The sequence below is a fragment of the Rahnella laticis genome, assembly GCF_015644585.1.
Classification (GTDB): Bacteria; Pseudomonadota; Gammaproteobacteria; order Enterobacterales; family Enterobacteriaceae; genus Rahnella; species Rahnella laticis.
The window spans coordinates 226084-456769 of sequence record NZ_JADOBI010000004.1 but is presented as its reverse complement, the minus strand read 5'-3'; the positions used below and the strand labels follow the sequence as shown (position 1 = coordinate 456769).

Sequence of the window (230686 nt, the reverse complement as noted above, 5' to 3'; positions counted from 1 at the left end):
CTGGAAATGCTTTTTATAATGTTGTGTTTGCTATCATTTTTGTGTTTTAGCGCTGAGAACGACTCAGACGTTATCCGGCCAGATTTCCAGAACCGGATCGACGATTTCACGTAAACCACCGTCGGTCAGGCCTAAGTCGGTTAAGTGTGGCCCTGCATTACACGCCAGACAGGTGCCTTCAATGGCTTTGAAGACGCGATAAGGCGGCTCCCAGTCAGCGACCTGTGCGCTGAGTTCGCGCAGATTCTTAAATTCTTTTGCCAGCTGCTCTGCGGGTAAGTCGGAGAGCATTCCGGCAATCGGCATCTCAATTTTGGCCAGAAACTTGCCGTTCTGACTCAGGGCCATACCACCGCCGCTGGCGATAAGCTGGTTTGCCGCCAGCATCATGTCGGCGGGTTCACGGCCGATCACCACCAGATTGTGTGAATCGTGCGAGTAAGACGTAGCAATCGCACCGCGCAATTCTCCCCAACCTTCAAGCAGAGCCATTTTTGGCGTTGCGTCGTGCCGGCCGTGGCGGTGCTGAACCCAAATCAGGCTGAAGCCATCCGGAAGCTGAACGGCGCCGTCCTGCACGCTGACCGTGACTTCGCTCCACTGTGTGAACCGCGCACCTTTGATGTTACGCAGGCGTGCCTTACCGTTGTTCAGTCCAGGAATTTTCAGGCAGAAATTATCTTCGCAAAGCGGCTCAAGTTGCATCGTATCGCGGGGAGGAACCACGCCGCTGGCTGCCGATGGCGTAAACAGAAGTTTGCCGTTTCTGGCAACGCGAACGCCGGCAACGTACACGGCTTCCGGATGCAGGTTTTCAAGTGAATCGAAAGCGATAATGTCAGCGGTACGGCCTGCGGCGATCAGCCCCAAATCTGAACGTTTCATCCGGATAGCCGCATTGAACGTGGCCATTCGCAAAACGTCTTCCACGCGTAAACCGTAAGAGATCAGCAGTTTAATCAGTGCGATAAGTCCGCCTTTTTCCAGCAAATGGTCTGGCGGGACATCATCGGTACACAATGTAATTTGCGAGGACAAATGCGGGAGCGCGAGCAACGCGGCGGCGATATCCGGCAAAAGATAAGGGTGTGACCCACGGATCTGAAGCGTCAGACCGGCGCGCAATTTTTCGAGAGCATCTTCTGCGGAAGTCAGTTCGTGATCGGAAGTGACGCCCGCCGCGAGATACGCCTGGAGTTGCTCGTCTTTCAGACCACGCGCGTGGCCTTCAATGAGCTTGCCGCTTTTAAGCCCGGCATCGAGGATCTCAAGCATTCTCTCGCTGCCGTTGAGCACGCCGTACATGTCCATGACTTCGGCAACGCCCGCAACCTCTGGCCAGCTCAGCATGGTCTGCATTTCCTGACCTTTGAAATCAGCGCCGGACATTTCCAGCCCCGGCGTTGACGGCACGCTGGAAGGCGCCGCGCAAATCACCCGCAAGGGCAAATTCCGGCTGGCCTGAACGGCGTACTGAACGCCCGGTACGCCCAGCACATTTGCCAGTTCATGCGGATCCCAGAACACGGTAGTGGTGCCCTGAGCGACGACGATTTCCGCGTATTTTTCCGGCGGCAGGTGTGAGCTTTCAATGTGGACGTGTGTATCGATAAAGCCCGGCGACAGATAATGTCCCGATAAATCATCAACGTTGCTGGTCTGCGCGAATTTTCCTCGCGGATGAACGCTGGCAATCATATTGCCGGTAATCCCGACGTCGGCTTCGCGAATTTCTCCCGTCACCATATCGATGACTTTTGCATTTATCAGAAGGCGGTCGAAAGGGATTTTCCCTAATGCAGCGTTCACAGCCCGCTGGCGCAGGGAAGCAGAAGCGATGTTATGGGTCATTTGTGTATCCGGATTTGCAGTGTTATCGGGCTAATGTAGGCAGAGGAAACGGCTTTGCACAGATGAATTATTTTATCCGTCTATAAGATGCGGTTATGCTGAGCAAACGTTTTCTATTTTTCGCGGAATGGCTGCAAATATGTCTGAACCCTGGCGCCGGTTGCCTGCACTCTCGCTCAAGCAAATCCAGTATTTTGTCACACTCGCACAGTTGCGTAGTTTTACAGAAACGGCCAACCGGCTCGCAATCAGTCAGCCTGCGCTGAGCAGCGCGCTGCGGCAAATTGAATCGGTGCTGGGCGGAAAGTTGCTGCACCGGACCGCGCAGGGCGTAAGTCTGACAGAGCAGGGCGAAGCGGTTTTGCCATATGCAGAGCGCTTATTGAATACGGCGCATGGCGTATTCGATGATATGCAGCAAATTATGCGGCAGGGTGGCGATGGGACTTTGCGTATCGGGCTTGTGCCATCGGTCAGTACATTGTTATTTCCGGCGGTGCCGCAATTATTATCCGAATATTTCCCTGATATGCGTGTGGAATTCCACGACCTGACAAACGATGCTTTATTACTGGAACTTGAGAACGGTTCCGTGGATTTTGGTATCGGAGCAACCGACAGTACGGTGCCGGGTTCTGTTGCGATTTATCCTCTGCTTGAGGATCCTTTTGTGGCAGTGATGCGGTGCGATGATGCGCTGGCAGAAGGGCATAATATTCCGTGGCGACAACTGGCTAAAAGGGATATTGCTATGTTTTCAAAGGGAAATGTTAGCAGGCTGGTGACGTCGCTTATTGAAAGCCATCGTCTGAATTTGCATGTGGGTTATCGTGTGGATTTTCAGGAAACATTGTATGGTTTAGTGCGTTCGCGACTGGCGGTGGCAATATTACCGGAGTTATATACTGCAACGCTCAATGATAACGAATTAACAGTGATTCATTTGCAGCAGCCGACATTAAGCCGCACGGTAGCGATGATGCGTAAACCCGCGCCATTGAGATCGCCGAAAACCGAACAATGTTTTCAGTTTCTTTTGCAGACATTTCACAACCAGATCAAACAGAAAGCAGAGAGAATTATCTGAAAGAAATTGTTAAATAACGCTAACGTTATTTTGTATAAATAATAAGCGTTGGGCCGAAAGTTATTTCGACCCAACTTTATCGATCAACGTACAAACTTCCAAACGGATACCGGGATTTTATCGTACAGCTTGTTCATCGTCAGCTCCGCTAAACGATGGTCTGCCGCCGAGTAAAACAATTCGAGTTCATCGTCGGAAAGTTCGTACTTATTTTTTTCAATAACACGTTCAAGTGTATCAATAGTGGTGCATTTTCTTAAACGCATCAAATAGTCGATTTTGTTCATCTTCGCCTTTTCATTTTTATCTGATGACTGCATATAAATTATTACTCAAGTCTTCATCAGGGTACAGATGTAGTCCCCTGAGAACATTCTGAATAGTCGCTTCTTGGTTTTCTGCCATTGGCGTAAGTCAGAATCGTTAATTCCATAATTACTGAACAGGGTGTAGGTATCATCCAGATACTCTTCAACCAGGTCACTTAAATGGGTATCGTCCGGATACTTAATTTTAAAACTCATCACGAAAGACGCAATGTGTTCAATCAGTTCATTGAGCTGCAGGTTTACAGCCGAAGTCGGGTCGTTGACCCAGCCATGGTGACTGTCACCCAGTGTCGCAATTCCTTCATCGTACAGCATTTCATTCAGGTAGCGTAACTGAGCGATATCGTGCCGCTTAGGCGAGTACTCATCCATATCATCCCCTCCGTAATGGTTTATTCGGTGTTGATAACACTCTGTGAGTAAACAACAAAACTTGGTGGCTTACAGGAAACGGCTCTCACTACAAACGCCATGAACTTACTAAAATTTCAAAGACCCTTACATTGGACAATGTCTTTGAGCGGAGGTTTACTCAATTTATATACAGCCAGTAATTTAAATATAATTCATTTTCAGAAAGCTGTGCAAACGTATTACTCAAACTTACAATTCGTCGGCCGTCGTTCCTTTGTTCAATTCAATAATATCAAACTCCAGGCCCTCGGGCTTCACATGGAATGTGACACTTTGCGTCATGAACTCTTCGGCATTAATGTCCAGGCAGCCATTGAAGACTGTCCAGCGGAAACGGTAAGTCATTGAATAATAGTTTTTGTCAATTTGTGTTATTGACACGATTTGCAAAGAATTCGGCTCATACTGCGCATTTTCTGAGAAATAACGTAAATCCCCAATTAACGGTGCTTCAATTTCAGATAAAGTGCATTCAATTATCTGTTGCAGTTCCTGAGGAGATAGAATTTTCTCATTAATATCGTAAGGGATGATTTTCTTCAACAGTAATTACCTCTTACTCACTTACCTTTTCATTATTGCACATTTTTAACAGGATGTGTTTTGACCAGTGAAAAAAAATCCCGGACAGAAATTTCATAACTTTCTGATTGTAATGAAAATTACCATCAGCACATCAATTTTTACTCTTTTCTGACATTTTTACCCGCAGCCCGATGATGTGGCACCTGCTGAAATCCTCCGGCCGGTAAAAAACTGAAACAGTTCACGTATTGCTCCGCAGGCTGGTTTGTGATGTTATATTATAACGATTGGAGGGGCCATGACTAAAACACTCTTTACGCTTTCTTCGCCGGTACGCTGCGTTGCTGTACTGGCTGTGCTCGTTGTTTTATGGGTTGCGATTTATTGGGCGATTTCACTACCATGATTTTTGTTAATAATGTCGAAGTCGGTTATGACCGGCATGCGGTTGCCATGCCGTTGAACGGGCAGTTTCGAAGTGGTTCACTGACGGCCATTATCGGCGCGAACGGCGCAGGGAAATCGACGTTTCTGAAAACACTCGCCGGGCTGCAACAGTCTGTGGCGGGCGATATTACATTTACCGGTGGCAAACGTCCGCGGCTGGCGTATTTACCGCAACAGGCCGAGCTGGATCGCGGATTTCCTATCAGTGTCTTTGATCTGGTCGCTATGGGCTGCTGGCCGCAAAGCGGTTTGTTTGGTGGAATTAACCGCCAGTCTGCGGCGGCGGTGGCAAAGGCGCTGGAGACTGTCGGCATGACAGAAATGTCACAGCTTCCTGTGGGTTCGCTTTCCGGCGGTCAGTTGCAGCGCACGTTGTTCGCGCGCTTGCTGGTTCAGCAGGCGCCGTTAATTATGCTTGATGAGCCGTTTACCGGCATAGACAGCCAGACGACTGAGCTGCTGCTGAAAGTCATTGCGCAGTGGCATCAGGAAGGTAAAACCGTGATCGCAGTTTTACACGATATCTCTATGGTTGCCCGGCATTTTCCCCGCGTGCTTTATCTCAGTGCCAGTGAGAATTTGTGGGGAAGTGCGCACGACGTTCTCGGACATTTCCCTCATCAGGCACATGCCTGCGTTTCGGCTGAACCTTTCTCTCTGGCGGCGGGAGTCGCAAATTCATGATGCTTTTTCATTTGCTGGCCGACCCCTTTATTGAATTTGGTTTTATGCGCCGCGCCTTAATCGCCTGTATCGCATTATCAATCAGCGCCACGCCGCTGGGCGTTTTCCTGTTATTACGTCGTATGAGTCTGGTCGGCGATGCACTTTCGCACGCGGTATTGCCCGGTGCCGCTATCGGCTATCTGATTTCAGGCATGTCGCTGGTCGCAATGGGGATTGGCGGGTTTATCGCAGGGCTGGCGGTTGCCATGTTATCCGGGCTGGTGAGCCGCAGAACGCAGCTTAAAGAAGACGCCAGTTTTGCTGGTTTTTATCTCGGCTCTCTGGCGCTCGGCGTCACGCTGGTTTCGCTGCGCGGCTCAAGCGTAGACCTTCTGCACGTTTTGTTCGGCTCGATTCTGGCCATCGATTCATCCGCCATGATTATGGTCGGCATTATCACCAGCCTGTCATTGCTGGTGCTGGCATGCATTTATCGCGCGCTGGTGATTGAATCTTTCGACTCCTTATTTCTTCGCGTCAGCGCCGGTAAATGGCTGGCAGCGATCCACGGTATTTTTCTGGCGCTGGTCGTCATCAATCTGGTTGCCGGTTTCCAGATCCTCGGCACGCTGATGTCAGTCGGTTTAATGATGTTGCCTGCCGCCAGCGCACGCTTCTGGGCGCGGGATTTACCGCATACCTTACTGAGCGCCATGATCATTGGTGTCATCGCCAGCGTGGTAGGGCTGATCTGGTCTTATTACGCGTCGTTGCCGGCAGGACCAGCGATTGTGCTTAGCGCGACCGTTATTTTCTTCATTTCAGTTTTATTTGGAAAGCGTGGCGGGATGTTAACGGCCTCGCGTTGTTAAGAAGTACCACTATTAAGGGGACATGATGAAAGTATTACCTGTATCACTCGCAGTAGCTGCCCTGCTGTCGAGCCCGCTGGCGATGGCGAAAACCGTCGACGCGGTAGCCAGTTTTTCTATTCTGGGTGACATCGTTCAGGAAGTGGGGGGCGAACACGTCAAAGTAACGACGTTAGTCGGGCCGGATGGTGATCCGCACAGTTTTGAACCTTCACCAAAAGACAGCAAAGCCATCAATGCGTCTGACGTTGTGTTTGTCAGCGGTTTGGGGCTGGAAGGATGGATTGATCGACTGGTGAAAGCTTCCGGCTACAAAGGCCATCTGGTAACGGCATCTGAAGGCGTTAATTCCCGCAAGATGGAAGAAGACGGCAAGCAAATCACCGATCCTCATGCCTGGAACAGCATGGCGAACGGGGTGATTTATGCGACCAATGTGATGAATGCGTTAATCAAAGCCGATCCGGAAGATGCGGATTATTTCCGCCAGCGCGGCACGGCTTACATTGAGCAGTTACAAAAGCTGGATGCCTGGGCGAAAACGGAATTCACCGGTATCCCTCAGTCAAAACGTAAAGTGCTGACCAGTCATGACGCATTTGGTTATTTCGGTCAGGAATATAACGTCAGCTTTATGGCACCGGTCGGTTTTTCTACCGAAGCGGAAGCCAGCGCCAGTGGTGTGGCTTCACTGATTAAGCAGATTAAAGAAGAGAAAGTGAGAACTTACTTCATCGAGAACCAAACCGATCCACGTCTGGTTAAGCAGATTGCTGCTGCCAGCGGGGCGCAACCGGGTGGAGAGTTGTATCCGGAAGCATTGTCAGGCCCGCAAGGTCCGGCAACGACTTATGTGAAAGCGTTCAAGCATAACGTTGAGACGATTGTCGCCAGCATGAAATAAGATTTCCCTCCCCACGGTTATGCTGTGGGGAGGTTCACATCATGTCTTAATCATAGAAAAAGCCCCGTCGGGCAAGCGGCGGGGCTTTTGTTTTTATGGGTAAACGGGCCAGCAGAAAATATTAACGTTTCTTCTTTTTACCCTGTACCGCTTTGAAGCGTGGATTACTTTTACAGATCACATAAATCCGGCCTTTACGACGGACTACGCGGCAATCCGGATGTCGGTTTTTCGCTGAACGTAATGAACTGAGAACCTGCATTTCATTTTCCCTGGAGTTGTTTACTTCTTACCGAGGAAGCTGCCAAAGCGCTGATTGAATCGCGCGGTGCTGCCTTCTTTGGAATATTCTTTCTGCTTGCCGGTGTAATACGGATGTGACGCTGAAGAGACCTCGATAGTCACATACGGATAAGTTGCGCCTTCCAGCTCAATGGTCCGGTCAGTAGAAATGGTTGAGCCGACTTTGAAGTATTCGTCTGCGCTGGTGTCGTGAAAAACCACGGTGCGATACGCAGGATGGATAGCGGGTTTCATAATGCCTCTGAATGTTATGTTATACTATAACAATAAGTATGCACCCATCTGTTTTCCGGTTCAAGACTCAGGCGAAAAAAAAGGCCGCATAAGCGGCCTTTTCTGTGGAGCGGATCCTGTTACAGCGTCGGATGCTCTACTTTGTGGGTATGTTCGATGTCTTCGTTCTTCTTACCAAAGCGGCGGCGAACCACCACGAAGAAGACCGGAACAAAGAAGATCGCCAGCAGTGTTGCAGTGATCATCCCGCCCATTACGCCAGTACCTACGGCGTTCTGAGAACCGGAACCTGCACCGGAGCTGATAACCAGCGGCATTACACCGAGGATAAAGGCCAGTGAGGTCATCAGAATCGGACGCAGACGCATACGCACCGCTTCCAGCGTTGATTCGATGAGACCTTTACCTTCTTTATCCATCAGGTCTTTGGCGAATTCGACAATCAATATGGCGTTCTTCGCGGACAGCCCGATGGTGGTCAACAGACCTACCTGGAAGTAAACGTCGTTGCTCAGGCCACGCATTGTTGCGGCCAGAAGCGCACCGACCACACCGAGCGGAACTACCAGCATAACCGAGAACGGTATGGACCAGCTTTCATACAACGCCGCCAAACACAGGAAGACGACAATCAGTGAGATGGCGTACAGCGCCGGTGCCTGGTTACCTGACAGACGTTCCTGATAAGACAAACCAGTCCAGTCAAAGCCGATACCGTTTGGCAGTTTAGAAGCCAGAGACTCCATCATTGCCATCGCGTCACCACTACTTTTACCCGGTGCTGGCTGACCCAGAATTTCCATCGAAGGCAGACCGTTATAACGTTCCAGACGCGGTGAACCGTATTCCCATTTCGCGCTCGAGAACGCGGAGAACGGTACCATCTGGCCTGCGCTGCCACGAACATACAGATTATTAATATCTGAAGGCAGCATGCGGTATTTGTTTTCAGCCTGCACGTACACCTTCTTCACACGACCACGGTCGATGAAGTCGTTGACGTAGCTACCACCAATCGATGCACCTAATGTGGTGTTGATGTCGGAAATTGAAACGCCAAGAGCCGTTGCTTTTTCCTGATCAATTTCGATTTTGAACTGTGGTGTATCTTCCAGACCGTTTGGACGAACCTGAGTCAGCAAGTCAGGATGTTGAGCAACCATGCCCAGCAACTGGTTACGTGCCTGTGTCAGTTTGTCATGCCCAAGGTTAGCCTGGTCAATCAGCTGGAAGTCGAAGCCTGTTGCCGTACCTAACTCAACAATTGCCGGTAAGTTGAACGGGAACACCAGTGCATCTTTGATGGTACTGAAAGCGCCCATTGCACGGCCTGCGATAGCCGGAACTTTGTTTTCAGCGCCGCCACGTTCAGACCAGTCTTTCAAACTGATAAACGCGATACCGGTGTTCTGCCCACGCCCCGCAAAACCAAAGCCGTTAACGGTAAACACGGAGTTCACGTTGGCTTTTTCTTTGGTCAGGTAGTAGTTGCTGACTTCATCAAGCACTTTCTGCGTACGTTCCTGCGTCGCACCTGCTGGCAACTGCGCCATGGTCAGGAATACGCCCTGGTCTTCTTCCGGCAGGAAGGAGGTTGGCAGGCGAATAAACAGGAACGCCATGCCGACAACGATCAGCAGATAAATCACCAGATAACGACCGGTGCTGCGCAGAATGTTGCCTACGCTGTCGGTGTAGTGGTGCGTGCTTTGTTCAAATTTCTTGTTAAACCAGCCGAAGAAACCTTTCTTCTCGTGATGCTCGCCTTTGGCAACCGGCTTAAGCATGGTCGCACACAGCGCTGGCGTCAGGATCATCGCCACCAGAACAGACAACACCATGGCCGAAACGATAGTGATGGAGAACTGACGGTAGATAACACCGGTAGAACCGCCGAAGAAGGCCATCGGGATGAATACTGCGGACAGCACCATCGCGATACCGACCAGAGCACCCTGGATTTGCTCCATGGATTTCTTGGTGGCTTCTTTTGGCGGCAGGCCGTCTTCGACCATCACACGCTCGACGTTTTCTACCACCACGATGGCATCATCGACGAGCAAGCCTATCGCAAGCACCATCCCGAACATCGTCAGCGTGTTTATCGAGTATCCGAATGCTGCCAGAATCGCAAACGTACCGAGCAATACGACCGGAACCGCAATGGTTGGGATCAGCGTTGCGCGGAAGTTTTGCAGGAACAGGAACATGACGAGGAACACCAGAACGATAGCTTCGAACAGTGTTTTACCCACTTCCTTGATCGAGATTTTAACGAATGGCGTTGTATCGTACGGGTAAACGACTTCCAGGCCAGCCGGGAAGAATGGCTGAAGCTTAGCCAGCGTTGCCTTGACCGATGCTGCTGTATCAAGGGCGTTAGCGCCGGTCGCCAGTTTGATCCCTAAACCAGATGCAGGTTGTCCGTTGAAGCGGGCAATAACATCGTAGTTTTCACCACCAAGTTCAATTTTTGCCACATCTTTCAGACGTACCTGAGAACCATCCTGATTCACTTTCAGAATGATTTTGCCGAACTCATTAGCGGACTTCAGACGGGTCTGCGCCACGATAGAGGAGTTCAGTTGCTGGCCCGGTACCGGTGGTGTACCACCGAGCTGGCCTGCGGCAATCTGGTTGTTCTGAATTTTGATTGCGTTGATGACATCAACCGGCGTCAGCTGGAAGTTGTTCAGTTTGTTCGGATCCATCCAGATACGCATCGCGTACTGGGCACCAAACAGCTGAACGTCACCCACACCGGCGGTACGGCTGACCGGGTCTTTGATGTTCGAACCGACGTAGTCGGCGATGTCATCCTGGGTCATCGTACCGTTGTTGGAGATAAAGCCCGCAACCATCAGGAAGCTGCTGCTCGATTTCTCAACGGAGATACCCTGTTGCTGAACTTCCTGCGGCAGCAACGGTGTTGCCAGCTGCAGTTTGTTCTGTACCTGAACCTGCGCGATATCCGCGTCGGTACCAGAAGCAAAGGTCAGGGTGATCTGAACCGTACCAGAAGAGTCACTGGTCGACGACATGTACATCATGTTGTCGATACCGTTCATGTTCTGTTCGATAACCTGCGTGACCGTATCCTGTACCGTCTGCGCATCCGCACCCGGGTAAGTTGCGGTCAGCTGGATAGCCGGTGGCGCAACGGTTGGATACTGTGCAATAGGCAATTTAAGAATTGCCAGTGCCCCCGCCAACATGATGATGATGGCGATCACCCATGCAAAGATGGGACGATCTATAAAAAACTTAGCCATGAATTACCGGCTCCTATTAAGACTTCGTCGCTGTAGCGGGTGCTGCTGCGTTTTGATCAACTTCCTGTGCAGTAACCGGTACGCCTGGCTTAATTTTTTGCAGACCTGTCACGATAACTTTATCGCCACTTTTCAGGCCATCGGTCACGACCCATTTGTCGCCGATTGCCTGCGTTGTGGTGACAGTACGAAGTTCAACTTTATTGTCAGCACCTACCACCATCGCTGTCGCATCACCGCGTGGGTTACGGGTGATACCTTGCTGAGGAACCAGCAGAGCGTTGTTGTTTACCCCTTCATCAAGACGTGCGCGCACGAACATGCCCGGCAGCAACGAACCTTGTGGGTTAGGGAAAATGGCACGCAACGTAATGGAGCCCGTCGTTTCATCAACCGTCACATCAGAGAATTCTAATGTACCCGCCTGCGTATATTCTTTACCGTTATCCAACAGCAGCTTGACCTGTGCTTTACCGTCCACCTGTTTCAGGGAACCATCAGCCAGTTCTTCTTTCAGACGCAGGAAGTCATTGCTCGACTGGGTCACGTCAACATAGATAGGATCCAGTTGCTGCACGGTCGCCATCGCGTTTGTCTGGCCGGTGGAGACCAGCGCGCCTTCGGTCACAGAGGAAATACCAATACGTCCGCTGATAGGGGAGGTCACTTTGGTGTAAGCCAGATTGATACGCGCCGTTTCAACAGCCGCTTTAGCTGTCACAACAGCTGCATCGGCCTGCGCTGCGGTCGCTACAGCAGTATCGTAATCTTGCTTACTGATGTAGTTGGTGCCGAGCAGAGGTTTGTAGCGGGTCACGGTAAGACGAGAAATTTGCGCATTAGCCTGCGCTTTTACCAGATCGCCTTTAGCGCTGTCATACGCGGCCTGATAAGTGGCTGGATCAATTTGATATAAAGAGGTCCCGGCTTTAATTTCGCTGCCTTCAACGAAGTTTCGTTTCAGAATAATGCCGCCAACCTGCGGACGTACTTCAGCGATACGGAAAGAAGCAGTACGGCCAGGAAGTTCGGTAGTCACATTAAGCGGTTCTGTTTTCAGTGTAACGACGCCTACCTGAGGGGCTTGCGGCGCACCTTGCTGGGCGTCTTTATCGTTACATCCTGTAAGTGCTAAACTTCCAGATAGCATCAGAACTACCGCCAGAGGCGTTAACCCTCTGTTTTTGTTCATAAATAAACCTCAAGTGTCCGATTTCAAATTGTCCAATGGATCACAAGACTTAAAATCCATTGCTGCGCTCTTAGTATGTGCATGCTATGTTACATACATTCAAGAATGTATGTAAATCAAACTCCCCTGAAAGATAACCCTATGGCACGAAAAACCAAATCACAGGCGCTCGAAACCAGACAACACATACTGGATGCGGCTGTGCGTGAGTTTTCTGCCCGGGGAGTATCGTCGACATCACTGACTGATATTGCGAATGCAGCCGGTGTGACGCGGGGCGCAATTTATTGGCATTTCAGGAACAAAGTGGAACTGTTTAACGCGATTTGGGAGGCCTACGAGTCCCAGATTAAAGTACTCGAACTAGAGTATCAGACAAAGTTTCCGAATAATCCACTGCGTATTTTGCGTGAAATCCTGATTTACATTCTGGTCGCCACGGTCACTGATCCTCAGCGTAAGGCATTGATGGAAATTATATTCCATAAATGTGAATTTGTTGGGGAGATGACGTCCGTTCACGAGGCCAGGAAATCCCTCTATATGGAAGGATACGGTAAAATTGAACGTATTCTTGAGAGATGTATTAAAGAAAAACAATTACCTGCCACGCTGGATACCCGTCAGGCCGCCGTTATTTTGCGTGCTTATCTGACCGGGCTGATGGAAAACTGGTTGTTTATCCCCGAAAGCTTTGATTTACAAAGTAATGCTGAGCGGTTTGTGGACACCTATCTCGATATGCTGCGCCACTCCTCTTTCCTGGTTCTCCCGCCCAAAACCGTGTAATCGTTTTCTCACAATTAATAAGTCTGCAATCTTTATTGACCCTTCCGCCCTGAAATTACACTTTCTGATGTTGTATTCAGATACGCTTTTCTCCTTCCTTTAAAGTCGAACGCTGCTATTGTCATCTTCATATTATTCATTCGGCAAATGAGTTGAAGCTGACGTATGTTTATCCGGTGTATGGCCGTACCTTCAGATAACGTTTCTGACCTGAAAAAAAATGGGATTTGGCGTGTTTTCGCGCTCGTGATTTATCTCTCATTATTGATATTTTCCCTTCCCGGTCACGCCGCCAGCAACGATATTCCGACCCGCAATGAAGTCCAAAATCAGCTAGATGCGTTAAACCGGCAGAAGAACCTGACGCCGGTAGATAAATTGTCGCAGCAGGATTTGATTCACACGCTGGAATATCTGGATGCGTTAGACCGCGTTAAACAGGATGTTACTCAGCTTCATCAGCAGGTTGCCGAAGCGCCGCAGAAACTGCGTGTGGCGATGGACGGGCTCGATCAGTTAAAGAACAGCACCAAAGATGACGTGGATAAAGCGCAGCTTTCTGCGTTGTCACTGCGTCAGCTGGAGAATCGCCTCAACGATACGCTCGACGATCTCCAGTCATCTCAGGAAGATTTGTCGACGTTCAACACCCAGCTGATTTCGCTGCAAACCCAGCCCGAACGCGTGCAGAACGCGATGTACAGCTATTCTCTGGCGATTCAGAAAATCCGTAATCAGCTCAATGGAATGTCGCCGGGGCAACAGGATCTTCGCAATACACAACAAACGATGCTGGTGACGCAGCAGGCGCTGCTCAGCGCGCAGATTGATTTACAGCGCAAAAGCCTCGAGGCCAACACCACGTTGCAGGATTTACTGCAAAAGCAACGTGACTACACCAACGCACACATAAATCAGCTCGAACATACCGCGCAGTTATTGCAGGAAGTGGTGAATGGCAAGCGGCTGATTTTGTCCGAGCGGACGGCGAAAGAAGCCCAGACGCCGGACGATACCTCGAACATTCAGAACGACCCGCTGGTGGCGCAGGAGCTGGGAATTAACCGCAAGCTCAGCGAACGTCTGATTGCCGCCACGGAAGAGGGCAACCAGCTGGTTCAGAAAAATATCACGGTAAAAAATTGGCTCGACCGTTCTGCGCAGGCCGAACATGATCTTAAAGAGCAAATTACCGTGCTGAAAGGCAGCTTATTGCTTTCGCGGATCCTGTATCAGCAACAGCAAAATACCATTCCGCCCTCCGGCCTGATCACCGACATGAGCGCGCACATAGCCGATTTACGTCTCGAACAGTTCACTATTAACCAGCAGCGTGACGCGTTATTCCAGGGTGACAGCTACATTCAGGGCGTCGTCGCCACCAGCAAAGAAAACATTAACGAAGATATCAGTGACGCGCTCGATCAGATTGTGGACATGCGCCGTGAACTGCTCGATCAGCTTAATAAACAGCTCGGTAATCAGCTGTCTCTGGCAATCAATTTGCAGATTAACCAGCAGCAACTGGTAAGTATTAATCAGTCGCTGACCGAAACGCTGACGCAGCAGATTTTCTGGGTGAGCAGCAATAAACCGATGAACTGGGAATTCATAAAGTCGTTGCCTGACGATGTGAAAAACCAGCTGAGCAGCCTGAGTTTTAATTTCCCGCGCGGCGAACTGATGATGGGCGCGCTGCATTCATTGCCCGCTACGATCCCGGTTTTACTGGTCATTTTGCTTTTGCTCTGGCGAAGGAAATACATCAACCAGCGCATCGAATCACTGAGCAACGATGTCGGTCAGCTCAAGCACGACAGCCAGCTGCACACGCCGCAGGCGCTGATCCTTCTGGCGCTCAACGTGCTGCCGGGTGTTTTTCTGACGCTGGGTGTTGGCTACTGGCTTTCACAATGCGATATCGATTCGAGTGATTTTTTATGGACGCTGGCGCAGCGTCTGGCCGTTTTCCAGTTTGTGATGGGCTTCTGTTACCGGATGCTCAAACCGGGCGGCATTAATGAACGCCACTTTAATACGCCGGTTGCCACGTGCGCACATTACCGGCGTTCGGTGATCCGCCTGAGTCTGGTGATGTTACCGCTGATCTTCTGGTCGGTACGCGGTGAAAAAGCGCCGCTGGGGCTGGTGGACGACATCATCGGGCAGATAGTGATATTCCTGACCTTGCTGGCGCTGAGCGTGCTGGTCTTCCCGATTGCCCGCGACGGCTGGCGTGAAAAAGATTCTCACAGCATCCGTCTCGTGATGGTCACGGCTATTGCGCTGGCACCGGTTTTCCTGACCGGGCTGGTGGTCACCGGTTACTTCTACACCACGCTGCGGCTGGCAGGGCGCTGGATTGACAGCCTCTATCTGCTGATTTTCTGGAACATCATGTATCTCACGGCGCTGCGCGGGCTCAGCGTGGCGGCTCGACGGCTGGCTTATCGCCGTGCGCTGGCAAGGCGACAGACTGCCGTTGCGAAAGAGGGCGCGGAAGGGAATGAACCGGTAGAAGAAGAACCGCCGCTTGGGTTAGATCAGATTAACCAGCAGTCTTTGCGGCTGACCACCATGGTGTTGTTCTTCATCTTCGCCACCGTGTTTTACTGGATTTGGTCTGATTTGCTGACGGTGATTTCATATCTCGACAGCATTTCACTGTGGCATTACTCCGGCACAGTGGCCGGAACCGTGACGCAACAGACGGTCACGCTGGGGAATTTACTGCTTGGATTCCTGGCGGTGATTGTGGCGTATGTTTTAACGCGCAACTTGCCGGGATTGCTGGAAGTTGTCGTGCTTTCGCGCCTGCAATTGCGGCAGGGGACGTCGTACGCCATTACCACGATCCTGACCTATTCGATTACGGTGATTGGCGCGATAACTGCACTCGGATCGCTCGGCGTTTCGTGGGACAAATTACAGTGGCTGGTGGCGGCGCTGTCGGTCGGGCTGGGCTTTGGTTTGCAGGAGATTTTTGCCAACTTCGTATCAGGTCTGATCATATTGTTTGAACGCCCGGTGCGTATCGGCGATACCGTCACCATCGGTACGTTCTCGGGCACGGTCAGCCGTATCCGTATCCGCGCGACGACTATTATCGACTTTGACCGCAAAGAAGTGATCATACCGAATAAAGCGTTTGTTACCGAGCGGCTGATCAACTGGTCGCTGAGCGACACCGTGACCCGCGTGCTGATCAAAATCGGTGTGGCTTACGGATCGGATCTCGACAAAGTGAAAGAGATCTTATTGCAGGCGGCGCATGAGAATCCGCGCGTGATGAGTGATCCTTCGCCACTGGTGTTCTTCCTGAATTTCGGTGCCAGCACGCTGGATCACGAACTGCGGGTTTATGTCCGTGAACTGGGGGACCGCAGCTATACCGTCGATGAACTCAACCGCAGCATTGATAAACTTTGCCGCGAAAACGACATCAATATCGCCTTCAATCAGCTGGAAGTGTATTTGCATAACCAGGACGGGAACGAAGTGCAGGAAGTGAAGCGATCGCTGAGACAACCGGGAGATGAACCGGACGCGCTGCCGCAGGGCTGATTACCGCCGGACAATTCAGGGGAAAGCGACGGGTTCCCCTGAAACAGGCAGCCGGACGGCTTAGAGATAACTGATAGAAAGCGTGTTTTTGCTGTTTTTCAGCTTTTCCTGATAATCGCGCTGAACGATTTCCAGTGCTGCAAGAGCCGTCTCGGGCGCAATTTCATTGCACTCAAGCAGGTAAATCAGATCGACAGCAAGCTGAAGTTCGGGGGGCGCATTTTCTACTGACATATTGGCCAACATTATTAGAAGCAGGTTTTGGACTTATCATTATAGATAAGAAAAGGCGGGCCCTGAATGCCGGATTCAAAAAATGTGATAAAGATTCAAAAACCTTTTTCCTGACGCTCGATTTGTCTCTCAATTTTAGCCAGCGCCTGACGACAACGCATCAGGCGGCCTTCCAGCGCAGCCAGTTCTTTCTGTACCCGTTGCTGATCGGCGAAAGTCGCCAGTTGTCCGAGCGTCGTTTCCCGGTCTTCAATCATTGCCACCAGACGGCGCTCAAACTGCTGAGTTTCCGCCAGTCGCGTATAGTTATCATGGCTTTTGCGTTCCGGCGTCTGGTGCGTTTTCCGTAATGTTTGCGTCGCCAGTTCGCGCTGCATGGCGGTAATTTGCGCCACCAGTCGTTCGGCAATAAAAGCCACCTGCGCCGAACGCTTTTCGACAACTTCCTGATTCAGTTGCTGCAAATTGATTTTAATTTCAGCCAGATAATCCCGCAGACGGGTGCCTTTGGTTGAAAACAGGGCGACATCAAAGCGCGCCTGAGAAGCCGAAACGTGGCCAATCGGCTCAATTTCCCGCGCCAGCGTTTCTATCTGCTGATCAAGGACATGTAAAATTCGTTCTGTGCTCACGGCGACTCTCCTTGGATGACGCGCCTAGCTTACCTGTAACCCCCGGCGATACAAGCCTCACCCGGATATGACAGCAATCTCACACTTGTTTACACTGGGACACATCTTCCTCATCCTGAAACCTGAACCTCTCCATGAAACGTATTCTGTTGATTATCGCTGGCTGGATATGTGTCGTGCTGGCCACGCTGGGTGTCGTCCTGCCGTTGCTACCAACGACGCCTTTTTTGCTGCTCGCCGCCTGGTGTTTCGCCCGATCATCGCCGCGTTTCCACCAGTGGTTACTCTATCGTTCATGGTTTGGCGGTTACCTTCGCCACTGGCAGCAACATCGTGCGTTGCCAAAAGGGGCAAAACCCAAAGCAGTGATCCTGATCGCAGTGACTTTCGCCATTTCGATTTATTTTGTCCCGCTATTATGGGTGCGTATTTTATTGGTCTGCATGATGTTTATGTTGCTGATCATGATGTGGCGATTACCAGTGGTTGACCTTGAGCAATAAAAAAGGTGATCATGTCCGGCTGCGGGTTGCTTTTTAAAGCAGCTTTGCATAGATTTGGGCATCTCGTACGTCGGTGCGCTCCCAATTTCCTTCCTTAAACGGCATGCTTTATATGAGCGTGACGGGGGACATTTGACCGCCCGCGTTTAAGTATGAACAGCAGCTTTATCAGGCAATTAACATTATGACCGCTACCGCACAGCAGCTACAGTTTATTAAAGACAGTATTAAGACCATCCCTGACTATCCTAAGCCAGGCATACTGTTCCGTGACGTCACCAGCTTGCTGGAAGACCCGAAAGCTTATGCTGCAAGCATTCAGTTACTGGCCGATCGTTACCGCGACGCCGGTGTGACCAAAGTGGTCGGCACCGAAGCACGTGGTTTCCTGTTTGGCGCACCGGTTGCCCTGGTTCTGGGCGTGGGTTTTGTCCCCGTTCGCAAGCCAGGCAAATTACCGCGTGAAACTATCAGCGAAACGTATGATCTTGAATACGGTACTGACAGCCTTGAAATCCACGTTGATGCTATTCAACCTGGCGAAAAAATTCTGGTGATCGACGATTTGCTGGCAACAGGTGGCACGATTGAAGCCACCGCGAAACTGATCCGCCGTCTGGGTGGGGAAGTGACCGACGCCGCATTCATCATCAACCTGCCGGAACTCGGCGGTGAGAAACGCCTCAACGATTTAAGCATCAACTGCTATAGCCTGGTTTCTTTCGACGGGCATTGATCCAGACAAGCCTCGCCTGCTCAGGCGAGGCTGTGATAGCATTGCCTTCATGATCCCCTGACTTTCCCGGTATTAATGAGCTATCAGGTTCTTGCCCGTAAGTGGCGCCCCCAAACTTTTGCCGACGTCGTCGGACAGGAACATGTGCTGACCGCACTGGCTAATGGCCTGTCGCTCGGGCGCATCCATCACGCTTACCTGTTTTCCGGTACCCGCGGCGTGGGGAAAACCACTATTGCCCGCTTGCTGGCGAAAGGGCTTAACTGCGAAACGGGCATCACGTCCACACCTTGTGGCGTTTGTGATAACTGCCGCGAAATCGAGCAGGGCCGTTTTGTTGACCTGATCGAAATCGACGCCGCTTCCCGCACCAAAGTTGAAGATACCCGCGAATTGCTTGATAACGTGCAATACGCACCGGCCCGTGGCCGCTTCAAAGTTTACCTGATTGACGAAGTCCACATGCTCTCGCGCCACAGCTTTAATGCGCTGTTGAAGACGCTCGAAGAACCGCCGGAGCACGTGAAATTCCTGCTGGCGACCACCGATCCGCAAAAATTACCGGTCACGATTTTATCGCGTTGTTTGCAATTCCATCTGAAGGCGCTGGACGCTGAACAGATCCGCAAACAGCTCGAACACGTTTTAACTGAAGAAACCATCACGACTGAACCGCGTGCGCTTCAGCTGCTTTCCCGCGCGGCGGACGGCAGTATGCGTGATGCGCTGAGCCTTACCGACCAGGCGATCGCCATGGGGCAAGGCGCGGTGACGACAGAAACCGTGGCGCAGATGCTCGGTACGCTTGACGACGAACAGCCGCTGGCCATGCTTGAAGCGCTGGTCAGTGCGGACGGCGGCCAGATGATGGCGCAGGTGGAACAGGCCGCATCGCGTGGCGTGGACTGGGAAAATCTGCTGGTGGAAACGCTGGCATTGCTGCACCGCATTGCGATGGTTCAGCTGTTGCCTTCCGTCCTCGACAACCATTACGCCGCGATCGAACAGCGTTTGCGTGAGCTGGCGCGGGTGATTCCGCCAGCCGACGTCCAGCTTTACTACCAGACATTACTGATTGGCCGTAAAGAGCTGGCGTATGCGCCGGACAAACGCATGGGCGTTGAAATGACGTTGCTGCGCGCGCTGGCCTTCCATCCGAAAGTGATTATTGCAGAACCGGCGCCTCAGCCGGTGGCGCCTGCGTACGTTCCACCACAGGCACCGGCGCAGTCCGCCGTGCCGTACAATGCGCCTCAGGCTCCGCAAGCTCCACAGAATTATTCGTCACCGCCGCCGCAGGGCAATGCGGAACCGGCGCAGATGCCGGACACCACCGCCCAGCTTTTGCAGGCGCGAACTCAGTTGCTCAGGCAGGGGAGTACCACCCCAAAAAAAGCTGAGCCGGCAGCGCCAGGAAAAGCGCGGCCGGCAAATTCAGCACTGGAGCGCCTCGCTTCGGTGACTGAACGTGCGCAGACCATGGCCAGCGTGAAGAAAGAACCCGCTGCGCCGGTAAAAGAAGAAGCGTACCGCTGGGTTGCGCAGAACGAGCCGGAAGAAGCGCCGGAACCGGTCGCCACGCCAAAAGCATTACGTGCCGCGCTGGAACATGAAAAATCGCCGGAACTGGCTTCGCGTCTCGCCGAAGAAGCTATTGAACGTGACGCATGGGCCGGTCAGATTAGCCAGATGCCAATGCCAAAACTGGTACAACAGCTGGCACTGAATGCATTTTGTGAGCAACCCGAGCCGGGCAAAATTTGCCTGCATCTGCGTTCATCGCAAAAGCACCTGAATTCGCCGTCGGCGCAGAAAGTACTGTCTGATGCCTTATCGGCACTGCATCAGACTCCGGTTGAACTGACCGTGGTGGAAGATGATAATCTGGCGGTGAAAACGCCGCTGGAATGGCGTCAGGCCATTTATGAAGAAAAGCTGGCGCAGGCGCGTCAGTCTATTATTGCGGATAACAACATTCAGACTTTGCGTCGTTTCTTCGATGCAGAGCTGGATGAAGAAAGTATTCGCCCTATTTAAACGCCGCGGTTGTGACGCGGCCATTGCTGAGAGAGAAGACTATGTTTGGAAAAGGCGGCATTGGTAACCTGATGAAACAGGCCCAGCAAATGCAGGAAAAAATGCAACAAGCTCAGGCGGAAATCGCTCAGCTGGAAGTCACCGGTGAATCAGGCGCTGGCCTGGTGAAAATCACCATCAACGGTGCGCACAACGTGCGTCGCGTTGAAATCGATCCAAGCCTGCTGGAAGACGATAAAGACATGCTGGAAGATCTGATCGCTGCGGCGTTCAACGATGCAGCCCGTCGTATCGACGAAACTCAGAAAGAAAAAATGGCAGCCGTGTCTGGCGGCATGCAATTGCCACCAGGCTTTAAGATGCCATTCTGATGCAAACCAGCCCTCTCCTTGAATCTTTAATGGAGGCGTTGCGTTGCCTGCCGGGCGTGGGCCCGAAGTCAGCGCAGCGTATGGCATTCCAGCTGCTGCAACGCGATCGCAGCGGCGGAATGCGGCTGGCGCAGTCTTTAACGCGCGCCATGTCTGAAATCGGTCACTGTGCCGATTGCCGTACTTTTACCGAGCAGGAAATCTGTACGATTTGCGCCAATCCACGGCGTAAAGAGAACGGCCAGATTTGCGTGGTCGAAAGCCCGGCGGACATTCACGCGATAGAACAAACCGGTCAGTTTTCCGGTCGCTATTTTGTGCTGATGGGCCACCTGTCACCGCTGGATGGCATCGGGCCGGACGATATTGGTCTAGGCCGTCTGGAAGAGCGTCTGGAGAGTGAAAACATCCAGGAAGTGATTCTGGCGACTAACCCGACGGTTGAAGGTGAAGCGACCGCTAACTACATCGCAGAAATGTGCGGCCAGTATGGCGTGCTGGCGAGCCGTATCGCGCACGGTGTGCCGGTCGGTGGCGAGCTGGATATGGTTGACGGCACTACGCTGTCGCATTCTCTCGCCGGGCGCAATCCCTTCCGGTTCTGACTGTTATCGCCGGGTGCGCCTTGTTGCGCCCGGCTTTATTTCTGCTATCCCTCTGCATTTCTTCTTAAAAATTTTCCCTTATGCTTGAAAACTCCGGCCCATAACCCCACTTACTCCTCAACGTCTGATTTGGTCACTAACAGTATCTGGATTGAGGTAATTTGATGAGTATGAAAGGACAAGAGACACGCGGGTTCCAGTCTGAAGTAAAACAACTGCTTCATCTGATGATCCATTCTCTGTATTCAAACAAAGAAATTTTCCTGCGCGAGTTAATCTCTAACGCTTCCGATGCCGCAGACAAACTGCGCTTCCGCGCGCTGTCTACGCCTGAACTGTATGAAGGCGATGGCGAGCTGCATGTGCGTCTGGCGTTTGATAAAGAAAAACGCACCCTGACGCTGAGCGATAACGGCATCGGGATGACCCGCGATGAAGTCATCGACAACCTCGGGACTATCGCGAAATCCGGCACCAAGGCTTTCCTGCAATCTGTCGGCTCAGAACAGGCTAAAGACAGCCAGCTGATCGGCCAGTTTGGTGTGGGCTTCTACTCTGCCTTCATCGTGGCTGACAAAGTGACCGTGCGTACCCGTGCGGCGGGCGCCAGCGCTGAGGAAGGCGTGTTCTGGGAATCCGCCGGTGAAGGCGAGTACACCCTGGCTGATATCGAAAAAGCCGATCGCGGGACCGAAATTACCCTGCACCTGCGTGAAGATCAGGACGAATTCCTGGATGACTGGCGCGTGCGTTCCATCATCAGCAAATATTCAGACCACATTGCGCTGCCGGTTGAAGTCGAAACCCGCAACGAAGAAGACGGCACCGTGACCTGGGAACAAATCAACAAAGCGCAGGCTTTGTGGACCCGCGGTAAATCGGAAGTGACGGACGAAGAATACAACGAATTCTACAAACACATTTCCCATGATTTCAGCGATCCGCTGAGCTGGAGCCATAACCGCGTTGAAGGTAAACAGGAATACACCAGCCTGTTGTACATCCCTTCGCAGGCACCGTGGGACATGTGGAACCGTGATCACAAACACGGCCTGAAACTGTATGTTCAGCGCGTGTTCATCATGGACGAAGCCGAGCAGTTCATGCCGAACTACCTGCGTTTCGTGCGGGGTCTGATAGATTCCAACGATTTGCCGCTGAACGTTTCGCGTGAAATCCTTCAGGACAGCCGTATTACCCAGAACCTGCGCAGCGCGCTGACCAAGCGTGTTCTGCAAATGTTGGAAAAACTGGCGAAAGACGACAACGAGAAATACCTGCAATTCTGGAAACAGTTTGGTCTGGTATTGAAAGAAGGCCCGGCAGAAGACGGCGCGAACAAAGAAACCATCGCCAAACTGCTGCGTTTCGCCAGCACCCGCAACGACAACAGCGCGCAAACACTGTCGCTGGAAGAGTATGTGGCGAACATGGTGGAAGGTCAGGACAAGATTTATTACATCACCGCTGACAGCTATGCCGCGGCGAAGAGCAGCCCGCATCTGGAACTGTTCCGCAAAAAAGGCATTGAAGTTCTGCTGCTGTCTGACCGCATCGACGAATGGATGATGAGTTATCTGACTGAGTTCGATGGCAAAACCTTCCAGTCCGTCAGCAAAGCCGACGACACGCTGGACAAACTGGCTGACGAAAGCGAAGAGCAGAAAGAAGCTGAGAAAGCGCTGGAGCCGTTCGTTGAACGTGTGAAAACGCTGCTGGGCGATCGCGTGAAAGAAGTGCGTCTGACTCACCGTCTGACCGACACGCCAGCCATCGTCACCACCGGCGCGGACGAAATGACCACGCAGATGGCGAAACTGTTTGCCGCTGCGGGCCAGGACGCGCCTGAAGTGAAATACATCTTCGAGCTGAACCCTGAACACGCGCTGGTGAAACGGGCTTCTGACGTCACCGACGAAGCGCAGTTCAGCGAGTGGATCGAACTGCTGCTCGATCAGGCGCTGTTTGCTGAACGCGGTACGCTGGAAGATCCAAACCTGTTTATCCGCCGTATGAATACGCTGTTACAGGCGTAATCATCCGGTCTGTGTGAACAGAAACAAGAAGGGCGTCGCGCAAGCGATGCCCTTTTTTATGGGCGACATTTTGCCACCGGTCTGGTTTGCTTCTCCGGTTAATACGGGGTTTAACTCTCCTTCCCGAATGGCGTGTTCCTTGAGCAAAAGTGCTCAGAATGGTATGGTTGACCGTTTTTCGAGATTCATAAAAATTACATGCAAGGGGATTTACGCAATGCGTATCATTCTGCTGGGCGCTCCGGGCGCAGGTAAGGGTACTCAGGCTCAATTCATCATGGAGAAATTTGGTATTCCGCAAATTTCTACCGGTGATATGTTGCGCGCCGCTGTGAAGGCCGGAAGTGAGCTCGGCAAGAAAGCAAAAGAGATTATGGATGCCGGTAAACTGGTCACCGATGAACTGGTTATCGCACTGGTGAAAGAACGTATTCAGCAGGAAGACTGCCGCAACGGTTTCCTGTTAGACGGTTTCCCGCGCACGATCCCGCAGGCTGACGCCATGAAAGACGCAGGCATCAGCGTGGATTACGTGCTGGAATTCGATGTGCCGGACGAACTGATCGTTGACCGTATCGTTGGCCGTCGTGTACACCCTGGCTCTGGCCGTGTGTACCACATCCAGTACAACCCGCCGAAAGTTGAAGGCAAAGACGATGTCACTGGCGAAGAACTGATCACCCGTAAAGACGATCAGGAAGAAACCGTGCGTAAACGTCTGGTGGAATACCATGAGCTGACTGAGCCGCTGATTTCCTACTACAGCAAAGAAGCCGCTGCGGGTAACACCCAATACGTCAAAATCGACGGTACACAGCAGGTTTCCGCAGTACGTGATGAACTGGCTAAAGTTTTAGGCTAATCCTCACAAGTTCTGCACTATCACGGGGTGACTTCGGTCGCCCCGTTTGTTTTTCTGCAACCCGAAGTATGGCGGGCATTAATAACAATTCGCATTGATAGCTATTGCCGTTGTTCCGATCGTCTTTGTTTTCGTTACAATGACGTGCGCCACTTTGCCACGTCTCAGTTAAACGGCGGCGCCCATCTTTTCACACTGGCTTCAGGGCCTTCAATTTAGGAAATTCCGCATGACGCAGACCAAATTCGGTGTCCTTCTGGTCAATCTCGGGACACCGGAAGCACCAACTCCGCAGGCCGTTAAAAAATATCTGGCTGAGTTTTTGAGTGATATCCGCGTTGTGGATACCCCACGTCTGCTGTGGTGGCCTATTCTGAATTTCGTGATTTTGCCCCTGCGTTCACCGCGCGTTTCTAAACTGTATAAAGCGGTCTGGATGGAAGAAGGTTCGCCTCTGATGGTGTTTAGCCGCCGTCAGCAAAAGGCACTGGCAGAACGTCTGCCGGGGACGCCGGTGGAACTGGCGATGAGTTATGGCAAGCCGGGCATGAAAGAGCCGATTGAAAAATTGCTGGCGCAGGGCGTAACGAAAATGGTGGTTCTGCCGCTGTACCCGCAATATTCCTGTTCCACCAGCGCGGCCGTATTTGACGGCGTAGCGCGTGTGCTGAAATCCCAGCGTCGCCTGCCTTCCCTGAGCTTTATCCGCGATTACGCCACGCATCCGGCGTACATTTCTGCGCTGAAAGCCAGTATCGAACGTTCATTTGCTCAGCATGGTGAACCGGATCGTCTGGTATTGTCCTTCCACGGGATCCCGAAACGTTTTGTGGCTGAAGGTGATGATTATGAAAAACGCTGCCATGAAACGGCGCAGGCGCTGACCGAGGCGCTGCAACTGCCCGCCGGCAAAATTATGCTGACGTTCCAGTCGCGCTTTGGCCGCGAACCCTGGCTGACGCCGTATACCGATGAAACGCTGAAAGGCCTTCCGGCCCAGGGCGTTAAGCACATTCAGATTATCTGCCCGGGATTTGCGGCGGACTGTCTGGAGACGCTGGAAGAAATCAAAGAAGAGAACCGTGAGATTTTTATTCATGCAGGCGGCGAGCGCTTCGAATATATTGACGCCTTAAACGACCAGCCCGAGCATATCGATTTGCTGCAACAGCTGGTCACTCAGCACTTCTGACTGAAGCCTGAGCTTTTTGAATTTCCCGAGAACAATGAATGAAATTTCCTGGTAAACGTAAGTCGAAACACTATTTTCCGGTCAGCGCACGTGACCCTTTATTGCGTGATTCCATGTTGCAGGAGATGCAGCCGGAATCAGAAGGCGGCGCGTCTTATATCGTGGGTATAGACCAGACCATGGTAGATATTGAAGCGCGCGTGGATGAAAATTTTGTGGCCCGCTACGGGCTGACACCCGGCGAATCTAACATTCTGAATGATGATATGTCGGAAGCGCTTTATCAGGAACTGAGAAGTCATGATCTCATTTCTCATCAGTTTGCGGGCGGCACCGTGGGTAATACGCTGCACAACTATTCCGTACTGGCCGATGACCGTTCCGTCCTGCTCGGCGTGATGTGCAGCAACGTGAAGATTGGCGATTACGCCTACCGTTATCTGTGTAACACCTCCAGCCGTGTCGATCTCAACTACCTGCAAGGCGTTGACGGCGCAATTGGCCGCTGCTTCACGCTGATCAGCGATACCGGCGAACGCACTTTTGCCATCAGCCCGGGTAAAATGAACGAACTGCGCGCCTCAAGCGTGCCGGAAGAGGTGATTGCCGGGGCATCCGCACTGCTGCTGACGTCCTATCTGTTACGCAGCAAACCCGGCGAACCGATGCCGGAAGCGACAATGCAGGCGATTGAATACGCGAAAAAACATCAGGTACCGGTGGTCTTAACGCTCGGTACGCAATACGTCATTGCCGACGAACCGCAGGCCTGGCGTGATTTCCTGCGTGACCACGTTTCGATTCTGGCGATGAACGAAGACGAGGGTTTTGCGCTGACCGGCCTGAAAGACCCGCTGATGGCCGCCGACAAGGCGCTGGAGTGGGTGGATCTGGTGTTGTGTACCGCCGGGCCAAACGGCTTATTTATGGCGAGTTATACCGAAGAGGAATTCAAACGCACTACGCAGCATCCGCTCCTGCCGGGCGCGATTGCCGAATTCAACCAGTATGAATTCAGCCGCGCAATGCGCCGCGACTGCTGCCAGCAGCCGATGAAAATTTATTCGCACATCGCGCCGTATATGGGCGGACCGGAAAAAATCATGAACACCAACGGGGCGGGCGATGGCGCATTATCGGCGTTGTTACATGACATCGCGGCGAACGGATTCCACCGCAGTTCGGTGCCCAACTCCAGCAAACATGCGCGTGAGTATCTGACCTATTCGTCGCTGGCGCAGGTCTGTAAATACGCTAACCGTGTGAGCTATCAGGTACTGAACCAGCATTCACCGCGCCTGACGCGCGGCCTTCCTGAACGTGAAGACAGCCTCGAAGAGAGTTACTGGGAACGTTAAGTCAGTGTAACGGGGGGAACTCCCCCGTTACCGAACCTCTCGCTGTCGCCGCCTTAACCTGATTTCTGCCGGACGTTTTGGCCTGATAAAGCGCGTCGTCCACACGTTTAAACAGACGGGTAAAATCCTCTCCGGTTTCGTATTGCGCCACGCCAACGCTGACCGTAAGCGCCGGAAGATCCGGGCTGACCCTTTCTTCGACCGTTTTACGCAAAGATTCCGCCACGTGCATCGCGCCTTCGAGACCCGTCAGCGGAAGCAAAATTAAAAACTCCTCGCCTCCCCAGCGGAAAACCGTATCCGTTTCGCGGATCCCCGTTTCCAGCGTTCTGGCCAGCATCACCAGGGCATCGTCGCCTTTGTTATGTCCGTAACGGTCGTTTATGGCTTTGAAATGGTCGGCATCCACCAGCATCAGGCTGAAATTGTGCGTTCTCTGCGGGTTCTGCGTGCGGGCATTTTCCACCAGCTGCATAAACTGGCGTCGGTTCCCCACGCCTGTCAGCGGATCCAGCAACGCCGCGCGCTCGAGTTCCTGCTCAAGGCGTTTCTGTTCAGTGATGTCGTGAATGATGCACAACATCAGCCGTGTGCCGTCCACCACCACCGGCCCGGCGTAAGTCTGAACATGGCGCAGATTTCCGTCTGCCAGTTTATGTACAAACGTCAGGGGCTTATGGCCGCCGGGAAGGCGGGCAATTTCATGCATCACGGGCAACACGTCCTGGCCCATCGCATTGATTTCCCAGGTGTGTTTCATGCACATCTCATCGCGTGAATAGCCGTAAAACCGCGTGGCGGCCTGATTGGCATCGACAATCTGTCCGTTATTTTCAGGGGCGATAAGCAGCATCGGGGCGCTGTTGGTCTGGAAAAAGCGTTCATAGAAACCGCTTTCGTCACGCCGGTAAGGCTTTGTTTCATCGGGGAAAGGATTAACCACTGGCACGCTGGCAGACGAAGCGTACGAACCTTCGAACACGATGGCCGGTTCCTGTATCCCGAATTTCGCGAGAGAAAGGCGGCAACTCAGCGGAAATGCGCGGCCTTCTTTATGGATGGTCCAGATTTCAACAATCTGATCGCCTTTCTTCAGATTGGGCAGATAGGCTTCGAGAGATTCCTGGGAATAAACAGAGAACTGGCCGTTGCGCAGGGGCCCCAAAAGGCTGTTGCCTGCCAGCTTTCTTGCCGCGGTATTGGCAAAAAGAATGTGCTGACTGTGCGCCGAAACGATCCAGACCGGCGTACTTAAAATGTTTAACGTTTCCAGATGGGATAACAACATTGCGCCTACCGATCACTATTTGGCATAAACACAGAATACAGAGAATTGATTTGAATTCGAATATTTTTATAGAAGGGAGTTAAAGGAAAAATGCGCAGAGGAAAAAGAGGCTCAGTCAGTGTGCTGAGCCTCTGTTTTTTGCCCGATCAGATCGGGCAGAAAGGCCGTTTTTCTTCTTCAGTCATGATATCGATTTGCAGCATATCGATCATGCTGTTGGCGATTTCACGCTCGCCCATCACCACGCGGTCAGCGCCGCGCTCCATAATGTACGTAACTTCGTCGTCATAATGCGCGCGGGCGATAATCTCGATATTCGGGCGTTTGGTTCGGGCAGATGCGACGATTTCACCGGCTTCATAACCGTTCGGAATCGTCACCAGCAGCCAGCGGGCACAGTCAAGGCGCGCCAGATCCATAATTTCCTGATTGGCGGCATTCCCCAGCACCGTGCTGATCCCCTGTTCGCGCAAGGCTTCCACGCGTGGCCGGGAATTCTCGATGACCACCAGCGGAATACCGGCAGCCTGAAGCTTCTCGCCAAGCAGGCTTCCCACGCGGCCATAACCGACCAGCAGGGCGTGATTGCACAGATCAAACGGGATCTGTTTTTCGTCTTCCACCGCTTCTTCAACGCTCTGATCTTCGATGGTCTCGGTTTTTTCCAGATACTTTTCCAGCAAACTGAACAGCAGCGGGTTAAACATAATCGACAAGATTGCGCCCGCCAGAACCAGATTACGGCCATGCTCAGACAGCAGCCCCAGCGAAATGCCCAGGCCGGCGAGGATAAACGCGAATTCACCGATCTGCGCCAGACTGACTGAAATCGTCAGCGCCGTGCGCCGCGAATGCCCGAACATCTTCACCAGGAAGAAGGCGGCAATCGACTTGCCGAACACGATAATCGCCAGCGTAGCGACAACCGTCAGCGGTTCTCGCACCAGAATCATCGGGTCAAACAACATGCCGACCGACACAAAGAACAGAACCGCGAAAGCATCACGCAGCGGCAAGGTATCGTGCGCGGCACGCTGGCTGAGTTCGGATTCGTTCAGCACCATCCCGGCGAAGAACGCGCCAAGTGCAAATGAAACGTCGAAGAATTCGACCGCGCCGTAGGCGATGCCCAGCGCAAGTGCCAGAACCGACAGCGTGAACAGCTCGCGTGAACCGGTGCTGGCGGTTTTTGCCAGGATCCAGGGCACCACGCGGCGGCCGACAACCATCATCAGCACCATAAAGGCAATGACTTTGCCGATGGTAATCGCCAGTTCAGTCAGCAGGCCGGTAATGCTGGCGTGGTTGCTTTCAAGCATGCCGCTGAATGCCGGTAACAGAACCAGCGTCAGCACCATCACCAGGTCTTCAACAATCAGCCAGCCGATGGCGATTTGCCCGCGCTGACTTTCAATGAGTTGCCGTTCTTCCAGCGCACGCAGCAAAACCACGGTACTGGCGGTGGACAGACACAGCCCGAACACCAGACCGGTTGCCATGTCCCACCCGAGTAAACGCGATAAACCCATCCCAAGCAGCGTCGCTACCGCGATTTGCGCTACAGCGCCGGGAATGGCTATCGACTTTACCGCGAGTAAATCTTTCATGGAGAAATGCAAACCGACGCCAAACATCAGCAGTATGACGCCGATTTCGGCCAGCTCCGGTGCAAGAGAAGTATCAGCAACAAAGCCCGGTGTAAAAGGCCCGGCCAGCACGCCTGCGGCGAGATAGCCAACCAGAGGGGATATTCGCAGGCGGTTGGCGAGCATTCCTAACAGGAAAGCGAGTACCAGACCGCCGACGATGGTAGTGATGAGAGGCGTAGAATGATGCATTCAGACTCCTTCTGGTTATGCATGGCACAAATGTGTTGCAGATTGTTTCTAAGTTTATGGTAAAAATCGTTTACGCGTTGGTATTTTTTGGCCTTTTTTGCGCTAAATGCCCGACAGACCGAAAAAAAATTTCGAACGGACGATTTAAATGGGTTTTCGCGGGCGAATCTCAAGAGGCAACGGCTTTTTTTGCTGCCGATAAATGATTATCGGCAGCTGAAGGGAATGCTTCAGGCTTGTTTACGTTCAATATTTGGCAGGAATGCGGTCAGTATCCCCAGCAATGGCAGGAAGGCACAAATTTGATAAACCAGCTCGATGCTGGTTCTGTCCGCCACATAGCCCAGCACCGCAGCGCCGAGGCCGCCCATGCCGAACGCCAGGCCAAAGAACAGCCCCGAAACCATACCGACTTTTCCCGGCATCAGTTCCTGTGCAAACACCAGAATTGCCGAAAATGCCGAGGCCAGAATCACGCCGATAATGACGCTCAGAACGCTGGTCCACATCAGATTGGCGTGCGGCAAAAGCAGGGTAAATGGCGCGACGCCGAGAATTGACGCCCATATGACGTATTTGCGCCCAATCTTATCCCCAACCGGCCCGCCGATAATGGTCCCGGCCGCCACAGCGAACAGGAAAACGAACAGATGGATTTGCGCGTTCTGCACTGAAACACCAAATTTATGAATCAGATAGAAGGTGTAGTAACTGCTCAGGCTGGTCAGGTAAAAATACTTCGAGAATACCAGCACCAGTAAAATCCCCAGCGACATCGCCACAGTTTTACGCGGCAACACGGTCACGGTATTTTTCACCGGCCCGCGCTTTTTTGCGATCAGATGCTGCTGGCGATACCACTTACTGATTTGCAGCAGAACGACAATGCCGAGCAGCGCCGCCAGAGAGAACCACGCGACGTTGCCTTTCCCGTAGGGCGCGATGATTAACGCCGCCAGCAACGGGCCGAGCGATGCCCCAAAATTACCGCCAACCTGGAACAGCGATTGCGCCAGCCCGTGACGTCCGCCGGAAGCCATACGCGCCACGCGTGACGATTCGGGATGGAACACCGACGAACCTGTACCGACCAGCGCGGCGGCCAGCAGTACAACCGGGAAACTTTGCGCCACGGCCAGTAACAGCAGGCCCGACAGCGTAAAGCCCATGCCGATGGGCAGCGAATACGGCTGCGGATGTTTGTCGGTATAATAGCCAATCAGCGGTTGCAGCAGCGACGCGGTAATCTGATACGTCAGCGTGATCAGGCCAATCTGGGTAAAACTGAGTGAGAATTCGTTTTGCAGCAACGGATAGATCGCCAGAATCAGCGACTGAATCATGTCATTGAGCAGATGAGAAACGCTGATCGCCGCCAGAATAGAAAACGCAGTCTTTTTGACTGCGTCTTTCTGCGGGCTGTCTGGCGTGGCCGTATTGTCGGTCATAGCAGATGAACCTGTCTTATTTGTGCATATAGGAATGCGTGTCGGGAATGCATCGATATGGTCAGCCGGCTTTTGCGATCTCAGCAAACTGGCCTTTCAGTAAGCGGCAAAGATCGCCTGCCGCCAGTTCAAGATCAAGACCGCGTTTACCACCTGAAACATAAATGGTGGAGAAAGTCTGCGCCGGGCTGTCGATCACCGTCGGCAGCAGCTTTTTCTGCCCCAGCGGGCTGATGCCGCCCACCAGATAACCGGTTACGCGCTGCGCGATGGCCGGATCGGCCATATCGGCTTTTTTGGCGCCGAGCGCTTTGGCGACTTTCTTCAGATCCAGCATTGATGCCACCGGCGTAACGGCAACGGCGAGATTTTTGGGATCGCCATTCAGTGAAACCAGCAATGTTTTGTAGACCTGACGCGCATCCAGCCCGAGCTTTTTCACCGCCTCGTCGCCAAAGTTTGTTTCTTCGCTGCTGTGTTCATACGGGTGAAGGGTAAAACTGACTTTATTTTTTTCCAGGAGCAATACGGCAGGGGTCATACCTGTCTCCTTATTTTGCTTTTTTGTTCGAAAAAACGTCATCAGCTCAATCTGATGAAATTTAACAACAAAGTATCTTTATTACGCGGAGGGGAAATAGTAGAGCAATGAATGGTTATTGCCAAGACCCGCTACAGGTTGCTACCCTGTGCGCGCCGGTGCTGTGCCTGAAAAGGCTCGCACTGAAGCTATAACAAAAAAATGAAATTCCTCTTTGACTGGCCGGCCTTAAAAACCGGCCATTTTTTTATCCTTTCAGCAATTCCGGCAGATTCCCTTCACCATACAAATGCAGCGCGCCGACGGCGACCACGTAATTTCCCGGCGGAAGTTCGGAAAGCTGTTTTTTCCAGCGCACGTTGCGCTGATTCATCAGAATATCGTAGAGATCGTTGCTGAACGTATTCGGCAGCTGTTCAATCGCCAGCCCCGGTTTGGCATCAAGCCACCAGCTGATCATGGTTTGCAGCAATCGGGCGTTGGTGTGCCAGTGCGTCAGCGTGTCTTCGAGCAGCGCTCTGCCGCCGTCGGGCAGTTGCTGCAACAGTTCAAACTGTTCCTGCGGCCCTTCGAGTTCGATGACCTGCGTGTTCTGCTGCTTTGCCGATTGCAGCAACTGATAGTCGATGCCGTAATCCCCGCGCAAGCCCAGCCTCTGTGCCTGTGTTGCCTGCAACATCAGCGCGACCTGCCACGAAGGAAGCGGGTTCAGCGTCCACATAGAAACGCCAAGCTCTTCGCATAAGCGTTCAACGTGGAGATATTCGGATTCGGTCAGACGATCGGCCAGAGGCGGAAATTCACCAGACATGCTGAAAGGGGATTCTGTTCCGCTGATATCGGCTTCGACAATCAGGGCATCGGCTTTTTGCAGGCGGCGTAACAAAGCCGCGGGCAGCGGTTGCATATCCTGCGTGCCCATATGAATGCTGCCGACCAGATGCAGCGAGCGGTTGCCGGGAAGCCGGATATCCATGGCAGGATAGGAATACTCGACAGGAAACAGCCTGCGTAGCCAGCTGAAAGCCTGGTTGAAAAACTGCGCCATATCGCATGGTCTCCCGAAAAATGAGAGACCATGCTAACGCGTCAGCGTTTTAGCGAACAGAGGAAACGTCTTGTTTTTTCGGGGTAAAGCGTAAGAGGCGGTTTGCGTTAGTGACAACGGTAATGGAAGACAACGCCATCGCCGCGCCTGCGACAACCGGGCTGAGCAATGTGCCGGTCAGCGGGTAGAGCACGCCCGCGGCAACCGGAATGCCAATCACGTTATACACAAACGCGCCTAACAGGTTCTGCTTCATATTGCGCAGCGTGGCCTGCGACATCGCCAGCGCATCGGCAACGCCGTTCAGGCTTGGCCGCATCAGCGTGATGGCCGCCGTTTCAATCGCCACATCGCTGCCGCCGCCCATTGCAATCCCGACATCTGCCTGCGCCAGTGCGGGCGCATCGTTAATGCCATCGCCAATCATCGCAACCTGCTGGCCTTTGGCCTGCAACGCTTTAATCGCCTCGGCTTTTCCTTCCGGGCGTACACCGGCAATCACCGTATCGATGCCTGCCTGCGCGGCAATAGCTTGTGCCGTGCGCGGATTATCGCCGGTCAGCATCACCAGCTGATAACCGAGCTGATGCAGGCGTTGCAGCGCGGCAATGCTGTCACTGCGCAGCGGGTCCCGCAGGGCGAACAGCGCGGCAATTTCACCGTCTGCCGCCAGAAGTACCGGCGTTGCACCTTGCTCAGACATCGCTTCCAGCAGCGCATCGGCCTGCTGCGTATCGACGCCGTTTTCCTGCATCAGCGCCTGATTCCCCAGCAACAGCGTTTTGCCTTCTGCTTCACCGCGCAGGCCCAGCCCGCCGAGCGTGCGGAAATTCTGCACGTCAGGAATAACCAGACCTTCTGCTTTATCCACAATCGCCTGCGCGAGCGGGTGGTGCGAGCCCTGTTCCAGCCCGGCGGCAAAGCGGAGTGCCTGCTGTTCACTGACAGCGCCGAAGGTGTGAACATCTGTCACTTTCGGCTGGCCTTCTGTCAGCGTCCCGGTTTTATCGAAAACCAGCGTGGAGAGCGTACTGGCTTTTTGCAGGGCATCGGCATCACGAACCAGCACACCAAACTCAGCGGCGCGCCCGACACCGGCGGTAATCGACATCGGCGTTGCGAGCCCCAGTGCGCAAGGGCAGGCGATGATCAGCACCGTGGTGACGATCACCAGCGTGTACATCAGTTGTGGCTGCGGGCCGAAGAAATACCAGATTGCACCGCTGAACAGGGCAATAAGCACCACGACGGGTACGAAGACGGACGAGATCTTATCCGCCAGTTTGCCGATTTCCGGTTTGCTGCTTTGCGCTTCCCGCACCAGTTTGATGATGCGCGAGAGTGTGGTCTGGCTGCCAATCGCATCCGCGCGGAACAACACGCTGCCGTCTCTGACTAGTGTACCGGCATGCACTTTTTCGCCCTGAGATTTTTGTTGCGGGACAGGTTCGCCGGTCAGCATCGCTTCATCCATCCACGCTTCGCCGCTCTGGATTTCGCCGTCAACCGGAACGCGGTCGCCGGTGGTCAGGCGCAGCGTCATACCCTGCTGCACATCGGCCAGCGGCAGCGTTTTTTCGCCTTCCGGAGTCACCACGCGCGCCGTCGGCGGCGTGAGATCCAGCAGGCGTTCCAGAGCCTGTGACGAGCGCTGACGCCCGCGTTGTTCCAGCGCATGGCCGAGGTTAATCAGGCCGATAATCATCACGCTGGCTTCGTAATAAAGATGTCGTGCCTGCATCGGAAAGGCATCCGGCCAGAGGCTGACGGAAATGGAAAATATCCACGCCGCACCGGTACCGAGTGATACCAGCGTGTCCATGTTGGCGCTGCCGTGCATCAGGCTTTTCCACGCGCTGCGGTAGAAATGGCCGCCTGCGACAATCATGATCAGCAGCGTCAGCAGGCCGACAATCAGCCAGCCGGTCTGGTTGCTGGCGGTGACCATCATTTCACCGCCCAGCAATCCCCACAACATCAGCGGGATACCCGCCGCCAGCCCGACCGCCGCCTGCCAGCTGAAACGGATCATGCTGCTGCGCGCCGTTTGCTGCTGGCGCTCGCGGCGTCTGGTTTCATCAATAATGATTTCAGCGCCGTAACCCGCGCGTTCAACCGCCGCAATCAGGGCGTTCTGGTCAGCATCACCGCTGACCAGCGCACTGCGTTCCGCCAGATTGACCCGCGCACGTTCGACGCCGTTCACGCCTTCCAGCGCCCGCTGCACTTTACTGACACAGCTGGCGCAGCTCATGCCGCTGAGCAACAGCTGCACGCTGTCGTCAGAGGCTGAGGTTTTAAGAATGTGGTTTTCAGCCGGAACAGGTGACGCGGCCGCTGACAGGGGTTCCGGCAAAACACTCGCCTTATCGGTCAGCGGCTCAGATTTTGGGGACGCGTCTTCCAGCAGTTGTGCTTCATATCCTGCATTTACGACGGCGTCGATCAGGCTCTGACTGCTGGCGTCACCTTTCACAATGGCTTTATCCAGAGAAACTTCAACGGCGGTGGTGCCGTCAACTGCTTCGAGCGCTTTACGCGTTGAAGCCACACAATGCCCGCAGGACAGGCCTTGCAGAGATAATACGGTGGTGGTCATAGTGGTTTTCCTTGGGTTAACTTTCACTAAGGACAGAGGATAAACCTTCCAGCAAGGGGAAGGTCAAGCAACGGTTTCGCCTTACCGGTATTTTTCATTTTTCTCTCATTTACACTTTATTTAGAAATTCCCTTGCGGATTGGCTTATCGTTATATCCCGAATTATATAACGATGAAGGCTAAGGGGATTTTCAATGGCAAAAATGCAGACAACACTTCTGCTGATGGCGGGGTTAATGGCGGCGCAGGCTTCCCGGGCTGCGGATGATTTTCGCGTCACCTACGCCGGTTCGATGGGCGTGGTGATGGATAAGTATCTGGGGCCGGATTTTGCGAAGCAGAACAAGGTGAATTATCAGGGCCAGGGGCAGGGTGCGTATGGCATGGCAAACCTGCTGGCATCGAAAAAAGTGGTCGCGGATGTTTTTGTTTCCATCACGCCGGGGCCGGTTGAAATCCTGCAAAAAGCGGGCATGGCCGGGCAGGCGATCCCGGTGGCCAGCACCAGCATGGTCATTGCTTATAATCCGAAAGGAAAGTATGCCGAAAAATTTGCCGCGATAAAGGAAGGCAAAGCGGGCGCTGAGCCGTGGTGGAAAGTGCTCCAAACTCCCGGATTACAGTTCGGCCGTACCGACCCGGTCAGCGATCCTCAAGGCCAGAACATTATTTTCACCATGATGCTGGCTGAAAATTACTACAAACAGCCGGGTCTGGAAAAAGCCGTGCTGGGCGATGTACAGAATCCTAAGCAGATCTCGGGCGAAGGCGGTCTTCTGACCCGTCTGGAAGCCGGTCAGGTTGATGCTGCATCGGGCTACGAAAGCGCCACGATTTCCGCGCACCTGCCGTACATCAAACTGCCGGATGAAATTAACCTGAGCAATTCGCAGATGTCGAAAGACTGGTACAGCAAGGTGACTTTCAACGTGAAAGATTCCACCGGCAAAGAGAAAACGCTGAGCACGCAGCCGCTGGTCTTCTACGCGGTGGTGCTGAACAACGCGCCGCATCCGAAACTGGCGAAAGAATTTATCACTTACCTGCAAAGCGCCAAAGGTCAGAAGCTGTTTGAACAAAACGGCTACGACAAACCTAAAGGCGGAAACCTTTAAGTTGCGCGCGTCAGGAATGGCGGTTCCCGCGCTGGCACTGCTGATGGTGCCTTTTGTCACGCTGTTTTTCCTGACGCCGTGGTCAGATTTTCATCTGGCTTATGGCGACAGCCATGCGGTAGTGGTTTCGCTCGGCCTGAGTCTGATATCAGTCGGCCTGATTATTCTGCTCGGGCTGCCGGTCGCGTTCTGGCTGGCAAAAACGACCTCGCGCTGGCGCACTTTGGTGGAAGTGCTGGTGCTGATCCCGCTGCTGACGCCTCCGCTGGCGATGGGGATTTTACTGGTGTCGGTTTACGGGCCCTACGGTTCGGTCGGTGAAACACTTTCTGCCATCGGTATGACGCTCAATAACAATGCGCCTGCATTTGTGCTGGCGCAGATTTATGGGGCGTTGCCTTATTTCATTCTCTCGGCACGTGGCGCACTGGAAGCGGTGCCGCGCGATGTCGAAGAGGCTGCGCAGACGCTGGGCGCACGCCCTTTTCAGGTACTTATCCGGCTCACGTTGCCGCTGGCCTCACGCGGAATTGCCGCCGGGATCGCCATTGCCTGGGTACGGGCGATTGGTGAATTCGGCATTGTCATGGTGTTCTGTTATTTCCCGCAGGGTATTCCGGTCAAAATGTTTATCAACCTGCAAAACGACGGCGTGACGTCGGTGTATTCGCTGCTGTGGATCCTGCTTATCGTGACGTTACCGCTGCCCATGTGGCTGCTGATGCGCACCAAAAAACAGACCGTGCATTACAGCTGAGCATTTTCGTAAAACCGTAAAACCGTAAAACCGTAAAGCCGTAAAACCGTAAACGCGTATACTGTTCAGATAAAGTGCAAAAACAGGGCGACGCGGAGGCGAAATGAATATCAGTGATGTGGCGAAAAAAACCGGGCTGACCAGCAAGGCAATTCGTTTTTACGAAGAGAAAGGGCTGGTGACGGCACCGGCGCGCAGCGAGAACGGATACCGCAGCTATGCACAAAAACATATTGAAGAACTGACGTTACTTCGTCAGGCGCGGCAGGTGGGGTTTACGCTGGAGGAGTGCCAGGAGTTAGTGGCGTTATTCCATAATCCGGATCGCCACAGCGCAGATGTGAAAGCACGCACTTTAGAAAAGGCCGCCGAAATTGAGCGGCACATTGAAGAACTTCAGCTGATGCGCCAGCGCCTGCTGACGCTGGCGGAATCCTGCCCCGGCGATGACGGCGCAGACTGCCCGATAATCGATAATCTTTCTGGCTGTTGCCACAAACACTAACGTCAGGCGCTACTGCGCAGGGCGTTCCACGCGCAGCGTCGCGCCCTCGACACCGGTAATCACCACTTTATCACCGACTTCCAGCGGCGAAGCGCATGACGCCCGCCAGCTGCTGTCGCCGATTTGTACCCGCGTATACTGATTTTTCAGCGGTTCGAGCACGGTGGCGTAAGTACCTACTAACTGCTGTCCGCGCTGGTTCAGCGCCGAATTACCGCTGGTTTTGTCCGTGCGCTGATTCAGCCATTTCCACCACAGCCAGGCGGCGATAATGGTCAGAAGGGCAAACGCCACGCCTTGCCATTCCCACGGCAGCGGCAAAATCCACGTCACCAGCCCGACCAGCGCAGCCGCTACGCCACTCCACAGTAAGTAACCACTTGCTCCCACCAGCTCTGCCGCCAGCAGCAGGCCGCCTAAAGACAGCCAGAACACATGCGGACTTGCCATGAAATCGCGAAGCATTATTTGCCGCCTTTGGTTTCTTTCAGCAGCTCAGCAATCCCGCCAATGGAGCCCATCAGGCTGGTGGCATCAAGCGGCATCATGATGACCTTGCTGTTGTTCGCCGAGCCGATTTTGGTCAGCGCATCGGTATATTTCTGTGCCACGAAGTAGTTAATGGCCTGAACATCCCCGGCTGCAATCGCTTCAGAGACCATTTTGGTGGCCTGCGCTTCCGCTTCTGCCGCACGTTCGCGGGCTTCAGCTTGCAGGAACGCCGACTGACGCTCACCTTCGGCTTTAAGGATCTGCGACTGTTTTTCACCTTCCGCACGCAGGATGGCGGACTGACGAACGCCTTCGGCTTCCAGAATGTCGGCACGTTTTGTACGTTCCGCTTTCATCTGTGCGTTCATCGCAGAAATCAGCTCAGCCGGTGGACGCACATCGCGGATTTCGATACGCGTAATTTTCACGCCCCATGGATTGGTGGCTTCATCGACGATATGCAGCAAACGTGCGTTGATGTTGTCGCGTTGTGACAGCATTTCGTCGAGCTCCATCGAACCCAGCACGGTACGGAAGTTGGTCATGGTCAGATTCACGATCGCCTGTTCCAGATTGCTGACTTCATAGGCGGCACGCGCCGGATCAATAACCTGGATAAAACACACGGCGTCGATGGCGACATTGGCGTTATCGCGGGAAATCACTTCCTGAGAAGGGATATCAAGAACCTGTTCCATCATATTGATTTTGCGGCCAATGCGGTCAACAAAGGGCACAACCAGGTTCAGCCCCGGCATCAGGGTTTTGGTATAACGGCCAAAGCGCTCGACGGTCCACTGGTAGCCCTGTGGCACGATTTTGATCCCGGCGTAAACCACCAGCAGCGCCAGTACGATCAGAATAAGGATAGGAATGGGAATGAGGTCAAACATAGTATGAAACTCCTGTAAAACTGTGTCCTGAATATTCCGGCGGAATATTCGAGTAAAAACATGTCCCTGGCGCACTCACCGAAAGTCAGGCGCGTGCGCAATTGTCGCACAAATAACTAACGCGTCGTATTAATAAAGGATAGTTCAGGGGATAAAAGGCAGGGAAAAAGGCGAAAAAAAACGCACGTCAGGAAGGGGGGAGTGCCCGACGTGCGTAAGAAATTTTTAGCGTGAATCAGTACAGCAGGGAATATAACTGGCGACGATATTTAGCCGCCAGCGCGTCACCGGTACCGAGTGCCGCCATGATATCCATCAGCGTTTTGCGCGCAGCGCCGTTAGCCGCACCTAAATCTTTTTTCAGCGGAGCCATCAGCAGTTCCAGCGCTTCTTCGTTACGCCCGACCTGATGCAGTTGCAGACTGAGTTTAACCACCAGATCTGCGTTCTCAGGATCCTGCTGTAATTCCTGTTGCAGCAGCTGAATTTCAGGGGTGTCAGCCGCCTGTTTCAGCAGTTCAATCTGGGCAATCAGCCCCTGATAACGGGAATCTTTATCCTGCAACGGAATGGTTGCCAGCACGGCTTCCGCGTCGTCGGAGCGGTTGAGATGGATCTGGGTTTCTGCCAGCAGCAGCCCGATATCACTGCGCTGATGACTTAACTGCCAGGCCTCTTTCAGCAGCGGCAAAGCCTCCGCCGCGTTGCCTGCCTGCAACAGTTCCTGTGCCTGAGCGAGTTTCAGTTCTTCTTCTTTCGGCAGAACTTTTTGCAGCAATTCGCGGATCACTTCTTCCGGCTTCGGCCCCTGGAAACCATCCACCGGCTGACCGTCTTTGAACAGGTAAACCGCCGGGATAGAACGCAGGCCAAACTGCTGGGCAATCATCTGCTCGGCATCGCAGTCCACTTTCGCCAGAACCAGCTGACCGGCATATTCCGCCGCCAGTTTGTCGAGAATTGGCCCCAGTTGCAGGCAATGCTGGCTGCGCTCAGACCAGAAGTAGAACATCACCGGCACCGACATGGATTGTTCCAGCGTCTGATGCAGATTAGTTTCGTTGATATCGATAACAGTAGGTTGTGCAAGCATGGATCAGTTCTCTCTGCTTAAGGCTCAAAATCATTTAACGCTTTAAATATCAAATGGGGGCAGCTTTCACGGCTTCAACCCCCGGCAGCGTTTACTTAGCTGTTTCCGCGCAATATTTTGTCCAGCAAACGTGAAGGTAAAAGACGTTTCAGGACGGTGAGCGCATAGGCGACCAGCGTCACCGGATACCGCAGACGCGCCTTCGGGTTTTCTAAAGCATGGTGCAATTTCGGCAAAACGGCCTCCGGCGGCAGCGTAAAACGCCGCGCGATCCCCGGGTTTTCGACTGGCCGGTCAGCCTGTGACTGATTCACGTTAGCCGTAAAGTTGCTGCTCAGCGGGCCGGGTTCAATCAGGCTCACCTGAATGCCTGTGCCGTGTAACTCCATGCGTAACGTATCTGACCAGGCTTCGAGCGCGAATTTGCTGGCGGCGTAGGTTCCGCGGCCCGGCGTCGTCACCAGCCCCATCACCGAGCTGGTCTGAATAATGCGGCCTTCGCCGTGCGGCAGCATTGCGGGCAGTAAAAGCTGCGTCAGTTGATGCGTGCCGAACAGATTGGTGGAAAATTGTTGCTCAAACTGCTCGCGGCTGATGGTGTTCAGCGGGCCGTAAACACCATATCCGGCATTGTTGAACAGGCCGTAAAGACGATTACCGGTCAGCGCGATAACCTCCGCGGCGGCGAGCTCTACGCTGTGTTTGTCATCAAGATCGAGCGCAATGGTTTCAAAACCGAGCTGGCTGAGCGTGTCGATATCTGCACTTTTACGGCAGGCGGCCAGCACCCGGTAACCGCGAGTCCGTAAATCTTGTGCGGCAACCAGTCCGATTCCGCTGGAGCAACCGGTAATTAATACTGCTTTTTGCATAACTTTACCTGTGAGGTGTCCCTATTTTTTATGGCTGTGATTTACTAGGGAGTCGGGTGAAAAAGGTAACGTCTTGGTTTTAATCACGTCACGGTATTATTTATTGTAAACCTACTGCGTCACCAGCGGCGCGAGTTTGTCGGCCATCCAGTCGGCAATAAAAGACTGTGCCGCCAGTGCCGGATGTAAACCGTCGTCCTGCATCCACTCAGGTTTTGCGGCGACCTGTTCCATAAAGAACGGCACCAGCGGGATGTTTTCCTGCTTCGCCAGCGCCGGATAAATGGCGTAGAACGCATCACCGTAACGGCGGCCATAGTTTGGCGGCAGACGGATTTGCATCAGCAGCGGTTCGGCGTTGGCCTGTTTTACCTGACTGATAATCCGGGTCAGCGTTTGTGAAATGTTCTGCGGTGGAAAGCCGCGCAGTCCGTCGTTCGCGCCCAGTTCAATCAGCACCCAGCGCGGATGATGTTGTTGCAGCAAAGTCTGTAAACGGGCCAGCCCTTGTTCGGCGGTATCTCCGCTGATGCTGGCGTTAATAATCGTGGGTTTATCCCCTTCTTTTTGCCACTTATTATTGAGCAACGACGGCCAGGATTCGGCTACCGGAAGGCGATAGACGGCGCTTAAACTGTCGCCGATAATCAGTAAGTTATCAGCAGCTACGGCGCGAAAACTCAGCAATCCCAACAACATAAGGAAGGGGAGATGCCAGCGGAAAACGTTCTTGAAGTTCATCATCTTAGTAAGCACGTCGGTCAGGGTGAAGGTCAGCTCACCATCCTGTCCGGTGTCGAGCTGGTTGTCAAACCTGCCCAGACAATTGCCCTGATTGGCGAATCCGGTTCCGGTAAATCGACGCTGCTGGGGATCCTCGCCGGGCTCGATGACGGCACCTCGGGCGACGTGATGCTGCTCGGCAAATCCCTGAACTCTCTCAATGAGGAAGGGCGCGCCGCGCTGCGGGCAAAAAACGTCGGATTTGTATTTCAGTCCTTCATGCTGGTGCCGACGCTCAACGCGCTGGAAAACGTGCAACTTCCGGCGTTGCTGCGCGGTGAAAGTGACAGTAACAGCCGTCAGCAGGCAGTGCAGTTGCTGGAAAGTCTCGGGCTGGGCGGGCGTTTGAATCATCTTCCGGCGCAGCTTTCCGGTGGCGAACAGCAGCGTGTGGCGCTGGCGCGTGCGTTTATCGGTAAACCTAAACTGCTGTTCGCCGATGAGCCGACCGGCAATCTGGATCGCGCCACCGGCGAACGTATCGTTGATCTGCTGTTCTCACTGAACCGCGATGCGGCTACCACGCTGATTCTTGTCACGCATGACGAGCAACTGGCGGCGCGTTGTCAGCGGCGTCTGCGTCTGCGTGACGGGAAATTGTGGGAGGAAGCATGATCTGGCGCTGGTTCTGGCGGGAATGGCGATCGCCCTCGCTGCTGATTGTCTGGCTGGCGCTTACGCTGGCGGTGGCCTGCGTGCTGGCGCTGGGTAGTATCAGCGACCGCATGGACAAAGGGCTGAGCCAGCAAAGTCGCGAGTTTATTGCGGGCGACCGCGTGCTGCGATCTTCTCATCCGATTACTGAAGCCTGGTTGCAGGATGCCGAAACGCAGGGGCTGAAAGTCAGCCGTCAGCTCTCTTTCATGACCATGACCTTTGCCGGAAACACGCCGCAGCTGGCGTCGGTAAAAGCCACCGATCTGGCGTACCCGTTATACGGCGCGTTGCAGACGGAGCCGGCGGGGCTGAAACCGCAGCCGGGCACCGTTCTGGTGGCACCGCGTTTGCTGGCACTGCTGAACGTGAAAGTGGGCGATGATCTGGATGTCGGCGACAGTACGCTGAAAATTGCCGGTGTGATCGTTCAGGAGCCGGATGCAGGTTTTAATCCGTTCCAGACGGCGCCGCGCGTAATTATGAATCTGGATGATGTGCCGAAAACCGGCGCGGTTCAGCCGGGCAGCCGCCTGACATACCGCTATATGTTTGCCGGTTCCCCGCAGGCCATTCAAACCTACGGCGACGCCATTAAAGGGCTGCTGAAACCCGATCAGCGCTGGACCGGCATGGAGGATTCCGAAGGCGCGCTGGGCAAATCATTACAGCGTTCACAGCAATTCCTGACGTTGTCGGCCCTGCTGACGCTGATGTTGTCGATTGCCGCCATTGCCGTGTCGATGGGGCATTACTGCCGCAGCCGGTACGATCTTGTGGCGGTGCTGAAAACATTAGGTGCCGGTAAAAAGGCGCTGCGAAAACTGATTATTGGCCAGTGGCTGGCGGTTCTGGTGCTGGCGGGGATTTGCGGCAGCATCGTCGGGCTGGCCTTTGAAGCCGTTCTGATGAAAGTGCTCGCGCCGGTGCTTCCCGCGCAACTGCCGCCTGCCGGTGGCTGGCCGTGGGTCTGGTCGATGGGCGCAATGGTCGTGATTTCACTGCTGATAGGCATCCGTCCTTACCGTCAGTTGCTGGCCACGCAACCGTTGCGCGTGCTGAGAAATGACGTTGTGGCGAATGTCTGGCCGCTGCGCTATTTCCTGCCGGTAATGATGCTGGTTGTCGTCGGGCTTCTGGCCGCGCTAATGGGCGGAAGTGCATTGCTGTGGTCGCTGCTCGGCGGCGTTCTGGTGTTATCGCTGCTGCTGGGCGTGATTGGCTGGGGCGCTTTACTTTTGCTGCGCCGCCTGACTTTCCGCCAGCTTCCGTTACGTCTGGCGGTCAACCGTCTGCTGCGACAGCCGTGGGTAACGCTCAGCCAGCTGGCGGCGTTTTCCATGTCGTTCATGCTGCTAGCGCTGTTGCTGGTGATGCGCGGGGATCTGCTGAACCGCTGGGAGCAACAGCTTCCGCCGGACAGTCCGAACTTCTTCCTGCTCAACATTACCAAAGAGCAGGTTCCGCAGGTGACGGATTTTCTGCATCAGCATAATGCGCAGCCGGAAGCGTTCTATCCGATTGTGCGGGCGCGTCTGACGAAGATTAACGGCGAAGCCGCGACGGACAAAATCAAGCCGGACGATGCGGGGGGGGAAGCGGTAAACCGTGAACTGAATCTGACCTGGATGGACGGATTGCCGGATCATAATCCGCTGACCGCGGGCAATGGCGCACCGAAAGCGGGTGAAGTGTCCATCGATGAAGGGCTGGCCGGACGTCTCGGGCTGAAAATCGGCGATTCGGTGACGTTCACCGGCGATACGCAGGATTTCACCGCCAAAATCACCAGTCTGCGTAAAGTGGACTGGGACAGCCTGAAGCCGAATTTCTACTTTATCTTCCCGACGGGCGCGCTGGATGCCCAGCCGCAAAGCTGGCTGACCAGTTTCCGTTATCACGGCGATGACAGCACCATTACGCAGCTGAACCGTCAGTTCCCGACGCTAAGTTTACTGGATGTCGGTTCGATTCTGCGGCAGGTCGGGCAGGTCTTACAGCAGGTCAGCCGGGCGCTGGAAGTGATGGTGATTCTGGTGATGCTGTGCGGCGGTTTGCTGTTGCTGGCACAGATTCAGGTCGGGATGCGTCAGCGCCGTCAGGAACTGATCGTCTACCGCACGTTGGGCGCGAGTAAAAAGATGCTGCACCGCACGCTCTGGTGCGAATTTGCGGTTCTCGGGCTGGTGGCGGGCATTGCAGCGGCGATAGGTGCCGAAGTGGCGTTATGGTTGTTGCAGCGCAAAGTGTTCGATTTCCCGTGGCAGCCCAATTATCTGATGTGGATCGCCGTTCCGGTGGTCAGCGCGTTGCTGCTGTCTGTCTGCGGAGGCTGGCTGGGCGTGAGATTATTGCGGGGCAGGGCGTTGTTCAGGCAATACGACGCGTAACCGTCATACTTCGAGCTGCGGATGCGTTGGCTGCGTTCAGTCACCCGAATCACTTACTGGAGTAAGCTCATCGGGACTCCTTTACTTGCCGCCTGCCCGCAACCCGAATTATTTAGGTTCCCAACGGCTCTTCCCGTCAAAGGAGAGAGCCGTTGGATTTAAAGCTTCTCAACCGCCCAGGCGATTCCGCTGGCGTATTCTTCCGGCAGCATCGGCACCAGTGCGTTCAGGTTTTCTTTCAGCAGGCTGGCGCTGGCGTCGTTGAGATTCAGGTGTCCGACTTTACGACCCGGACGCACTTCTTTCTCATACCAGTGCAGATTCACCAGCGGCAGGTTCAGCCATTGTTCTGACACATCGGTGCCAATCAGATTGACCATCACTGACGGCGTGCTGACCACCGGTTTCGGCAGCGGCAGCCCGAGGATTGCGCGCAGGTGCATTTCGAACTGGCTGTAGGATGCGCCGTTCTGCGTCCAGTGCCCGCTGTTGTGAACGCGTGGTGCCAGTTCATTAATCAGCAAACCTTCGGCAACCACGAAACATTCCATTGCCATCACACCGACGTAATTCAGTTCGTTCAGAATCGCCGACAGCATGCTTTCTGCCTGCTGTTGCAGCGCAGCGTCCGGCTCCGGCAGTGCAACGCTGGTGCACAAAATACCATCCTGATGCAGATTGTGCGTCAGCGGATAAAAGACGGTTTTCCCGTCGTGACCGCGTGCGCCAACCAGCGAAACTTCGCCGGAAAAATTGATGCCTTGCTCAACGATACATTCACCGTAGCAATCCTGCGGCAGCGCGGTTTCTTCGCCGGAACGCAGACGCCATTGCCCGCGGCCGTCGTAACCACCGACGCGGCGTTTCACAATCGCCAGTTCACCGAGCGTGGCGAAAACATGCGGCCATTCAGCGGCGCCGGCCAGCAACTGCCACGGCGCGGTCGCCAGACCGAGCTGGTCGAGTAACTGTTTTTGCGTGAGGCGATCGGCCAGACGCGGGAAAATATCGCGGTTAACGAACGCATTATGCGTTGCCAGTTCGCGGGTTAAGGCGGTTTCCGGCCAGCGTTCAATTTCAGCCGTAATCACGCTTTGCTGAAAAGGCACCGCTTCCGGCTCTGCATCCAGACCGACCGGATAAACGGCGATCCCCAGCGGTTCACCGGCCTGACGCAGCATTCTGCCTAACTGACCGTTTCCGAGTACGCAAACCGGTTTCATGCTTCTTCCCTCGGATCGGGATTATTCAGCACTTCATCCGTTTGTGCGACACGCCACGCGGCCAGGTTTTCAGCAATTTCGGTATCATGGAGTGCGAGAATTTGTGCAGCGAGCAGGGCGGCGTTGGCGGCTCCGGCTTTACCAATCGCCAGCGTACCGACCGGAATGCCGCGTGGCATCTGGACGATAGAATACAGGCTGTCGATGCCGCTCAGGGCCGCGCTTTGCACCGGCACGCCGAGCACCGGCACCAGCGTTTTCGCCGCCAGCATGCCCGGCAAATGCGCCGCGCCGCCAGCACCTGCGATGATCACATCAAACCCGTTAGCGGAAGCCTGTTCAGCAAAGGTGAACAATTTGTCCGGCGTGCGGTGCGCGGAGACGATATCGACATGGAAAGGAATATTCAGCGTTGTGAGCACTTCGGCGGCGAACTGCATGGTCGCCCAGTCACTTTTAGACCCCATAACGATGGCGATTTTTGCCGGGGTAACGTTGGATGACATGTCTGTATAGCTCCTGTGATTCGGATTTAAAGCGTGCGAGGGCGCAAATGATATCACGCTCACGAAGCAAGGAAAACGGTTGCGTAGCCGGAATACGGTGCATTTTTGATGAGAAGTGCGCAGCAGATTTGTATAATCCCAGGCACGATAATATTCGCCATCCCCACTGGAAACTGAACTATGACGCAGGCTTTACTGGCACCGATTTACGATTTTCTTCACTGTGAAACACCGGCTCTCTGGGTGGATGTTGCGCTGGAAAATCAGACGGTGTTGCTGATTGACCACGCCAACTGTGAAAAAAAAGCGGCGGCCACGGCCATGAGCCTGATGACAAAATATCTGGATCGCACCGAGCTGCTGTTTTGTGCGGCGCGCCTGGCCCGCGAGGAACTTCACCACTTTGAACAGGTGGTGGAAATCATGCAAAAGCGCAATATCGCTTACACCCAGCTTTCGCCATCGCGCTACGCCAGTGGCATGATTAAGCATACGCGGCATCATGATGATGTGAATATTCTGGTCGACCGGCTGATTATCGGAGCGTATATCGAAGCCCGTTCCTGCGAGCGTTTCGCCAAAATAGCGCCGTATCTGGATGAAACGCTGTCGCGATTTTATACGTCGCTGCTGCGCTCAGAATCACGTCATTTTGCCGATTATCTGGCGCTTGCAGAGCAGTATGCGGGAACGGATATCAGTGAACGCGTGGAGGAGTTTGGCCGGATTGAAGCGGAACTGATACTGTCGCCGGATGAGCAATTCCGCTTCCACTCCGGTGTACCCGTCATACTTTGAGCTGCTGATGCGTTGACTGCGCTCATTCACCCCGGTCACTTAGTCAGCTAAGCTCCCGGGGATTCACGAGCTTGTCGCCTTCCAGCAACTCAAATTATTTAGGGTAATGATCGGATGACTTAAAACGGGAAGCTGATCAGTTCCACGTTATCGGCGGTGACTTTCACCATTGAGCCTTCTTCGTGCCATGCGCCTAATACCACGCGGTGGCCGGTTTTATTTTCTAAAGGCACGTCATGTATAGCCGGGCGGTGCGTGTGGCCGTGGATCATCCACTCGACGCCTGCCGCCTGCATTTCACTGATCACCGCCTGCGGATTCACGTCCATAATCTCCAGCGATTTGCCCTGATTAGACGCTTTGCTGTTGGCGCGCATTTTTGCGGCAATCGCCAGCCGCCATTTCAGGGGCAGCATCAGGAATAATTTCTGGATAAACGGGTTGTGAACTTTTTTGCGGAAATTCTGGTAGGCAACGTCATCGGTACACAGCGTATCGCCGTGCAGGATCAGCACGCGGCGGCCATACAGCTCGAGAACTTTTTTCTCCGGCAGCAGCGTCATCAGGCTTTCACGCGCAAAACGTCTGCCGAGCAGAAAATCGCGGTTACCGTGGATGAAAAAGCAGGGGACGCCGTGCTGGCGGAGCTGGTTTAACGCCGCAGCGATTTCTGCGTGTAACGGTTCCGGGTCATCGTCGCCAATCCAGGCTTCGAATAAATCCCCGAGAATGTACAGCGCATCGGCCTGCGGCGCATCTTCGCGAAGAAAACGCAGAAAACCGGCAGTGATTGCCGGTTCCTGTGCGCAAAGATGGATATCTGCGATAAAAAACGTGGTCATCCCGACGCTAATTATTCGCTGATGGTGACGCTTTTGATCACAACATCTTCTTTTGGAACGTCCTGGTGCATACCGCTGCGGCCTGTTTTCACGGCTTTGATCGCGTCAACCACGTCCTGACCTTCAACCACTTCTGCAAATACGCAGTAACCCCAACCCTGTGCGTTTTTGCCGCTGTGGTTCAGGAAATCGTTGTCAGTGACGTTGATGAAGAACTGTGCGGTAGCTGAATGCGGGTCATTGGTACGCGCCATAGCCAGCGTGCCTTTAGTGTTTTTCAGGCCGTTATCCGCTTCGTTATCGATAGGTGCGTCGGTGTTTTTCTGGTTCATGCCTGGCTCAAAACCGCCGCCCTGGATCATGAAACCGTTAATCACACGGTGGAAAATTGTGTTGTCGTAGAAGCCTTTACGGCAATAGTTCAGGAAGTTTTCAACCGTGGCTGGCGCTTTGTCAGCGAAGGTTTTAATGACGATGTCGCCGTGGTTGGTGTGGAAAGTGACCATATTTATCATCCTGCTAATGTTAATGTGTGCTCTCTGTCAGAGCGGCTACTATAGCCTTTTCTTATACCATAACTCAAAAGTTGCCGTCAGCACTGGCTTTGTGGTGACTAAAGCCCGTCCGGCGGCCTTATGCCGTTTCGGTAAAGCCATTTTCGTTATATTATGAGCCTTAGTGACGCCGAAAAGGCGCCAACGTCATTTTCTACGCCCAACACACGGAATAGCCTGATGCTGAAGATTTTTAATACCCTGAGTCGCCAAAAAGAGGAATTCAAGCCAATTCATGCCGGTAAAGTCGGGATGTACGTGTGTGGGATCACTGTTTACGACCTGTGTCATATTGGCCACGGTCGCACCTTTGTGTCTTTCGACGTGGTATCGCGTTACCTGCGTTACCTCGGTTATGACCTGAAATATGTGCGTAACATCACCGACATCGACGACAAAATCATTAAACGTGCCGCTGAAAATGGCGAATCTTTTACGGCATTAACCGACCGCATGATTGCTGAAATGCACGCAGATTTTGCGTCGCTTAATATTTTGCCGCCAGATTCTGAACCCCGCGCTACGCAGCACATTGCTGAAATCATCGATATCGTGCAGAAGCTGATCGACCGTGATCACGCATACGTTGCGGCAAACGGCGACGTGATGTTCTGGGTCGAAAGCGATCCTGATTACGGTTTGTTGTCCCGTCAGGATCTGGATCAGCTTCAGGCCGGTGCGCGCGTGGAAGTTGAAGCCAACGTGAAACGTAATCCGATGGATTTCGTGCTGTGGAAAATGTCCAAACCTGGCGAACCGAGCTGGACCTCTCCGTGGGGCGAAGGCCGTCCGGGCTGGCATATCGAATGTTCGGCGATGAACTGCAAACAGCTGGGCGCGCATTTCGACATTCACGGTGGCGGTTCTGACCTGATGTTCCCGCATCATGAAAACGAAATTGCACAATCGAGCTGTGCACATGACGGCCCGTACGTAAATACCTGGATGCACTCCGGTATGGTCATGATTGACCGTGAGAAAATGTCCAAATCATTGGATAACTTCTTCACCGTGCGCGACGTGCTGAAATATTACGACGCGGAAAGCGTGCGTTACTTCCTGATGTCCGGCCACTATCGCAGCCAGCTGAACTACAGCGAAGAAAACCTGAAACTGGCACGTACCTCGATGGAACGTCTGTACACCGCACTGCGCGGCACAGATGCCAGCGCAACGCCAGCCGGCGGTGACGCGTTCGTGGCCCGTTTCCGCGCGGCGATGGACGACGATTTCAACACACCGGAAGCGTATTCCGTGCTGTTTGATATGGCGCGTGACATCAACCGTCTGAAAACCGAAGACCTGTCTGCGGCAAACGGTCTGGCCGCAGAGCTGCGCCAGCTGGCGGGCGTTCTGGGTCTGCTGGAGCAGGATCCGGAGCAGTTCCTGAAATCCGGTGCGCAGGCGGATAACGACGAAGAAGTGGCTGAAATCGAAGCGCTGATCAAACAGCGTAACGACGCCCGTGCCAGCAAAGACTGGGGCATGGCCGATAAAGCGCGCGACCGTCTGAATGAAATGGGTATCGTCTTAGAAGATGGCGCCAACGGGACCACCTGGCGCAGAAAATAATCTCCTTCATACTTTTGGTTTCATAAAGCCTCCTTTGCGGAGGCTTTTTTATAAGGATCGTTCTGTGACAAAAACGCTTCTGGCTTATCAGCCGCCGTACGACTGGCAGTGGATGACCGCTTTTCTTGGCGCACGCGCTTTGCAGGGCGTCGAGCAGCAGGATGGCGAGTTTTATCAGCGCACGCTGGCCGTCATGCACAACGGAAAACGGCTGACCGGCTGGTTGCGGCTGCGTCCGTTGCCGGAGAAAAACGTTGTCGAACTGGACGTATCGCCTTCGCTGGCTCCGGTTGCAGTAAATGTAGCGCAGCAGGTGCGTCGGTTGCTGGATCTCGACGCGCAGCCGGACGCGATTGCGCAAGGTTTGGGGCGGCTCGCCGAAAACTCGCCGGGGCTGAGACTGCCGGGCTGCGTTAACCGGTTTGAGCTGACGGTCAGGGCAATCCTCGGGCAACTGGTCAGCGTAAAAATGGCGTCGACGCTCGCCACCCGTCTAACGGAAAAGTGGGGCGAGCCGGTCACCACGCCTTTCCCGGCGCTGACGCATCTCTTTCCGACTCCCGCGATTGTGGCTCAGCTGACCGTGGAGGATTTACGCGGGATCGGCGTGCAGGCAAAGCGTGCTGCCTGTCTGATTGGCATCGCGCAGGCGGTGGAAGCGGGGCGTTTGCCGCTCGATGAAATGAAAGATGTGCATGACGGCGTAAAACAGTTGCTGGCGATGCCGGGCATTGGTAGCTGGACGGCGAGTTATGTGGCGATGCGTGCCTGGTCTGCGCCGGATGTCTTTCTGGGCGGCGATTATCTAATTAAGCAGCGGTTTCCCGGAATGACGCCAGCTAAAATCGCCCGTTACGCCGAAGTCTGGAAACCGTGGCGCACTTACGCCACGCTGCATTTATGGTTTAACAATGACTGGCAGCCTGATTTGCCCTGACTATTCCGTTCCGGTTTGAGGCGACGACGAGGATTGCGGGGCGTGAGCCGTCGCGGTTTTCTGGTCAGCTTCGTATTTGAAAACCTGCCCGCGGCCGTTACGTTTAGCGGTATAACAGGCCATATCGGCCTGCGCCATAAATTCACTGCCGCTGATATGTGGATTACAAATTTGCGTCAGCCCTGCGCTGGCGCCGATACGGTACATTTTCCCTTCCCACATAAAGTGGTACGCGTTGATCTTATCCACCAGTTGCTGAACCATGCCGAGCCCTTGTTCCATCGGACAATCAAACAGAATCAGCGCAAATTCATCACCACCCAGACGCGCGAGACGATCGCTGTTGCGGATATGTTCCTGCATCAGCGCGCTCAGCTGACGCAATAACTCATCGCCCGCCGCGTGGCCCGCGCTGTCATTGATCGCTTTGAAACGGTCGAGATCGATAAACGCCAGCGTGTGAACCTGATGACGCGTCGCCGTCAGGTTCAGCGCTTTTTTCAGGCTCGATTCAAAACTGCCGCGGTTAGCCAGCCCGGTCAGTAAATCGTGGGACGCGCTGTGGCTGAGTTTGCGCATCAGCTCGCGGGATTTACTGACGTCCTGAAGCACAAGCACGATACCGATCGGTTCATCTTTCAGCGTGCGCAGCGGCGAAACCGCCAGCTGGACATCAAACAAACCGGTGTCGTGGCCGTGCAGTACGAGGGAACGTTCCACGGAAGAGTGCAGATTTTCGTTGATATCAAATTGCAGCAGGTTGTCGATAAGCGGCCCGTCCGGCCCTTTACTGATCAGCACGATCCGGTTTACCGGCTGCCCCTGCGCCTGTTGTTCTGCCCAGCCGGTCATTTTCTCCGCCACCGGATTCATGAACGTAATATTCATATTCCGGTCGGTGGAAATCACGGCTTCGTTGATCGAATTCAGGGTGATGTGCAGCAGCTCTTTTTCTTCATGCAGCGCTTCCGACAGCCGTTTGTTGGTCATTTCCGTGTGTTTGAGTTCGTTAATATCCTCAACCTGAGAAATGAAATACAGCGGATTATGGTGTTCATCGCGCACCAGCGAAACCGCCAGCAATGCCCAGACGATTTCACCGTTGCGGCATAAATAGCGTTTTTCCATGGTGTAGCTCTGGATTTCATCATCGAGCAGCTGCTGGAACAACGTGAGGTCTTTGCCTAAGTCTTCCTGATAGGTGATTTCCTGAAACGACAGCGTAGTCAGATACTCCGCTTCATAACCCAAAAGGTTACACAGCGCCTTGTTGACCTGGAGCAGTTTTCCCTGCGGAGAAACCAGCGTCATCCCGATGGCCGAATATTCCATGGCGTTGCGGAAGCGATTTTCGCTCTGCGTAATGTGCGATTTCTCCATGCGCAGGGAATGCATGGCCATGGCCATCGCATTGGCAGGCATGAGGATCAGCAGCAGCGGCAGGAAAATTAAGCCCTGCGGGATTTGCATCACCGTATGGGGCTGAACGCTGATAATCCCGCTGGTGTGCAGCAGGGCAATCATCAGTGTCATCGAGAGGAAAATAATGAAGGCTTCAATGCGCGGCAGACGGATGGCGCACCACAGCAGCGGAATGGTGATAAACGCGAAGGTGTAAGGCAGCCATTTCAGTGCGAGAAAACCGGCGATCAGCGTCAGAACCAGTGTCAGAGCCAGCTCAAAAAAACGCTGAGAAGTGAGGTTTTTGCTGAAATAACCGCGCTGATAAATCAGCCCCAGCGGCGTGAGTGCCAGGATCGCCACGGCCTCAGACATAAACCAGGTGGCAAACCGGCTTTGCAATTCGCCCGGTGAATGAATGTGCAGGATAAAGAGCATCATGATCACAGAACTGACCAGCGGGCAGAAAACCACGGCAATCAGCAAAAACTTCACCCAGGAACCGAGACCGGAAAGCGGATCCTGCTGTGGCAACATCCGGCGCAACAATACGGCACACAAAGACGCTTCAATCAGGTTGTTGAGCAGATAAGGAAAATAGCGCGGGAACGGCGTGCCCATGACCGCGTGGGCAGCAGCAATGCCCAGAGACGCGGCGCAAAGCAACGGCAACCACTGGCGATAATGGTGATGGAACAGAACCGGGATGAGCAACGCCGTCGGCAGCCATAAACCCGCGAGGCTGGACTGTCTCTGAATAATGTTCATGCACGCGAGCGCCAGCAGGCAGATAGCAATGCCTAAAAGCAGCGGGGCTTTCCAGTCTGCCCTGTGAACAATGAGAGAAGGTGGTTGGCTTCTTTCCACGATGAAAACCCTTTTCTGACCGGCGGCTAATGACAAACAAATGCGGTAATAGCTGTTGTTCTATTTTTTACTCGTCGCGGCAGTGTAGGGATCGCGCGGCGGCATGTTATCAGTATCGGAAAATCAGAATGAATTATTAATATAAATTCTACATTACGTTGTAATAGATAACGAATATTCCGGCCCGAAAGCCGGAAAGTGTGCGTCACAGCAAGAAAATGGTGGCAAGACCCAGGAAGATAAAGAAACCGCCGGTGTCAGTCAGCGCGGTGATCATCACGCTGGAACCCACGGCAGGGTCACGGCCAAGGCGAACCATGGTCAGAGGGATCACCACGCCCATCAGCGCGGCTAGAAGCAGATTCAGCACCATCGCCAGCGTCATCACCGCGCCCATTTGCCAGTCGCTGTAAAGCAACCAGGTGACGATGCCCATCAGCCCGCCCCAGACCAGGCCGTTAATCAGCGCAACGCCAAGCTCCCTGAACATCAGAAATTTCAGGTTGCCCACCTGGACGTGGTGCAGTGCCAGCCCGCGGACAATCATGGTAATCGTCTGGTTGCCGGTGTTACCGCCAATCCCGGCCACTATCGGCATCAGTGCGGCCAGCGCCACCAGCTGCGAAATGGTATGTTCAAACAGGCCGATCACGCGCGAGGCGACAAACGCTGTACACAAATTGATGGCCAGCCACGCCCAGCGGTTTCGCACGGCTTTGCTGACCGGAGAAAACACATCTTCTTCCGGGCTCAGGCCGCCCATCCGGCGCAGATTGCTGTCGGTGTCGTTATTCACGAAATCAACAATCTCTTCCACCGCCAGACGTCCCATCAGTTTGCCCTTTTTATCCACCACAGGGGCGGTAATCAGGTCATAACGTTCAAACGCGCTGGCCGCGTCTTCGGCCTTATCTTCCGGCTCAAAGCTAGCGTAGTCGGTGATCATGACGTCGGAAACCGGCGTATGTGGCGGGTTCAGCAAAATCGTGGTCAGCGGGAGTTCGCCGAGCAGCGTATTTTTCCGGTCGGTAATGAATAACTTATCGGTCGCCTGCGGAATGGTTTTGCGCAGGCGAAGAAAGCGCTGCACAGTGCCCAGCGTGACATCCGGGCGAACGCTCAGCAGCTCGAAATCCATGATGCGACCCACACATTCCTTGCTGAACTTCATGACTTCGCGGACTTTATCGCGCTGGCGCGGGTCGAGCGACGTCAGAACCCGGCCAATCAGGTCACGCGGAAGGTATTCGGCGAGATACACCTGATCGTCTACGTCGAGCAGCGACATGGTTTTGAGCAGGTCTTTATCGCTCATCTCTTCAATCAGGCTGTCCCAGACAGTTTCTGAAACTTCGACCAGTGCTTTACCGCGCGCCGACGGCTCAACCAGGCTCCACAACGCCAGACGTTCGCGGATGGGTAATGCTTCCAGCACGTCCGCGACGTCCGCCGCATGCAGTTTTTGTACGCGCGCGCTGAGTTCGGCGGTGTTATCCATCAGCGTGGCGCGCGTTGCGTCATCCACATCCGGGTCTTCGCCCAGAATGCTCTCAGCCAGATTGTCGGTATTCAGAAGGAGATCGAGGATCCTGCTGCGGCTTTCCGCCAGCTTTTGGCCGTAATTCTTAGGTTTTTCGGCAGACATTCGAGATCCTTATTCCTTGAAGTAGCGGCAACTTTTCAGCGTGCCGGTACATGTTTTTTCGGGTGTCTGATCTTGTCGGGTTTCGGTTGGCGTTTCAGGCTGTTTTTGGTTCTGATGATGCGTATACGCGCCGATAGCTGAGTAGACGAAACGCCCGAACAAAATAATGAAGCTTATCGATAAAACGATTTTCGTCATCTTGATGTTGGATTTTCGAGACATAATTAAGATCGCTTAAGTGAGTCTTTGCTCCGGTGGCGGGAATGAAAGAGGACAAATGATAATATTTACAATATATAACAGAACTAAACAGGCAACCAGATAATCGGAAAAATTGACAAATCTGAGGTTTTATCGTGCCGGAGACAGAGTATCGCGGCCAATTTTCCTCATTTTTTCATAGTGCTAATTCAAATAAGATTTTTCATCTTATTCATCGCGTGATTAATTTGTTTTAGATGATTTTTAGTGAAAATCGTAAAGATTCTGTTTAATGATCTGCATCAAAAGATTTAAGATAAGTCGCATTAGAATCCAGCCATATTTTTAAATATCTGCGACATGGCTTTCGTCCGCTGTATTCTATTTTCTTCTTCACTTTTCTGTGAAATGACATTTTACAACGAAACATGAGAGCGGAGCCGTCGACATTACAGCCGGACTGCCTGTCTGCTGCCTGTCAGATGCTAAATCACTCACCGCTGCATGAAACTCATGCGCAAACGTAGATGGACTTGATGCGTAAAAATTTCTCCTGGCATGACCTGCGCCACAAATGGTGGGGACTTCCTGTTATTTGCGCGCTGGTGTTGATCCCAGTGACGTCATGGCTTTCGCCGATCATTATGCTGCCGGAAGGCCGGACGTATCTGATCTACATGCCGCTGGCAACGTGCGTTGCCTTATTGATGGTATTTGACTGGGCGGCTTTCCCGGGCATTGTCCTCACGCTTTTCCTGCGTTATTACCTGCGGGTCGGCTTCGACATGAGTGTGCTGATGACGGTGATTTATTTCACGTCACTGTTTCTCGCGTGGCTGGGTTATCGCTGGCAGGCCGGGAACCGCTGGTCGGCACCGTTGGGATTGATGACGCTGGCAAAAGCCCGTGTCGGCTGGCTGCTGATTTTCCTGACGTTCTTTTTTATGATCGTCTTGCAGATTGTCGTGGAAAGCGGGCTTTTACCCGGTTATCTGGGCATGGCGACCGCAGAATTTGTCACCCTCAGAACGCTGGTCAATTTGCAGGCAATGATTCTGGGGATCTTGCTTAACTCGCACGTTATTTATCTGGTTATCCGCCTGATCCGTCAGCCGCGTTATTTCCGCGTGCTGCGCATGATGCTGAGAAAACAGCGTGCGCCGGGCGTGAAACGTCTCGAAGTGCTGCTGTGGTTTGTTGTGCTGACCTTCATGGTGACGCTGCTGTGCATACCGGGTCTCAGCGAGCCGTTTACCAAGATTTTGCTCAGCGACTACACGCTGACGCTGCTGTTCCCGGTGCTGCTGTTCGGGGCACTGCGTTATGGTTATTACTTCATCAGCATCGTCTGGACGGTTACGCTTACCGTCTTATTCAATAACTATCAGGGATTTATCTCTGAACACGGGTTTACACATAATCTGGTCTTTGTTTCTGCGCTGATGCTGGTTTATACCGTGACGCTGTTGCTCATGTCGGTGCTTTCTTCCCGTCAGCGTCTGCTGATGAAAAAATTCAGCGCTGCGGCGTTGCAGGATCCGGTCTTTGGCCTGCCCAACCTGCGCGCGTTTAACCGCGATTTGGCTCGTCATCCGCGCTCAATGTTGTGCTTCATCCGCGTTTCTGACATGGACGTGCTGAGCCGCAACTACGGCATGCAGCTGCGTATCCAGTTTAAACAGCAGCTGGCGCTGGGGCTGAATCCTTATTTGCAGGACGGTGAGCGGGTTTATCATCTGCCGGGATATGATTTGGTTCTGCGGTTAAACTGCGAAGATGCTGATAAAAAGCTTCAGTATTTACATGATTATCTGGAAGATTTCCGGCTGATCTGGAACGGGCTCCCGCTGCATCCGAACATCGGTTTATCCTACTGCACGGTCTATTCGCCGGTTGAGCATTTGCCGATTTTGCTCGGCGAACTCAGTGGTATTGCGGAGGTTTCCCTGACCACTGGGCAGCCGGAATCCAATAAAAGCGACCACAGTCAGGTTCAGCTGGAGATCAAAGAGAAAGTCGAGATGCTGCATAAAATCCAGCGTGCCCTTGATGATGACCGCTTTGTGCTGATGGCGCAGCCGATACTGGGCGTGCGCGGCGACAGTTATCATGAGATTCTGCTGCGCCTGTTTGATGGCGAACAGGAATCACTGGTGACGCCGGATAAATTCCTGCCGGTGGTGCATGAGTTTGGTCTTTCTTATCAGATGGATATGTGGGTTCTGCGGCATACGCTGATGTTTATTCATCAGAACCGCGTGCGTCTTCCCAGCCTGCGTTTTGCCGTGAACTTTACGCCATCCACGCTGTGCCGCCCGACGTTTACCCGCGATTTTAAAACGCTGATGCTGGAATTTGAGATCGAACCGTTCCAGATCGTTTTAGAAGTTACGGAATCGCATTTACTTCAAAACATGAAGTATGCGGATTATGCGATGCGTGAACTGCGCTCTTATGGCTGCCGGATTGCGATTGACGACTTCGGCACCGGTTACGCCAGTTATGGCCGCCTCAAGGCGATTCAGGCCGATATTCTGAAGATTGACGGCAGTTTTGTGCGCAACATGCTGACTGATCCGCTGGACGGTTACATCGTGCAGTCAATTTGTCAGGTGGCGCGCATGAAACATCTGTCGATTGTGGCGGAGTACGTGGAAACCGAAGAGCAGAAAGCGGCACTTCACGCACTGGGCGTGGATTATATGCAGGGATATCTGGTGGGCAAGCCTCAGCCGCTGGCCTCACTGCTGGAATTTCAAAAAAACTGATTTATCAGAACGCTGAAAAGTAAAAAGCCCTCTGAGCACAAAATGCCAGAGGGCTTTTTTTATTGTGTGGATTTATTTGTCAGAAGGCTCAGCGTCTTCTTCTTCGAGCATCAGTTTCCAGCCCGTGACATCGTTCCAGTAGCTTTGTTCGCGTTCGAAATCGAGCTGGACCAGGTTGTTCTGGGCCAGATATCCGGCCGGGAAACGCAGCGTCCAGTGATTATCATCGGTCGATAACCGCAGGGATTCCGGCGTGGTTGTCGACTGGCGCTGGTTGTTGAGCAACGCGCCCAGACGCAGGAGCTGAATCAGCGGAATGTAATGCTTCTTCTTGAACAAATTCAGGCGCGGCAGTTCTTCCAGCTTGATGGCTTTGCGGTGGAAACGCACCAGCGTCGCCAGCAGCGTTTGCTGTTCCTGATTAAAGCCCGGCAAGTTGGTATTTTGCAGGATATATGAAGAATGCTTGTGCATGCCGGTGTGATTGATGCTCAGGCCGACTTCATGCAGCATGGCGCTAAATTTCAGCAGAGATTCGAGCTGCGGCTGCACCAGTTTGGTATTTTGCGCCAGCCATTGGGCATACAACTGTTCGGTTGTTTCAAGCACGCGGCGCGCCTGTTCCCGGTCGATATTGTAATGCTCGGCCAGGCTTTTCGCCGTGCGGGTGCGGATATCCTGATGACGGAACCGGCCTTCCATTTCATACAACACGCCTTCACGCAGCGCGCCGTCGGAAAGGCGTAATTCTTTCACCGCCAGCGCATCGAATACGCCGCGCAGAATCGCCAGGCCGGGAACGAATACCGACTGACGATCTTCTGATAAGCCCGGCAACTCCAGCGCACTGAAATTCTTAAAGTTCAGCACCGCTTCGGTCAGCATTTCCAGCCGTTCAGGGGTAATCAGGCCGTCTTTTTCACCCATTTCGACCAGCACTTCATGGGCGGCTTTGATACTGCCTGAGGCGCCCAGCGCATACTGCCAGCCTTGCAGACGATACTGCCACGCCAGCGTTTCGAGTTTCTGTGCGGCGGCGAGTTGTGCGCGTTTGAAATTGCTGCGGCTGATTTCACCGTCGGGGAAAAACATCTGCGCAAAACTGACGCAGCCCATGCGGCGGCTTTCGGCCAGTAATGGCTCGAAATCTTCGCCGATGACCAGTTCAGTCGAACCGCCGCCAATGTCGACCACCAGCTTGCGGCCTTTTTCCGGCTGCGTGTGTTCAACGCCCATAAAAATCAGACGTGCTTCTTCCTGACCGGAAATAATTTCTATCGGATACGGAATCACTTCGGCGGCGCGCTTAAGGAATTCCTCAGCATTCACCGCCTGACGCAGCGTATGGGTTCCAACGATAGTGACGTTATTTTCCGGAAAACCCTGCAGGCGTTCAGCGAATAAAGCCAGGCAATCCAGCCCGCGTTGAATGGCTTCTTCACTGAGCACATTTTTATTGTTGAGACCATCGGCCAGGTGAACGCGCTGTTTCAGGCGTCCCAGCACCTGCAATGCGCCGTTAACGACGCGGGCGATCACCATATGGAAACTGTTCGATCCGAGGTCGATCGCAGCAATTTCCTGTGGCTTGGCATTCAATGGGCTGCTGCTTTTAAGGGGCATAGTTGTGTAACGCTCCAGGGGTTCAGGCTTGCTGACTTTGTTGTTCCAGATCTTTGAGATATTCGTAAATCGCCAGTTGTGCGCGCACTTTGCGACGATTTCCGCGTGGAACATACCGGTTGCTCAGTTCTTTATCAATCACTCTGGCTTTTACCGTGTCGCTGAACAGGAGTTCGAGAATGTCCAGAACGCGCTGTTTCAGGCGCGGATCGAGCAGGGCGACAGCCACTTCAATGCGGTAATCGATATTTCGGGTCATCCAGTCAGCGGAAGACAGGAAGACTTTGGTATCGCCGCCATTTTCAAAGACATAAACGCGATCGTGTTCAAGATAGCGGTCGATGATACTGGTGACCTGAATGTTTTCGCTGAAGCCGGGTAAGTTGGGCACCAGTGAACACATGCCGCGGATCAGCAGGCGGATTTTGACGCCCACATTCGACGCGACGTACAGACGATCAATCAGCCCTTTGTCCACCAGATTGTTGATCTTCAATGTAATGCCGCCGGTTCCGCCAGCCTGTACGTTGGCGATCTCTTTGTCGATCAGGCGGTAAAGCATGTCGCGCGAGTTTTGCGGCGACACCATCAGATGTTCGAAAGAAACCGGGCGGTAAGGGTTTTCAATAAAGTTGAAGACGCGGCGGACTTCATTGGTGATACGCGCATCGGCGGTCAGCAGCGAATAGTCGGTATAAAGCCGCGCGGTTTTCTCGTTAAAGTTACCGGTCCCAATATGAGCATAGCGGACAATTTCATCGCCTTCGCGGCGCGAGATAAGAAAGAGTTTTGCGTGAATTTTCAAACCCGGCGCAGAGAAAATAACGTGTACACCGGCTTCCGTCAGACGTTTCGCCCAGTGAATGTTAGCTTCTTCATCAAAACGCGCCTGCAATTCAACAACGACCGTCACTTTCTTGCCGTTATGCGCGGCGTGGATCATCGATTCAATAATGCGTGAGTCTTTCGCCACGCGGTAAATGTTGATTTTTATCGACAAAACGTTCGGATCAAACGATGCCTGGCGCAACAGTTCGAGAACGTGCTCAAACGTGTGGTACGGGTAATACAGCAACACGTCCTGTTCACGAATAGCGGCAAAACCGTTACGGAATTTATCGAACCACAAATGACGCAGGCGTGGCAGAGGGCGGTTGACCAGATTGGCTTTGCCGACATTCGGGAAGCCAATGAAATCTTTGAAATTGTGGTAACGGCCACCGGCGATCACAGAATCGTAGTTGGAAATCCCGAGCTTGCCGCGCAGCAATTCCACCATTTCATCCGGCATGTCGCGCTGATAGACAAAACGCACCGGCTCGGCGGTCAGACGCTGTTTCAGGCTCGATGACATGAGTTCCAGCAGGCTGGATTCCATTTCCGTAACCAGATCGTATTCGGCGTCACGGGTCATTTTCATCGAATAGGCATTCAGCGCATCGTAATCAAAGAAGCCTTTGAAAATGTCGTCGAGGCAATAACGCAGAATGTTATCGAGCAGGATCATCGGCTTGCGGCGACGTGGCGCTTCCGGCGGCAGGTTGACGAAACGCGGAACTTTGTCGGACGGGATCTCCAGCAGGGCGTAATGAATCTCTTCGCCGCGGATAATTTCTACCGCCAGATAGGTGTAATCGTCTTTGAGGAACTGCACCAGATTGGTGTCGTGATTAATGAGGATTGGCGTAATGTGCTGGCGCAGCTGATGTTTGAAATACTGACGCAACCAGGCTTGCTGGTTTTCCGACACCTGACGCTCGTTAATCAGGAAAATTTGATTACGTGCCATTTCCAGCAGTAAATCGTTGTAGAGACTGTCGAATTCCTGATCGATACGAAGCACTTTTGCCTGAATTTTTTTCAGCAAATGACGGGACGCGCCAAGAAAACCCTGCTCCTCGCTGATGAGGATCCGCCGTTTTAAATCAGCAAAGCGGACTTTATAAAACTCATCCAGGTTATTGGAATAAATCCCTAAAAAACGCATCCTTTCGATCAGGGGATTACTTTTGTCTGCCGCTTCCTGCAACACGCGCTCATTGAAGGACAGCCAGCTTAGTTCTTTCTCGATATAAAGCTTTTCCTGACCCATTTTCACTCCGTTCATTTGGCTTACAACCTGGCCCATACAGGCAAATTTGCCTGAAAACACCGCAATTTAGCTCAACGTGATCTTCATGTTACCCGTCTGTTTAAAAGCCGGGCGCAACAGGAAGCCTTTTGTGAGAGGGCCTAGTGTCTACTACCAATATTGCGAAAGATTGACAGGAAAGTCCAACACTACAGGGGATGAATTCAGGAGAGTTTTTGCAGGGGGAATAAATGCGGATAAAAAGCGGGAAAAGTCTTGCCGGTGAAGGCATTGTCGCCCTCACCGGTAAGGGTTTTATACGAAATCAGACAGCGCTGGCACCAATAAGTGATTCAGGTTTGACCTGAACAGGCTTGGTTTTGTATTTCGCCAGGAACTGCGGCTGGAAAATACACATGCGGATGGCGCTGCGATATTCGCCGTTCACAAAGAATTCCTGCTTCAGTTCGCCTTCCAGTTCAAATCCGAGTTTGCTGTAAATGTGAATCGCCTTTTTATTTTCTTTGTCGACGATTAAATACAGCTTATAGAGGTTCAGAACGGAGAAGGCATAATCCATGGCCAGACGGACGGCATCACCGGCAAAGCCTTTGCCCTGATGCTGCGGGTCGATGATTATCTGAAATTCTGCGCGGCGGTGAATATGATTAATTTCGACCAGTTCGACTAATCCGACCGGTCCGCCCTGGAATTCAATAATAAAGCGACGCTCGCTTTGGTCATGAATATGTTTGTGATAGAGATCTGTCAGTTCGACGAACGCCTCGTAAGGCTCTTCAAACCAGTAACGCATGATGCTGGCGTTATTATCAAGACGGTGAACAAACGACAGGTCATCCTTTTCCAGTGGACGTAATCTGACGCTGTTATTGCTAAACATGGGGTGTTCCTCAAAAAATCAAAAAGCCGTTTTACCTGAGGTAACCTTCGTGAATATGAGATCTGAAACAACCGTGTTTCAGATGAAGGTCGGCGCACAAACGACGTTTAAACGTGCGCCGGGATGGGCATTATATCGGGTGAAATGTAAACAAGTGTCAAATGACAGAAAATAAAAAACCGGCACGGGGCCGGTTTATAGTGAAATCATCGCGTTTAAGCAGATTAATCCGCCGCGTAACCCTGCTCAGGCAGTGGATTGTTATCCAGTAACGCCTGACCATTTTGCAGGGACAAACGTCCTTCAACAAACCAGCTGACCACCAGCGGATAAATGCTGTGTTCCTGTGTTTGCACACGCGCCACCAGCTCTTCTTCTGTGTCTTCAGTAAACACCGGGACTTTCGCCTGCAATATGACAGGGCCGCCATCGAGCTGCTCAGTGACAAAATGCACCGACGTGCCGTGCTCGGTATCCTGATTTTCAATCGCCTGGCGGTGAGTGTGAAGACCCGGATATTTCGGTAACAGGGAAGGGTGGATGTTGATCATCCGTCCGGCAAAGCGCTGAACGAATTCTGCGGTGAGGATACGCATATACCCGGCAAGTACTACCAGATCGGGCCGGAACGTGTCGATGGCATCGGCCAGTGCGACATCAAACGCAGCGCGATCTTCGTAGGCTTTGACATCCAGCGCATGCGCCGGGATGTTCGCGGAACGGGCTCTTTCAAGCCCGTAAGCGGCGGATTTGTTACTGAAAACAGCGCAGATTTCTGCGTTGATTCTTCCCTGCTGGCAGGCATCGATCAGGGCCTGTAAATTGCTTCCCTCGCCCGATACCAGAACCACAATCCTTTTCATTTCTATACCTGTCTTCAGTGAGTTGAATTACTGGATGACAACACGTTCAGCGGAGTCAGAGGCTTTAATGTAGCCAATTTTCCACGCTTTTTCGCCATTATCGTTCAGTAAAGCAATCGCCTGTTCAGCCAGCTCAGCCGGAAGTGCAACCAGCATGCCAACGCCACAGTTGAAGGTACGGTACATTTCGTGACGGCTGACGTTACCGGCGGTTTGCAGCCAGGTAAAGACGTCCGGCCACTGCCAGCTTGATTCATCAATGATGACCTGAGTATTTTCCGGCAGAACGCGCGGAATATTTTCCCAGAAGCCGCCGCCGGTCAGGTGGACGATACCGTGCACCTCGACGTTTTCGATCAGATTCAGGATCGATTTCACGTAAATTTTGGTCGGTGCCAGCAGATGGTCGGCCAGCGATTTGCCTGCCAGATCGGTGGTTTCCGGATTGGTTTTGCTGACTTCCAGAATTTTGCGCACCAGTGAGTAGCCGTTGGAATGCGGGCCACTGGCGGCCAGGCCGATCAACACGTCGCCGTCAGCCACTTTGCTGCCGTCGATAATTTCTGATTTTTCCACCACGCCGACGCAGAAGCCCGCGACGTCGTAATCTTCGCCGTGGTACATCCCCGGCATTTCGGCGGTTTCGCCGCCCACTAACGCACAGCCAGACTGTTTACAGCCTTCTGCAATACCGGTGATCACGCTGGCGGCGGTATCAACGTCCAGTTTGCCGGTGGCGTAGTAATCGAGGAAGAACAGCGGTTCAGCGCCCTGAACGATCAAATCGTTGACGCACATCGCGACCAGGTCGATACCGATGGTATCGTGGCGTTTTAAATCCATTGCCAGACGCAGCTTGGTGCCAACGCCGTCGGTACCTGAAACCAGCACGGGTTCGCGGTATTTTTGCGGCAGCGCGCAGAGAGCACCAAAACCGCCCAATCCACCCATAACTTCCGGGCGACGGGTCTGTTTTACTACACCTTTAATGCGGTCTACCAATGCGTTACCGGCATCGATATCTACGCCTGCGTCTTTATAGCTGAGAGAGGTTTTGTCGGTCACTGCGAAGTCCCCACGGCGGTTTGGGTTGGTGGTTGAAAAATAATGCGGGGCAATTCTAACAGTGGAAGCAAACGTTTGCGAGCGCCTTATTCGGATGATGTTTTCAGGCTGTCTATACTCTAACCGGGTTCCTGATGATCCAGATCAGGCAATTGGCAGTGGCGTTCAAAAAAAATGGCGTTATAATCTCGCGATTTTTTTTTGCAGCCCAACCACCTTAGGAGAATAAACAATGAAGATCGTCGAGGTGAAACACCCGCTGGTGAAACACAAGCTGGGCCTGATGCGTGAAAACGACATCAGCACGAAACGTTTTCGCGAACTGGCTTCTGAGGTGGGTAGTCTTCTGACGTATGAAGCGACTGCCGATTTAGAAACTGAAAAAGTGACTATCGAAGGCTGGTGCGGTCCGGTTGAAATTGACCAGATCAAGGGCAAGAAAATTACCGTTGTGCCAATTCTGCGTGCCGGTCTGGGCATGATGGAAGGCGTACTGGAACACGTCCCGAGCGCACGTATAAGCGTGGTAGGTGTGTACCGTGATGAAGAAACCCTGAAGCCTGTGCCGTATTTCCAGAAGCTGGTTTCTAACATCGAAGAACGTCTGGCGCTGGTGGTTGACCCGATGCTGGCAACCGGCGGTTCCATGATCGCCACCATCGACCTGCTGAAAAAAGCGGGCTGCCAGAGCATTAAAGTTCTGGTGCTGGTAGCGGCACCGGAAGGGATCGCCGCTCTCGAAGCTGCGCATCCGGACGTCGAGCTGTACACCGCCTCGGTAGATCAGGGGCTCAACGAGAAAGGCTACATCATGCCGGGGCTCGGCGATGCGGGCGACAAGATATTTGGTACCAAATAAGCAGCAAGCAATAGCCGACTGAGAAGTCGGCTTTTTTTTGATTTTTTTTTACTCGTCATCATTCACAGAGGATCAATTTATGACCCGTCGTGTCATCGGGGTAAGCGAGCGTCCGCCTTTACTGCAGACAATCCCCCTGAGTTTCCAGCATCTGTTTGCCATGTTTGGTGCCACCGTTCTGGTTCCCATTCTGTTCAAAATTAACCCGGCAACGGTGCTGCTGTTCAATGGCATAGGGACTTTGCTGTATTTATTTGTCTGTAAAGGGAAAATACCGGCGTATCTGGGTTCAAGTTTCGCGTTCATTTCACCGGTGCTGTTGCTGTTACCGATGGGGTATGAAGTGGCGCTGGGCGGATTTATTGCCTGTGGTGTGCTGTTCTGCCTGGTGGCGCTGATAGTTAAGAAAGCCGGGATTGGCTGGATTAACGTGATGTTCCCGCCTGCGGCGATGGGCGCAATCGTTGCCGTCATCGGGCTGGAGCTGGCCGGTGTGGCTGCTAATATGGCCGGTTTGCTGCCGGCTGACGGCGTGCCGGTGGATTCCAAGACGATCATCATCTCTCTGGTGACACTGTCGGTGACTATTCTGGGCTCCGTACTGTTCCGTGGATTCCTGGCCATTATCCCGATTCTGATTGGCGTGCTGGTGGGTTATGCGCTGTCCTTCTTTATGGGTGTCGTGGATGTTTCTGCGATTGCAAACGCGCACTGGTTTGCTCTGCCAACTTTCTACACACCGCGTTTCGAATGGGTGGCGATCCTGACCATTTTGCCTGCGGCACTGGTGGTTATTGCCGAGCACGTCGGGCATTTAGTCGTGACGGCGAACATCGTGAAGAAAGATTTGCTGCGTGATCCGGGCCTGCACCGTTCGATGCTGGCAAACGGCCTCTCTACCGTATTGTCCGGTTTCTTCGGTTCTACCCCCAATACCACGTACGGCGAAAACATTGGCGTGATGGCGATCACCAAGGTTTACAGCACCTGGGTTATCGGCGGCGCGGCGATTCTGGCAATCCTGCTTTCGTGTATCGGGAAACTGGCAGCGGCGATTCAGGCCGTTCCGGTTCCGGTGATGGGCGGCGTTTCCCTGCTGTTATATGGCGTGATTGGCGCGTCCGGTATCCGCGTGCTGATTGAATCTAAAGTGGATTACAACAAAGCGCAGAACCTGATCCTGACTGCGGTGATCCTGATCATCGGCGTCAGCGGCGCGAAGATCCACATCGGTGCGGCGGAGCTCAAAGGCATGGCGCTGGCCACGATTGTCGGTATCTTCCTGAGCCTGTTGTTCAAAGTGATCGAGATTTTCCGCGGCGAAGAACAGATCATTGATATCGAAGACGAGCGGGAAAATCCGCCAGTCTGAGAGTGATCATTCCTGACCGGTTTGCCAGCGGGCAACCGGTCAGGTGCTCGGATCGCAAGCGGTTGCACCGGGCACAGTTCATTTCACCGCGGATCCTTGCTAGAATTCGGCAGTTCCTTTTATTGACGTGACAACATCTGCGGTCTTCATACCGCTTTGGTTGAGGTGCTTCTGAATACGCCGGCACAGCTTTCCCTGCCACTTTATCTGCCCGATGATGAGACTTTTGCCAGTTTTCATCCGGGGGAAAACTCTTCTCTGCTTTCTGCGATTCAGACCGCATTGCATCAGGAACACGGCACGTATATCTATTTTTGGTCCCGCGAAGGCGGTGGCCGCAGCCATCTTTTACACGCTGCCTGCGCCGAATTATCGCAACGCGGTGAAGCCGTGGGTTACGTGCCTTTAGACAAGCGCGCTTATTTCGTCCCTGAAGTGCTGGACGGCATGGAGCATCTGGCGCTGGTTTGCATTGATAATATCGAAGGGATTGCCGGAGATGATGAATGGGAAGCGGCCGTTTTCCATCTCTATAACCGCATTCTCGAAACCGGTCGTACGCGCCTGTTTATTACCGGCGACCGTCCTCCGCGCCAGCTAAATCTCAGCCTGCCGGATCTCGCTTCCCGTCTAGACTGGGGGCAAATCTACAAACTCCAGCCGCTTTCCGATGATGAAAAACTTCAGGCATTACAGCTGCGCGCCAAACTGCGCGGGTTTGAATTGCCGGAGGATGTGGGCCGTTTCCTGTTAAAACGTCTGGATCGCGAAATGCGGACATTGTTCATGACGTTAGACCAGCTCGATCGCGCCTCGATTACAGCGCAGCGGAAACTCACGATCCCGTTTGTGAAAGAAATTCTGGGGCTGTAAATCAGGGCTGACCGGAGAGGATCCGGGTTCGTGTGACGAACCCGAATTTGACGCGGGGAATTACAAAATCTCTTTCACCTGTTCCGGTGGCCGCCCTAAACGCGCTTTCCCATTGGCAATCACAATCGGACGTTCAATCAGTTTCGGGTTTTCTACCATCGCCTGCAAAAGCTGAGCTTCACTCAGGTTTTTATCGGCCAGATTCAGCGTTTTATAAATTTCCTCGCCCTTGCGGATTAATTCCCGCGCAGAGCTGAATCCCAGCTTTTTCAGCAAACCTTGCAACGTTTCGACAGACGGAGGCGTGTCCAGATACAGGATCACTTCCGGCGTAATGCCTTCATCTTCCAGCAGTTTCAACGTTTCGCGACTCTTCGAGCAGCGCGGATTGTGATAAATCGCAACTTCACCTGACATAACTTTCTCCCTGATAGATTCAGACATCAGCCTTTCTGATACTGACGGAAACGCCCCTGCAACTGGCGGAGCTGATCAATACGTGCGTCGTAACGGGCCTGTTCCAGGCTGCCTAATTTTTGCAATGCACTGGCATTACTCAGCATTTCAATTGCCTGATCCAGACGCCCGACCAGCGCCATACTTTCAGCGCGCGCGGCCAATTCCTGCGCACGTAAGCCCTGCGCGGCAGCGGCCTGAGACAATAAATCCCAGCCGTTCGGGTCGCCCGGATAATTGAACGTATAACGGTTCAGGATTTTCATGGCGTTGGCCGGTTTCGCACCTTCCAGATAGGCATTTGCCAGGTTCAGCTGCAAAACAGGGTTGGAACTGGTCGCTGCACCGGCCTGCTCCAAACGGGCGATCGCCTGCGGAGCGCGTTTACTGTCGATGTCATTATCAGTGGACAAATCGAGCAACCATTCGTTGCCCGGATAGGTCGTCAGCAGCGGCTCAAGAATGGCGCGCGCCTGATCGAATTTTTTCGCTTTATAGAACAGCAATGCGTGGCCATATTTCGCCGCCAGCTGCTCGCGTACATTGCCGTTGCTCAGCTTTTGCAGATAGTCATCGGAAAGCGGATAGCTTTCTGAACCGTACATCCCGAGGATACGCACTTTCGCCATCACGTAGTCCTGTGACGACTGGACGAACAGATGCGGCATCTGGTTGGCGCGGTTACGGATATCGGCCAGACGGCTGTCCGGCAACGGATGCGTCAGCAGCATTTCCGGCGGACGCGTCGAATAACTGGCCTGATCGGCAAGCTTTTGCAGGAATGCGGGCATGGCCTGCGGATCAAAGCCGGAACGCTGCAACACCTGGATCCCGATGCGGTCGGCTTCCTGTTCGTTGGCCTGCGTGAAGCTGATCATCCCCTGCGCGGTTCCGGCCAGCGTGCCGGTCAGCGCCGCCATACCCATTTGCGGGCTGGCCATTGCCAGAAGAATCGATCCGAGCGCGCCAACCCAGGTCAGCGGCGCGTTACGCTGCTGATCTTCCATCGCACGCGCCAGATGGCGTTGCGTTACGTGAGAAATTTCGTGCGCCATCACCGAAGCCAGCTGGCTTTCGTTATCGGTATAACGAAACAGTGAGGAGTGAAGCACCACGTTGCCGCCGAAGAAGGCAAAGGCGTTCAGCTCATCGTTGTTGACGATAAAGAAATGGAAAGGCGTGCGGACGGAATATGCGTGGGCGACCAGACGTTGCCCGAGGGCGTTAATGTATTGATTCAGCAGCGGATCGTTAATCAGCGGCGTACTGGCGCGCATCTGACGGACGTAAAAATCGCCCATCTGCAATTCCTGATTAATACTGAGCGTCCCGCCTGCGGTGGTGCCGATGTCGGGAAGCTGATCGCTCGACACGGGCGCTGACGGTGAACGGGTGTTTTGGGATGAAGAACCAACGGGCGTCGACCAGAATGAACTGTCGTCGGCTCCTGCGGGGAGGACCGTGCCAGCGAACAGGCTGCCCAGGCACAGGGCGATCACCGTTTTTTTCAACCGCATTACCATAAACATTTGCTTCCCAATAAGTTAACCGCGATGCCGATAAGCATTAAGAGCCTTTCATCCATGAACTGTTGGTCACACCATTATTTTGTGACGCTTTTCTTTGCGCCGGTCTCTATAGTAGCTATCCTCGTGAGAGTTTAAAACACTCCGCAGCTACAGTTGTGTGACAACGAAATTTGAAGATAGTTACTTGTGTCTGAGCGCGCAGGGAACGAACAGCGCAAACCCGCCAGACCCGAAATTTACAGGAGTGTTTTCACGATGTTGGACATGTTATTGCAATGGTATCGCCGCCGCTTTACTGACCCGCAGGCCATCGCGCTGCTGGCTATTCTGGTGGCGGGTTTTTGTATTCTTTATTTCCTCAACGGCATTCTGGCACCGCTTTTAGTGGCAATTGTGCTGGCGTATTTACTGGAATGGCCGACGGTGCGGCTGCAACATATCGGGCTGTCGCGCACGCTGGCGGTCAGCGTAGTGCTGATTATATTTGCCGGTATTTTACTGCTTGGCATGTTTGTGGTGGCGCCGGTGACGTGGCAGCAGGGCGTTAATTTGCTGGCCGATTTGCCGAGTATGCTTAACCGTTTCTATGATTTTGCCGCCACATTGCCTAAACGTTATCCGGCGCTGGTGGATGCGGGCATCATCGATATGATGGCCGAAAACCTGCGCAGCAAGCTGTCGGGGCTGGGCGAATCCGTAGTGAAATATTCACTGGCGTCGCTGGTCGGGTTACTGACGCTGGCGATCTACCTGATTCTGGTGCCGATGATGGTGTTCTTTTTGCTCAAGGATAAAGAGCAGATGCTGAACGCCGTGCGCCGTATCTTGCCGCGCGATCGCGGTCTGGCCGGGCAAGTCTGGGCAGAGATGAATCAGCAAATCACCAATTATATCCGCGGAAAAGTGCTGGAAATGATCATCGTGGGTGTGGCGACCTATCTGGTGTTCTGGGTTATGGACTTGCGTTATTCGCTCTTACTCGCCGTCCTGGTGGGCGTATCGGTTCTGATCCCGTACATCGGTGCGATGCTGGTGACTATTCCGGTCGTTATTGTGGCGATGTTCCAGTGGGGGCTTGGCGCGGATTTCTGGACGCTGATTGTGGCGTATCTGGTGGTTCAGGGAGTGGACGGCAACGTTATCGTGCCGCTGCTGTTCTCGGAAGCTGTAAATCTGCATCCGCTGGTGATTATTCTGTCGGTGGTGGTATTCGGCGGGTTGTGGGGATTCTGGGGCGTGTTCTTCGCGATACCGCTGGCCACACTGGTCAAGGCCGTGGTTCATGTCTGGCCGGATGAATCCCTGAACGAAACCGTTTGAGAGGGCGGCGGGTTTTGGTTTAGCAGCAATAAAAAAAAGCGCGTCTGCGCTTTTTTATTTTCCACTACCGCAAGCCAACTTTGTGAGGGTGCGAAGGTGACCTTTTGGCTCAGTTACCGTTGAGGTAAGCCATCACAATGTCGTGGTGGTTGGTGGTTTTGAAGTCGTCGAAGACTTTCTCAACCTTGCCATTTTCGTCGAGCAGGAAGCTGATGCGATGGATGCCGTCGTAGGTTTTTCCCATAAAGGATTTTTCACCCCAGACGCCAAACTGTTCGCAAACCTGATGATCTTCATCGGACAGCAATGTGAAGTTCAGCAGCTCTTTTTCTGCGAAGCGTGACAGTTTTTCTGGCTTATCGGTGCTGATCCCCAGCACTTCAACGCCTGCGCTTTTCAACTGATCCATGTTGTCGCGAAGACCACAGGCCTGCACGGTGCAGCCCGGCGTCATCGCTTTAGGGTAGAAATAGACCAGGACTTTCTGTCCCTGGAAGTCGGCCAGATTAATTTGTTCACCATCTTGATCGGGCAAACTAAATTGCGGCGCAGGGTCACCGGCTTTCAGTGGGCTCATTGTCTTTCTCCGTATCTCTTAGCTGTTACTGCAGTTTATCTTCATTCTCAGAATAACTAACGACGTTAATACTGCCTTGCGCTTTCAGTTCTGTACATAGCTGATGGAACGCTTGCTCAATAATTGCCGGGTCGGTATTGGCGGCACTGTGCGCGGTCATCTGAATAGATAACTGCGCAGGCGTGGTCGCATCGGCCGGACGTGTTTTTGACGCAAGTTCGGCGATATTCATCTGATGTGTATCGAATAAATCAGTAAAACGCTCAATCAGATGAGGGGAATCTTTGACATCCACTTTTACCCAAACCGTAGCAGGCATCGGCGGGCGTTCATGTGCGCTGGTACGCTTCATCACGATCAATAATTCCAGTTCTGCGCCTTTTTGCGGCAGGGTGGATTCAATCAGCGTGATGGCATTCCAGCTGCCGGAAAGCAGCATAATAAACGTAAATTCATCGCCGAGCATCGCCAGACGGCTGTCTTCGATATTACAGCCGCAGCTGCTGACCTGACGGGTGATGGTGTTCACGATACCCGGACGATCGGCACCTAATGCGGTAATAACCAGATAATGTTGTTGTGGCTGCGGCAAATTGTGTCTTCCTGTCGTGCTTGGGAGTATTCCCAAGGTAAACATAAAAAAAACCGCCGGACAAGCGCTTACCGCTCGTTGTTTGCTTGCTTTTGCAGTGGTGTCAAAAGTACCATGAGTGACCTGTTTGTGGAGGGGAAGGTCAATGTTTACGGGAAGTATTGTTGCACTGGTTACGCCGATGGACACCAAAGGTGCTGTCGATCGCGCGAGTCTGAAAAAACTGATTGATTATCATGTGTCCAGTGGTACTGCGGCGATCGTTTCCGTTGGCACGACCGGTGAGTCGGCAACGTTAAGCCATGAAGAGCACGGTGACGTAGTTCTTCAGACGCTGGAACTGGCCGATGGACGCATTCCTGTTATCGCCGGGACCGGGGCAAATGCCACCGCCGAAGCGATTTCTCTTACACAACGCTTTGAAAATAGTGGCGTTGTTGGCTGCCTGACGGTCACTCCCTATTACAACCGCCCGACGCAGGAAGGCCTGTATCAGCATTTTAAAGCGATTGCTGAAAACACGTCTCTGCCGCAAATTCTCTATAACGTGCCTTCACGTACCGGCTGCGATATGTTGCCGCCGACCATCGCGCGTTTAGCAAAATTGAAGAATATTGTTGCTGTTAAAGAGGCAACAGGGAACTTAAGTCGTGTTAGTCAGATCCAAGTGCTGGTTGATGATGAAGATTTCATTCTGCTGAGCGGCGATGACGCCAGTGGTCTGGACTTTATGCAACTCGGCGGCAAGGGCGTTATTTCCGTCACTGCCAACGTAGCTGCCCGTGAAATGGCTCAACTGTGTGAGCTGGCGGCCTCCGGTAACTTTGCCGAAGCACGTCGCCTGAATCAGCGCCTGATGCCGTTGCATCAGCATTTGTTTGTAGAAGCAAACCCAATCCCGGTGAAATGGGCCTGTAAGGCACTGGGTTTGATGGCAACCGATACTCTGCGTCTGCCTATGACGCCGTTAACAGATGCTGCCCGTCCGGTCGTGGAAGAAGCATTAAAAAGCGCCGGTTTGCTGTAACTCTTAGGAAGATTTGATGGCCTCTTTATTTGACAAGAATAGTTTCCATATGACCCATTTGCAGAAGTCTGCCGTAGCAAAAGTGGTCGGGGTTTCCCTGATTATGTTGCTGGCCGCTTGTTCAAGCGATCAACGTTATAAGCGCCAGGTCAGCGGCGATGAATCCTATCTGGACGCCGCTGCGTTGCATGAGCTGAAAGCGCCAGCGGGCATGATTTTACCGGTTCAGAACGGTACGTATGAAATTCAGGCCGGTTCAATGCAGGGCGCTGTCGGTAAACAACTCGACATTCGTCCGCCGTCCCAGCCTCTGGCCTTACTGAACGGTTCTCAGACCCAGTTCTCTGGCGATAGCAGCACCGTGCTGCTGGAAAACACGCCGCAAAATCGCGATTTGTGGAACAGCGTAGTGAAAGCCGTTGAGCAAAATAATTACAAAATTGCTAACCGTGATGATGCTAACCAGACTCTGACCACTGATTTCGTTAACTGGAATCGTGCGGATGAAGACTTCCAGTATCAGGGCCGTTATCAGATCAGCGTGAAACAGCAGAGCTACCAGTTAGCGCTGACCGTGAAAACGCTTGAGCTGAAACAGCAGGATAAAGCGGTCACAACAACCGCTGAAATCCAGCGTTATAACAGCCAGATGATGAACGCCATCACGGCGAATCTGGATAAAGTGCAGCAGGATACTCAGGCACGCCTCGACAACCGTCGTGTGGGTGAGATTGATGTCCAGAGCGGCGCGGATGATACCGGTTTACCGGTGCTGATCGTTCGTTCAACGTACGGCGTAGTGTGGGATCGCCTGCCAAATGCCCTGGCGAAAGCCGGCATGAAAGTCACCGACAGCAGCCGTCCGCAGGGCACATTGTCCGTGACCTACAAACCACTGAACGACGACGCGTGGCAGACACTGGGTGCGAAAGATCCGGGCCTCACTTCCGGTGATTACAAAATTCAGGTCGGCGACCTCGATAACCGTAGTAGCTTGCAGTTCCTTGATCCGAAAGGACATGCTCTCAGCCAGTCGCAAAACGACGCGATGGTGGCGGTCATGCAGGCCGCGTTTAGCCAGAGCAGCGCAAAATAATACCAAGGGGCTCCGGCCCCTTTTTACATCTGTTTTTTCCACTGGAGTAAGTAAAGATGCAAAAGTTAGCTGAGTTGTATCGCGGCAAGGCGAAAACCGTCTACACCACCGAAAACCCGGACCTGCTGGTACTGGAGTTCCGTAACGATACGTCAGCACTGGATGGTCAGCGTATTGAGCAGTTCGACCGTAAAGGCATGGTTAACAACAAATTTAACCATTTCATCATGGCTAAGCTGGAAGAAGCGGGTATCCCAACGCAAATGGAACGCCTGTTGTCTGACACCGAAGTGCTGGTGAAAAAACTGGATATGGTCCCGGTTGAATGCGTTATCCGTAACCGTGCTGCTGGTTCGCTGGTAAAACGTCTGGGCATTGAAGAAGGTCTGGAACTGAACCCGCCGTTGTTCGATCTGTTCCTGAAAAACGACGCAATGCACGACCCGATGGTCAATGAGTCTTACTGCAAGACCTTTGGCTGGGTAAACGAGGAAAACCTCGCGCGCATGAAAGAGCTGAGCTACAAAGCGAACGACGTTCTGAGCAAACTGTTTGACGATGCCGGTCTGATCCTGGTCGATTTCAAACTGGAGTTCGGTCTGTTCAACGGTGAAGTGGTGCTGGGTGATGAATTCTCCCCGGACGGTAGCCGCCTGTGGGATAAAGAAACCCTGAACAAGATGGACAAAGACCGTTACCGCCAGAGCCTCGGTGGCCTGATTGAAGCGTACGAAGAAGTTGCGCATCGCATCGGTGTAAAACTGGATTAAGCGAACGCTATTTTTTTAGCGGGGCTGCGCAATCGTTTACGCGGTGCAGCCCGGTGTTCAACGGGTGATGAAAATCATCACCCGCTCTTTTCTTTACGTTTTATTTTCCCTTTTCCTCACTGTTTTATTTCATTTAAATATTCCTCGCCTAAAATTACGTCCCTTCGCAGATGGTATTAATCGTGTGCGCTGGCTAGTCTTTAAAAAAACAGTCTGGAGGTGGGGTATGCGTTGGCAAGGGCGTCGCGAAAGCGACAATGTAGAAGACAGACGCGGAGAAGGATCTAACGGCGGGCCGGGAATGGGCGGTGGCGGAATGCGCCTGCCTATCCGTGGCAAAAGCGGCATCGTGATTATTATCGTCGTGCTGGTGGCCGGTTATTACGGCATCGACCTGACGCCGCTGATTGACGGCGGTCAGTCCGGCGACATACAGCGTCAGACGCAATCGCAATCCATCAGCCCGAAAGATGACGAGCAGGCGAAATTCACGTCCGTGATCCTCGCGTCAACAGAAGACACCTGGAAAGAAATTTTCCAGAAAGAGGGGATGACTTACCGCGAGCCGAAACTGGTGATGTACCGCGGCTCAACCCGAACCGGATGTGGCACCGGTCAGTCGGTCATGGGGCCGTTTTATTGCCCGGCGGACAGCACGGTTTACATCGATCTGTCTTTCTATCAGGATTTGCAGAATAAGCTCGGCGCGGGCGGCGATTTTGCGCAGGGTTATGTGGTTGCGCACGAAGTCGGCCATCATGTGCAAAACCTTCTGGGCACCGAGCGCAAAGTTCGTCAGATGCAGCAGGGCGCTTCGCAAACCGTGGTGAATCAGCTTTCCGTAAAAATGGAACTTCAGGCCGACTGTTACGCCGGTGTCTGGGGCCACGCGATGCAGCAGCAAAACGTACTGGAAGAAGGCGATTTAAAAGAAGCGCTGGATGCCGCGCAGGCGATCGGCGATGACCGTTTGCAACAGCAAAGTCAGGGGCGCGTCGTGCCTGACAGCTTTACGCACGGCACGTCTCAGCAGCGCTACACTTGGTTTAAACGCGGGTTTGACACCGGTAATCCTGACCAGTGCAACACCTTCGCCAGCCGCTGATTAAGTGAGAATAAGCTCTGGTCTGCCAGTAAAAACTGTTCAATAATCAATGTCCGACTTTGAGAGGCTCACTGGGCCTCTCTTTCATCTGCATGTTGAACCGCTGGGAACGCCATGGCTTTTCTCGATCCAACCCTTTTAATTCTGCTCGTTTTTGCCGGTCTCGGAATTATCAGTCACAACAGTGCCGTCACTATCGCAATGTTTTTTCTCCTGACGGTGCGCATTACACCGCTCAATAATTTCTTTCCGTGGATTGAAAAATACGGCCTCACCATCGGCATTATTATTTTAACCATTGGGGTGATGGCACCGATTGCCAGCGGCAAAATCAGCGCCAGTACCGTGGTTCACTCTTTCTTCCACTGGAAATCCATTCTGGCGATCCTGGTGGGCGTACTGGTGTCATGGCTGGGCGGACGCGGTTTGACGCTGATGGGCAGTCAGCCGCATCTGGTGGCGGGTCTGCTGGTCGGGACGGTGCTGGGCGTGGCGATGTTTAAAGGTGTTCCGGTCGGGCCGCTGATTGCGGCAGGTCTGCTGTCGATGCTGGTGGGAAAAACCTGAGCGGTAACCCATGGATATTGCGCTAAAAAATACCCTGCAACAGCAGATGCTTGAACAAGGCGTTCGCCGTCTGCTGGTTTTCAGCGGCGAGGCCGCGTGGTGTGCCGCACAGGCGGAGCAGTTCGTGCAAGGTCAACCTGGCGACTGGGTGTGGGTCGGCGGGAATTCCCCGGCAGGCGCGCAGTCTGTGACTTTTTCTGCGGTACACACGTTGCTGGGACAGGAAAAACTGCACGGCATATTCGACGCGCGAACCGGGCTGAATGCCGACGCGCTGGCGGTGTTTTCCGGCATTCTGAAAGCGGGAAGCTGGCTGATTTTACTGGTGCCGGAATGGGATGAGTGGCCGCAGCGTCCTGATGCCGACACTCTGCGCTGGGGCGAACAGCCGCAGGCGATCCCGGCCCCGCGTTTTATCCAACGTTTTCAGACTTTATTGCTTAACCATCCTGAAATTTGTGTTTGTCGCCAGAACGCGCCTTTAGCCATTTCACCTTTATCACCCGCCGTTGCGTGGACACCGCCCGACGGCCAACCAACGCCTCAGCAGCATCTGATTTTACAACGGCTGATGAACGCGGACTCCGGCGTCTGGGTGCTGACGGCACCGCGCGGCCGCGGCAAATCAACGCTGGCCGGCATGCTCGCCAGCCGCTGGCAAGGCACCTGCCGGATAACCGCGCCGGGTAAAGCGTCCGCAAATCAAATCCTCAGCCATCTCCCGGAATCGGCCTGTTTTATCGCACCGGATGCCTTGCTCGCATTATGTGACGCCGGGCCGGTGACGGACGCCGACTGGCTGATAATCGATGAAGCGGCTGCGATCCCCGCACCCATGCTCCTGGCGCTGATCGCGTCGTTTCCCCGCGTTTTACTTTCCACCACGGTTCAGGGCTATGAAGGCACCGGCCGCGGTTTTCTGCTGAAATTCTGCGCCTCGCTGCCGCACTGGCATGATTTGCGTCTGACTGAACCGGTCCGCTGGTCCGCACGCGATCTGCTGGAGCCGTTCATCAGCGAGTTGTTGCTGTTTTCGGAAGAAATTCCCGCCGGAGATGCCACGACAGGAACGTCCGAAATATTCTCCATCGATGCCGGCGACTGGCTGCGTGAACCTGCGCTTTTACAACAGTTTTACGGTTTACTGACCAGCGCGCACTACCGCACCTCGCCGCTGGATTTACGCCGCCTGCTCGATGCACCGGGCATGATTTTCAGTGCCGCGCGGCAGAAAAACACGCTGACCGGTGCGCTGTGGCTGGTGGAAGAGGGCGGGCTGAGTGCGGAACTGGCGCATGAAGTCTGGGCCGGAAGGCGGCGTCCGCGCGGGAATCTGGTCGCACAATCTCTTGCCGCGCACGCCGGTTTCCCGCAGGCGGCGGTTTTACGCTCGCGCCGCATCAGCCGAATTGCTGTTCATCCGGCGTTCCGGCGTCAGGGAATTGCCCGTGAGTTGCTGATGCAGCAAAAACATAGCGCACAGCAGCAGGGGCTGGATTTTATGTCGGTCAGTTTCGGGTATACCGATGAACTCGCCGCATTGTGGCAGCAGGCCGGTTTTCGTCTGGTGCGCGTGAGTACGCAGAAAGAGGCCAGCAGCGGATGTTACGCCGCGATGGCGTTGTTACCGTTAAGTCATGCCGGAAAGGCGCTGACGGATGCCGCAGAGTCGCAGCTCAACCGCGACTGGCGCTGGCTGGCACCGGAGATTGACTGCCAGCTGCCGCTCCCGTTAACGGGTGATTTATCATCAGATGAAGCCGACTGGCGCGAACTGGCCGGATTCGCGTTTGCGCACCGGCCGCTGGAAAGCAGTTTACCGGCGCTGAACCGCCTTTTACTGCAACTTTCCCTGCCGCTGGTCGGACTGCGCGCTTACCTGCAACAGGGGAAAAGTATCGCCGACATTGTGCAGATGCTGCGGCTGAATGGCCGGAAAGACCTGCTGGTCCGCTGGCGTCAGGAAACGGCGCAGGCGCTGAAAGCCACAGATGCGGCGGCGTGTGAGATTTGGCGTCAGCGGGCAATTTCCCCTCGCACTGGCGATTAAATCAACGGTTTTATTGCAAAAAATGGAAAGACTCGTTCAATAAAACCCGATTTCACTGACCGGCGGGCGGCGTATAGTAAGGCCATTAACATACAACGGGAGAAATTCATGAGCTCAGAACAGATTATTGTCCAGCAACCGGAAGAAAGAGCTAACCAGCTGATTTTACTGTTTCATGGCGTGGGCGATAACCCGATTTCCATGGGCGAGATCGGCAAGTTTTTTGCGCTTTCTTTTCCACAGGCGCAGGTTATCAGCGTCGGCAGCCCGGACATCTGTGATTTTGGCCGTGGTTTCCAGTGGTTTTCCGTGCAGGGCGTGACTGAGCAAAACCGTCAGCCGCGTGTCGATGCGGCGATGCCCGCATTCGTCGAAATTGTCCGCGACTGGCAGCAGAAAACCGGCGTGCCGCCGGAACATACCACGCTGATTGGTTTCTCTCAGGGGACCATCATGGCGCTGGAATCCACCAAAGTGGAAGAACATCTGGCTTCGCGCATTGTGGCTTTCAGCGGACGTTTCTCCGTCCTGCCGGAAAAACCGATTTCCGCCGGTACGGTGGTGCACTTTATTCACGGTGAACAGGATCCGGTGATTAATCCGTTCCAGTCAAAAAGTGCCGCTGAGCGCCTCAAATCATTAGGCTGCGATTGCACCCTGAATCTTCAGCCGGGCATGGGCCACGGGCTGGATTCACACATGATCAATACCGCGATTGCGCATTTGAAAAACTACGAACCGAAGTCTCATCAGCACTGATTTTTACCTGTAAAAAAGCCCCCGCCTGTTGATCAGCCGGGGGCTTTTTTATTGAAATCACAGAGGCTTATTTGCGGTTATGGCGCAGGAAGTCATCCATGAAGTTGGTCAGTTTCTCTGCCGCTGGCAGTGAAAGCGCGTTGTAGATTGAGGCACGGATCCCGCCAATGGCGCGGTGACCCGCCAGACCTGAGAAACCGGCTTCATGGCTTTCTGCCAGGAATTTTTGCTCCAGCGTCTCATCCGGCAATTTAAACGCCACGTTCATCTGTGAACGGTCTTCCTTACTGCTCCAGCCTTTGTAAAAACCGTCGCTGTTATCAAGCATCGCGTACAGCAATTCGGCTTTGTGGCGGTTGGTCTGGGCCATATTTTCCAGGCCACCTACGTCGTTGAGCAGCCAGCGGGTGACCAGCAGAACCACGTAAATCGCAAAGACCGGCGGCGTATTCAGGTTGGAATGGGATTCAACCTGACGGCGGTAGTTGAGGAAGGTCGGCAGTTCGTCGGAAGATGCTTTCACTACAGTGTCATGCACCAGCACGATAGTCACACCGGCCGGGCCGATGTTTTTCTGGGCGTGAGCGTAAATCACCGAGAATTTATTGGCATCGCACGGTTTTGACAGGAAATCAGAGGACATATCGCAGACGCGCGGCACATCGTCGCGGCCCACAACGCGCTGGAATTGCAGCCCTTCCACGGTTTCGTTCGAAACGTAATGCAGATACGGTGCGTCCGGTGAAAAGTCCAGTTCGTCATCAGTTGGCAGACGGTTAAAACCACAGGACTCACCGCTCCACAGCACTTTTACCGGGCCTTCGCGACGCGCTTCGGTCACCACCTTGCTGCTCCAGTAGCCGGTATCAAGATACTCAGCCGCATGTTTCTGGCCGCGAAGTAACGTCATCGGCACCATGGAAAACTGCTGCGTGGCGCCGCCTTGCAAAAACAGAATATGGAAATCCTCAGACAAGCCGAGCAGGGTACGGATGTTGTTTTCCGTTTCTTCGACGACGGCAGCGAACCAGTCTGAGCGGTGGCTGATCCCGAGGATCGACAGACCAACCTCCGGCACTTCTTTGATGGCGGCCTCGACCTGCGCCAGAACCGTTTCCGGCAATGCGCCGGGGCCACCAGAGAAATTCAGGGCGTTACGTGAAATCATGTTTATTCTTGTCCTGTTAGCGCATCAGCGGAAGTGTCGGCGTGCGCAAAGGCACGGGATAACAGCAACTCGCGGCATGCTGTTTTAACTTTATTCATATGGATTTGTTTGTGCGGGAACATGACTTCCAGATCCATGGCGTGAACCACCATTGCCGGGTCAATTTCAAAGACCAGCAACGAGCCGTCGGGCGCTTCGCTGCAATCAATCCCGACATAATCGAGTTGAGTTGTGTCATAAATGGCCTTCAGCGCGGCCTGGTGGCGCGCGGCGAATTCGTGGAAATTCGTCAGGAAAGCCGCTTCTTCTTCACGTTTTTTGTGATCTTCATACATCGCCGCGTTGACGTAATGCACCATCCAGTGCGACGAAATAGCCATATGGCAGGCGTAAGGTTTACCGTCGATCAGCGATATGCGGTACTTACGGAACTGGCCGTCCGCATTGCTGTAATCAATGAATTTCGACAGGAAATAATCTTCAACGCCAACGCGCACAAGGTAACCTGCCAGTTCGTCCTGCCGGGTGATTTTCTCCAGACCGTGGCCGCCGTGCGAACCCGCCGGGCGCAGGATCACCGGGAAATCACTGCCCGGTAATGCATCGCTCAGCGTCATTTGCCCGCTTGCGACCGCAGAAAGCAGCCCATGCGTCACCGGATACGCCTGCGCGATGGTGAGCCCCGGTTTGTTTTGTAAAACGCGGCTGGCGATGTGGCGTTCTGAATTCGGAATGCACTCGGGAGCGTTGATCACCGGCACCGGCCACTGGCGGGTCACGGTTTCCAGTTGTTGCAACAGGAACAGATTTTCGGTGGTCGCGCTGATGCCAATCATCAGCAAATCATGTTCAGGAATGGGCGCTTCAAACGGTGCTTCCGGCGTGATGTAGTAATAAATCAGGTCGATGTCGCTGTTTTCCAGCAGACAGTCGAGGGGCACGTTGGCGGACAGCGTGCCGGGCACCATCAGCATCAGTAAACGCAGTTTTGCCGATTTTTGCGCCGCGCGGAGGGTGTAAACCTGCTGCATCGCCAGCGCCTGATTCTGGATAGTCAGCCCCAGATCGGTGCGTTGCAGGCACAGCATCACCGTGGAAAGGTTCATCCACAAAATGGCATCATCAGGATTTTGCTGCGCACGCGTGACCAGTTCCTGCGCGATCGCGGTGCACTCGTCACCGGCTATGCTCATGCGTAAAAATGGAGCAAGCCCCAGAAATTGCGTGGCGTCGAACGTCGCCTGCTCTGGTGTCGGGGTTGTTAAAGTTGGCAAAGGACTCGTCTCTCCGTACGTCAGTTTCACGTCACATGATACTGGCCGGGGAGAGAGTCAATCGGCGGAGAATCGCTACATAATCCGCCGACTAATATTGATTAGGTTTTTCAGCCGTGCTGACCGGTGTTACTTTTTCTTTGGCCAGTCATCGTCTTTATCCCACTCGGCATTGTTGTCGCGATGCGGTGGAAGTTCAGGTTTATCTTTCAGGTATTTCTTCACGTCCACACGGCGTAACTCTTTCATCCCGCTGATAAACATGCCGATCAGAATGATCAGAACGATCCACCAGTAATCTTTAATCCACTCCATGGCGTGCTCCTTAATTTATGTAGGGTTTAGGGCGATAAAACGTGGAAAAATTGTCGCTATCTCACTGATGACCCAGTCAGAGCCGGCGATATCCTGGCCCTGCCACGCGCTGATAAGCACCTCCGGCGTCAGCTGTGATTCGCACTGCTGTGCCAGAGGACGATAACTCAGGTGCCAGGGTTCAACGGCAACGCCGCCACGATCCTGCGCAAAAGGCCGGTAAAAGCCAAACGCTTCCATGTGCGCCGACATCCAGAGGTTCAGCCGATGAAAATAGCCGTTTTCCTCGTATTCCCACGGCTCCAGTTGCAGCGTCCGGCCTTCCGGCAGCAGAGACGGATCGTAAACATCCAGATCGCTGCCCCAGTGATGGCGGCTTGCGCCCGGCAGTGCCGACCAGCGCAGGATCAGTTCACAACGTTCAGCGGCAGACAACGTGCTGATGTCCACCGGCTGGCTGTTCTTATCTAATACTGGTCGCTCGCCGCGAAATTTGCCATTCCAGATGGCCCGCTGGCGACTGAAATCTCGAAAAGTACTGGCGGGCTGCAAATTAAACCCGGCCTGCGCCGCTGCTTTTTGCATTTCTGCAAAGGCACCGGCGGCGGCTTTTTGTAACCGGTGCGGGCCTTCGCCCAATGTGACCAGATGCGCGTCTGAGCGACCGGTCAGCATTTCGTGGCTGATCATGCGACTAGCTGTTCCATGATGCGCTGATACATACGGCTGAGAACCTGCAAATCGGCGGCATGTACGCATTCGTTGATTTTGTGGATGGTGGCATTCACCGGCCCCAGTTCAACCACCTGAGCACCCATCAGCGCGATGAAACGCCCGTCGGAGGTTCCGCCGGTGGTTTGCAGCTCTGGCGTGATTTCGCTGTAGTGGCGAACGGCATTCACGACGGCGTCAACCAGTTCACCGCGCGACGTCAGGAACGGCTGGCCGGACACCACCCAGTTCAGGGTGTACTGAAGATTGTGGCGATCCAGCAGTTCAGCGACGCGCTGCTTAATGATGGCATCGGTCAGTTCCGTGCTGAAGCGGAAGTTAAACTGCACATACAGCTCGCCGGGGATCACGTTATTGCTGCCGGTACCGGCATTGATATTGGCGATTTGCATGCTGGTCGGCGGGAAGAATTCGTTGCCGTTATCCCAGACCGTCGCGACCAGTTCGTTGAGCGCAGGCATTGCGCGGTGTACCGGATTATCGGCCAGATGCGGATAGGCAACGTGCCCCTGAACGCCATGCACGTGCAGGTTAGCGGTCATCGAGCCGCGACGGCCATTTTTCACAATATCGCCCACGCGGGTGGTGCTGGACGGCTCGCCGACCAGACAAAAATCCAGGCGCTCTTTGCGTTCCATCAGGGCGTTAACCACTTTGACGGTGCCGTTCACGGCGCTGGCTTCTTCATCGGAAGTGATCAGAAACGCCAGACGGCCTTTGTGATTCGGGGTTGCTGCCACAAAACGTTCAGCCGCGACCACCATCGCCGCCAGCGAACCTTTCATATCGGCAGCGCCACGGCCATACAGCATGCCATCGCGCAGGGTCGGCTCGAACGGGCCGGTCACCCACAGATTGTGATCGCCGGTCGGTACGACGTCAGTGTGCCCGGCAAATGCCAGGGTTTTGCCTTCACCGCGCGTCGCCCAAAAATTGAGGGTATCGCCAAAATTCATTGGCTCAATATGAAAACCAATGGCCTGCAGGCGGGCAATCATAATTTCCTGGCAGCCTGCATCGTCCGGGCTGAGGGAAGGGCGGCGGATTAACTGCTGGGCTAAATCGAGAACCGGACAACTCATGTTACTTCACCTGTGCGAGAAATTGCTGATAGCTTTCTGGTTTGAATCCCAGCAGAGACTGGCCATCTGGCGCCAGTAAGAAAGGGCGTTTGATCACAGCCGGATGTTCAAGCATCACGGCTTTGGCGCTGGCTTCGTTATCACAGGCCGTGCGCGTGGATTCATCCAGCTTGCGCCAGGTGGTGCCGCGCGTGTTGAGCATCGCTTCCCAACCCTGTTTGCTGATGAGGTTTTGCAGCAGCGCGTCGTCCAGGCCTTCAACCCGATAATCGTGGAACTGGCATTCAACGCCATTTTCTTCCAGCCAGCGGCGGGCTTTTTTGACGGTATCGCAATTTTTAATGCCGTAAAGAATAAACGTGGTTTGAGCAGACGTCGTTGCCATAAAAAAACATAACCTGTGAGTAATAAAGGAACTTTTGACCAGCGCAAAAAGCGGGACACGAATAATTCACATAATGAGGCAAAACGCGGGCAGGATCCAGACGGGGCGGGATTGTGATCGCGATTAAACAATCGCGAATGAATTTTTGCGTGTACAAAAAATAGACGTATAATGACGCCGTCCAATCAAGGGGAGTAAAATGTTAGAGCAAGAATTAGGTCACTGGAAAGACTTTATCGACCGTATGTTGAAAGCGTAATTGCCCACAATACCAGCGACAAAGCAAAGAGAAGATTTATTCACCGTGTCAGCGCGTCATAATAAAAACGTTTGTTCAGGAAGACCATTACGTCCATTAAGCGACGATTTACACCAGCCAATAAATCATTAATAAAAAAGGCGTTAATTCACATTAACGCCTTTTTTGTGCCTGTTATTTGTGTTCGTGCGGCGCGGTGGCGACGATATCCGAGATGACCGGTTCACCGGTTTTCCCCGGGAAGCGGCGGCGGACCAGCACAAAGAACAGCGGAACGAAGAAGATTGCCAGAACGGTAGCAGAAATCATCCCGCCGATAACCCCGGTGCCGACTGCGTGCTGACTCGCAGAACCCGCGCCGGTGCTGGTCGCCATCGGCAAAACCCCGAAGATAAACGCCAGCGACGTCATCAGAATAGGGCGCAGACGCATCCTTGAGGCTTCGAGCGTGGCTTCCACCAGCGCTTTGCCTTTGTGGTTAAGGTCATTGGCAAACTCGACGATCAGAATGGCGTTTTTGGCCGACAAACCGATGATGGTTAACATCCCGACCTGGAAGTACACGTCGTTTTCCAGCCCGCGCAGCCACGTTGCAATCACCGCACCGATTACGCCTAACGGCACCACCAGCATGACCGAGAACGGAATCGACCAGCTTTCATAAAGCGCCGCCAGACACAGGAATACGACCAGCAGGGAGATGGCGTACAGCGCCGGAGCCTGTGCACCGGAAAGGCGCTCCTGATACGAAAGCCCCGTCCATTCGAGGCCGAATCCGGCAGGCAGTTTCGCCACCAGTTTCTCCATCTCATCCATCGCCGTACCGCTGCTGACGCCCGTTGCAGCTTCACCGACAATTTCTACCGCAGAATAACCGTTGTAACGCTCCAGACGCGGCGAACCGGTCTGCCAGTGCGACGTGGTGAATGCGGAGAACGGCACCATCGTTCCGCTGGAATTGCGTACGTACCATTTATTCACGTCGTCCGGCAGCATACGGAACGGCGCGGCGGCCTGAACATAAACTTTCTTCACACGTCCGCGATCAACGAAGTCATTTACGTACGTGGAACCCCAGGCGGTGCTCAGCGTGCTGTTGATATCCGCAACGGAAACCCCCAGTGCCTGCGCTTTTACCTGATCGATGTCGATCTGCAACTGCGGGCTGTCGTCCAGACCGTTATGACGAACGCGGCTCAGCGAGCTGTCTTTGCTGGTCATTTCCAGAAGCTGATCGCGCGCGGCCATCAGTGCGTCATGACCATTCCCGGCGTGATCCTGTAATTCCATATCGAAACCGGCAGACGTCCCCAGTCCGTTGATGGCCGGTGGTCCGCTGGCGATAACGCGTGCCTCGCGGATGTGACGGAATTCTTTGGTCGCGCGGTCAATAATGTCGAAGACAGAGTTATGGCCGGAGGTGCGTTTGTCCCAGTCCGTCAGGCTGATAAACAGTCGGGCAACGTTCTGACCGTTACCGCCCGGGCCTGCGCCCAGCGTGGAGAACACGGAAACCACATCATTCTTCTCTTGCGTCAGGAAGTAGTGCTCGATTTTTTCGACCACTTTTTGCGTCTGTTGCAGCGTTGAACCCGGCGGCAGCTGAACCTGAACGGTCAGTACGCCCTGATCTTCCTGCGGCAGGAATGACGTCGGCAGCTTCACAAACAGGAACGCCAGAATGCCGAGGATCAGCAGATAACCCAGCATATAACGCACGCTGTGACGGAGAATACTGCCAACGCCGCGTTCATAACGGTGCGCATTCTTATCGAACGTGCGGTTAAACCAGCCGAAGAAACCGGTTTTGCCGTGGTGATGGCCCTTGGCAATCGGCTTGAGAATGGTTGAACACAGCGCCGGTGTGAGGGTCAGCGCGACAAAGACGGAAAGCACCATCGCGGCAACAATCGTGATGGAGAATTGACGGTAGATCGCCCCGGTTGTACCGCCAAAAAACGCCATCGGGATAAATACAGCCGACAGCACCATGGTAATACCCACCAGCGCACTCTGAATTTGCCCCATCGATTTTCGCGTTGCGTCTCTGGGGCTAAGCCCTTCCTCGCTCATCACGCGCTCGACGTTTTCGACTACCACGATGGCGTCATCGACCAGCAGCCCGATGGCGAGCACCATCGCGAACATCGTCAGGGTGTTGATGGTGTAACCGAACTGATGCAGCACCACGAACGTCCCCAGCAAAACCACCGGGACGGCAATGGTCGGGATCAGCGTGGCGCGGATATTTTGCAGGAACAGGTACATCACGAGGAACACCAGCACGATCGCTTCGAACAGCGTTTTCACCACGTCGGTGATCGCTGCTTTGACGAATGGCGTGGTTTCATAGGCGATGCGGGTTTCGAGCCCGTGCGGGAAGTATTTTTCCAGTTCCGTCAGACGTGCGCGAACCAGCTTGTCGGTTTGCAGTTCGTTGGCGCCGGACGCCAGCTGCACGCCCATACCGGATGCGGCCTGGCCGTTATAGCGGCTGAGAATACTGTAGTCTTCGGCACCCAGACCGACGGTTGAGACATCGCCGAGTCTGACCTGCGAACCGTCCTGATTCACTTTCAGGGTGATATCGCGAAACTGTTGCGGCGTTTGCAGCTGCGACTGTGCGTTAACCGTTGCGTTGAGCGCCTGTAAATCAACCGACGGCGCGCCGCCGAGCTGTCCGACTGCCACCTGACTGTTCTGGTTTTCAATCGCCGTCACCACATCGCTGGTGGTCAACTGATAGTTAGTCAGCTTGTTCGGATCGAGCCAGATACGCATCGCATATTGCGAGCCATAAGCGGTAATGCTGCCGACGCCGTCGATACGGCTTAACGGATCCTGAATATTGGAGGCCACATAGTCGGCGATATCCTGCTTATCCATGCTGCCGTCGGTGGACACGAATGCGACGGTCATCAGGTTGGTATCACCGGTTTTTGAGACAGTGACCCCCTGTGTTTGCACCGCCTGCGGCAATCGTTTCATCGCCTGTTGCAGCTGGTTTTGTACCTGCTGCAAGGCTTCATTCGGGTCGGTTCCGGCCACAAAACTCAGGGTAATCTGTGATTTGCCGTTGCTGCTGCTCTGAGAAGACATGTACATCAGGTTGTCTAACCCGGTCATGTTCTGCTCGATGATTTGTGTCACCGTGTTTTCTAACGTCTGAGCTGATGCGCCCGGATAAGTGGCGGTTATACGCACATTTGGCGGAGCCAGATCGGGGTACTGTTCAACGGGCAAAGAATAGATAGCCAGTGCGCCGGACAAGGAAATGATGATCGCTAAAACCCAGGCAAAGATCGGGCGATCGATAAAAAAGTTAGCCATGCGTCAAGAACCTCGTTGTCACTCTGGCGTGAGTGACTAACATCAGCAAACAAACAGAGCGTCAGTAATCTGACAAAAAAATCCCCTGAAAAGGTTTTCTCAGAGGCAGTACCGTCCGGAAAGGACTGAGCGAGTGTTAGGGTGTCGTTCTACGTCAATGCACTTTACCTTCTCATTCCCGATAAAACGTGGAGAAATAAAGGAGATAATGTAAAAAAGCCTCCCCGCACACAGGGTTATGTCTCACACGTATTCGCTGAAACAGTCTACGCTTTGGCTATCTTCTTTTTATGACAATACGCAGGGGTCGTCCAGATGAGTTTGACTTTGAATTCGGTGTTTGCGCGCCGTCTCTATCTTTGCTGGTTGCTCGATAATGAACAAAAACCGAATGTGCCTAAGCTAATGGAGATTACCGGCTGGCCGCGCCGCACTTTACAGGACGTACTGAAAGCGTTACCGGGTATGGGTATCGAACTGGAGTTTGTGCAGCAGGGCGTGCGCAACAACGACGGCTACTATCAGATTTCCGGCTGGGGACCGCTGGATCCTCAATGGATTGCCCGACATCGCGGGCAACTTCTCGACGCAATTGAGCACGGCTGACGCTGGCAGGGGCGTACTAATGCGGCTATGATACGCGGCTTCTCTCACCACTTCTGAGCGGAGGCACGCTAAATGTCATCTCATGGCAGGTCATCTAAAATCGAAAACGTACAGACCGAGTTACTTTCTGATAACTGGTATGTTCTTCGAAAATTCACCTACGACTTAATCAAACGCAACGGTGAACGTCAGCCGCAATCCCGTGAAGTGTATGACCGGGGAAACGGTGCGACCATTCTGCTTTATAACCGGCCAAAGAAAACCGTTCTGCTGATCAATCAGTTCCGTATGCCAACCTATGTCAACGGTAACCCGACCGGCATGTTGCTGGAAACCTGCGCAGGTTTGCTGGACGACGATTCGCCGGAAGACTGCATCCGTAAAGAAGCGATTGAAGAAACCGGTTTTGCCGTCGGGCACGTCGAGAAACTCTTCGAATGCTACATGTCACCGGGCAGTGTGACGGAAATCGTTCACTTTTTTGCCGCAGAATATGATGAATCGCAGCGGGCGAATGCTGGCGGTGGCGTGGAAGATGAAGATATTGACGTGCTGGAAGTGCCGTTCACCGAAGCGCTGGCGATGATCAAAGATGGCCGCATCAAAGACGGTAAAACGATTATGTTGCTGCAATACGCGCAGTTGCAGGGCTGGCTGGCGTAAAAGTTTTAATCCCGAAAAGGCATTGTTATCTTAAAAGTCAAAGGCACCCGCAGGTGCCTTTGTTGTTTTAGTGTTCCAGACTGATGGCGGTGCTCCCTGCGTGGCCTTTCAGCGCTGACCACGGCAAGACTGACCATTCCGGGCTTTCGCACGAACGTTGTACGCGGGCGAACGTCGGATCAAAATACAGGCCCTTCGGTGTGAAATACCACGCCGGGAACTGCCAGACGGACGGATCCGAATAATCGCAGTCGTCGTCACTATCGTCGGTCGGCTTCTTCATCTGTTCCGGATGCGCCGCTGTAAGCTGTTTCACCAGCCACGGTGCCCATTTTTTATCGCGGTACGCGGCGAAGGTATCGAAATCCACGTCATTTTTGCCCGGTGAGGCGCGATCTTCCGCATTAAGATAATGGAACGGCGTGCCGTCACCGACCCACACGATATCTTCCAGCGTCAGTGTATCCGCCGTTTGGGCGTTCATATTGACCGGCGCTTCGCCGAAATCAGGATGCGCACCGCCGCAATCATAGGACGTGAACAGACTGACGCTGACGACTTCCGGGCTCATGAATTCCGGCGTAACCGTCTGCTGATATTCGCCCTGACCAAACCGGCTGGCGCCGAGCATACACGCATGCCAACCGCTGACTTCCTGCCATAAACGGGTGCGCAGTTTCTGGTTCATCGCCTGCAAACTGGCATCCGGATAACCGGACACAATCTCAAAAAGCGTGATTTTCGACTGAGGCTCAACCCACCATTGCAGCTGATAACCCATGAAGTTCTCGCTTTTACCGGCCTTCAGCTGCAATTCAGATAACCGCAGATACTCGTAAGGATCGGTATGAATCAGCGAACCGAGGTAGCTGTCGTCGGTAGCCGCCGCCGGAAGTTGCGCAGGTTTTAGCGTCACCGGCAGCGTTTTGCCCTGCGGGTTGGTCCAGTTGCCTTGCAAGCCACCGTTTTCATCTTTGGTCAGGGTAAATTCAGGACGTGGCGTATCGTCAAAATCGTCCAGCCCTTCCTGAAGTTTGAGTTCCTGCCCGTCCAGCGCGCCGTTGAGTGGCAAATCCAGATGGTACTTCTGATAAAAGTAACGGCCCGTCACTTCGTCAGGTTTATTCATGTCCAGCTCAACCACTATGCTGGTTTTTCCCAGTGTGCCGGTGTACACCACCGGCGGCTCTTCCGCCCACGCGGACAGAGAGAACAACGTTATCAGCCAAATCCATAACTTCATCTGAATCTCCCGGAGAAATGAACATCATCCTTTCGCCATTTTTTTTCGTTATTGGCGGAGTCAGTGTACTGAAAGTTTCGTTACGTCACCATTACGTGATTTCGTAAGTGGTGAAAAATAAATGCCTGCAAAAAAATAAATCCGGCAAAGTATCTCTTTCTTATTTCGAATAAAAAATGCTGCATTGTTGGCAGAGTCTTGGCGGCGGTTACGCTATTATCAAAAAAGATAATTTCGAACAGAGCAGAAACTCATAATGAGCAGATGGATTACCGCCCCTTTATGCCTGCTGGCCGGAATGCTGGCTTTCAGCGCGCAGGCCGAGCCAACGCAGGCAATTTATAACGACTGGCAGGTCAGCTGCGATAATCTCAATCACTGCGTCGCCCGAAATTCTCAGGACGGGCAGGAGCTGGTGATGAAAATTACCCGCGAAGCCGGGCCGGAAGGTAAATCGACTGTCAGCATTGATTACCAGCGCAACAGCGATGAACGGTCTGCTGAAGCGCCAATCGCCAGCCGTTTGCAGATGAATGGCAAAACGCTGAGCTTTAATCATCGCGAATGGGATGTCAGCAAAAAACACCTTTCTACCGGTAACCGTCTGGTGGTAAATGATTTTATTGCCGCTATCCGTGAAGGCAGCAGCATTCAGCTGGCCGGTAAAGCCGATACCGCGCAGCCGGTCAGGCCGGTTATTTCACTCAAAGGGCTGAAGGCCGCTTTGCTGGCAATCGATGCACAGCAGGGACGCGTTGGCACGAAAACTGCCTGGGCGAACCGCGGAACGAAGCCGGTCAATACCGTTCCGCCGATCCCGGCAACGCCAGTTCTGCCGCGTTTCAGCGAACCTCATGCGCTTTCTGAAACTGAGATTTCGGCGATTACGCAGAATGCCGCGACGACCATTGAGAACAACGATTGCAGCCTCGACCCGTCGGAGCGCGAAGTGCATATCTTTGCACTCAGCAACGAGAAAGCGCTGATGACGGTGAATTGCGATATGGGCGCGTATAACCTTTACGCGCTGGGATTCCTGGTTTCGCGTCAGTCACCGTATAAAATGGACGATCTGGCGCTGAGCATGCCGTTCAAACTGGGCGAAGACGACCAGTCTCCGGAACTCATCAATGCTGATTTTGATCCGAAAACAGGATTGCTGACGACCTACGACAAAGGCCGTGGCGTCGGAGATTGCGGCGTCTCTTCCCGCTGGATATTTGATGGCAAAGCATTCCGCCTGGCCGCGTTTGCGTCAGAGCCAAGCTGTGACGGCTACAGCAGCGGCGGGGAATGGCCGGTGTTGTGGGTCACACAGGCTCCGTAACCTGGTCTTTGCCCTAAATCAGACATAAAAAAAAGCCCTGTCAGCGTGAAGCTTGCAGGGCATTTTTTTGAAGCCGGATTGGGACAGAAGATTAAACTGACGCCTTCACCACGACTTTATTGCTGGCGAACTCAACGTTCTGGTCAGCAACGATTTTGCAGCGTTTACGGGTTTCGACTTTACCGTTGACCTTAACCTGGCCTTCAGCAATCACCGCTTTAGCGGTACCGCCACTGTCACACCAGCCCATAAATTTGAGCAGGTCGCACAGTTCAACGTGCGGATGTTTTTCGAGAAAAAAAGTTTCCATGTATTCCTGACTTTTTGTGTAGTGCTAATTGTTTAAGACTTATTGGCGCTGATGTCGTGATATTCCTCGCAAGCCTGCAAGGTATTCTGGATCAGCGTCGCGACCGTCATCGGGCCAACACCGCCCGGCACCGGTGTGATAAAGGAAGCACGCTCAGCGGCGGCATCATATTCCACATCGCCGACAACTTTACCACTTTCCAGACGGTTTATACCGACATCAATGACAATCGCGCCCGGTTTAATCCATTCGCCCGGAATAAAACCCGGTTTGCCGACGGCAACCACCACCAGATCGGCGTTTTCGACGTGATGGCGCAGGTTTTTAGTGAAGCGGTGCGTGACCGTCGTGGTGCAGCCCGCCAGCAGTAATTCCATACTCATCGGACGGCCAACAATATTGGATGCGCCGATCACCACGGCGTTCAGCCCGAAAGTATCAACGCCATAACGTTCGAGCAGGGTCACGATACCGCGTGGCGTACAAGGGCGCAGCGTTGGCGCGCGCTGGCACAGACGACCTACGTTGTACGGATGGAACCCGTCGACGTCTTTGTCAGGATGAATACGCTCGAGCACCTTGATGTTATCAATGCCCGCAGGCAGCGGAAGCTGAACCAGAATACCGTCGATTTCGTTGTCGTTATTCAGCTGATCGATAAGGCCAAGCAGTTCGCCTTCGGTGGTCGTCGCCGGTAAATCGTAAGAGCGGGAAATAAACCCGACTTCTTCGCAAGAACGGCGCTTGCTGGCGACATAAATCTGCGATGCCGGATTTTCACCGACCAGCACGACAGCCAGCCCGGGAGCACGTTTCCCTTCCGCCAGTCGTTGTTTAACACGCGCCGCAACTTCGTTTCTGACTTGCTGCGCAATCGTTTTACCGTCAATAATCTTTGCTGCCATCAGGGAATAAATCCATCAATTAAAAAATGCAGGGGGATGCGCCTATTTTGTCAGAAGCGGCGGGCGCTGTCAGGCGTTGAATGCGAATAACTTGTTATCGGCGGGTGAGAATTTAACCTGAGACAGTGGCGAAAAAAGTGTCTATTTTAGAGGTGACTCTTTTTAAATCATGAGGAAAGGAATAAATGACACGTAAAGTGGGAATCATCGGTGCCGGGCACGTGGGCGCTGACGTCGCGTTTTCATTGGTCACACAGGGCCTGTGCGACATCATTGTTCTGCTGGATGAAAATGAAAAGAAGGCTGCGAGCCAGTCGCTCGAACTGCGCGATATGGCTTCACTGACTGCTTCGCGCGTTCAGGTCATCGCAAATGATTACAGCGAATTGCATGACGCCGACGTGCTGGTCATCGCCGTCGGCCCTAAAACGCTGTTACGCGAAGACCGTTTAGAAGAGCTGGCCGAAACCCGTGCGGCAGTCCGTGAAGTCATTCCCCGTGTCATCGCCAGCGGTTTTGGCGGCGTTATTATCAATATCACCAACCCGTGTGACGTGATCACCCAGATTATTCAGCAAACCAGCGGCCTGCCGGACTCGCAGGTATTCGGCACCGGCACGTCTCTGGATACCGCACGGATGAAACGCGTCGTCGGCGAGTTTTTCGGTTTTGACCCGAAAAGCGTCACGGGCTACGTGATGGGCGAACACGGTGAATCGCAGTTTGTCGCCTGGAGCACCGTCACGCTCGGCGGACGTCCGGTCGCTGAACTTGCAGGCGATCGCGATGTTGACTGGGCAAAAATGGACGACGCCGTTCGCGGCGGCGGCTGGGAAATCCTGCAAGGGAAGGGCTGGACCAGCTTTGGTATTGCGACCGCGACGGCGCGTCTGGTGGATGCCGTGCTATCCAATGCGCAGAGCGTATACCCGGTTTCCGCGTGGGATGAAGAACTTAGCGTGTATATCGGGCAACCAGCGGTGATCGGCAAAAACGGTATCGTACAAACTTTGCAACCGGAACTGACCGCCTACGAAGGCGTGGCGTACCACGCCTCCGCGCGCGTTATAACCGCTGCACTGAAATCTGAGCACGAAAAATAACCACCGCTGATGACATCGTCTTATCAGGCATACCGGGAATAACGGCTAATTGTTCAGGCATTAAGCAGAGAGTTCAAAAGCCATTGACTCAACCCGGTCTGCCCGTATAATCCGAACCCGCAACGCTCCAAATTTGGGACAAGCAATGCGCCCTTAGCTCAGTTGGATAGAGCAACGGCCTTCTAAGCCGTAGGTCACAGGTTCGAGCCCTGTAGGGCGTACCATCCTTACTTGTTTTAACGTCTTCAAAAATCCGCTAAACAATTTCCCCTATGGTACCAATACAATCTTGCCGCTGAAGCTTCGGGTTTCCAGCAGGCGGTGCGCATCTGCGCCGGATGATAATGCAAACTGAGTGACCGGCGGAAGAACGACGCTGCCTTCTTTAATCAGGGCAAAAAGCCGGTCTGCGCGGCGCTGACGCTCTTCGGCAGAGGTCAGATACGTCCAGAGATCGGCACCCAGTATGCCGTGAGAGCTGAGCTGGAGGCGGGACGGATCGAATTCAGCAAGCGCGCCGCCGGACATACCGAACAGCACTACGCGGCCGCCGTCTTTCAGAGAATCCAGACTTTGGGTAAGCGTTGTTCCTACGGAGTCGAATACCACATCGCAACCCGCGCTCTGCCACAAGCGTACCCGCTCAGGCCAGGTGTCATAATTTGCAGCAGCATCTGCACGAAGCTCCAGACACGCTTTCTGCTTTTCCTGGTTCGATGCCACAGCAAAGGTGTGGATGCCCTGATGTTTTAACATCTGAAGCAGTAAACGCCCGACGCCACCCGCGGCGGCCAGTACGGCGACGTGCATTCCGGCCCGCAAAGGCAGTACATCGTGAAGCAGATAATCGGCGGTCAGGCCTTGCAGCAAAACAGCAGCAGCATCGGTTTCGGACAGCCATTCCGGTAAGCGGATTGCGTGGTCGACCGGCACGCGGATATGGCTGGCATGCGCAAGCGGAACATCAGCAAAACCAACGCGATCACCAGTTTTCCAGCCTGTTACATTTTCCCCGACCGCAATGACCCGGCCAGCCCCTTCATAACCTGCGATATACGGTGAGGTCCCGGCCAGCGGATAACGGCCCTGACGGCGGTAAATATCAGCAAAATTCAGCCCGGCTGCGGAGACCGCGACCAGTAATTCTCCTGAAGACGGAACGGGATCCGCCGCCTCATGCAGATGTAATACATCGGCCGAACCCGGATTTTCAAAAACCAGTGCTTTCATTGCCTTTCCTTAACTCAATCTTTGTGAATATCGCGGCGATTATCGTGAAGCGGGCGCAGGAGATAAACAGAGGTCTGCTTTATTTATTCGATAATAAAAATTTATAATGGCTCACTTTACCTTCACAGAGCAGAGCAATGGATTACTTAAAGTGTGTCGAATCGTTCATCACCGCGACAGAATCCGGTAGTTTTACGGCCGCCGCCGATAAACTGGGTATCACGCCTGCAATGGTCGGTAAGCACATCCAGATGCTGGAGACGCGCACGGGCTGCGTGCTGATTAACCGGACCACCCGGCGTCAGGGGCTGACGGAAGCTGGGCACCGTTTTTATCTTTACGGAGTGCAGATCCTCGCAACGATAGAAGATGCCGATTCTCTGGCGCGTCATCTTAACGAACAGGTCACTGGCATGCTGCGCATCAGCGCGCCGGTTGCGTTTGGCCAGCGCATTCTCACGCCAATATTGTCGAAATTTCTGCAACACTATCCCGCCGTCAACGCCGATCTGGTTCTGAGCGACCGCCGGGTGGATATGATTGAAGAGCGTTTTCAGATAGCGATACGCATTGGTAATCTTCAGGACGAAGGTTATGTCGCCGTTCCTTTGCCGCCTTATGAGATGGTGCTGGCAGCCTCACCGTTGTATCTGGACACTCACGGAACACCGGTAACGCCCACTGATTTAGCCCGACATAATTGTGTCAGTTTCAGCCAGTGGCGCTCTGCTCACCGCTGGCAACTTCTGGGGCCGGAAGGGCAGGTTGATGTCGATATCGTCCCGCGCCTTACCGTGGATTCCGGTGAAGCTATCCGTCAGGCCGCGTTATCTGGCCTGGGCGTCGTTATGCATTCCTGCGTCACGCTGCAAGATGATATCGACGCCGGACGGCTGAACCGCGTATTACCTGATTACGCGCCGGTATCCAGACCAATGCATTTACTCCGTTTGCCCATAAGGCCCGCCGCTACCGTGGTTTCATCTTTCTTTGAATATTTTATGCAGGAATTAGTCCCGCAGCGGGGAGTGCCTGCTGGTGATGGTCACATCATCGGATAAGTTATCTTTTTCTTCACTTTCCCCAGTTTGTCGCTGGCCTTCTCCGACAGCTCAAACAGAACCGGCAGGATATGCGCTGAGGCTTTCAGGTAGGCGCTGACCTGCAAAATGCCTTCGGGCGGCAACAATTCTCCGTTCTCCAGCCCTTCACTCAGGCACAGCAAACCCTGACACAAACCTTCGGCGGATTCGGACGCCAGGGCGCTCAGGTCGTAAAGCTGCCCCTCGTTAAAATTCCCCAGATCCAGCCCGGCAACCAGCGAGCGAAAAACGGTGACTGAGTTTTGCTGAAATGCTGTGCCGCTTTCGAAATTCATCATGATGTTTATCCCGCGTCAGTAAAATTGAAGCAGCTTTCCGGGCCGCCTTTAATCGCGTTGACTCTATTCCTGACCGGAAAATAAAGAAATAGCCTGTATGTATTTACAGTATTTTTAATTCAAATCTGGAAAGTGCCTCGCAAATCATGAGGGTTCGGCTGACATGTTTTCTTGCTGTGATTGCTGTGATTGCTGGGGGCTGGTGATCTTGATCACAAAAAATCCGGCGCAGCACGATTGTTTATATATGTACCCGTCCTGCTCTCACTGCCGGGTTGAGTTGTGCTTATCGTGAAGATCGGATTTATTTTTTTCTGATGTCCGTCGCTGTATTTCCTTCTATCCGGAGAAAAAAATGTCGTCATCTGATGTAGCAAAACTGACTGAAAACCCGCTGAAAAATACCAAAGTGATGAACCTCTTTGTGTCTTTTGCGGCGGCAATGGCCGGGCTGTTGTTCGGCCTTGATATCGGTGTGATTTCGGGGGCGCTTCCCTTTATTACTGACCATTTCGTCCTTACCAGCCGGCAGCAGGAATGGGTCGTCAGCATTATGATGCTCGGTGCGGCGTTCGGGGCGCTTGCCAATGGCTGGCTCTCTTTCCGGCTGGGGCGCAAATACAGCCTGATGGCCGCAGCATTATTGTTTGTTTTCGGTTCGCTTGGCTCAGCGTTTGCTTCGAGTGTTGAAATTCTGATGGTTTCTCGTCTGATCCTCGGATTTGCAGTTGGCATCGCCTCTTATACTGCGCCTCTGTATCTCTCTGAAATGGCATCAGAAACTATCCGCGGCAAAATGATCGCGATGTATCAGCTGATGGTAACTCTCGGTATTTTGCTGGCCTTTTTGTCTGATACGGCGTTCAGCGCAAGCGGCGACTGGCGCGCCATGCTGGGGGTTCTGGCGATCCCTGCATTAGTTCTGATGCTCGCGGTCTGCTTTTTACCCAACAGCCCGCGCTGGCTTGCGGCGAAAGGGCAACATATTGAAGCAGAACGTGTGCTGCGGATGTTGCGCGATACTTCTGAAAAGGCCCGTCAGGAACTGAATGAAATTCGTGAAAGTTTGAAGCTAAAACAGGGCGGCTGGAATTTATTTAAGACCAACAGCAATGTGCGTCGGGCGGTGTATCTCGGCATGTTATTGCAGGCCATGCAGCAATTTACCGGCATGAATATCATCATGTATTACGCGCCGAAAATTTTTAATCTGGCCGGATTTACCAGCACGCGGGAACAGATGATTGCCACGATTATTGTCGGCCTGACGTTTGTTTTGGCGACTTTTATTGCCATCGGCATGGTTGATAAAGCGGGGCGTAAACCTGCGCTGAAAATAGGTTTCAGCGTGATAGCGCTCGGGACGCTGGTGCTGGGATACTGCCTTCAGCAGTTTAATCACGGAACGGCGGGAGCCGGGCTTTCCTGGCTGTCGGTGGGGATGACGATGATGTGTATCGCCGGGTACGCCATGAGTGCTGCGCCGGTGGTGTGGATCCTTTGTTCTGAAATTCAGCCCCTCAAAAGCCGCGACTTTGGGATCACCTGCTCAACGACCACCAACTGGATTTCCAACATGATTATCGGTGCGACGTTCCTGACGCTGATGGACAATATTGGCGCCGCCGGAACATTCTGGCTTTACACCGCGCTGAATCTCGCGTTTGTTGTGATTACTTTTATTCTCATTCCTGAAACGAAAAACGTAACGCTTGAACAGATTGAAAGAAATCTGATGGCAGGGAAAAAACTGCGGGATATCGGGCAGTAAGCCGGTTATAAATTTTTGAATAGGGAGAAGATTATGTCTGCGCTGACATGCATGGTTAACGGTCTGGATTATCCGATTAATGATGAGGAACTTATTGAAATCCGCTACAAGACCCGGGACAAGGTGGATGAGTTTAATGCACTCGGTGCGCGCCAGGTGGCTGAGAAAGACAGCCTGATCAGAAAAATATTCGGTCAGGTTGGGAACAACGTTCATTTTGAAAAAGGCATGCGCATCGATTACGGTATTAATACGACGATCGGGGACAACGTTTTTATCAATTTCAATTTTGTCCTGCTCGATTGCGCGCCGGTGTGTATTGGGAATAACGTTTTTATCGGGCCGGACGTGCAAATTTATACCGCCCAACATCCGCTGGATATTGATTTACGCAGGGAACATATCGGGAGCGCGCAGCCGGTCACAATCGGGGATGATGTCTGGATTGGCGGAGGGTGCATCGTTCTGCCGGGCGTCACTATCGGAGCGGGAAGTACAATTGGTGCTGGCAGCGTGGTGACTCGTTCTATTCCACAGGGCGTTATTGCCTGTGGTAATCCGTGCCGGGTAGTTCGTCGGGTAGATTAATTGTGTTAAAGAAATTCCTAAGTCAAATTTAAGTGTTAAAAACATAAAAAAGCCCGCTCCAGGCGGGCCGCAAATGCGAAAAATACAATATTTCTTAAAGTCCGCAAAGGATGAATGAAATTCTAATAAAAATCAATAAATTATCAATTTTTCTAATATTGCATCAGCCGTACCTTGTGTTTTATTTATGAATCCCGCTCATAACTCCTTTCATATTTTGTCATCTAGTCGTTTAAACGGAATGTCTGTACCTTTTATCAGAACGAGCAAACGGAGAATAAAATGTCTGACAAAATGAGAATTACCAAAAGCGGTTCTGTTCCTTCGCAGAATGGCCCGGAAAGCTATTTTACCGGCAAAGTGCGCATCGATGCGCCGTTCAGCGGTACTGAATCTGCGCGTGTTGGCGGCGCAACCGTGACGTTTGAACCGGGCGCGCGCACGGCATGGCACACGCATCCGCTGGGCCAGACGCTGATCATCACTCACGGCCGTGGGTGGTTGCAGGAAGAGGGCGGTGAAATTCGCGAAATGAATGTCGGCGATATCGTGTGGATCCCTGAAGGGGTTAAACACTGGCACGGTGCGACGCCGGAAAATGCAATGACCCACATTGCGATTGCCGAATCTCTTAACGGCAGCCCGGTTGAGTGGCTGGAAAAAGTGACAGACGCTCAGTATCAGAAGTGATTTTTAGGCATCTGAAATGAACGCGATCCTGTCCGGTTGTGCCGGACGGGATTTCTGCGTTTTTTCATCCGCGCGGATTTTTGCGGGGTTTAGTCATGGAATTACTCAGCTCATAAAGCCGGTTCATGGTCTGAAGCGGGACTTTTGGTGAAGAGGCGGCCAGCGCCAGCACCAGAATTTCAAGGCAAATGACAGACGTGCCGTGGACGGGGATTTTTTCCGCATCTGCGCTGCGAGGAATAAACACCACGCAGTCCGCTTCTTTGATAAAAACGGATTCGGCCGAGCCGGTCAGTAAAATAGTTGAAATCCCCAGGCGTTTGGCTTCTGCCAGCGTTGTGACACCTTCCCGATGGGCGCTGCGTTGCGCCATCATAATCAGCACATCGCCCGGACGCATGCCGATCAGTTGCTCACTCAGCGACGCGCCGGTGCGGTTAAGCACATATGCGGGCGTCCCGTTACGGTTGAACAGACGGGCGGTATATTCCGCCAGCAGCGAGGAAGCCCCGATGCCAAAAATGGCTATCCGGTCGGCGGCCTGCAACAACGCGTTGGCACGCGAAAGCGCCAGCCGGTTCTTCTCCTCCGACAGCATCTGGCAGGTATAAAGGTAGCCCTCGAGCACGAAATCAATGCTGGAATTGGTATCCGGCGTCAGGGAACTCACCGTTGTTGCCATCTTTGCCGACGACGTCAGCGTCTCCCCGAGATAACTGGCCAGCACATTTTTCAGATCGCGCAGGCCGGAAAATCCCAGCGCCTGAATGGCACGCACGACCGTAGCATCCGAGCTTTGGGTATCTGCTGCGATTTCCATGGCGGTTTTATCCAGCACTGCGCCCCGGTGAGTATGAATATACTGCGCGACGGCAAACAGGCTCGGTGATAACTGGTTTTTACGCAGGCGGAAACGTTCGCCGTAGAGATCCGGGCCGGAGCGGTTGGGTTTAGTCTTCAGGTTTTTCACAGTTACGCCTGTTCATTCACATTGCTGCCATTTTTTACAGTGTACTTCGGGAGCGCCTTACAGGCTTGCCAGTCTTTGCCGCTGATGAGCCAGCATTGACGGTTCAAGCGGTACGTATCCTTCCGGGCTGTGAGTTTGCGCGGCCACAATAGCTTGTCCGGCATCAGACAGCGCCATTTCCAGCCAGGCTTTAACCAGCGGATCCAGCGTGGCTCCCGGCGGCAGGTCAAAGAAGAGCGAAACATAGCTTGAAAGCGGATAATTCCCCTGCGCCACATTGACTAAATCCGGCGAATAAAATGCGGTATTTGCTTCTGAGGCCAGCGGCAAAATACGCACGTCGTCAGAGAACAGTGCCGCGTTGCACCAGCCCAGACAGCCCGCCCCGAACGGGTCTTGCGCCAAGGCTTCAATCACGGCGCGGCGATCGGCGAGACCTTCATAATGCGCAGGATAATGACGACCGGCCAGATGTGCGTGCCGGAATGCGGTAGCGTATTTCCCGTTATCCCGCAGGCCATAAAGATGAATGCGCCGGTTGTGCCATTTGCCTTCCAGCCCCAGTTGTTGCCAGTCAGTGATATCTCCGCTGCTATGCCCTGAAGAGAAAACCGAGGCCAGCTGCGCCATGGTCAGCCCCGGCAAAGGATTATCGCGGTGAACATAAATCGCAGGCGGACTTTTGGCTTCCGGACGCGGCCCGTGGCCGGTATATCCGACATGGATTTCCGTTGGCCGGTAGCCTTTTACGCGCTCAAAAGCTGCCAGTTCATGAGGCCATGGCGCGCGTGACATCGGTGCCAGCCAGCTGGCGTCAGCCGCCAGTGCCATAATCGCCGTGGACGAGCCTTCCAGCGTGCAGTCGAAAGAAATTGCCGGATTCGCTTCGCAAAAAAGTGCGCACCACGGAAGAACCAGAGAAGCCATGCCGTCATTTCCGACAACCGGCAGCGGGAGATTAAGTGTGTTTGAATTCATGAATGCACCGCGATTATTGCACGCTGCTGAGCGAGTTCAGCAGGTTCCAGAGGCAGACAGGTTGTATCTGCGATAACTGCCTGACCTTCATCGGAAAGCAGGAAACCGGCCAGTTTATGTGCGTCGGGGCCTTCACCGGCGGGCAGATAAAGATGCAGAAAACGGGTAAGCGGGTCGCGCGCCTGACCGCGCAGAGGCACTTTACGTAAAAGCGGATGTTCTCCGGCGGTGTCAGCAATGCCAATGCCGTCTGGCGTATTCTCAAGCCGCGCCAGAAGCGTGGCCGAATCCGCCACATATTCAGTCCGCGCAGTCAGCTCACGTCCGGCAAATAAATGCTTTTGTAAGAACACCTGAAGGGCGCTGTCTTCCGGCAGGCTCAGCGGCAGAATACTGGCATCGTGAGAAGACGTAAGGAGTTGTCCCCAGTTCGAAAAATCACCCTGTGCATTTCCGCGCGTGAAAATCTGTGAAAGCTGGGTCACCGAAATTTCAGTCAGCGAATTACTGTGATGCACGTACACGGCTGGCGTTGCCGGACTGACCGCAAGCTTCACAGAAAACGGTGCTGAGCCGCGCTGCTTTTTATACGGCACGGACTCCGTGGGCGTAATTTCTCTATCAATCAGCGCCATCGTGGCACGACGGTTAATCAGAAAGGCAAACGCGGCATCGTCATGGCAAAAAGTGGCGGCGACTGCAATATCAGGGTGAGCGCGACGGAATGCCGTAATGATTTTATCAACCAGCGGCGCGAGTTCTGGCTTTGCGGTAATTCTGATAACGCTTTTCTTTTCAGTGGGGTACTGCGCTGGAGCGGGCAGGGAGCTGTCCGGGTTCAATCTGTTATTCCTTCTGGCTGAGTCTTTGAAACTTGCGCGATCGTGTGGAACTCTTCCCGATTTTGCATGAGAAGAATTATCATTATCTTTTAAAAATCATGATGAAGTACGTAACTGTAGTAGTCAACGCTACGAAGGTGTGCCGGAAAATCAGGGCTTCCCCGTGCGGGTTTTGCAGAACAGATTATGAAAATAATATATTCAATATCAGAGGGATATAAAAAATAAAATCCCGATTTTTACCCCGCAGGACTTCTCTTTTTTTCACTTCACCGCCTGACGTTTACTACTACAGTCCCGTATGATGGAATGATAATCATTCTAATTTAGTGAGCCCTTTGATTCCTGTAAGATTGAGCAGGAACTGGCCAGCGGCGCCCGGTGTTTCGCGCAATAACCGGGTCAGTAATCAGGTTTTCTTCCTGAGAAAGTCGGCGCGGATGTGCTGACAGAATAATAAAAGCCGGCCTGAAATTAATTTTGATTTAAATACTTTTACGGATGTTTTTGGGGATTGTATGAACTTCAACAAAATGAAAAAAAATGCGCTGGCGCTGTTAATTGCCAGCGTTCCTGTTTTATTGCCTGTCAGGGAAAGTCTGGCTGAAACGCTTTCCGGCGAAAATAGCGTTAATCACCCTGTTCAAAGTAGTGATAATAAAAATCAGCAAAAAGATGACACCATTGAAGTTAACGGAACTTCTTACAGCGAACCTTCAGGATATATTCCCGGCTATGCTGACGTAGGGGCTTATCAGGGACGCGATATGATGGATGTTCCCGCGTCAGTCAGCGTCGTTTCCAAAGACATTATTCAGGCGCAGCAGGGCACCGGCTTATTTGACGCTTTGCGAAATGTGGCGGGTATTGTTCGCCAGCAACAAAGCGGAATTGCTTACGACCAGCTTTCCGTTCGCGGTATTAATCTGGATAACCGCTCAAGTTATATGTTTAACGGCGTTCTGCCTTTTGATAATAACCTGCCGATCCCGATGGAAGATAAAGAGCGGATGGAAGTGCTGAAGGGCGCATCGGCACTTTATTATGGTTTTGTCGCGCCCGGCGGCGTGGTGAATATGGTGACCAAACGGGCGGGGCAGCAGCCTGTCAGAGCGGTAACGTTTTCGACCGATGATAATGGCTCGTCCCTCGCGCACGTCGATCTGGCTGACCGATTTGGTGAAGACAAGAATTTTGGCGTGCGTATCAATGCCGTCACCAATAATATCCATACGCCGATAGACGGCGATAATGGTAACCGCCGGATGTTCAGCGCTGCGCTGGACTGGCAGGCGACGGACCGGCTTTTACTCAAATATGACTATGAGTCAATCCGCGCGCGCATTACCGAGCAGGCAGCAATCGCCACACCGACCGCCGTTAACGGCGTCATGACCATTCCTTCGATACCTGATCCGAAAAAGTTGTTATCGATGAAAGGAAAAGACACACATTCCTCGGCAGAAACGCACTTACTTCAGGCTGAATATGCCCTGACCGATAACTGGACGGGTAAAGTCAGCGCCGGGCAATCGCGTACCAAGCGTGACCGCTGGTTGTGGGTATTTGATAATTACAATGCGCAGACCGGCGAGGGAACGGTTTATGGTGCCGATCAGCCCGGCCAGGATTATCTGAACCAGAACGTCCGGGCGGAAATTAAAGGCACATTTGATACCGGTTCCGTTGAGCATGAACTGCTGTTTGGCGGTAGCCAGAACCGCCTTTACCAGCCGAGTTTTGAGACCTACATGTATTCTGCCGCGCAGAATATGTATGACCCGGTGACCATTACATCGCTGACGCGCGCGGCTAAAAACAGCAAAAAAACGCTGACTGACCGCAGCTTTAAAGAACAGACTATCCGCGACGGCGGCCTGTTCCTGCAGGATTGGATCACGCTCAACGATCAGTGGCAGGTGACCGGCGCTGTACGTTACGGACGCTATACCAGCCAGCAGCTTGATGCGGCTTCCGAAGATGTTCACGCGGTTACGCCAGCCGTCAGCGTACTTTATAAAGTCACGCCGGATATCAGCCTGTATGCCAGTTATGTGGAAGGTCTGGAATCGGCGGGAACGGCACCATCAACCGCGGCTAACGCCGGGGAATCCCTGAAAGCGGCGGTCAGCAAACAGAAAGAAGTGGGGATCCGCACTCGGGTTTACGGTGAACTTTATGCGTCGGCGGCTTATTTCGAGCTTAAACAACCGTCTGCCAGTACCGGCGATGATCTGATTTACTCCCTTAACGGCGAAGCACGATTCCGCGGCGGGGAATTCTCGCTTCAGGGCGACGTCACGGAAAATACGTCGGTGATGGGTTCTGTCATGTTGCTGAGTGCGGAAGTCACCTCAACCACCAATGAAAAGCTGCTGGGGAAAACGCCGGAAAATACGCCGAAAAAAGTGGCGAACATTTTCATCAACCACAAGCTGGATTTCATCGACGGCCTTGCGGTTAATGGTGGCGCGTATTATGTCGGTTCACGGCCGGTGAATGCCCAGAATCAGGCGTTTGTGGCGGGCTATACGACGTACAACGTGGGCGCGAGTTACACCACAAAACTGGCCGGAACCAAGGCCACATTCCAGGCAACCGTGAATAATGTCACCGATAAACGTTACTGGAGCGCGGCAGGCAGCGGCCAGCTGGCGGTCGGGATGCCAAGAACGTTACTTCTTTCCTCGACATTCGAATTTTAACTTCTCAGGCAATTCAGGACGGGCGGCAAATAAGCTGCCCGTTTTCTCCCTCACGATAAATTCTGCACGTCTGATTTAGCTTTTCGACTTTTTATCCTAAATTACCGCCTTATTCGCTGACCCGTTTTATTTAAGCCTAAAAAACCCCGATGTTCGGCCCATTAAAACCGGTGCTTTCAGTAGCTCTGTGATATCTAACTCGACTACTATAAATAAAAATCAATCATAGAGTCTTTTCTGGTATGGCATATTTTTCTACAGATGAAAGTCTCGTTCGTGAGCGTTCTGATCGTTTCTTACGACGAATGTACTTAATGCGCATACTTGGCACTTTTCTCTGTTTTTTCCCTATCGCCTCGGTGCTTTTAGAACGCGAAGTTTCCTGGATCCCGCTGGGTTTTCTGGTGCTGAACGCGTTTGTCTGGCCGCACGTTGCGATGCTGATTTCCCGCCGCTCCAAACATCCCAATCAGGCTGAATTCAGAAACCTGGCGTTCGACGCCATTGCCGGTGGCGCGTGGGTCGCGCTGATGGGCGTATGTCCGCTGCCTTCTGCGATCATTACGTCTATTCTGGTTGCCGACCGGTTTTCTGCCGGTGGCTGGCAATTACTGCGCCGCGCCGCGCTGTTTTACTGTGCCGGATTTATCCTGTGCTGGCCGCTTTCCGGGATGAGCCTTTATACCGAAGTGAGCGACCGGACGTTATGGCTGACGCTGCCGCTTTCCACGATTTACATTATCGCGTTCAGCGCTGCCAATTATTCCATTTCCCGCAAACTGCGCGATAAGCAGCACGAACTAGAGAAATCGGCGCTGATGGATCCTTTTCTTGGCCTGCCAAACCGGCGTTTGCTCGATCGCCGCCTGATGCTGGAATTTGAACGTTCAAAGCAGGATCTGGCCTGTCTGATGGTGCTGGGCGTCGATGATTTGAAAATGGTGAATGATCTGTTTGGACGCGAAGCGGGCGATTACGTTTTACGATCGGTATCGACTATTTTGCGTAAGGAAACGGCTGAGCACGATTTTCCGGCCATACTGGGCGGTGACGAATTTGTGGTGATACTGCCGGGCATTTCCGAAGAAGAAGCGTATGCGGTCGGATACCGGCTGCTGCTGAAAACATCGGAAATTCGCCTGTCGCAGGATTCCGGTTTTCAGTGCTCGCTGAGCATTGGCGTGGCGACATCCAGAAATCATGAGAATTACAACCAGTGGCTGGCCGCCGCGGAACGGGCATTGGTGAGCGTGAAAAAGAATGGAAAAAACAGCATTGGCAGCGCGGGCAGGGCTTAGGCCGTTGTTCATCTACACTGAATAGAATGGAAGATGTCTCGGGATAAATAATGAAAAATATCAAAATAATGATGGTAGCAGCGGTGGCAGCAGCAACTTTACTGGCAGGATGTTCATCGATTGATGAACCCGTTGGCGCGGAAGTCTACCGGCCTGCAAACTTTGATGCTTCATTTGCGCAGGGGCAGGCGAGCTATGCGTCTTCCGTATTCTCTATTCTAGAACGTCAGCGTCGTGCGGATACTTATAAAAAGATCTTCGATTTTTGTACAGGTAAATTCCAGACGCTGGGTGAAAGCAACGACGGCGACCGTGTACACATAAGATTTGCGTGCCTGCCGAAACCGGCGACGCAAAGCACGTATTCAAACCAAAGCACTTACTCAATTCAACAAAAATCCCCGTCGCTGTACTGAGGCTGACTGCGTAAAACACATGCAGCGACCGGCGGGAAACGGAGTCAACGATGAGCAAGGAAAGACCCGACTTTATCGCCAGCTGGCGTGAGCTCGAAGGGCCGGACGACAGCAGTTATCCGGGCGATGATGAACTGATGTCGATTGGTGCACCGCTCGGCAAAGCGCTGGGGCTGACGCGTATCGGCATTCATCATGAACGTCTGCTGCCGGGGCGACGTACCTGTTACGCGCATGCTGAAAGTTCTGAGGATGAGTTTGTTTATGTGCTGGAAGGGCAGCCTGATGCGTGGATAAATGGCCACCTGCACCGGCTCAAACCCGGCGACGCGGTGGCGTTTCCGCACGGCACCGGCATCTGCCATACCTTCATCAATAACAGTGAAGATGAAGTGCGTCTGCTGGTCGTTGGCGAAGCGAATAAGCCGGAAAACCGCATTTATTATCCGCTGAATCAGGAATATGAAGCGACGCGTAAAGACCGCTGGCTGGATGTGCCGGAACAGGAGTTTGGTGGCCACGACGGGATTTCAGATTCCCTAAGGGAAGCAAACAAAAAGCCGGTGTAAAAACCGGCTTTTTGGAATTCATTCATGAAATTGAAGAGACGCTCACTGGATCCCCAGTGACTGCCAGCGTTGCTGACAATACGGCATCATGCGATGAATTTTCAGGCTCTGCGCCTGGTGGCGGTTCAGGGAATAACCCTCCGGCGTAATCTCTAAAGTGTCGCCGGTTTGCAGTGTAAAATCGTTATCGACAGACAGGATCAACTTCAGGTTTTTGAATGCCTGAATGCAGATATATTTCAGTCCGGTCTGTGGGATACTCAGGATATCTATGATTTTCCATTCCATATTCTCGCTCCTTTCCTGTTGCTGCCTGATTTCTGTGTCCCCTTTTCTACCTCAGATCCACGTCATTTTTTGTCATCACAAGGTAATGATTTCTTTATAGGCGTTCAGATAATTTGAATGCTTGAACTGACTCACAAAAAGAAGGCGAGAGAGCCCTCCGGGATCGCATATTCGGATTTTTCGGAAAGATTGCGAATCATCCCTGTTTGAAAAACGCTTGAAATGGCGTGAGCAAAACAGTTATCTAAACCCCAAGTCTGATTTTTGATTTATTTCTCAGGACGGGAAGGACGCGACGATATGACCACAGATTCACGCGAAACAGATTTACGCAAAACAGTGCCAGAAAACGGGCAGGACGAATTTATCTGGCTGGAAGGTTTGCGCAATGAAAAAGCGCTGGCCTGGGCACATGAGCAAAATTCGGTCACACTTTCTGCTTTCACGCACGGAAAAGATTTTGACCCGATCCGCGAAAAAGTGCTTCAGGGGCTGAATTCCCCCGAGCAAATTCCGGGTGTCTGGAAATGCGATAACGACTGGTACAACTTCTGGCAGGATGCGAAAAATCCAAAAGGATTGCTGCGCAAAACCACGCTCGATGAATTCCGCAAAGCCGAGCCGCGCTGGGAAACGGTGCTCGACGTCGACGCGCTGGGAAAAGCCGAAAACATTGAATGGGTTTTCTCAGGTTTCTGGAACCTGAAACCGGGCTTTGAGCGCGCTTTCGTGGTGCTTTCACCGGACGGCGGCGATGCCTGCGAAGTCCGCGAATTTGATTTGAAAGCCAAAGAATTTGTCACCGGCGGTTTTTATCTGCCGGTTGCCAAAAGCCGCATCAGCTGGATTGATTTCGACCATATTTTTGTCGCCACCGATTTTGGCGAAGGCTCGATGACCGATTCCGGCTATCCGCGTATCGTGAAAATCTGGCAACGCGGAACACCGCTCAGCGAAGCGGTGACAGTTTACAGCGCCGGGCAAAAAGACATGATGGCTGCGGGTTATCAGGAATCCGGCGGGGACATCAAACGCAATTACGTGGTGCGGGTTATCGACTTCTATCATCGCGAAGTTTTTCTGGTGGACGACACCCGCGCGCTGGTCAAAATCGACATTCCGGACGATGCTAAATTCACCACCTGGCAGGAATGGATCCTTATCGAACCGTCCAGCGAATGGCAGGTGAATGGCCAGCGCTGGCCGTCCGGTTCGCTGCTGACGATGAATTTCGACGCCTTTATGGCCGGAGAACGCACGCTGAAACCGCTGTTTGTTCCGGATACCGGTTCAGCGCTCAGCGGCGTGACGCAAACCCGCGATCAGCTCAACGGTTATTCACATACCCGCGATCACATCATTCTCAGTCTTACCCGTGATGTGGTGAATCGTCTGGAAGTGCTGACGCCAGACAACGGCGAATGGCAGCGTGAACCGTTCGGGCATGTGCCGGCGCTGAGTAAAATCAGCGCCTGGGGCGTGGATGATAAAACCAACGAATACTTCATGAGCGTCAGCGGTTTCCTGCAACCCGCGAGCCTCTCACTGGGCAATCTGGACAACGGCGCTGATGCCGAAGCCGAATTACTGAAACAGGATCCGTCGCATTTTGACGCCTCCCGCTATCAGGTCAGCCAGCATTTTGCGCAATCTGACGACGGGACGCGCGTGCCTTATTTCGTCGTCAGCCGCAAAGATGTGGTTTATGACGGTAAAAATCCGACGCTGTTATACGGTTATGGCGGTTTTGAAGTGTCGCTGGAGCCTTATTATCTGGGCGTGAGCGGCGTGTCGTGGCTGGATCGCGGCGGCGTTTTCGTGGTCGCGAATATCCGTGGCGGTGGCGAGTACGGGCCTGAGTGGCATAAAGCCGCGCTGAAAGAAAAGCGCCTGCGTGCGTATGAAGATTTTGCTTCAGTGGCGAAGGCGCTGATTGCCAGCAAAATCACGTCACCGGCGCATCTGGCGGCGCAGGGCGGCAGTAACGGAGGCCTGCTGGTGGGCAATATGCTGACACGATATCCGGAACTGTTCGGTGCGATAGTCTGCGAAGTGCCTCTGCTGGATATGCAGCGCTACACACAGATTTCCGCGGGGGCATCGTGGATTGCCGAATACGGCGACCCGCAAAAGCCGGAAGAGTGGGCGTTTATCCGCGAATTTTCGCCGTATCACAATATCGACCCGCAGAAAAAATATCCGCCGGTATTATTCTCGACCGCGACCAGCGATGACCGCGTCGGGCCGGATCATGCACGTAAAATGGCCGCGAAGATGCAGGCGCTGGGTATTCCTGACGTGTATTTCTACGAGAACACCGAAGGCGGGCACAGCGCGGCGGCGGACAAAACGCAGTCTGCATTTAAACGTGCGCTGGTGAGCGAGTTCCTGCTGCATTTCATCGGGCGTAAACCGTAACTTCCGCGCACGGCGTGACATGACTGAGCGGGGAAAATTTCCCGCTCAGTCATATTTCGACATGTTTTATCAGGCTTTTTCCCTTCCAAAAGCGTTGCCTCGCCCTTCATTCCTTGTTTATTATTTCCGCTTCATTTGATAACAATTATCAAAATCATTTCTTATTCATTCTCATTTTCGGGGATTTGCATGTTAAAGAACACCGCTCGCGTGCTGTCTGTAGCAGGTCTGATGGCCGCCTCATTTTCCACTTTTGCTAGCACCTATCCGCTGACTGTTACCGATCTTAGCGGGCAGAAAGTGACGCTCGACAAAGCCCCGCAGCGCATCATCTTGCAGGATGGCCGCGATATTCTGGCGCTTGCTGTACTGGATAAAGCCGATCCGTTTAAGCGCGTCGTGGCGTGGAACAATCTGCTGAAGACCACCGACAGCGGCACCTGGGACATGCTGAAAAGCAAATGGCCTGAGTCATCCAAAATTCTGGATATGGGTTTCACGGACAAAGGGCAGGTTGATCTGGAAACCGTGATTTCCAAGAAACCTGATCTGATGATTGCGCAGGTTCGCGCTAAAAATTCTCTGGCGCAGGCGGGTGTTCTGGATAAACTTGCCGCGCTGCACATCCCGGTTGTGTTTGTTGACTATGAGGCAGATCCGGCGAAAGACACGGCACCGAGCATCGAGCTGCTGGGTAAAATCGTGAATCAGGAAGACAATGCCCGCGCGTACACCGCGTTCTATAACGAGCACTTCCGGAGTATTCAGAAAGCCGTTGCGGCCATTAAAAACAAACCAAACGTGTTCATCGAGCCGATTGCCGGTCGCGATGATTCCTGCTGCTTTACCCACGGCGACGCGGGTTGGGGCAAACTGATTCAGGCGGTAGACGCCAATAACATCGGCACCAAATTGCTGCCGGGCGCATCAGGTACGGTTTCTCTGGAGCAGGTGATCAGCATGAAGCCGGATGTTTACATCATGACCGGTTCCGCGCGCCCGAGTAAAAACGGTTCCGTGACCCACATTCTGCCGTTCGGTTATGGCGCGAATGAGGCCAGCATCGACAAAGAGGCGAAAGTTCTGCTTTCCCGCACCGGCGTAGCGCAGATCCCGGCGGTCAGCAGCCAGCACGTTTACGGCGTTTATCACCAGTTCTACAACCACCCGTACAATATCGTCGGGATGGAATATCTGGCGAAATTCATTTATCCGGAACAGTTTAAAAATCTGGATCCGGCAAAAACCTACCACGACCTGGTGCGTAACTATACCAATCTGCCGGATCAGGATTTCATTCTGGGCTGGTCACCGAAGAAATAAGTTTTTGAGTCTCCCCGCCTGTGGCCTCGCAGGCGGTTTTTCAACCCCGCCACGGCGCTTCTGCACAAACTTTACCTCCGTCACATTTGTTGACACTCCGTTAATTCATACAAAAATATAACTGTATTACTGTATCTGCATAACGCCGACTGGCGTAGTACGACACATCAATAAGGTGAATTTATGCAATCTGAAGAACAGCGTTTAATTGACGGGCTTTTTAGTCGCTTACAACAGGCTGAGTCCAATACGGCACCGCGCGATGCGGAAGCTGAACGTGTGATTCAGGCCCATATCCTCCAGCAACCGTCTGCCCCTTATTACATGGCGCAGGCGATGATTATTCAGGAAGCGGCGCTGACTAAGCTGAATGCTCAGGTGAAGGAACTGCAACAGCAAAACGAACAGCTGCAACAGCAGGCGCAAAATGCGAAACCGCAAAGTACCGGTTTCCTCGCCGGGCTGTTTGGCGGCGGTTCGGCACAACCTGAACCTGCGCGTCAGTCCTCGCAAGGCAGCCAGCCGATCCCGGGCACGCAGGCCTGGGGCGCACAGCCTCAGCAGCAACAATACGCGCCACAACAGCAGGCTCCGGCTCAGGCCGCGCCACAGGCACCCGGCTTTCTGGGCAGCGCGCTGCGGACTGCCGCCGGTGTTGCGGGCGGGGTTGTGCTGGCAGATATGCTGACCGGAATGTTCCATCGCAGTCAGCCGCAGGAAATCGTCAATATCATTGAAGAGCCGCCGGTGCAGGATCTGAATCCTGCCGACAGCAGCTTCCTCGACAACTCGCAGGGCTTCGACAGCAATGTGCCGTCCTGGGAAGATGCCTCACTGCGTAACGATAATTCGGATTTGGGGTTTGGTTCTGACGACTTTAATTCCGACGATTACAGCAACGACGACGATTCGTTTTTCTAACCGCTTGATGTCAGACGGCTATTAAAGGCCGTTCTGACAGCAGAAAACGGCGGCAGAAAGTGAAGAGTGAGAGCTTTATCGCTTATTGCCATCAGAATTCTGGACAAAAGTTAAATCTGTTGCTGTACTGTATTTGACACACGTTTTGTGTCCAACATTCACGTAAAGGTAAGTTTGATGTCTAAGATTAAAGGTAGCGTTAAGTGGTTCAATGAATCTAAAGGTTTTGGTTTCATTACCCCTGAAGATGGCAGCAAAGATGTTTTCGTTCATTTCTCTGCTATTTCCAGCAACGGCTTCAAAACCCTTGCTGAAGGCCAACGCGTAGAGTTCGAAATCACCAATGGTGCCAAAGGCCCGTCGGCTGCTAACGTTATCGCTATCTGACTTTAGCCGATTTCTTAAAAAACCCGCCGAAGCGGGTTTTTTTTTGCCTTTACATTGGTGCGTATAACAGCAAACCTTACGCGGTTTTGCGCACCAGCGTTACGAACATCAAAATGGCGATCGCGTAACAACCTAAAATCGTCAGGCCCATCGACAGCGCAGGCATGCTGCCAAAACCGGTGACCGGTACGGCAATCGCACCCAGCGCAAACATACACACGCCCAGCAGTGCCGACGCGCTCCCCGCATTTTTCCCCTGACTTTGCATCGCCAACGACCCGGCGTTCGGTCCGATAATCCCGATCACCATCACCGAGAAGAACAGCGGAACCAGCAACGTCACCAGCGGCGCATTCAGGCTGGCAGCAATCACCAGCGCAACAGATGCCACGGCCGCAATCACTAAACCGGCTTTAACCAGCGCCATTTCACCGAAACGACGGCTGAGGCGCGTGGAAACCTGCGCAGAAATCACCAGCCCGATGCCGTTAATGGCAAAACACAGGCTGAACATCTGCGGGCTGAGATGGTAAATCTGTTGCAGTACGAAAGGCGAAGCGCCGATGTAGGCAAACATTCCCGCCATGATAAAACCTTGCGTCAGGCATAGCCCCATAAACGGACGGTGTTTCAGCAGGCTGAATACGGAACCGAGCATGCTGAAAATACCGCCTTGCGCACGGCGTTCCGGCTGCAAGGTTTCATGCAGTTTCAGGGATGAGAAGCTGAACAGCAGGATGGCAATAAAGGCCAGCACGGCGAAAATCCCCCGCCAGTTCATCCAGCTGAGCATGGCGCCGCCCAGCACCGGCGCGATAATCGGCGCCAGTCCGTTTACCAGCATCAGCAGCGCGAAGAACCGTGTGAGTTCATGGCCGTTGTACAAATCCCTGGCGACGGCGCGTGAAAGCACAGCGCCGCCTGCGCCCGCAATGCCCTGCAACAGACGGGCGACAATCAGCTGATTGATGTCCTGCGCGACGGCGCACCAGACCGATGCCGCGAGCAGTAACGCCAGCGACCATAGCAAAGGACGCATGCGGCCATAGCGATCGCTGAGCGGGCCAAACAAGAGCTGGCCGAAACCGAGGCCGAGTAAACCGGCGGTCAGGCTCAGCTGTGCGCTGGCGGTGGAAGTGTTGAGATCGCCGGCCATTTCAGGCAATGCAGGCAGATATAAATCTGTACATAACGGGCCGAGGGCGGCAAGCGAGCCGAGAACCAGGGCATAACCGAGGCGTTTTTCTTGCAGATGAGCGCTCATGGTGAAAGTTTATTCCAGTTTGCTGGTGGTTAAATCCGTTTCAAAGAGATCCTGGAAGTAGCGATTGTATAAAGCTTCCAGATGCTCTGCGTCGGCGTGAACGGTAGTCATACGTCGGAATGCGGTGCCCTCACAGATCACCGCCAGAGATTCGACTTTCGCCGTCATTTCAGCCTCTGAAAATTGCGGGAAAGTGGCACTGAGAAGGGATTTTGCTTCGCTGAACAGTTGTTTTTCTGAATCGCGCCAGATTTTTTCCACGATAGGATTGCGGGTCGCTTCTGCGGCAACCTCAAGCATCAGCGCGTGGTCAATCTCTGCCTGTTCTTTTTGTTCGATACACTGATCTTCTTTATAAGGCGCGCTTAAATTGCCAATCCGGCGGTGTGCCAGATTGTGAGCAACCTGCTGCAAGTTATGCGCGTTGCCGGTCATCAGGCGGATTTTCTTCATCACGATGCGACGAACAATTTCTTCGATGATGGCGTCTTTATTAGCGAAATACCGGTAAATCTGCCCCACACTGAGCTGCGACGTTTTGGCGATTTCGGCCATGCCTGCACCATGAAAACCGTGTTTGCGAAAACACAGCCGGGCGGCAGCAATGATCTGGTCGCGTCGTGCACTGATACGTGCGTCTTTACTGCAAAGTTGTGGGTGAAGCATGGATACCTGGCACCTCTGTTGAAAATGAGTGTGAACGATCATTCTCAATTATAGGCAATAAGGAGGAACAGGTAAATATTTGTATTATGAATGGAATGAAAAGTGACGTTTCGTTTCAGTGCGGTTTGCAGGGATTCAGAAAGGCAAACGGCGCATCCATCAGGAATGCGCCGTCGGCGGAAAGGGGAGTATTACAGGCGCGCAGGGCGCATCTGTCTAACCAAAATATGCCTGTAAAAAAGCCACTACAGTAAGAATACACAGGGCAACAACCAGAAATTCAGAAGACGTTTTTGGAACAGAAAACATGGCATACCTCAATTTAGAAACCTGAGCGGGTTTTGCCATTATCTGCAGATAATATGAAGGAAACATTAAGAAACGCAGGGAAGAGGTGAAGCAGTGTCACAAATTTGTTAAGGCGATGCCCGTTGTCATAAAAAAGGCATCGCCGGAAGGTAGGATCAGTGCGCCGTGTACCAGCTGACCAGCATGAAGCCGAGCAACGTCAGGGCAATTGAACCGAAAAGATTAAGCGCGATATTGAGCAGGGCATCGCCAAAACGGCCCATTTGCAACAGCGTGACGACTTCAAGGGAAAACGTGGAAAAGGTGGTCAGGCCGCCGCAAAAACCGGTGGTAATGAGCGCCTTAACCACCGGATCGACGCTGTTCATGCGGCCAAAAATCGCGATGGCCAGGCCAATAATAAATGCGCCGATGAGATTGACGGCCAACGTACCGAGAGGCACCACCGGCGTGATCACATTCATTTTAAGCCCGAGATACCAGCGAGCGACACTGCCAACCGCACCACCAATCAACACAGCAAGAAAGGTACTGAACATAAAAAACCTTAAAAATAAGTGAAATTCAGAAAGGCCCGGGCACGACGCTACGAACCTCTCGCGAGATTGCGTAGACATCATCAGCCGGTAAAGGCGGTTTGGGAGGAATGTCATCTCCATATTGCAGGCGGTAAGTTTACAGTGTGTGATAGCGATTGTGTAGCCGCGAATAAGAAACAGATTTTAACAAGGAAATAGCCATGTTAATCAGAGAAGGTGATGTGAACGACGCGCAGGTTCTGGCGGGATTACTCGGTGATCTGGATTACCCTAATACGGCGGAAGCGATCGCGGAGCGGATCGTCGCAATGGCCGCCAATCCGGACAGCCGATTGCGGGTAGCCGAGAGCGAAGGCCGCGCCGTCGGTTTTATTTCGCTGCATTTTATCCCGCAAATCGCTCTCGCCGGTGAATTCTGCCGGATCACTTATTTATGCGTGAGCAGTGAATCGCGCGGCGGGGGTATCGGGCAACAATTGCTCGATGAGGCTGAAAGGCTGGCCGCCGACCGTGGCTGTGACCGGATGGAAGTTCACAGCCATACGCGCCGTGTCCGCGCGCACGTGTTTTACGACCGCGCGGAATATGAAGAATCGCCTAAGTATCTGATGAAAAAGCTGACTCCCCGCTGACCATCATGCGCCCAGCGCCAGAACGATGGCGTCGGCAATCAGGTCCACTTTCTCAGGTTTAATCTGGCTGGTGCTGATACGGATAAACTGCCCCGGCCCGATGCGGCTGCGCTCGCCGGGCAGAACAGCAATGCCGCGCGCCGCCAGCGTGACCAGCGCAAACTGTTCCGACGGAACGGGGATCCACATCGCCAGCCCGTCGCGTTCCGGGATATTGACTCCGCGGATGCGCAGGGCGTCAGACATTGCTTTGCGGCGCTGAGCGTAAACCGCTTTCGCGTGGGCAATGCTTTCCTGCGTTTTAGAATCTTTGATCAGCCATGCCAGGGCTTCCTGCAAAATACGGCTCGACCATCCTGCCCCGAAATTCCGGAATGATTTGATTTGTTTGATTAAATCTTTCGAACCGGAAATCACCGCCAGCCGTAAATCCGGCCCGTAGGCTTTGGAATACGAACGGACATGTACCGTGCGATCCGGCAATACGCTGCCCATGCTGACGGGCGCGTAACGGGATAATTGCCCGATGCCGTCATCCTCAATAATCAGCGTATTCGTGTGGCGGAGAATTTCGGCAAGCTCCGCGTAACGCTCAGCATTCATGGCGTGGCCGCAGTGTGAATGGGTACGCGGCTGATAAATAAACGCGGACGGATTTTTGGACAACGCCAGACTCAGTGATTCCGGCGTCGGACCGAACTCATCGCATTTTACCGGGATCACCTGCGCGCCGAGATTATCCAGCATATCGAGCAAACGCGTGGCGGTAGGGTCTTCAATCGCCACGACCGAGCCTTGCATCAGCAGGGTTTGCAGCGTGAGATTCATGCCGTCAAATCCGCCGTCGGCAGACATAAACGCCGGTGCGTCGTAAGGCCAGTCGTGACGCGCGGCCTCCAGCAGAGAAGGCGCGATGGCTTCGCGCTGATAGCTGTTCAGATTATCTGCGCCAACGCCGTGCTGCATGGCTTCTCGCAAATCAGGCAAAAGCGCCGGATCGGGCGATGACAGCGCCAGATCCGCAATAATATGCTCGCCAAAGTTACCGATTTTTTCAAACCTTGCCGGCCGGGGTGACAGCATGTCACCGCACACCCAGACGCCGTTGCGGCCTCGCCCGGCAATCACTTTTTGGCGACGGAGCTGACCCCAGGCGGCCGATACCGTGGCCGGGCTGACGCCCAGCGCCTGCGCCAGTTCACGGACGGCGGGCAGATGCGTGCCGATCTCGATGACGCCGGAACGGATCATCGCCGCTGTTTCAATTGCAATGCCCCGCATCGAACGATCCTGTAGTTGTGTCGCTAACCATTCTGCATCCAGCGTTTTTTCGAGGGGTTTATCTGCCATGTTTTTGCCTTTTGTTCAGTAACAAAGATTCTATTGTACATATTAATTTATGCCATTAGTATCAAACTTAGCCAACGGAGGCGATAAAATAATCACATTGCGCTGAACATGATCTCCTTCGTAAAAGAATTTGGTGCGTTTCCGATAAGGTTTGTTAACGCACAGTTGTCTTTCTGCATATCAACCATGCTGACACTTAAGGGGATAGATGTGACGATTACCATCAGGCTGGCTGTTCGTGACTGGGATTATTTTACGCCGCTGGCGTTGGGCGACCTTAAACCTGAAGGGTTTAATCTCGAGATAGATCGCGTGGGAACGCTGGTGGATAACCTGGCGACCAGTGATAAATATGACGCGGGTGAAGTCTCTTTCAGCCGTTATGCGCAGGGGCGGGCTCGCGGTGAATCTGATCTGCTGGCGATCCCACACTTTCTGATGCGCGGCTTCCGCCAGCGCTGCATCATCACCCGCGAAGACAGCCCGCTGACCGAACTTTCTCAGCTGGCGGGCAAGCGCATCGGCCTGACCGGCTGGCAGGATTCCGGCAACACCTGGACCCGCACGCTGCTGGCGCTGGAAGGCGTCGGTATCGAAGACGCAAACTGGTACGTTGGACGTCTGACGCAATCGCATCCGGTTGTCGATCGTCTGGCCGGATTTGGTCGCGAAGGGCGCATTGAAGCGGTGCCGGAAGAGCGCCCGATGATGGAACTGTTGCAGGAAGGCTGGCTGGACGCCGTATTCACGCCATTCATGCCTGACGGTTTCTTCAAGCCTGATTCCGGTTTCCGTCAGTTCCAGCCTGATTTCCGTGCGGCAGAGCTGGCCTATTTCAACCGCGTGGGTTACATCCCCGGCATTCACCTGCTGGCGATTAAACCTGCCCTGGCCGAAGAGCATCCGTGGCTGCCGCAGGCGCTGAGTGAAATCATCGACCGTTCTTATCAGATCTGGATGGATAAACGCGCAAAATATGCCGATACCACACCGTGGTTGCTGGACGACTTACGTCGCACGGTGGTTGATTTACCTGCGGACTGGAACGCAAACGGTTTCGCCGCCAATAAAAAGATGATCGACGATTTTGCACATGAATTGCATGCCCAGAAGCTGACGGCGCAGCGTCTCACACCGGCTGATTTGTTCCCTCAGTTCGCCACACAAAAGTGACGGGAGAGTAAAAATGAAAGTTGCATTAGGTCAGTTTGCCGTTTCCCGCGAATGGGAAGCCAACGTTGAAACCTGCCTTTCGCTGATGGCGAAATCTCTTGAAGCAGGCGTGGATTTACTGGTGCTGCCGGAAGGTATTCTGGCGCGCGACATTACCGATCCGGATCTGGTTCTGAAAGCCGCACAACCGCTGGATGGTCCTTTTGTCAGTCAGCTGGTGGCCGCCAGCCGCGGCAATCAGATGACGACCATGATGAGCGTTCATACGCCTGCACCCGATGGTCGCGCGTGGAACGTACTGATTTCTATCAGAAATGGTGAAATCATTTCAGAATACCGTAAGCTGCATCTTTACGATGCGTTCTCCTCGCAGGAATCCAAAAACGTCACGCCGGGCAGCGATGTACCGCCGCTGGTGGAGGTTGCCGGTTTTAAAGTCGGCCTGATGACCTGCTATGACGTGCGTTTCCCGGAGCTGGCGCGTCGTCTGGTACTGGATGGCGCGGACGTGCTGGTCTTGCCGGCTGCGTGGGTCAAAGGTCCGCTGAAAGAAATGCATTGGGAAGTGCTGGTCACGGCCCGTGCGCTGGAAAATACCACGTATATGGTCGCCGTCGGCGAATGTGGCGAACGTAATATCGGTAACAGTATGGTGGTCGATCCGCTGGGCGTGGCGATTGCACGCGCGGCTGAAGCCCCTGCACTGGTTTTTGCTGAGCTGGACAAAGATCGTCTGGCGCATGCCCGCAAAGTATTGCCTGTGCTGGCAAACCGCCGCTTCGGTTTGCCGCAACTGCGCAATGACTGAACCTGACCGCAGCCGGTCCTCAACGGCTGCACCGTCCGGTGAATAAAGCAGTACCGAGCGCCTCACCAGGGAACTCGTTTTTCATAAGACTTAAACAAGATCTGAGCCAGGGAAGGTTTTCATTATAAATACACAACATTCATAAACTCACAGACCGACTTTTTACACAGAGGAATAAGAGAATGATGGCAAAAAAATTACGTCAGGCTGCTGCACTGACCGCTGCATTACTTTCCGTAACGTCCATGAATGCCTTTGCTGCTGAAACGGTGGCGATCCCGGCTCAGACGATGGATCCGGCAATTCACGCCAAATTACCTGCGGATATTCAAAAATCCGGTGTGATGACCTCTGTGAACAACGGCTCGTTTCCTCCGTACGAAATCGTGACCGGGGCGAATGGCCTGGACGGTGCGAGTGCGGATCTGGCGCATGCGCTGGCAGAAGTGCTGGGTGTGAAAATTGAGCATGCTTCCGTAAGCGGTTTATCCGGCATCCTCAGCGGAATGGCGGCAGGGCGTTATCAGATGGGTATCGGCCCGATTGGTGATTACCCGGATCGTCAGGCGAAAAATGATTTTATTGATTTTGTGAAAGAGTACGTCGTGTTCGGCGTGCGCAAAGGCAACCCGGAAAACATCAATTCTCTGGATGATGCCTGCGGTAAACGCATCGCCGTCATGGCGGGTGGTTCTGCCGAACAGGTGATCCGCAAGCAGTCTGAAGTGTGCGTGAAAGACGGTAAACCGGCGGTTACCGTACAATCGTTCTCTGACCAGCCTACCTCGATTCTGGCTGTGCGTTCTAACCGTTCGGACGCGTTCTTCTCTTCTCAGGCACCGCTGACCTATTTTGTTGAAAAAGCGAATGGCCAGCTGGAACTCACCGGCACCGGCAAATCCAACGGTTTTGGCGATATTTTCCAGGGAACGGTGGTCGCGAAGGATTCTCCTGTGCGTGACGCTATTCTGGCGGGATATCAGAAACTGTTCGATAACGGGACCTATGCCATCATCATGAAAAAATGGGGTCTGGAAGGCAACATGATCCAGGCGCCGGGGATCAATCTGGCAAAGGCACAACCTAAATGACTGATAAAACGTATAGTTCAAAGCCGGCAGTCAAGGACGACTATACGCAGGATCCACGACGTAACGTTGAGTTCTCCCATGCGCCACGTAACATTGGCCGCTGGATTGCGTGGATTGTCGTGCTGCTGATTGCCGCCGATGTGATTTGGGCCGTTTCGCATAATCCGAATTTCGAATGGCATGTGGTCGCGCAGTGGTTCACGGAAGCGACGATCATCAAAGGCCTGGGCGTTACGCTCGGCCTTACCGTGGTGTCCATGTTGATCGGGGTGTTCATCGGCCTGATGCTGGCGATCGCCCGTTTGTCTGACAGCCTGTTGCTGCGCAAACTGGCCGGTTTATACATCTGGTTTTTCCGTGGTACACCGCTGCTGGTGCAGCTTTTATTCTGGTACAACATGTCGACGTTGTTCCCACGCGTGGTGATCGGCATCCCGTTTGGGCCGGAATACATGAGCTGGAATACCAATGATCTGATCACCCCGCTGACGGCGGCGATTGCCGGTCTGGCGTTGAATGAAGCGGCGTATATGGCGGAAATCATTCGTGCCGGTTTGCTGTCGGTTGATAACGGACAGGCCGAAACGGCGCAGGCCTTCGGGATGAGCCGTGGCCGTGCGCTGCGCCGGATTATCATTCCACAGGCGATGCGTTCGATCATTCCGCCAACGGGTAACCAGCTGATCAGTATGATCAAAGCGACATCGCTGGTCAGCGTGATCGCGATGGGCGATTTACTGTACTCGGTGCAAACCATTTACAACCGCACCTTTGAAGTGGTGCCGATGCTGATGGTGGCGGTGGTCTGGTACCTGCTGATCACCTCAGTGCTGAACCTCGGCCAGTCGGCGATTGAACGTTATTATTCCCGTGGGACACGCCGCACGGTGGCGAGCGCCAAGCGTCGTCAGGAAAATGCGGAAGAAAAAGCGGTTCCTGTTATGAATCCACCGGGCCTGGCCCGCAAGGAGGACTTATGAGTCAACTTTCTGCCGACGCTCAGTCATCCGAAACGGCATCTCTGGTTGTTGCCCGTAATGTACATAAAAGCTATGGCGATAACGAAGTGCTGAAAGGCATTGATCTGGATGTCAAACCCAGCGAGGTGGTGGTGATTTTGGGGCCTTCCGGGTCCGGAAAATCCACGTTCCTGCGTTGTATTAACCATCTGGAAGATATCGATCGTGGCTCAATCATGGTGGGCGGCGAGCAAATTGGTTACGAGCTGCGTGGCGACAGGTTGCATAAATTGTCCGAACGGGCGATTGCGCGCCAGCGCCGTGATATCGGGATGGTGTTCCAGCAATTTAACCTGTATCCGCACATGACCGTTTTGCAAAATATCATTGAAGCGCCGGTCGGTGTGCATAAGGAAAGCCGCCATGAGGCCGAAAAATATGCCCGTGAGTTGTTGCAGAAAGTCGGGCTGAGCGACAAAGCGGATGCTTATCCGCGTCATCTTTCTGGTGGTCAGCAGCAGCGTGTGGCGATTGCCCGCGCGCTGGCGGTGAAGCCGAAACTGATGTTGTTTGATGAGCCGACGTCGGCGCTCGACCCTGAACTGGTGGGGGAAGTGCTGGCGACGATGCGTGATCTGGCGCAGCAGGGGCTGACCATGATTGTGGTCACGCATGAGATTGGGTTTGCGAAAGAAGCGGCTGACCGGGTGGTCTTTATGGATCGCGGTTATGTTGTCGAGCAGGGCGCGGCGGATGAAGTGCTGGTCAATCCGCAGCATCCGCGTACGCAGGCGTTTCTCAGCCGTTTTATCTGACGCTTAAAGCAGGAAAACCAGACGGGCTGAAACCGGGAACCGGGCAAGTTTAACTTGCCGTTTCCACCCGGTTCCGCCCGTTTTTTTTGGCTTCATACAATGCGTGGTCAGCGGCATTCAGCCAGTGTGTCGCGGTTTCCTGAACGTCATCACATTCAGCAATACCCGCGCTGATGTGGATCCTCAGGTCAGGATGTTGCGGAAACAGGCTGTTATCGAGCCGGCTTTGCAAACGTTCTATCGCGCGCCGGGCCTGTAGCTGCGTGCTGTGCGGCAAAATAGCGGCGAACTCATCACCACCAAACCGGCCGATAATATCGGCGGCGCGCATTGTGTGCTGTAGTTCCTGCGCCAGCAGAATAATGGCCTGATCGCCGACGCTATGCCCGTAATTGTCGTTAATGGCCTTGAAGTGATCGATGTCGATCAGCACCAGCGTGGTTTTATGCCGGTAACGGCGGAAGCTTTCCAGCTCGGTGTTAAGCAGCGATTCCCAGTGGCGACGGTTGTACAGCCCGGTCAGCCCGTCGCGCACGCTGATTTGCATGATGGCCTGTTTATGTTCGGCCAGTTTTCGCGATGTGCGGTAGGTGACGTTGCCGAGAAAAATCGGGTAAATCATGATCATTGGCAGGCAGAGATAAAGCTGGAACGGTGTGGTTTCGGGCATGAAGGGGATATCGGCGACAAGCAGCAGCGCAATGGCAACCGTGATTTGCGCGATAACGCACCGGAAGAATAACCGCTGGCCGCCTGCGGAGATATTATTCATGCCCATCATGGCAAAAATGGTGGCGGAGGGCAGGGCGTTGAAGCCCATCATCGCAATCCAGATGCCGCCAAAAATCGCGTCGGCCTTCAGGTTGTTGATTTCACTGTTAAACGGGGTTGCCGAACGTTTTGCTTTCCAGTAGGCAATGTGCGGCCAGATGAATCCGTTTAAAAACAGCAACAGCCAGAGCCAGACGGGCGTTGTGTGCTCAATCATCACCGAGCCGACACAAAAACTGCCCGTTCCCAGCCCGACGATGCGGGGCAAATAAGTCCTTTTGGCAAAACGTATTCCGGAATGATGAGTATCGTTAACCAGAGTCGTATGAAGCTTTTTCGGCATCGGTTCTCATTACAGGGTCAGTTAACCCGGGCTAATAATCTGGTCGAAATTAAATTTGAAGGTGTTTTACAGATTTTAAAAACTGAAAGACTTTATGAGCGTGCTATTCAAGCTCATAATAGCTTACTCTGGTCACAATGCGCACAGTTCTGGATCCGTTCTGTTACATTTTCGGGTTGTATTAACGTCGCGAATGGCCGTTAATAACGGCAAATTGTCACTGCTGTATTCCAGCACTCAGTGTAAAGAAGGTATGTATGGAAGGTCTAAGTATTACTAAATTGTTGGTGGTCGGCGTGCTGATCGTTCTGTTGTTCGGTACCAGCAAACTGCGTTCTCTGGGCGGTGACCTCGGTGCTGCACTGCGTGGCTTCAAGAAAGCCATGAATGATGATCCGGCACCTGCTGAAAAAACCACTGCCGAAGAAAAACCAGCCGAACGTGTAGAACACAAAGACTGAGTTTTTACGAAATTTTCTCCGGTTACACATTTCGGGCATTAAAAAAGGTTGTTCTTGCGAACAACCTTTTTTGCATTTTGGGCATCAAGAAGTAACGAGATATTACTTCACTTCTAACCCTTTGGCTTGCAGATCGGCGTGATAAGACGAACGCACGAACGGACCACAGGCGGCGTGCGTGAAGCCCATTTCCATCGCCGCTTCTTTCATCTGGTCAAACTCTTCCGGGCTGACGTAACGCTGCACCGGCAGGTGGTGACGGCTGGGTTGCAGATACTGACCCAGCGTCAGCATGGTGACGCCGTGGCGGCGCAGGTCACGCATCACTTCGATGATTTCTTCGTTTGTCTCACCCAGACCGACCATCAGGCCTGATTTGGTTGGGATTTCCGGATGCGCTTCTTTGAAACGTTGCAGCAGTGTCAGTGACCATTCGTAGTTAGCGCCCGGACGAACCTGACGGTAAACACGCGGCACGTTTTCCAGGTTGTGGTTAAACACATCCGGCGGACTGGCGTTGAGAATATCCAGCGCGCGATCCATACGGCCACGGAAATCGGGTACCAGTGTCTCGATTTTGATGGTCGGATTTTTAGCGCGGATCGCCGTGATACAGTCGGCAAAGTGCTGCGCGCCGCCGTCACGTAAATCATCACGGTCAACCGAGGTGATGACGACGTAACGCAATCCCATATCCGCGATGGTTTGTGCCAGTTTTTCCGGCTCATTGGTATCCGGCGCGGTCGGACGACCGTGTGCCACGTCGCAGAACGGGCAGCGGCGGGTACAGATTGCGCCGAGGATCATGAAGGTCGCGGTGCCGTGGTTGAAGCACTCTGAAAGGTTCGGGCATGCGGCTTCTTCACAAACGGAGTGAAGGCCATTCTTGCGCAGTGCGGATTTAATGCCCTGAATTTTCGTTGAGTCCGCAGGCAACTTGATTTTCATCCATGCCGGCTTACGTAACATTTCCTGCCGGTCACTGACCACGGTTTTCACCGGGATTAACGCCATCTTATCTGCATCGCGGTATTTAACGCCGCGTTCCATCTGAATCGGTTTACTCATAATCTTGCAGCTTCCAGGTTCGTCTCTCGTAACTCGAGTTTTTTCAGGACATTCAATGAACTGGCTGATTCATCAAAAAAAGTAGAAATAATGCGGAAATTATATCATTGAAGCATCACCGGATTCAGCCCTTACACATAGCCTGAAGTGCTAAATGCTGCATTTATTTAACCTGAAGAAGACTTTTTTCTTTAAAAATCATTCTTATTTAACACTTAATTTTTTGATAAATATGATCTTTTAAGTGCGTCTCTTGTTATCTTCTTCCGGTGTTAATGGTGTGTAAATATTTTCGTCTATACCGAAAATTCAGCCGGAAGACGTCAGCGGTTCATCTTGTGAGAAAGCCAGTTTGATCGCATCAATAATCATGCTCAGCGTTTTGTCGCTTTTTGCCGTTTTGTTGTAATACATGATGATATCAAATGACACCGCTGGAATATCCGATTGGAGGATATCGACCGGAAAACTCTTTTGCAGCAGTTCGACCATTTTTCTCGGCAATATGCCCAGCAAATCCGTGTTGGCAACCATCGAGAGAGTATTGATCGCGTTATAGCTGGTAAACACAATAGGGCGGTCGGGCAGGGAGCCGCTGATTTCAAACTGTATACGTTTGAGATCGCTGGCGTTTGTCACCACGGTGGTCTGCGGCATGGCCAGCGCCTGTTCGAGCGTAATGGTTTTATCCAGCGTCGGATGATTCTTTCTGCACACAAATACCGCGGTATCTGACATCAGCCGGATACCTTTCAGCGACTTGTTAAACAGCGGGCTGGTATCAATCACTAAATCAGCACGATGCTGGATCAGCGTATCTTCCGGATCGCTGAGGGGCAGATGTTTCAGCGTGTAGTTGCTGTTGATTTTCATCAGCTCTTTGAGGATCAGCGGAAACGTTTGTAGTGCAACAAACGGGTAGCAGCTGATGGTCAGTACACGGGATTTGTCGTTATCGTGCGTGAAGTCCAGACCGGTGAGAATCGAGCTCAATCCCTGACTGATGTGCTGATGCAAATTAATGGCGTACGCCGTCGGGCTGATACCTTGTCCGTTGCGGATAAACAGCGGATCGGGAAAGGTATTGCGTAATTTCTGAATGGACTGGCTGACTGACGACGGCGTCAGGTTCAGCGCTTTGGCGGCGTGAACAATGCCTTTATGCAGATATACCGCTTCGAAAACGGTGAGCAAATTGAGATCAAGGTTACGAAGCTTATTCAGGCTGGCACTAATATCTTTATCATCCATAAATATTTCCCGGCAGTGTGAAGGACTGTCCCGGTTATGAGCCGGGAAGTGTGCTTATCCGTAAGCGATAAAATGCTAAAAAGTTCAGCGGGTGATAGTAAACCAGAATGCGAAGTAAAACTGCTAAAACGTTGATAAGTCTGATGGTAAAGCACAGAAATCAGAGCGGAGAAGTCGCGTACTGCTCAATTTGCCAGGGCAGATAATCCACTTGCTGATAATCAAGACGGTGATTGAAGGATTTCACCAGAACCGGCATAACCTGATCAACGGTCAGCCCCGGCTTTTCCTGGCTGGCTTGTGTCATTTCCAGACCTGCATATCCGCACGGGTTAATCCGGTGAAACGGCTCGAGATCCATATCAATATTCAATGCCAGTCCGTGCAATGAACAACCTTTTCGAATGCGCAGGCCGAGGGAGCAAATCTTTTTGCCATCAACATAAACACCGGGCGCATCGGCACGCGGGTAAGCATCGATAGAAAAGTGCGCCAGCGTATCCACGACGGTTTGTTCGATAGCCGTGACTAACTGACGGACGCCCAGTTTTTTCCGCTTCAAATCGACCATCACATACATCACCTGCTGGCCCGGTCCGTGATACGTGACCTGACCGCCGCGATCGCTTTGGATCACCGGAATATCGCCGGGCATTAAAACGTGCTCTGCCTTTCCTGCCTGACCCTGAGTAAAGACGCGCGGATGCTGAACCAGCCAGATTTCGTCCAGCGAGTCGGCGTTCCGGTGCTCAGTGAAATGGTGCATGGCCAGAGAGACAGGCTCATACGGCTGAAGGCCAAGCTGGCGCAGTACGATACGTTCTTGCGGATTATGTGATTGCACGGCAGTTATCGTCAGTAGGAGGAGGGAAAACGCGCGACAGAATTTCTCTCGCGCGGGTCGGTCAGAAAGGGCTTACAGCACCATGCGGACAATTTCGATATTACCCAGTTCAGAATACAGGGTTTCGACCTGATCGATGTGGGTGGCGGTGATCGTAATTGAAACGGAGTGGTAATTCCCTTTACTGCTCGGTTTTACCTGAGGATTGTAGTCGCCAGGCGCATGGCGTTGCACGACTTCCACAACCTGGTCCACCAGCTCGGGTTGTGCCAGGCCCATTACTTTGTAGGTAAAGGAGCAAGGGAATTCGAGCAGTTCGTTCAGTTTGGTTTTCATGTGCACTCCAGCGTGTTGTACAGCGTATTAAGTTTTATCTCTGAAAGTATAACTCCCGCCGAAGCGGGAGCCATAATCTATACCGATTATATGGGGATTGTTGCAAACTTTTTCAAGCGGGCAACTTAGCCAAACCAGTGGTGGAACATCAGCTTGATATAATCGACGATGCGGCCAAAGAAACCGCCTTCTTTCACTTCGTTCATCACGACCAGCGGACGTTCATCAATGGTTTTACCATCAAGCTGGAAATTGATTGAACCCACGACCTGATTTTTCTGCAATGGCGCGTGCAGTTCAGGTGTGTTCAGCACATAGCTGGCTTTCAAATCTTTCATGCGGCCGCGCGGGATGGTCAGATAAGCATCTTTCTCAACGCCCAGCGCAACGCGATCGGTATCACCAAACCAGACTGGCTCAGAGGCAAATTCTTTACCTGCTTTCAGCGGAGAAACGGTTTCGAAGAAACGGAAGCCCCAGGTCAGCAGTTTTTTGCTTTCAACTTCACGGCCTTTATAAGTATGGCCGCCCATGACAGCAGAAATCAGACGCATCTGGCCTTCTGTTGCGGATGCCACCAGGTTATAACCCGCGGAATCGGTATGGCCGGTTTTGATGCCGTCAACGTTCAGGCTGTTATCCCACAGCAAACCGTTACGGTTCATCTGGCGGATGTTGTTGAACGTGAACTCTTTTTCTTTATAGGTTGCGTACTCTTCCGGTACATCGCGGATCAGTGCCTGACCAATCAACGCCATGTCGCGAGCAGAACTGTACTGACCGGCGGCATCCAGACCATGAACGGTACCGAAATGGGTGTTTTTCAGGCCCAGCGCGTTCACGTAGTTGTTCATGATAGCAACGAAAGCATCCTGACTTCCTGCGACGTGATCGGCCATTGCCACACAGGCATCGTTGCCTGATTGCAGAATAATGCCGCGGTTGAGTTCAGAAACCGGCACGCGATCGCCGGGTTTGAGGAACATCAGGGAAGAACCTTTGAACACCGGGTTACCGGTTGCCCATGCGTCCGGGCCCACGGTGACGATATCGGTCGGAGAGATTTTGCCGGCTTTGATGGACTGACCGATAACATAGCTGGTCATCATTTTGGTCAGGCTGGCGGGATCACGACGCGCATCGGCATTCATTTCTGCCAGAACTTTGCCGGAGTTGTAGTCGATCAGGACGTAGGCTTCTGCATCAATTTGCGGAACGCCAGGGATCATTGTTTTTAAATTAACATCGTCGGCATAGGCGGACGCTGCACTGAAAGTGATTACGGTGCCAAATGCGAGGCTTTTGACTAAACGTGAAGTGTTTACAAGTTTCATGATCGGGACAACAACATCCGTGGAGGTAAGTGATAAACGTGCGCCACTATAGCAGAAGAGTCATAAGTCAGACATCTTCGATTACCGGCGCTTACTGACTTTTACTTATAAGAAAAGGGACTTATAAGTCCGGGGCCTGAGCCCCGGAGGGGTATTACATGCTGGCAGTGACAAAAGACTGCTGCTGGGCTTCGCTGGCGAGCCGCTGTTGCAGCTGTACCGCCTGCTGGCGCGTGCTGAAAGGCCCAAGCTGAACGCGGTAAGTGCTGCCATTGGCCTGCACTTTGCCCGGAACGTTGAAGCGCTGGCTCAGGCTTTTCTGCCATAACTGCGCGTTCTGAGGATTACTCAGCGCGCCGACCTGTACCATATAACCAGAGCTCGGAATGGAAGTAGTATGCGCGGGTGCGGCGGCAACAGGCGCGGAAGAAGCCGCGATAACTGGCGCCGCGCTGGCTGTTACCACCGGCGCGACAGGTTCGCTGCCTTCAAGAACGCCCGAGCGCAATGGCGTTGGCGCACTCAGAAAACCGCCGCCGCCGCTGTTGCCGGACATTGTGGTGGCCGCAGGCACATTTGCGTTGCTGCTGTCTTCGTCATTGGTCAGCGGTGCTGCGTTCGGATTGCTCAGCGTACTGTTGCTGATCGGACGCACGTCAGACGTGTTGACCGGTTCTGAGGACAGTGTCGGCGTACCCATGCTGCTGGCACCCAGGCTCGGGCGTGATGGCAGGGCATAGGATTGCTTGGCTACGGTGGTACCGATGGTGCCCGGGCCTGACATCGTTCCGTCCGGTGCAACGTTAATGAAATCAACGCGGACTTTGGTGCTGTTAGTCAGGTTCAGACGATCTGCAGCAGCCTGAGACAAATCAATGATTTTGCCCGGAACATACGGGCCGCGGTCATTTACACGCACCACCAGCATACGTCCGGTTGCCATATTGGTAACGCGCACATAGCTTGGAATTGGCAGGGTAGGATGCGCCGCCGTCATGGCTGTCGGGTCGAATTCTTCGCCAATCGCCGTGGTATTGCCGCCATTTTCCTGACCGTACCAGGCTGCCTGACCGACTTGTGAGAAGTTTGACGGATCTTTGACGATTTTATAGGTTTTACCGTTGACGGTATAATCCTGCATCGTGCCTTGATTATAAGGTTCGTAACGCGGATCAGCCCCGCCGATTTCCACCACAGGGCCATTGTAGGCTTGTTGCGGTGCCGGTTGTTGTTGCCGAGTTTCATCAGTGGCGCAGCCACTTAACAGCAAACCGATAATGACAGCTCCAAGCCACTCCTTACGCATTGCTCACCTCTATAAATTTTTTGACAACATTTTTCGATGAGTATGTATCGACATGACGATACCAAACCCTGCCATTAGCACGATGAGTGCCGACCCGCCATAGCTGACCAGAGGCAAAGGTACCCCAACTACCGGGACAATACCACTGACCATACCGATGTTAACAAACACATAAACGAACAGAATCAACATCAAACCACCGGACATTACGCGCCCAAATGTGGTCTGCGCATTGGCCGCGATCACCAGTCCGCGCATGATAAGGCACAGGTAAAGCCCGAGCAAAACCAGCACGCCGATGAGGCCCAGTTCTTCGGCCAGTACGGCAAAGATAAAGTCGGTATGACGCTCTGGCAAGAATTCCAGCTGTGACTGCGTTCCGTGCAGCCAGCCTTTGCCTGAGAGGCCGCCTGAGCCAATTGCAATTTTCGACTGAATAATATGATAGCCCGCCCCGAGCGGATCGCTTTCCGGATCAAGCAGCATCATGACGCGGTCTCGCTGATAATCGTGCATCAGAAAGAACCACAATATCGGAATAAAGGCGGCGACCAGAATGGCGGCGACGGCAATCAGTTTCCAGCTCATGCCAGACAGGAACAGAACAAACAGGCCTGATGCGGCAATCAGAATTGACGTCCCGAGATCTGGCTGCGCAGCAACCAGCAGGGTAGGGATGAAAATCAGCGCCAGTGCAATGGCGGTATTTTTCAACGATGGCGGGCAAACGTCGCGGTTGATAAAGCGGGCGACCATCAGCGGAACGGCTATTTTCGCCAGCTCTGACGGCTGGAATTTGATAATCCCTAAATCCAGCCAGCGTTGCGCGCCTTTACTGATACTGCCAAACGCATCGACCAGCACCAGCAGGAAAACGCAGAATATATAGAGATAAGGCGCCCAGCTTTCATAAACGCGCGGGGGAATTTGCGCCATCACCAGCATAATCACCAGACCCATCAGGATCTGGCCGATTTTACGTTCCATCATGCCCATGTCCTGACCGCTGGCGCTCCACATCACGAACGCACTGTACGTCAGCAGCGCAAGTATGATCAGCAACATGGTCAGGTCGATGTGCATTTTCGACCACAATGATCTTTTTTGTTGGTTCTCAGTCATTGCCGGTTAATCACCTTCAGTTCCCGGTGGCGCGGGTGCGTCAGCCGGCAGTTGTGTCGTGTTATCGCCCAGTAAAATATGGTCGAGTATCTGCCGCGAAATTGTCCCTACCGCCGGGCCTGCACCACCGTTTTCCAGCACTACAGCAACGGCGACGGTCGGTTTGTCATACGGCGCGAAAGAGGTCATCAGTTTGTGGTCACGCAGATGCTCAGCAATCTTATGCGCATTATAGATTTCATTGGCTTTCAAACCGTAAACTTGTGCTGTCCCGGATTTTGCGGCCGCTTTGTAAGGCGCGTCGGCGAAATATTTACGGGCCGTACCGTTCGGACGGTTGGCAACGCCATACATCCCGTCTTTCGCAATTTCCCAATAACCGGAATGGATATCGCCAATCTGTGTGGTTTCCTGCTGCTGATACGGCACCTGTTTGCCATCCACTTTCGTGCTCAGCAACAGGTGCGGCGTTTTGACATTGCCGTCATTAATCAGCGTGGTCATGGCTTTCATGATTTGCACCGGCGTTGCGGTCCAGTAACCCTGACCGATGCCGACAGGAATAGTGTCACCCTGATACCACGGTTTTTTAAAGCGTTTAAATTTCCAGTCGCGGTTTGGCATATTGCCGCTGCGCTCTTCGGATAAGTCGATACCGCTGTACTGACCATAGCCGAATTTCCCCATCCATTCAGAAAGACGGTCAATCCCCATGTCGTACGCAACCTGATAGAAGAAGGTATCCGCGGATTCCTCAAGGGCTTTGGTCACATTCAGGCGGCCATGACCCCAGTGTTTCCAGTCACGATAGCGCTTGTCTGAGCCGGGTAACTGCCACCAGCCGGGGTCAAACAAAGAGGTATTTTTGTTGATCACGCCGGTCGTCAGCGCCGACACGGAAATATACGGTTTCACCGTTGACGCCGGCGGGTAAACGCCTTGCGTGGTACGGTTGATCAGCGGTTTGTTCGGATCGTTTAACAACGAACTGTAGTCTTTGCTGGAAATCCCGTCGACGAACAGATTCGGATCATAGCTTGGGTTAGACACCAGCGCGCGGATTGCGCCGTCACGCGGATCAGTCACCACCACGGCGGCGCGGCTGCCGGTCAGCAGGACTTCAATATATTGCTGAAGCGGCAGGTCGATGGTCAGATAAATATCTTTCCCGGCCTGAGGCGGCTCCTCATGCAACTGGCGGATCACGCGACCACGGTTGTTAACTTCCACTTCTTCATAGCCGGTTTTGCCATGAAGCGTGTCTTCGTAAAAACGTTCGATGCCGAGTTTGCCGATATCATGCGTGGCGGCGTAGTTTGCCAGAATGCCGTCTTTATCCAGACGCTCAACGTCACGATCGTTAATTTTCGAGACGTAGCCGATAACGTGCGTGAGGGCTGAGCCGTACGGGTAATAGCGGCGCTGATAGCCTTTGACTTCAACGCCGGGGAAATGGAACTGGTTCACGGAGAAACGCGCGACCTGAACTTCAGTCAGTGCCGTTTTCACCGCTATAGACGTAAAGCGTCGCGAACGCTGGCGCTCTTTTTTGAAGTTCTCGATATCGTCCGGGGTTAAATCGACGATAGGTTTCAGCCCTTCGAGCGTGGCCTGAAGATCATCGACTTTTTCGGGCACAAGTTCGAGCTGATAAATAGTGCGGTTTAACGCCAGCGGGGTTCCGTTGCGGTCATAGATAATGCCGCGGCTTGGCGCAATCGGCACCAGCTTGATCCGGTTATCATTGGAACGGGTCTGATAATCCTGAAAACGGACAATCTGCAGGTTATACAAATTGAAAGCCAGGATACCACTAAGTAGCAGAATGCCGATGAACGCCACCAGTGCACGGCGCACAAAGAGGGCTGATTCAGCCGTATAGTCGCGAAAAGGGTTACGATCTATTTTCATCCCACTACTTAATTCATGTTGCTGACATTCACCACCCGTTATTCGCGGTGGTATGGATGATTAGTGGTAATACTCCAGGCGCGGTAAAGGCTTTCCGCGACCAGAACCCGAACCAGCGGGTGAGGAAGAGTCAACGGAGAGAGCGACCAGCTCTGTTCCGCTGCGGCTTTACAGGCCGGTGCCAGCCCTTCCGGGCCGCCGATTAACAGGCTGACATTTCGTCCGTCCTGTTTCCAGCGTTCCAGTTGTTGCGCCAGTTGCGGGGTTTCCCACGGTGTGCCCGGAATGTCCAGGGTCACAATGCGATTACCTTTACCGACAGCAGCCAGCATCTGTTCGCCTTCTTTTTCAAGAATGCGTTTGATATCAGCGTTCTTACCGCGTTTCCCTGCCGGAACTTCAGTCAGTTCAAACGGCATATCTTTCGGAAAACGGTGCAGGTAATCGTTAAAACCGGTTTGTACCCAGTCAGGCATTTTTGTGCCGACGGCGACAAGTTGCAGTTTCACGCATTAACCCCAGAGTTTCTCGAGCTCATAAAGCTGACGGCTTTCTTCCTGCATGACGTGAACGATGACTTCGCCCAGATCGACAACAACCCAGTCGGCTTCGTTGATGCCTTTCACGCCCATTGCGTCCATACCGGCCGCTTTCACTTCTTCAACCAGATGTCCAGCGATAGCCACTACATGGCGGCTGGATGTACCGGTACAAATAATCATGCAATCAGTAATACTGGATTTACCTTTAACATCAATGGCAATGATGTCTTGTGCTTTCAGGTCGTCGACTTTATCGACAACAAAATCTTGGAGCGCTTTACCTTGCAAAGGTTCCCCCTGGGGATGTTTGAAACAATTGACCTCACAAGACAGCCGACGGTGAATCACCGAAGTAAAAGCCCGTCTCATGATGGATACACATAGCGGTCATCAGGAAAACAACTGAAAACGTCTAACAATCAATACATTGTATTGGTTAATCACGCAGCGTTATCGAGAGCCGAAATTAAGCGGCGCAGTATACCACGCGTTAGCTACTCGCGGTACAAGCCCTGTGATTCTATATAGCGCTCAACGGCAGATGGCAGCAAATCTGAGCAATCAAGCCCCGCATGGCGTCGTTCGCGGATTTCCGTCGCTGAAATATCCAGCAGTGGTGTATTGGCCTGATAAATGAATCCGGCGGGTTTCTGTTTGAGTTTCTCCGCATCGGCCACCCGGTGTGCGTCGTACCAGCGCTGGAGCGCCGGCGTATCGAGCTGTTCCTGATATCCCGGACGCGCCATCACCACCAGATGACAAAAATCGAGCAGCGATCCCCAGCGGTGCCACTTGTGCAAGGTCAGCAATGAATCCTGGCCAATGATAAACGCCAGCGGGCAATCATCGCCATGTTCTTTACGTAACGTTGCAAGTGTCTCAATGGTGTAGGACGGCGTATCGACATTCAGCTCACGTGAGTCCACGGAAAATAACGGATTACCTGCAACGGCCAGCTCAACCATGTGCAGACGCTGTTGCGAGCTGGCTTCCGGTTGCGGGCGATGAGGCGGCACGTTGTTTGGCAACAAAATGACCTGATCAAATCCGGCCTGTCCGGCCAGGCTGGTCACCGGTTTCAGGTGCCCGAAATGAATCGGATCGAAGGTTCCGCCGAAAAAAGCCAGTAATGGTGGCGGGCGTGAGAAAGAATGTGAAGTGGTGAGTGACATACCGGTGTCCTGCTTCAATACGAACCCGAACCTACATAATCAACCGGCAGGGGTTTTCCACACAATAACATGGAGAGGCTTTCCAGTTCTGACCAGACAGACTGACCATAATCCTGTTTCAGGGTGATTTCCATTTGAGTCAGTAAACGGACAGCCTGCGTCAGATGTTCGAGTGATAAACGTTGTAACGCCTGCGTCACCAGCGTCCGGCGGTTTTGCCAGACCTTTTGCTGATCAAAGAGCGTGCGCAATGGCGTTGAATCCATTTTACGCTTCAGGTTAAGCAGCATCAGAAGTTCGCGTTGCACGGTTCGCAGCAAAATAACCGGTTCGCTGTCTTCCTGCTGTAGCTGACGCAAGATGTGCCAGGCACGTTTGCTTTTACCTGCCAGCAGTGCGTCGAGCCAGTGATAGGGCGTAAAGTGCGCGGCGTCGTTGACGGCCGTTTCAACGCGTGGCAGCGTGAGTTTTCCGTCAGGATAAAGCAGGGAAAGCCGCTCGAGGGACTGAGCTAACGCCAGCAGATTGCCTTCATAGCAATAACATAAAAGCTGGTTTGCCGGTTCATCCAGTTCAAGCGATAACGCCTGAGCGCGGCGTGTGACCCAGCGGGGAAGCTGCGCCTGTTCCGGCGTCTGACAGCTGACAAACACGCCTTTATCACTCAGCGCTTTAAACCATGCGCTGTTTTCCTGCGCTTTGGTCAGTTTGGTTCCGCGCAGCAACAGTAAGATGTCGTCATGCAAAAGGGTAGTCAGCTTGAGTAATTGTTCTGCCATCGGCGCAGTCGGGCCATTATCAGGCAGGATCAGCATCAGGGTCTGGCGGCTGGCAAACAGGCTCAGCGCCTGACAGATACTGAAAATTGACTCCCATTCGGTGTGGGTGTCGAGGGCAAAAGTGTAGTGTTCCTGAAAATCAGAAAGCTGAGCCGCTTTACGGATGCTGTCCTGACTTTCCTGCAAAAGCAGAGGATCGTTTCCACATAACAGATAACAGGCGCGCAGCCCCTCACGGAGCTGCGCGGCAAGTTGTTCCGGGTAAATTCGGATCATTTTGCGGAAGTGCTGGCCGGAGCCGGGGTCGATACTTCAGAGGTATCATACGACGTGCTGGCAGATGAACGGGTAGAAATCACTTCTACCTCGCCATTCACTTCATCCGCTTTACGCAGTTCTGACGCATGAACCGTCAGTAACTTACGGATCAACTGCTGAGCCGCCTGCTGACGCATCTCCCCGATAATAATGTCCTGCTCGTTATCTTTTGCCAGCGCCGTTAACGGGTTGTCAAAGAAGGAGCGGAATACTTTTACATGGATCGGATAGAGGTCTTTACCCGGCATCAGAACCGTTGCGCTGACATTCATTTCCATCTGGTACTCAGCCGTTTTACCGTCCTGGAAGATTGACGCGGTACTTTGCCCGACGACTTCACCACCGATGCGCAGCGACGGAATATTCTTACGCTGTTCTTTGGTTGGATCATCAACAATGGTCACGTTACTCAGACGTAACTGAGTTCGTATGTTACGCATCAACGGACCGTACGGGTCACTACTGTCCAGAACGATGGTTCTCAGCTCGTCCGGAACGTTGGTTTTTCCACGTAAGTGAAAACCACAGCCTGCTGTTACCAGCACTGCCGCGGTCAGCAGCAGCGTCATTATAGGATGTCGCACAGATCCTCCTTGACTCAACCTACAACCAGGTTAAGCAGTTTGCCCGGGACGTAGATTACTTTGCGGACCGTAACCCCATCCAGATATTTTGCGACCAAATGTTCTTCTGCCGCACGCTCGCGCACTTGTTGCTCGGTAGCATCAGCGGCTACGGTGATTTTAGCACGTACTTTACCATTCACCTGCACAACGACCAGTTTGGAATCTTCCACCATGGCCTGCTCATCAGCCTGTGGCCACGGCGCGATATCCACATCACCTTCACCGTTCAGCGCCTGCCAGAGGCTGAAGCAAACGTGCGGGGTGAACGGATAAAGCATGCGGACAACGGCCAGCAGAGCTTCCTGCAGCAGTGCGCGATCCTGTTCAGTTTCCTGAGGTGCGCGGCCCAGCTTGTTCATCAGCTCCATCACCGCTGCGATTGCGGTGTTGAAGGTCTGACGACGGCCAATATCGTCGGTGACTTTGGCGATAGTTTTATGCAGGTCGCGACGCAGATCTTTTTGCGCTTCGTTCAGGGAAGCCGCATCAAGGGCAACGGTCGGGCCTTTTTCTGAATGTTCGTAAGCCAGTTTCCAGACACGTTTCAGGAAGCGGTTCGCCCCTTCAACGCCAGATTCCTGCCATTCCAGCGTCATTTCTGCCGGAGAAGCGAACATCATGAACAGACGTACGGTATCCGCGCCGTATTTATCAACCATGACCTGCGGGTCGATGCCGTTGTTTTTAGACTTGGACATCTTGCTCATGCCGGCATAAACCAGCTCGCGGCCCTGCGGGTCAGTCGCTTTGGTGATACGGCCTTTTTCGTCGCGCTCAACGGTAGCATCGGCCGGAGAAACCCAGACGCGCTCGCCGCCGTTGCCGGTGTAGTAGAACGCATCCGCCAGAACCATGCCCTGACACAGCAGGCGTTTAGCCGGTTCGTCAGAATCGACCAGGCCCGCATCGCGCATCAGTTTGTGGAAGAAGCGGAAATACATCAGGTGCATGATGGCGTGCTCGATACCACCAACATACTGATCAACCGGCAGCCAGTAGTTTGCCGCAGCCGGATCCAGCATGCCTTCGTCATACTGCGGGCAGGTGTAACGCGCGTAGTACCAGGATGATTCCATGAAGGTATCGAAAGTGTCGGTTTCACGCAGACCCGGCATACCGTTCACTGTAGTTTTCGCCCACTCAGGATCGGCTTTAATCGGGCTGGTGATGCCGTCCATGACGACGTCTTCCGGCAGGATAACCGGCAACTGATCTTCTGGTGTCGGGATAACAGTACCGTCTTCCAGTGTGATCATCGGGATTGGCGCACCCCAGTAACGCTGACGGGAAACACCCCAGTCGCGCAGACGATAGTTCACTTTACGCTGGCCCACGCCCTGAGCGACCAGTTTATCGGCAATCGCATTGAAGCCATTTTCGTGATTCAGACCGTCGAATTCGCCGGAATTGAACAGAGTGCCTTTTTCGGTCATGGCTTCTGCGTTGACGTCCGGCTGGCTGCCATCCAGATTCAAAATAACGGGCTTAATCTGCAGGTTATATTTGGTGGCAAATTCCCAGTCGCGCTGGTCGTGGCCCGGAACGGCCATTACTGCGCCTGTGCCGTATTCCATCAGGACAAAGTTGGCGACCCAAACCGGCAATTTTTCACCTGACAGCGGATGAACCGCATACAGGCCCGTTGCCATGCCTTTTTTCTCCATGGTTGCCATTTCTGCTTCGGCAACTTTGGTATTGCGGCATTCGTCGATGAAATCGTTCAGGGCTGGATTATTGATAGCGCCCTGTTGTGCCAGCGGGTGACCGGCGGCAACAGCCACATAGGTTGCGCCCATGAAAGTATCAGGACGGGTCGTGTAAACCGTGACTTTTTCGTCGCTGTCTGCCACGTCGAAAGTGATTTCCACACCTTCGGAACGGCCAATCCAGTTACGTTGCATGGTTTTAACCTGCTCAGGCCAGCTTTCCAGCGTGTCCAGATCGTTGAGCAGCTGATCGGCGTAATCGGTGATTTTGATAAACCACTGTGGAATTTCTTTACGCTCAACCTTGGTGTCACAACGCCAGCAGCAACCGTCGATAACCTGTTCGTTCGCTAAAACGGTCAGGTCATGCGGGCACCAGTTGACGGCGGAAGTCTTCTTGTAAACCAGGCCTTTCTCATAAAGCTTGGTGAAGAACCACTGTTCCCAACGGTAGTAATCAGGTTTGCAGGTCGCGATTTCGCGATCCCAGTCATAGCCGAAGCCCAGCAGTTTCAGCTGGTTCTTCATGTATTCGATGTTTTCGTAAGTCCACGGCGCCGGTGCTGTGTTGTTTTTCACCGCGGCACCTTCGGCTGGCAGGCCGAATGCATCCCAGCCGATAGGCTGCAGAACATTTTTACCGAGCATGCGCTGGTAACGGGAAATCACGTCACCAATGGTGTAGTTGCGCACGTGTCCCATGTGGAGACGACCTGACGGATAAGGCAACATGGAGAGACAGTAATATTTCTCCTTACCAGGCTGTTCGGTAACTTTGAAGGTTTGCTTCTCTTGCCAGTGAAGCTGAACGTGTGACTCAATGTCTTCTGGACGGTATTGCTCTTGCATGGCGGCCGGTGGTCCTGTGAGTGAAAACAGCTACGCCTGTAGCTCAAAAAGTTTTAATCAAAAGATCCGCATAGCATAGCCGATAAGCGGAGGGTGCAACAACACCCGCTGAAGGGCTAACGGGGATTTCTGCCTTCTTCTGACGCATTATTCATAATCTGCGAGCCAGCCCGGGATAATCTGCGCAACGTATCAGGGATTTACGTCTAAAATAAAGACAATACGCTCCCGCCGGGCAAACGGTCATGTCAGTTCAAGGAGAGGAAGTTATGAGCAATATTACGCAATCTTACCGCCAGTTAGTGTCTTCGCTGACCGAGCGGTTAAAAAATGGCGAACGTGATATCAGCGCACTGGTGCAGGATGCCCGTGTCCGTCTGCAACATGAAGGCAAGTTGTCAGAAATTCAGATTGAACAGTTAACCTCCGCCGTCAGGCGCGACCTGCATGAGTTCGCGCGCAGTTACGGCGAAAGTCAGCGCGCGGTGGCGGAAGATGACGGAACCGACAGCGTATTTTTACGTGTGATTAAAGAAAGTCTGTGGAAAGAACTGGCTGACCTGACGGACAAAACGCAGCTGGAATGGAAAGAAGTGTTTAAAGACGTCAGCCATCATGGCATTTATCACAGCGGGGAAGTGGTGGGGCTGGGAAATCTGGTTTGTGAAAATTGTCATTTCCATCTGGCGGTATACACGCCGGAAATTCTGAGCCGCTGTCCAAAATGCGGAAATACCGAATTTAGCCGTCGTCCGTTTGAACCGTGATGTTTGATTGCCTGCTTCCGGAGCAGACCGGAAGCAGGCAATTCACGTTTTAGTGCAGGATTTTCGCCAGGAAATCGCGGGCACGATCAGATTCCGGATTATTGAAGAAGTCGTCTTTATTACGGTCTTCCACAATTTTACCTTCATCCATGAAAATCACGCGGTTCGCCACTTTACGGGCAAAGCCCATTTCGTGGGTGACCACCATCATTGTCATGCCTTCGTTTGCCAGCTCAACCATTACGTCCAGCACTTCGTTGATCATTTCCGGATCAAGCGCTGAAGTCGGTTCGTCAAACAGCATGGCGATAGGATCCATACATAATGCGCGGGCGATAGCGACACGCTGCTGCTGTCCGCCGGAAAGCTGGCCGGGGAATTTGTTGGCGTGAGCGGATAAGCCCACACGTTCCAGCAGTTTCAGGCCTTTTTCTTTCGAGGCTGCTTTATCGCGTTTCAGCACTTTTACCTGAGCAAGCGTCAGGTTGTCGATGATCGACAAATGCGGGAACAGCTCAAAATGCTGGAACACCATGCCGACTTTTGCGCGCAGCTGAGCCAGATTGGTTTTTTTGTCATTGACCGGTGTGCCGTTAACCAGGATCTCGCCTTTCTGAATCGGCTCCAGTCCGTTAACGGTTTTGATTAGCGTCGATTTACCCGACCCGGAAGGCCCGCAAACAACCACAACTTCACCTTTTTTAACTTCGGTGCTGCACTCGGTCAGCACCTGAAAGTGCCCGTACCATTTAGAAACATTCTTCAGTGAAATCATGAAACGGTCCTTTTCTTCAAATAACGCACCAGCAAGGAAGCGGAAAGGCTGATAACAAAGTAAATAAGTCCTGCAAACAGCACCATCTCTACCAGCGTACCGTCACGGTCGCCGATATTGGATGCGCTGCGGAAGAAGTCGGCGAGGCCCAGAACATACACCAGCGAGGTATCCTGGAATAAAACAATCGCCTGGGTCAGTAACAACGGCACCATCGCGCGGAAGGCCTGCGGCAAAATCACCAGTTGCATGGACTGCCATTGGGTCATGCCCAGCGCCAGCGCGGCAGAAGATTGCCCGCGGGCAATACTGATAATCCCGGCGCGAATGATTTCGGAATAGTAGGCCGCTTCAAACAAGGCGAACGCAACCATCGCTGAAATCAGGCGGATATCCGTCTTAGGGGATAAACCGAGCACTTTTTGCAGGAAGCCGGGCACAATCAGATAGAACCACAACAACACCATGACCAGCGGCACGGCGCGGAACAGGTTGACATAAGCCGAGGCAAACCAGCTGACCGGTTTGAAAGACGATAAACGCATGACCGCCAGCAGCGTACCCCAGAGGATACCGACAACAATCGACAGCGACGTAATTTTCAGGGTGATAACCATGCCCTGCCACAAATACGGCAGGCCGGGGCCGATAGAACTCCAGTCAAATTCATGCATTCTTATTTACCTCCCATGTTGCCCGGCAGGCGGACTTTACGTTCTACAAAATGCATCAGGAGCATGATGACGGCATTGATAAGGACGTAGGCAACGGTAATCGCAGTAAATGATTCATACGCATGAGCGGAGTAATCAAGCAACTTGCCGGCTTGTGCCGCCATATCGACCAGACCGATGGTGGACGCGATAGCCGAGTTTTTCACCAGGTTAACCATTTCGGATGTCATCGGTGGCACGATCACGCGGTACGCGTTTGGCAGCAAAACATAACGATAGGTCTGAGGCAGCGTCAGGCCCATTGCCAGACCGGCATTACGCTGGCCGCTTGGCAGTGACTGAATGGCCGCACGCACCTGCTCGCACACGCGGGCAGCGGTGAACAGCCCGAGACAGATTACTGACGAGGAGAAGAATTGCACATTCGGTGCCAGCTCTGATTTAAACCACATACCGATATTTTCGGGCAGCAGTTCAGGCACAACCAGATACCAGATAAAGAATTGCACAATGAGTGGCACGTTACGGAAGAGTTCAACGTAACAGGTGCCGATACCGGAAAGGATCCGATTGGGAACGGTACGCAGTATCCCGAAAAGTGAACCGACGAAGAACGCGATAATCCAGGCGCAAATCGACAGCGCGACGGTGACCTGAAATCCATTCCAAATCCAGCCCAGGTAGGTGGTATTCCCAAAGGGGGCTTGTTGCAAAAATATGCCCCAGTTCCAATCTATTGACATAAAAACTCCGTAAACCGGGTAATGAACTACCCATCTGAGTGATGACGTGATCCGCGTGAAAAATGATTGGGAGGATATGCGGGGTGGGGAACGACCACCCCGCATCCGGTCTGCATCATCACAGGCTGGTGGTCCAGCCTTATTCTTTAATTACACTTCTCTTGGTTATACCCGTCTGTCTGGTATTTTTTACAGTGCTTTATCGTTTGGTGCTTTGAACAGGGCTTTCATGTCGTCAGACAGTTCAAAGTTCATGTTCAGATTCTTCGGAGGAATCGGTTTTTTGAACCAGGTTTCAAACCACTTAGTCGCTTCACCGGAAGTCTGTGCTTTCACGATGGTGTCATCGACCAGTTTTTTGAAGTCGGCATCATCTTTACGCATCATGCAGCCATACGCTTCTTTGGACTGCGGAGTCCCGATGATTTCCCAGTTGTCTGGTTTTTTGGCTTTCGCACGTTCACCGGCTAACAGGGCGTCATCCATCATGAAGGCAACGGCACGACCGGTTTCCAGAGTACGGAACGAGTCACCGTGGTCTTTGGCGCTGATGATGCGCAGATCCAGTTTTTTCTCTTCGTTAAGCTTATTTAGCAGCACTTCAGAGGTTGTCCCGGAAGTCACCACAACGGTTTTGCCTTTCAGATCAGCGAAGTCTTTAATCTCAGAGCCTTTCTTCACTAACAGACGGGTGCCGATAACGAAGATAGTGTCGGAGAAAGCGGCTTGCTGCTGGCGCTCGAGGTTGTTGGTGGTAGAACCACACTCAAAATCATAGGTGCCGTTTTGCAGCAACGGAATACGGTTCTGCGAGGTGATTGGCATCATTTTGACCTGCAGGTTTGGCAGGTTCAGTTTTTTCTTAACCGCGTCAACAATGGCGTCGGAATAGTCCTGTGAATAACCTACGACTTTCTGTTCGTTATTGTAGTAAGAGAATGGCACTGAGGATTCGCGGTGACCTACCACGATAACGCCATTGTCTTTGATTTTTTTCAGGGTGCCGGTCAGTTCTTCTGCGTGAGCAAAGCTGCTTACGGCAACGCTTGCCAACACTACGGATAACGCCAATTTGCGCAATTGCATGTCCAACTCCTTGCTGTCATTAGGGATCCAAATCACGGATCAGAAAGTGCTAATGCCTCGTCATATGAAGCTAGAAAATAACTGAATGTGAATTTTATGAAACCACATTGTTTCTTTTTTGAGACGAGACACGCACCAATTGAAAGCAATTAACGGGCTATGCACTTAGAAAGTGCATGAGGAATAGCCTTTTTGTTCCAAAATGATGCACGACGTCATAAAAAGTAACTAATCAGATATCTTTCAATTAGATGTAGCAAGAGTCATGCCAGAAAGCCTGATTTAACTTCATTACCGGTCAGATAATCAGCGCTTAATGCCGGGTTTATCACAAACGACAGCAGGTAAAAGGGGAAGATTGCGGGGGTTAAAAAGAAGATGCGACAAAACAGTTCAGGCGCCCGAAGACGCCTGATTTAAAGAGAAAATAAGAAAACTCAATTTTTGCGACGGCCCAGCCACAGTGCCGCGACGGCCATGATGAGGGTTACTATCCACACCGGCCACCAGCCAACGCGAGCATACGGCGTCATACCGGTTGTCGGCGTGACCTTCACGTTCAGCACCTGACGGGTAAACTGCGGAATTTGGGCGGTCACATCGCCCTGAGCATTCACTACGGCAGTAATACCGTTGTTGGTGCTGCGCAGCAACGGGCGGCCTAATTCCAGCGAACGCATACGCGCCATCTGGAAATGCTGCCACGGGCCAATCGAATGTCCGAACCAGGCATCGTTGGAAATGGTCAGCAGGAAGTTGGTGTCCGGGCGCAGGTTGTCGCGCACCTGTTCGCCAAATACCACTTCATAGCAAATGGCGGTGGTCAGATTGAGCCCGCTGACAAACAACGGCTTCTGCACATAATCCCCGCTGGTCAGGCCCGACATTGGCAAATCGAAGAACGGCGCGAGAGGGCGCAGCAGCGTTTCCAGAGGAACAAATTCACCAAAGGGCACCAGATGGTGTTTGTTGAAACGGTTGTCGTCCGGGTAGCGATAAGTTTGTTCACCGCCCAGCACGATGGCGCTGTTGTACACCTTCATGCCTTCTTCATTGCGGCGTGCGTCGATAATCCCGGTGACCAGCTGAGTCCCGTGAGAACGGTAAATATTATCCACCATGCTCAGGAAGCCCTGCTGATCGGACTCAATATCGGAAATTGCGGATTCCGGCCAGATGATCATGCTGGATTTGCCAAGATAAGGGCGGCTGAGATCCAGATACGTTTGCAGTGCGCTTTCCAGCGCCTTCGGATCCCATTTCATGGACTGCGGAATGTTGCCCTGAACCAGTGCAACATCCACAGCTTTCTCTGGCTGTTCCTGATACCAGTGGATATAGCGCAGCGGCCATGGCAGCAACAACATTGCCAGCGCAATAATCCCCGGGGCTTTCCGGCGCTGGTAAATGGCATACACCAGCAGACCGCTCAGTGAAGTCAGTAACAGCGTAATGCCGTTCACACCGGTGATTGGCGCAAGGCCTTTCAGGGGGCCATTGATCTGGCTGTAACCGAATTCAAGCCACGGGAAGCCGGTCAGTACCCAACCGCGTAGGAATTCAGTAATTTGCCACAGTGCAGGCGCGGCAATTGCCAGTTTCCACCAGGTGGTTTTTGGCCAGAGTTTGCTGAAAATACCGGCAAACAGCATGGTGTACAGCGACAAATAAGCCGCCAGCAAAATCACCAGGAACAGGTTGATGGCTTCCGGCATGCCGCCAAAGGTGGCGATACTGACGTAAACCCAGTTGACGCCTGTTCCAAACAGGCCAAATCCCCAGCAGAAACCTATCCACGCGGATTGCGCCGGACGGCGATCCAGCGTTAATGCCAGCAGACCGCAGAGTGAGACGATTGCGGCAGGCCAGAAATCATAGGGGGAAAAAGCGAGGGTGCCACAGGCACCGAATAAGAGCGCCAGCAGGGCGCGAACCCGCTGGCGTTGATATAAAGAGGCAATTGCCATGGAGTAATTATTCTTCCAGTATCGGTTGCGGCGCGTCGTCCGGTATTTTTACGTGAACCTGAATAATACGGCGGCTGTCTGCCATCGCAACCTTGAACAGGTAACCGTCAATTTCAATGCTTTCGCCTCGTGCCGGTAAATGACCGAAGGACTGCATAACCAGACCACCAATCGTATCGACTTCGTCGTCACTGTAATGGGTCTGGAAGACCTCGTTAAAATCTTCAATCGGTGCCAGCGCCCGGACGGTGTAGGTATGGCGGCTAAGCTGGCGGATATCCAGATCTTCAGCTTCGTCATACTCATCGTCGATCTCGCCGACAATCAGTTCAAGAATATCTTCGATAGTGACCAGGCCGGATACGCCGCCGAATTCATCGACAACAATCGCCATATGGTAACGCTGGGAGCGAAACTCCTTCAGCATGCGGTCAACACGTTTGCTTTCGGGAACCACCACGGCGGTTCTCAGCACTTTATCAATGCTGAATGGCTCGGACTCTGTGCGCATAAACGGCAGCAGGTCTTTGGCCATCAGGATGCCTTCAATGTGATCCTTATCTTCGCTGATCACCGGGAAGCGGGAGTGTGCGGATTCGATGATGACATCGAGGCACTCTTCCAGCGGCTGATTGCGTTTGAGCGTGATCATTTGAGAACGTGGGATCATGATGTCCCGGACGCGCTGCTCGGCGATATCCATCACGCCTTCCAGCATGTCACGGGTATCGGGGTCGATCAGATCGTTTTGTTCTGAGTCACGGATCAGCTCAACCAAATCGCCACGGTTTTTAGGTTCACCGTGAAAGAGCTGGTTAAGGATAAGGGAAAAGAAGCCCTTCTTGGGACTGGGGCTGTCACTATTTTGTGAATGGTCATCGCTCATGGCGTTTGGTTTAGTTTTCTCGTGTTGGTGGTCATTATGATCAACTCTTAGCCTGAAACGCCTGCGGGAGAGTGATCTCCGTAGCAGGCGTTGTATGAATCCGGGCTATTTTCAGTTGTCTTCTTTTTCTGAAATATAGGGATCAGGATAACCCAGTCCCAGCATGATTTCAGTTTCAATCGCTTCCATCTCTTCGGCTTCTTCATCAACGATATGGTCATAACCCAGCAAATGCAAACTGCCGTGGATAACCATATGCGCCCAGTGAGCCCAAAGTTCTTTTTCCTGCTCTTTGGCTTCCTTCTCAACAACCTGACGACAAATAATCAGGTCGCCGAGCAGCGGCATTTCCATGCCCGGAGGAGCTTCGAACGGGAAGGATAACACGTTGGTCGGTTTATCCATGCCACGATAAGTCATGTTTAATTCATGGCTTTCCGGGATGTCGACCAGGCGGATGGTCACTTCCGACTCTTCCTGAAACTGAGGAAGCACAGCTTCCAGCCAGGTCTGGAAGTCATTTTCTGACGGTAAACCTGCGTTTTCTTCGCAAGCGATTTGTAGATCGAGGATTACCGTGTTCATTGACTAACCTGCTGGGATGCGTTGTTTTGATGTTCATGTTTACGCTCTGCGGCAATCGCATCGCGACGTTTTTGGTCTTCTTCTTCCCACGCTTCGTAAGCTACAACAATTCGTGCGACAACAGGATGACGGACGACGTCCTCACTGTGGAAGAAGTTAAAGCTCAGTTCTTCAACCGAAGACAATACTTCAATGGCGTGGCGCAGGCCTGATTTCTGATGACGCGGCAAGTCGATTTGTGTGACGTCACCGGTGATAACCGCTTTCGAGTTAAAACCAATACGGGTCAGGAACATCTTCATTTGTTCGATGGAGGTATTCTGGCTTTCATCGAGAATAATGAAGGCGTCATTAAGCGTACGCCCACGCATATACGCCAGCGGAGCCACTTCAATTACGTTGCGCTCAATCAGTTTTTCAACTTTCTCAAAGCCGAGCATTTCGAACAGCGCGTCATACAGCGGACGCAGATACGGGTCCACCTTCTGACTGAGATCGCCCGGCAGGAAGCCCAGCTTTTCACCGGCTTCAACGGCAGGGCGCGTCAGCAGAATACGGCGCACTTCCTGACGTTCCAGCGCATCAACGGCAGCGGCAACGGCCAGATAAGTTTTACCCGTACCGGCAGGCCCGATACCAAACGTAACGTCGTGATCCAAAATATTAGCAACGTACTGCGCCTGATTCTTCGTACGCGGTTTGATCACGCCACGCTTGGTTTTAATGATGACCGCTTTGCCAAAATCAGGCACGCTTTCAGCCGTTTGCTCAAGCACGCGGCTTTCTTTAATCGCCAGATGGATTTTTTCAGGATCGATATCCTGAATCTCACCACGCAGCGGCGCAGTGTCTACGTATAAGTCGCGCAGAATATCAGCGGCTGCCGCAACCGGCAGGCTCTTTCCAACAAGTTTAAATGCGTTATCACGACGGTTGATTTCAACGCCCAACCGGCGTTCCAGTTGTTTGATATTGTCATCAAACGGCCCGCACAGGCTCAGCAGACGCTGATTGTCTTCGGGCTCCAGTAAAATCTCTTGTGTTACAACGTTCAAACTTATCCTTTGGGTCACTCTGGACCAGTTTACCCTGCATAATTCAGGGTACGTTCAGTGAGACATACGGCCGTAAACTGCTTTCAGCCGTCAACCATACCTGAGTTAATAATACATGCCCTTGGCAAAATATGCTGCGGCTTGCCGGCAGTTACATGAACCTGCATCCGGATATGCGGCCTTTCCTGGAAAATTAAACCCTTGAAGCCGGTGTTGCGTCTGAATTCTCAAAAGAAACAGGACGCCGGAGCGCCCTGTGGGGTTCTGTCATTCTTCGCTGCAATGATTCAGGGCTGATAGATCCCAACGCCCAGTTCATTTTCTTTGCGTGTGCGGGCAATAACAGATTGCGGTGATTCGTGCAGGCGCAGCGCCATTTGTTCTTCTGTGCGGATGACCACGCCACGCAGGGAGTTGGCGTAGACATCGACAATTTCGACATCCACGAATCTGCCAATCATGTCCGGCGTGCCTTCAAAATTGACCACACGGTTGCATTCTGTGCGTCCGGTCAGTTCCATAATGTCTTTACGGGATGTCCCTTCGACCAGAATGCGCTGAACGGTACCCAGCGTGGCGCGGCTAAACCGCATCACCTGCTGCGTGATCCGGTCCTGTAGCAGCGCCAGACGCTGTTTCTTCTCGTCCATGCTCACATCATCGACCATGTCGGCCGCGGGTGTTCCCGGGCGTGGTGAGTAGATGAAGCTGAAACTGACGTCGTAATTGACCTGCGCAATCAAATCCATAGTGCGTTCGAAATCATCTTTGGATTCGCCCGGGAAGCCGATGATGAAGTCAGAACTGAAATGGATATCCGGACGCGCAGCCCGCAATTTACGGATAGTCGATTTGTATTCCAGCACCGTGTGAGGGCGTTTCATCATGGTGAGAATGCGATCAGAACCGCTCTGAATAGGCAGATGCAGGAAGCTCACCACTTCAGGTGTGTCTTTATAGACCTCGATAATATCGTCAGTAAATTCTACCGGATGGCTGGTGGTAAAGCGGATGCGGTCAATACCGTCGATGGCCGCCACCAGACGCAGTAATTCTGCAAACGTGCAGATGCCGCCGTCAAAGGAATCGCCGCAGTAGGCGTTGACGTTTTGCCCCAGCAGGTTAACTTCACGCACGCCCTGAGCGGCAAGCTGAGCGACTTCGAACAGGACGTCATCACAAGGGCGGCTGACTTCTTCGCCGCGCGTGTAAGGCACCACGCAGAAACTGCAATATTTGTTGCAACCTTCCATGATGGAGACAAATGCGGTCGGGCCATCTGCGCGTGGTTCCGGCAGACGGTCAAATTTCTCAATTTCCGGAAAGCTGATATCCACGACCGGGCTTTTGGTGCCGCGAACATGGTTGACCATTTCTGGCAGGCGATGCAGGGTTTGCGGGCCAAAAACGATATCAACGCAGGGCGCACGCTTACGCAGCAATTCCCCTTCCTGAGATGCCACGCAGCCGCCGACGCCGATAATAATATCCGGGTTTTTCTTTTTTAATAATTTCCAGTGTCCCAGCAGGCTGAACACTTTCTCCTGGGCTTTTTCCCGGATTGAACAGGTATTCAGCAGCAGAATGTCTGCTTCTTCAGCGTTATCCGTCAGCTGGTAACCGTGGGTGCTATCAAGAAGATCGGCCATTTTGGATGAATCATATTCATTCATCTGGCAGCCCCAGGTTTTTATGTGCAGTTTTTTAGTCATCAGCGTGTCAGTACTCAATACGGGGAACGTTAGATCGGCAGTGCCGCAGTGCATAGCGTTGTTCAGGGGCGGTATTGTAAACCCTCACCTTAGCGCTGACCAGTGCGGGAAAGCAGCTTAGGCCCTGATGCTGACACAAAAATCCGGTACACTTCGCATAATGAACTGAAATAGAAAGCTGGAATAAAATGAATAATTCAGAGAAGTCATTTGATGCAGTGATTGTCGGTGGCGGGATGGTAGGCGCTGCAGCAGCGCTCGGACTGGCCCGTCAGGGGCTTCAGGTTGCACTGATCGAAAATGAAGAGCCGGCTGAATTTGACGCATCAGCGGCGGCAGACCTGAGAATTTCTGCGATTGGCTGCGCTTCGGTGCGGTTCTTGCAGAAATTAGAGGCGTGGCCTGCTGTTGAAAAAATGCGCTCGGTGCCGTATCGCCGCCTGGAAACCTGGGAAGTTGACGGTTCCGACGTAAAATTCGATGCGCAATCACTCGGATTACCGGAGCTGGGATTCATGATTGAAAACCGCGTGCTTCAGCTGGCGCTCTGGCAGCAGTTTAATGCTTTCTCCAATCTGACCCGTTTCTGCCCGGCGAAACTGCGCCATCTCCTGCAGCATGACGATAAAACCTGGTCACTTCAGCTGACAACCGGTGAACTGCTGCGTACAAAACTGGTCGTCGCGGCCGACGGGGCGAATTCTCTGGTACGCCAGCTGGCAGGCATCGGCGTTGATGGTTGGGAATATCGCCAGCACTGTATGCTGATTAACGTTGAAACCGAAACGCCGGATCAGGATGTCACCTGGCAGCAGTTTTTCCCTTCCGGCCCGCGTGCGTTCCTGCCGTTGTTTGGCAATCAGGCGTCGCTGGTGTGGTACGACAGCCCGCAGCGCATCCGTTATCTGAAAACGCTGAACATGAAACAGCTGACGGCGGAGATTATGCAGGCCTTCCCACCACGCCTTGGAAAAATCAATGCAATAGCAGCAGGCGCGTTCCCGCTGGTTCGCCGCCATGCGCAGCGTTATGTCCTGCCTGGGCTGGCGCTGGTGGGCGATGCGGCGCATACGATCAATCCGCTGGCCGGGCAGGGCGTGAATCTGGGTTATCGCGACGTAGAAGCATTGCTTTCGGTGCTGGAAAAAGCGCGTGATCACGATGAAGCGTGGAGCAGCGAGAGCGTGCTGATGCGTTATCAGCGTCAGCGTCGCCTGGATAATCTGCTGATGCAAAGCGGCATGGATTTGTTCTATACCGCGTTCAGTAACGATCTGGCACCCGTCAAAGCATTGAGAAATCTGGCACTGATGACGGCACAACGTGCAGGGGCACTGAAAACCAAAGCGCTGAAATATGCATTAGGAATTTAATTAAGTGAGAGAAGGGCTGGCCGGATGAATGTCGGCTTGCCTTTTTTTTGAGTCTGACTCAACCGACAGATAGCAAAAAGCCCGCACGAAGCGGGCTTTCTTAATGTGGCTGGGGTGCCAGGATTCGAACCTGGGTATGCTGGTATCAGAAACCAGAGCCTTACCGCTTGGCGACACCCCAATTTTAAAACTCACTACCTTTTGAGCAGTGTACTGCAAGTAAAATGGTGGCTACGACGGGATTTGAACCTGTGACCCCATCATTATGAGTGATGTGCTCTAACCAGCTGAGCTACGTAGCCAAATTCTACTGACTTACTTCAAAACTTCAAGCACTAATTTAACTAACTTAATAATAAATTTCAAGTGCTTACCAATTATACAGAAAGAAGTATGGCTGGGGTACCTGGATTCGAACCAGGGTATGCTGGTATCAAAAACCAGTGCCTTACCGCTTGGCGATACCCCAACAGTACAACTTCTTCAAATTGGTTTTTTCTCACATTCACACCAGAGATGCGAAGGGTAAGAAAATGGCTGGGGTACCAGGATTCGAACCTGGGAATGCTGGTATCAAAAACCAGTGCCTTACCGCTTGGCGATACCCCAACTGTGCTGCCGACTCGATGAAATGGTGCGGGAGGCGAGACTTGAACTCGCACACCTTGCGGCGCTAGAACCTAAATCTAGTGCGTCTACCAATTTCGCCACTCCCGCAAAAAAGATGGTGGCTACGACGGGATTCGAACCTGTGACCCCATCATTATGAGTGATGTGCTCTAACCAACTGAGCTACGTAGCCATCTTTTTTCGCGCTACCTTCATCGGCGTTGCGGGGCGCATTATGCGTATATGACCGTTTTGCGTCAACACCTTTTTTGGAGAAAAAGGCGTGAGAGCGTCCATTTGTCTGGCTTATAACCACTCTGGTGATTAATTGGGCAAAAGACATTATTTTTACTGGCTTTACCCATAAAAAAACGGGCCTGAAAAGGCCCGCTTGCTTCATGGAAAATAACCGGTAAAGGCTTATTTATACGCTGACTGGTGAACGCCAACCGCACGGCCAGAAGGGTCATCCATGTTTTTGAACGCTTCATCCCATTCGATGGCTTTCGCTGAAGAACAGGCTACTGACGGGCCGCCAGGAACACATTCAGCCGCGCTTGGAACCGGGAACAGTTCTTCGAAAATGGTGCGGTACAGATAGCCTTCTTTAGACGTCGGCGTGTTGTACGGGAAACGGAAATGCGCAGTTTCGAGCTGTTGATCGGTAATCTGCTGAGACGCGACTTCTTTTAACGTATCGATCCAGCTGTAACCCACGCCGTCAGAGAACTGTTCTTTCTGGCGCCATGCAACGCTGTGTGGCAGATAAGATTCAAAACATTCGCGCAGGATATGTTTTTCCATTTTGCCGTTGCCGCACATTTTGTCTTTCGGGTTGATGCGCATTGCGACGTCGAGGAATTTTTTATCCAGGAACGGTACGCGGGCTTCAACACCCCAGGCGGACATCGCTTTGTTGGCACGGGCACAGTCATACATGTGCAGGGCCAGCAATTTACGTACGGTTTCTTCGTGGAATTCTTTCGCGTTCGGCGCTTTATGGAAATACAGGTAACCGCCCAGGACTTCGTCGGCACCTTCGCCGGACAACACCATCTTGATGCCCATCGCTTTGATTTTACGGGACATCAGATACATCGGCGTTGACGCGCGAATGGTGGTCACGTCGTAAGTTTCGATGTGATAAATCACGTCACGGATAGCGTCCAGACCTTCCTGCACGGTGAAGTGAATTTCATGGTGCACGGTGCCTAAATGGTTTGCAACTTCCTGGGCAGCGCGCAGATCCGGAGAACCTTCCAGACCGACCGCGAAGGAGTGCAGCTGTGGCCACCAGGCTTCGCTCTGATCTTTATCTTCAATGCGGCGACCGGCAAATTTCTTGGTAATGGCTGAAATCACGGAAGAATCCAGACCACCGGACAGCAGCACGCCGTAAGGCACGTCAGACATCAGATGGCTTTTCACGGATTCTTCCAGCGCATCTTTCAGTGCCGCAGCATCAGTGACGTTATCTTTGACGTTTTCGAAATCGAACCAGTCACGCTGGTAATATTCACGGATTTCGCCTTCCTGGCTCCACAAATAGCTGCCCGCCGGGAATTCTTTGATGGTGCGGCAAACCGGCACCAGCGCTTTCATTTCAGACGCCACGTACATGTTGCCGTGTTCGTCATAACCCATGTAAAGCGGGATGATGCCCAGATGGTCGCGGCCAATCAGGTACGCGTCTTTTTCTGTGTCATACAGAATGAAGGCGAACATACCTTGCAGTTCGTCGAGGAACGCCGGGCCTTTTTCCTGATACAGCGCCAGAATGACTTCACAGTCAGACGCGGTCTGGAACTCATACTTGTCGCCCAATTCAGCGCGCAGGGCCTGATGGTTGTAGATTTCGCCGTTTACAGCCAGAACGTGGGTATGTGCTGCGTTGTACAAAGGCTGTGCGCCGTTGTTCACGTCGACAATCGACAGACGTTCATGCGACAGAATCGCTTTGTCGCTGGCGAACACGCCGGACCAGTCTGGCCCGCGGTGACGCATCAGGCGCGAGAGTTCCAGCGCTTTTTTGCGCAGCTCGACGGAGTCAGTTTTGATATCGAGCACACCGAAAATTGAACACATATTTCTATCTCCCTAACGACGTTTCTCTGGCTGTCATTTTTATGTTTACGAATGAGGATCAACGTTGCCGTTCTTTCAGTTTTAGTCAGGCTTTGTTGCGTTGCTGACTATGAAAATGCGTCAAAACCCCTGTGTTGTGCAAGCGGTTTAACGCTCTTCTGATAAATAGTGTGTTGGTGAGGCTGGTTTGTTAGCGGATGTTCAGTTTAATGGCTTTTTCGTTGATGGATTATCAATTTAATGCCGAAAAATTGGTGGGAATTCAAAAAAACAAAAAAACGGATAAAAATCAGTCAGCAAGGTAAAAAAAAACGAGCCTGAATGCAGATTCAGACTCGTTTTCATCGGCTTACCCGACGCGGTCAGATGATATCGATATCCGCGACTGAAGGATAAATCCAGGTCGGGCGGAAAGGCATTCCTTCAATATCGTTCAGTGAAGAAACACCGCTCAGCACCAGGATCGTTTCCAGACCCGCCTGAAAACCGGCCAGAATGTCAGTTCGCAGGTTATCGCCAACGATGACCGTACCTTCTGAATGTGCCTGCATTTTATTCAGGGCAGAACGGATAATCCACGGGCTCGGTTTGCCGACATAAAACGGCTTACGTCCGGTGATTTTCTCAATCGGCGCGCACAATGCGCCGCAGGCAGGGACGAAACCGTGGCCATGATTGTCCGGGTTTGTCGCAATAAAACGCGCACCGTTCGCCACGAAATACGCTGCTTTATGGATCATGTCCCAGTTGTACGAACGCGTTTCGCCGACGATCACAAAATCAGGATTGATGTCTGTGATGGTAAAACCCGCTTTATACAGCTCGTGAATCAGAGCGCCTTCGCCAACGACGTAGGCTTTTTTGCCTTCCTGACGTTTCAGGAAATCAGCCGTCGCCATCGCGGACGTGAAGAACGCGCTTTCCGGCACTTCAAGACCGGCAGCGCTGAAGCGGTTTGCCAGATCCTGAGCGGTTTGGGAAGGGTAGTTGGTGAGAATGACCAGAGGCATTCCCTGTTCCTGAATTCGGGCCAGAAAGCGATCGGCGCCGGGTACAGCAGTGTTGTCGTGCAACAGCACGCCATCAATGTCACAGATTACATTCTTAATTGTCATGATTTCCAAACCCACATTTTCAGCCCCATTCTTGGCAGCCCATTACTATAGCACGCCTTAATTTTCCATCAGACGCTGCAACAGAACGCCATTCAGCATAGCCCGTTTGACCAGCGCAAACGCACCAATCGCGGACTGATGATTAAGCGCGGAAGTCACAACCGGTAGATTGCGGCGGAAATCTTTCAAAACCTGAGCATTAATGCAGTTTTGGATGGCCGGCAGCAGGACTTTATCCGCTTCGGTAATTTCACCGGCAATCACCACTTTTTGCGGATTAAACAGGTTAATCGCAATGGAAACGCCTTTGCCAAGCTGACGGCCCACATGCTCAATCACTTCAGTGGCCAGCGCATCATGGCGATTGGCGGCTTTGCAGATAGCGGAAATTGAGCAATCGTTCAGGCTGAGTTTGCTGGCGTAGCCCTGCGTGAGCAGATGACGTACACGGTTTTCGATAGCGGCATTCGCGGCGACCGTTTCCAGGCAGCCGAAGTTGCCGCAGTGGCACCGTTCGCCCAGCGGGTCGATCTGAATGTGGCCAATTTCACCCACGTTGCCGTTACTGCCTAGGAAAATCTGGCCGTTAACGATAATCCCTGCGCCGGTACCGCGGTGAAGACGAACCAAAATGGAGTCCTGACAGTCGCGGGTTGCCCCGAAATAGTGCTCGGCGAGGGCCAGACTGCGGATATCGTGGCCGACAAAGCTGGTGACTTTGAATCTGGCTTCCAGCGCATCGACTAATTTCCACGCACCGACGCTGATATGCGGCATGTAGCGGACGATGCCTTTATTCGGGTCGACCAGGCCGGGCAAGATCACGGAAATGGCAATCAGCTCACGAATTTTGCGCTGATTCAGCTCGATAAATTGCGAAATCGCCTCAAATAAGGCGTTCTCAAGCGTTTCCTGAGTGCGTTCTGGCAGTGAATAATGTTGTTCGGCCAGTGATTTTGCGCTGAGATCGTAGAGCGTGATGGTCGCGTCATGGCGGCCAAGTCGAACGGCGATGGTATGAAAAGGGCGGGTTTCAGTGATGATTGAAATAGCGCGGCGACCTCCGGTGGAAGCCTGCTGATCCACTTCTTTGATCAGCCCGCGCTCGAGTAACTGTCGGGTAATTTTGGTGACACTGGCGGGCGCTAACTGGCTCATGTCGGCGATTTGAATGCGCGAAATGGGCCCTTGTTGGTCAATCAGGCGGTAAACCGCCGCGCCGTTTAACTGCTTAACCAGATCAACGTTGCCGATTTGTGCCTGCTGTCCGCCAGTTGTCATCAATGCTGTTATCCGCTCAATTAAACTTCGTCACCATTAACGATAGTTTTTGTGATTTTAAAATCATGAGTGAACGCGGTGAGGTTGGCGACTTTGCCTGCTTCAATGCTGCCCAGCTGGCCGTCGAGGCCAATCGCGCGGGCCGGATAAAGCGATGCCATACGCAACGTTTCATCCAGTGCAATGCCGACATGTTCGACGCTGTTTTGAACTGCTTCGATCATGGTCAGCGCAGAGCCGCTCAGTGTTCCGTTTTCGTCCACACAGAGTCCGTCACGGTAGTATATTGTTTTACCGGCAAAAATGAACTCATCAATATTGGCACCCGCTGGCGCAGTGGCGTCGGTGACCAGCACCAGTTTCTCGCCTTTGAGCTTTTTCGCGTTGCGAATATTGGCGTAATCGACATGCAAACCGTCGGCAATCACACCGGTATACACTTCCGGTGTATCGAAGATTGCACCAATAAGGCCAGGCTGACGACCTGTAATCGCCGGCATTGCATTATAAAGGTGCGTTGCGAAGGTGATACCGGCCGCAAAACCGGCGCGGGCTTCGGCATACGTCGAATTGGAATGGCCTGCGGAAATCACAATTCCGGCAGCGCGCAGCTGGCGGATACAGCGGGCTTCAACCTGTTCCGGCGCAAGCGTCAGCTGCGTGATGACATCGGCGTTTTCACACAGAAAATCAATCATGGCGTCATCAGGCTTACGGATAAAGGCCGGATTGTGGGTGCCTTTTTTCAACGGGCTCAGATACGGGCCTTCAAGATGCAGACCCAGCGCCTGATTCGGATATTTTTCCAGATACGTGCGCATTACGCTGACGCCGTGCTTCATGTAGTCATCGCTACAGGTGATCAGCGTAGGTAAGAAACTGGTACAGCCGGATTTTTCGTTGGCTTTCTGCATGATTTCTAACGTTTCTACGGAAATCGCTTCCAGTGAATCGTTAAACTGCACGCCGCCACAACCATTAAGTTGAAGGTCGATAAATCCGGGGGCAAGAATGGCACCGTCCAGATCGCGGGTTTCCACATTGTCCGGCAGCTCGCTGACCGCGCAGACACGTTCGATTTTGCCATCGGCAATCACGACCGCATGGTTATCCAGAACGTCGTGGCCGGTATAGATCCGGCCGTTAATCAAAGCGTACATCATGCCCCCATTCCCCTTCATCCTTTGAGCCGCAGCCGCGTTGGCTGCCTTACTCGCACCGGTCACTTACTTGAGTAAGCTCCCGGTGACTCGCGCAGTTGCCGCCTTGCTGCAACTCAAATGATTTTGGGGATTCAGTTAGTTAAAGGTTTTTCATATTTTCCGCTTCTAACTCGCGGAAATATTTAACAGTTTTGACTTTCAGTTCCATGGTGGACGGCTCGTCACACACCATAACGGCTTTTGCATGCAATTGCAGGCAACTGATGGTCCACATGTGGTTAATGTTCCCTTCGACGGCCGCTTCCAGCGCTTGCGCCTTCGCGTGGCCGGTGACCAGAATCATCACTTCTTCTGCATCAAGCAGTGTGCCTACGCCAACGGTCAGGGCGTATTTTGGCACCTGAGAGACGTCATTGTCGAAGAAACGGGAGTTCGCGATGCGGGTTTCGTGTGTCAGGGTTTTGATACGGGTGCGTGAAGCCAGTGAAGATGCCGGTTCGTTGAAGGCAATGTGACCGTCGTTGCCCACGCCACCCATGAACAGGTGAATTTTACCGTAAGACTTAATTTTTGCTTCGTACTGACGGCATTCTTCGTTGACGTCTGGTGCATTACCATTCAGCAGATTGATGTTTTCGCGTGGAATATCAACGTGATCAAAGAAGTTTTTGTACATGAACGTATGATAGCTCTCAGGGTGTTCCTGCGGTAAGCCAACATATTCGTCCATATTGAAAGTAACCACGTTCTTAAAGCTAACCTGGCCTGCTTTATGCATGGCGATTAAATGTTTGTAAGCTTCGAGTGGTGTGCCACCGGTAGGTAAGCCCAAAATGAACGGGCGGTCGGCAGTGGGTTTGAAGGCGTTAATACGCTCAACGATATGACGTGCTGCCCATTTGCCAACTTCAGTGGTGGTGTTTAAAGGAATAAGTCTCATCACGTACCTCTTAGTTTCAGAATATTGAATATACTGTGTATATCCTTTGTCCTTGACGTTGCAGGGGTGTTGGCTGCTTTCGAATCTCTGCCTGGCTTAACGGAGTAAGCGCAACGGATTTTTCGATTGCCGCCTGCCTGTAACCCAGTGACTCCGGATAAGGAAGTCAAAGCTGTTTTGGTTCAGGGCGGTCATGTTAAGCGTAAACCACCGTGACGGTTTGTGGCTGGCACAATGCCGTCTAGATTTTTTTAATGATAAAATAAGTTTTGTGTGTTGACCAGCCTGATGGCATGTTATGACCTCTTTTTGGTGATAATTATCACAAAAATAGAGGTTTTAATTTGCGATACGAAATAATCTTTTTACACTCGCAAAGCAGTTGGTTAAATCGGAACGGTAAGTGAGTAAAGGTAGTAACCATACTAATTAAACTACTTAGGTGATTCGCCTGGCGGCGGATAGGGGGAAATGTGAATATTCTTGGATTCTTTCAGCGTTTAGGCAGAGCACTTCAGCTGCCGATAGCCGTGCTACCGGTCGCTGCGTTACTGCTGCGTTTCGGTCAGCCTGATCTTCTTAATATGCCGTTCATCGCGCAAGCCGGTGGCGGGATCTTCGATAACCTGGCCCTGATTTTTGCTATTGGTGTGGCATCAAGCTGGTCTAAAGACAACGCGGGTGCTGCGGCACTGGCGGGTGGTATTGGTTATTTCATTCTGACCAAAGCGATGATTACCATCAACCCGGCCGTCAATATGGGCGTTCTGGCAGGTATCATCACCGGTCTGGTCGGCGGTATGGTTTACAACCGCTGGTCTGATATCAAACTTCCTGATTTCCTTAGCTTCTTCGGTGGGAAACGTTTCGTTCCTATCGCAACAGGCTTCTTCTGTCTGATTCTGGCCGCGATCTTCGGTTACGTCTGGCCTCCGGTGCAGGATGCAATCCGCGCCGGTGGTGAGTGGATCGTAGGCGCAGGCGCATTCGGTGCGGGTATCTTCGGTTTCGTAAACCGTTTGCTGATCCCAACCGGTTTGCATCAGGTTCTGAATACCATCGCATGGTTCCAGATTGGTGACTTCACCAACGCAGCAGGTACAGTATTCCACGGCGACATCAACCGCTTCTACGCGGGTGACGGCACCGCAGGGATGTTCATGTCCGGCTTCTTCCCAATCATGATGTTTGGTCTGCCAGGCGCAGCATGCGCAATGTACTTCGCAGCACCGAAAGAACGTCGTCCACTGGTGGGCGGTATGCTGGTCTCCGTTGCGGTGACTGCATTCCTGACTGGTGTGACCGAGCCGTTAGAATTCCTGTTCATGTTCCTTGCTCCGCTGCTGTATTTAGTCCACGCCATCCTGACCGGGATCAGCCTGTACGTTGCAACTGCGCTGGGTATCCACGCTGGCTTCTCCTTCTCCGCGGGTGCGATTGACTACGCGTTGATGTACAACCTGCCGGCGGCAAGTAAAAACGTCTGGATGTTGCTGGTGATGGGCGTTGTGTTCTTCGTCATCTACTTCGTACTGTTCAGCGTAATTATCCGCATGTTCAACCTGAAAACGCCGGGCCGTGAAGACGACGCCGACCATATCGGTGAACCGGAAGCGAACAGCAATACTGAAGAAGGTCTGAATCAGCTGGCCGTGAGCTACATCAGCGCACTGGGCGGTTCTGATAACTTCAAAGGTATTGATGCCTGTATTACCCGCCTGCGTCTGAACGTGAAAGATGCCGGTACTGTTGATGATGCAGCCTGTAAACGTCTGGGTGCGTCCGGTATTGTTCGTCTGAACAAACAAAGCATTCAGGTTATCGTCGGTGCAAAAGCGGAATCTCTGGCTGATGCAATGAAGAAAGTGATGGCGCGTGGTCCGGTTGCGGCAGGCAGCGCAGCAGCACCTGTGGCGGTGAAAGCGGCTCCGCAGGCTGTTCCAAACAGCGTTAAAGCGGTCGTTGAAACGTTGGTGGCTCCGGTTACCGGTGACATCGTAGCGCTGGATCAGGTGCCAGACGAAGCCTTCGCCAGCAAAGCGGTAGGCGATGGTGTCGCGATTCGTCCGACGGATAAAACAGTCGTCGCTCCGGCTGCGGGTACCGTGGTGAAAATCTTCAACACCAACCATGCGTTCTGCCTGGAAACCACTTCCGGCGCTGAAATCGTGGTGCACATGGGCATCGACACCGTTGCACTCAACGGCCAGGGCTTTACCCGCCTGGTTGAAGAAGGCGCAACGGTCACTGCCGGTCAGCCTGTACTGGAACTGGATCTGGCTTATCTGAACGCTAACGCGCGCTCAATGATTAGCCCGGTTGTGGTCAGCAACATCGATGATTACACCGGTGTGATTTCACTGGCCAGCGGTTCAGTCGTAGCCGGTCAGACCAAACTGTTTGAGATTCAGGGTAAATAATTTCCTGACGCTGATTCAGTTGAGTTAAGTCTTAGCGGGAAGAGAGCAATCTCTTCCCGTTTTTTATTGTTTACGGACACGCGGTATGCAGATAACCACGATTTTATGCAAGTAACGGTTGTTTCCCGACGTGGCTTGTTGGAACATAACAGGTTATCTGTAGAGTCAATGTTGCGTAGAGGAATTGCACAATGAGTGAGGCTGAAGCCCGCCCAACAAATTTTATCCGTCAGATTATTGATGAAGATCTGGCGACCGGGAAACACAATACCGTTCATACCCGTTTCCCGCCCGAGCCTAATGGTTATCTGCATATCGGCCATGCGAAGTCTATCTGCCTGAACTTCGGTATTGCGCAAGACTATCAGGGGCAGTGCAACCTGCGTTTTGACGATACCAACCCGGCAAAAGAAGACATCGAATTCGTTGAGTCGATCAAACACGACGTCCAGTGGTTAGGTTTCGGCTGGAGCGGTGATATTCACTATTCTTCCGACTACTTCGATCAACTGCACGGCTACGCGCTGGAGCTGATCAACAAAGGTCTGGCTTACGTTGACGAACTGTCTCCGGATGAAATTCGCGAATACCGTGGCTCGCTGACGTCCCCGGGCAAAAACAGCCCGTACCGCGATCGCAGCGTAGAAGAAAACATCGCGCTGTTCGAAAAAATGCGCAACGGTGAATTCGCTGAAGGCGCCGCGTGTCTGCGTGCAAAAATCGATATGGCGTCGCCATTCTTCGTTATGCGCGATCCGGTTATCTACCGTATTAAGTTTGCGGAACACCATCAGACTGGCAAAAAATGGTGCATCTACCCGATGTATGATTTCACCCACTGCATTTCCGATGCGCTGGAAGGGATCACTCATTCGCTGTGTACGCTGGAATTCCAGGACAACCGTCGTCTGTACGACTGGGTTCTCGATAACATCACCATCCCTTGCCACCCGCGTCAGTACGAGTTCTCCCGTCTGAATCTCGAATATTCCATCATGTCCAAGCGTAAGCTGAACCTGCTGGTGACGGATAAAATCGTAGAAGGCTGGGACGACCCGCGTATGCCGACCGTTTCAGGCCTGCGTCGCCGTGGTTACACTGCCGCGTCAATCCGTGAATTCTGCCGTCGTATCGGCGTGACGAAACAGGACAACAACGTCGAAATGATGGCGCTGGAATCTTGTATTCGTGACGATCTGAACGAAAACGCACCGCGCGCCATGGCTGTCATCAATCCGGTTAAAGTGATCATTGAGAACTTTACCGGTGAAGATGTGCAAATGGTGAAAATGCCTAATCATCCGAGCAAACCGGAGATGGGTACGCGCGAAGTGCCGTTCACCCGTGAGATTTATATCGATCAGGCTGATTTCCGCGAAGAAGCGAACAAGCAATACAAGCGTCTGGTGCTGGGCAAAGAAGTTCGTCTGCGCAATGCGTATGTCATCAAAGCGGAACGCATTGATAAAGATGCCGAAGGTAATGTGACGACGATCTTCTGCTCATACGACATCGAAACGCTGAGCAAAGATCCTGCCGATGGCCGCAAGGTGAAAGGCGTGATCCATTGGGTTTCCGCTACTGAAGGCAAACCGGCGGAATTCCGTCTGTATGACCGTCTGTTCAGCGTGGCAAACCCGGGCCAGGCAGAAGACTTCCTGACCACGATCAACCCGGAATCCCTGGTGATCGCGCACGGTTTCGTTGAGCCTTCTCTGGTGGCTGCACAGGCTGAAATCAGCCTGCAGTTCGAACGTGAAGGTTACTTCTGTGCTGACAGCCGCTATTCCAGCGCTGAAAATCTGGTCTTCAACCGTACCGTTGGCCTGCGTGATACCTGGGAATCAAAACCTGTCGCGTAAGTCACCGATTAACGATTGCTAAACGCAGCTCCGGCTGCGTTTTTTTATGTCAGAAATTCACGGAATTTTCTTTTTCATCGCGAATTAATGCATTTTTCATGTTTGCTTTTTAGGCCCTTCCTTTCCGAATATCAGAGTGCTGAAACGTTTAAATCAATACGATTTTTACTTAATTATCTGTTTTAGTTATCGATTGTCAGAGTCCACTGATTTAGTCCTTCGCATTCCTCGTTTGTTACACTTTTTCATCTTTATGTGCACTTTGTCATACTTCAGCCATCAGGGTTTAATTACCCATTGATAATTCGCGTCGCGAAAAATACTCTTAATCCTGCTTTATACGGTTACGCCTCTGGCGGCCGCTTTTAATACCCGTTTGGGTTTTGCACGTTTTTTTTAGTCAAAATGAGGAATTTCTATGCACAAGCACCTTAACAGGGGCAGGGGATCGGCTTACCTGAAACCTGTGATGTACACGCTGGCTGGCACTTTGTTAGGCGGCGGAATGATGTTCCCTGAAGAGGCCAGAGCGGCTGGCTTTATTGATGACTCGACGCTGACCGGCGGTGTGTATTACTGGCAGCGCGAACGCGACCGCAAAGATTTGAACAAAACCAAAGAAGAAACCCGCCCTGACGGCACAAAAGTCACGGTGAATAACCCCGATTACGATAAATACGCCACCAACCTTTCGCACGCGACCGCCAACCTGAATCTCGATTTCTCCTCCGGCTATGCCTGGGACATGTTCGGTATCGACGTCGCCGCATTCACCGCGATCGAATTAGCCGAAGCCAGCGACAGCGGCCACCCGAACGAAATCGCGTTCTCCTCCAAAAATCATGCGTATGACGAAGATTATTCCGGCGATAAAGGCGGCGTTAGCCTCTATAAAGCGGCCGGAAAATTCAAATACGGCGGATTCTGGGGCCATGCTGGTTATATTCAGCCCACCGGACAAACGCTGATCGCCCCGCACTGGAGCTTTATGCCGGGTACCTATCGCGGTGCCGAAGCCGGGTATAAACATGATTTTGGCGATCCGGGCGAACTGAGTTTCTCCTACATGTGGGCGGATGAATACAAATCGCCGTGGCATCTGGAGATGGATGATTTCCGCCAGAACGATAAGAAAACCGGTGTTTCCTATATCCACTCGCTGGGTGCGAAATACGACTTCAAAAATGATCTCGTGCTGGAAGCGGCTTTCGGTCAGGCTGAAAGTTACGTCGATCAGTACTTCGCCAAAGCGTCGTACAAAATTGATCTGATGGGCAACCCGCTTACTACCAGCTACCAGTTCTACGGCGCGGAAGATCGTATCAGCAACCAGAACGATCCCAACAGCCTGTATGACGGTTTGGCCTGGTTGCAGGCACTGACTTTCGGTTATACCACCGGCCAGTTCAACTGGCGTCTGGAAGGGACGATGGTCAAAGCTGAGGGGAATCAGGGATATTTTTTACAACGCATGACCCCGACGTATTCTTCTTCTAACGGACGTCTTGATGTGTGGTGGGATAACCGTTCTGACTTCAACGCCAACGGCGAAAAAGCCGTTTACGCCGGTGTGTTATACGACCTGGCAAAATGGGATCTGCCGGGCTTCGCAGTGGGCGGTTCTTATGTTTACGCGTGGGATGCCAAACCGAGTACCAATCCAATCTATGACCAGAGCCAGCGCCTGAAAGAAAGTGCCTGGAGCCTTGATGCGCTGTACACCATTCAGGAAGGTCGCGCGAAAGGTACGCTGTTCAAACTGCATTACACCCAGTACGACAACCACTCGGATATCCCGAGCTGGGGCGGCGGTTATGGCAACATTTTCCAGGATGAAAAAGACGTGAAATTCATCGTTATCGCTCCATTCACTATTTTCTGAGGACACTAAACCGATGAATAAATTACTGATGATGGTCGTGACTTCCCTGTTACTGGCGGGTTGTGCACCAACGGCTACGCAAACCGAAAATGCGAAACTGCGTCAGGCGTACAGCAACTGCATCATTAAAGCAGAAGGCTCGCCGGACAAAGTGGCGTCGTGCCAGACTATTCTTGATGTTCTGAAACAGGAACAGGAGCACAAGCAGTTTGCCGATCAGGAAACCGTGCGTGTGGTGGATTATCAGCGCTGTCTGACGGCGCGTAAAACCGGCGATGGCCAGGCTTACGCGGCAGATTGCGGCAAAATCTGGCAGGAAATTCGTTCTAACAATTCGCCAAAGCCAGCTAATTAACAGGACGTAAACGCTGAGTCATTTATTGGCGCCTGATATAAAGAAACAACAAACCCCGGCTTGCCGGGGTTTTGCGTTTTAACTCTCCGCTTGGATCGCAGACATAAAAAAACCGCCTTTCAGCGGTTAATTTATTCGGACTGACCGTGCAGATTACTGCGCAGGTTTGTCATTGTGCAAAGATTCATCTTCGCGGCAATCGCCCGCTTCACAGTGGCCGTACAGATACAGACTGTGGTTGGTCAGTTTGATACCGTGTTTCTTCGCAATCTCACGCTGACGGCCTTCAATGTATTCGTCGCGGAATTCAATAACGCGGCCGCAATCAAGGCAGATCAGGTGATCATGATGATGTTGCTGAGTCAGTTCGAAAACAGACTTGCCGCCTTCGAAGTTATGACGGGTAACGATACCGGCGTCATCAAACTGGTTCAGAACGCGGTAAACCGTCGCCAGGCCAATTTCTTCACCCATATCAATCAGTTGCTTGTACAGATCTTCCGCACTAACGTGATGACCTTCCGGCGCTTGCAGCACTTCCAGGATTTTGAGGCGCGGAAGCGTGACTTTTAAGCCGGCTTTCTTCAGTGCGGTGTTGTTGTCAGTCATGCGGATTCAGTCCTGTTACTATGTGCTAATCAAGTTGAGGCATGCAGCCTGTGGCATCGGCGGCACAAAAATTTGTCGTTTAAGGATTCTTCGTTTAAGGGAAGTGTGCCGATTCTCAAAAACGTAGCCTGTTAATAAAGATCACAAAATGCCTGTCACATTCAATTATGCAACGACTTGATCGATAGAAAAAACAGATGAACTCAGTGTACCTTGATACCACCGAAAGTTACAATTTTGTAGCGGTTAAATTGTTAATTTCAGTAATAGTTTGGCCCTTCAATTGTAGAATAAATCCTCAGGGCCAACAGGGTTTTTAGCCAATAATTTCTGAAAGGCTCAGTTCTTCTGTGATCTGTTTGACCCATGCATCAACACGTTCGTTGGTCAGTTCCGGCTGACGATCCTCGTCAATTGCCAGCCCGATGAAGTGCTTATCATCGGCCAGACCTTTTGAAGCTTCGAAATGATAGCCTTCAGTTGGCCAGTGACCCACGATCACCGCGCCGCGTGGCTCGATGATGTCACGCACGGTACCGAGTGCATCACAGAAGTATTCGGCATAGTCTTCCTGGTCGCCGCAACCAAACAGCGCAACCAGCTTGCCTTCGAAATCTATCTCTTCCAGCGTCGGGAAAAAGTCGTCCCAGTCACACTGCGCTTCACCGTAATACCAGGTTGGAATACCGATCAGCAAAATATCGAATTTTTCCAGATCCTCTTTGCTGCTCTTCGCAATGTCATGCACCTCTGCAACATCTTTACCCAATTGCTTCTGGATCATTTTCGCGATGTTTTCGGTGTTACCTGTATCGGATCCAAAGAAGATACCTACTACGGCCATAAGATTACCTAACCTCTTGTTCTCAATGAAGTGCTCTGCATTGCAGGCAATAATAACGCAGATGATAGCAAACTCGCGCGGCGGAGAATATGTTTCAGCTCGCCTTCTTAACTGGTGGATAAGTTTATCGGGCAATCTTTTTAAGTGTTATCGCCTTCGTGTGCTTTAAATAACCTCAAACTTATTGAGGGCAAAAGCAAAATTAAGAAATAATTTCCGCCACTCCTTAAGTTTGCCCGTTGAACGCCGATAGATGATGCGAGAGGAATCTCAACATAATAAAGAAATCGATGCCCGGAGAGGTGTTCAAACATGTCCGGGGGCAAACGCCTGCTGGCTACCTGTCTTGATTCTCCGCATCCCCGTCAATCCTCAGACCAGAAACAGTCCTGTTTCGAGAGAGGCATATCGTGCAGTTTTTAAAAAATATTACCATCAGGGCCGCATTATTAACGATTCTGGGCATTTTTTGCGTCATGTGGGCGAGTGTGTCTATTTACACCGTCACCTCCCTGAATACGCTCACGCAGAACACCCAAAACAGTACCGAACTGGTCAACAATATGGCGCTGATCAATAAAGGAAATGATCAGTACTTCCGTACCGTCACACGCTTAAGTCGTGCCGTGGGGCAGCTTCAGGCCGATCCGTCAAAAGGGCCGGAAATTTTTGATACGGCAAAACAGTCACTCGATGGTCTGTCACAGGCGCTGGCAAGTTTCAAAACGGCTCCGCATCCGGGATTAGATGAAGCGTCAGTTCAGGAACTGGTCTCCAGTTGGGAAAGTCTGGTCGCGCAGGGCGTTACGCCGTTATATTCAGCGGCCGTTGGCAAAAATTTCGATGCCTATAATCAGCTCGCGAACGATACCGTTCCAGCGCTGAGCCGCAATTTTGGTGCCTCAATGACAAAAGTCAGCGGGCAGATTGCGGTCGATTTCGAGGCGGCGCAGACCAAATCAAACCATCTGACTTATTACAGCAAAGTTATTCTGCTGACGGCTTTTTCTCTCGGCCTGCTTATTTTGCTGCTGACCGACCGTTATCTCGTGATGGCGCTGGTGAAACCGCTGGATAAAATCCGCGATCACTTCGCCGTGATTGCCAGCGGTGACCTGACGCATTACCTGGAAGAGTTCGGCAAAAACTGCGCGGGTAAACTGATTCCGCTGCTTAACGTTATGCAGTCCAGCCTGGAAAATACCGTTCAGACCATCCGCAACTGTACCAACCACATCTATCAGGGCGCGTCCGAAATCTCAGCCGGGAATAACGATCTGTCTTCCCGTACTGAAGAACAGGCATCCGCACTGGAAGAAACGGCGGCCAGTATGGAAGAACTGACGGCAACGGTAAAACACAACGCAGACAACGCGCATCACGCCAGCCAGCTGGTGATGGAAGCGTCTTCTACCGCGCAGAAGGGCGGTAACATTGTGGCTGACGTCGTCAGCACCATGAAAGATATCTCCGGCAGCTCGAAGAAAATTGCGGAAATCACCTCTGTTATCAACAGCATTGCCTTCCAGACTAACATTCTGGCGCTGAATGCCGCGGTAGAAGCCGCGCGTGCAGGCGAACAGGGGCGTGGGTTTGCGGTGGTCGCCAGTGAAGTCCGGAATCTGGCACAGCGCAGTGCGCAGGCGGCGAAAGAAATTGAATCGCTGATCAGCGAATCCGTTTCCCGCGTCGACAGCGGTTCAAAACTGGTGGAAAACGCCGGTCAGACTATGAACGAAGTGGTGCGTTCAATCACGCATGTTACGGATATCATGGCGGAAATCGCTTCGGCGTCTGATGAGCAAAGCAAAGGCATCAGCCAGGTAGCGGTTGCGGTCACACAAATGGACAGCGTAACGCAGCAGAACGCCGCACTGGTGGAACAGGCTTCACACGCGGCGGTTTCGCTGGAAGAGCAGGCTTCATTGCTGAACAACGCCGTCGCAACGTTCAAACTCAAAGACAGCATCACGAATGTCGGAAAACGACCTGCCAGCGTGGTTCCTCAGCCGTTGTTACGGCCTGCAACCGGTGTAATGACATCGAAAAGCAGTGAAAACTGGGAAACGTTCTGAGGTGAGAGTTAAGGCGTAAAAGGAAAGAAAACAGGCGGATAACCGGGAGGTTATCCGCTTTTTTATCAGCCTTCCTGACCGTTAAGATGCGACAGCAACATCTCTTCAATCAGTTCGCTACGACTGATATTGCGTTCTTCTGCCAGCTTATTGAGGGTATCAACAGCATCGGCGTTCATTTTCAGCTCTACGCGACGCAGACCGCTCGCTTTATCGCGGCGTAACTGGTTGCGCTTGTTGATCCTGAGCTGTTCATCACGGGAAAGCGGATTAGTTTTTGGACGCCCTGGACGGCGGTCATCTGCGAACAGATCAATCGTCGTGCGATCCAGTTGTTCTTTTGCCATAGGTAGCGGTACAACCAGGGAAGTTTTTACATCGGAAAACGGCAAGCCGATTCCTGACGAGCGTTTCACACATTTCGGGCTAAGAAACCCTGACCCAATTTACCCCCCGTAACTCGACCTGAGTAAAACGGGGCGGCAAAATTATAGCGCGCAATCATACACTGGCGCGCCTGGGGTTCACAACGCCTGATTGCCCTGATTTCACGTTAACTTTCGAAGTTGTGCAGACTTTTTGCACAATTTATCCCCAGGATGTTAAACCGAAGGCGAATCGATGAAACGATGCACAGCACGCAGGACGGCGTCGGGTTTTTCTGCGTGCACCCAATGACCGGCTCCTGCGACCACATAGGCTTTTGCCTGTGGGAACTGACGGCCAATATCTTCGCGATACGCATCCTGCACATAAGGGGAATCCCCGCCACGGATGAACAACGCCGGATGATCCCACGCCGGAACCTCTTCCCAGCCGACAATTTTGGCATACTCGCTCAGCAGAACCGGCACATTGAAGCACCATTCTCCCTGCCGGAAGGACTTCAGCAGAAACTGAATCACGCCGTCTTCCTTTATATACTGATGCATGCATTCGGTGGCGGAAGAGCGATCGCGCAATCCGGCCCCGGTGACGGCATTAATCGCAGCAAAAATCTCATCGTGACGGCGCACGTGATAATCCACCGGCGCAATATCGATGGCGATGAGCTTTTCAATTCTGTCGGGGATCAGCGCCGTCAGTGCCATAGCCGCTTTTCCGCCCATGGAATGGCCGATTACGATGAATTTTTGGAAACCGACTTCATCTAACGTTTCCATTAAATCCTGCGCCATCGCGGCGTAAGACATCTCAGGCGAACGCCCGGATTGCCCGTGATTACGCAAATCAACCTGCAACACTCTATGCTGTTGTTTCAGGTCGCGGGCGAGAATCCCCAAATTATCAAGGGTTCCGAACAGTCCGTGGATCAGGAGAACCGGCAGCGCATCGCTGCCAGCGACTTCAGGTTCTTGCAGGCGATAATGTAATTTCATGGCGAAGTTCATACAGATAAACAATCTCATTAGGTTATCATGAGTAGCGGATGATTTTTTTAAAACAGAAAGTTTCTGCCAGATGACTGAGTGGGATTTGACAACGTGGAACAGAAGGCGAACGCGGCGAAAACGGGAAGTAATCTGCTTTTTGCTTAGCGACGCAATTCACCTGTTCGTAAACGCGTAGAAATTTGTATAATCCTTTTGAATGAATTTAGTGGAAAAAACAGTACTGGATAAAGATGAAAACTATTGAGGTTGACGAAGAACTCTACCGCTACATTGCCAGCCACACGCAAGCAATCGGTGAAAGTGCGTCTGATATTTTGCGCCGTATGTTGAAATTTACTGCCGGCCAGACCGCTCCTGCCGCGCCAGTAACGTCCGCCGTTATTGCCGGGACCGTCGCACAGGAAAAACCTGCCGCCGCCGCCGCGCCGACGTCGCGTGATAAAGTCCGCGCCGTTCGCGAACTGTTACTGTCTGACGAATATGCAGAGCAGACCAAAGCGGTTAACCGCTTTATGCTGATCCTGTCGACCTTGTATTGCCTGAACCCAAAAGAATTTGCCGCTGCGACCGATTCACTTCATGGCCGCACGCGTACCTATTTTGCCGGTGACCAGCAAACCCTGCTGCAAAACGGCATTCATACCAAGCCTAAACACGTTCCCGGAACGCCGTATTGGGTTATTACGAACACCAACACAGGTCGCAAACGCAGCATGATCGAACACATCATGCAGCTCATGCAGTTCCCGGCGGAACTGACTGACAAAGTGTGCGGCACCCTCTAATTTCAGCGTAAGGGAGAAACGCCAGTGGCTAATCACCCCCGTGCAGGGCAACCTGCTCAGCAAAGCGATTTGATCAATGTGGCGCAGTTAACGTCACAGTATTACGTTCTGCAACCGGACCCGCAAAACCCGGCCCATGCCGTGAAATTCGGTACGTCCGGTCACCGCGGCAGTTCCTTGCGTCACAGCTTTAATGAAGCGCATATCCTGGCGATTGCGCAGGCGATTGCTGAAGTGCGTAAAGAGCAGGGCACCACCGGCCCGTGCTACGTGGGGAAAGATACCCACGCGCTGTCCGAACCGGCGTTTATCTCTGTGCTGGAAGTGCTGACGGCCAATGGCGTTGACGTCATTGTGCAGGAAGATAACGGTTTCACCCCGACTCCGGCGGTGTCTCATGCGATTCTGACGCACAATCTCAAAGGCGGCGCACTGGCCGATGGCATCGTCATCACGCCTTCGCACAACCCACCGGAAGATGGCGGGATTAAATACAACCCGACCAACGGCGGCCCGGCAGATACTAATCTGACGTCGGTGATTGAGAAACGTGCAAACGCATTGCTGGCGGCGAAGCTGGCAGGCGTCAAGCGTCAGTCTCTGGATCTGGCGTGGAAGAGTGGTCATCTGGTGGCGCAGGATCTGGTTCAGCCGTTTATTGAAGGGCTGACCGACATCGTAGATATGGCCGCGATTCAGAAAGCAGGTCTGAAACTGGGTGTGGATCCTCTCGGCGGTTCCGGTATCGAATACTGGAAGCGTATCGCAGAGCATTACAAACTGGATCTGACGCTGGTTAACGATGAAGTTGATCAGACTTTCCGCTTCATGCATCTCGACCACGACGGTGTGATCCGCATGGACTGCTCGTCTGAATCCGCGATGGCCGGCTTGCTGGCGCTGCGTGATAAATTCGATCTGGCCTTTGCAAACGACCCGGATTATGACCGCCACGGTATCGTGACGCCTGCCGGTCTGATGAACCCGAACCATTATCTGGCGGTGGCGATTCAGTACCTGTTCCAGCATCGTCCGCAGTGGGGCAAAGACGTCGCCGTCGGCAAAACGCTGGTTTCCAGCGCGATGATCGACCGCGTTGTTGAAGACTTAGGCCGTAAACTGGTCGAAGTCCCGGTGGGTTTCAAATGGTTCGTGGATGGCCTGTTTGACGGAAGCTTCGGTTTTGGTGGCGAAGAAAGTGCAGGGGCTTCTTTCCTGCGTTTCAACGGCACGCCGTGGTCTACCGACAAAGACGGGATCATCATGTGCCTGCTGGCGGCAGAAATTACGGCCGTGACCGGTAAAAACCCGCAGGAACATTACAACGAACTGGCTGCCCGTTTCGGCGCGCCAAGTTACAACCGTATTCAGGCGCCTGCGACTCACGCGCAGAAAGCCGCGTTGTCCAAACTTTCTCCTGAACAGGTGAAAGCAGACACACTGGCCGGTGACCCGATCACCGCCCGTCTGACAAACGCGCCGGGTAACGGCGCGTCTATCGGCGGTCTGAAAGTGATGACCAAAAACGGCTGGTTCGCTGCACGTCCGTCCGGTACTGAAGAAGCGTACAAAATCTATTGTGAAAGCTTCCTCGGCGCAGAACATCGCGAACAAATTGAAAAAGAAGCCGTGGAAATCGTCAGCAAAGTTCTCGCTGACGCCAAATAGCACCGTTTCTTAACTGCACCGAAAGCGCTGATTATTCAGCGCTTTTTTTTTGCTCTAAATTTCGATGTAAAAAAGATATATCTAAATGCTCATTCAGACTTGCCAGATTCTGAAATTCGATCTAGTTTAGATATATCGAAATAATTCGATATATCTAAATAGGACATCAACTATGTTTAGCAAAATGTTTGAAGGCCGCCATCGCGGTCACGGAAGCAGAGAAGAAGGGCGTCGCGGTCATTGCCGCCATGAGTCATCTTTTGACGGTCAGAACGGCGATCACAGCGAACGTCATGCGCTGCGCCGGGACGGGCGTCATCGTGGTGAAGAACGCGGCGAAGGGCGTCGTGGTGAAAGAGGTGAAGGTCGCGGGCGCGGTGAAGGCCGTCGCGGAGATCGCGGTGTGCATCGTCTGTTTGAGCACGGTGATTTACGCCGCGTGCTGCTGGCGCTGGTTGCTAAAAAACCGAGTCATGGTTATGAGCTGATCAAAGCGATTGAAGAAGCGTCTTCCGGCCTGTACGTGCCAAGCCCGGGCGTGATTTACCCGACGCTGACGCTGCTCGAAGAACAGGATTTCCTGGAAGCCGTCGCCACCGGTAATGGCCGCAAAAGCTATCAGATTACCGAAGCCGGAAAAACGGAACTGGCGCAACATCAGGCCGCTGTCGATGTGATTTTCGCCCGTCTGGCCGGGGCTTCCCGTCCGCGCGGTAATAATCTGGCAGAAGGTATTCATGAAACCATGCAGCGTCTGAAACACGCCCTGCGCGGAAACATGATGCGCGCCGATATTACGCCGGAGCAGGTCGTGCGTGTGAACGCGATTTTGCAGCAGGCCGCCGGCGATATTGAAGCCGCTTTTGCGGATGAAAAGCCCGACACCGACGCACCGGATGCCTCTAAGGCATAAAGCGATAACCCACGCCGGTTTCCGTCAGCAGATGACGCGGACGGGTGGCATCGGCCTCCAGTTTCTGGCGTAAATGCCCCATGTAGATGCGCAGATAGTGGCTGTGTTCGACGTAATTCGGGCCCCAGACGTGGCTCAGTAACTGACGCTGAGTAATGACTTTGCCGCTGTTTGCCAGCAGTTCGGCCAGCAGGCGAAACTCAATCGGCGTCAGATGGCAATCTTTGCCTTCACGCTGTACGCGGCGGTTGATCAAATCTACCGTAACGTCAGCAAAAGTAATCAGCGGGCTTTCCTGTGAATTGCCCGCATGACGACGCAGCGCCACGCGCACGCGCGCCAGCAGTTCACCGACGCCAAATGGCTTGGTGAGAAAATCATCGGCACCGGCATCCAGCGCCGCAATCTTATCTTCCTCGCGGGTGCGGGCCGATAGCACAATAATCGGGATGGCACTCCAGTGGCGCAAATCCCGGATGTACGTCAGGCCGTCACCGTCAGGCAAACCGAGATCCAGAATAATCAGATCCGGTTTGCGGGTGCCGGCTTCAATCAGACCGCGTTGCAACGTTTCACTTTCAAATACCCGCAATCCTTCCGCCTCAAGCGCTGTGCGCACAAAGCGGCGGATTTCTTTCTCGTCTTCCACAATTAAAATATTTACCGGGGATGCGCTCACGTTGCCTCGTCGATGTCAGTGTCCATATCCGTTTCCATGTCAGGCAGTGCTTCCAGCGGAAGCCTGAAGCGGAAACGCGCGCCGCCGTCCGGGCCATTTTCAGCCCAAATCCGTCCGTCGTGTACTTCAATAATGGCACGACAAATCGCTAATCCCAAACCCACTCCCGGAATTGCCGATTCTTTATTCCCGCGGGCGAATTTCTCGAAAATCGCATGCTCCGCGCCTTCCGGAATTCCCGGCCCGTTATCCCAGACTTCGATTTCCAGCCAGTCGCCGAGCGGCAACGCTTTGATGCCGATGGTGGCGCCGACACCGGCATATTTATGGGCATTTTCCAGCAGATTGATCAGCACCCGTTCGATCAGGCTTGCATCGCAATTGACCAGCACCATTTCGGCAGGCAAATCGATTTTGATCGTATCGTTCGCCAGCACCGGTTCCAGCATACGCAGGGCGCTGCCGGTGATTTCCTCCACCGACTGCCACTCTTTGCGCAGATTAAAACCGCCGGACTGAATGCGCGCCATATCCAGCAAATTATTCACCAGCCGCGTGGTGCTCAGCACCTGCTGGCGGATCTGGCTGGCCTGTGGCGCATGTTTCGAGCCTTCGGAGGCCAGATCCAGCGTCAGGATTTCCGCCTGTCCGAACAGCACGGTGAGCGGGGTGCGTAAATCGTGGGAAAGCGCGGAAAGCAGCGAGTTGCGCAGTTGCTCACGCTCCGTTTCCAGACGCGATGACTCCGCGCTGGCCGCCAGATGCAGACGCTCAAGGGCGTTGGCGATCAGCACCGTAAATGTCTGTAACAGCCGCTGCTGTTCCGGCACCAGAAGCTGACGGATATTCGGCGGCTCAACCGCCAGCAAACCGCGCGATTCGCCCGAGGCCACCAGCGGCAGAAGCTGATACGGCACGCCTGGCAGCGTATCGGTCCCGGCACCGGCGGGCAGTTTTTTATCGAAACTCCAGCGGGCAATGGCGTCATCCACCACAATCGAGGTGATTTCACCGGCCGGTTGCACCAGTTCACCGTGTTCATCAGGCAGCAAAATGGCCGTTTTAGCGTTCAGGCTGGAGGAGATGAAGTGGCGGCTGGTTTGCGCGATCGCTTCCGGCGTCAGCGACTGGCTCAGCCCTTTGGACATTTCATAAAGATGCTGCGCGCGCTTTTCACGGTGACGGGCGATGCGTGCCTGATAACGCACACCGGCGGTGAGATTCCCGATCAAAATCCCGACGATCAGCATGACGCCGAACGTCACCAGATATTGCGCGTCGGTGACGGCCAGCGATCCGCGCGGTTGCACGAAAAACAGATCAAAGCTGACGACGTTGATCACCGCCGCCAGCACCGACGGCCAGCGGCCATAAAACAGCGCCACGATCACCACGCCGAGCAGATATACCATCACCAGGTTGGCCTGATCGAACGCGGGCACCAGCCACTGTGAAAGCACCGTAATGATGGCACACAGCGCGACGGCCAGCGCACATCCGCGGATCTGTCGGCTGAAGCGGTCAACGAATGTCCGGGGATCCTGCTCTTTTCGCGACGTATTATGCGGGGTGTCTTCCAGACCGACGACAATCAGATCGAGATCGGGCCCGATCTCCGCCAGCTTGTCGGCAAAGCTCGGGCCGAATTTCCAGCGTTTCTCGCGGCGGCGGCCGGTCATCACTTTGCCCAGACGGTGCTCGCGGGCGTAGCGCAGAATCGCCTTTTCTTCCTGCGGATCGGCCAGCGTGGCGGTTTCCGCGCCGAGTTCCTGCGCCAGTTTCAGCGCATGCAAAATGGCGCGGCGCTGGCTTTCCGGCAATCGGTGCAGGCGCGGGGTTTCGACATAAACCGCATGCCATACGCAGCCAAGACGCGCCGCCAGACGCGACGCGACGCGAACTAGTTTCTCGTTGCCGCCGTCGTGACCGATGCACAACAGCAACGCATCGCGGGTATGCCAGACGCGGCTGACGCCCTGATCGTCGCGGTATTCGCGCATCTGATCATCGACGCGGTCGGCGGTGCGGCGCAGGGAAAGTTCGCGCAGGGCGATCAGGTTCCCTTTACGGAAGAAGTGTTCGATGGCACGTTCGGCCTGGCCGGGGATATAAACTTTGCCTTCTTTCAGGCGCTGACGCAGGGAGTCGGGCGGTAAATCCACCAGCACCACTTCGCTGGCATCATCAAATAAACGGTCGGGCACCGTTTCTCGAATAATAATGCCGGTCACGCCGCTGACCACGTCGTTCAGGCTTTCGAGATGCTGAACGTTCACCGTAGTAAACACGTCGATACCGGCATCGAGAAGTTCTTCGACGTCCTGCCAGCGTTTGGGGTGGCGTGAACCGGCAGCATTACTGTGTGCCAGTTCGTCCATCAGGATCAGGGCAGGGCGGCGGGCCAGCGCGGCGTCGAGGTCAAATTCGTAAACCTGACGGCCGCGGTGGTGAATGCGTTTCGGCGGGAGCTGTGACAGACCGGGCAGCAGCATTTGTGTTTCCTGCCGCCCGTGGGTTTCCACCACGCCCACCAGCACGTCGAGGCCGGTGGCGCGCAGACGCTGTGCTTCCTGCAACATAGCGTAGGTTTTCCCGACGCCCGCACAGGCGCCGAAAAAAACTTTCAGTTGCCCGCGCGGCTTCTCATTGGCGAGTGCCAGTAAGCTGTCGGGATCCGGCCTGTTCTCTTCCTTCATACTATCCTTATTATTCAGCTTTCAGCTCATCCAGCGCCCGGTTGAGGCCGAGCACGTTAACGACGTCCGGCCCCAGAAAACCAATCAGCGATGATGAGGTATTATCATCAATTAATTTATTCACTTGCGCCAGTGCCAGCCCGCGCGCGGTGGCAATCCGTTGCGCCTGCCATTGCGCAGCTTCCACGGAAATCTGCGGATCCAGCCCGCTGCCGCTGGCGGTCACCAGATCCACCGGCACGGCCGCCGGGCTTTGCGGATTGGCTTTACGCAGCGCCGCCACGCGATCTTTCACCGCCTGATCCAGCGCCGGATTACTGGCGGCCAGATTGCTGCCGCCGGACGCCATCGCGTTATACGGTGAATCCGATGTCACAGACGGACGCCCCCAGAAGTAATCATTGCGGGTAAAATTCTGGCCGATAAGCTCGGAACCCACGAGTTTATTGCTGCCGTCTTTGAGCAGCGAGCCCATCGCCTGCGGGCGAAATACCAGCTCAGAAACGCCGGTGGTCAGCAGCGGATAGACCACACCGGTGGCCAGCGTCAGCAGAACGGTCATCACCAGAGCAGGGCGGACATAAGCAGTACGGGTTACAGACATCATAGTTTCCTCAGACAGTTAACGTAAACTTCAGCTCAGGTGTAAAACAGTCAAAATCATATCAATCAGCTTGATACCGACGAACGGTACCAGCAGCCCGCCCACGCCATAAATCCACAGGTTACGGCGCAACAGCGACGCGGCGCTCATGGCTTTATAGCTCACGCCTTTCAGCGCCAGCGGGATCAGAAACACAATCACCAGGGCGTTGAAAATAACCGCAGACATAATGGCTGATGACGGTGACGTCAGGTGCATCACGTTCAGCGCGTTCAGTTGCGGGTAGGTCGCCGCAAAGGCTGCCGGGATGATCGCAAAGTATTTTGCGACGTCGTTGGCAATACTGAACGTGGTCAGCGAACCGCGCGTCATCAGCATTTGTTTACCGATATGAACCACTTCAATCAGCTTGGTCGGGTTGGAATCCAGATCCACCATGTTCCCGGCTTCTTTCGCTGCTTGCGTACCGGAGTTCATGGCTACCGCCACGTCAGCCTGCGCAAGCGCCGGGGCGTCGTTGGTGCCGTCGCCGGTCATGGCAACTAAGCGACCTTCCGACTGATACTGGCGGATCAGCGCCAGTTTGGCTTCCGGCGTGGCTTCGGCCAGAAAATCATCCACGCCCGCTTCGGCGGCAATCGCGGCGGCGGTCAGGCGGTTATCCCCGGTGATCATCACCGTTTTGATGCCCATCTTACGCAGCTCGGCGAAACGCTCTTTGATGCCGCCTTTGACGATATCTTTCAGCTCGACCACGCCCAGCACTTTCGCGCCTTCCGCCACCACCAGCGGCGTACCGCCTTTGCGCGCCACTGTTTCTACCAGCCCGTCGACCGCTTTCGGGAACGTACCGCCGTTGGATTCCACATGGCGGCGGATAGCGTCCACCGCGCCTTTACGGATATTCCGGTCGCCGACGTTCACGCCGCTCATGCGGGTTTGCGCGGAGAACGGTACAAAAGTGGCGTTCAGAGAATGAATATCGCGTTCGCGCAGATTAAAGCGTTGTTTCGCCAGCACCACGATACTACGGCCTTCCGGCGTTTCATCGGCCAGCGACGATAACTGCGCGGCATCGGCCAGTTCCTGTTCCGTCACCTGTGGCGCAGGCAGGAACTGCGAGGCCTGGCGGTTACCCAGCGTAATGGTCCCGGTTTTATCCAGCAGCAGCACATCCACGTCACCGGCGGCTTCCACCGCACGACCACTGGTGGCAATGACGTTGGCTTCCAGCATGCGGCTCATCCCCGCAACGCCGATGGCGGACAGCAAACCGCCGATGGTGGTCGGGATCAGACAAACCAGCAGCGCGACCAGAACGGTGACGGTCACCGGAATGCCCGCGTGGCTGGCGTCCACGCTAAACAGCGAGAACGGATACAGCGTGGCGGTTGCCAGCACGAAGACCAGCGTCAGTGCGACCAGCAAAATGGTCAGCGCCACTTCGTTTGGCGTCTTGCGACGTTTCGCGCCTTCGACCATGGCAATCATACGATCCAGGAACGTATCGCCGGGGTTGGCCGAACACTCGACCACCAGCCAGTCGGACAGCACGCGTGTCCCGCCGGTGACGGAAGAAAAGTCACCGCCGGATTCGCGGATCACCGGTGCAGATTCCCCGGTGATGGCGCTTTCATCCACGGACGCGCCGCCGATCAGCACTTCGCCGTCGCACGGCACGGTGTCACCGGCTTCGATCAGGACATAATCGCCTTTACGCAGCGTATCGGCCGCGACTTTGATCACCGGTGATTCCGGGCGCGGTTCGTAAATCTTCTTTGCCCAGCTGGTTTTCTGCACGCCTTTCAGGCTCTGCGCCTGCGCCTTACTGCGGCCTTCCGCCAGCGCTTCGGCGAAGTTGGCAAACAGCACGGTGAACCACAGCCACAGCGACACGCTACCGGTGAAAGCGGCGCTGCCGTCGGTGTGATGTGACAGAATCGCCAGCCAGATAAGCGTGGTGAGAATACTGCCCAGATACACCACGAACATCACCGGGTTACGCCACTGAACGCGCGGATCCAGCTTTTTCATCGAATCCAGCAGGGCGGTGCGGATCAGTTGAGGTTCAAATAATGCACGTTGTTTACGGCTCATTTTATTAATCTCTATATTCATTAATTCAACGAATTACGCAGCATTACTGTGCTGACCAAACCTGCAAATGTTCCGCGACCGGACCCAGCGCCAGCGCCGGAATAAAGGTCAGCGCGCCGACTAAGAGCACGGTGCCGACCAGCAGGCCGATAAACAGCGGGCCGGACGTTGGCAGTGTGCCGTTACCGGCTTTCTGACGTTTTTTCGCCACCAGCGAACCGGCGATAGCCAGTACCGGCAGGATCACGCCAAAGCGTCCGAAGAACATGCATACCGCCAGCAACAGGTTGTAGAACGGCGTGTTGACGCTCAGACCGGCAAATGCGCTGCCGTTGTTATTCGCGGCAGATGACACGGCGTAAAGCACTTCGCTGAAACCGTGCGCGCCGGGGTTTGCGATCCCCGCACGACCGGCGTCGGTGACCAGTGCCAGCGCGGTGCCGAGCAGCACCAGTGTTGGTGTCACGAGGATTGCCAGCGCGGTCATCTTCATGTCGTAAACGTCTATTTTCTTGCCGAGATATTCCGGCGTACGGCCAATCATCAGCCCGGCGATAAATACTGTCAGCAGCACGAACAGCAGCATGCCGTACAGCCCGGAGCCCACGCCGCCAAACACCACTTCACCGATCTGCATCAGCCACATCGGCACCATGCCGCCGAGTGCGGTGAAAGAATCGTGCATGGCGTTAACCGCACCACAGGAGGCCGCCGTCGTGACTACCGCATACATTGCCGAGGCCAGAATGCCGAAGCGGCTTTCTTTCCCTTCCATATTGATATTGCTGGTGGCACCCAGCGCAGTGAAGTGCGGGTTGCCTTGCAGTTCGGCGTACATCACCACCACGACTGACACCACGAAAATCACCGACATCGCCCAGACCAGCGCGTTGCCCTGACGGTTGTCACCGACCACGCGACCAAAAGCAAAACACAGCGCGCAAGGGATGATGAAAATCGCCAGCATCTGCGCCATGTTGGTCAGCGCCGTCGGGTTCTCAAACGGATGCGCGGAGTTCGCACCGAAGAAACCGCCGCCGTTAGTCCCCAGCATTTTGATGGCTTCCTGAGAGGCCACCGGCCCCATCGGCAGCGTTTGCTGCAAGCCTTCCAGCGTGGTGATGTGCTGATACGCTTCAAAGTTTTGAATCACGCCCTGACTGACGAAGAACAGCGCCAGCAGGAATGACACCGGCAGCAGCAGATAGATTGTGATGCGCCATAAATCCGTCCAGGCGTTACCGATGGTTTGCGCGGAAGGGCGTGCAAAAGCGCGGATCAGCGCAAAGGCAACGGCGATACCCGTGGCGGCAGAAAGGAAGTTTTGCACCGTTAAACCGGCCATCTGACTGAGGTAGCTCAGCGTATTTTCGCCGCTGTACGCCTGCCAGTTGGTGTTGGTCACGAAACTGACGGAGGTGTTAAACGCCAGATCCCAGGACATCCCGCCGAAATGCTGCGGGTTCATCGGTAAAACGCCCTGCGCCATCAGCATGGCGGTCAGGACAATAATCCCCAGAATGTTGAATACCATGATCGCCAGCGCGTACTGCCACCAGTTCATCTCAGCCTCGCGGCTGCCGGAAGTGCGTAATACGCCGTATTCGATGCGCTGTAAAAATGCGCCGGGCTGTCCTTCAATCAGTTGAGCAATAAAGTTACCCAGTGGTTTTGCCAGCAGCAAAAGCACCAGCATAAAACTGGCAATCATTAAGAATCCGGTTGCGGCCATTTAAAAATCCTCCGCATTCAGCAGGGCATAAACCAGATAGCCGAGCAGCAGGAGAACCAGCAATGCGCCGCAGATTACGCCAACAGTCACAATCCACCTCCACAGGTGTGTTTTTATGTTGGGAGGAGAATATGAAAAGGCGGGAAAAGATCCTGAAAAGAAAGGGCATTGCGGTGTAAAAAAAGTATAAAAATGCGCAAATAAAAAACCAATTTGAAACTTAACAAGCGTTTTTATTTAACCGTTCTGTAACTCAATTACAGCGATATCCAGAAATTGGCGAAAATTTACACTTTAAAGTGGTCAGATGAGTAGTAAAGTTTCACCAGTTGCAGTAAAATTTTTCACAACTTCCAGTTTCCGAAAAATTTGCACAGGAGCAACGCTATGTCTGATAAGTCCGATATGACTGACTACACGCCGTACACAATGACCCGCATTCTGGCCCGCCGCGCTTTTGTGCTGGCAGCCGGAGTTCTGGCCCTGCCGGTCATGCTTTTCCGTTCAGACCGCGCCCGTTTTTACAGCTATTTACACCGCGTGTGGATGAAAACCAGCGACAAACCGGTCTGGCTGACGCACGCAGAAATGGCCACACAAGATTTCTTTTAATCTGTGAACTGAATCGATTCTTTCTGCATTACCCATTAAACCCCGTTTCCCAAACGGGGTTTTTTTATTGTCCTTTTCAGAAAACCTGTACAACATTATTTTTATGTATAACTTATGCTAAGCTTATACATGAGGGTGATGATCTGCTGACACTCCCATTTCTTCCTTCAACGCCGGGAGCTGACAATGACGAAAACAATTCCTATTGGCATCAGCGCATGCCTGCTGGGTGACAAAGTCCGTTTCGATGGCGGCCATAAACGTTTTGCGTTTGCGGTAGAACAACTCGCGCCTTACGTTCGCTTCGAACCGGTTTGCCCGGAAATGGCGGTTGGCCTGCCGACGCCGCGTCCGGCACTGCGGCTGGTCAGAAAGGACGATGGCATTGCGATGCGTTTCAGTAATGATGAAACCATTGATATCACTGAAAAAATGCAAAATTACGCCGAAATGCGAGCTGCGCCTATGACGCACCTGTGCGGCTATATCGTTTGCGCGAAGTCCCCAAGCTGCGGCATGGAGCGCGTGCGGGTTTACAGCGCCAACGGTAAGGATGCGAAGAAAAGCGGCACCGGGATTTTTACCGCGGAGCTGATGAAACAGCATCCGTGGCTGCCGGTGGAAGAAGACGGCAGGCTCAATGATCCTGTCCTGCGCGAGAATTTTGTTGAACGCGTTTTCACGTTGTTTGAGCTGAATCAGCTGCGCGAAAGCGGCCTGACACGCGGCAAACTGATGGCGTTTCACAGCCGCTACAAACTTTCCCTGCTGGCCCATTCACAGCCGGAATACCGTGAGCTCGGGCGTTTTGTCGCCGCGATGGCGGAATGGGATTCCCTCGATGAATACTTTCTTGAGTACCGCCAGCGTCTGATGAATCTGTTGCAGCACAAAGCCACGCGTCGCAATCACACCAATGTGCTGATGCACGTTCAGGGCTATTTCCGTAAACAGCTGAATTCGTCACAGCGTCAGGAACTGGCGGGGCTGATCGACCGTTATCGTCAGGGCGTGCAGCCGCTGCTCGCGCCCATCACGTTACTGAAACATTACATGTCGGAATATCCCGACGCCTACCTTTCGGGCCAGCGTTATTTTGAGCCCTATCCTGAAGCCTTATGCTTACGATACGGACATTAGAAGGACAGTTATGACCACGCATTTAGTCTGGTTCCGCAACGATCTGCGCATTACCGATAACCGTGCTTTACACGCCGCCTGTGAGGATCCGCAGGCGCGCGTGATCGCGATATTCATTGCCACGCCGGAGCAGTGGAAACAGCACGAGATGGCGCCGCGTCAGGCGACGTTTATCTACCAGCACCTTCAGGCATTACAGCATTCCCTGGCAGAGCGCGGTATTCCGCTGCATTACCATCAGTGTGATGATTTTGCTGACAGCGTGAGCTGGCTGAAAGATTTTTGCGCCAGTGAAAAGGTTGATGCGCTTTTCTATAACAAACAGTATGAAATCAACGAGCGTGAGCGGGATCTGGCGCTGGAAAAAGCGGTCAGCGATACCGTAATGTGCCACGCTTTTGATGACAGCCTGCTGTTGCCACCGGGGTCTGTTACCACCGGTAACGACGAAATGTACAAAGTTTACACGCCGTTCCGACGGGCTTTTTTGGCGCGGCTGACGGAGTCGGACAGCCGTTCCCTGCCTGCGCCGCAGGCGCGTGAAAACGTCGAAAAACCGGCGATGCACAAACTGATGCCGTTTGATTATCCGCTGGCGGCCATCGGCGATGATTTTGCCATCGGCGAGGAAGCCGCCCGCAATCAGCTGCGCAGTTTTTGCCGCGAACAGGTGCAGGATTATCTCGAACAGCGCGACTTGCCGGCCATTGACGGCACCAGCTCGTTGTCGCCGTATCTGGCGATTGGCGTGCTTTCGCCGCGTCAGTGCCTGAACCGTCTGCGCACGGAGTGCCCCGACGTGCTGGAAAAAACCGACGGCGGCGCGTTCGGGTGGCTCAACGAACTGGTGTGGCGCGAGTTTTACCGCCATCTGCTCGTCGCCTGGCCGAAGCTTTGCAAACATCAGCCTTTTGTGGATTGGACTGACGGCGTGCGCTGGCGCGATGCGCCGGACGATTTACAGGCGTGGAAAACCGGCAAAACCGGCTATCCGATTGTGGATGCGGCGATGCGTCAGCTAAATTCCACCGGCTGGATGCACAACCGCCTGCGGATGATTGTCGCCAGTTTTCTGGTGAAAGATTTACTGATCAACTGGCGCGAAGGCGAGCGCTATTTCATGTCGCAACTGCTCGACGGCGACCTTGCCGCCAACAATGGCGGCTGGCAGTGGGGCGCTTCCACCGGTACCGACGCCGCACCGTATTTCCGCATTTTCAACCCGACCACGCAGGGTGAACGGTTTGATAAAGCCGGGCGCTTTATCAAAGCCTGGCTGCCTGAGCTGGCGGATGTGCCGGAACGAGACATTCATCAACCGCATCGTTGGGCTGACAAACAACATCGCGTGCTAGACTACCCGCTGCCGGTTATCGATCACGCCCGTGCCCGTAAGGACACGCTGGCGGCGTTTGAGGCGGCGAAAAAGCGCAGTCAGCCTGAGGGCTGACCTTATCGAGGCTCACCACGACAAGGAGCGATGTGATGAAAAAATATCTGCTGGCGCTGATGATTGGCTGCTGGATTAATCCGGCCGCCGCGGGCTTTGATGTCATCGCCCTTGGGGTGAACGGCGGCGTCGAAGAAGGCAATCTGACGTCGTATCTGGTGCGCAGCGATGACCAGAAACTGTATCTCGGGCTGGATGCCGGGTCGGTTTTACCGGGGATCCGCAAGGCGCTGGAGAAGGGGAATTTCCCTGAGGTGACGGCAGAAAACGCCGCCCCGCTGACGCCGCAGGGCGCGGTTTTCCGTAATCTGATTGGCGGTTATTTTATCAGTCATGGTCATCTCGACCATCTGGCCGGGCTGATTATCAGCTCGCCGGAAGACGCGAAAAAGCCGATTTACGGCACCGCCGACACCATCGGTACACTGCGTCAGCATTACTTCAATGGCCGCGTCTGGCCGAATTTCACGGATTCCGGCAGCGGCCTGCGCATCGGCACGTACCGCCTGAATCTGCAACGCCCGGATCAGCGCTTTTCACTGGGGCTGACCGGCCTTGATGGCCGCATCTTCCCGCTCAACCACGGCGGCACGCCGTCGAGCATGATTCTGGTCAGCCGTAATAAAGAGTCTTTTGCTTTCTTCGGTGATACCGGCCCGGATGAAGTGGAGAAATCGAAAAACCTCGACGCCACCTGGCGCGTGCTCGGCGAAGAGATCAAAGCGAAACGCCTGAAAGGGATGATCATCGAAACGTCTTATCCGGACGGCGTGCCCGACAGCAAACTTTTCGGACATCTGACACCCGACTGGTTGCTCAAAGAACTTGGCTACCTGCAACAATACGCCGGTGGCGAAGGTTCGCTGAACGGGCTGACGGTGATTATCAGCCACGTCAAACCCAGCCTGAAAGCCGGTGCCGATCCCGAAAAAGAGATTATGGCGCAGCTTGAGAAAGGCAATAATCTGGGCGTGAAGTTTGTCCGGATGCAGCAGGGTGACAAACTCGGCCTTTAATTATTTTCCTACATGACAATGAGCCTGATTTTGATTAAAAATCAGGCTCCTGTTCAGCCCGAAATTAATTGAGATTAGTCCGAAGCAATTGTGGAGAAATAAAATTCCCGCAAACGGCGTGTGGACATTAATTATGGACGAAGTGTTAAGGAAGCGTCAGGGCGAATGACAAATCCTGACGGCACGTAAAAATTCCCCGCCGTATTATTTCCTGAGTTTATTTCTCCTACAGAAATGCAAAGCACAGGGAAGAACCGTGAAAAAACAAAACGCAGTTGCCGTCTCATCTCTATTATTAGTGAGCTTATTATCTGGCTGTCAGTCGAATGCCGATCAATATGCGGCTGACGTATTTACCCCCACACAATTAAATTCCCCGCAGGAAACACACACGATAAATATCCTTTCTGTCCTGCCGGCAAAAGTGGCGGTCAGTAATGCGGAGAATCACAACACGGCGGTGATGGTCGGAACGGTGATTGGCGCCATCGCCGGTGCTGTCGCAGGTTACGCGCTGGGTCACGGCGGTGATCTGGCGACAGCCGGCGGAGCCATTGGCGGAGGTACGATTGGTGCGGTTAGCGGTTCAACGGTGAAAACCCAAAATATCGTGGAAGGCGTCAGCCTCAGCTATAAAGACGACACCAAAATTTTCACCTCTGTACAGGTCGGGCGTCCGTGCCAGTTTACTACCGGTCTGGCTGTTATATTTATTACGCAGAAGAATGAAACCCGTATTCAGCCGAACGCAACCTGCCCGGTAAATAAATAAGGGATGAAGATGAAAAATAAAATAGCGCTGTTATTTATTTGTACAATTATTACTCCGGCTGCGGTTTATTCCGCCGATTTACAGCAGCAATTATCCAGTGTGGCGCAGGCTGAAAATCAGGGGCGAGCCGAACAACAGGCGCGCTGGGATGAATATGACGCCCGCGCCGAAGCCTGGTATCAATACCGTGAGGCAGAACGGAATAAGCGTATTGCGGCAGCGAATGCCCGTGCAAGGGCGAAGGAAGCTGAGCGCCTCAAAGATAAACACCGCGACCAGAATTATGAAGACCAGCTGCGGCAACTGAAGATTGATAAACAGAAGCTGGAAGTCGAGCAACTGGCCGCGCGAACGGCGCATGAAAATGAGTTTATCGCGCAGGATCTCAAACAGCAGGCCGCACAGACCGACGTAACGCAGTCGCAGGCCGACGCCAACCGCAATCTCTCGCAGGGAAAACAGGCGCAGATGATCAGCGAAGGTAAAGCGCAGGAGATCAAAGCCGGGAAGTGGTTCAATTAATGCAGAGGTTTGCAGGAAACGCCGCCCTTCAGCGCGCAGGCAGAAGGGCGGCGCAATGTGTTAATCCACCAGCGGGCTCAGCGCCTGCAACAGCGGATCTAAATGGGTATTCATTTTCTGATAAACGTCGGCATTCAGGGCGTTATAAAGCTGATGGTTCTTCCCGTCGGGCGTGAAATGTTCGCCCATCCGCACCATCTTTTCGGTCGCTTTTTCGTAGCTGTCAAAAACACCCGCGGCCATTCCGGCGTTGACCGCGCACCCGACGGCGGCCGAGCCTTTCATCAGATTACGTCGGGTCGGCACCCCAAACACGTCGGCGAAGATTTGCATGAATAAATCACTGTTTGCGCCGCCGCCGGAAATAATCAGGCCTTTGAACGGTACGCCCAGTTCGTCTGCCATCTTATCCATATGATTTTTCATGGTAAACGCGATGCCTTCGAGCATCGAGCGGTACATATGCGCGCGGGTATGGCGTCCGTCAAACCCGATCATCGCGCCTTTACGGAACTCGGCTTCTGACGGCGGTGCCCAGTCGTGAACCGTCAGCAACCCTTCGCAGCCTGCCGGAATTTTCGTCGCTTCACGGTTGAGTAATTCTTCGATGCTCAGGTCTTTCTCCTGCGCATCGGCCAGCGCGGCGGCACCAAACTGGTCGCGGAACCAGCTGATGGTCCACATTCCGCGGCGCACGCCCATACATTCATACAAATAACGCCCAGGAATTGACGCCTGGAACGGCCAGAAGTTTTGCGCATTTTTGACGTTTTCGTGGCCGTGAACCATCGCGCCAATGTAGGTTCCCAACGAAATCAGTGCGATACCCGGCTCCAGCGTGCCAGCGCCCAGCGCCTCGACGGCTTTGTCGTGCGCGGTAGCAATCACCGGGATCCCGGCGGGCAGGCCAATCTGACGCGCGGCTTTTTCACTCAGATAGCCGAGCATCTCACCGGGTTTTACCACATCGAAAACCTGACTGCGGCTCAGGTTGCAGCTTTCCCATTGCGCCGGATCGGTGCTCCAGTCGAGCGTGTCATTGTCCATCGGCCACCAGCCGATGTAATTAGCGCAGGTATCTTTGAATTCGCCGGTCAGGCGGTGAGTGATGTAGCCGGATGTCGTCGTGACATATTTCACCTCGCCGTAGCACTCAAGTGGCTGATAAGGTTTATTCAGGCGCTTATCCATCCAGTTGATCACCGGCCACGCCAGCTCGCCGTTGTCTTTGAGCAGCACGCGGCAGCAGCGGATGACGCACACGCCCATCGCCAGAATCTGGCTCGCGTCGCCGCCCTGCGCGTGGAAGTTGTCCATGACTTTGCCGAAAGCGACTTTCAGGGAATCCCACAGGTCATCGTCCGGGTGTTCAGCCAGCAGCGGCGCGGGGATATCCAGTTTTCGTAACGCCTGTTTGCCTTCGCAGATGACGTTGCCTTCCGTATCGAAAATCACCACTTTTGCACTTTGTGTACCGACATCAACGCCCATCAGATATTTTTTGTTCATTAAAAAGCTGTCCATGTTTAACGCTCCGTTAGATGAATTCCTGTGTTGGCTGCTTTGCGGTCCCGGCCGGAACGGCGTGGCTGCGGATATTTCTGATCAGTAATGCCGTAAAAATGAGCACCATGGCCGTGGCCGTGAGGCCGAGCAACCACATGTTGCGATAGGCCACGGCAGCGGGCAGGGCGTCCTGCCAGTGACCGACCAGCGGATAAACAAACACGTCCGGCAGAAAGCCAATCACTGAGCAAATTCCGACCGTGGTGCCCATGATGTATTTCGGCGTGCGGGCTTCGCCGATGCAGGCAAAATACAACCCGCGCGAGGCGTAACAGGCGAACGCCAGCAGCAGAATAAGGCCGATGCCAATGAAGACGGATGACGGATGCGCGTTGGTTATCAGCAAAACGCCCAGCGTGATAATGCTGACAAGTGACAGCAGCTGAACGGCGCGGGTCGAGGATTTCAGCCGGGTATAAGTGGTGATAATGCCGCCCAGCGGGCCGCACAGCGCGCGGAAAATCTTGTTGATGACGATGCCCATATAGCTGGCGGCGACCAGCGTCATGCCATACATTTCCGTCAGATAGTTGGTGGAATAGCTGAGGATCGCGTAGATGGTGTAAACGCCGAAAATAATCAGACTGCAATACCAGGTGGTACTGATTTTCAGCACCGAAGTGATGTCTTTCAGGCTGAATTTTTGCGTGCCGCTCTCGTCGCTGCGCACCGTAAAACCGTCCTGCACGAAGAACCAGCACAACACGCCCAGCAGGATATAAACGCCGCTGTAAATCAGGATCACGGCTTTCAGGCTGGCCGGATTTTCCGGGGCGAACAGGGAAAACACCCACATCGTAAAGACCGCCAGCGCCATCACGCCGACGCCGCGCAGGCCTTCCATCCAGCCCATGATTTTGCCCTGTTCCTCGTGATTCCCGAGCAACGACGCGGCTTTTATGGAAACGGACCACAGCATTAAAATCGTGGTAATGGCGAACGCCACCTGAATGACGATCATCACCCAGAACGGCGGATAGACGGCCATTAATAAGCCCAGCAGGCCGGTGATGATCATGGCGAAACTCATCATTTTTTTGTGTGAGAATTTATCGGCAATAATTCCGCTGGGTGCATATAAAATAATCGCCGTAATACCGAATGTGCTCATAATTAACCCTATTTCGGTATTGGAAAATCCCATGAACTTTGCCATGGGTATTTGGTAGATATAACGCAAGTAAGCCAGGTCAAAACTGACACCGCCGCTGATACTTATTATTGCCAGCGTCAGCCAGCGACGAAAATTAGAAGATTCCATATTGCTGCCCTGTATTTTTAGCGGATTAAGGCAAAAAAAAAGAGAAAAGCAGACTTCCCCGCAGGAGGGAAGTTACTTTTCTCTTGATCTCTGGTAACTGAGAATAGTAATAGCATGCCGCAATATTAATTTACCGTGAGAAATCTCACAGAATTATTAAACGAGTTTTTTGTGAGTCTGCTCACGGAATCCGGCTAATTAAACATGGTACACCTTAAAGCCAGTTACTAGAGCCGATGAGAAAAGTAGCTTCCCTTTATTTCCGGGGAAGATTGCTTTTCTCTTTTTTTTTGGATTTTTTCAGGTAAGGAGCTTCACCATGTCGTTGAACGCGCTGAATGAGTTTTCACTGGATTTCTTCTCTCTGAAAGGAAAAACGGCCATCGTCACTGGCGGAAACAGTGGTTTGGGCCAGGCCTTTGCGGTCGCACTGGCCAAGGCCGGAGCCAATTTGTTTATTCCGAGTTTCATTATGGACAAAGGTGAAACGCGTGAACTGATTGAATTGCAAGGAAGTCGCGTTGAGTTTATGCAGGTAGACATCACCGAGAAAGGCGCACCGGCGCGTGTGATTGAGCAATGCCTGAAAACCTTCGGCACGGTGGATATTCTGGTCAACAACGCCGGGATCTGTAAGCTCAATAAAGTGCTGGATTTTGGCCGTGAAGACTGGGATCCGATGATTAATATAAATCTGACCGCGGCGTTCGAATTAAGCCATGAAGCCGCGAAAATCATGATCCCGAAAAATGAAGGGAAAATTATCAATATTTGTTCGCTGTTCTCTTATCTGGGCGGGCAATGGTCTCCGGCTTATTCCGCCACCAAACATGCGCTGGCTGGCTTTACCAAAGCGTATTGCGACGAGCTGGGCCAATATAATATTCAGGTCAACGGGATTGCGCCGGGATATTACGCCACCGACATTACGGCTGAAACCCGGAAAAACCCGGTCACCAATCAGCGCGTATTAGATCACATTCCGGCAAACCGCTGGGGAGAAACCCAGGATTTAATGGGGACAATGGTCTTCTTAGCCAGTCGTGCGTCAAATTATGTTAACGGACACCTTGTGGTTGTCGATGGCGGTTATTTAGTCCGTTAATTTTGTTATGCGTATTCAGGGTGGTTCCTGAGTCTGATTTAAATTTACTGAAGAAATAAGGATTATTTATGTCGTTATCCCGTGAAGCCATTGTTGATCACTTAAAAGAGATCGTCGGTCCGGCGCAGGTCATTACCGATGAGGAAGTGCTGAAGAAAAACAGCGTCGATCGCTTTCGTAAATATGCCGATATTCATAACGTTTTCACGCTGCCACTGCCTGCGGCGGTCGTGAAACTGCACAACACGCAGCAGGTATCCGACGTGCTGGCGTTTCTGAATAAACACGAAATTAACTGCGTGCCGCGTACCGGCGCATCAGCCACTGAAGGCGGGCTGGAAACCGTGGTGAAAAACTCGGTGGTGCTCGACGGTTCCGGTCTGAATAAAATCGTCAAAATCGATATCCGCAATATGCAGGCCACGGCGCAGTGCGGCGTGCCGCTGGAAGTGCTGGAAAATCAGCTGCGCGCGCAGGGTTACACCACCGGACATTCGCCGCAGTCCAAGCCGCTGGCGCAGATGGGTGGCCTGGTCGCCACGCGCAGCATCGGGCAGTTTTCCACGCTGTATGGTGCCATTGAAGACATGGTGGTCGGGCTGGAAGCCGTATTCCCGGACGGAAAAATCACGCGCATCAAAAACGTGCCTCGCCGGGCGGCCGGGCCGGATATCCGTCATGTGATTATCGGGAATGAAGGTGCGCTGTGCTATATCACTGAAGTCACGGTGAAAATTTTCAAATACATGCCGGAAAATAATCTGTTCTACGGTTATACGCTGGAAAACATGCAGACCGGTTTCGACATTCTGCGTGAAGTGATGGTTGACGGTTATCGTCCGTCCATTGCCCGCCTGTATGACGCCGAAGACGGCAGCCAGCATTTTACGCATTTCGCCGACGGTAAATGCGTGCTGATCTTCATGGCCGAAGGGACGCCGGGCATTGCGCGGGCGACCGGTGCAGGCATCGAAGGGATTGTGGCGCAGCATCCGGAATGTCAGAAAGTAGACAGCGCGCTCATCGAACGCTGGTTTAACCACCTGAACTGGGGCCCGGAAAAAGTGGCCGCAGAGCGCGAGCAAATCCTGAAAACCAATAACATGGGCTTCACCACGGAAGTCTCCGGCGACTGGTCGAGCATTCACACTATTTATGAAAATGTCATTCGCCGCATTCGCGATGAATTCCCGCACGCGGACGATATCACCATGCTCGGCGGTCACTCCTCACACAGCTACATCAACGGCACCAACATGTATTTTGTCTACGATTACAACGTGATGGACTGCAAGCCGGAAGAAGAAATTAACAAGTACCACAATCCGCTGAACAAAATTATTGTCGAGGAAACCATTAAGCAGGGCGGCTCGATGGTGCATCACCACGGCATCGGCAAACACCGCACGCACTGGACCAAAGATGAGCACGGCAGCGCCTATTACATTCTCAAAGCGCTGAAAGATGTTTACGATCCGAAAGGGATCATGAATGCGGGCACAATTTATCCGATTGAAAAGTAGTTACTTTTGCCTTCCCCTCTCACGGGGGGAAGGCCGGAACGGGCCGCCGGTTTTACGTCCCTGATTCGACACGGAGCGCAACATGGCCGCAGATAAAACGGTTCAGGTCAGTATGGATGACATCCCGCTCAACGCCTTTCACATCAAAATGGCCGGGCTGACGTTCGGCGCGCATCTGACAGACGGTTATGTGCTCGGCATGATTGGTTTTGCGCTGGTTCAGCTCACGCCGCAAATGCAGCTGACGCCGTTCTGGCAGGGGCTGATCGGCAGTTCCGCGCTGTTTGGCCTGTTTATCGGCAGCCTGGTTCTGGGATGGTTATCCGATCATATTGGCCGCCAGAAAATCTTTAATTACAGCTTTATTATCATCACGCTGGCCTCTGTGGGTCAGTTTTTTGTCCAGACGCCGGAACAGTTGTTCTGGTTGCGTGTGCTGGTGGGTATCGGGCTGGGCGGTGATTATTCCGTCGGGCACACCATGCTGGCGGAGTTTTCCCCGCGTAAACACCGGGGCATTTTGCTCGGTTCTTTCAGCGTGATCTGGACGCTCGGCTACGTCAGCGCCACGCTGACCGGCCATCTGATGGCCGATTTCGGCCCGGACGCCTGGCGCTGGCTTCTGGCCTCCTCGGCGATCCCGGCGGTTCTGATTATGTTGCTGCGCATCGGCACGCCGGAATCCCCGCGCTGGCTGATGCAAAAAGGGCAATTCGCGGCAGCGCATCGCGTCGTGCTGCGCTGTTTTGGCCCGAACGTCACGCTCAATGATGAGATCGCCGTGGCGACCTCACATCATCTTAAAACCCTTTTTTCGGCCAGATACTGGCGGCGGACGGCGTTTAACAGCCTGTTCTTTGTCTGCCTGGTGGTGCCGTATTTTGCGATTTATACATTTTTGCCCGCCATTATCGCCCTCATTGGCCTGACGCCCGGCCTGCGCACGGATTTGCTTCTCAATACTTTGCTGGTGGTGGGATCGCTGGCCGGAATTGGCCTGACGGTGACCTGCTCCCGACGCGGCTTTCTGATTGGCTCGTTCCTTTTGCTGACGTTTTGTCTGGCGGTGATGAGCGTACTTCCTGAAGGTTACGCCGGATTAACGCTCTTTCTGTTTGCTCTGTTCACACTGGCTATTTCAGCGGTCAGCAATCTGGTCGGCGTGTTTCCGGCTGAGAGTTTCCCCACCGATATCCGCTCGCTGGGCGTCGGATTTGCGACGTCGATGAGCCGTTTTGGTTCGGCTATCGGCACCGGTTTACTGCCGGTTTCCGTGCTGACGCTGGGGATCCAAAACACCACGTTGCTGCTGGCGGGAATATTGCTGCTGGGCGCGGTCATTTCGATTCTCTGGGCACCGGAAACCAAAGGCATGACGCTGGTCGGCGCGTCGTCGGTCAGCGCGTCTTCACCGCTTACCGTGGCGAAACAAGGAAATGGCCTGTGAATATTGTTGTGTGCGTAAAAGTGGAACCGGATTTATCAATGCTTTCTGCCAGCGACTGGCAGGCGGCTGAGCGCGGCGACATTCCCTATGATTTCGCCCGCTGGCAGCTGAGCGGATTTGACCAGAGCGCGGCAGAAATGGCCCTGAACCTGGCGGAAGCCTGCCTGACATTGCTCAACGTTGGCGGCGAACAGATCACGCCGGTGCTGAAAACGTTGCTGGCGCTGGATTTTCAGCGCGCGGTGCGCATTGATGCAATGTCTGAGGATCTGCGTTTTCATCCCGATGCCATCGCTGCGCTGATTGCCGGTTTCCAACATCAGGACGAAAAAGCCGGGGTGATTATTTTAGGCCCGCAGAGCAGTGAAGGGCAGAACCGGCAAACCGGGCCGCTGCTGGCGGAAATGCTGGGCTGGCCGTGCATCACGCAGGTTTGCGATATCGGGCGCACTGAAGACCCGACGTTGTTGCGCGTCGTCAGGAAAACGCCGGAAGCGGTGCAAACACTCACTGTGCGGCTGCCGGTGGTGCTGGTCGCCGGGCAGGCTGCGCAGGATCGCCTGTTGCGAATTCCGACGCTGAAACAAAAACTGGCGGCGGCGCGCAAACCTCTTGATGTCCTGCGGGCAGCATCGCTCGCGAAATTACCGCCGGTGCCGATCGTTACGCTGGCTCTGAAAAATTCGCGGCGCGGCGCAATGATCATTGAAGGCGGCAGCCCTGCGGATAAAGCCCGGACGCTGTATACCGGTTATCTGAAATCGCGGGGGAACCGATGAACATCGCTATTATTCTGGATTGCCGCCAGCGGGGATTTTTGTCTCAGGCGCAGATGCAAAATGATTTTCTTCGCGCGAACCCGGTGTTGTCCGGTTCCGCCGAGTTGTGGTTGCTGTATGACGCAGATAAGCCGGACGCGTTACCACAAATGGCCTGCGATATCCGGCATGTCGTCTGGATTTCACTTCCCGAAAACGGCCTGGCGGAACCGGCGCTTGAGGCTCTGATGGCGCTGTTTGAGCAGCGTCCGGCAGAACTTTTACTGTGCGCAAGCGGTGAAGCAGCGGACGAACTGGCCACGCGGCTGGCGTACCGGATCGGTGGTGTCAGCGGAACCGGTGTCGCCGAAATCGAAAAAAGTGAAACGCACTGGAGCGTCGTAAAACCCGCGTACGGCAGCCGGATGCGGGCGACGCTCACGCTGAACGGTTCCCCGCTGTGTATCTCAGTGGCAGCAACGGGAGGGAAACCCGCACAAACCGCGCCGGTTCACGCGCAACAAACGGATTTTTCGCCGCCGCTTGCGCCAGCCAGCTGGCTGGTGGATTTTCAGCAGGAAACGCGGCCAGCGGCTAACGGTTTGCATAATGCCTCCGCTGTTCTGGTCATCGGGCAGGGCGCGGGCAGCGCGGAACAAGTGCGGCGGCTGGAGGCATTCGCCCGGCAAATCCACGCGGAGCCGGGATGCAGCCGTCCGGTGGCGATGAATGCCTGGTGCGATATGTCGCGGATGGTGGGGATTTCCGGCGTGGTCGCGGCGCCCGATGTGTGCATCGTGGCCGGCGCATCAGGCGCCGCGGCGCTGATGGCAGGCATTGATCGCAGTGAATTTATCGTGGCAATCAATACCGACCCGCATGCCGCGATTTTTGCGCAGGCGGACGTCGGTATTGTGGACGATATGGACGATGTTTTGTCTGCGCTCGCCGCCTGTTATTCCTGCACCAGCGTTTAGAATTTCAGCTGCCATACGCCGGTGTTGGTGGTGGAAACCGCCACCGCACCGGCGTTCAGCGCGCTGGTCGCATCTTCTAAATCACACACCAGCCCGCCGGCAATAATCGGCAAATCGATTTTCTCCGATACCCAGCCCAGCACTTTCGGCATGCAGCCCGGCAAGATTTCCACACAATCCGGGTTCGACTGCGCCACCTGTTTATCGATGTTGTGAAATGAAATCGAGTCGAGCAGGAACATCCGGTGAATACCAAAAAATCCCTGCGCTTTCGCGGCTTTGATCATCGAGGCTTTGGTGCTGATGATGCCATCTGCCGTGGTGACGATTTTCAGAAAATTAATCACGATCTCTTTATTGGACGTACCGTCCAGCAGATCGACGTGGATAAACGCGTATTTTTCAGCCTTTTTGATCCGCTGAACAATCGCACCGATATTGCAGATATTCCCGTACAGCACCGAGATTATTTTGCAGTCCGACAGCAGGGCGGCGTTCAGGCTTTCAGTGTCTTTCACTGCGGCGATGACCGGGTGTTGATTCAATAATTGCAAAATAGACACAGGTGAAGCTCCGTTGAAATGTAATGTTATGCAACTGAAAACATAGCAGCTTTCCGTGTTTACAACCCCGCGCCACCTCCCAGAGTTTTACCCGAAACGAAATGTCACGCCGCAACCGGCAGCCGGATAACGCCAGAGGGAAAACGCCTCGTCGCAGCAGACAATCCGGCAGGTGCCGCACTCCAGGCAGCCGTTGGGATCAAAGGTGATTTCTCCGGCTTCGTTCATCCGGTAAAGCCCGGCCGGGCAGGCATTCAGCAGGATCTTCAGCGCACTTTGCTGCGCGTTGCCGGCCACCACAATGTGGGCGGTATTTTCCGGCTGATAGTGATTTTTGGCGAGTTTGTCATTCAGGTTCACAGGCTACGCGCTCCTTTACGCAGGTCTTTCAGTAACTGCCACAACCCGGCGCGACGGGCATGACGCCAGAGTAGGCGGCGAAGCGGCACGGACGGTTGTTCGCCGACGTGAAAAAGGCTGTGCAGCAGATCAGCGGAAAGTTGCGGATAGCGGCTGAACGCATGCGGCGAGCTGAGTAAATCGGCGGGCAAATGGCGGTATTGCGTCATCAGCGGCCACAGCGCGCTGCGCTGCAAATGCTCGCGGTATTGGTAAAGTGAGGCGGCGCTGAAATCGTTGTTCCGGTGCGCATGAATCAGCGTTACGGCCGCGGCCTGCGCAGACATCATTGCCAGATCCATTCCGCGAACCGTGTGCCCGGCATTCAGACAAAAACCGGCGCAGTCACCGGCAACCAGCCAGCCATCGCCGGACAGCGGCGCCAGGGCATTCAGCCCGCCTTCGGGGATCATGTGCGCGCTGTATTCCATGACTTCAGCCTGTTTAAGCAACGGGCGCAGGGCGGGATGTTGTTTGAAGTCGTCAAGCATCTGCGGCAGGCTGCGTGCACTGTCGCTGAGCTGAGAAAGGTTGCAGACCACGCCGAGCGAGAGAGTGTCTCGATGGGTATACAGAAAACCGCCACCGACTTTTCCTGCGGTCGGCTGCCCCGCAAACAGCCATGCGCAGCCCTGATCGCCTTCCAGCCCGAAACGTTCTTCCAGCTTTTCACGCGGCAGCGCAAGCACCTCTTTTACGCCCGTTGCCATGTTTTCCGCAGAGGGTTTTGGCGACGCGAGACACTGTTGCGCCAGAAGGGAATTTGCCCCTTCCGCCAGAATAACGGCGCTTGCAGTCAGATGGTCATCGCCAATCCTGACGCCGGTCACGCGGTTCCCTTGCTTCATCAACCCTTCGACCTGCGTATCCGTAATGCACTGCGCACCGGCGAGCTGCGCCTGTTCCATCAGCCACGGGTCAAACCGCGCACGCAATACGGTCCATGAGCAGGCGGCGTCAGCCGTCTGCCGGTGATCCAACGTTGTCATGCTGTCGCCTGTCAGCAGCGAGAGCCTTTCCTGCGTTACGCGGCGTTCAAGCGGGGCGCTTTGCGCGAAATCGGGCAGGATTTGTGAAAGGGTGTGCGTGTAAATGCGCCCGCCGGAACTGTTTTTGCTGCCCGCCTGTGCGCCTCTTTCCAGCAAAATAACACTGAGCCCCGCGCGGGCTAACAGCAACGCACTGGTGCAACCGGCTATTCCGCCGCCGACGATGATGACGTCACAATCATTTTCCTGCATCTTCTTCAGTCCGTTGAAAAGTGAGGAAACCAGAATAACAATCCGGCAGTTCCCGTCATTGATTTTGAGCAGGACTGGCGTTGTCGTATATTATCTGCTGCATTCGCCACGACAGATAAGTGAAACTCCATGAACAATTTCCAGCTTGAAAAGCTGATTAACCAGAAACTGGATATCAGCAACTACAAAGATTATGCGCCGAACGGTTTGCAGGTCGAAGGCCGCAGCAATGTGCAGCGCATCGTGACCGGCGTGACGGCTTCTCAGGATCTGCTGGATGCCGCTATCGCTGTTGAAGCCGATGCGATTCTGGTTCACCACGGTTATTTCTGGAAAGACGAACCGGCTGAAATTCGCGGCATGAAACGCAACCGTCTTAAAACGTTGCTGGCGACTGACACCAATATGTACGCCTATCATTTGCCGCTCGACGGCCACGCGGAACTGGGCAATAACGCGCAACTGGCGAAACTGTTTGGCATTACCGTACAGGGTGAAATCGCGTTGCTGCTGCCCTATGGCGAACTCGATACGCCGCTTAGCGGCAACGAATTCCGTCAGCGCATCGAAAGAATTCTGGATCGCAGCGTGCTGCACAGCGCGCAAAATGCACCGGCGGAAATCCGTCGTGTGGCGTGGTGTTCAGGCGGCGGTCAGGGCTACATTCAGAAAGCGGCAGAATTTGGCGTGGATGCGTTTATCAGCGGTGAGGTTTCCGAGCAAACCATTCACATCGCCCGCGAGATGGGGCTGCATTTCTTCGCCGCAGGCCATCACGCCACAGAACGTTACGGCGTGAAAGCGCTGGGCGAATGGCTGGCGGCGGAACATGGGTTAGATGTGATGTTTATCGACATCGATAACCCGGCTTAAATTTTCTTTTCGGTTGTTTCTCCGGCAATACTATTTTCTGAAACGCTGTCTTCCAGCAGCGTAAATGCCCGCTGTAATCCGGTATCCACTTCAGGGTCTGCACCCTGCGGTGGATATTTGCTTTCCTCTTCTTCTTCCCCGACGGGCTCTTCGTCTGTCTCTTCGATAACCGGTTCAACCACGTTTTCGGGGGCGGGCATGGTGTCCTGAATCATTTGTTCGTCAAACGCCGGATTCAGCGCCGGTGACAGCGGTGAACTGCTCAGGCTGTCCGGCATGGCGATGTGCGGAACGGGCGCATCGACCGCCATTTGCGTTTCTTCTTCCTTCTTCGACGTGCGGCTTAACGCCACAATGCCAGCGCCGCACAGCGCGAAAAAGGCATACAGAATATTGCCGCCCAGCGGCTGGATCAGCGCGCCAACGGCTAACGGCCCGATACAGGCACCGACGCCAAATGCCATCAGCAAACAGGCGGACAGCGAAACGCGCCGCTCCGGTTCAATCATGTCATTCGCCAGCGCGACCACCAGCGGATAGAGCGTGAACTGCATCAGGCTGACGATAAACCCGATGCCGAGCAGCAGCGGGAAAGAGATATGGCTGAACAGCGCCAGCGGCAGCGCCGTCAGCGCCAGCAAAATGGCGTTAATCCGCATCAGCATATTGCGGTTATAGCGGTCGGACAGCCAGCTCAGCGGGAACTGGGCCAGCAGCCCGGCGAAAATCGCCAGCGCCATAAACAGACCGGTTTGCTGCGTAGTGAGCGATTGCTGACTGGTGTAAATCGGTGCCATACCGTAGAACGACCCGACCACCATGCCGATGACCAGCGTGATCGCCAGCACTTTGGGAATGGCGCGGATGAAGAATTTCAGCTCCATCGGCGCGGGAGACATATGGCCGACGTTGGTGCGCGTGGTTAATGCAATCGGCACCAGACACAGCGCAAAACACAGCGCGATAACGATCAGCGTGCTGACGCCTAAATCGCTGTTGAGCATCAGAACGACCTGGCCGAGCGACATCCCGAGATACGACGCCACCATATAAAAGCCGAAGACCACGCCGCGCTGGTTCGCTTCGGCCTGATCGTTGAGCCAGCTTTCCAGCACCATATATTGCACCATCATGCACAGACCGATGATCAGGCGCAGCACCACCCAGACCGGGATAATATCCGTCAGGCCGTGACCGAGAACGGCGGCGGTGATAATCCCGGAACAGGATACGTAGGCGCGGATGTGTCCGACGCGGGCGATCAGGATATGGCCGACTTTGCCGCCAATCACCAGCCCGATGTAGTTCGCCGCAATGATGGCACCGATCATCGCGCCGCTGACGTTAATCGCCGACAGACGCAGGGAAATGTAGGTAGTGAGCAGGCCGGAACCCAACAGCATCAGTAATGTGGTGGTGTAGAGCGGAAAAAATAAGGCCAGTGGCTTTTTCACGACGTCTCCCTTTCATTTGTGGCGAAAGCGTTATCCAAACGCTAAAAAAAACAGCAACATTTCTGAGAGTAGCAGTTGATGGCGGCGGGGGAAACCCTGAAGCCGGGAAAGCACGGGCGGACAGGTTGACATGTCCGGTCGGTTTCACGCATAACAGAGAGTAAGTTTCGATTCATTGAGTTGCTGAATAACCTGATGATCCACAACCTTTCTTTAAGGAGTGCCTGAGTGCAACGAGCACGATGTTATCTGCTGGGTGAACGCGCAGTAGTGCTGGAGCTGGAACCGCCAGTGTCGCTGGCAAGCCAGCAACGGATCTGGGGGCTGACCCAGCGTTTGCAGGATCGCGCTGCCTATCCCGGCGTACGTGAAGTCATTCCTGGCATGAATAATCTGACCGTTCTTCTGACCGATGCCCAGAGTTCTGCGCTGGACGCGATTGAGCGCCTGCAAACCTGGTGGGAAGAGAGCGAGGCCATCGTGCCTGAATCGCGTTTAATTGAGATCCCTGTGATTTACGGCGGCGAGCACGGGCCGGATCTCGGGAATGTGGCGCGCCACACCGGCATGTCCGAGAGCGACGTTGTGGCACTGCATTCCGGCATTGATTACACCGTCTATTTTCTCGGTTTCCAGCCGGGCTTCCCTTATCTGGGCGGATTGCCGGATAAACTGGCGACACCGCGTCGCGGAGAACCGCGTCTGTCAGTGCCTGCCGGTTCCGTCGGGATTGGCGGCAGCCAGACCGGGATTTATCCGCTGGCCACGCCGGGCGGCTGGCAATTAATCGGCCAGACAACGCTTGCCATGTTTGACCCGCTGCGGGAACAGCCGACGCTGCTGCTGCCGGGCGACAGCGTGCGCTTTGTGCCACAAAAGGAGGGCGTATGCTGAAGGTTTTACGCGCAGGCATGTTGACCACGGTTCAGGATCCGGGCCGCAGCGGTTATCGCCAGCAGGGAATCAGCCAGTCGGGCGCGCTGGATACGCCCGCGCTGCGGATTGCCAATCTGCTGGTCGGCAATGACGAAAACGCCGCCGGGCTGGAAATCACGCTCGGCCAGTTCAGCGCACAATTCCACCGGGAAGGCTGGATTGCGCTGACCGGCGCAGGTTGCCATGCGCAGCTCGACGGCAAAGAAATCTGGACCGGCTGGCGTTACGCCGTCAGGCCGGGGCAAGTACTCACTCTTAAAACGCCGGTGCGCGGTATGCGCAGTTATCTGGCGGTGTCCGGCGGGATAGATGTACCGGAAGTGATGGGCTCGCGCAGTACCGATCTGAAAGCGAAGTTCGGCGGTTTTCATGGACGTCAGTTGCAGGACGGCGACGAACTGCCGACGGGCGACACGTATAATCCGCCTGAAAAATCCGGCGGGATTAAACAATTGTTATTCGGTAACCGTATCCGCGCGCTGCCGGGGCCGGAGTATCAGGAATTCAGCGCGCAATCCCGCGAAGAGTTCTGGCGCGCCGCCTGGCAGCTCAGCCCGCAAAGCAACCGCATGGGATATCGCCTGCACGGGCATGTGCTGAAACGCGAAACCGACCGCGAGCTGCTTTCCCACGGGCTGCTTCCCGGCGTGGTGCAGGTTCCGCACGGCGGCCAGCCGATTGTGCTGATGGCCGATGCGCAGACCACCGGCGGTTATCCGCGCATTGCCTGCGTGATCGAAGCCGATTTATACAATCTGGCGCAAATCCGCCTTGGCGAGCCCATTCACTTTGTGAAATGCACGCCGGAAGAAGCGCAGAAAGCGCTGCATGAGCAATCACGTTTTATCGAACAGGTGAAATGGGGGCTATATGGTCGTTGATCTGAATGCCGATCTGGGGGAAGGCTGCGCCAATGACGAGGCGCTTTTGCAGCTCGTCAGCTCGGCGAATATTGCCTGCGGTTTTCATGCCGGAGACGCACAGACCATGCAGCAGTCCGTGCGCTGGGCGCTGAAATACGGCGTGGCAATTGGCGCGCATCCGAGCTTTCCGGATCGCGAGAACTTTGGCCGGACGGCCATGCAACTTCCGCCGGAAACCGTGTACGCGCAGGTGGTGTATCAGCTCGGCGCACTCGCTGCGATCATCCGCGCCGAAGGTGGAAAAATGGTGCATGTAAAGCCGCACGGCATGTTGTACAACCAGGCGGCGACCGATGCGCTGCTGGCGGATGCCATTGCCCGTGCGGTGTATGACGTTGACCCGGCCCTTCGTTTAGTCGGGCTGGCGGGAAGCGAACTGATCCGGGCCGGTGAACGCCTCGGGCTGCAAACGCGGCAGGAAGTGTTTGCCGACCGGCGTTATCAGAGTAACGGCACGCTGGTGCCGCGCAGCCAGCCGGATGCGATGATTGAGAGCGATGAACTGGCGCTGGATCAGACGCTGGCGATGGTGCGGGAACAGAAAGTACTCAGCCGCGAAGGCGTCTGGGTTCCGGTGCAGGCCGACACCGTTTGTCTTCACGGTGATGGTGAGCACGCACTGACCTTTGCGCGCCGTCTGCGCGAAGCGTTTGGTGAGCAGGATATTCAGGTCAGCGCAGGCTGACTTCAGCAAAATCAGGGGAATACCTATGCGTAAAGTCTTAGTCACCGGTATCGAGCCGTTTGATGGTGAAAAAATTAATCCGTCCTGGGAAGTGGTGAAGCAGTTGGGCGATCTGGAGTTGTCCGGTGCGAAGATTGTGGTTCGCCAGTTGCCATGCGTGTTTGGCAAAGCTATCGACGCGCTGAATGTCGCTATTGATGAAGTGCAGCCGGAAATGGTGATTTGCGTCGGGCAGGCGGGCGGTCGCAGTGATTTCAGCATCGAACGCGTGGCGATAAACATCAACGATGCGCGTATCCCTGATAACGAAAACAATCAGCCAGTGGATGAGACGATTGTCGCCGACGGCCCTGCCGCGTATTTCTCCACCTTGCCGATCAAAACCATTGTGAACGGGTTACGCGAATCCGGTATTCCGGCTTCTGTCTCGCAAACGGCGGGCACCTATGTGTGTAATCACATTATGTATGGCCTGCTGCATCGTCTTGCCCAGCCGTCGTGCAAAGTGGTGAAGGGCGGGTTTATCCATATTCCTTATCTGCCGGAGCAGGCCGCGCGTCATCCGGGCGCGCCGAGTATGTCGGTTCACACGGTGATGAATGCGCTTGAGCTGACAATTGCCATCGCGCTGCATACCGAGCAGGATTTGCGGATTGCCGAGGGTGCGACTCACTGATGCCTGAAGGTCCTGAAATTCGCCGCGCTGCCGATTTGCTGGCAGCCGCGGTGGTGAACAAGCCGCTCACGGATGTCTGGTTTGCTTTCCTTAATCTGAAGCCTTACCAGTCCGCATTACGTGGTACCAAAATTACGGCGATTGAAACCCGCGGAAAAGCGTTGCTGACGCACTTTTCCAATGGCCTGACGCTCTACAGCCACAACCAGCTTTATGGCGTCTGGCGGGTTATTCAGGCCGGTGAAACGCCGAAGGAAACCAAACGTTCGCTGCGGGTAAAACTCGAAACCACGGACGCGGCGATCTTGCTGTACAGCGCGTCTGAGATCGGGCTTTACGATACAGCGGAAATTGAAAATCACCCGTTCCTGCAACGTATCGGGCCGGACGTGCTGGATGAAACCCTGACCGTCGCGCAGGTTCGTGAGCGGTTACTTTCGCCGAAATTCCGCAACCGACAGCTCGGCGGGATGTTGCTTGATCAGGCATTTCTGGCCGGATTGGGGAATTATCTGCGGGCGGAAATTCTGTGGCTGGCAAAATTGCTGCCCGACCATAAACCGAATGAACTGAATGACGCAGAGCTGGATGCACTGGCCGATGCCTGTTTGTCTGTCGCGCGTTTGTCCTACGCCACGCGCGGGACAATGGATGAAAATGTGCATCACGGTGCGCTGTTTCGTTTTAAAGTTTTCGGGCGGACGGGGAAACCCTGCGAGCGTTGCGGCGATCCGATTGAAAAGGGCAGCGTGTCTTCACGGCCATTTTTCTGGTGCCCGGTTTGTCAGGTGTGATGAAAACGTTGAAATGAAAAAGGCTCCCGCGGGAGCCTTTAAAGTCTGAGAAATCAGAACTTATTTTTTCAGCTGAGAATGGAAATCGCGTTTGTCGTAGCCGGTGTAAAGCTGACGAGGGCGGGCGATTTTGATGCCGTCCTGGTGCATTTCGCTCCAGTGAGCAATCCAGCCAACGGTACGCGCCATCGCGAAGATCACGGTAAACATGGACGACGGAATGCCCATGGCTTTCAGGATGATGCCTGAATAGAAATCGACGTTCGGATACAGTTTTTTCTCGATGAAGTACGGGTCGTTCAGTGCGATGTGTTCCAGCTCCATCGCCACTTCAAGCAGGTTGTCTTTCAGATCCAGCTCTTTCAGCACTTCATGACAGGTTTCACGCATCACTGTGGCGCGCGGGTCGTAGTTTTTGTAAACACGGTGACCGAAGCCCATCAGGCGGAAGGAATCATTTTTGTCTTTCGCACGCTTAACGAATTCCGGGATGTGATCCACGCTGCTGATTTCTTCCAGCATTTTCAATGCGGCTTCGTTTGCGCCGCCGTGCGCAGGTCCCCACAGGGATGCGATACCGGCTGCGATACAGGCGAACGGGTTAGCGCCAGAAGAACCGGCGGTACGGACGGTAGACGTCGAGGCGTTCTGTTCGTGGTCGGCGTGCAGGATCAGAATACGGTCCATCGCACGTTCCAGAATCGGGTTCACTTTATATTCTTCACACGGCGTGGAGAACATCATGTGCAGGAAGTTACCGGCATAAGACAGGTCGTTGCGCGGATACACAAACGGCTGGCCGATAGAGTATTTGTAACACATCGCGGCAACGGTCGGCATTTTGGACAGCAGACGGTAAGCGGCGATTTCGCGGTGACGTTCGTTTTCGACGTCAATGGAGTCGTGATAAAACGCCGCCAGTGCGCCGGTCACGCCGCACAGTACGGCCATCGGGTGAGAGTCACGACGGAAACCGTGGAACAGGCGGGTGATCTGCTCATGAACCATGGTGTGACGGGTCACATTGGTTTTGAATTCTTCGAACTGCTCCGGGGTTGGCGCTTCGCCGTTCAGCAGCAGGTAGCTGACTTCCAGGAAGGTTGACTCTTGCGCAAGCTGGTCAATCGGGAAGCCGCGGTGTAACAGAATACCTTCGTCACCGTCGATATAGGTGATTTTGGATTCGCAGGATGCAGTAGAGGTGAAACCGGGGTCATAGGTAAAAAGACCTTTTGAACCGAGGGTACGGATATCAATTTCATCCTGACCCAGCGAGCCGGTAAGCACGCTCAGTTCAATCGGGTCGTGACCTTGTAGGGTAAGTGTCGCTTTCTTATCAGCCATTTACAGTCTCCTTAGCGCCTTATTTTTAAAAATCAGTAACAACAGAAATGCCTGGAAGCGACGCCTTGAAAGGTCATTATTATTGTCAGCCTTAACTCTGCGATCGGATGGGGAGGGAACGTAGAGCTGAGTCGAATTGCAGTCTCAGACTGCTCTGTGACCAACAAGCGGCGTTTCATCGTTGTTAACGATTCGGTAAATCATTACTGTTCTGTCGCTCAGTACCTGTGAAGAGTATGAGGATTTACACAATCCCCACTTTTGCATAACTTGGGGCTACAGGGAAGACCCTGCATCACGATTGTGTGATCCACTGATTCTTCAGAGACTTTCACCTTTTTGGTGCGGTTGGTGTCAGCCGGTATGTGCTCAGTATCACAGTCCTATAGGGATAGCTCATATGTAATGGAAATGTTGATCAAATGTCAAACTAGATAATTTATTTTGTGCCTTTTATGGAAAATGAGAGCTAACTCACTGTTTAAAAGAAATGTGAATAAAGCATTTGTAGGGCAATTGTAATAAGAATGTGATCAACCTATACTCCTACAAGGTCTCCGGGCAATCCGAAGTAGGAGCACCCAGCATCATTTTCTTCGCCCTTCGCGCCACGGCGTTGTTGGCTGCATTTGTTCACCCCAGTCTCTTACTTATGTAAGCTCCCGGGGCTTCACAAACTTGCCGCCTGGCCGTAACACGAATGGCTTTGAAAATTGACTATCGCGCCGTTTAAGCACATCGGATGTCGTTGTTTGAGCGCGGGAGAAGTTGAGCTTTTAGCTCTGATATATCCAAGTAATTTGCGTTGCGGGAAGGCGGCAAGCGAACGAGTCCCTATGAGCTGACTCCAGTCAGTGATTAGGGTGAGTAAACGCAGCCAACGCACCAGCAGCGCAAAGAACGAAGGATAGATGCTGTCTGACATACTGCTCCGGGCCGGAGGAAGTAAAATAATAAGAGCTGTGTGGGCAAAACCGTGAAAAAACAAAGACCTGTCAATCTGGATCTGCAAACGATCCGGTTTCCCGTTACTGCGATAGCGTCCATCTTACACCGAGTCTCTGGCGTAATAACCTTCGTCGCCGTCGGTATCCTCCTCTGGCTGTTAGGTTTGTCTCTCTCTTCTCCTGAAGGGTTTGCACAGGCTGCTGCCATCATGAATAGCTTCTTCGTCAAATTCATCTTTTGGGGAATACTCACTGCGCTGGTCTATCACGTTTGCGGTGGCGTCCGCCACTTGCTGATGGATTTTGGCTATATCGAAGAGAGTTTGGCTGCCGGTACCCGTTCTGCCCAGGTGGCAATCGGTCTGACCGTCGTGCTGTCAATTCTGGCTGGAGTCCTCGTATGGTAAGCAACGTTTCTGCATTGGGACGCAATGGTGTGCACGACTGGCTGTTACTGCGTGCTTCCGCGATCATCCTCACCTTGTACATCCTTTATATTCTGGGCTTTGTGGTTCTGGCTCAGGAACTGACTTTTGATGTCTGGCATGGCTTCTTCTCTTCCTCCATCACGAAAGTATTCACACTGCTGGCATTGCTGTCGATTTTGATTCATGCGTGGATCGGCATGTGGCAGGTGTTAACGGACTATGTCAAACCGCTGGCCGTCCGACTGGTGCTGCAACTGGCCATCGTCGTCACGTTAGTGGTTTACCTACTTTACGGAACAATTGTTGTTTGGGGAGCGTAGTAAATGAATCTGCCAGTCAGAGAGTTTGATGCTGTCGTTATCGGTGCAGGTGGCGCCGGTATGCGTGCCGCGTTACAGATTTCACAACAGGGCCTGTCCTGCGCCCTGATTTCCAAAGTCTTCCCGACCCGCTCCCATACGGTGTCTGCTCAGGGCGGTATTACCGTTGCGCTGGGTAACACGCATGAGGATGACTGGGAATGGCATATGTACGACACCGTAAAAGGTTCCGACTACATCGGTGATCAGGACGCCATTGAATATATGTGTAAAACCGGGCCGGAAGCGATTCTGGAACTCGAACACATGGGATTGCCTTTCTCCCGTCTTGATGACGGCCGTATTTATCAGCGTCCGTTTGGCGGCCAGTCGAAGAACTTCGGCGGCGAGCAGGCGGCACGTACCGCGGCGGCAGCCGACCGTACCGGTCACGCCTTGCTGCACACGCTGTATCAGCAAAACCTGAAAAACCACACCACGATTTTCTCCGAATGGTATTCACTGGATTTAGTGAAAAACCAGGACGGCGCGATCGTCGGGTGTACCGCAATTTGTATCGAAACCGGTGAAGTTGTTTACTTCAAAGCCAAAGCGACCGTGCTGGCAACCGGCGGTGCAGGCCGTATTTATCAGTCCACCACCAATGCGCACATTAATACCGGCGACGGTGTGGGCATGGCATTGCGTGCCGGTGTGCCGGTGCAGGACATGGAAATGTGGCAGTTCCACCCGACCGGCATTGCCGGTGCCGGCGTTCTGGTCACAGAAGGCTGCCGTGGTGAAGGTGGTTATCTGCTCAATAAAGATGGCGAACGTTTCATGGAACGTTATGCGCCAAATGCCAAAGACCTGGCGGGTCGTGACGTGGTGGCGCGTTCCATCATGATCGAAATCCGTGAAGGCCGTGGCTGCGAAGGTCCGTGGGGCCCGCACGCCAAACTGAAACTCGATCATCTGGGTAAAGACGTTCTGGAATCCCGCCTGCCGGGTATTCTGGAATTGTCGCGTACCTTTGCGCACGTCGATCCGGTTAAAGAGCCGATCCCTGTTATCCCAACTTGTCACTATATGATGGGCGGCATTCCGACCAAAGTGACCGGTCAGGCGCTGCGTGTGAACGCACAGGGTCAGGATGAAGTGATCCCGGGCCTGTTCGCGGTCGGCGAAATTGCCTGCGTTTCCGTTCACGGTGCCAACCGTCTCGGCGGTAACTCACTGCTCGATCTGGTGGTCTTTGGTCGTGCAGCCGGTATGCACTTGCAGGAATCCATTCAGGAGCAGGGCGCAAGCCGCGATGCGTCTCAGGACGATATCGATGTGTCTCTGGAACGCCTGAACCGCTGGAACAACACCCGTTCGGGTGAAGATCCGGTGGCTATCCGTAAAGACCTGCAATCGTGCATGCAGAATAACTTCTCGGTCTTCCGCGAAGGGGATGCAATGGCGAAAGGTCTGGAAGAGCTGAAAGTAATCCGTGAACGCCTGAAAGGCGCGCGTCTGGATGATACCTCCTCGGAATTCAACACCCAGCGCGTCGAGTGTCTGGAACTGGATAACCTGATGGAAACCGCGTTCTCGACCGCCGTCTCCGCAAACTACCGTACCGAAAGCCGTGGCGCACACAGCCGCTTCGACTTCCCGGAACGTGACGATGCGAACTGGCTGTGCCACACGCTGTATCAGCCGGAAACAGAAAGCATGACCCGCCGTGAGGTGAACATGCAGCCTAAGCTTCGCGCGGCCTTCCCGCCGAAAGCGCGTACTTACTAGGGCGGAGCGGAGACAGATTATGAAACTCGAATTTTCGATTTATCGCTACAACCCGGACGTTGATGACGTTCCGTACATGAAAGATTACGTGCTGGAAGCCAAAGACGGGCGCGACATGATGTTGCTCGACGCGCTGATTTTGCTAAAAGAACAGGATCCTACGCTGGCGTTCCGCCGCTCATGCCGTGAAGGCGTGTGTGGTTCAGACGGCGTGAACATGAACGGTAAAAACGGCCTGGCGTGTATCACGCCGGTCTCGACATTACGTCAGGGCAGCAAGAAAATTGTTATCCGTCCGTTGCCAGGATTGCCGGTTGTGCGCGACCTTGTTGTGGACATGGGACAATTCTATAAGCAGTATGAGAAGATTAAGCCTTACCTGTTGAATGATGGGAAAAATCCTCCGGCGCGCGAACATTTACAGATGCCGGATGAGCGCGAAAAACTGGACGGATTGTACGAATGTATTCTCTGCGCCTGTTGCTCGACGTCCTGCCCGTCTTTCTGGTGGAACCCGGACAAATTTGTCGGTCCGGCAGGCCTTCTGGCCGCTTACCGTTTCCTCATCGACAGCCGCGATACCGAAACGCAACCGCGACTCGACGATCTGAACGATGCTTTCAGCGTATTCCGCTGCCACAGCATCATGAACTGTGTGAGTGTGTGTCCTAAAGGTTTGAACCCGACGAAAGCGATCGGGCACATCAAATCGATGCTGCTACAGCGGGGCGCCTGAGTTCTTAAGGTGATGCCATCAGCGGGAACTCAGGTTCCCGCTGTTATTTACCCGCTTTTGGTTTCGCTTTCTTTAGTTACAAATGCCGTAACTGAGGCTTTGATAGCAAATAAGTAATTTTTTAATAACAAAGTAGCAACAAGTGCAACAAAGTTGCGCCTGACAGGAGTAAGATAGCCGGGTAAAAATCAGGGGGATGGAAAAAAGGGAAAAAGAAGCAGGGCAACTTCAAAAATCAGTCACGCATCTGGCGGATTTCTGAAGGTTCCTTGAAGAGCCAAACGCTCAACCAACGAACTGTTTTAGTATGGAAAACCGTTTTACCGCGGTGTATCACGGTCAATATTATTAACCACGGCGAAAACTAAAGCTTCAAAGCTTAAGGGATCACGATGCAGAACGGCGCAATGAAGGCCTGGCTGGATTCCTCCTATCTGGCGGGTGCAAACCAGTCTTACATAGAGCAACTCTATGAAGACTACTTAACCGATCCTGGTTCCGTTGACGATAGCTGGCGTTCGATTTTTAAACAGCTACCAACAGTGGGTGTGAAACCAGAGCAACTCCATTCTCAAACTCGCGACTACTTCCGCCGCCTGGCGAAAGATGCGTCACGTTACAATTCCTCCATCAGCGATCCTGAAACGGATGCCAAGCAAGTTAAGGTGTTGCAGTTAATCAATGCCTTCCGCTTCCGTGGTCATCAGAACGCGAACCTTGATCCCCTCGGCCTGTGGAAACTGGACGATGTACCGGATCTGGATCCTGCGTTCCATCATCTGACTGAAGCTGATTTCCAGGAAACCTTCAACGTCGGTTCTTTTGCCATTGGCAAGGAAACCATGCAGCTCGGCGAGCTGTATAAAGCCCTGAAGCAAACCTATTGCGGTTCCATTGGTGTGGAATACATGCACATCACCAACACCGAAGAGAAACGCTGGATCCAACAGCGCGTCGAATCCGTGGCCGGTCGTGCGAATTTCACCAATGACGAGAAGAAAACGTTCCTGAAAGAACTGACCGCAGCAGAAGGTCTGGAGCGTTATCTGGGCGCGAAATTCCCGGGCGCAAAACGCTTCTCTCTTGAAGGTGGCGATGCGCTGGTTCCGATGCTGAAAGACATGATCCGTCATGCAGGCAAAAACGGAACGCGCGAAGTGGTGCTGGGTATGGCGCACCGTGGCCGTCTGAACGTGCTGATCAACGTGCTGGGTAAAAAACCTCAGGACTTGTTCGACGAGTTCTCAGGCAAACATAAAGAACACCTGGGTACCGGTGACGTGAAATACCACATGGGCTATTCGTCTGATGTGGAAACCGAAGGCGGTATGGTTCACCTGGCGCTGGCGTTTAACCCGTCGCACCTGGAAATCGTGAGCCCGGTGGTTATCGGTTCTGTTCGTGCCCGTCGCGACCGTCTGGACGAAGCGCGCAGCAATATGGTTCTGCCAATCACCATTCACGGTGATGCGGCGATTACCGGTCAGGGCGTGGTTCAAGAAACCCTGAACATGTCGCTGGCACGCGGTTATGAAGTGGGCGGTACCGTGCGTATCGTCATCAATAACCAGGTGGGCTTCACCACCTCGAATCCGAAAGATGCGCGTTCTACCGATTACTGTACTGATATTGCGAAAATGGTGCAGGCACCGATTTTCCACGTCAATGCCGATGACCCTGAAGCGGTCGCTTTCGTGACCCGCCTGGCATTGGATTTCCGTAACACCTTTAAACGTGACGTCATGATTGATCTGGTTTGCTACCGTCGCCACGGCCATAACGAGGCCGACGAACCGAGCGCAACTCAGCCACTGATGTACAACAAGATCAAGAAACACCCGACGCCGCGTAAAATCTATGCTGACATTCTGACCGAGCAAAACGTGGCCAGTCTCGAAGATGCCACGGAAATGGTCAATTTGTACCGTGATGCGCTGGATGCGGGCGAGTGCGTGGTGGAAGAGTGGCGTCAGAATGACATGCACACTTTCACCTGGTCACCGTATCTGAACCACGAGTGGGATGAAGCTTACCCGAACAAGGTTGAGCTGAAACGCCTGCAGGAACTGGCGCGTCGCGTCAGCCATGTGCCGGATGCTATCGAAATGCAGTCACGCGTTGCCAAGATTTACGGCGACCGTAACGAGATGGCCGAAGGTAATAAGAAATTCGACTGGGGCGGCGCGGAAAATCTGGCGTACGCTACGCTGGTTGACGAAGGCATTCCGATCCGTCTGTCTGGCGAGGACATGGGGCGCGGCACTTTCTTCCACCGTCACGCCGTGATTCACAACCAGAAAAACGGTTCCGTGTATGTGCCGCTGTCGAACATTCATAACAGTCAGGGCATGTTCAACGTCTGGGATTCCGTGCTTTCTGAAGAAGCGGTGCTGGCGTTTGAATACGGTTATGCCACGGCTGAGCCGCGTACGCTGACTATCTGGGAAGCGCAGTTCGGCGATTTCGCCAACGGTGCGCAGGTGGTTATCGACCAGTTCATCAGCTCCGGCGAACAGAAATGGGGCCGCATGTGTGGTCTGGTGATGTTGCTGCCGCACGGTTACGAAGGGCAGGGGCCGGAGCACTCCTCCGCGCGTCTGGAACGCTATCTGCAACTTTGCGCTGAGCAAAACATGCAGGTTTGTATCCCGTCGACCCCGGCGCAGGTTTACCACATGATCCGTCGTCAGGCGTTGCGCGGTATGCGCCGTCCGCTGATCGTCATGTCACCGAAGTCTCTGTTGCGTCATCCTCTGGCGGTTTCTACGCTCGATGAACTGGCCAACGGCAGCTTCCTGCCAGCGATTGGTGAAGTAGACGAACTGGATCCAAAACAGGTTAAGCGCGTGGTGATGTGCTCAGGCAAGGTGTATTACGACCTGCTGGAACAACGTCGCAAAAACGAGCAAACCGACGTGGCTATTGTTCGTATCGAACAGCTGTATCCGTTCCCGCACAAAGCGATTCAGGAAGTGCTTGAGAAATTCTCACACGTACATGATTTCGTCTGGTGTCAGGAAGAGCCGCTGAACCAGGGCGCGTGGTATTGCAGCCAGCATAACTTCCGTGAAGTGATTCCTTTCGGGGCTTCTTTACGTTACGCAGGACGTCCGGCCTCTGCTTCTCCGGCAGTGGGTTACATGTCCGTTCACCAGAAGCAACAGCAAGATCTGGTTAACGATGCGCTGAACGTTAAATAACGCGTTGGCGTGAGTTAACACTATGGAACATAAGAAGGATTTATAATGAGTAGCGTAGATATTCTGGTCCCTGACCTTCCTGAATCCGTGGCAGATGCGACGGTTGCAACCTGGCATAAAAAACCGGGCGACAGCGTTGAGCGTGACGATGTACTGGTAGAAATTGAAACCGATAAAGTGGTTCTGGAAGTGCCGGCAAGTGAAGCCGGTATTCTGGACAGCATTATCGAAGATGAAGGCGCAACGGTCATTTCCCGTCAGATTCTGGCGCGCATTCGTCCGGGTAACAGCTCCGGCAAGCCAAGCACTGAGAAAAGCTCCGATAAAGAAGCGACTCCTGCTGCACGCCATACCGCCGCTCTGGAAGAAGAAAGCAACGACGCACTCAGCCCGGCAATCCGCCGTCTGATTGCCGAGCATTCTCTGGATGCCAACGCGATCAAAGGCAGCGGTGTCGGTGGTCGTCTGACCCGTGAAGATGTCGAGCAACACCTGGCGAAAGCCAAAGACGCGAAACCTGCGGCTGCACCAGCAGCGGCTCCTGCCGCGACCAGTGCTGCACCGGCTCTGGGTTCACGCAGCGAAAAACGCGTGCCGATGACCCGTCTGCGTAAGCGTGTTGCTGAGCGTCTTCTTGAAGCGAAAAACAGCACCGCAATGCTGACAACCTTCAACGAAATCAACATGAAGCCAATCATGGATCTGCGTAAGCAGTACGGTGATGGTTTCGAAAAACGTCACGGTGTACGCCTTGGCTTCATGTCTTTCTATCTGAAAGCCGTGGTTGAAGCGCTGAAACGTTACCCGGAAGTGAACGCCTCTATTGATGGCGAAGATGTGGTTTACCACAACTACTTCGACGTGAGCATCGCCGTTTCTACGCCTCGCGGCCTGGTAACGCCGGTTCTGCGCGATGTGGATACGCTGGGTATGGCTGACATCGAAAAGCAAATCAAAGAGCTGGCGATCAAAGGCCGTGACGGCAAACTGAAAGTGGAAGAGCTGACCGGCGGTAACTTTACGGTGACCAACGGCGGCGTCTTCGGCTCACTGATGTCGACCCCGATTATCAACCCACCGCAGAGTGCGATTCTGGGCATGCATGCCATTAAAGATCGTCCGATGGCGGTGAACGGTCAGGTTGTGATCTTGCCAATGATGTATCTGGCACTGTCCTACGATCACCGTCTGGTTGATGGCCGCGAATCTGTCGGCTTCCTGGTGACCATTAAAGAAATGCTGGAAGATCCGGCTCGTCTGCTGCTGGACGTTTAGTCCCCGGCAGAACGAAAGAAATAGAGATCGTAAAAATCTGTGGCACAGCCCGCTGTGCCCTGATAAGCCTTCCTACTAAAGAATGGATAGAACATCATGAATTTACACGAGTATCAGGCGAAACAGCTGTTCCTGCGCTACGGCCTGCCAGCACCAACGGGCTTCGCCTGTTCCACGCCGCGTGAAGCGGAAGAGGCTGCATCGAAAATCGGTGCCGGTCCGTGGGTGGTAAAATGTCAGGTTCATGCCGGTGGCCGCGGTAAAGCGGGCGGCGTGAAAGTCGTGAAAAGCAAAGAAGAAATTCGTGCTTTCGCTGAACACTGGCTGGGTAAACGTCTGGTGACTTACCAGACAGACGCACTGGGTCAGCCGGTTAACCAGATCCTGGTTGAATCCGCGACAGACATCGACAAAGAATTGTACCTTGGCGCTGTGGTAGACCGCAGCTCACGCCGCGTGGTGTTCATGGCGTCTACTGAAGGCGGCGTGGAAATCGAGAAAGTGGCTGAAGAAACGCCACACCTGATCCACAAAGTTGCACTGGATCCGCTGGCAGGTCCGCAGCCTTATCAGGGCCGTGAACTGGCATTCAAACTGGGTCTGACCGGTAAGCAGGTTCAGCAGTTCACCAAGATCTTCATGGGTCTGGCCAACATCTTCCTTGAGCGCGATCTGGCGCTGATCGAAATCAACCCGCTGGTGGTGACTACCGCAGGCGACCTGATCTGCCTCGACGGCAAACTGGGCGCAGACGGCAACGCATTGTTCCGTCAGCCAGAATTGCGTGAAATGCGCGATTACAGCCAGGAAGATGCCCGCGAATCTCAGGCAGCGCAGTGGGAACTGAACTACGTTGCGCTCGACGGCAACATCGGTTGCATGGTGAACGGTGCCGGTCTGGCAATGGGTACCATGGACATCGTGAAACTGCACGGTGGTGAACCGGCTAACTTCCTGGATGTTGGCGGCGGTGCGACCAAAGAACGCGTAACAGAAGCCTTCAAAATCATCCTGTCTGATGAAAAAGTGAAAGCCGTCTTCGTAAACATCTTCGGCGGTATCGTACGTTGCGACCTGATCGCCGACGGTATCATCGGTGCGGTGGAAGAAGTGGGCGTCAGCGTACCGGTTGTGGTGCGTCTTGAAGGTAACAATGCCGAGCTGGGTGCCAAAAAACTGGCAGACAGCGGTTTGAACATCATTGCAGCGACCAGCCTGACGAATGCGGCTCAACAAGTTGTCGCGGCAGTGGAGGGGAAATAATGTCGATTTTAATCAACAAGAACACCAAAGTTATCTGCCAGGGTTTCACCGGTAGCCAGGGGACTTTCCACTCCGAACAAGCCATCGCTTACGGCACAAAAATGGTTGGCGGCGTAACGCCAGGCAAAGGCGGCACTGAACATCTGGGTCTGCCAGTGTTCAACACCGTTCGCGAAGCGGTTGAGACCACCGGCGCGACGGCGTCTGTCATTTATGTTCCCGCACCATTCTGCAAAGATTCCATTCTGGAAGCGCTGGATGCAGGCATCAAGCTGATCATTTGTATCACTGAAGGTATCCCGACGCTGGATATGCTGGTGGTTAAAGTGAAACTGGATCAGAGCGATGCGGTCATGATCGGGCCAAACTGCCCGGGCGTGATCACCCCGGGCGAATGTAAAATCGGCATCATGCCGGGCCACATTCACCTGCCGGGCAAAGTGGGTATCGTTTCCCGCTCGGGTACGCTGACGTATGAAGCGGTTAAACAGACTACAGATTACGGCTACGGCCAGTCTACCTGTGTCGGTATCGGCGGCGACCCGATCCCTGGCTCTAACTTCATCGATATCCTGAAGCTGTTCCAGGAAGATCCGCAGACCGAAGTGATCGTGATGATCGGTGAGATCGGTGGTAACGCGGAAGAAGAAGCGGCGGCTTATATTCAGGCACACGTGACCAAACCGGTTGTGGGCTACATCGCCGGTGTGACTGCGCCAAAAGGCAAACGTATGGGCCACGCAGGCGCCATCATTGCCGGTGGTAAAGGTACGGCTGACGAGAAGTTTGCTGCACTGGAAGCTGCAGGCGTGAAGACTGTTCGCAGCCTGGCCGATATCGGCGAAGCCGTGAAATCTGTTCTGCCACAGTAAGTATTGCCCGTCGCGCTGTGCCATGTTCCGGCGCGAACTGAGTCATTTCATATGACTCTACGATTCGACATGTTGGCCACCTTCGGGTGGCCTTTTTTATTTTTAAGCTAAATATTTAACAATCGCCGATATGAGCTATATTTATTAACAGAGCACGATAGGTTCATTGGAAATAAAAAGTTAATAAATGGGTTTTAAAAGGTAGCGATTTAGATATTTAGCACAACCATAAAAACACAACAAATTAACAATAAATACACCATTAAAGATCAGTGAAACCAACGGTTAACATCCTGAAATGTTTTTTCAGAAATTGATGTAGATATTATAGAAATAAACAATGAGATAGGCTTAAATTGCGTCAGATCAATTACGACGATCTGTACTGTTTTGTCGTTAAATTGACCTGTACGCGGAAATCCGCTTTGGGTCACTAAAAAACCTATTTAATGTGTGGGATTACTGGCGTAACATAATGGTCCTGTAACATCAGTTTTTTGTATGTTTACTTTTCCCCGAGATTTTCCCGTTCATCAGCCTCTTAGAGGCTCGCTGGTCGTGTCTTTTCCGGGTATCAGAATGCCTTGAACGGCTTCACTCAGCTGAACTCTGCATTTCTGTTCTACACACATTTGAATACTGGTAGTCATGAGGCGTTCCGGCAACCGGTTCGTCAAAGATCGCAATTTGGGGTCTTCCTCCGAGGAGCAAGGGGTCAAGATGTTTGATATCGTTGAACTGTCGCGTTTACAGTTTGCTTTAACAGCCATGTACCATTTCCTATTTGTCCCATTAACGCTGGGTATGGCGTTTATACTGGCAATTATGGAAACGGTGTATGTGCTTTCCGGCAAACAAATCTATAAAGATATGACCAAATTCTGGGGCAAACTTTTTGCAATTAACTTTGCAATTGGCGTTGCTACCGGTTTAACCATGGAATTCCAGTTCGGGACTAACTGGTCATATTTCTCACATTACGTCGGTGATATCTTCGGTGCGCCTCTGGCGATTGAAGGTTTGATGGCGTTCTTCCTGGAATCAACATTAGTCGGCCTCTTCTTCTTCGGTTGGGATCGCCTGTCTAAAGTTCAGCACATGGCGGTGACCTGGTTTGTTGCCCTCGGCTCAAACCTGTCTGCTTTGTGGATCCTGGTGGCGAACGGCTGGATGCAAAACCCGATTGCTTCAACCTTCAACTACGAAACCATGCGCATGGAAATGGTCAGCTTCTCCGAGCTGGTTCTGAACCCGGTTGCGCAGGTTAAATTCGTACACACCGTTGCATCCGGTTATGTGACAGGTGCGATGTTCGTTCTGGCTATCAGCTCTTACTACCTGCTGAAAGGTCGCGATGTGGGCTTTGCAAAACGCTCTTTTGCAATCGCGGCAAGCTTCGGTCTGGCGGCTGTACTGTCTGTTATCGTGCTGGGTGATGAATCCGGTTACGAAATGGGTGACGTACAGAAAACCAAACTGGCGGCAATCGAAGCAGAGTGGGATACCCAACCTGCACCGGCCAGCTTCACGCTGTTCGGCCTGCCAAATCAGGACAAAATGGAAAATGAATACTCCATTCAGATCCCTTATCTCCTCGGCCTGATTGCAACGCGTTCTGTGGATACGCCGGTCACCGGTCTGAGAGACCTGATGGCGCAACATGAAGTACGTATCCGTAACGGGATGAAAGCGTACAACCTGCTGGAAGAGTTACGCGCAGGGAATACCGATCCAACCGTTCGCAGTGACTTTGAAAAAACCAAGCAAGACTTGGGCTACGGTATGTTGCTGAAACGCTATACCGACAAAGTGACCGATGCGACTGACGCACAAATCCAGAAAGCGACGAAAGATTCTATTCCGCGCGTTCTGCCTCTGTACTTCGCATTCCGTATCATGGTTGCCTGCGGCATCCTGATGCTGGTTCTGATTGGTCTGTCATTCTTCGCAGTGGTTCGCGGCAAAATTGGCGAAAAACGCTGGCTGCATCGCGCCGTGTTGTTTGGCCTGCCATTGCCATGGATTGCGGTTGAGTCTGGCTGGTTCGTTGCGGAATACGGCCGTCAGCCGTGGGCGATTGGTGAAGTCTTACCAACGGCCATTGCGCACTCCTCATTGACGGTCGGTGATGTGCTGTCATCAATGATCCTGATCTGCGGCTTGTACACCCTGTTCCTGGTCGCTGAGATGTTCCTGATGTTCAAATATGTACGCCTCGGGCCAAGCAGCCTGAAAACAGGGCGCTATCATTTTGAAAAACCTTCAGCCCCGCTTGAGCAAGCTCAGTAATTAGGGAGTCCGACTATGTTCGATTATGAAAGTTTACGGTTCATCTGGTGGGCGCTGATTGGCGTGCTGTTTATCGGCTTCGCGGTCACCGATGGATTTGATATGGGTGTGGGGATTCTGGTGCGGATCATCGGTAAAACCGATACCGACCGCCGGATCATGATCAATGCGATCGCCCCGCACTGGGACGGCAACCAGGTCTGGCTGATCACTGCCGGTGGTGCGTTATTTGCTGCGTGGCCGATGGTTTATGCAGCAGCGTTCTCGGGTTTTTATGCGGCGATGGTTCTGGTGCTGTGTGCATTGTTCTTCCGTCCGCTGGGCTTTGATTACCGTTCAAAACTCGATAACGCGCGCTGGCGCGGAATGTGGGACTGGGGCATCTTCATTGGTAGCTTCGTGCCATCGCTGGTCTTTGGTGTGGCCTTCGGTAACCTGTTACAGGGCGTGCCGTTCCACATTGATACCGACCTGCGCCTGTTCTATACCGGTAACCTGATTCAGCTGCTGAATCCGTTTGGTATTCTGGCCGGTCTGGTCAGCCTGACCATGCTGATTACACAGGGCGCAACGTATCTGCAAATGCGTACTGTCGGCGAACTGCATCTGCGTACCCGTAATGCCTCGCAGATTTCTGCGCTGATCATGATGGTTTGCTTCCTTCTGGCGGGTATCTGGCTGGTTAAAGGGATTGATGGCTTCACCGTGACTTCCGTACTGGATCACGCGGGCCCGTCAAATCCGCTGCACAAAACGGTTTCTCATGAAGCGGGCGCATGGCTGGCTAACTTCAACAAGATCCCCGCTTTGTGGGCTATCCCTGCACTGGGTGTGATTCTGCCGCTGCTGACAATCCTGTTCTCCCGTTTGAATAAAGCGGCGCTGGCTTTCGTCAGTAACTCACTGACTATCGCCTGTGTGATCCTGACGGCCGGTATCACTATGTTCCCGTTCGTCATGCCGTCAATCACTGATCCTAACGTCAGCCTGACCATGTGGGATGCAACGTCTACCTTACTGACGTTGAGAGTGATGACCGTTGTGGCGTGTATCTTTGTGCCAATCATCCTGATTTACACCTCATGGGCGTATTACAAGATGTTCGGTCGCCTCGATAAAGCGTACATCGAGAACAACAAGCATTCGCTGTATTAAGGAGAAAACCATGTGGTATTTTGCCTGGATCCTCGGCACCTTGCTGGCTTGCTCGTTTGGTATCATGACCGCGCTGGCACTTGAGCACAGCGAAGCCAACAAAGCTGCAAAAGAAGAGAAGTAACGATGAGTGTGATCGCGGATAAAGTTTACGCCATCACAGACAAGGGCCCCTTGCGGGCCCTTTCCCTTGTGATGTCGCTGCTGCTTGCCGGTTGTGTTTTCTGGAAACCGGGCATGTTTGCCTCGTCGACCAGCCAGCTGGAAGTGTGGCACGGGCTCATTCTGATATGGGCTGTTTGTAGCGGTGTTATTCACGGTCTGGGTTTTCGTCCGAAAAATTCGGTGTGGAAATCATTTTTTTCACCGTTACTGGCGATGATCGCACTGGCTGCGGGTCTGTTTTACTTCTTCAGCTGACTTTTATCGTCTTAAAAATACACAGATTTACAGTAATCTTCCTATGGGCCGCTCCGGCCCATAATTATTTTCGTTCCGGCATTGCAACCCATTCCCAACCCCAATTCTCTTGCGTATAGTAGTGCCGTCAAATTGCATTACGGGATGTAGAGTGAGTAATTCGTTGTTCCGATGGCCGGTTCGTGTCTATTACGAAGACACAGACGCGGGAGGTGTGGTCTACCATGCCCGATACGTCGCCTTTTTTGAAAGGGCTCGCACAGAGATGTTGCGCCAACGCAATTTTCACCAGCAGCAGTTGCTGGGAGAACACGTCGCTTTTGCTGTCCGCCGCATGACGGTCGAATACTTTGCACCAGCTCGCTTAGATGACTTGCTGGATGTTCAGAGTGAGATTACGTCCATTCGCGGAGCTTCTCTTACTTTTGCACAACGAATTCTTGATTCGCATGGAAACCTTCTGAGTTCTGCAGAAGTGTTGATTGCATGCATTGATCCACACCAAATGAAGCCCCGAGCGCTTCCTAAGTCTATTGTCGCGGAGTTTAAGCAGTGACTGACATGAACATTCTTGATTTATTTTTGAAGGCCAGCATCCTGGTCAAGCTGATTATGCTTGTCCTGGTGTGCTTTTCTATCGCGTCCTGGGCGATCATCATTCAACGCACGAAAGTGCTGAATGCCGCCACCCGCGAGGCAGAAGCGTTCGAAGATAAATTCTGGTCCGGTATTGAGCTTTCCCGTCTGTATCAGGAAAGCCAGGGCCGTCGCGAAACCCTGAGCGGGGCAGAGCAAATCTTCCATTCTGGTTTTAAAGAATTCGCCCGTTTACATCGTGCCAACAGCCACGCGCCAGAGGCGGTGATTGAAGGGTCTTCACGTGCAATGCGCATTTCCTTTAACCGTGAACTCGAATCCCTTGAAACACACATTCCTTTCCTTGGCACCGTCGGTTCCATCAGCCCGTATATCGGCTTATTCGGTACGGTCTGGGGGATCATGCACGCCTTTATCGGTTTAGGTTCCGTGAAACAAGCGACCCTGCAAATGGTTGCTCCAGGTATCGCAGAAGCACTGATTGCTACGGCGATTGGTCTGTTCGCCGCTATTCCGGCGGTTATGGCGTACAACCGCCTTAACCAGCGCGTGAACAAGCTTGAGCAAAACTACGATAACTTCATGGAAGAATTCACGGCTATCCTGCACCGTCAGGCTTTCTCTCGCGAAACCAGCAGTAACTAAAGGGGGAGAGTATGGCTCGTTCACGAGGTCGTCGTAACCGGCGCGAAGGTAAGTCGGAGATCAATATCGTTCCGCTGCTGGACGTACTGCTGGTTCTGTTACTGATTTTTATGGCGACAGCACCGATTATTACCCAGAGCGTGGAAGTTGACTTACCTGATGCGACGGATTCTAAAACGGTGTCCAGCGATGATAACCCGCCTGTGATTGTTGAAGTTTCAGGCGTTGGTCAATACACCATTGTGGTGGATCATCAGCGTATGGAACAACTGCCTGAACAACAGGTTATCGCAGAAGCGACCAGCCGTATTCAGGCCAATCCGAAGACGGTATTCCTGATCGGTGGCGCAAAAGATGTGCCTTATGATGAAATCATCAAGGCGCTGAATATGCTGCATCAGGCTGGCGTGAAGTCAGTCGGATTGATGACACAACCTATCTGAGGATAGGTAATTTGTAACACTTATTTGAAACCCGGCATTCCCTGGCTTGCTAAAAGAGTAAGTCAGGCGCTACAGGATCCCGGGTTTTTAGTAATCCTGTCTTGGGAAATCTATTTTGGTAAAGGCAACTGCAACTGAACAAAACGATAAGCTCAAACGCGCCGTTATTGTTTCGGTCGTTCTGCATATCATCATTATAGCCCTGTTGATTTGGGGATCGCTGGACGAAGATACCAGCATGAGCGGTGGCGGCGGCGGTAGCGATATCTCAGCCGTAATGGTTGATCCAAGTGCTGTGGTCGATCAGTACAACCGTCAGCAACAGCAACAGGCTGATTCCCAACGTGCTGCAGCAGCGCGTCAGAAAAAATCAGAGCAACAGGCTGAAGAGCTTCAGCAGAAACAGGCCGCAGAACAGCAACGTCTGAAAGAGCTTGAAAAAGAGCGTCTTCAGGCACAGGAAGATGCGAAGCAGCAGGCGCAGGAACAGGCTCAGCAGCAGAAACAAGCCGCTGAACAACAGAAACAAGCGCAGCAGGCTGCTGAGCAGGCGAAAGAACAACAGAAGCAGGCCGAAGCTGCTGCTGCACAGGCGAAAGCTGAAGCGGCAAAAGAAGCGGCTCAGGCTAAGGCCGATGCGGCGAAAGAAGCTGCAAAAGCGCAGGCTGATGCACAGAAAAAAGTCGCAGCCGAAGCGAAGAAACAGGCTGAAGCTGAAGCCGCAGCAGCGGCCGCGAAAAAACAGGCCGAGGCTGACGCGAAGAAAGAAGCGGCTGCTGAGGCGAAGAAACAAGCTGCCGCAGAGGCTAAAGCTCAGGCTGCCGCCGATGCAAAAGCGCAAGCTGACGCAGACGCCAAAGCTGCGGCGGACGCGAAAGCCGCCGCAGCCGCTGAGAAGAAAGCTGAAGCGGCTGCAGCTGCCAAGAAAGCCGCAGCCGATAAGAAAGCGGCCGCTGCCGCTGCCGCAAAAGAATCTGCTGACGCCAATAACTTATTTGACGGGCTGGCCGATTCTAAAAATGCGCCGAAAGGTTCAACGGGCGGTGGGGCTTCTGCTCCGGCAGGTAAAGGAACGCAGAAAAAGGCGGGTGCATCCGGTGCCGATATTGCTAACTATGGCAGCCAGATAAAGGCGGCTATCGAGAGCAGATTCTATGACGCGTCATCGTATGCGGGTAAAACCTGTTCATTGCGCGTTAAAATGAACCCGGATGGCTCGCTTATCAGCGTGTCAGCGGAAGGTGGGGATCCGGCACTTTGTCAGGCAGCGCTTGCCGCAGCCCGACAGGCGAAGTTCCCGAAACCGCCTTCTGAAGCAGTCTATGAAGTCTTTAAAAATGCTCCGATAGATTTTAAACCGTAGAAAGACGAAAATAATTTCTTTTCAGATTTTTACGATAGATTGCAGGGTGTAATTCTAGTTTTGTATGCGTTGGTTTGTTAAAATTCTGCTAAATTATCGCGGGCAGATACGTCCAGATAAGGGAGATACAATGAAGCAGGCATTTCGAGTAGCGTTCGGCCTTTTGATGATGTGGGCATCTGTAGCAAATGCAGAAGTTCGCATTGAAATTACTCAGGGCGTAGATACCGCTCGTCCGATTGGCGTTGTGCCATTCAAATGGGCGGGTCCGGGTACTCCACCTGAAGATGTTGGCGGCATTGTTGCTGCTGACTTACGCAACAGCGGTAAATTTAACCCTATTGATGCATCGCGCATGCCACAACAGCCAACTTCAGCGGCAGAAGTTACGCCTGCTGCCTGGACTGCTTTGGGCATCGATGCCGTTGTTATCGGTCAGGTCCAGCCTGCAGCCGATGGCAGCTATGTTGTTTCTTACCAGTTGGTCGACACCTCGGGTGCTCCGGGCACCGTACTGGCACAAAACCAGTATAAAGTGACCAAACAGTGGTTGCGTTATTCTGCCCATACCGCCAGTGATGAAGTTTTCGAAAAACTGACCGGTGTTAAAGGCGCATTCCGCACCCGTATCGCTTACATCGTGCAGACTAACGGCGGCAAATTCCCGTACGAACTGCGTGTAGCGGATTACGATGGTTACAATCAGTTCGTTGTTCACCGTTCACCAGAGCCTCTGATGTCTCCGGCCTGGTCTCCGGACGGTAGCAAACTGGCTTACGTGACTTTCGAAAGCGGTCGTTCAGCGTTGGTTGTGCAGACACTGGCGAACAGTGCTATCAAACAGATTGCCTCTTTCCCACGCCACAACGGTGCTCCGGCATTCTCTCCGGACGGGTCTAAACTGGCATTCGCGTTGTCTAAAGACGGCAGCCTTAACCTGTATGTGATGAACCTGGGTTCAGGTCAGATCTCTCAGGTCACTAATGGCCGTAGCAACAATACCGAACCAACCTGGTTCCCGGACAGCCAGAACCTGGCGTTCACGTCGGATCAGGGCGGTCGTCCTCAGGTATATAAAGTTAATATTAATGGCGGTGCGCCTCAGCGTCTGACATGGGAAGGCTCACAGAATCAGGACTCTGACGTAAGTGCAGATGGTAAATTCCTGGTCATGGTGAGCAGCGCCAGCGGTACACAGCACATCGCTAAACAAGATCTGGCAACGGGAGCCGTTCAAACATTGACGGACACGTTCCTGGATGAAACGCCTAGTCTCGCACCAAACGGCACTATGGTTATCTACAGCTCCTCTCAAGGACTGGGTTCTGTATTGCAACTGGTATCGACTGATGGGCGCTTCAAAGCGCGTCTTCCGGCAACTGATGGACAGGTCAAATTCCCTGCCTGGTCGCCGTATCTGTAATGCATAGAAAACTATGTATGGCAAAAAATTATAAAAGGATCGAATAGATGCAACTGAATAAAGTGCTGAAAGGGCTGATGCTGGCATTGCCTGTTCTGGCAGTCGCTGCGTGTAGTTCTCACAAAAACGCGGACAACGACCAATCAGGTATGGGTCTGAACTCTGGCACTGGCGCAGAAAGCGGCAACATGTCTTCTGAAGAGCAAGCTCGTCTGCAGATGCAAGAACTGCAGAAAAATAACATCGTTTACTTTGGCCTGGACAAATACGATGTTTCTTCAGAATTCGCTCAGATGTTAGACGCGCACGCAGCATTCCTGCGTAGCAACCCGTCTTACAAAGTGACTGTTGAAGGTCATGCTGACGAACGTGGTACCCCAGAGTACAACATCGCCCTGGGCGAACGTCGTGCTACTGCTGTTAAAATGTACCTGCAAGGTAAAGGCGTTTCTGCCGACCAGATCTCTATCGTTTCTTACGGTAAAGAAAAACCAGCTGTACTGGGTCATGACGAAGCGGCTTACGCTAAAAACCGTCGTGCCGTACTGGTTTACTAAGAGAATAGTATGAGCAGTAACTTCAGAACTCACCTGTTGAGTCTGTCGTTACTGGTTGGCGTAGCGGTCCCATGGGCCGCTACTGCCCAAGCGCCAATCAGTGATGTCGGCTCAGGCTCGATAGAAGATCGGGTCACCTCTCTGGAGCGTATTTCTAACGCTCACAGCCAGCTATTAACTCAACTCCAGCAACAACTTTCTGATTCCCAACGTGATATGGATACTCTTCGTGGTCAAATCCAGGAGAACCAGTATCAGTTGAGTCAGCTAGCTGATCGTCAGAAGCAGATTTTTAACCAGATGGACAGCCTGAGTCAGGGTGCCGCCGGAGCCGCCAGTACGGGCGCTGCAGCAGCCACTGGTGACGCGTCTGGTAATGCTGCGGCCGCAACGTCTGACGCAGGTGCTGCACAAGCCCCTGCAAGCACAGGCGATGTGAACAGCGACTACAACGCCGCTGTTTCTCTGGCGCTGGAAAAGAAACAATATGATGAGGCGATCGCTGCCTTTCAGAGTTTCGTTAAAAAATACCCGGATTCTACATACCAGCCTAATGCCAACTATTGGTTAGGCCAGCTGTATTACAACAAGGGTAAAAAAGACGACGCTGCTTATTATTTTGCGGTTGTGGTCAAAAACTATCCGAAGTCCCCAAAAAGTTCTGACGCGATGTTCAAGGTTGGGGTGATCATGCAGGAGAAAGGGCAGGCCGATAAAGCCAAAGCCGTCTACGCGCAGGTCATAAAACAGTACCCAAACACCGACGCGGCAAAACAAGCTCAAAAACGTTTATCTGCGAAGTAGTTCCCAATTCAGGACCGGAAAATGTACATATCGTGCATTTTCTGGGCTTGAGTGTGTGAAAGTCCAGCAGTTAAGCATCTTTGTGAAAATTAAAGTTGCACTGAAAAGTTAAATAAGTAATATATGCCGCCGTTGCCCAGACAACTCCAAACGGCTAACGCTGTTAGAGATTTAGGTAATTTGCAGTAGGTTTAGATGGGCCGTTAGCTCAGTTGGTAGAGCAGTTGACTTTTAATCAATTGGTCGCTGGTTCGAATCCAGCACGGCCCACCACTCTTTAAGTGGATATATGTAGTGAAGCAGTGATGGATGAGAACTATTGGTTCGAGCCGAGCGAAGCGAGACGACAACGCGTAGCGTTGCCCGCAGGGTGAGGTCGAAGACCGTATCAATCCAGCATGGCCCACCAAATCTAAACAAACAGCAAGTGGCTTGCACACCAACTGCAAGACACGAAGGCAGTCAGAAGTATTCAGGAAGGGCCGTTAGCTCAGTTGGTAGAGCAGTTGACTTTTAATCAATTGGTCGCTGGTTCGAATCCAGCACGGCCCACCACTCTTTAAGTGGTTAGTCCTGAATAAGTAGTGAAAGCATTTAGATGGGCCGTTAGCTCAGTTGGTAGAGCAGTTGACTTTTAATCAATTGGTCGCTGGTTCGAATCCAGCACGGCCCACCACTTTTAAAGTGAGCCATCTAAATTGCAAAGATGTCTATTTCATCAAATTCAGAAAAAAGCGCCTTTAGGCGCTTTTTTCGCATTCAGACCCCTGTATTTCTCACATTATCTTAATCTGCCTTTATCCACATAATCCGATACACCTCTCTTTTAAGTCCAGTAAACATTTAAAGCCTTAAGAACAAAATTTGGACGACTTACCTCGTTTTTTACGGTATTTTGTTTAGCATACAAAACCAGTGGGTTTAATCTGTTAAACCGGCTGTGGCTTCCGGCCTTCAGGCGCATTGCCTGACAGAATGAGATGAAGAGTATGAGCGAAACATTGGATCTGAATGCGACGGTGTATCCTTTCCCGCCTAAACCCGCAGTTCTGAATGCAGACGAAAAGACCTTCTATAAAGAGAAGATTAAGAAACTGCTGAAAGAGCGCGACGCCGTTATGGTCGCGCATTATTACACTGATCCTGAAATCCAGGCGCTGGCAGAAGAAACCGGCGGCATCGTCGCGGATTCACTGGAGATGGCTCGTTTCGGCAGCCAGCATCCGGCGTCAACGCTGCTGGTGGCGGGTGTCCGGTTTATGGGGGAAACGGCCAAAATCCTCAGCCCTGAAAAAACGGTTCTGATGCCGACACTCAACGCGGAGTGCTCTCTGGACTTAGGTTGCCCGGAACAGGAATTCTCGGATTTCTGCGACAGCCACCCCGATCGCACCGTTGTGGTCTACGCTAATACCTCGGCGGCAGTGAAAGCCCGGGCGGACTGGGTCGTCACTTCAAGCATTGCGGTTGAACTGATTGAATACCTGGATAGTTTGGGTGAAAAAATCATCTGGGCTCCGGATCGTCATCTCGGGAATTACGTGCGTAAGCAGACGGGGGCGGATGTACTCTGCTGGCAGGGCGCCTGTATCGTCCATGACGAGTTTAAAACCCAGGCGCTGACCCGCATGAAAGGTTTGTACCCTGATGCGGCCATACTGGTACATCCTGAGTCCCCTCAGGCGATCGTTGATATGGCGGATGCCGTCGGTTCTACCAGCCAGCTGATTCAGGCCGCAAAAACGTTGCCGCAAAAACAGCTTATTGTGGCAACGGATCGCGGTATTTTTTATAAAATGCAGCAGGCGTGTCCGGATAAAGAATTGTTCGAAGCGCCGACAGCTGGTGAAGGCGCCAGTTGCCGGACCTGCGCGCATTGCCCGTGGATGGCGATGAATGGCCTGAAGGCTATCGCCGAAGGGCTGGAACATGGCGGAGCAGAACATGCCATTGAAGTGGATGAAGCGCTGCGTGTGAAATCACTGATCCCGCTGAACCGTATGCTGGATTTCGCAGCTCAGCTGAAATTACGGGCGCAGACTAAAGCGCTTTAAGCCGAAGGTATTTTCAGAACAATTAAGGGAAGGACGTGATGATGGATTTCTTCAGTACCAGCAACATTCTGGTTCATATTCCTCTTGGGAAAGGAGGGTATGATCTTTCGTGGATTGAAGCCGTCGGGACGATTTTCGGTTTGCTTTGCATCTGGTTCGCCAGCAAAGAAAAGCTGATCAACTATCCGTTCGGCCTGATCAACGTGACGCTGTTTGCGATTATCTTCTTCCAGATCCAGCTTTATGCCAGCTTGCTGCTTCAGGTGTTCTTCTTCGCCGCCAATATTTACGGCTGGTACGCCTGGAGCCGCCAGACAGCCGATCAGCAGGCGGAATTGCAGATCCGCTGGTTGCCGCGTGGCAAGGCGCTGTTATGGGGCGTTATCTGCGTGGCAGGTATCGCGCTGATGACCTTCAATATTGATCGCGTTTTCGCCGCGCTCACGCTCGTTGCAGTGAATGTGATGCAGGCGCTGGGGCTTAACGTCAATATGCCCGAGCTTCAGCCCGATGCGTTCCCGTTCTGGGATTCATCTATGATGGTGCTGTCGATTGTCGCGATGCTGCTGATGACGCGCAAATACGTTGAGAACTGGCTGGTGTGGGTGGTGATTGATGTCATCAGCGTGGCTATTTTTGCTTATCAGGGCGTTTATGCCATGGCGCTGGAATATGTTCTGCTGACGCTGATTGCCCTTAACGGCTCATGGTTGTGGATCAAAAGTGCCCGGCAGAACGGTTCGCGGCCATTGCAGAAAATCTGATCCGTATCCCATAAAAAACGCCTCCATCCGGAGGCGTTTTGCTTTCAGGCGCAGAACTACGGGATCAATGATGATGCGCGTGGCTGTGCCCGTGGTGATCGTGTCCGGAGCTTACTGACTGAACTTCGTTGATCTCACAATCCGGTGTTTCACAACGGCCGTATTCCATCTGAATGGTGGCGTGGCCGATACGGCACTTGTCGAGCAGATGGTGCTGTATGCGGTCAAGCAGGGCGTCATGGTCATGTGGCGGTACAACCTGCACGTGCAGCGTCATCAGGCGCTGCTCACCAATCTGCCAGACGTGAACGTGGTGAACGTTGCGCACTTCCGGGATGCTCATCGACAAATCCTTGCGCAGCTTATCGATATCAATTTCCTGCGGCGTCCCTTCAAGCAGTTCGTGGAAACTCTCGCGCATCAGCCTCCATGCATTACTGAGCACTAAGCACGAAACCAGCACCGAAAGAATCGGGTCGATAGGCGTCCAGCCTGTGTACATAATGATCAGCGCCGCCGCAACCGCCCCGATGGAGCCCAGTAAATCGCCCAGAACATGCAGCGCCGCAGCGCGCACGTTGATATTGGCTTTCTCTTCGCCCTGATGCAGCAACCAGAACGCCAGAATATTGGCAAAAAGCCCGGCGATCGCAATCACCAGCATGGTCGTACCCATCACCGGCTGAGGGCTGAAGAAACGGGCGATGGCCTCCCACACGATCAGCACGACGATCACCAGCAGCGCGGCGGCATTCACAAACGCCGCCATGGTGGTCAGGCGCAAATAACCAAACGTATGCCGGGCGTTGGGCTTACGTTTTGCAAAACGCACGGCCAACAGCGCAACCAGTAAGGCTGCGGCGTCAGTCAGCATGTGTCCGGCATCGGCGAGAAGTGCCAGCGAGCCGGAGATCAGGCCGCCGATCACTTCTGCCACCATGAAAATCACGGTAACCAGAAATGCCAGCAACAGCCTGCGGCCATTCTTATCCTGAGGTAGTAAAGAGGAAGACATATAAGTATTCACAAAAGAGATGAACAGAGATCATAACAATAACGTAATCGTCATGTGATGCAAGAAAGGGGCAGAGAAGAAAAAGAGGAACCGAAGTTCCCCTTTGTCAGTCATTTACTGCTGATGAAATCAGTTACCGGTAGCTTTGGACTGATTGGTTCCTGGTACCTGATCCGGGCAGCGGCCGTCTTTACACATGGCCTTTTTGTGGTCTACGGTCTTTTTGCTCGCATTGTGGTGAGCTTCAGTCGTAGATTTGTGTTTTTTCTTGTGGACTTCATTAACAGGCTTATCGGTTTCGTTGATTTTGCTGTTATCGACTCCGTTCGGTGCGATTTTCTGGATTGAGCCAGGAGCATCCGCCTGATTCGCTGAGCCATTATTCGAACCCGTATCTGCGCCTTCTGCGAATGCGGCACCTGAAGCCAGAGCCATTGTGGCGGTCAGTAACACTATTGCAAGTTTCTTCATAACCTCATCTCCATCTTTGGTTGTGATTCATTTTTTTCGTGCTCGTCGTGGTGAAGCCAATGATTAGGAAGCTTAGCGAATGAATTCATGTCCTGAATCAAAATGAGACTATTCGTAGGTGTCAAATTAGGTTTACACCGGCTATCAATACGGCTAGATTGAACGCGGTCAGCGTTTCGCTTTGTCTCTTATGAACACCCGAATGGAACAGTTATGAATTATCAAAACGACGATTTACGCATCAAAGAAATTAAGGAACTTTTGCCACCTGTAGCGTTGCTGGAAAAGTTTCCCGCCACTGACAAAGCGGCAAAGACGGTGTCTCATGCACGCAATGCGATTCATAAGATCCTGAAAGGAAACGACGATCGTCTTCTGGTTGTCATCGGTCCTTGCTCAATCAACGATCCTAAAGCCGCTAAAGAGTACGCAGCACGCCTGCTGAAAATGCGCGAAGAATTGCAG

213 protein-coding genes, 10 tRNA genes, 1 other RNA gene, 1 riboswitch and 1 other annotated feature (1 of these 226 cut by a window edge) are annotated in these 230686 nt (G+C 53.2%); of the genes, 112 read left to right on the top strand and 112 right to left on the bottom strand.

Annotated elements, in window-relative coordinates; genetic code table 11:
• Positions 1–63: 63 nt before the first annotated feature.
• The gene (locus tag IV433_RS11620) at positions 64–1851 is read right to left on the bottom strand and encodes an adenine deaminase (RefSeq protein ID WP_195814294.1); all 1788 of its coding nucleotides are present in this window, start codon (positions 1849–1851) and stop codon (positions 64–66) included.
• Between the two features lie 139 nt (positions 1852–1990).
• On the opposite strand from IV433_RS11620, the gene IV433_RS11615 reads away from it, so the two are divergent.
• Positions 1991–2938 carry a LysR family transcriptional regulator gene (locus IV433_RS11615; RefSeq protein WP_195814293.1) on the top strand — a complete coding sequence of 316 codons (948 nt, stop codon included), beginning with the start codon at positions 1991–1993 and terminating at the stop codon, positions 2936–2938.
• An 83-nt stretch (positions 2939–3021) separates the two neighbouring features.
• On the opposite strand, the gene IV433_RS11610 is transcribed toward IV433_RS11615, so the two are convergent.
• The 3 genes from IV433_RS11610 to IV433_RS11600 all read right to left on the bottom strand — a co-directional run bounded on the left by IV433_RS11610 (position 3022) and on the right by IV433_RS11600 (position 4224).
• The gene (locus tag IV433_RS11610; RefSeq protein WP_013576617.1) at positions 3022–3225 is read right to left on the bottom strand and encodes an HHA domain-containing protein; all 204 of its coding nucleotides are present in this window, start codon (positions 3223–3225) and stop codon (positions 3022–3024) included.
• A 45-nt stretch (positions 3226–3270) separates the two neighbouring features.
• The gene (gene tomB, locus IV433_RS11605; RefSeq protein ID WP_104923047.1) at positions 3271–3639 is read right to left on the bottom strand and encodes an Hha toxicity modulator TomB; all 369 of its coding nucleotides are present in this window, start codon (positions 3637–3639) and stop codon (positions 3271–3273) included.
• A 231-nt stretch (positions 3640–3870) separates the two neighbouring features.
• A complete protein-coding gene (locus IV433_RS11600; protein WP_195814292.1) occupies positions 3871–4224 on the bottom strand; it encodes a hypothetical protein in 354 nt (117 codons plus the stop codon).
• A gap of 384 nt (positions 4225–4608) precedes the next feature.
• On the opposite strand from IV433_RS11600, the gene IV433_RS11595 reads away from it, so the two are divergent.
• From IV433_RS11595 to IV433_RS11585, 3 genes are read left to right on the top strand one after another with little or no spacing between them, the layout of a single operon-like run.
• Positions 4609–5337, top strand: coding sequence for a metal ABC transporter ATP-binding protein (locus IV433_RS11595; RefSeq protein ID WP_195814291.1), 729 nt, complete (start codon positions 4609–4611; stop codon positions 5335–5337).
• On the top strand, positions 5334–6191 hold the full coding sequence (locus tag IV433_RS11590) for a metal ABC transporter permease (protein ID WP_195814290.1): 858 nt from the start codon (positions 5334–5336) through the stop codon (positions 6189–6191). The genes IV433_RS11595 and IV433_RS11590 overlap by 4 nt, the downstream gene beginning before the upstream one ends.
• Positions 6192–6216: 25 nt before the next feature.
• A complete protein-coding gene (locus IV433_RS11585) occupies positions 6217–7095 on the top strand; it encodes a metal ABC transporter substrate-binding protein (protein ID WP_195814289.1) in 879 nt (292 codons plus the stop codon).
• Between the two features lie 121 nt (positions 7096–7216).
• Here IV433_RS11585 and ykgO read toward each other — a convergent pair whose 3' ends face one another.
• From ykgO to IV433_RS11565, 4 genes are all read right to left on the bottom strand, one after another.
• Positions 7217–7357 carry a type B 50S ribosomal protein L36 gene (ykgO, locus tag IV433_RS11580; RefSeq protein ID WP_095924976.1) on the bottom strand — a complete coding sequence of 47 codons (141 nt, stop codon included), beginning with the start codon at positions 7355–7357 and terminating at the stop codon, positions 7217–7219.
• Between the two features lie 20 nt (positions 7358–7377).
• Positions 7378–7632 carry a type B 50S ribosomal protein L31 gene (locus IV433_RS11575; protein WP_101075513.1) on the bottom strand — a complete coding sequence of 85 codons (255 nt, stop codon included), beginning with the start codon at positions 7630–7632 and terminating at the stop codon, positions 7378–7380.
• Between the two features lie 119 nt (positions 7633–7751).
• The gene (gene acrB / locus IV433_RS11570) at positions 7752–10904 is read right to left on the bottom strand and encodes a multidrug efflux RND transporter permease subunit AcrB (RefSeq protein WP_195814288.1); all 3153 of its coding nucleotides are present in this window, start codon (positions 10902–10904) and stop codon (positions 7752–7754) included.
• Positions 10905–10920: 16 nt separating this feature from the next.
• Positions 10921–12096 (bottom strand): efflux RND transporter periplasmic adaptor subunit, encoded by a 1176-nt coding sequence (locus IV433_RS11565; RefSeq protein ID WP_195814287.1) that lies wholly within the window; start codon positions 12094–12096, stop codon positions 10921–10923.
• A gap of 141 nt (positions 12097–12237) precedes the next feature.
• Between IV433_RS11565 and acrR the strand changes: the two genes are divergently transcribed.
• Both acrR and mscK read left to right on the top strand, forming a co-directional pair.
• Positions 12238–12885 (top strand): multidrug efflux transporter transcriptional repressor AcrR, encoded by a 648-nt coding sequence (gene acrR / locus IV433_RS11560; protein ID WP_195814286.1) that lies wholly within the window; start codon positions 12238–12240, stop codon positions 12883–12885.
• Positions 12886–13065: 180 nt separating this feature from the next.
• Positions 13066–16449, top strand: coding sequence for a mechanosensitive channel MscK (mscK, locus tag IV433_RS11555; protein ID WP_370530257.1), 3384 nt, complete (start codon positions 13066–13068; stop codon positions 16447–16449).
• Between the two features lie 60 nt (positions 16450–16509).
• Here the strand turns inward: mscK and rsmS are convergent, their stop codons facing one another.
• Both rsmS and priC read right to left on the bottom strand, forming a co-directional pair.
• On the bottom strand, positions 16510–16683 hold the full coding sequence (gene rsmS / locus IV433_RS11550; protein ID WP_101075801.1) for a pleiotropic regulatory protein RsmS: 174 nt from the start codon (positions 16681–16683) through the stop codon (positions 16510–16512).
• 95 nt (positions 16684–16778) lie between these two features.
• Positions 16779–17315, bottom strand: a complete 537-nt coding sequence (priC, locus tag IV433_RS11545) for a primosomal replication protein PriC (RefSeq protein ID WP_152327897.1) — start codon at positions 17313–17315, stop codon at positions 16779–16781.
• A 134-nt stretch (positions 17316–17449) separates the two neighbouring features.
• On the opposite strand from priC, the gene IV433_RS11540 reads away from it, so the two are divergent.
• The 9 genes from IV433_RS11540 (at position 17450) to IV433_RS11500 (ending at position 27015) form a co-directional block, all read left to right on the top strand.
• Positions 17450–17818: a DUF454 family protein gene (locus IV433_RS11540; protein ID WP_195814284.1), complete on the top strand. Its 369-nt coding sequence runs from the start codon at positions 17450–17452 to the stop codon at positions 17816–17818.
• 184 nt (positions 17819–18002) lie between these two features.
• Positions 18003–18554: an adenine phosphoribosyltransferase gene (gene apt, locus IV433_RS11535; RefSeq protein ID WP_104923034.1), complete on the top strand. Its 552-nt coding sequence runs from the start codon at positions 18003–18005 to the stop codon at positions 18552–18554.
• Between the two features lie 75 nt (positions 18555–18629).
• Positions 18630–20591 carry a DNA polymerase III subunit gamma/tau gene (gene dnaX, locus IV433_RS11530; protein ID WP_195814283.1) on the top strand — a complete coding sequence of 654 codons (1962 nt, stop codon included), beginning with the start codon at positions 18630–18632 and terminating at the stop codon, positions 20589–20591.
• Positions 19924–19988: a sequence feature (DnaX frameshifting element), on the top strand. It overlaps the preceding gene by 65 nt.
• 41 nt (positions 20592–20632) lie before the next feature.
• Positions 20633–20962 carry a YbaB/EbfC family nucleoid-associated protein gene (locus IV433_RS11525; protein WP_013576599.1) on the top strand — a complete coding sequence of 110 codons (330 nt, stop codon included), beginning with the start codon at positions 20633–20635 and terminating at the stop codon, positions 20960–20962.
• A complete protein-coding gene (gene recR / locus IV433_RS11520; RefSeq protein WP_095924987.1) occupies positions 20962–21567 on the top strand; it encodes a recombination mediator RecR in 606 nt (201 codons plus the stop codon). The genes IV433_RS11525 and recR overlap by 1 nt, the downstream gene beginning before the upstream one ends.
• Before the next feature lie 170 nt (positions 21568–21737).
• Positions 21738–23603, top strand: a complete 1866-nt coding sequence (gene htpG / locus IV433_RS11515; RefSeq protein ID WP_195814344.1) for a molecular chaperone HtpG — start codon at positions 21738–21740, stop codon at positions 23601–23603.
• Between the two features lie 217 nt (positions 23604–23820).
• Positions 23821–24465: an adenylate kinase gene (gene adk / locus IV433_RS11510; RefSeq protein ID WP_195814282.1), complete on the top strand. Its 645-nt coding sequence runs from the start codon at positions 23821–23823 to the stop codon at positions 24463–24465.
• Between the two features lie 229 nt (positions 24466–24694).
• Positions 24695–25657: a ferrochelatase gene (gene hemH / locus IV433_RS11505; protein ID WP_152327903.1), complete on the top strand. Its 963-nt coding sequence runs from the start codon at positions 24695–24697 to the stop codon at positions 25655–25657.
• A gap of 38 nt (positions 25658–25695) precedes the next feature.
• Positions 25696–27015 carry an inosine/guanosine kinase gene (locus IV433_RS11500; protein ID WP_195814281.1) on the top strand — a complete coding sequence of 440 codons (1320 nt, stop codon included), beginning with the start codon at positions 25696–25698 and terminating at the stop codon, positions 27013–27015.
• A gap of 1 nt (position 27016) precedes the next feature.
• Here IV433_RS11500 and IV433_RS11495 read toward each other — a convergent pair whose 3' ends face one another.
• From IV433_RS11495 to copA, 6 genes are all read right to left on the bottom strand, one after another.
• Positions 27017–28303 (bottom strand): sensor domain-containing diguanylate cyclase, encoded by a 1287-nt coding sequence (locus tag IV433_RS11495; RefSeq protein ID WP_195814280.1) that lies wholly within the window; start codon positions 28301–28303, stop codon positions 27017–27019.
• A 146-nt stretch (positions 28304–28449) separates the two neighbouring features.
• Positions 28450–30141, bottom strand: coding sequence for a YbaL family putative K(+) efflux transporter (ybaL, locus tag IV433_RS11490; RefSeq protein WP_195814279.1), 1692 nt, complete (start codon positions 30139–30141; stop codon positions 28450–28452).
• Between the two features lie 230 nt (positions 30142–30371).
• A complete protein-coding gene (locus IV433_RS11485; protein WP_195814278.1) occupies positions 30372–31589 on the bottom strand; it encodes an MFS transporter in 1218 nt (405 codons plus the stop codon).
• Positions 31590–31650: 61 nt separating this feature from the next.
• Entirely contained in the window at positions 31651–32130 is a 480-nt protein-coding gene (gene ybaK, locus IV433_RS11480; RefSeq protein ID WP_195814277.1) for a Cys-tRNA(Pro)/Cys-tRNA(Cys) deacylase YbaK, read from the bottom strand.
• Between the two features lie 247 nt (positions 32131–32377).
• Positions 32378–33178: a TraB/GumN family protein gene (locus IV433_RS11475; RefSeq protein WP_195814276.1), complete on the bottom strand. Its 801-nt coding sequence runs from the start codon at positions 33176–33178 to the stop codon at positions 32378–32380.
• A 49-nt stretch (positions 33179–33227) separates the two neighbouring features.
• On the bottom strand, positions 33228–35777 hold the full coding sequence (copA, locus tag IV433_RS11470; protein ID WP_195814275.1) for a copper-exporting P-type ATPase CopA: 2550 nt from the start codon (positions 35775–35777) through the stop codon (positions 33228–33230).
• A 194-nt stretch (positions 35778–35971) separates the two neighbouring features.
• On the opposite strand from copA, the gene IV433_RS11465 reads away from it, so the two are divergent.
• From IV433_RS11465 to cueR, 3 genes are all read left to right on the top strand, one after another.
• Positions 35972–36892 (top strand): extracellular solute-binding protein, encoded by a 921-nt coding sequence (locus IV433_RS11465; RefSeq protein ID WP_195814274.1) that lies wholly within the window; start codon positions 35972–35974, stop codon positions 36890–36892.
• 16 nt (positions 36893–36908) lie between these two features.
• Complete coding sequence (locus IV433_RS11460; RefSeq protein ID WP_195814343.1) at positions 36909–37649, top strand: molybdate ABC transporter permease subunit; 741 nt, start codon at positions 36909–36911, stop codon at positions 37647–37649.
• A gap of 103 nt (positions 37650–37752) precedes the next feature.
• Positions 37753–38154, top strand: coding sequence for a Cu(I)-responsive transcriptional regulator (cueR, locus tag IV433_RS11455; RefSeq protein ID WP_101075534.1), 402 nt, complete (start codon positions 37753–37755; stop codon positions 38152–38154).
• A gap of 9 nt (positions 38155–38163) precedes the next feature.
• Here the strand turns inward: cueR and IV433_RS11450 are convergent, their stop codons facing one another.
• The 5 genes from IV433_RS11450 to tesA form a co-directional block, all read right to left on the bottom strand.
• Positions 38164–38619 carry an NfeD family protein gene (locus IV433_RS11450; protein ID WP_101075535.1) on the bottom strand — a complete coding sequence of 152 codons (456 nt, stop codon included), beginning with the start codon at positions 38617–38619 and terminating at the stop codon, positions 38164–38166.
• Positions 38619–39539, bottom strand: a complete 921-nt coding sequence (locus tag IV433_RS11445) for an SPFH domain-containing protein (RefSeq protein WP_152327915.1) — start codon at positions 39537–39539, stop codon at positions 38619–38621. The genes IV433_RS11450 and IV433_RS11445 overlap by 1 nt, the downstream gene beginning before the upstream one ends.
• A 235-nt stretch (positions 39540–39774) precedes the next feature.
• Positions 39775–40632: a co-chaperone YbbN gene (locus tag IV433_RS11440; RefSeq protein ID WP_195814273.1), complete on the bottom strand. Its 858-nt coding sequence runs from the start codon at positions 40630–40632 to the stop codon at positions 39775–39777.
• Between the two features lie 95 nt (positions 40633–40727).
• A complete protein-coding gene (locus tag IV433_RS11435; protein WP_195814272.1) occupies positions 40728–41504 on the bottom strand; it encodes an SDR family oxidoreductase in 777 nt (258 codons plus the stop codon).
• A 111-nt stretch (positions 41505–41615) separates the two neighbouring features.
• Complete coding sequence (gene tesA / locus IV433_RS11430; RefSeq protein WP_229893355.1) at positions 41616–42245, bottom strand: multifunctional acyl-CoA thioesterase I/protease I/lysophospholipase L1; 630 nt, start codon at positions 42243–42245, stop codon at positions 41616–41618.
• Here tesA and ybbA point away from each other — a divergent pair.
• Both ybbA and ybbP read left to right on the top strand, forming a co-directional pair.
• The gene (gene ybbA, locus IV433_RS11425; RefSeq protein ID WP_165059341.1) at positions 42216–42902 is read left to right on the top strand and encodes a putative ABC transporter ATP-binding protein YbbA; all 687 of its coding nucleotides are present in this window, start codon (positions 42216–42218) and stop codon (positions 42900–42902) included. The two genes, tesA and ybbA, sit on opposite strands and share 30 nt — an antisense overlap.
• On the top strand, positions 42899–45331 hold the full coding sequence (gene ybbP / locus IV433_RS11420; protein ID WP_195814270.1) for a putative ABC transporter permease subunit YbbP: 2433 nt from the start codon (positions 42899–42901) through the stop codon (positions 45329–45331). Before ybbA ends, ybbP begins: the two co-directional genes overlap by 4 nt.
• A 158-nt stretch (positions 45332–45489) precedes the next feature.
• Here the strand turns inward: ybbP and purK are convergent, their stop codons facing one another.
• Positions 45490–46554, bottom strand: a complete 1065-nt coding sequence (purK, locus tag IV433_RS11415; RefSeq protein ID WP_195814269.1) for a 5-(carboxyamino)imidazole ribonucleotide synthase — start codon at positions 46552–46554, stop codon at positions 45490–45492.
• Positions 46551–47060, bottom strand: coding sequence for a 5-(carboxyamino)imidazole ribonucleotide mutase (gene purE, locus IV433_RS11410; protein WP_195814268.1), 510 nt, complete (start codon positions 47058–47060; stop codon positions 46551–46553). The genes purK and purE overlap by 4 nt, the downstream gene beginning before the upstream one ends.
• Before the next feature lie 180 nt (positions 47061–47240).
• On the opposite strand from purE, the gene miaE reads away from it, so the two are divergent.
• Complete coding sequence (miaE, locus tag IV433_RS11405; protein WP_101075545.1) at positions 47241–47858, top strand: tRNA-(ms[2]io[6]A)-hydroxylase; 618 nt, start codon at positions 47241–47243, stop codon at positions 47856–47858.
• A gap of 119 nt (positions 47859–47977) precedes the next feature.
• Here the strand turns inward: miaE and lpxH are convergent, their stop codons facing one another.
• Both lpxH and ppiB read right to left on the bottom strand, forming a co-directional pair.
• On the bottom strand, positions 47978–48700 hold the full coding sequence (lpxH, locus tag IV433_RS11400; RefSeq protein ID WP_195814267.1) for a UDP-2,3-diacylglucosamine diphosphatase: 723 nt from the start codon (positions 48698–48700) through the stop codon (positions 47978–47980).
• Between the two features lie 11 nt (positions 48701–48711).
• Positions 48712–49206 (bottom strand): peptidylprolyl isomerase B, encoded by a 495-nt coding sequence (gene ppiB, locus IV433_RS11395; RefSeq protein WP_152327925.1) that lies wholly within the window; start codon positions 49204–49206, stop codon positions 48712–48714.
• A 228-nt stretch (positions 49207–49434) separates the two neighbouring features.
• Between ppiB and cysS the strand changes: the two genes are divergently transcribed.
• Complete coding sequence (cysS, locus tag IV433_RS11390; RefSeq protein WP_195814266.1) at positions 49435–50826, top strand: cysteine--tRNA ligase; 1392 nt, start codon at positions 49435–49437, stop codon at positions 50824–50826.
• Positions 50827–50890: 64 nt separating this feature from the next.
• A complete protein-coding gene (alkA, locus tag IV433_RS11385) occupies positions 50891–51763 on the top strand; it encodes a DNA-3-methyladenine glycosylase 2 (protein WP_326838654.1) in 873 nt (290 codons plus the stop codon).
• Here alkA and IV433_RS11380 read toward each other — a convergent pair whose 3' ends face one another.
• From IV433_RS11380 to IV433_RS11370, 3 genes are all read right to left on the bottom strand, one after another.
• Positions 51764–54031: a PAS domain S-box protein gene (locus tag IV433_RS11380; RefSeq protein WP_195814264.1), complete on the bottom strand. Its 2268-nt coding sequence runs from the start codon at positions 54029–54031 to the stop codon at positions 51764–51766. It abuts the gene before it with no gap.
• Positions 54032–54236: 205 nt separating this feature from the next.
• Positions 54237–55676 carry a magnesium transporter gene (gene mgtE / locus IV433_RS11375; protein ID WP_195814263.1) on the bottom strand — a complete coding sequence of 480 codons (1440 nt, stop codon included), beginning with the start codon at positions 55674–55676 and terminating at the stop codon, positions 54237–54239.
• 9 nt (positions 55677–55685) lie between these two features.
• Complete coding sequence (locus tag IV433_RS11370; protein WP_195814262.1) at positions 55686–55898, bottom strand: YfgG family protein; 213 nt, start codon at positions 55896–55898, stop codon at positions 55686–55688.
• Between the two features lie 515 nt (positions 55899–56413).
• Between IV433_RS11370 and IV433_RS11365 the strand changes: the two genes are divergently transcribed.
• Complete coding sequence (locus IV433_RS11365) at positions 56414–58645, top strand: sensor domain-containing phosphodiesterase (protein ID WP_229893323.1); 2232 nt, start codon at positions 56414–56416, stop codon at positions 58643–58645.
• 72 nt (positions 58646–58717) lie between these two features.
• On the opposite strand, the gene ppx is transcribed toward IV433_RS11365, so the two are convergent.
• The 5 genes from ppx to purM all read right to left on the bottom strand — a co-directional run bounded on the left by ppx (position 58718) and on the right by purM (position 65168).
• Complete coding sequence (gene ppx / locus IV433_RS11360; RefSeq protein ID WP_152327932.1) at positions 58718–60268, bottom strand: exopolyphosphatase; 1551 nt, start codon at positions 60266–60268, stop codon at positions 58718–58720.
• Between the two features lie 22 nt (positions 60269–60290).
• Entirely contained in the window at positions 60291–62360 is a 2070-nt protein-coding gene (ppk1, locus tag IV433_RS11355) for a polyphosphate kinase 1 (protein WP_152327933.1), read from the bottom strand.
• A 304-nt stretch (positions 62361–62664) separates the two neighbouring features.
• Complete coding sequence (speG, locus tag IV433_RS11350; protein ID WP_120506362.1) at positions 62665–63240, bottom strand: spermidine N1-acetyltransferase; 576 nt, start codon at positions 63238–63240, stop codon at positions 62665–62667.
• A 224-nt stretch (positions 63241–63464) separates the two neighbouring features.
• A complete protein-coding gene (gene purN, locus IV433_RS11345) occupies positions 63465–64103 on the bottom strand; it encodes a phosphoribosylglycinamide formyltransferase (RefSeq protein WP_195814260.1) in 639 nt (212 codons plus the stop codon).
• A gap of 27 nt (positions 64104–64130) precedes the next feature.
• Entirely contained in the window at positions 64131–65168 is a 1038-nt protein-coding gene (gene purM / locus IV433_RS11340) for a phosphoribosylformylglycinamidine cyclo-ligase (protein WP_104922996.1), read from the bottom strand.
• A 232-nt stretch (positions 65169–65400) separates the two neighbouring features.
• Between purM and upp the strand changes: the two genes are divergently transcribed.
• The 3 genes from upp (at position 65401) to hda (ending at position 68272) form a co-directional block, all read left to right on the top strand.
• Positions 65401–66027, top strand: coding sequence for a uracil phosphoribosyltransferase (upp, locus tag IV433_RS11335; protein WP_104922995.1), 627 nt, complete (start codon positions 65401–65403; stop codon positions 66025–66027).
• Positions 66028–66106: 79 nt separating this feature from the next.
• Positions 66107–67399 (top strand): uracil permease, encoded by a 1293-nt coding sequence (gene uraA / locus IV433_RS11330; RefSeq protein WP_195814259.1) that lies wholly within the window; start codon positions 66107–66109, stop codon positions 67397–67399.
• Positions 67400–67564: 165 nt separating this feature from the next.
• Positions 67565–68272: a DnaA inactivator Hda gene (gene hda, locus IV433_RS11325; protein WP_152328029.1), complete on the top strand. Its 708-nt coding sequence runs from the start codon at positions 67565–67567 to the stop codon at positions 68270–68272.
• Positions 68273–68332: 60 nt separating this feature from the next.
• Here the strand turns inward: hda and arsC are convergent, their stop codons facing one another.
• The gene (gene arsC / locus IV433_RS11320; protein ID WP_195814258.1) at positions 68333–68689 is read right to left on the bottom strand and encodes an arsenate reductase (glutaredoxin); all 357 of its coding nucleotides are present in this window, start codon (positions 68687–68689) and stop codon (positions 68333–68335) included.
• Positions 68690–68715: 26 nt separating this feature from the next.
• A complete protein-coding gene (gene bepA, locus IV433_RS11315; RefSeq protein WP_195814342.1) occupies positions 68716–70251 on the bottom strand; it encodes a beta-barrel assembly-enhancing protease in 1536 nt (511 codons plus the stop codon).
• Between the two features lie 261 nt (positions 70252–70512).
• On the opposite strand from bepA, the gene IV433_RS11310 reads away from it, so the two are divergent.
• Positions 70513–71577, top strand: a complete 1065-nt coding sequence (locus IV433_RS11310) for an AI-2E family transporter (protein WP_195814257.1) — start codon at positions 70513–70515, stop codon at positions 71575–71577.
• A gap of 109 nt (positions 71578–71686) precedes the next feature.
• Here the strand turns inward: IV433_RS11310 and bcp are convergent, their stop codons facing one another.
• Both bcp and IV433_RS11300 read right to left on the bottom strand, forming a co-directional pair.
• On the bottom strand, positions 71687–72154 hold the full coding sequence (bcp, locus tag IV433_RS11305) for a thioredoxin-dependent thiol peroxidase (RefSeq protein WP_195814256.1): 468 nt from the start codon (positions 72152–72154) through the stop codon (positions 71687–71689).
• A gap of 25 nt (positions 72155–72179) precedes the next feature.
• Positions 72180–72746, bottom strand: coding sequence for a glycine cleavage system transcriptional repressor (locus tag IV433_RS11300; RefSeq protein ID WP_152327942.1), 567 nt, complete (start codon positions 72744–72746; stop codon positions 72180–72182).
• Between the two features lie 145 nt (positions 72747–72891).
• Here IV433_RS11300 and dapA point away from each other — a divergent pair, with 145 nt between their 5' ends.
• The 7 genes from dapA (at position 72892) to ypfH (ending at position 80120) form a co-directional block, all read left to right on the top strand.
• The gene (dapA, locus tag IV433_RS11295; protein ID WP_152327943.1) at positions 72892–73773 is read left to right on the top strand and encodes a 4-hydroxy-tetrahydrodipicolinate synthase; all 882 of its coding nucleotides are present in this window, start codon (positions 72892–72894) and stop codon (positions 73771–73773) included.
• A 16-nt stretch (positions 73774–73789) separates the two neighbouring features.
• Positions 73790–74869 carry an outer membrane protein assembly factor BamC gene (gene bamC / locus IV433_RS11290; RefSeq protein ID WP_195814255.1) on the top strand — a complete coding sequence of 360 codons (1080 nt, stop codon included), beginning with the start codon at positions 73790–73792 and terminating at the stop codon, positions 74867–74869.
• A gap of 56 nt (positions 74870–74925) precedes the next feature.
• The gene (gene purC / locus IV433_RS11285; RefSeq protein WP_015698209.1) at positions 74926–75639 is read left to right on the top strand and encodes a phosphoribosylaminoimidazolesuccinocarboxamide synthase; all 714 of its coding nucleotides are present in this window, start codon (positions 74926–74928) and stop codon (positions 75637–75639) included.
• 226 nt (positions 75640–75865) lie between these two features.
• Positions 75866–76744, top strand: coding sequence for a KPN_02809 family neutral zinc metallopeptidase (gene ypfJ / locus IV433_RS11280; RefSeq protein ID WP_195814254.1), 879 nt, complete (start codon positions 75866–75868; stop codon positions 76742–76744).
• Between the two features lie 114 nt (positions 76745–76858).
• Complete coding sequence (locus tag IV433_RS11275) at positions 76859–77311, top strand: DUF441 domain-containing protein (protein WP_101075569.1); 453 nt, start codon at positions 76859–76861, stop codon at positions 77309–77311.
• Between the two features lie 10 nt (positions 77312–77321).
• Positions 77322–79361, top strand: coding sequence for a tRNA(Met) cytidine acetyltransferase TmcA (locus IV433_RS11270; RefSeq protein WP_195814253.1), 2040 nt, complete (start codon positions 77322–77324; stop codon positions 79359–79361).
• 108 nt (positions 79362–79469) lie between these two features.
• On the top strand, positions 79470–80120 hold the full coding sequence (gene ypfH / locus IV433_RS11265) for an esterase (protein ID WP_152327947.1): 651 nt from the start codon (positions 79470–79472) through the stop codon (positions 80118–80120).
• Positions 80121–80187: 67 nt separating this feature from the next.
• On the opposite strand, the gene IV433_RS11260 is transcribed toward ypfH, so the two are convergent.
• The 7 genes from IV433_RS11260 to acrD all read right to left on the bottom strand — a co-directional run bounded on the left by IV433_RS11260 (position 80188) and on the right by acrD (position 88665).
• Positions 80188–81288: a phosphoserine transaminase gene (locus IV433_RS11260; protein WP_195814252.1), complete on the bottom strand. Its 1101-nt coding sequence runs from the start codon at positions 81286–81288 to the stop codon at positions 80188–80190.
• Positions 81289–81290: 2 nt separating this feature from the next.
• Positions 81291–82562: an ATP-grasp domain-containing protein gene (locus IV433_RS11255; RefSeq protein ID WP_195814251.1), complete on the bottom strand. Its 1272-nt coding sequence runs from the start codon at positions 82560–82562 to the stop codon at positions 81291–81293.
• A 129-nt stretch (positions 82563–82691) separates the two neighbouring features.
• Positions 82692–82877: a YpfN family protein gene (locus tag IV433_RS11250; RefSeq protein WP_152327950.1), complete on the bottom strand. Its 186-nt coding sequence runs from the start codon at positions 82875–82877 to the stop codon at positions 82692–82694.
• 15 nt (positions 82878–82892) lie between these two features.
• Complete coding sequence (locus IV433_RS11245; protein WP_195814250.1) at positions 82893–83567, bottom strand: M15 family metallopeptidase; 675 nt, start codon at positions 83565–83567, stop codon at positions 82893–82895.
• The gene (gene dapE, locus IV433_RS11240; RefSeq protein ID WP_195814249.1) at positions 83564–84691 is read right to left on the bottom strand and encodes a succinyl-diaminopimelate desuccinylase; all 1128 of its coding nucleotides are present in this window, start codon (positions 84689–84691) and stop codon (positions 83564–83566) included. The genes IV433_RS11245 and dapE overlap by 4 nt, the downstream gene beginning before the upstream one ends.
• Position 84692: 1 nt before the next feature.
• Entirely contained in the window at positions 84693–85076 is a 384-nt protein-coding gene (locus tag IV433_RS11235; RefSeq protein WP_195814248.1) for an ArsC family reductase, read from the bottom strand.
• A 433-nt stretch (positions 85077–85509) separates the two neighbouring features.
• Complete coding sequence (gene acrD / locus IV433_RS11230) at positions 85510–88665, bottom strand: multidrug efflux RND transporter permease AcrD (RefSeq protein ID WP_195814247.1); 3156 nt, start codon at positions 88663–88665, stop codon at positions 85510–85512.
• Positions 88666–88980: 315 nt separating this feature from the next.
• Between acrD and IV433_RS11225 the strand changes: the two genes are divergently transcribed.
• Positions 88981–89271 carry a winged helix-turn-helix domain-containing protein gene (locus IV433_RS11225; protein ID WP_195814246.1) on the top strand — a complete coding sequence of 97 codons (291 nt, stop codon included), beginning with the start codon at positions 88981–88983 and terminating at the stop codon, positions 89269–89271.
• Positions 89272–89343: 72 nt separating this feature from the next.
• Entirely contained in the window at positions 89344–89934 is a 591-nt protein-coding gene (nudK, locus tag IV433_RS11220) for a GDP-mannose pyrophosphatase NudK (RefSeq protein WP_195814245.1), read from the top strand.
• Positions 89935–90001: 67 nt separating this feature from the next.
• Here nudK and IV433_RS11215 read toward each other — a convergent pair whose 3' ends face one another.
• Positions 90002–91177, bottom strand: a complete 1176-nt coding sequence (locus tag IV433_RS11215; protein ID WP_195814244.1) for a hypothetical protein — start codon at positions 91175–91177, stop codon at positions 90002–90004.
• A gap of 256 nt (positions 91178–91433) precedes the next feature.
• On the opposite strand from IV433_RS11215, the gene IV433_RS11210 reads away from it, so the two are divergent.
• Entirely contained in the window at positions 91434–92504 is a 1071-nt protein-coding gene (locus IV433_RS11210; protein ID WP_195814243.1) for a DUF1176 domain-containing protein, read from the top strand.
• 91 nt (positions 92505–92595) lie between these two features.
• On the opposite strand, the gene ybcJ is transcribed toward IV433_RS11210, so the two are convergent.
• Positions 92596–92814, bottom strand: coding sequence for a ribosome-associated protein YbcJ (ybcJ, locus tag IV433_RS11205; RefSeq protein ID WP_152327959.1), 219 nt, complete (start codon positions 92812–92814; stop codon positions 92596–92598).
• A 32-nt stretch (positions 92815–92846) separates the two neighbouring features.
• A complete protein-coding gene (folD, locus tag IV433_RS11200; protein WP_195814242.1) occupies positions 92847–93719 on the bottom strand; it encodes a bifunctional methylenetetrahydrofolate dehydrogenase/methenyltetrahydrofolate cyclohydrolase FolD in 873 nt (290 codons plus the stop codon).
• Between the two features lie 185 nt (positions 93720–93904).
• Here folD and IV433_RS11195 point away from each other — a divergent pair, with 185 nt between their 5' ends.
• Together IV433_RS11195 and IV433_RS11190 are read left to right on the top strand one after the other, a co-directional pair.
• Positions 93905–94822: an L-lactate dehydrogenase gene (locus IV433_RS11195; RefSeq protein ID WP_195814241.1), complete on the top strand. Its 918-nt coding sequence runs from the start codon at positions 93905–93907 to the stop codon at positions 94820–94822.
• A 147-nt stretch (positions 94823–94969) separates the two neighbouring features.
• Positions 94970–95046, top strand: a tRNA-Arg gene (locus tag IV433_RS11190).
• A gap of 46 nt (positions 95047–95092) precedes the next feature.
• On the opposite strand, the gene IV433_RS11185 is transcribed toward IV433_RS11190, so the two are convergent.
• Positions 95093–96052, bottom strand: a complete 960-nt coding sequence (locus IV433_RS11185) for a quinone oxidoreductase family protein (RefSeq protein WP_195814240.1) — start codon at positions 96050–96052, stop codon at positions 95093–95095.
• 137 nt (positions 96053–96189) lie between these two features.
• Between IV433_RS11185 and IV433_RS11180 the strand changes: the two genes are divergently transcribed.
• Entirely contained in the window at positions 96190–97113 is a 924-nt protein-coding gene (locus tag IV433_RS11180) for a LysR family transcriptional regulator (RefSeq protein WP_195814239.1), read from the top strand.
• Here IV433_RS11180 and IV433_RS11175 read toward each other — a convergent pair.
• Positions 97098–97433, bottom strand: a complete 336-nt coding sequence (locus tag IV433_RS11175) for a hypothetical protein (protein ID WP_152326409.1) — start codon at positions 97431–97433, stop codon at positions 97098–97100. The two genes, IV433_RS11180 and IV433_RS11175, sit on opposite strands and share 16 nt — an antisense overlap.
• Positions 97434–97764: 331 nt before the next feature.
• On the opposite strand from IV433_RS11175, the gene IV433_RS11170 reads away from it, so the two are divergent.
• The 3 genes from IV433_RS11170 to IV433_RS11160 all read left to right on the top strand — a co-directional run bounded on the left by IV433_RS11170 (position 97765) and on the right by IV433_RS11160 (position 100482).
• The gene (locus tag IV433_RS11170; RefSeq protein WP_326838657.1) at positions 97765–99204 is read left to right on the top strand and encodes a sugar porter family MFS transporter; all 1440 of its coding nucleotides are present in this window, start codon (positions 97765–97767) and stop codon (positions 99202–99204) included.
• A gap of 33 nt (positions 99205–99237) precedes the next feature.
• Complete coding sequence (locus tag IV433_RS11165) at positions 99238–99792, top strand: sugar O-acetyltransferase (RefSeq protein WP_195814237.1); 555 nt, start codon at positions 99238–99240, stop codon at positions 99790–99792.
• A gap of 294 nt (positions 99793–100086) precedes the next feature.
• Positions 100087–100482 carry a (R)-mandelonitrile lyase gene (locus tag IV433_RS11160; protein ID WP_195814341.1) on the top strand — a complete coding sequence of 132 codons (396 nt, stop codon included), beginning with the start codon at positions 100087–100089 and terminating at the stop codon, positions 100480–100482.
• 64 nt (positions 100483–100546) lie between these two features.
• Here the strand turns inward: IV433_RS11160 and IV433_RS11155 are convergent, their stop codons facing one another.
• The 3 genes from IV433_RS11155 to IV433_RS11145 are packed head-to-tail and all read right to left on the bottom strand — an operon-like array spanning position 100547 to position 103272.
• Positions 100547–101452 (bottom strand): MurR/RpiR family transcriptional regulator, encoded by a 906-nt coding sequence (locus IV433_RS11155; protein WP_326838653.1) that lies wholly within the window; start codon positions 101450–101452, stop codon positions 100547–100549.
• 57 nt (positions 101453–101509) lie between these two features.
• Positions 101510–102430 (bottom strand): PstS family phosphate ABC transporter substrate-binding protein, encoded by a 921-nt coding sequence (locus IV433_RS11150; RefSeq protein WP_195814236.1) that lies wholly within the window; start codon positions 102428–102430, stop codon positions 101510–101512.
• Positions 102427–103272 carry a PstS family phosphate ABC transporter substrate-binding protein gene (locus tag IV433_RS11145; RefSeq protein ID WP_195814235.1) on the bottom strand — a complete coding sequence of 282 codons (846 nt, stop codon included), beginning with the start codon at positions 103270–103272 and terminating at the stop codon, positions 102427–102429. Before IV433_RS11145 ends, IV433_RS11150 begins: the two co-directional genes overlap by 4 nt.
• 518 nt (positions 103273–103790) lie before the next feature.
• Between IV433_RS11145 and IV433_RS11140 the strand changes: the two genes are divergently transcribed.
• The 4 genes from IV433_RS11140 to IV433_RS11125 all read left to right on the top strand — a co-directional run bounded on the left by IV433_RS11140 (position 103791) and on the right by IV433_RS11125 (position 108260).
• Positions 103791–105977, top strand: a complete 2187-nt coding sequence (locus tag IV433_RS11140; RefSeq protein WP_195814234.1) for a TonB-dependent siderophore receptor — start codon at positions 103791–103793, stop codon at positions 105975–105977.
• A 314-nt stretch (positions 105978–106291) separates the two neighbouring features.
• Positions 106292–107275: a diguanylate cyclase gene (locus tag IV433_RS11135; protein ID WP_229893322.1), complete on the top strand. Its 984-nt coding sequence runs from the start codon at positions 106292–106294 to the stop codon at positions 107273–107275.
• Between the two features lie 50 nt (positions 107276–107325).
• On the top strand, positions 107326–107691 hold the full coding sequence (locus tag IV433_RS11130) for a hypothetical protein (protein WP_195814232.1): 366 nt from the start codon (positions 107326–107328) through the stop codon (positions 107689–107691).
• A 50-nt stretch (positions 107692–107741) separates the two neighbouring features.
• Positions 107742–108260: a cupin domain-containing protein gene (locus tag IV433_RS11125; RefSeq protein WP_195814231.1), complete on the top strand. Its 519-nt coding sequence runs from the start codon at positions 107742–107744 to the stop codon at positions 108258–108260.
• A 42-nt stretch (positions 108261–108302) separates the two neighbouring features.
• Here the strand turns inward: IV433_RS11125 and IV433_RS11120 are convergent, their stop codons facing one another.
• Positions 108303–108548, bottom strand: coding sequence for a hypothetical protein (locus IV433_RS11120; RefSeq protein WP_104922965.1), 246 nt, complete (start codon positions 108546–108548; stop codon positions 108303–108305).
• Positions 108549–108848: 300 nt separating this feature from the next.
• Between IV433_RS11120 and IV433_RS11115 the strand changes: the two genes are divergently transcribed.
• The 4 genes from IV433_RS11115 to cspE all read left to right on the top strand — a co-directional run bounded on the left by IV433_RS11115 (position 108849) and on the right by cspE (position 113597).
• Positions 108849–110966 (top strand): prolyl oligopeptidase family serine peptidase, encoded by a 2118-nt coding sequence (locus tag IV433_RS11115; RefSeq protein WP_195814230.1) that lies wholly within the window; start codon positions 108849–108851, stop codon positions 110964–110966.
• 189 nt (positions 110967–111155) lie between these two features.
• The gene (locus IV433_RS11110) at positions 111156–112289 is read left to right on the top strand and encodes an ABC transporter substrate-binding protein (protein WP_195814229.1); all 1134 of its coding nucleotides are present in this window, start codon (positions 111156–111158) and stop codon (positions 112287–112289) included.
• 183 nt (positions 112290–112472) lie between these two features.
• Entirely contained in the window at positions 112473–113210 is a 738-nt protein-coding gene (locus tag IV433_RS11105; RefSeq protein ID WP_195814228.1) for a DUF2076 domain-containing protein, read from the top strand.
• Positions 113211–113387: 177 nt separating this feature from the next.
• Positions 113388–113597 carry a transcription antiterminator/RNA stability regulator CspE gene (gene cspE / locus IV433_RS11100; RefSeq protein ID WP_009636912.1) on the top strand — a complete coding sequence of 70 codons (210 nt, stop codon included), beginning with the start codon at positions 113388–113390 and terminating at the stop codon, positions 113595–113597.
• A 76-nt stretch (positions 113598–113673) separates the two neighbouring features.
• Here cspE and IV433_RS11095 read toward each other — a convergent pair whose 3' ends face one another.
• The 3 genes from IV433_RS11095 to crcB form a co-directional block, all read right to left on the bottom strand.
• Entirely contained in the window at positions 113674–114861 is a 1188-nt protein-coding gene (locus tag IV433_RS11095) for a multidrug effflux MFS transporter (protein WP_195814227.1), read from the bottom strand.
• Between the two features lie 9 nt (positions 114862–114870).
• The gene (locus IV433_RS11090) at positions 114871–115527 is read right to left on the bottom strand and encodes a TetR family transcriptional regulator (RefSeq protein WP_195814226.1); all 657 of its coding nucleotides are present in this window, start codon (positions 115525–115527) and stop codon (positions 114871–114873) included.
• Between the two features lie 464 nt (positions 115528–115991).
• Complete coding sequence (gene crcB / locus IV433_RS11085; protein ID WP_104922959.1) at positions 115992–116375, bottom strand: fluoride efflux transporter CrcB; 384 nt, start codon at positions 116373–116375, stop codon at positions 115992–115994.
• A gap of 64 nt (positions 116376–116439) precedes the next feature.
• A riboswitch (Fluoride riboswitch) is annotated at positions 116440–116502 on the bottom strand.
• Positions 116503–116575: 73 nt separating this feature from the next.
• Here crcB and IV433_RS11080 point away from each other — a divergent pair.
• On the top strand, positions 116576–117007 hold the full coding sequence (locus IV433_RS11080; RefSeq protein WP_195814225.1) for a GNAT family N-acetyltransferase: 432 nt from the start codon (positions 116576–116578) through the stop codon (positions 117005–117007).
• A gap of 3 nt (positions 117008–117010) precedes the next feature.
• Here IV433_RS11080 and IV433_RS11075 read toward each other — a convergent pair whose 3' ends face one another.
• Positions 117011–118357: an aminotransferase class I/II-fold pyridoxal phosphate-dependent enzyme gene (locus tag IV433_RS11075; protein ID WP_195814224.1), complete on the bottom strand. Its 1347-nt coding sequence runs from the start codon at positions 118355–118357 to the stop codon at positions 117011–117013.
• Positions 118358–118567: 210 nt separating this feature from the next.
• Between IV433_RS11075 and IV433_RS11070 the strand changes: the two genes are divergently transcribed.
• The 5 genes from IV433_RS11070 to IV433_RS11050 all read left to right on the top strand — a co-directional run bounded on the left by IV433_RS11070 (position 118568) and on the right by IV433_RS11050 (position 123203).
• Entirely contained in the window at positions 118568–119530 is a 963-nt protein-coding gene (locus tag IV433_RS11070; RefSeq protein WP_326838652.1) for a substrate-binding domain-containing protein, read from the top strand.
• A 13-nt stretch (positions 119531–119543) separates the two neighbouring features.
• A complete protein-coding gene (locus IV433_RS11065; protein ID WP_195814222.1) occupies positions 119544–120338 on the top strand; it encodes a deaminated glutathione amidase in 795 nt (264 codons plus the stop codon).
• 182 nt (positions 120339–120520) lie between these two features.
• Entirely contained in the window at positions 120521–121429 is a 909-nt protein-coding gene (locus IV433_RS11060) for an ABC transporter substrate-binding protein (RefSeq protein WP_195814221.1), read from the top strand.
• A complete protein-coding gene (locus IV433_RS11055) occupies positions 121426–122409 on the top strand; it encodes an amino acid ABC transporter permease (protein WP_195814220.1) in 984 nt (327 codons plus the stop codon). The genes IV433_RS11060 and IV433_RS11055 overlap by 4 nt, the downstream gene beginning before the upstream one ends.
• Positions 122406–123203, top strand: a complete 798-nt coding sequence (locus IV433_RS11050; protein ID WP_152326429.1) for an amino acid ABC transporter ATP-binding protein — start codon at positions 122406–122408, stop codon at positions 123201–123203. Before IV433_RS11055 ends, IV433_RS11050 begins: the two co-directional genes overlap by 4 nt.
• A 49-nt stretch (positions 123204–123252) precedes the next feature.
• Here IV433_RS11050 and IV433_RS11045 read toward each other — a convergent pair whose 3' ends face one another.
• Positions 123253–124317, bottom strand: coding sequence for a diguanylate cyclase (locus tag IV433_RS11045; protein WP_195814219.1), 1065 nt, complete (start codon positions 124315–124317; stop codon positions 123253–123255).
• A gap of 257 nt (positions 124318–124574) precedes the next feature.
• Between IV433_RS11045 and tatE the strand changes: the two genes are divergently transcribed.
• Positions 124575–124778 carry a twin-arginine translocase subunit TatE gene (tatE, locus tag IV433_RS11040; RefSeq protein ID WP_095921144.1) on the top strand — a complete coding sequence of 68 codons (204 nt, stop codon included), beginning with the start codon at positions 124575–124577 and terminating at the stop codon, positions 124776–124778.
• Positions 124779–124880: 102 nt separating this feature from the next.
• On the opposite strand, the gene lipA is transcribed toward tatE, so the two are convergent.
• The 14 genes from lipA to leuS form a co-directional block, all read right to left on the bottom strand.
• Positions 124881–125846, bottom strand: coding sequence for a lipoyl synthase (lipA, locus tag IV433_RS11035; protein ID WP_152326431.1), 966 nt, complete (start codon positions 125844–125846; stop codon positions 124881–124883).
• A 309-nt stretch (positions 125847–126155) separates the two neighbouring features.
• Positions 126156–127097 (bottom strand): YbeF family transcriptional regulator, encoded by a 942-nt coding sequence (locus IV433_RS11030; protein WP_195814218.1) that lies wholly within the window; start codon positions 127095–127097, stop codon positions 126156–126158.
• A gap of 160 nt (positions 127098–127257) precedes the next feature.
• Complete coding sequence (lipB, locus tag IV433_RS11025) at positions 127258–127941, bottom strand: lipoyl(octanoyl) transferase LipB (RefSeq protein WP_165059414.1); 684 nt, start codon at positions 127939–127941, stop codon at positions 127258–127260.
• Between the two features lie 72 nt (positions 127942–128013).
• Positions 128014–128277, bottom strand: a complete 264-nt coding sequence (gene ybeD, locus IV433_RS11020) for a DUF493 family protein YbeD (protein ID WP_101075657.1) — start codon at positions 128275–128277, stop codon at positions 128014–128016.
• A gap of 125 nt (positions 128278–128402) precedes the next feature.
• Positions 128403–129611, bottom strand: coding sequence for a D-alanyl-D-alanine carboxypeptidase DacA (gene dacA, locus IV433_RS11015; protein ID WP_101075658.1), 1209 nt, complete (start codon positions 129609–129611; stop codon positions 128403–128405).
• Between the two features lie 154 nt (positions 129612–129765).
• Complete coding sequence (rlpA, locus tag IV433_RS11010) at positions 129766–130917, bottom strand: endolytic peptidoglycan transglycosylase RlpA (protein ID WP_195814217.1); 1152 nt, start codon at positions 130915–130917, stop codon at positions 129766–129768.
• Positions 130918–130926: 9 nt separating this feature from the next.
• The gene (mrdB, locus tag IV433_RS11005) at positions 130927–132039 is read right to left on the bottom strand and encodes a peptidoglycan glycosyltransferase MrdB (protein ID WP_112287630.1); all 1113 of its coding nucleotides are present in this window, start codon (positions 132037–132039) and stop codon (positions 130927–130929) included.
• Positions 132040–132045: 6 nt separating this feature from the next.
• The gene (gene mrdA / locus IV433_RS11000; protein ID WP_152326435.1) at positions 132046–133950 is read right to left on the bottom strand and encodes a peptidoglycan DD-transpeptidase MrdA; all 1905 of its coding nucleotides are present in this window, start codon (positions 133948–133950) and stop codon (positions 132046–132048) included.
• Positions 133951–133988: 38 nt separating this feature from the next.
• Complete coding sequence (rlmH, locus tag IV433_RS10995; protein ID WP_013576495.1) at positions 133989–134459, bottom strand: 23S rRNA (pseudouridine(1915)-N(3))-methyltransferase RlmH; 471 nt, start codon at positions 134457–134459, stop codon at positions 133989–133991.
• A gap of 3 nt (positions 134460–134462) precedes the next feature.
• The gene (rsfS, locus tag IV433_RS10990) at positions 134463–134780 is read right to left on the bottom strand and encodes a ribosome silencing factor (RefSeq protein WP_152326436.1); all 318 of its coding nucleotides are present in this window, start codon (positions 134778–134780) and stop codon (positions 134463–134465) included.
• Between the two features lie 206 nt (positions 134781–134986).
• On the bottom strand, positions 134987–135664 hold the full coding sequence (gene nadD / locus IV433_RS10985; protein WP_195814216.1) for a nicotinate-nucleotide adenylyltransferase: 678 nt from the start codon (positions 135662–135664) through the stop codon (positions 134987–134989).
• A gap of 14 nt (positions 135665–135678) precedes the next feature.
• Entirely contained in the window at positions 135679–136719 is a 1041-nt protein-coding gene (gene holA, locus IV433_RS10980) for a DNA polymerase III subunit delta (protein WP_195814215.1), read from the bottom strand.
• Positions 136716–137345 carry an LPS assembly lipoprotein LptE gene (lptE, locus tag IV433_RS10975; protein ID WP_195814214.1) on the bottom strand — a complete coding sequence of 210 codons (630 nt, stop codon included), beginning with the start codon at positions 137343–137345 and terminating at the stop codon, positions 136716–136718. The genes holA and lptE overlap by 4 nt, the downstream gene beginning before the upstream one ends.
• Positions 137346–137359: 14 nt before the next feature.
• Positions 137360–139942 (bottom strand): leucine--tRNA ligase, encoded by a 2583-nt coding sequence (gene leuS / locus IV433_RS10970; protein ID WP_195814213.1) that lies wholly within the window; start codon positions 139940–139942, stop codon positions 137360–137362.
• 269 nt (positions 139943–140211) lie between these two features.
• Between leuS and IV433_RS10965 the strand changes: the two genes are divergently transcribed.
• Entirely contained in the window at positions 140212–140709 is a 498-nt protein-coding gene (locus tag IV433_RS10965; protein ID WP_195814212.1) for a zinc ribbon-containing protein, read from the top strand.
• A 49-nt stretch (positions 140710–140758) separates the two neighbouring features.
• On the opposite strand, the gene IV433_RS10960 is transcribed toward IV433_RS10965, so the two are convergent.
• The 9 genes from IV433_RS10960 to miaB form a co-directional block, all read right to left on the bottom strand.
• Complete coding sequence (locus tag IV433_RS10960; protein ID WP_195814211.1) at positions 140759–141484, bottom strand: amino acid ABC transporter ATP-binding protein; 726 nt, start codon at positions 141482–141484, stop codon at positions 140759–140761.
• Entirely contained in the window at positions 141481–142158 is a 678-nt protein-coding gene (gltK, locus tag IV433_RS10955) for a glutamate/aspartate ABC transporter permease GltK (RefSeq protein ID WP_195814210.1), read from the bottom strand. The genes IV433_RS10960 and gltK overlap by 4 nt, the downstream gene beginning before the upstream one ends.
• Positions 142159–142160: 2 nt before the next feature.
• The gene (locus IV433_RS10950; RefSeq protein WP_195814209.1) at positions 142161–142901 is read right to left on the bottom strand and encodes an amino acid ABC transporter permease; all 741 of its coding nucleotides are present in this window, start codon (positions 142899–142901) and stop codon (positions 142161–142163) included.
• A 189-nt stretch (positions 142902–143090) separates the two neighbouring features.
• Positions 143091–143987 (bottom strand): amino acid ABC transporter substrate-binding protein, encoded by an 897-nt coding sequence (locus IV433_RS10945; RefSeq protein ID WP_165059420.1) that lies wholly within the window; start codon positions 143985–143987, stop codon positions 143091–143093.
• A gap of 437 nt (positions 143988–144424) precedes the next feature.
• Positions 144425–145954, bottom strand: coding sequence for an apolipoprotein N-acyltransferase (lnt, locus tag IV433_RS10940; protein ID WP_195814208.1), 1530 nt, complete (start codon positions 145952–145954; stop codon positions 144425–144427).
• Between the two features lie 7 nt (positions 145955–145961).
• A complete protein-coding gene (gene corC, locus IV433_RS10935) occupies positions 145962–146840 on the bottom strand; it encodes a CNNM family magnesium/cobalt transport protein CorC (protein WP_101075684.1) in 879 nt (292 codons plus the stop codon).
• Between the two features lie 111 nt (positions 146841–146951).
• Positions 146952–147425 (bottom strand): rRNA maturation RNase YbeY, encoded by a 474-nt coding sequence (ybeY, locus tag IV433_RS10930; protein WP_195814207.1) that lies wholly within the window; start codon positions 147423–147425, stop codon positions 146952–146954.
• Positions 147422–148498, bottom strand: coding sequence for a PhoH family protein (locus IV433_RS10925; protein ID WP_195814206.1), 1077 nt, complete (start codon positions 148496–148498; stop codon positions 147422–147424). Before IV433_RS10925 ends, ybeY begins: the two co-directional genes overlap by 4 nt.
• Positions 148499–148767: 269 nt before the next feature.
• Complete coding sequence (gene miaB / locus IV433_RS10920) at positions 148768–150192, bottom strand: tRNA (N6-isopentenyl adenosine(37)-C2)-methylthiotransferase MiaB (RefSeq protein WP_195814205.1); 1425 nt, start codon at positions 150190–150192, stop codon at positions 148768–148770.
• A 188-nt stretch (positions 150193–150380) separates the two neighbouring features.
• Here miaB and ubiF point away from each other — a divergent pair, with 188 nt between their 5' ends.
• The gene (gene ubiF / locus IV433_RS10915; protein ID WP_195814204.1) at positions 150381–151565 is read left to right on the top strand and encodes a 3-demethoxyubiquinol 3-hydroxylase; all 1185 of its coding nucleotides are present in this window, start codon (positions 150381–150383) and stop codon (positions 151563–151565) included.
• A gap of 106 nt (positions 151566–151671) precedes the next feature.
• Here the strand turns inward: ubiF and IV433_RS10910 are convergent.
• The 11 genes from IV433_RS10910 to nagB form a co-directional block, all read right to left on the bottom strand.
• Positions 151672–151746, bottom strand: a tRNA-Gln gene (locus IV433_RS10910).
• 44 nt (positions 151747–151790) lie between these two features.
• Positions 151791–151867, bottom strand: a tRNA-Met gene (locus tag IV433_RS10905).
• Between the two features lie 92 nt (positions 151868–151959).
• Positions 151960–152034, bottom strand: a tRNA-Gln gene (locus tag IV433_RS10900).
• A gap of 65 nt (positions 152035–152099) precedes the next feature.
• Positions 152100–152174 (bottom strand) — tRNA-Gln (locus IV433_RS10895).
• Between the two features lie 23 nt (positions 152175–152197).
• A tRNA-Leu gene (locus IV433_RS10890) sits at positions 152198–152282 on the bottom strand.
• Between the two features lie 8 nt (positions 152283–152290).
• Positions 152291–152367 (bottom strand) — tRNA-Met (locus tag IV433_RS10885).
• A gap of 227 nt (positions 152368–152594) precedes the next feature.
• Positions 152595–154259 (bottom strand): asparagine synthase B, encoded by a 1665-nt coding sequence (gene asnB / locus IV433_RS10880; RefSeq protein WP_120506273.1) that lies wholly within the window; start codon positions 154257–154259, stop codon positions 152595–152597.
• A 362-nt stretch (positions 154260–154621) separates the two neighbouring features.
• Positions 154622–155374: an HAD-IIA family hydrolase gene (locus IV433_RS10875; RefSeq protein WP_101075809.1), complete on the bottom strand. Its 753-nt coding sequence runs from the start codon at positions 155372–155374 to the stop codon at positions 154622–154624.
• A gap of 57 nt (positions 155375–155431) precedes the next feature.
• Positions 155432–156655, bottom strand: a complete 1224-nt coding sequence (gene nagC / locus IV433_RS10870; RefSeq protein ID WP_195814203.1) for a DNA-binding transcriptional regulator NagC — start codon at positions 156653–156655, stop codon at positions 155432–155434.
• Between the two features lie 20 nt (positions 156656–156675).
• Positions 156676–157815 carry an N-acetylglucosamine-6-phosphate deacetylase gene (gene nagA, locus IV433_RS10865; RefSeq protein WP_195814339.1) on the bottom strand — a complete coding sequence of 380 codons (1140 nt, stop codon included), beginning with the start codon at positions 157813–157815 and terminating at the stop codon, positions 156676–156678.
• Between the two features lie 142 nt (positions 157816–157957).
• The gene (gene nagB, locus IV433_RS10860) at positions 157958–158758 is read right to left on the bottom strand and encodes a glucosamine-6-phosphate deaminase (protein WP_152326454.1); all 801 of its coding nucleotides are present in this window, start codon (positions 158756–158758) and stop codon (positions 157958–157960) included.
• A gap of 473 nt (positions 158759–159231) precedes the next feature.
• Here nagB and nagE point away from each other — a divergent pair, with 473 nt between their 5' ends.
• From nagE to chiQ, 4 genes are all read left to right on the top strand, one after another.
• Positions 159232–161178: a PTS N-acetyl glucosamine transporter subunit IIABC gene (gene nagE, locus IV433_RS10855; RefSeq protein ID WP_195814202.1), complete on the top strand. Its 1947-nt coding sequence runs from the start codon at positions 159232–159234 to the stop codon at positions 161176–161178.
• 191 nt (positions 161179–161369) lie between these two features.
• Positions 161370–163040 (top strand): glutamine--tRNA ligase, encoded by a 1671-nt coding sequence (gene glnS, locus IV433_RS10850; protein WP_195814201.1) that lies wholly within the window; start codon positions 161370–161372, stop codon positions 163038–163040.
• A gap of 469 nt (positions 163041–163509) precedes the next feature.
• On the top strand, positions 163510–164922 hold the full coding sequence (chiP, locus tag IV433_RS10845) for a chitoporin ChiP (RefSeq protein ID WP_165059726.1): 1413 nt from the start codon (positions 163510–163512) through the stop codon (positions 164920–164922).
• 13 nt (positions 164923–164935) lie between these two features.
• Positions 164936–165277, top strand: a complete 342-nt coding sequence (gene chiQ, locus IV433_RS10840; protein WP_195814200.1) for a ChiQ/YbfN family lipoprotein — start codon at positions 164936–164938, stop codon at positions 165275–165277.
• 153 nt (positions 165278–165430) lie between these two features.
• Here chiQ and fur read toward each other — a convergent pair whose 3' ends face one another.
• Positions 165431–165886, bottom strand: coding sequence for a ferric iron uptake transcriptional regulator (fur, locus tag IV433_RS10835; protein ID WP_152326459.1), 456 nt, complete (start codon positions 165884–165886; stop codon positions 165431–165433).
• Between the two features lie 316 nt (positions 165887–166202).
• A complete protein-coding gene (gene fldA / locus IV433_RS10830; RefSeq protein WP_095921178.1) occupies positions 166203–166730 on the bottom strand; it encodes a flavodoxin FldA in 528 nt (175 codons plus the stop codon).
• Between the two features lie 410 nt (positions 166731–167140).
• Between fldA and IV433_RS10825 the strand changes: the two genes are divergently transcribed.
• Positions 167141–168805, top strand: a complete 1665-nt coding sequence (locus tag IV433_RS10825; RefSeq protein WP_195814199.1) for a methyl-accepting chemotaxis protein — start codon at positions 167141–167143, stop codon at positions 168803–168805.
• Between the two features lie 65 nt (positions 168806–168870).
• Here the strand turns inward: IV433_RS10825 and ybfE are convergent, their stop codons facing one another.
• Positions 168871–169152 carry a LexA regulated protein gene (gene ybfE / locus IV433_RS10820; protein ID WP_104924773.1) on the bottom strand — a complete coding sequence of 94 codons (282 nt, stop codon included), beginning with the start codon at positions 169150–169152 and terminating at the stop codon, positions 168871–168873.
• 255 nt (positions 169153–169407) lie between these two features.
• A complete protein-coding gene (gene ybfF, locus IV433_RS10815; protein ID WP_195814338.1) occupies positions 169408–170196 on the bottom strand; it encodes an esterase in 789 nt (262 codons plus the stop codon).
• Between the two features lie 233 nt (positions 170197–170429).
• Here ybfF and seqA point away from each other — a divergent pair, with 233 nt between their 5' ends.
• The 3 genes from seqA to IV433_RS10800 all read left to right on the top strand — a co-directional run bounded on the left by seqA (position 170430) and on the right by IV433_RS10800 (position 173565).
• Entirely contained in the window at positions 170430–170984 is a 555-nt protein-coding gene (seqA, locus tag IV433_RS10810; protein WP_195814198.1) for a replication initiation negative regulator SeqA, read from the top strand.
• A gap of 24 nt (positions 170985–171008) precedes the next feature.
• Positions 171009–172652 (top strand): phosphoglucomutase (alpha-D-glucose-1,6-bisphosphate-dependent), encoded by a 1644-nt coding sequence (gene pgm, locus IV433_RS10805; RefSeq protein WP_195814197.1) that lies wholly within the window; start codon positions 171009–171011, stop codon positions 172650–172652.
• Positions 172653–172824: 172 nt separating this feature from the next.
• A complete protein-coding gene (locus IV433_RS10800) occupies positions 172825–173565 on the top strand; it encodes a PadR family transcriptional regulator (RefSeq protein ID WP_195814196.1) in 741 nt (246 codons plus the stop codon).
• Here the strand turns inward: IV433_RS10800 and kdpE are convergent.
• The 6 genes from kdpE to IV433_RS26285 are packed head-to-tail and all read right to left on the bottom strand — an operon-like array spanning position 173555 to position 181463.
• Entirely contained in the window at positions 173555–174244 is a 690-nt protein-coding gene (gene kdpE / locus IV433_RS10795; RefSeq protein ID WP_195814195.1) for a two-component system response regulator KdpE, read from the bottom strand. The genes IV433_RS10800 and kdpE overlap by 11 nt on opposite strands.
• Positions 174241–176940: a two-component system sensor histidine kinase KdpD gene (gene kdpD / locus IV433_RS10790; protein WP_195814194.1), complete on the bottom strand. Its 2700-nt coding sequence runs from the start codon at positions 176938–176940 to the stop codon at positions 174241–174243. Before kdpD ends, kdpE begins: the two co-directional genes overlap by 4 nt.
• A 10-nt stretch (positions 176941–176950) precedes the next feature.
• Positions 176951–177544 carry a potassium-transporting ATPase subunit KdpC gene (gene kdpC, locus IV433_RS10785; RefSeq protein ID WP_195814337.1) on the bottom strand — a complete coding sequence of 198 codons (594 nt, stop codon included), beginning with the start codon at positions 177542–177544 and terminating at the stop codon, positions 176951–176953.
• A gap of 30 nt (positions 177545–177574) precedes the next feature.
• Positions 177575–179641 (bottom strand): potassium-transporting ATPase subunit KdpB, encoded by a 2067-nt coding sequence (kdpB, locus tag IV433_RS10780; protein WP_195814193.1) that lies wholly within the window; start codon positions 179639–179641, stop codon positions 177575–177577.
• A gap of 43 nt (positions 179642–179684) precedes the next feature.
• Positions 179685–181373: a potassium-transporting ATPase subunit KdpA gene (gene kdpA, locus IV433_RS10775; RefSeq protein ID WP_195814192.1), complete on the bottom strand. Its 1689-nt coding sequence runs from the start codon at positions 181371–181373 to the stop codon at positions 179685–179687.
• Positions 181374–181463, bottom strand: coding sequence for a K(+)-transporting ATPase subunit F (locus tag IV433_RS26285; RefSeq protein WP_101075733.1), 90 nt, complete (start codon positions 181461–181463; stop codon positions 181374–181376).
• Between the two features lie 315 nt (positions 181464–181778).
• Here IV433_RS26285 and IV433_RS10765 point away from each other — a divergent pair, with 315 nt between their 5' ends.
• From IV433_RS10765 to IV433_RS10740, 6 genes are all read left to right on the top strand, one after another.
• Positions 181779–181985, top strand: coding sequence for a YbfA family protein (locus IV433_RS10765; protein WP_195814336.1), 207 nt, complete (start codon positions 181779–181781; stop codon positions 181983–181985).
• A gap of 186 nt (positions 181986–182171) precedes the next feature.
• Positions 182172–183125, top strand: a complete 954-nt coding sequence (locus tag IV433_RS10760) for a YbgA family protein (protein ID WP_195814191.1) — start codon at positions 182172–182174, stop codon at positions 183123–183125.
• A gap of 10 nt (positions 183126–183135) precedes the next feature.
• Complete coding sequence (gene phrB, locus IV433_RS10755; RefSeq protein ID WP_195814190.1) at positions 183136–184575, top strand: deoxyribodipyrimidine photo-lyase; 1440 nt, start codon at positions 183136–183138, stop codon at positions 184573–184575.
• Positions 184576–184610: 35 nt separating this feature from the next.
• Positions 184611–185591: an MBL fold metallo-hydrolase gene (locus IV433_RS10750; RefSeq protein ID WP_195814189.1), complete on the top strand. Its 981-nt coding sequence runs from the start codon at positions 184611–184613 to the stop codon at positions 185589–185591.
• A 256-nt stretch (positions 185592–185847) separates the two neighbouring features.
• The gene (locus tag IV433_RS10745; protein WP_195814188.1) at positions 185848–186363 is read left to right on the top strand and encodes a hypothetical protein; all 516 of its coding nucleotides are present in this window, start codon (positions 185848–185850) and stop codon (positions 186361–186363) included.
• A 9-nt stretch (positions 186364–186372) separates the two neighbouring features.
• Positions 186373–186885, top strand: a complete 513-nt coding sequence (locus tag IV433_RS10740; protein WP_195814187.1) for a DUF5384 family protein — start codon at positions 186373–186375, stop codon at positions 186883–186885.
• A 60-nt stretch (positions 186886–186945) separates the two neighbouring features.
• Here the strand turns inward: IV433_RS10740 and IV433_RS10735 are convergent, their stop codons facing one another.
• Positions 186946–188409: an FGGY-family carbohydrate kinase gene (locus IV433_RS10735; RefSeq protein ID WP_229893320.1), complete on the bottom strand. Its 1464-nt coding sequence runs from the start codon at positions 188407–188409 to the stop codon at positions 186946–186948.
• Between the two features lie 13 nt (positions 188410–188422).
• Complete coding sequence (locus IV433_RS10730; RefSeq protein WP_195814186.1) at positions 188423–189712, bottom strand: MFS transporter; 1290 nt, start codon at positions 189710–189712, stop codon at positions 188423–188425.
• Between the two features lie 319 nt (positions 189713–190031).
• Between IV433_RS10730 and IV433_RS10725 the strand changes: the two genes are divergently transcribed.
• From IV433_RS10725 to IV433_RS10705, 5 genes are all read left to right on the top strand, one after another.
• Positions 190032–190817 carry an SDR family oxidoreductase gene (locus IV433_RS10725; RefSeq protein WP_195814185.1) on the top strand — a complete coding sequence of 262 codons (786 nt, stop codon included), beginning with the start codon at positions 190032–190034 and terminating at the stop codon, positions 190815–190817.
• 68 nt (positions 190818–190885) lie between these two features.
• Positions 190886–192340 carry an FAD-binding oxidoreductase gene (locus IV433_RS10720; RefSeq protein WP_165059451.1) on the top strand — a complete coding sequence of 485 codons (1455 nt, stop codon included), beginning with the start codon at positions 190886–190888 and terminating at the stop codon, positions 192338–192340.
• Between the two features lie 82 nt (positions 192341–192422).
• Positions 192423–193787 (top strand): MFS transporter, encoded by a 1365-nt coding sequence (locus IV433_RS10715; RefSeq protein WP_195814184.1) that lies wholly within the window; start codon positions 192423–192425, stop codon positions 193785–193787.
• Positions 193784–194566 (top strand): electron transfer flavoprotein subunit beta/FixA family protein, encoded by a 783-nt coding sequence (locus tag IV433_RS10710; protein ID WP_195814183.1) that lies wholly within the window; start codon positions 193784–193786, stop codon positions 194564–194566. Before IV433_RS10715 ends, IV433_RS10710 begins: the two co-directional genes overlap by 4 nt.
• The gene (locus IV433_RS10705) at positions 194563–195522 is read left to right on the top strand and encodes an electron transfer flavoprotein subunit alpha/FixB family protein (RefSeq protein ID WP_195814182.1); all 960 of its coding nucleotides are present in this window, start codon (positions 194563–194565) and stop codon (positions 195520–195522) included. The genes IV433_RS10710 and IV433_RS10705 overlap by 4 nt, the downstream gene beginning before the upstream one ends.
• On the opposite strand, the gene IV433_RS10700 is transcribed toward IV433_RS10705, so the two are convergent.
• The 3 genes from IV433_RS10700 to IV433_RS10690 form a co-directional block, all read right to left on the bottom strand.
• Positions 195519–196085, bottom strand: a complete 567-nt coding sequence (locus IV433_RS10700; protein WP_101075745.1) for a glycerol-3-phosphate responsive antiterminator — start codon at positions 196083–196085, stop codon at positions 195519–195521. The two genes, IV433_RS10705 and IV433_RS10700, sit on opposite strands and share 4 nt — an antisense overlap.
• A gap of 87 nt (positions 196086–196172) precedes the next feature.
• A complete protein-coding gene (locus tag IV433_RS10695) occupies positions 196173–196445 on the bottom strand; it encodes a ferredoxin family protein (protein ID WP_195814181.1) in 273 nt (90 codons plus the stop codon).
• Positions 196442–197734 (bottom strand): FAD-dependent oxidoreductase, encoded by a 1293-nt coding sequence (locus tag IV433_RS10690; protein WP_326838656.1) that lies wholly within the window; start codon positions 197732–197734, stop codon positions 196442–196444. The genes IV433_RS10695 and IV433_RS10690 overlap by 4 nt, the downstream gene beginning before the upstream one ends.
• Before the next feature lie 120 nt (positions 197735–197854).
• Here IV433_RS10690 and IV433_RS10685 point away from each other — a divergent pair, with 120 nt between their 5' ends.
• Positions 197855–198598 (top strand): type 2 GTP cyclohydrolase I, encoded by a 744-nt coding sequence (locus IV433_RS10685; protein ID WP_195814179.1) that lies wholly within the window; start codon positions 197855–197857, stop codon positions 198596–198598.
• Here IV433_RS10685 and IV433_RS10680 read toward each other — a convergent pair.
• Positions 198595–200052 (bottom strand): MFS transporter, encoded by a 1458-nt coding sequence (locus tag IV433_RS10680; protein ID WP_195814178.1) that lies wholly within the window; start codon positions 200050–200052, stop codon positions 198595–198597. The genes IV433_RS10685 and IV433_RS10680 overlap by 4 nt on opposite strands.
• Before the next feature lie 228 nt (positions 200053–200280).
• Here IV433_RS10680 and pxpB point away from each other — a divergent pair, with 228 nt between their 5' ends.
• The 5 genes from pxpB to nei are packed head-to-tail and all read left to right on the top strand — an operon-like array spanning position 200281 to position 204066.
• Complete coding sequence (gene pxpB, locus IV433_RS10675; RefSeq protein ID WP_195814177.1) at positions 200281–200946, top strand: 5-oxoprolinase subunit PxpB; 666 nt, start codon at positions 200281–200283, stop codon at positions 200944–200946.
• A complete protein-coding gene (gene pxpC, locus IV433_RS10670; protein ID WP_195814176.1) occupies positions 200940–201869 on the top strand; it encodes a 5-oxoprolinase subunit PxpC in 930 nt (309 codons plus the stop codon). The genes pxpB and pxpC overlap by 7 nt, the downstream gene beginning before the upstream one ends.
• Positions 201859–202596, top strand: a complete 738-nt coding sequence (pxpA, locus tag IV433_RS10665) for a 5-oxoprolinase subunit PxpA (RefSeq protein WP_195814175.1) — start codon at positions 201859–201861, stop codon at positions 202594–202596. The genes pxpC and pxpA overlap by 11 nt, the downstream gene beginning before the upstream one ends.
• Positions 202597–202621: 25 nt before the next feature.
• Entirely contained in the window at positions 202622–203272 is a 651-nt protein-coding gene (gene pcp, locus IV433_RS10660; protein WP_195814174.1) for a pyroglutamyl-peptidase I, read from the top strand.
• Entirely contained in the window at positions 203272–204066 is a 795-nt protein-coding gene (gene nei / locus IV433_RS10655; RefSeq protein WP_195814173.1) for an endonuclease VIII, read from the top strand. Before pcp ends, nei begins: the two co-directional genes overlap by 1 nt.
• 60 nt (positions 204067–204126) lie before the next feature.
• Here nei and IV433_RS10650 read toward each other — a convergent pair whose 3' ends face one another.
• Complete coding sequence (locus tag IV433_RS10650; protein ID WP_152326489.1) at positions 204127–205410, bottom strand: citrate synthase; 1284 nt, start codon at positions 205408–205410, stop codon at positions 204127–204129.
• A gap of 670 nt (positions 205411–206080) precedes the next feature.
• Complete coding sequence (locus IV433_RS10645; protein ID WP_195814172.1) at positions 206081–206335, bottom strand: hypothetical protein; 255 nt, start codon at positions 206333–206335, stop codon at positions 206081–206083.
• Positions 206336–206374: 39 nt separating this feature from the next.
• Between IV433_RS10645 and sdhC the strand changes: the two genes are divergently transcribed.
• From sdhC to pnuC, 25 genes are all read left to right on the top strand, one after another.
• Positions 206375–206764 carry a succinate dehydrogenase cytochrome b556 subunit gene (sdhC, locus tag IV433_RS10640; RefSeq protein ID WP_195814171.1) on the top strand — a complete coding sequence of 130 codons (390 nt, stop codon included), beginning with the start codon at positions 206375–206377 and terminating at the stop codon, positions 206762–206764.
• The gene (sdhD, locus tag IV433_RS10635; protein ID WP_152326490.1) at positions 206758–207105 is read left to right on the top strand and encodes a succinate dehydrogenase membrane anchor subunit; all 348 of its coding nucleotides are present in this window, start codon (positions 206758–206760) and stop codon (positions 207103–207105) included. Before sdhC ends, sdhD begins: the two co-directional genes overlap by 7 nt.
• Positions 207106–207108: 3 nt before the next feature.
• Entirely contained in the window at positions 207109–208875 is a 1767-nt protein-coding gene (gene sdhA / locus IV433_RS10630; protein WP_195814170.1) for a succinate dehydrogenase flavoprotein subunit, read from the top strand.
• A 19-nt stretch (positions 208876–208894) separates the two neighbouring features.
• The gene (locus IV433_RS10625; RefSeq protein ID WP_195814169.1) at positions 208895–209611 is read left to right on the top strand and encodes a succinate dehydrogenase iron-sulfur subunit; all 717 of its coding nucleotides are present in this window, start codon (positions 208895–208897) and stop codon (positions 209609–209611) included.
• A gap of 392 nt (positions 209612–210003) precedes the next feature.
• A complete protein-coding gene (gene sucA, locus IV433_RS10620) occupies positions 210004–212811 on the top strand; it encodes a 2-oxoglutarate dehydrogenase E1 component (RefSeq protein ID WP_195814168.1) in 2808 nt (935 codons plus the stop codon).
• Positions 212812–212856: 45 nt separating this feature from the next.
• A complete protein-coding gene (gene odhB / locus IV433_RS10615; RefSeq protein WP_101077380.1) occupies positions 212857–214086 on the top strand; it encodes a 2-oxoglutarate dehydrogenase complex dihydrolipoyllysine-residue succinyltransferase in 1230 nt (409 codons plus the stop codon).
• Between the two features lie 96 nt (positions 214087–214182).
• Positions 214183–215349, top strand: coding sequence for an ADP-forming succinate--CoA ligase subunit beta (gene sucC / locus IV433_RS10610; RefSeq protein ID WP_101077379.1), 1167 nt, complete (start codon positions 214183–214185; stop codon positions 215347–215349).
• Complete coding sequence (gene sucD / locus IV433_RS10605) at positions 215349–216221, top strand: succinate--CoA ligase subunit alpha (protein ID WP_195814167.1); 873 nt, start codon at positions 215349–215351, stop codon at positions 216219–216221. The genes sucC and sucD overlap by 1 nt, the downstream gene beginning before the upstream one ends.
• 720 nt (positions 216222–216941) lie before the next feature.
• A complete protein-coding gene (gene cydA / locus IV433_RS10600) occupies positions 216942–218510 on the top strand; it encodes a cytochrome ubiquinol oxidase subunit I (protein ID WP_165059470.1) in 1569 nt (522 codons plus the stop codon).
• 15 nt (positions 218511–218525) lie between these two features.
• Positions 218526–219665, top strand: a complete 1140-nt coding sequence (cydB, locus tag IV433_RS10595; protein WP_195814166.1) for a cytochrome d ubiquinol oxidase subunit II — start codon at positions 218526–218528, stop codon at positions 219663–219665.
• A gap of 10 nt (positions 219666–219675) precedes the next feature.
• Positions 219676–219789 (top strand): cytochrome bd-I oxidase subunit CydX, encoded by a 114-nt coding sequence (cydX, locus tag IV433_RS10590; RefSeq protein WP_101077375.1) that lies wholly within the window; start codon positions 219676–219678, stop codon positions 219787–219789.
• A gap of 2 nt (positions 219790–219791) precedes the next feature.
• Positions 219792–220085, top strand: coding sequence for a cyd operon protein YbgE (ybgE, locus tag IV433_RS10585; RefSeq protein WP_195814165.1), 294 nt, complete (start codon positions 219792–219794; stop codon positions 220083–220085).
• 151 nt (positions 220086–220236) lie between these two features.
• The gene (gene ybgC, locus IV433_RS10580) at positions 220237–220641 is read left to right on the top strand and encodes a tol-pal system-associated acyl-CoA thioesterase (protein ID WP_095921211.1); all 405 of its coding nucleotides are present in this window, start codon (positions 220237–220239) and stop codon (positions 220639–220641) included.
• Positions 220638–221327: a Tol-Pal system protein TolQ gene (gene tolQ / locus IV433_RS10575; protein WP_013576430.1), complete on the top strand. Its 690-nt coding sequence runs from the start codon at positions 220638–220640 to the stop codon at positions 221325–221327. Before ybgC ends, tolQ begins: the two co-directional genes overlap by 4 nt.
• Positions 221328–221338: 11 nt before the next feature.
• On the top strand, positions 221339–221770 hold the full coding sequence (gene tolR / locus IV433_RS10570; protein ID WP_013576429.1) for a colicin uptake protein TolR: 432 nt from the start codon (positions 221339–221341) through the stop codon (positions 221768–221770).
• A gap of 115 nt (positions 221771–221885) precedes the next feature.
• Positions 221886–223133, top strand: coding sequence for a cell envelope integrity protein TolA (tolA, locus tag IV433_RS10565; protein WP_195814164.1), 1248 nt, complete (start codon positions 221886–221888; stop codon positions 223131–223133).
• 130 nt (positions 223134–223263) lie between these two features.
• Positions 223264–224556, top strand: a complete 1293-nt coding sequence (tolB, locus tag IV433_RS10560) for a Tol-Pal system beta propeller repeat protein TolB (RefSeq protein WP_195814163.1) — start codon at positions 223264–223266, stop codon at positions 224554–224556.
• Between the two features lie 47 nt (positions 224557–224603).
• Positions 224604–225113, top strand: coding sequence for a peptidoglycan-associated lipoprotein Pal (gene pal / locus IV433_RS10555; RefSeq protein WP_152326499.1), 510 nt, complete (start codon positions 224604–224606; stop codon positions 225111–225113).
• A gap of 9 nt (positions 225114–225122) precedes the next feature.
• Positions 225123–225917, top strand: a complete 795-nt coding sequence (cpoB, locus tag IV433_RS10550; protein ID WP_152326500.1) for a cell division protein CpoB — start codon at positions 225123–225125, stop codon at positions 225915–225917.
• Between the two features lie 197 nt (positions 225918–226114).
• Positions 226115–226190: transfer RNA gene (locus tag IV433_RS10545), tRNA-Lys, on the top strand.
• A 15-nt stretch (positions 226191–226205) separates the two neighbouring features.
• A non-coding RNA gene (locus IV433_RS10540) (RtT sRNA) lies at positions 226206–226326 on the top strand.
• Between the two features lie 70 nt (positions 226327–226396).
• Positions 226397–226472: transfer RNA gene (locus IV433_RS10535), tRNA-Lys, on the top strand.
• Between the two features lie 45 nt (positions 226473–226517).
• Positions 226518–226593: transfer RNA gene (locus IV433_RS10530), tRNA-Lys, on the top strand.
• Positions 226594–226906: 313 nt separating this feature from the next.
• A complete protein-coding gene (gene nadA / locus IV433_RS10525; RefSeq protein ID WP_195814162.1) occupies positions 226907–227971 on the top strand; it encodes a quinolinate synthase NadA in 1065 nt (354 codons plus the stop codon).
• A gap of 41 nt (positions 227972–228012) precedes the next feature.
• The gene (pnuC, locus tag IV433_RS10520) at positions 228013–228735 is read left to right on the top strand and encodes a nicotinamide riboside transporter PnuC (protein ID WP_195814334.1); all 723 of its coding nucleotides are present in this window, start codon (positions 228013–228015) and stop codon (positions 228733–228735) included.
• 64 nt (positions 228736–228799) lie between these two features.
• On the opposite strand, the gene zitB is transcribed toward pnuC, so the two are convergent.
• Positions 228800–229750 carry a CDF family zinc transporter ZitB gene (zitB, locus tag IV433_RS10515; RefSeq protein WP_195814161.1) on the bottom strand — a complete coding sequence of 317 codons (951 nt, stop codon included), beginning with the start codon at positions 229748–229750 and terminating at the stop codon, positions 228800–228802.
• A 129-nt stretch (positions 229751–229879) separates the two neighbouring features.
• Positions 229880–230221, bottom strand: coding sequence for a protein YbgS (locus IV433_RS10510; RefSeq protein ID WP_195814160.1), 342 nt, complete (start codon positions 230219–230221; stop codon positions 229880–229882).
• A 213-nt stretch (positions 230222–230434) separates the two neighbouring features.
• On the opposite strand from IV433_RS10510, the gene aroG reads away from it, so the two are divergent.
• Positions 230435–230686: the 5' portion of a 3-deoxy-7-phosphoheptulonate synthase AroG gene (gene aroG / locus IV433_RS10505; RefSeq protein WP_152325451.1), read on the top strand. The gene runs 801 nt beyond the window's last position; the window shows 252 of its 1053 coding nt (coding positions 1–252); its start codon is at positions 230435–230437; the stop codon falls past the right edge of the window.

Coding starts and splice junctions, on each gene's coding strand:
- IV433_RS11140 (WP_195814234.1), top strand. CDS start 103,791: ATGAACTTCAACAAAATGAAAAAAAATGCGCTGGCGCTGTTAATTGCC.
- IV433_RS11500 (WP_195814281.1), top strand. CDS start 25,696: ATGAAATTTCCTGGTAAACGTAAGTCGAAACACTATTTTCCGGTCAGC.
- ybaK (WP_195814277.1), bottom strand. CDS start 32,130: ATGACCCCTGCCGTATTGCTCCTGGAAAAAAATAAAGTCAGTTTTACC.
- IV433_RS11060 (WP_195814221.1), top strand. CDS start 120,521: ATGATGGCAAAAAAATTACGTCAGGCTGCTGCACTGACCGCTGCATTA.
- dnaX (WP_195814283.1), top strand. CDS start 18,630: ATGAGCTATCAGGTTCTTGCCCGTAAGTGGCGCCCCCAAACTTTTGCC.
- sucA (WP_195814168.1), top strand. CDS start 210,004: ATGCAGAACGGCGCAATGAAGGCCTGGCTGGATTCCTCCTATCTGGCG.
- IV433_RS11115 (WP_195814230.1), top strand. CDS start 108,849: ATGACCACAGATTCACGCGAAACAGATTTACGCAAAACAGTGCCAGAA.
- kdpC (WP_195814337.1), bottom strand. CDS start 177,544: ATGTCTGTAACCCGTACTGCTTATGTCCGCCCTGCTCTGGTGATGACC.
- IV433_RS11105 (WP_195814228.1), top strand. CDS start 112,473: ATGCAATCTGAAGAACAGCGTTTAATTGACGGGCTTTTTAGTCGCTTA.
- miaE (WP_101075545.1), top strand. CDS start 47,241: ATGACGCAGGCTTTACTGGCACCGATTTACGATTTTCTTCACTGTGAA.
- IV433_RS10705 (WP_195814182.1), top strand. CDS start 194,563: ATGAACATCGCTATTATTCTGGATTGCCGCCAGCGGGGATTTTTGTCT.
- IV433_RS10735 (WP_229893320.1), bottom strand. CDS start 188,409: ATGGACAGCTTTTTAATGAACAAAAAATATCTGATGGGCGTTGATGTC.
- IV433_RS11160 (WP_195814341.1), top strand. CDS start 100,087: ATGAGAATTACCAAAAGCGGTTCTGTTCCTTCGCAGAATGGCCCGGAA.
- sucC (WP_101077379.1), top strand. CDS start 214,183: ATGAATTTACACGAGTATCAGGCGAAACAGCTGTTCCTGCGCTACGGC.
- chiP (WP_165059726.1), top strand. CDS start 163,510: ATGTACACGCTGGCTGGCACTTTGTTAGGCGGCGGAATGATGTTCCCT.
- IV433_RS11365 (WP_229893323.1), top strand. CDS start 56,414: ATGCGTAAAAATTTCTCCTGGCATGACCTGCGCCACAAATGGTGGGGA.
- dapE (WP_195814249.1), bottom strand. CDS start 84,691: ATGAGTTGTCCGGTTCTCGATTTAGCCCAGCAGTTAATCCGCCGCCCT.
- lnt (WP_195814208.1), bottom strand. CDS start 145,954: ATGGCAATTGCCTCTTTATATCAACGCCAGCGGGTTCGCGCCCTGCTG.
- zitB (WP_195814161.1), bottom strand. CDS start 229,750: ATGTCTTCCTCTTTACTACCTCAGGATAAGAATGGCCGCAGGCTGTTG.
- mgtE (WP_195814263.1), bottom strand. CDS start 55,676: ATGTCTGCCGAAAAACCTAAGAATTACGGCCAAAAGCTGGCGGAAAGC.
- purN (WP_195814260.1), bottom strand. CDS start 64,103: ATGAAAAGGATTGTGGTTCTGGTATCGGGCGAGGGAAGCAATTTACAG.
- IV433_RS11215 (WP_195814244.1), bottom strand. CDS start 91,177: ATGAAGTTATGGATTTGGCTGATAACGTTGTTCTCTCTGTCCGCGTGG.
- IV433_RS11370 (WP_195814262.1), bottom strand. CDS start 55,898: ATGTCTCGAAAATCCAACATCAAGATGACGAAAATCGTTTTATCGATA.
- IV433_RS10800 (WP_195814196.1), top strand. CDS start 172,825: ATGTTTAGCAAAATGTTTGAAGGCCGCCATCGCGGTCACGGAAGCAGA.
- IV433_RS10750 (WP_195814189.1), top strand. CDS start 184,611: ATGAAAAAATATCTGCTGGCGCTGATGATTGGCTGCTGGATTAATCCG.
- uraA (WP_195814259.1), top strand. CDS start 66,107: ATGACCCGTCGTGTCATCGGGGTAAGCGAGCGTCCGCCTTTACTGCAG.
- mscK (WP_370530257.1), top strand. CDS start 13,066: ATGGCCGTACCTTCAGATAACGTTTCTGACCTGAAAAAAAATGGGATT.
- IV433_RS11125 (WP_195814231.1), top strand. CDS start 107,742: ATGAGCAAGGAAAGACCCGACTTTATCGCCAGCTGGCGTGAGCTCGAA.
- IV433_RS10965 (WP_195814212.1), top strand. CDS start 140,212: ATGAGCAATATTACGCAATCTTACCGCCAGTTAGTGTCTTCGCTGACC.
- cpoB (WP_152326500.1), top strand. CDS start 225,123: ATGAGCAGTAACTTCAGAACTCACCTGTTGAGTCTGTCGTTACTGGTT.
- IV433_RS10740 (WP_195814187.1), top strand. CDS start 186,373: ATGAAAAATAAAATAGCGCTGTTATTTATTTGTACAATTATTACTCCG.
- IV433_RS11310 (WP_195814257.1), top strand. CDS start 70,513: ATGTTGGACATGTTATTGCAATGGTATCGCCGCCGCTTTACTGACCCG.
- IV433_RS11175 (WP_152326409.1), bottom strand. CDS start 97,433: ATGATGAATTTCGAAAGCGGCACAGCATTTCAGCAAAACTCAGTCACC.
- bepA (WP_195814342.1), bottom strand. CDS start 70,251: ATGGTAATGCGGTTGAAAAAAACGGTGATCGCCCTGTGCCTGGGCAGC.
- cydB (WP_195814166.1), top strand. CDS start 218,526: ATGTTCGATTATGAAAGTTTACGGTTCATCTGGTGGGCGCTGATTGGC.
- IV433_RS11180 (WP_195814239.1), top strand. CDS start 96,190: ATGGATTACTTAAAGTGTGTCGAATCGTTCATCACCGCGACAGAATCC.
- IV433_RS11055 (WP_195814220.1), top strand. CDS start 121,426: ATGACTGATAAAACGTATAGTTCAAAGCCGGCAGTCAAGGACGACTAT.
- IV433_RS11610 (WP_013576617.1), bottom strand. CDS start 3,225: ATGAACAAAATCGACTATTTGATGCGTTTAAGAAAATGCACCACTATT.
- IV433_RS11495 (WP_195814280.1), bottom strand. CDS start 28,303: ATGTTGTTATCCCATCTGGAAACGTTAAACATTTTAAGTACGCCGGTC.
- tolR (WP_013576429.1), top strand. CDS start 221,339: ATGGCTCGTTCACGAGGTCGTCGTAACCGGCGCGAAGGTAAGTCGGAG.
- IV433_RS11065 (WP_195814222.1), top strand. CDS start 119,544: ATGAAAGTTGCATTAGGTCAGTTTGCCGTTTCCCGCGAATGGGAAGCC.
- corC (WP_101075684.1), bottom strand. CDS start 146,840: ATGAGCGATGACCATTCACAAAATAGTGACAGCCCCAGTCCCAAGAAG.
- nei (WP_195814173.1), top strand. CDS start 203,272: ATGCCTGAAGGTCCTGAAATTCGCCGCGCTGCCGATTTGCTGGCAGCC.
- rsmS (WP_101075801.1), bottom strand. CDS start 16,683: ATGTCAGTAGAAAATGCGCCCCCCGAACTTCAGCTTGCTGTCGATCTG.
- IV433_RS10645 (WP_195814172.1), bottom strand. CDS start 206,335: ATGTCAGACAGCATCTATCCTTCGTTCTTTGCGCTGCTGGTGCGTTGG.
- lipA (WP_152326431.1), bottom strand. CDS start 125,846: ATGAGTAAACCGATTCAGATGGAACGCGGCGTTAAATACCGCGATGCA.
- IV433_RS11590 (WP_195814290.1), top strand. CDS start 5,334: ATGATGCTTTTTCATTTGCTGGCCGACCCCTTTATTGAATTTGGTTTT.
- ybaL (WP_195814279.1), bottom strand. CDS start 30,141: ATGCATCATTCTACGCCTCTCATCACTACCATCGTCGGCGGTCTGGTA.
- bcp (WP_195814256.1), bottom strand. CDS start 72,154: ATGAGCCCACTGAAAGCCGGTGACCCTGCGCCGCAATTTAGTTTGCCC.
- IV433_RS10685 (WP_195814179.1), top strand. CDS start 197,855: ATGAACAATTTCCAGCTTGAAAAGCTGATTAACCAGAAACTGGATATC.
- IV433_RS11615 (WP_195814293.1), top strand. CDS start 1,991: ATGTCTGAACCCTGGCGCCGGTTGCCTGCACTCTCGCTCAAGCAAATC.
- ypfJ (WP_195814254.1), top strand. CDS start 75,866: ATGCGTTGGCAAGGGCGTCGCGAAAGCGACAATGTAGAAGACAGACGC.
- tesA (WP_229893355.1), bottom strand. CDS start 42,245: ATGAACTTCAAGAACGTTTTCCGCTGGCATCTCCCCTTCCTTATGTTG.
- tolB (WP_195814163.1), top strand. CDS start 223,264: ATGAAGCAGGCATTTCGAGTAGCGTTCGGCCTTTTGATGATGTGGGCA.
- folD (WP_195814242.1), bottom strand. CDS start 93,719: ATGGCAGCAAAGATTATTGACGGTAAAACGATTGCGCAGCAAGTCAGA.
- IV433_RS11525 (WP_013576599.1), top strand. CDS start 20,633: ATGTTTGGAAAAGGCGGCATTGGTAACCTGATGAAACAGGCCCAGCAA.
- gltK (WP_195814210.1), bottom strand. CDS start 142,158: ATGCATGAATTTGACTGGAGTTCTATCGGCCCCGGCCTGCCGTATTTG.
- IV433_RS11585 (WP_195814289.1), top strand. CDS start 6,217: ATGAAAGTATTACCTGTATCACTCGCAGTAGCTGCCCTGCTGTCGAGC.
- IV433_RS11565 (WP_195814287.1), bottom strand. CDS start 12,096: ATGAACAAAAACAGAGGGTTAACGCCTCTGGCGGTAGTTCTGATGCTA.
- IV433_RS11195 (WP_195814241.1), top strand. CDS start 93,905: ATGACACGTAAAGTGGGAATCATCGGTGCCGGGCACGTGGGCGCTGAC.
- phrB (WP_195814190.1), top strand. CDS start 183,136: ATGACCACGCATTTAGTCTGGTTCCGCAACGATCTGCGCATTACCGAT.
- miaB (WP_195814205.1), bottom strand. CDS start 150,192: ATGACTAAAAAACTGCACATAAAAACCTGGGGCTGCCAGATGAATGAA.
- sdhD (WP_152326490.1), top strand. CDS start 206,758: ATGGTAAGCAACGTTTCTGCATTGGGACGCAATGGTGTGCACGACTGG.
- purE (WP_195814268.1), bottom strand. CDS start 47,060: ATGTCATCCAACGTTACCCCGGCAAAAATCGCCATCGTTATGGGGTCT.
- nudK (WP_195814245.1), top strand. CDS start 89,344: ATGTCATCTCATGGCAGGTCATCTAAAATCGAAAACGTACAGACCGAG.
- IV433_RS11185 (WP_195814240.1), bottom strand. CDS start 96,052: ATGAAAGCACTGGTTTTTGAAAATCCGGGTTCGGCCGATGTATTACAT.
- IV433_RS11120 (WP_104922965.1), bottom strand. CDS start 108,548: ATGGAATGGAAAATCATAGATATCCTGAGTATCCCACAGACCGGACTG.
- IV433_RS11595 (WP_195814291.1), top strand. CDS start 4,609: ATGATTTTTGTTAATAATGTCGAAGTCGGTTATGACCGGCATGCGGTT.
- ybfE (WP_104924773.1), bottom strand. CDS start 169,152: ATGGCAAAAGAACAACTGGATCGCACGACGATTGATCTGTTCGCAGAT.
- IV433_RS11440 (WP_195814273.1), bottom strand. CDS start 40,632: ATGCTTGCACAACCTACTGTTATCGATATCAACGAAACTAATCTGCAT.
- IV433_RS11275 (WP_101075569.1), top strand. CDS start 76,859: ATGGCTTTTCTCGATCCAACCCTTTTAATTCTGCTCGTTTTTGCCGGT.
- glnS (WP_195814201.1), top strand. CDS start 161,370: ATGAGTGAGGCTGAAGCCCGCCCAACAAATTTTATCCGTCAGATTATT.
- IV433_RS11250 (WP_152327950.1), bottom strand. CDS start 82,877: ATGGAGTGGATTAAAGATTACTGGTGGATCGTTCTGATCATTCTGATC.
- IV433_RS11620 (WP_195814294.1), bottom strand. CDS start 1,851: ATGACCCATAACATCGCTTCTGCTTCCCTGCGCCAGCGGGCTGTGAAC.
- nadD (WP_195814216.1), bottom strand. CDS start 135,664: ATGTCACTCACCACTTCACATTCTTTCTCACGCCCGCCACCATTACTG.
- rlpA (WP_195814217.1), bottom strand. CDS start 130,917: ATGCGTAAGGAGTGGCTTGGAGCTGTCATTATCGGTTTGCTGTTAAGT.
- fur (WP_152326459.1), bottom strand. CDS start 165,886: ATGACTGACAACAACACCGCACTGAAGAAAGCCGGCTTAAAAGTCACG.
- IV433_RS11165 (WP_195814237.1), top strand. CDS start 99,238: ATGTCTGCGCTGACATGCATGGTTAACGGTCTGGATTATCCGATTAAT.
- copA (WP_195814275.1), bottom strand. CDS start 35,777: ATGACCACCACCGTATTATCTCTGCAAGGCCTGTCCTGCGGGCATTGT.
- IV433_RS10625 (WP_195814169.1), top strand. CDS start 208,895: ATGAAACTCGAATTTTCGATTTATCGCTACAACCCGGACGTTGATGAC.
- sucD (WP_195814167.1), top strand. CDS start 215,349: ATGTCGATTTTAATCAACAAGAACACCAAAGTTATCTGCCAGGGTTTC.
- ypfH (WP_152327947.1), top strand. CDS start 79,470: ATGAGCTCAGAACAGATTATTGTCCAGCAACCGGAAGAAAGAGCTAAC.
- IV433_RS10720 (WP_165059451.1), top strand. CDS start 190,886: ATGTCGTTATCCCGTGAAGCCATTGTTGATCACTTAAAAGAGATCGTC.
- tatE (WP_095921144.1), top strand. CDS start 124,575: ATGGAAGGTCTAAGTATTACTAAATTGTTGGTGGTCGGCGTGCTGATC.
- IV433_RS11080 (WP_195814225.1), top strand. CDS start 116,576: ATGTTAATCAGAGAAGGTGATGTGAACGACGCGCAGGTTCTGGCGGGA.
- sdhA (WP_195814170.1), top strand. CDS start 207,109: ATGAATCTGCCAGTCAGAGAGTTTGATGCTGTCGTTATCGGTGCAGGT.
- nagA (WP_195814339.1), bottom strand. CDS start 157,815: ATGTACGCTTTGATTAACGGCCGGATCTATACCGGCCACGACGTTCTG.
- IV433_RS11075 (WP_195814224.1), bottom strand. CDS start 118,357: ATGGCAGATAAACCCCTCGAAAAAACGCTGGATGCAGAATGGTTAGCG.
- acrR (WP_195814286.1), top strand. CDS start 12,238: ATGGCACGAAAAACCAAATCACAGGCGCTCGAAACCAGACAACACATA.
- crcB (WP_104922959.1), bottom strand. CDS start 116,375: ATGTTCAGTACCTTTCTTGCTGTGTTGATTGGTGGTGCGGTTGGCAGT.
- dacA (WP_101075658.1), bottom strand. CDS start 129,611: ATGAAACTTGTAAACACTTCACGTTTAGTCAAAAGCCTCGCATTTGGC.
- ybgE (WP_195814165.1), top strand. CDS start 219,792: ATGAGTGTGATCGCGGATAAAGTTTACGCCATCACAGACAAGGGCCCC.
- tomB (WP_104923047.1), bottom strand. CDS start 3,639: ATGGATGAGTACTCGCCTAAGCGGCACGATATCGCTCAGTTACGCTAC.
- IV433_RS11575 (WP_101075513.1), bottom strand. CDS start 7,632: ATGAAACCCGCTATCCATCCTGCGTATCGCACCGTGGTTTTTCACGAC.
- ykgO (WP_095924976.1), bottom strand. CDS start 7,357: ATGCAGGTTCTCAGTTCATTACGTTCAGCGAAAAACCGACATCCGGAT.
- ybbA (WP_165059341.1), top strand. CDS start 42,216: ATGCCAGCGGAAAACGTTCTTGAAGTTCATCATCTTAGTAAGCACGTC.
- ybbP (WP_195814270.1), top strand. CDS start 42,899: ATGATCTGGCGCTGGTTCTGGCGGGAATGGCGATCGCCCTCGCTGCTG.
- nagB (WP_152326454.1), bottom strand. CDS start 158,758: ATGAGACTTATTCCTTTAAACACCACCACTGAAGTTGGCAAATGGGCA.
- IV433_RS11135 (WP_229893322.1), top strand. CDS start 106,292: ATGCGCATACTTGGCACTTTTCTCTGTTTTTTCCCTATCGCCTCGGTG.
- IV433_RS10765 (WP_195814336.1), top strand. CDS start 181,779: ATGACTGACTACACGCCGTACACAATGACCCGCATTCTGGCCCGCCGC.
- pal (WP_152326499.1), top strand. CDS start 224,604: ATGCAACTGAATAAAGTGCTGAAAGGGCTGATGCTGGCATTGCCTGTT.
- IV433_RS11150 (WP_195814236.1), bottom strand. CDS start 102,430: ATGAATTCAAACACACTTAATCTCCCGCTGCCGGTTGTCGGAAATGAC.
- ppiB (WP_152327925.1), bottom strand. CDS start 49,206: ATGGTCACTTTCCACACCAACCACGGCGACATCGTCATTAAAACCTTC.
- mrdA (WP_152326435.1), bottom strand. CDS start 133,950: ATGAAAATAGATCGTAACCCTTTTCGCGACTATACGGCTGAATCAGCC.
- odhB (WP_101077380.1), top strand. CDS start 212,857: ATGAGTAGCGTAGATATTCTGGTCCCTGACCTTCCTGAATCCGTGGCA.
- adk (WP_195814282.1), top strand. CDS start 23,821: ATGCGTATCATTCTGCTGGGCGCTCCGGGCGCAGGTAAGGGTACTCAG.
- cydA (WP_165059470.1), top strand. CDS start 216,942: ATGTTTGATATCGTTGAACTGTCGCGTTTACAGTTTGCTTTAACAGCC.
- cspE (WP_009636912.1), top strand. CDS start 113,388: ATGTCTAAGATTAAAGGTAGCGTTAAGTGGTTCAATGAATCTAAAGGT.
- lpxH (WP_195814267.1), bottom strand. CDS start 48,700: ATGACCACGTTTTTTATCGCAGATATCCATCTTTGCGCACAGGAACCG.
- IV433_RS11030 (WP_195814218.1), bottom strand. CDS start 127,097: ATGGATGATAAAGATATTAGTGCCAGCCTGAATAAGCTTCGTAACCTT.
- ppx (WP_152327932.1), bottom strand. CDS start 60,268: ATGCCCCTTAAAAGCAGCAGCCCATTGAATGCCAAGCCACAGGAAATT.
- pxpC (WP_195814176.1), top strand. CDS start 200,940: ATGCTGAAGGTTTTACGCGCAGGCATGTTGACCACGGTTCAGGATCCG.
- fldA (WP_095921178.1), bottom strand. CDS start 166,730: ATGGCCGTAGTAGGTATCTTCTTTGGATCCGATACAGGTAACACCGAA.
- ybeY (WP_195814207.1), bottom strand. CDS start 147,425: ATGAACACGGTAATCCTCGATCTACAAATCGCTTGCGAAGAAAACGCA.
- IV433_RS10715 (WP_195814184.1), top strand. CDS start 192,423: ATGGCCGCAGATAAAACGGTTCAGGTCAGTATGGATGACATCCCGCTC.
- dapA (WP_152327943.1), top strand. CDS start 72,892: ATGTTTACGGGAAGTATTGTTGCACTGGTTACGCCGATGGACACCAAA.
- acrD (WP_195814247.1), bottom strand. CDS start 88,665: ATGGCTAACTTTTTTATCGATCGCCCGATCTTTGCCTGGGTTTTAGCG.
- IV433_RS11540 (WP_195814284.1), top strand. CDS start 17,450: ATGAAACGTATTCTGTTGATTATCGCTGGCTGGATATGTGTCGTGCTG.
- mrdB (WP_112287630.1), bottom strand. CDS start 132,039: ATGACTGAGAACCAACAAAAAAGATCATTGTGGTCGAAAATGCACATC.
- nagC (WP_195814203.1), bottom strand. CDS start 156,655: ATGACAACTGGCGGACAGCAGGCACAAATCGGCAACGTTGATCTGGTT.
- IV433_RS10875 (WP_101075809.1), bottom strand. CDS start 155,374: ATGACAATTAAGAATGTAATCTGTGACATTGATGGCGTGCTGTTGCAC.
- recR (WP_095924987.1), top strand. CDS start 20,962: ATGCAAACCAGCCCTCTCCTTGAATCTTTAATGGAGGCGTTGCGTTGC.
- IV433_RS10960 (WP_195814211.1), bottom strand. CDS start 141,484: ATGATTTCACTGAAGAATGTTTCTAAATGGTACGGGCACTTTCAGGTG.
- purK (WP_195814269.1), bottom strand. CDS start 46,554: ATGAAACCGGTTTGCGTACTCGGAAACGGTCAGTTAGGCAGAATGCTG.
- IV433_RS11235 (WP_195814248.1), bottom strand. CDS start 85,076: ATGGCAACGACGTCTGCTCAAACCACGTTTATTCTTTACGGCATTAAA.
- IV433_RS11225 (WP_195814246.1), top strand. CDS start 88,981: ATGAGTTTGACTTTGAATTCGGTGTTTGCGCGCCGTCTCTATCTTTGC.
- arsC (WP_195814258.1), bottom strand. CDS start 68,689: ATGTCAGGTGAAGTTGCGATTTATCACAATCCGCGCTGCTCGAAGAGT.
- bamC (WP_195814255.1), top strand. CDS start 73,790: ATGGCCTCTTTATTTGACAAGAATAGTTTCCATATGACCCATTTGCAG.
- IV433_RS11465 (WP_195814274.1), top strand. CDS start 35,972: ATGGCAAAAATGCAGACAACACTTCTGCTGATGGCGGGGTTAATGGCG.
- upp (WP_104922995.1), top strand. CDS start 65,401: ATGAAGATCGTCGAGGTGAAACACCCGCTGGTGAAACACAAGCTGGGC.
- ppk1 (WP_152327933.1), bottom strand. CDS start 62,360: ATGGGTCAGGAAAAGCTTTATATCGAGAAAGAACTAAGCTGGCTGTCC.
- IV433_RS10650 (WP_152326489.1), bottom strand. CDS start 205,410: ATGGCTGATAAGAAAGCGACACTTACCCTACAAGGTCACGACCCGATT.
- IV433_RS11110 (WP_195814229.1), top strand. CDS start 111,156: ATGTTAAAGAACACCGCTCGCGTGCTGTCTGTAGCAGGTCTGATGGCC.
- IV433_RS11130 (WP_195814232.1), top strand. CDS start 107,326: ATGAAAAATATCAAAATAATGATGGTAGCAGCGGTGGCAGCAGCAACT.
- IV433_RS11435 (WP_195814272.1), bottom strand. CDS start 41,504: ATGCAAAAAGCAGTATTAATTACCGGTTGCTCCAGCGGAATCGGACTG.
- IV433_RS11445 (WP_152327915.1), bottom strand. CDS start 39,539: ATGTTTGACCTCATTCCCATTCCTATCCTTATTCTGATCGTACTGGCG.
- apt (WP_104923034.1), top strand. CDS start 18,003: ATGACCGCTACCGCACAGCAGCTACAGTTTATTAAAGACAGTATTAAG.
- IV433_RS10510 (WP_195814160.1), bottom strand. CDS start 230,221: ATGAAGAAACTTGCAATAGTGTTACTGACCGCCACAATGGCTCTGGCT.
- hemH (WP_152327903.1), top strand. CDS start 24,695: ATGACGCAGACCAAATTCGGTGTCCTTCTGGTCAATCTCGGGACACCG.
- IV433_RS11475 (WP_195814276.1), bottom strand. CDS start 33,178: ATGGCGCAGTTTTTCAACCAGGCTTTCAGCTGGCTACGCAGGCTGTTT.
- IV433_RS11460 (WP_195814343.1), top strand. CDS start 36,909: ATGGCGGTTCCCGCGCTGGCACTGCTGATGGTGCCTTTTGTCACGCTG.
- IV433_RS11045 (WP_195814219.1), bottom strand. CDS start 124,317: ATGCCGAAAAAGCTTCATACGACTCTGGTTAACGATACTCATCATTCC.
- seqA (WP_195814198.1), top strand. CDS start 170,430: ATGAAAACTATTGAGGTTGACGAAGAACTCTACCGCTACATTGCCAGC.
- IV433_RS11090 (WP_195814226.1), bottom strand. CDS start 115,527: ATGCTTCACCCACAACTTTGCAGTAAAGACGCACGTATCAGTGCACGA.
- IV433_RS11210 (WP_195814243.1), top strand. CDS start 91,434: ATGAGCAGATGGATTACCGCCCCTTTATGCCTGCTGGCCGGAATGCTG.
- ybcJ (WP_152327959.1), bottom strand. CDS start 92,814: ATGGAAACTTTTTTTCTCGAAAAACATCCGCACGTTGAACTGTGCGAC.
- chiQ (WP_195814200.1), top strand. CDS start 164,936: ATGAATAAATTACTGATGATGGTCGTGACTTCCCTGTTACTGGCGGGT.
- IV433_RS10760 (WP_195814191.1), top strand. CDS start 182,172: ATGACGAAAACAATTCCTATTGGCATCAGCGCATGCCTGCTGGGTGAC.
- cysS (WP_195814266.1), top strand. CDS start 49,435: ATGCTGAAGATTTTTAATACCCTGAGTCGCCAAAAAGAGGAATTCAAG.
- IV433_RS10945 (WP_165059420.1), bottom strand. CDS start 143,987: ATGCAATTGCGCAAATTGGCGTTATCCGTAGTGTTGGCAAGCGTTGCC.
- pcp (WP_195814174.1), top strand. CDS start 202,622: ATGCGTAAAGTCTTAGTCACCGGTATCGAGCCGTTTGATGGTGAAAAA.
- ybeD (WP_101075657.1), bottom strand. CDS start 128,277: ATGAAAACCAAACTGAACGAACTGCTCGAATTCCCTTGCTCCTTTACC.
- IV433_RS10725 (WP_195814185.1), top strand. CDS start 190,032: ATGTCGTTGAACGCGCTGAATGAGTTTTCACTGGATTTCTTCTCTCTG.
- speG (WP_120506362.1), bottom strand. CDS start 63,240: ATGTTTAGCAATAACAGCGTCAGATTACGTCCACTGGAAAAGGATGAC.
- kdpD (WP_195814194.1), bottom strand. CDS start 176,940: ATGAAGGAAGAGAACAGGCCGGATCCCGACAGCTTACTGGCACTCGCC.
- purC (WP_015698209.1), top strand. CDS start 74,926: ATGCAAAAGTTAGCTGAGTTGTATCGCGGCAAGGCGAAAACCGTCTAC.
- pnuC (WP_195814334.1), top strand. CDS start 228,013: ATGGATTTCTTCAGTACCAGCAACATTCTGGTTCATATTCCTCTTGGG.
- IV433_RS10950 (WP_195814209.1), bottom strand. CDS start 142,901: ATGTCAATAGATTGGAACTGGGGCATATTTTTGCAACAAGCCCCCTTT.
- leuS (WP_195814213.1), bottom strand. CDS start 139,942: ATGCAAGAGCAATACCGTCCAGAAGACATTGAGTCACACGTTCAGCTT.
- acrB (WP_195814288.1), bottom strand. CDS start 10,904: ATGGCTAAGTTTTTTATAGATCGTCCCATCTTTGCATGGGTGATCGCC.
- IV433_RS11245 (WP_195814250.1), bottom strand. CDS start 83,567: ATGATCAGCCACGAAATGCTGACCGGTCGCTCAGACGCGCATCTGGTC.
- htpG (WP_195814344.1), top strand. CDS start 21,738: ATGAAAGGACAAGAGACACGCGGGTTCCAGTCTGAAGTAAAACAACTG.
- IV433_RS11050 (WP_152326429.1), top strand. CDS start 122,406: ATGAGTCAACTTTCTGCCGACGCTCAGTCATCCGAAACGGCATCTCTG.
- ybfF (WP_195814338.1), bottom strand. CDS start 170,196: ATGAACTTCGCCATGAAATTACATTATCGCCTGCAAGAACCTGAAGTC.
- IV433_RS11485 (WP_195814278.1), bottom strand. CDS start 31,589: ATGACCGACAATACGGCCACGCCAGACAGCCCGCAGAAAGACGCAGTC.
- IV433_RS11270 (WP_195814253.1), top strand. CDS start 77,322: ATGGATATTGCGCTAAAAAATACCCTGCAACAGCAGATGCTTGAACAA.
- IV433_RS11095 (WP_195814227.1), bottom strand. CDS start 114,861: ATGAGCGCTCATCTGCAAGAAAAACGCCTCGGTTATGCCCTGGTTCTC.
- holA (WP_195814215.1), bottom strand. CDS start 136,719: ATGATCCGAATTTACCCGGAACAACTTGCCGCGCAGCTCCGTGAGGGG.
- cydX (WP_101077375.1), top strand. CDS start 219,676: ATGTGGTATTTTGCCTGGATCCTCGGCACCTTGCTGGCTTGCTCGTTT.
- kdpA (WP_195814192.1), bottom strand. CDS start 181,373: ATGGCCGCAACCGGATTCTTAATGATTGCCAGTTTTATGCTGGTGCTT.
- kdpB (WP_195814193.1), bottom strand. CDS start 179,641: ATGAGCCGTAAACAACGTGCATTATTTGAACCTCAACTGATCCGCACC.
- nadA (WP_195814162.1), top strand. CDS start 226,907: ATGAGCGAAACATTGGATCTGAATGCGACGGTGTATCCTTTCCCGCCT.
- IV433_RS11450 (WP_101075535.1), bottom strand. CDS start 38,619: ATGCTTCGCGATTTCATGGCAAGTCCGCATGTGTTCTGGCTGTCTTTA.
- IV433_RS11260 (WP_195814252.1), bottom strand. CDS start 81,288: ATGATTTCACGTAACGCCCTGAATTTCTCTGGTGGCCCCGGCGCATTG.
- IV433_RS10730 (WP_195814186.1), bottom strand. CDS start 189,712: ATGGAATCTTCTAATTTTCGTCGCTGGCTGACGCTGGCAATAATAAGT.
- pxpA (WP_195814175.1), top strand. CDS start 201,859: ATGGTCGTTGATCTGAATGCCGATCTGGGGGAAGGCTGCGCCAATGAC.
- cueR (WP_101075534.1), top strand. CDS start 37,753: ATGAATATCAGTGATGTGGCGAAAAAAACCGGGCTGACCAGCAAGGCA.
- ubiF (WP_195814204.1), top strand. CDS start 150,381: ATGAATAATTCAGAGAAGTCATTTGATGCAGTGATTGTCGGTGGCGGG.
- asnB (WP_120506273.1), bottom strand. CDS start 154,259: ATGTGTTCAATTTTCGGTGTGCTCGATATCAAAACTGACTCCGTCGAG.